This is a genomic window from Kocuria sp. CPCC 205297 (assembly GCF_040981035.1).
Classification (GTDB): Bacteria; Actinomycetota; Actinomycetes; order Actinomycetales; family Micrococcaceae; genus Kocuria; species Kocuria marina.
Map to the genome: position 1 here is coordinate 114,284 of NZ_JAVKPY010000001.1, position 230,686 is coordinate 344,969.

Genomic DNA, 230,686 nt, shown 5'->3' on the forward strand with positions numbered 1-230,686 from the left:
GGAGGTGCGGAGAGCCAGCCCTGCCCACCGGAGCGGGCGGCGCAGGTCACACACTCGCCGGGCTCGCGCTCGATTTGGTGGCCCGTGTGGCCGGTGTCACCATGGCGTCATGAACTTGGATCACGTTTCCTTCGCGGCTCAGCCCGACGGCCTCGAGGCCACCACCGAACGCATCGCGAACCGGTTGGGGATCGAACCGGTCAAGGGCGGTGTGCACCCCCGGTTCGGCACCCGGAACATGATCCTGCCGCTCACCGACCACCAGTACGTGGAGGTCGTCACGGTGCTCGAGCACCCCGCCGCGGAGAAGGCGCCGTTCGGTCAGGCCGTCCGTGCCCGTTCCGACGCCGGCGGCGGCTGGCTCGGCTGGGTCGTAGAGGTCCCCGACCTCGCGCCCTTCGAGGCCAAGCTGGGCCGCCCCTCCGTGCCCGGTGGCCGGTTGTTCCCCGACGGTCGGCAGCTCGAATGGCATCAGATCGGCGTGAAGGGTTTGATCTCCGACCCGCAGTTGCCGTTCATGGTGCACTTCGATTCCGAGGACGAGATGCACCCGTCCCAGGCGCGGATCACGGACGTCCGGTTGAGCGGGATGGAGATCGCCGGCTCCCCCGACCGCGTCACGGAGTGGCTCGGCGGTCCCGTGGAGGACGTCCTGGGCTCGCTGGACGTCACCTGGTGCGCCCCCAACGGCACCCCCGGGGTCATGGCCGTCTCGTTCGACACCCCGGACGGCACCGTCACCATTTGATCTGGTTCCCTTCGGTGCGGCCGACGACGCCGCTCCGCCCGGTCTCCGGCATCAGCCCGCGAGCAGTTGCGGGGCCAGGAAGCCCACGGTGTCCAGGAGGGCGTGGGCGATCAGCAGCGGCATGAGTCGACCGCCGCGGCGGTAGAGCCACACGAACACGAGTCCCATGACCAGGTTCCCGAGCGTGGGTCCGAACCCCTGGTACAGGTGATAGCTGGCCCGCACCACCGCGGAGGCCACCGCCACGAGCCACCACGACCATCCGAGGGATCGCAAGCGCTCGCACAGGAACGCCACCACGATCATCTCTTCCACGATCGAGTGGCGCAGCGCGGAGAGCACGAGCAAAGAAACCGCCCACCAGGTCTGCTCCATGGTGGATGTGGTGATCTGCGCGGTGATCCCCAGGGACCGGCCCACCTGATAGAGCACCAGCGTGCCGCCGCCCATCACCGCGAACAGGCCCATTCCCCACAGCGTGTCCCACGTGGGTCTGCGCCCATCCACCCCGATCCTGCACAGCACGCCGGGGATCCCCCGCGCCACCCCGGCCATGAGGTACAGGGCCAGCAGCACGGGGACGAGCGCGAAGCCGATGCCCGTGAGCTGACGCAACGCGTCGATCAGGGGGACGCTGCTCAGGGGCCGGTTGAGCGTCGTCGTGGTGTCGGCCAGCGAGGACCGCATGAGCACCTCGGCCAGATCCAGCACGGCGTAAACCGCGGACGCCCCGAGGGACACGCCGAGCACCAGGACGATCTGAAGCCACGTGTCGGTGCGCGACATAGCGCACTGCGAAGGGGTGGGAGTCTGCACGGGACCATTGTGGCCGCTCGCGAGCGGGACCACGTCTGCGCGTCCCCACCCGCCCCTAGACTGTTGGCATGACTTCCGAGCAGCCGTCCTATCCCGTGGCCCCGAGCCGCCCGGTGGAACGCACGTTCCACAGGCACACCTTCGCCGATCCCTACGAGTGGCTCCGGGACAAGGACTCCCCCGAGGTGCGCTCGCACCTGGCCGCCGAGAACGCCTACGCGGAGGCCACGACCGAGGATCTGGCGCCCCTGCGCGAGCGGATCTACGGGGAGATCAAGGACCGCACGCTCGAGACAGACCTGTCCGTGCCGTCGCGTCGCGGGGACTGGTGGTACTTCACGCGTACGGTCGAGGGCGGCGCCCACCAGATCTTCTGCCGCGTCCCGGTCACCGACCCCGCGCAGTGGACACCGCCCACCGTGGAACCGGGCACCGCACTGGACGGCGAACAGACCCTCCTGGACGCTAACGCCGCATCCCAGGAGCACGACTTCTACGCGCTGGGCGCCTTCAGCGTGTCGGAGGACGGCTCCAGGTTGGCCTGGTCCGAGGACACCGCAGGTGACGAACGGTTCACGATCCAGGTCAAGGATCTCGCCACGGGACAACTGCTCGCGGACCGGATCGAGCAGACCTCGTACGGCGCGTTCCTCACACCGGACGCCTCCCAGCTGATCTACATCGTCGTGGACGAGTCCTGGCGGCCGTGGCGCGTGTACCGGCACGTCATCGGCCGGGATGCCTCCTCCGACGAGCTGCTGTTCCAGGAGGACGACCCCGGTCTGTGGCTCGGGGCCGAGCTCTCCGCGGACAAGCGGTGGCTCATGCTGTCCTCGTCCTGCTCCGAGTACAGCGAGTACCGGATCCTGCCGTTGACCGAGCTGACCGGCTCCCCCACGGATGAGCCGGTCGCCGATGCGTCCGACGACGCCGCTGGGCCGGCTTCCCTGCCCTGGCGCGTCATGATCTCACGCGAGGACCGGGTGCTCCACGAGGTGGAACCCCTCACGGTGGCCGGCCAGGACTACGTGCTCCTGACCCACGACGCGCACGCCCCCAACGGCCGGGTGAGCCTCATGCCGCTCGGGCACGCGGGCCGTGCCCTCGCAGACCTCGAGCTCACGGACGTCATCCCGGCGTCGGAGGACGTGCGGATCGAGTCCTGTGTTCCCACCGCCACCCACCTGGTCGTGGCCCTGCGCGCGGACACCACGCCCCGGGTCCGCCTGATCCCGCGCCGCGCGGTGGACGAGATCGTTGCGGGCCCACGCGAGGCCGTGCCCTCGACATCGGACACGGGCTCAGGACGCCTTGCGGAGTCGGACGACGCCGCGGCGTCGAGCGCGGCGGCCGGTGCGGCGTCGCCGTCGCTGCTGGACGGGGCCGAGGCCGCGTTCGACGAGGAGCTCTACACGAGTGGCGTGCTCTCCGCGGAGTACGAGAACCCCGTGGTGCGGGTGTCCTACACGTCCTTCGTGACGCCGCCGCGCGTCTACGACATCCCCACGGCCGAACCCGGCGAGTCCGGGACGAACGAGTACGGCGTGGGCGAGCCCGTCCTGCGGCGCGAGGCCACCGTGCTGGGCGGGTACCGCAGCCAGGACTACACCGTGGAACGGGACTGGGCCGTGACCGAGGACGGGACCCGGATCCCCGTGAGCATCGTGCGCCGCGCGGACCTGGACCCCACCCGCCCCGCACCCGTGCTCCAGTACGCCTACGGGTCCTACGAGATCAGCACGGACCCCGGCTTCTCCGTGTCCCGGTTGTCGCTGCTGGACCGGGGCGTGATCTGGGCGGTCGCGCACGTGCGCGGCGGTGGCGAACTCGGCCGCGGGTGGTACGAGAACGGTAAGAAGGACACCAAGACCAACACGTTCACCGACTACGTGGCCGTCACCCGCCACCTCGCCACCCGCCCGGACGTGGACGCCCAGCGGATCGCCGTGATGGGTGGCTCGGCCGGCGGCCTGCTCGTGGGAGCCGTGCTCAACCTCGCGCCCGAGCTGTACTGTGCGGCGCTCGCGGCGGTCCCGTTCGTGGACCCGCTGACGTCCATGCTCATGCCCGAGCTACCGCTCACCGCCCTCGAGTGGGAGGAGTGGGGCAACCCCGTGGACTCGGCCGAGGTCTACGAGTACATGCGTTCGTACTCCCCCTACGAGAACCTCCGGGACGCGGACTACCCGCCCGTCCTGGCGGTCACGAGCCTCAACGACACCCGCGTGCTGTACGTGGAACCGGCCAAGTGGGTCGCCGCCCTGCGCACTCGTGCCCGGCACCCGGAGACCGTGGTGCTGCGCTGTGAGATGGCGGGCGGCCACGGTGGCCCGTCCGGACGCTACTCGCAGTGGAAGGACACCGCCTGGGAGTACGCGTGGCTCGCGCGCTACCTGGGGGTCGCGGACTGATCGGGGAAGCCGTCCGGGGCCAGGGCATCGCGAGTGGCGGGGCTGAGCCAGTCCCCCACCTCACCGCGCAGCACCAGTTCCGCGGCGGCCCTGGCGAGTGCCGAACTCGTCTGGAACCCGTACCCGCCCTGCCCCGCGAGCCAGAACATCCCCGGTGCCACCGGGTCCCAGCCGCACACGGGAACGTCGCTCGGACGCTCCGTGCGCAGTCCGGTCCACGCCTTGACCACGCCCGTGATCCGCAGGCTGGTCTCCCGCTCGATCGTGGCGATCAGCCCGGCGACGGCGCCCTCGTGCGGTTGGGCATCGCACGGTTCGCTGGGCTCGGCCTCCCCGAGCGAGATCATGGCGCCCGCGGCGTCGGGGCGGTAGTACCAGTCCTCGGCGGCATCGTCGACCATGGGGTGTTCCGGCGGCATGGGCTCGGCCAAGGTCACGAGGGCCGCCGTGCGCCGCAGGGGCCGTAATCCCTGGGGCGCCGCGCCGAACAGCGCTCCCACCTCGTCCGCCCACGCACCCGCGGCATTGACGACCGTGGCGGCACGCACGGTCTTCGGCGGGGCGGCGTCGATGGTCAGCTCCCACAGGTCCCCGGCCCGCCTGGCATCGGTCACGCGGCTGTTCGTCCGGATCTCGACGCCGGCCGCCAGCGCTCGCTCGCGATGCCATGCCACGAGGGCGGTGGCATCCGTGCGCACGGCGGACTCGTCCACGGCTGCGGTCCGGAAGCGCTGCGGGTTTACCCGCAGTTCGGGGCACAGCTCGAACAGTTCGGCGCCCTCAAGGGTACGCAGCCCGGGAACGGTCATGGCGGCCACGTCCTCGGGCGAGCCGGCGACGACGAACGAGCTGGGCCACGCGAGCGGAGCCGCCAGATAGTTGCCAGCTTCGAGCAACCGGGCAATGCTCCAGCGGGTGAGCTCGAGCACCGGTTCCGGACCGTAGCTCGGGATCAGTTGCTGCGCGGACCGGGAGGACGTGTGCATTGCCGCGTCCCGTTCCGCCTCCAACACGAGGATTCCCTCACCAGTCCCCCGGTGTTCCGCCAGCTCCGAGGCCGCGGACAATCCGGCGATGCCTGCTCCGATGATCGCGATCTCAGTCGTCATGACCTCATTGTGGCACCCCACAGGTCGCATCCCGGAAGCCGGAGAGGAATCCTCCGGCTCGGCAATCGGGGCCCCGCAGGATGCCGTGGCGTGACAGCCCACACCATGGGATCCGGACCGGTTCCGGGTACGACGAAGCCCCGCTCCACACCGGGATCGGTGCGGGGCGGGGCTTCGAGGGGTCAGCGGCGGACCTCGGTCCACCGCATCACCCGGTCATCGCGAGCGATGTGTGCCTGGATCAGGCGGGGATGTTCAGAACCTGGCCCGGGAAGATCAGGTTGGCGTCCGCCACGGTGCCGGAGTTGGCGGCGAACAGGGCCTGCCAGCCACCGTTGACGCCCAGCTTGTTGGCGATGGTGCCCAGGGTGTCCCCGGCCTGCACGGTGTAGGTGCCGGCGGCGGGAACGGCCTGCTGCACGGGAGCCGCGGGAGCGGAGTAGGTCACGGCCGGGGCCTGCTGCACGGGGGCAACCTGCTGCACGGGGGCAGCCTGCTGAACCGGAGCGGCCTGCTGCACGGGGGCAGCCTGCTGAACCGGAGCAGCCTTCTGGACGGAGGAAGACTGCGGGGCCACGGAAGCGGCGACCGGAGCGGTGTAAGAACCGCCGGAAATCATGCCGGAGCACTCCCACTGGCTCGGGCCGGAACGCTCCATCAGCGCAGCCGCAGCAGCGTCCTGCACGTGGGCGGGAGCATCGGCGGCGTTGGCGTAGCCAGCGGTGATGGCGCCCATGCTCTGCCAGGTGGAGGTCAGGAACTGGTAGGCGCCGGAGGCACCGGAGGAGGCGTTGACAGCCTTGTAGTTTCCGCCGGACTCGCACTGCTTGATTGCCTCGAGGCTCGGAGCGGCGTTGGCGGGAACGGCGAAGGCACCCACGGCCACACCGCCCATCAGGACAGCAGCGGCACCACGGCGAATAGCGGTTGAAGTCTTCATCATGCTCCGTAAGGCCACCTACGCTCGTTCCCATCCCTGGGTGTCTTCGCGCCGTCGTCCACCCTTGACAGTTGGTGTAAGGGGTAGAAACTACGGAATGCTGCCATACAGACGACGTACGGTGTTGCGGCAACATCCAGCACAAGCCGGGCCACGGATCGAGTGGGCCCGGAAGCGAACTTCCGTTCACGAAAGTCCGCTGAGGAAGTTGATAATAACGATAACGTAACGTTCCGGGCGTTGCCAAGCAGAAAGTTACTTTTTCGTTATCCCGTTTCCGGGGACACCCCCAGTCGCGGACATGTATCACGGCCACCACGGCCGATCAACTCCGGCCACGCTAGGCCACCCGCGACGAACGGGTCAACCCGACCCGGGTTCCCGACTCGCATAACGGTGTGATTGCCAACCGATAACGGTGTGATTACCACTACTCAGCGCGGGGCCCAGGCCGCGATCACGCTGGTCACGCGGGCCTTTTCGTATGTGTTCGCGATCGCACTGTCCGCTGAGTGTTCTTGCCCACTCAGCGCCGGTGGAACGGGCAGATCGGGGCGCTGCACCACCGCCCCGGCCTCGTGGGCGATCAATGCGCCGGCCGCCCAGTCGTGCTCGTGCAGTCCACGTTCGGAGTAACCGTCCAGGGTGCCGTCGGCCACCATGCAGAGATCCAGGGAGGCCGCTCCCAGGCGCCGCATGTCCGAGAAGTTCTCCATGGTGTCCAGGAAAGAACCGAATTGCTCACGCCGCACGGCGAGGTCGTACGAGAAACCCGTGCCGTAGAGCGCGCCCCGGCGGCCGGGGACCGGACCCGTGAGCCTCGTGTCCCGTCCGTCCCGCCGGACCCACGCGCCCAGGCCTGCGACGCCGTAATAGATCCGCCCGAGAGCGGGGGCGTTCACGACCCCTACGAGCCAGTTCCCGTGCTCGTCGCACGCGGCCACGGAGGTGGCGTAGTACACGATGTCCCGGATGAAGTTGGTGGTCCCGTCCAGCGGGTCCACCGACCACCGCACGGGGCTGCGGTGCTCGGGCACGTACGTTCCCGATTCCTCCCCCGTGATGGCGTCCCGGGGCCGTTCACGGCGCAGGACGGCGCTCACAGCCTCCTCCGCGGCGACGTCGAAAGACGTCACCCAGTCGCCGTCCGAGGACTTGGTCTGTGCGTGGAACTCGGCGCTGTCACGACCGCTCAGGACGTCGGCCCCGGCCTGTGCGGCGCGCAGCGCGACCTCCAACAGCTCCTGCAGTTCGTCCGACCCCGGACCCAGCCCTTCCAGTGCATCCGCCATCTCGCGTCTCACTTCCCCGCGTTGTCGTGGGATGCAGCGGCGTCGTCGAACGCCGACGGGCCTTGCGCGAGCAAGCGCTCGAAACCGGCCTCGTCCAGCACGGGAACCCCGAGGGACTCCGCCTTGTCAAGCTTGGAACCTGCGTTCTCGCCGGCCACCAGGAACGCCGTCTTCTTGGACACCGACCCGGACGCCTTGCCGCCGCGTTTCAGGATGGCCTCTTTCGCGGAGTCCCGGCTGTAGGCCTCGAGCGATCCCGTGACCACCACGGTGACTCCCTCAAGTGTGCGGGGGGTGGACTCGTCCACCTCTTCCTCCATGCGCACACCCGCGGCGGCCCAGCGGCCCACGACCTCACACCGCCACGGTTCCTCGAAGAACTCGATGACGGCCTGCGCGATGATGGGGCCCACCCCGTCCGTGCCCGCGAGCGTGTCCAGGTCCGCCGAGCGGATCGCGTCCATACTGCGCAGGGACGTGGCCAGCGAGCGCGCGGCCGTGGGACCCACGTGGCGGATGGACAGCGCCACGAGGACCCGCCACAGGTCGGTGTCCTTGGCCTGTTCCATCTGCTGGAACATGATCTCCGTGGTCTTGGAGGGCACGCTCGGCTTGTTCTTGGTGGGCTTGGTCCAGAAGTACGGGACGAGTTCGGGGGTGACCCGCTGGGTCTTCTCCCCCGTCTCCTTGTCCGTGACGGTGCGCCGGGAGTCCCGCCACACCTTCACCTCTTTGAGGTCCTCCGGCGTGAGATCGAACAACCCGGCCTCGTTGCGCAGCGGGGGCACGGAGAACTCGGTGCCGTCCGGTGCGTCCTGGGGAACGGGTTGGGTCAGGGCCTTGGCCGCTTCCTCCCCCAAGGCCTCGATGTCGAAGGCCCCGCGACCCGCCGCGTGGTTGACGCGTTCCTTGAGCTGGGACGGGCACGTCTCCGCATTGGGGCAGCGGATGTCCACGTCCCCCTCCTTGGCGGGACGCAGGGGCGTGCCGCACGACGGGCACTCGGTGGGCATCACGAATTCCCGCTCCGTGCCGTCCCGCAGTGCGACGACGGGCCCCACGATCTCCGGGATGACGTCACCGGCCTTGCGCAGCACCACGGTGTCCCCGATGAGCACGCCCTTGGCCTTGACCACGTCCTGGTTGTGCAGGGTGGCCATCTCCACGGTGGAACCCGCCACGCGCACCGGGTCCATGAGCCCGAAGGGCGTGACGCGACCGGTACGACCCACGTTGACCAGGATGTCCACGAGTTTCGTGTTGACCTCCTCCGGCGGGTACTTGTACGCCACGGCCCACCGGGGGACGCGGGAGGTGTAGCCGAGCCGGAACTGCGTGCGGCGGTCGTCCACCTTGATCACGATGCCGTCGATCTCGTGCAGCAGGCTGTGCCGCTTCTCGCCGTACTCCGCGATGAACTCGAGCACCTCGTCCACCGATTCCAGCACCCGGGAGTAGGGGCTCACGGGCAGTCCCCAGTCCCGCAGGATGTCGTACGCCTGCGACTGCGTCTCCAGCTCGAAACCGCGGGAGAACCCGATGCCGTGCACGAACATGGACAGCGGTCGCCGTGCGGTGACCTGCGGGTCCTTCTGACGCAGCGAACCCGCCGCGGCGTTGCGGGGGTTCGCGAACGGCGCACGCCCCTCCTCCACGATGGCCTCGTTGAGCGCGCGGAAATCCTTGGAGGAGATGAACACCTCGCCGCGGATCTCGACCTCCTCCGGGAAGTCCTCCCCGGTCAGTCGCTGCGGGATGGTCTTGATGGTGGCCACGTTGTGGGTGATGTCCTCACCCGTGGTGCCGTCACCACGCGTTGCGGCCCGCACGAGTACGCCGTTGCGGTACAGCAGGTTCACGGCCAGGCCGTCGATCTTGACCTCGCTCAGCCACGCCACGGTGGGCGCACCCGGCAACTGCTCGACCTGCTGCTGGGCGCGGGTCAACCACGCGACGAGCTCGTCCGTGGAGAAGACGTCCTCGAGCGAGTACATCTTCTCGAGGTGCTTCACGGGGCTGAACGCCGCGGAGACGTCACCGCCCACCTCCTGCGTGGGGGAATCGTTCGCCTTGAGTTCGGGATGCAGGGCCTCGAACTCCTCGAGGGAGCGGTACAACCGGTCGTACTCGGCGTCCGACATGACGGGTTGGTCGTGGACGTAGTACGCCGTGCGTGCTTCGCGGACGCGGTCCGCGAGATCGGCGTACTCCTCCCGCAGTGCCTCGCTGGGCTCGTCCGGATTGAGGCTCTGGCCCGTGGCGTCCGTGGCCCGCCGCGCGTTGTCTGTGCTCACGCCCCCATTGTGTCCCACCCCACCGACAGACACGAACACCCCCGGAACCTCGGTCCCGGGGGTGTTCGTCAGGCGGATCAGCGAGCGGTCACAGGGCCGTGACCGTGACCTCCGCGTGTGGACGTTGCCGCTTGGGGTCCCACACGAGGACGCGGGAACCGCGCCAGTGGGCGCCCCGACCGTCGTCGTTCACCGAGACCGCCACCGTAGTTGGCAGCTGCACCGGGACGGCGAAGTCCACGGACCACGCAAAGGGGACCTCCGCGGGCACGCCGGTCAGCGCCAGCGCGCGCGAGGCCGTGTACATCCCGTGCGCAATCGCCCCTTTCATCCCGAGCGCCTTGGCGGACGGGTCGGAGAGGTGGATGGGGTTGTAGTCGCCGCTGACCGCCGCGTAGTCCCGCCCGGTCCCGGCGCCCAGGACCCACTGCGCGGTCTGCTGCGGCGGATCGAACGGTGCGCGCTCGTGGGAGGACTCCTCGGGAACGCGCGCGCCGTCGTCCGCGATCGCGGTGTGCACGCCCTTGGCCAGGTACGTGGAGCGCCCGGCCCAGACCACGGACCCGCCCTCGCGGGACAGTGTCACCACGGCGTCCACCGTGGTCCCGGACCGGTGGGTGCCCAAATTCTCGGTCCACGCCGTGGCAGTGAGCCGCTCCCCCACGGCCACGTCCGTGACGTGGCGGATGGTGTTGCTCAGGTGCACCATGCCCAGCACGGGCAGGGGGAAGTCCTTGCGCGTGAGCACCGACATGGCCACGGGGAACGCGAGCGCGTGCAGCGCACCCGAGAACACCGTGGTGTGCTGCGACCCCGGGGCCACGGGATGCGTGCTTGCGTGCACCACGCGGCAGAACTTCTCATGCCACTCGGGTTCCGCGCTAACGTCCTCCACGACGTGGGCCACGCGCGGCACCTGCAGGGCAGCCCCCACGCGTTCCGTGCGGGGCTTACGCAGCGCACCGGGCAGCACGCGCCCCACGGGCGAGTCGCGCAGGGCCGGGAGCACCTTGTGCGTGGCCGCTGCGGCGGCGTCGGAAGCCGCCGCCGACGCCGCGCGCGCCCCCGCGGACGCGTACAGCGCGGGCAGCTTCACCGAACCCGCCGGCTGGACGAGTTCGTAGTCGGAGGGAACGGTGGGCAGGACCGGGTCAGGAGTGCTCATACGATCATGCTCCCACGAGGCTCTGGCCGCACACGCGCAACGTCTGACCGTTGATCCCACCGGCGGCGTCCGAGAGCAGGAACGTGATGGCCTGTGCCACGTCCTCCGGCGTGCCGCCCTGCTGCAGGGAGTTCAATCGGCGGGAGATCTGGCGGCGGGCCGCCGGGATCTTGGCCGTCATGTCCGACTCGATGAACCCGGGAGCCACGGCGTTGATGGTCCCGCCCTTCTCCGCGATCAGCGGTGCCGTGGCGGCCACCGCACCGATCACCCCGGCCTTGGAGGCGGCGTAGTTGGTCTGACCGCGGTTGCCCGCCACGCCGCTCGTGGACGCGAGGCACACGATGCGCGGCGCCGGGCCCAGCTGATCGGAGGCGAGCAGGGTCTCGGTGATCCGCAACTGCGATTCGATGTTGACCGCGATCACGGAATCCCACTTGGCCTGGTCCATGTTGGCGAGCATCTTGTCCCGCGTGATGCCCGCGTTGTGCACCACGAGGTCCAGCCGGCCGTACCGGGACACCGCGAGGTCCAGGATCTTCTGTCCGGCCTGCGGGTCCGTGACGTCCAGCTGCAACGCGGGCACGCGCAGTTCGTTGGCGAGCTTGCTCAGCGCGTCACCGGCGGCGGGCACGTCCACGGGGATGACCGTGGCACCCGAGGCCGAGAGCGTACGCGTGACCTGCGCGCCGATCCCGCGTGCGGCACCCGTGACCACTGCGACCTTGCCCGCGACGGGGTGCACCCAGTCCACGTCCGCGTCCCCGCGGTCGTCACCCACAGTCAGGAACTGCCCGTCCACGTACGCGCTGCGGCCCGAGAGGAAGAAGCGCAGGGCGCCCGTGACACCGGGAGCGTCCGCAGCGACGCCGTCCGCGAGCAGGATGCCGTTGGCGGTCACGCCGCCGCGCATCTCCTGGGCGATCGAGCGCAGCATGCCCACGACACCCTGGCGCGCCGCGGCCTGCGACGGGGTCAACTGCCGCGCGCCGGGCAGCGTGCCCGACGCCGCTCCGGTCCCGATCCCGGGCGCCGGTCGTGACAGCGTGATGACCCGCCCGCCCGGGCGCAGCTTGCGCACGGCCGAGGCCAGCTCGAGGGCGGCGTCCGCGAGATCGGCGGGGCTGTCGACCTCCGTGTAGTCGATCACCACCGCACCCACCCGGTCCACGTCCTGAGCGTGCCGGCGCACGTCCAGGTCCCAGCCGAGCAGGGCCGACGACGCGGCGTCGCCCGCCGCACCCCGGCCGAGCACGAGCACGGAGCCGCTCGGGAAGTCCCCGTCCGCGGTGAACCGGCGCAGCGTGACCGGGCGCGGGAGGCCCAGTTTGCCGGCGAGCTGCTTGCCCAGCCCCGAATTGACCATGTCCAGATATGTGTCCGTCACTTGTGTCCTCTCCCAGAAATCGTGGTGTCTCGCCGTGGCCGTGAACTCGCTTAGACCGAGCGCAGCAGCATGGCCACACCCTGACCACCGGCGGCGCACACCGAGATCAGCGCTGTCTGCGGCTTGCCCGTCTCCTTGGCACGTGCGGCCAGTTCCTTGGCGGTGGAGGCAACGATGCGACCACCCGTGGCGGCGAAGGGGTGCCCAGTGGCGAGTGAGGACCCGTTGACGTTGAGCTTGGCGCGGTCCACCGAACCCAGGGGCGCGTCCAGGCCCAGGCGGTCCTTGCAGAACTCCGGGGACTCCCATGCGGCGAGGATCGACAGCACGGTGGAGGCGAACGCCTCGTGGATCTCCACGAGGTCCAGCTCCTGCAGCGTGAGGCCGTGGCGGGCCAGCAGACGCGGCACGGCGTAGGCCGGGGCCATGAGCAGGCCCTCGTTGCCGGTCACGAAGTCCACCGCGGCGGCCTCGCTGTCCACGACCTCGGCGAGTGGGGTCAGGTGGTGCTCACCGGCCCACTCCTCGGACGAGATGAGCACCGTGGAGGCACCGTCCGTGAGCGGCGTGGAATTGCCGGCCGTCATGGTGGCCTCACCGGAGAGCTTCTTGCCGAACACCGGGTTCAGCCCGCCCAGCTTCTCCACGGTGGAGTCCGGGCGCATGTTGTTGTCCTTGGTCAGACCCTTGAACGGGGTCACGAGGTCGTCGAAGAAGCCCCGCTCGTACGCGGCGGCCAGGTGCTGGTGGGAGGCCGCGGCCAGCTCGTCCTGGGCCTCGCGTGTGATGCCCCACTTCTGGGTGGTCAGCGCCTGGTGCTCACCCATGCTCAGGCCCGTGCGCGGCTCACCGGACGAGGGCACCGACGGCGCGAGGTCGCCCGGGCGCAGGTCCTTGAACGCCTTGAGCTTCTGAGCGGTGGTCTTGGCGCGCTGCAGCTTGAGCAGCGCGCGGCGCAGCCCCTCGCTCACGGCGATGGGAGCGTCCGAGGACGAGTCCACACCACCGGCGATCCCGGCCTGGATCTGGCCCAGCCGGATCTTGTTGGCGATCGAGCTCACGGTCTCCATGCCCGTGGCGCACGCCATCTGGACGTCGTAGGCCGGGGTCGCGGGGTCCAGCGCGGAGCCCAGCACGGACTCGCGCGTGAGGTTGAAGTCCCGGGAGTGCTTGATCACGGCACCAGCCGCCACGGCGCCCAGGCGTTCGCCCGCGATCCCGGTCCGGGCCACGAGCCCGTCGATCGCGGCGGTCAGCATGTCCTGGTTGGACGCGTTCGCGTACGGCCCGCCCGCGCGGGAGAAGGGGATGCGGTTGCCCGCCACGACGACGGCGCGGGCTCCCGTCGCTCCGCCCTGCGGCGCGGAGGAGGCGGCCGGGGCCGCAACTCGCTTGGCGGGTTCGGAACCGGTTCCGGTGGCCGGGGTGGACGGTGCCGTGTTCTGCGTGTTCTCGCTCATGCGTAGTTCCTTTCGGGGAATTTATGCGATCTGGATCACTCGGGATCCAGAATAGCTGATACTCTCGGTATCGTGAAACAGGTCACGCACCCCGTGGACGGCAGGAGCTCGCGTTGGCAGCGGCACCGCGCCGTGCGGCGGATCGAACTGATCACGGCCGCGCGCGACGCCGTGGCCGCGAACGGTGCTGCGCTGTCCATGGAGGAGATCGCCACGGCGTGCGGGACCTCCAAATCCGTCTTCTACCGCTACTTCAAGGACAAGGCCGGTGTGCAGGCCGCGGTGGGTGAGTACTTCGTGACCCGGATGCGTCGACGCATGGTGGCCGCGGCCAGCGAAGCGGACACGTTCGCCGCCATGATCCACGCCCTCGTCTCCGAGTACCTCAAGTCCGTGGCGGCCTCCGGTGAGGTCTACCGCTTCGTGGTGACCGCACCCACGGAACGGGGTTCCTCGATCGAACGCTTCGTGGATTCCGTAAGGGACCTGCTCATGGAGCAGCACATGCGCCACCACGGCAGCCGGGCCACGCCCGAGGGGGTCCTGAAGTGCTGGGCCGCTTCCACCGTGGGCATGGTCCGCGGTGCGGGTGAGGCCTGGCTCGAACTCGGCGGCGATACCGCGAAACCGGATCGCCACACCATGAGTCGGATCATCACCACGTGGGCCGTGGAGGGCCTGCGCCCCGTGACCGGCAGTGAATCCGCACCACCAACTTCCCCCATCAGGACGACGGGTAAACCACCCGTCCCAGAGAACCGTCAGGAGTCATGATGTCCATTACCTCGGTCAGCGGAACAGTTCCCAATACCGACCGTATCGAAGACCTGCCCGAGGACGGTGCCACCACCCCGTCCGGGATCGACACCGCCGAGCTCGGCGCCATCCTGCTGGGCCGCTGGCCCGAAGCACGCAAGGCGGCACGCGAGCGAGCGAAGGATCCCCGCTTCCAGTCCCAGTACGACCAGTCCTTCGCGGACCAGCGCAACGTCACGTTCGAGCAGCTCAAGCTGCTCGCGGATGCCGGGCCCCAGTACCTGGGCATGCCCGAGAGCGTGGGCGGGGCCATGAGCCCCGGCGCCAACCTCTCCGCGTTCGAGGAGCTCGTGCTCGCGGACCCGTCCCTGCAGATCAAGTCCGGTGTGCAGTGGGGCCTGTTCGGTTCCGCCGTGCTGAACCTGGGCACCGAGGAGCACCACAAGAAGTGGCTGCCCTCCATCCTGGACCTCAGCATGCCCGGTGCGTTCGCCATGACGGAGATCGGCCACGGTTCTGACGTTGCCTCGATCGGCACCACCGCCACGTACATCCCGGAGACGGACGAGTTCGAGATCCACACGCCGTTCAAGGCCGCGTGGAAGGACTACCTCGGCAACGCCGCGGTGCACGGCCGCGCGGCCACCGTGTTCGCGCAGCTCATCGTCAACGGTACCAATCACGGTGTGCACTGCCTCTACGTGCCCCTGCGGGACGAGAACGGCGAGTTCCTGCCGGGCGTGGGCGGCGAGGACGACGGCCGCAAGGGTGGGCTCAACGGCATCGACAACGGCCGACTGCACTTCGACCACGTGCGCGTGCCCCGCACCAACCTGCTCAACAAGTACGGGGACGTGGACGAGAACGGCGTCTACTCCTCCCCCATCCCGTCCCCGGGCCGGCGCTTCTTCACCATGATCGGCACGCTGGTGCAGGGCCGCGTGTCCCTCGACGGCGCCGCGACGGTCGCGAACCAGGCCGCGCTGAGCATCGCGGTGCGCTACGCCGAGCAGCGTCGGCAGTTCACCACGGACTCGGACATCCAGGAGCAGACGCTGCTGGATTACCAGCGCCACCAGCGCCGGCTGATCCCGCGGATCGCCGAGACCTACGCGATGACCTTCGCGCACCAACAGCTGCTCGACAAGTTCCACGAGGTGTTCTCCGGCGAGGATGAGTCCGACGGCAACCGCCAGGAGCTCGAGACCCTGGCCGCGGCGTTCAAGCCGATGTCCACGTGGAGCGCCCTAGACACGCTGCAGGAGTGCCGCGAGGCGTGCGGTGGCGCGGGCTTCTTGGCCAAGAACCGGCTCGTGGAACTGCGCGCGGACCTGGACGTCTACGTCACGTTCGAGGGCGACAACACCGTGTTGCTGCAGCTCGTGGCCAAGCGCCTGCTCAACGATTACTCGGCGGAGTTCAAGAACGCGGACGTGGGCGTGATGGCCCGCTACGTGGCGGACCGCGCCACCGAGGCCGGCTTCAACCGTTCCGGGTTGCGCAAGCTGACCCAGGCGTTCTCGGACACCGGGGACTCCCGCAAGTCCGTCAACGCCCTGCGCGATCCCGCGGCCCAGCGCGCGCTGCTCACCGACCGGGTGCAGACCATGATCGGCGACATCGCGGACGAGCTGCGGGCCGTGTCCCGCAAGTCCCGCACCGAGCAGGCAAAGGCGTTCAACGACAACCAGAACCGGCTGCTCGAGGCTGCCCGCTCCCACGCCCAGCTGCTGCAGTGGGAGGCGTTCACCGCTGGTCTCGAGAAGATCGAGGACCCGGACACCAAGCGCGTGCTCACGTGGCTGCGGGACCTCTTCGGCCTGCACCTGATCGAGCAGGACCTCGCGTGGTACCTCTCCTACGGTCGGCTCTCGATGCGCCGCGGCCGCGCTCTGGAGTCCTACATCAACCGCCTCATTGAGCGCCTGCGCCCCTACTCCCTGGAGCTGGTGGACGCGTTCGGGCTCTCGCCCGAGCTGCTGCGCGCTGAGATCGGTGGCACGGTGGAGGCCGAGCGCCAGGAGGAGGCCGCGGACTACTACCGCCGGTTGCGCGCGAGCGGCAAGGCCCCCGTCAAGGAGCCCAAGCCCGCCAAGGACCCGGGCGCCCAGACCCGCGGCCACCACGCCTGACCCGGCCGGCTCGCGCGGGGGTTCCGCGTCCGCGTGAGCCGCGCCCCGAGCGTTTCATTGCGAACGAAACGCTCGGGTTGAGGCGCGCACGCGAGCGTGCCCAGGCACCGGCCGCGCGATGCCCGGGACGTGAACTCAGCGGATCCTGGGGATGGACGTGGTGTTGGCGCGGGGGTCGTCCGCGCGCAGCACGTCCGCGACCACGAGCGTGACATTGTCTCGGCCACCAGTGCGCAGCGCGGCCTGGACCAGGACGTCTGCGGCCTCCTTGGGGTGCGGGACCGAGTGCAGGACGCGGGCGATGTGCGCGGGCGAGAGTTCCCCCGTGAGACCGTCGGAGCACATGAGCAACCGCTGCCCCGGCACCGCGGGCACCACGATCACGTCCGGTTCCCAGATCTGGCCCGTGCCAAGGGCGCGCGTGATGACGTTGCGCCGCGGGTGCACGAGCGCCTGGGCCGGGGTGAGCTGGCCGATCGAGACGAGGTACTGCACCTCGGAGTGGTCCACGGTCAGCTGGGTCACGCCCACGGGTCCGGTCTCGGTCGTGGGCGGCTCCCCCACGGGCGGGCCCACGAGCTGGTAGGTGCGCGAATCCCCCACGTTGAACACGAGCCACAGCCAGCTACCGGCGATCTCCACGAGCCACGCACCCGTGACCGTGGTCCCGGCGCGCGTGCCGCACTGGGCCTGGATGGCCTGGTCCGATTCCCACAGCACCGAGCGCACCCGGTGCACGGCCTCCAGCGCCTCATTGGGCACGTCCGGGTCGAGCTTGAGCTGGCGGTCGATCGTCGCGCGGAACCGGGCGACGTCCGATCCGGGTGCCGGCTCCACGATCACGTAGTCGCGGAAGTCGTCGAGCGAGAACAGGTCCGAGCCACCCAGCGTGGACACGCACAGCGCGCTGGCCACCTCACCGGCCTCGTGACCGCCCATCCCGTCCGCGACGGCACACATGGTGTCCGTGACGATCAGTGCGTCCTCGTTCGTCTCACGACGCAGTCCCCGATCGGTGACACCGCCCGATCGGATGGTCAGGGGAACGGTCATTCGACCTCGTCTTCCAGAAAGGGCCCGTGGCCCTGGGTGATCGACACGGGGCGCACGTCCCCGAAGCCGCGCACGTTGCGGGTGGGTTGCGGGGTCAGCACGAACCGGTCGTCGCCGCCGAGCACACGGGCGGTGGAGGCGTCCACCATGACACCCCCGGGTTCCGTGAGGGCCACGAGCCGGGACGCGAGGTTCACGGTGGGCCCGTAGAGATCACCGAGTCGCGGTAGCACGCGCCCCCACACGAACGCGACGCGGGCCTGCGGCAACAGGGGGTCGTTCTTGATCACGCGGGCGAGGGCGAGCGAGATCTGCGCCCCGCCCTCGGGGGTCTCGGACAGGAACATCACTTCGTCGCCGATGGTCTTGATCACGCGGCCACCGCCGATCGAGATCACCTCCGCGCACCGCTTCTCGAAGCGCTGCACGAGGTTGGCCAGGGTGCGCTCGTTCATCTGCCGGGACAGGGACGTGTAGGAGACGAGGTCCGCGAACCCCACGCCGCGCGCGAGCGGCAGGGACGAGGAGCCCACGTCCGGGTCCGCCATCCCGAGGCTCACCGTGGACCCGTCCGCGCGTTCACCGCGCATGGCCAGTCGTTGCACGGCTGCGGAGAGCTGACGGCGCCACGCGTAGTCGAGCAGGTTCTCGAGCGGTTCGAGAACCTCCGGGAGCATGCGCAGCAGTTCGCGCCGTGCCTGGGCGTCCGTCATGTCCCGGTGGGCCACCATGTCCTCGACGAGCGCCTCGATCTGCCACACGACCATGCGGTCGGTCAGTTGCGCCACGGAGCGGGCCAGGGACAGCGCGGCCTCCTCGCTGAGCTTCTCCTCCTGCACGAGGTTGGAGACCACCCGCAGGGCCCGGACGTCCTCGCCCGTGAAGTAGACGTCGTCGTCGCTGAGGTTCGGGAAGCCCAGGGCACGCCAGATCTTCCGGGCGGACGCCGTGGACAGCCCCGCTTCGCGCGCGGCCTCCCGGCGCCGCAGGTGACGCTGCGAACCCAACAACAGGGAGTCGAGGTGGCGCGCCGCCGCCTTGGACTCCTCCGACCCGTACAGGTTGGACTGCACCGGATTGTGCACGTTCAGGTTGAGCTGTTCGGTCTGCGGCCCGGTGACGTATCCGTCCGTGTGCTCCGAGGGGTCGTCAGCCACGCGGTCCTCCTTGCTGGGCGATATGGGTTCCGGGATACCCCGGTCCGGCCGTGTTGCCTCCACCACTGTAGTTGCCCGCGTCCGCCGCGGACTCGCGGACCAACGCGGCGAAGCGGGCCGGTTGCGGGCAGCTGGCGAGTTTGAGCCCGCCCAGGCCCCCGAAGTCCGCGAGCACGGTGCCGCGGTCCAGGCCCTCGCGGGCCTCGCCGGGCCGGGTGGCCCCGCGCGTGACGCGCACCGAGCGCAGTTCGTTCAGGGGCAGGAACACCGCGCCGTCCCGTGCCGGGGGCCCCACGAGGGCAAGCCGCGCGGTGGTCAGCACGAAGCGCGTGCGCAGCCAGCGCCACGCGGGCGAGAGCACGAACCGCCACGCGAGCAGCAATGCCGCGATGAGCAGCAGCCACCCCACGAACGCGTGCAGCGTGGTCCATGGGGTGGCTGTGGGCCGCCACGTGAGGTCCAGGACGCGGCGCAGGGCCGAATAACCGAACACGATCGCCCACGCGGCGAGCGCCGGGGCCACGAGTTTCAAGGGGTGGGCGCGGGTGGCCACGACCGTGTCCTCCCCCGGTGCCAGGTCCAGGGCGCGGCGCGAGCGTGTCATCGGGGCCTCTCGTTCTCGTGTCCCGCGTCCTCCGGGGCGCGGGGGCCGGGTCGCACGTGGACGACGTCGCCCGCGCCGTACTCGTGCTCGCGGCCGTCGTCGTCGCGCACGCGCAGCTGACCGGACGCTCCCAGCCCCACGGCGGTGGCGGGCAATGGTGCGTTGCGCCCGGGCAGGTGCACGAGCACGCGGCGTCCCAGGGTGTCGAGAGCGGATTCGAGCTCCCGTCGCAGTTCCCCACCCGGCCCGAGTTGCGCGGCGGGGTCCACGCTCGCGCGGTCGAGGGCGCGGGAGAAGTGGGCGAGCACCCCGGTGAGCACCGCGCTGCGCGTGGGGACAGCGGCGTCGTTCCCGGTCTCGAGGCGCAGGGACGTGGCGCCGGGGACCGGGAGGTGGCACTGCTGGACGTTGATGCCCGCGCCGAGCACCACGGTGGGTCCTTGGTGTGCGGCACCGGGGGGCGAGGGTACGAGGGACGCGAGGATGCCGCAGACCTTGCGTTCGCGGATCAGGACGTCGTTGGGCCACTTCACCGCCGCGGGGACGCCGGTCAGCTCGCGCACGGTGGCCGTGACACTGTGCGCGAGCATCAGCGTGAGCCACGGCAGGAGGTCCTGCGGCCACGCGCGGCCCGAGCGCTCCCGCGGCGTGAGGGCCACCGAGAACGTCACGGCGGTGCCCGCGGGGGTGAACCAGCTGCGGTCCAGGCGCCCCTTGCCGCGGCTCTGGAATCCCGCGACGACCGCTCGCAGCGGTGCCCCGGCGGCGTCGTGCGCCGCGTCCCGCGAGAGCTGTTCGACGAGCCACTCGTTGGTGGACGGGACGCTGTCCAGGATCGTGAGGCGGCACCCGTGGCCGCGCAGCGCCCCGTCCAGCTCCGCGGCGCGGTAATCCGCGGCGGGCCGGTCCTCGGTGGCTTCCATGGGTACTCCTCACATGACTGTGCCGACGACGCATGTCGACGACGGGGCGGTACGGCAAGTTTATGTCTAGCGTCGTGAGCCGGGCATATGCTGGGACCAGCCAGCGCCACCACGAGAGGACCCGGTATGAGCGTCTACGCCTTGAACTACGTCTACGGCGGCCCGCAGGACATCCTGACCGAGCACCGCCCCGCCCACCGCGCGTTCCTGCGCGAACTGCACGAGCGCGGCGTCGTGATCGTCTCGGGGCCCTTGGAAGGTGACGCCGCATTGATCGTCCTGCGCGCGGACAGCGCCGAGGAGATCGAACGGATCATCGCCGAGGACCCCCTGGTGGTCCACGGTGTGGTCACGGAGCACACGATCCGGGAATGGACCGTGACGATCGGCTCGGTGGGGTCCGACACCTCCGCCTGAGGGACCCGGGACGCTCGCGCCCGTCGAAAGAGCACCGGCCTGCGTTGTGGGACTTCTACAAAGGCGCATGTGGGCCCTGCAACTACACTGGGGGGCGTTCCCAGGGCTCGCGGTACGCCCAACCAGTACCGATCACGATGACGCGAGGTGTTATGAGCCACGACCTGTCCACCACAGCAGGCAAGATCGCCGACTTCCGGCAGCGCCGCGAGGAGGCCGCTGTACCGTCCGGACAGGCGGCCGTGGACAAGCAGCACGCGCGCGGGAAGAACACCGCCCGGGAACGCATCGAGATGTTGCTGGATCCCGACTCGTTCGTGGAGTTCGACGCCCTGGCCGTGCACCACAGCACCATGTTCGGCATGGAGAAGAAGAAGCCGCTGGGTGACGGCGTGGTGAGCGGTTTCGGCACCGTGGACGGGCGCCTCGTGGCCGTCTACTCCCAGGACTTCGGCGTGTTCGGGGGTTCCCTGTCCCAGGTCAACGGCGAGAAGATCGTCAAGGTCCAGAAGTTCGCGCTGCGCAACGGCTGCCCCGTGATCGGGATCAACGACGGCGGCGGCGCGCGCATCCAGGAGGGCGTGGCCTCCCTGGCGATGTTCGCGGACATCTTCCGCATGAACGTGCGCTCCTCCGGGGTGGTCCCGCAGATCTCGCTCATCATGGGCCCGTGCGCCGGTGGCGCCGCCTACTCCCCCGCACTGACCGACTTCGTGGTCATGGTGGACAAGACCTCCCACATGTTCATCACGGGCCCAGACGTCATCAAGACCGTCACGGGTGAGACCGTGGACATGGAGACCCTGGGTGGGGCCCGCTCCCACAACGAGCGCACAGGCACCGCCGCGTACCTGGCCTCGGACGAGCAGGACGCCTTCGACTTCGTCCACGAGCTGCTCGAGTACCTGCCCGGCAACAACCTGCAGGACAGCCCGGTGCTCGACCACGACCAGGTCGAAGAGGTCACGGACGAGGACCTCGCCCTGGACACCTTGATACCGGACTCCGCGAACCAGCCGTACGACATGCGCACCGTGATCGAGACGGTCGTGGACGACGGGCACTTCATGCAGATCCAGGAACTCTACGCCCCCAACGTGATGGTGGGCTACGCCCGCGTTGAGGGTCACACCGTGGGGATCGTGGCAAACCAGCCCATGCAGTTCGCCGGGACCCTGGACATCGCGGCCTCCGAGAAGGCCGCGCGGTTCGTGCGTCACTGCGACGCGTTTAACATCCCGATCCTCACATTCGTGGACGTCCCCGGGTTCCTGCCCGGCACGGACCAGGAGTTCAACGGGATCATCCGCCGCGGGGCCAAGCTGCTCTACGCGTACGCGGAGGCCACGGTCCCCCTGGTCACGCTCATCACTCGCAAGGCCTACGGCGGCGCGTACATCGTGATGGGGTCCAAGAAGCTGGGCGCGGACATCAACCTCGCGTGGCCCACCGCCCAGATCGGTGTCATGGGCTCCCAGGGTGCGGTGGAGATCCTCTACCGCCGGGACCTCAAGGCCGCCCAGGAAACCGGTGAGGACCAGCAGCTGCGCGCCGAACTCGCGCAGAAGTTCGAGGAGGACCTGCTCAACCCCTACCAGGCCGCCGAACTTGGGTATGTGGACGCGGTGATCTGCCCGTCCGAGACCCGCGAGCAGATTATCCGGGCCCTGCGCGGGCTCGCGGACAAGCGCGCGTCCACCCCCGCCAAGAAGCATGGGAACATCCCGCTGTGAGCACGGCCGAGAACAACTCACCGGCCTCACGGGCGGCCGGTGACCTGTCCCGTCCCGCCCATGATCCGGGGACCGCGGCGGTCGCTTCGCTGCCCGAGACCACGAGTCGCCAGGACCCCCTGTTCACGGTCACCCACGGCAACCCGACCCCGGAGGAGCTAGCCGCGCTCACTGTGGTGTTCTCCGCGCAGGCCGCGGCGCAGGACGCCCAGCCCTCCCGCGCACCCAAGCCTCCGCGGTCCCAGACCCGGCGACTGCGCCTGGGCCTGCGGTTGCGACCGGGGCGCGGTGCGTGGCGGCGCACCCTGCCCGATCGCTGAGCCCAGTCCGCCGCCCCCCTTGTCAGCGCATACGAGGAGGATGCATCGAAATGGATATTGTTTCCGTGGCTGTCATCTCCTCGTCCTCCCTGGGTTCACTCGCCCTCGTGCTGCTGATCAGCGGGGTGGCCAAGCTCGTCTCCCCCTCCACCGGCCCGTCCCTGCTGACGTCCCTGCCCACGCCCCTCACGGCGCGTTGGCTACAGGGTGTCCTGCCGTGGCTCGAACTGGTCCTGGCGATCGCGCTCCTGCTGGCCTCCGGGGTGGTGCTGTGGGCCGCGGCCTCCGCCGCCACGGTGCTGTTTTCGGTGTTCACGGCCGCGGTGTTCCGCGGCACCCGGCAGTCGGATCCCGCCTCGTGCGGGTGCTTCGGCTCTCTGTCCCGTGCCCCGGTGTCCAGGCGGACCGTGGTGCGCAACCTCGCCTTCACGATCGTGGCCGTCCTGGCCCTGCTGCTCGTCACCGTGGGCGGTTACGACGGGCCGGTCCTGGACGTCCCGTGGTGGGTCGTCGTGGCGGTCGCGATCCCCGTGGGACTCATGCTCGTGAGCCTGTGGAGCGAACGCCCGGGTCCGTCCCGCGCCGGTGACCCGCACGCGCTCGCCGGGATCCCGCCGCTGCCGGGTTCCTCGCACGACGACGCCGCTGCGCCCGCCTACGCGTCCACGGCGGGTACTCCGGTCCCCGCGCAGGCGGGCCCACCGGCGGGTACGGTCCCCGGCGCCGTCGCGCCTCGACCCGCGGGAGGCTCCGCAGCCCCTCGACCGGCCGGCATTTCCAAAGCCCCCGAAGAACCCGACGTCTACGTGCGTTTGCCCATTCCCTACGCGGGGCTCACGGACGCCGCAGGTAACCCGGTGACCCTGCGTGGCCTGGCCGCCACCGCAGCGCGCGCCCTGGTCCACGTGAGTCCTTCGTGCGGGGCATGCGCCCCCGCGATCGACCGTGCGGCGGGGATGCCCGACCACCTGGGGCCGGTCGCGGTGCACGCCGTGGTGGCCCGCGAGGAGGACCGAGATCTGCTCCCTCCGAGCCTGAGTGCAGCGTGTTTGGTGGACCGCGAGCACGAGGTGAGCGCCATGTTCGAGCACCCCGGTACCCCGTGGGTCGTCGTGCTCGGTGCGGATGGGCTGCTCGCCGGCGGCCCGGTCGCGGGTACGGACGCAGTGCTCGAGCTGCTCGCGGAACTCGAGGAACGATTCGCGGGCTGAACTCGCGGCCCCGGTGCTTCGCGGCGGCCACACCGGCGCGCTCCCCGGTGCCGAGGGAACCGCGCCGTCGCCGCGCCGAATTGCGACAGCGCCGACGTGCGAGCGCACACCGCCCGGGCGTGTCGGACTCGCCAGGGTGCTTGCCGCCGGCCGGAGCGTGACTAGGGTGACACTCTGTGACGCACATCGACTCCACCCCGCAGAGCCGCGAACCCCTGGCCCCCCTGGGCACCACGCACCGCTCCGCGACCGCCGTGGACACCCTCGCAGAAACCTACTTCGACCATTGCATGGCCCTGGATCCCAGCGCCGCCACGTTCAACGGCATTCCCGGCCACGAGACCGACTACCCGGACTACGGGCCCGCGGGCCGCGCGGCCGCCGCGGAACTGGCCCGCACCACGCTCGAGCTCGTCGAGCGGGCGGAGCCCCAGGACGACGTGGACCGCGTGACGCTGCACGCGCTGAGCGACGAGCTGCGCCTGCAACTGGACCGCCACGAGGCGAACCTGGACGTGTCCGTGGTCAGCAACATCGCGTCCCCGGTGCAGGAGATCCGGCAGATCCTGGACGCCATGCCGCGGGACACGGAGCAGGAGTGGAAGCACATCGCCGGCCGGATGGCCAATATCCCCGCGGCCCTGGGGCAGTACCTCGAGGGCCTGCGCGAGGCCGTGGAACTGGACCGCCCGCCGTCTGCCCCGCAGATCGTGGAGGCCTCCCAGCAGGCGGAGCAGTACGCGTCGAACGAGGGCTCCTTCGCGATGCTCACGAACGACCCCGCCGCGCCGGAGTGCGTTCGCGAGGAGCTGCGCCGCGCCGCGGACGCTGCGCGCGAGGCGTACCGCGGCGTCGCCCGGGCACTGCGCGAGGAGTTCGCCCCCGGTGCGCGGGAATCGGACGCGTGCGGGATTGACGACTACCGGTTGCACCTCGCCTCGTTCCTGGGCGCCCGGCTGGACCCGCGCGAGGTCTACGATTGGGCGGTGCAGCAACTGCTCGAGCTGGATGCCGAACAGCGCCGGATCGCGGAGCAGATCCAGCCGGGAGCGAGCATCCCCGAGGCCATGGCCGCCCTCACCGCGGACCCCGCACGGCAACTGCGCTCCCCCGAGGAGCTGCAGGCCTGGATGCAGCGGCTATCGGACGCCGCACTGGACACCCTCGCGGACACCCACTTCGAGATCACCGAGCCCATGCGCGAACTCGAGTGCCGGATCGCCCCCACGCACGACGGCGTCATCTACTACACGCCCCCGAGCGGTGATTTCACCCGGCCCGGGCGCATGTGGTGGTCCGTCCCCGAGAACGTCTCCCAGCACGCCACGTGGGAGGAGACCACCACGGTTTACCACGAGGGTGTCCCCGGTCATCACCTGCAGATCGCCACAGCCCTGGCGAACGCGGGTGAGCTCAACAGGTGGCGCCGGATGGGCATCTGGGTCTCCGGTCACGGCGAGGGCTGGGCGTTGTACGCCGAGCGACTTATGGCCGAGCTGGGCTTCTTGGACGACCCCGGGGATCGGATGGGCATGCTCGACTCGCAGCGCCTGCGGACGGTGCGCGTGATCTTCGACGTGGGATTCCACTGCGGCTTCGAGATCCCGGAGGTGCTCGGGGACCTGCTGGGCGGCGCGCGCGCGGGTGAGACCTGGACCTCCGACGACGGTTGGGCGTTCCTGCGCCACAACGTAGCGATGGCCGATTCCGTGCTGCGCTTCGAATGGTTGCGCTACATGGGATGGCCGGGTCAGGCGCCGTCCTACCGAATCGGCCAGCAGATGTGGCTCGACGCCCGGCAGCAGGCCATGGCGCGCGAGGGAGCGGACTTCGACCTCAGGCAGTTTCATGCCCGCGCACTGCGCCTGGGCTCCGTGGGATTGGACACACTCTCGTACGCCTTGGCCCTGTAGTCGGCGGATTCTCAGGGATTCTTCAGGGTGCGGGATTTTATTCCCGTGTCGCGCTGTCATATTTCGTCATGTGGCCCGTGCCGTTTAGGATGCCCGGGCCTATCCTGGGCGCATGAATTCCGCAGAAAGTACTCACCGTCTCCCGCGGTGGATGACGTCGTTCGGGTGGCAGATCCTGATCGCTCTGATTTTGGGTCTTCTCCTCGGATCGCTGGCCGCTGCCATGGGTGGCGACCCCGAGGAGAACCCCAACTGGCTCATGACCACGTTGGACACGATCGGCACGAGCTACGTCACCATTCTCAAGGCCGCCGTGGTCCCGCTCGTGGTCACTGCCGTGATCTCCTCCATCGCCAACCTGCGTGACGTCTCCAACGCCGCGCGCCTCGCATGGAAGACCCTGTTGTGGTTTGCCATCACCGCGTTGATCGCGGTGGTGATCGGCATGCTGCTCGGTGTCATCACGCAGCCCGGTGTGGGCACCGGCCAGGAACAGCCCGGCACGTATTCCGGCAGCGAGGGCTCGTGGCTCGGGTTCCTCAAGGGCCTGATCCCCGTGAACTTCCTGGGTCTGGAGACCAGCTCCAAGGTCGTGGATCCGGAGACCGTGACCACCGCCGTGAACTTCAACATCCTGCAGATCCTGGTGGTCTCGCTCGTGATCGGCATCGCCGCGCTGAAGGTCGGCAAGGCCGCCGAGCCGTTCCTGACCTTCATGCAGTCCGCGCTGGCCATCATGCAGAAGGTCGTGTGGTGGATCATCCGCCTGGCTCCCCTGGGCACCCTGGGGCTCATCGGCCGCGCCGTGTTCGAGTACGGCTGGACCTCCATGGGTTCGCTCGTGAAGTTCGTGATCACGGTTTACGTGGGCCTGCTGCTCGTGGCCTTCGTGGTCTACCCCCTGTTGATCAAGCTCAACGGGCTGTCCGTCAAGCAGTTCTTCTCGGGCGTGTGGCCCGCCATGCAGCTGGGCTTCGTCTCCCGTTCGTCCCTGGGCACCATGCCCATGACGCAGCGCGTGAGCGAGCGCAACCTGGGTGTCCCCGGGCACTACGCGTCCTTCGCGATCCCGCTGGGTGCGACCACCAAAATGGACGGTTGCGCCGCGATCTACCCGGCGATCGCCGCGATCTTCGTCGCGCAGTTCTACGGCGTGCCCCTGACCCCCATGCACTTCGTGCTGATCGCGCTGGTCTCCGTCCTGGGTTCCGCCGCGACCGCCGGCACCACCGGTGCCACGGTCATGCTGACCCTGACGCTGTCCACGCTGGGCTTGCCACTCGACGGCGTGGGCCTGCTGCTCGCCGTGGACCCGATCCTGGATATGGGCCGCACCGCCCTGAACGTCACCGGTCAGGCCCTCGTGGCCACGATCGTCTCCAAGCGCGAAGGCATCCTGGACACCCGGCTCTACGACGCCCCACGTTCGGGTGAGCCGTTCAAGGACGACGACGCCGCCCTCACGGAGCAGCCCGCCCACTCCGGTGAGCAGGGTTCGCACGCATACGCTCCCGCCGCGCCGTCGGACGGGCAACGCACCGAGTAGGCGCCACCGACCACCGGCACTTTCTGTGAACGGGGCGGTCCGGGTTCTCCCGGGCCGCCCCGTTGCGTGTGCACATTGTGTACGCATAAGGGGGCATGCGGGTGCCTGTCGTGATGTCGGGGGCCTGGCTATAGTGTGGTACACCTCACTTTCGGACAACAGGATGGTCGCCATGAGCGTGTACACCCAGCCCGGCACGGACGGATCCGTCGTCAGCTTCAAATCCCGTTACGAACACTTCATCGGCGGCGCGTGGGTGCCCCCGGCCAACGGGCAGTACTTCGAGGACGTCACCCCCGTCACGGGCAAGGCGTTCACCGAGGTCGGCCGGGGAACGGCCGAAGACATCGAGGCCGCACTCGACGCCGCGTGGGCCGCAGCGCCGTCGTGGAACGCCTCCACGCCCGCGCAGCGAGCGCTCATGCTCAACAGGATCGCGGACCGCATGGAGGAGAACCTCGAGGTGATCGCGGTCGCAGAAACCTGGGACAACGGCAAGCCCGTGCGCGAGACGCTCAACGCGGACATCCCTCTGGCCATCGACCACTTCCGCTACTTCGCCGGTGCGATCCGCGCGCAGGAAGGGCGGCTGTCCCAGCTGGACGAGGACACCGTGGCGTACCACTTCCACGAGCCCCTCGGCGTCGTCGGCCAGATCATCCCCTGGAACTTCCCCATCCTCATGGCCGTGTGGAAGCTCGCCCCGGCGCTCGCCGCCGGCAACTGCGTGGTGCTCAAGCCCGCCGAGCAGACCCCGGCGTCCATCCTGGTGCTCATGGAGCTGATCCAAGACCTGATCCCGGACGGCGTGGTCAACATCGTCAACGGCTTCGGCGTGGAGTGCGGCAAGCCGCTCGCGTCCAACAAGCGCATTCGCAAGATCGCGTTCACCGGTGAGACCACCACGGGCCGACTCATCATGCAGTACGCGTCCGAGAACATCATCCCGGTGACCCTGGAACTCGGGGGCAAGTCACCCAACATCTTCTTCGAGGACGTCGCCCAGCAGAAGGACGGCTTCTACGACAAGGCCCTGGAAGGCTTCGCGTTCTTCGCTCTGAACCAGGGTGAGATCTGCACGTGCCCGTCGCGCGCGCTGATCCAGGAATCGATGTACGACCAGTTCCTCGCGGACGGGGTCGACCGCGTCTCTCGCATCACCGCCGGCAACCCGCTCGACACCGACACCATGATCGGCGCGCAGGCCTCCACGGACCAGCTCGAGAAGATCCTGTCCTACCTGGACATCGGCAAGAAGGAGGGAGCGAAGGTTCTCATCGGCGGCGAGCGCGCGGAGCTCGAGGGCGACCTCGCTGGCGGCTACTACGTGCAGCCCACCGTGTTCGAGGGCACCAACGACATGCGCATCTTCCAGGAGGAGATCTTCGGTCCGGTGCTCTCGGTGGCGAAGTTCGGCTCGTACGACGACGCTATCTCGATCGCCAACGACACCCTCTACGGTCTGGGCGCCGGTGTGTGGGCTCGTAGCGGTAACACCGCCTACCGCGCCGGCAGGGCCATCCAGTCCGGCCGCGTGTGGGTGAACCAGTACCACAACTACCCCGCGCACTCCGCGTTCGGCGGCTACAAGTCCTCGGGCATCGGCAGGGAGAACCACCTCATGATGCTCGACCACTACCAGCAGACCAAGAACATGCTCGTGAGCTACACCGAGAACGCGCAGGGCTTCTTCTAGACCGTGACCGGAAGGCGAGGAACCGTCATGAGCACCCCTTCATCACCGGCAGAACCGCTCCCGACGGACACCGCGGATCCCGAACATCCCGTGGTGCTCGAGACCATCGCGGCGGTACCCGGTGAGACCACCTCACGGGTCGGTTTCACCCGGCCCGCGGTGGCCCTGTTGCAGGAACTGTGGGAGCAACATGGACCCCTCATGTTCCACCAGTCCGGGGGATGCTGTGACGGTTCCTCGCCCATGTGCTTCCCCGCCGGTGAGTTCCGCACGGGCGGGGCCGATGTCCTGCTGGGGACAGCCCGGTTGCCGTCCCCGGCCGGCGAGGATCTCGGGGGCCTGGAGTTCTGGATCTCCGCCGAGCAGTTCGAGTACTGGCGGCACACGCGGTTAGTAATCGACGCCGTTCCCGGCCGCGGTGGGGGCTTCTCCCTCGAGGCCCCCACGGGCTGGCGCTTCCTCACTCGCAGCGAACTGTGTGGGATCGAGGTGTACTGATCGGAGAGGTTGGTCAATCGTGAGAAGGGTGGCTGGTTCCCGCAGGCTGCGTGGGGGCGGTGGTGGTTGTCGTAGTGCAGCCAGCCCTCGAGTTTCCCGCGGCGCTCGGCCTCGCTCGTATAGCAGCGGGCGTAGCCCCAGCCGTCGGCCAGGGTGAGGTGGAACCGCTCGATCTTCCCGTTGGTCTGTGGCCGATACGGCCTCGTGCGCTTGTGCCGGATGCCGAGGTCGATGCAGGTGTGTCGCCACAAGTGTGAGCGGTAGGCGCCGCCGTTGTCGGACAGCACCTCTCGACGGTGACACCACGCTGGTTGAACCACTCGACGGCCCGGACGAGGACGGCAGTGGCGGTGAGGGCAATGTCGTCGTCGTGGATCTCGGCGGGGCATTCAATCGCTGGGCGACAGGCTCACCAAGTGGGAAGTTCGCCGTGACCTGGGGTGACGCGTCGCTCATCCTGACCGATGGGACGGTCGTTGATGCTGGCCTCGCGATGGGTCATGTAGCCCTGTGCGTCGAAACGCCACAGCTCATTGCCGTAGGAGCGCCACCACCGGCCGTCATGGTCGTGCCACTCGTACTGGAATCGCACGGCGATCTGATCGTCGGTGAACGCCCACAGGTTCTTGCGGAGTTGATAGTCGAGTTCCCGATCCCACTTGGCGGTGAGGAAGGCTATCACCTGGTCCCGGCCGGTGATCGTCTGGTCACGGTTTCGCCACACGGTATCGACGCGGTAGGCCTGGGCGACCGTCTCGGGGTCGCGAGTATTCCAGGCGTCTTCGGCGGCCTGTACCTTGCGAGCGGCGGTTTCGGCGGTGAACGGTGGGATGGGGTTACGGGTTCGGGTCACGTGATGGCTCCTTGACCTGGGAGCGGATGTGTCAGTGGTTTGCGGGCGTTGGCCACGTGGGTGGCGCCGGGTGGTACTCGATGCCTTCTTGTACCAGGTGTAAGAGAGCGTGTCGTTGGGAGTGGGGAACGAGCCAGTGACGGTTTCGGTTTAGGCCGCGAGTGTGAGCGGCTTGGTTAGTTTGGCTTCGAACTCGATGGGCGTCAACCCGCCGAGTCTGTCCTGGGCTCGTTGACGGTGATACTTCCGCTCGATCCAGACCACGATGGCCAGGCGCAGCTGCCGGGCCATCGCGCGACCACGGAATTGGCTCCCTGTGTCGGCGTGCAGGATGCACCCGGCGACGTCGCCTCGGCGGGCGAGTGCGTCGCGGACCGCGTCAGCGGCGAGTTTCGCGGTCATCCGCTTCGAGATCGAGTATCCGACGACGCGGTTGGAGAACACGTCTTTGATCGCGCACCAGTAGAGCGTGCCTTCCTTCGCCCAATGCCCCGTGATATCCCTCAGTCAGAGCCGGTCCGGCTCGTCGGCGCGGAAGACCTGCTGGAGGTGGTCCTCGAACACCGGCGGGCCCGTTGTCTTCCCCTTCCCGCGCTGGCGAGCTCGGCAACGAGCGGGTATGTCAGCGTGGGCAGCCGCCGAGGCGCAGATTCGCTTGCGCCAAATACGCCGCAGCCCTGCTGAGCACCTCGTTGTCCTGCCCCAGGAGGCGGATCCACTTCTTCAGCTCCCGAGCATCCCCCGCGTCCGACGCAGTCTGACCAGGCCGACTTCCTTCATCACAGTCGACCTGACGGAGCCAGTTCTGCAGGGTCGCTTCGCTGATACCGAAGTCGGTAGCAATCTATGTGATGGTGACTCCGCTCTCACGACGGCGAGCGACCGCGATAACGTCCTCCCGGAACTCTCCGGGATGAGTACCGGGCATGATGACATCCTCCCCGCCAGCGCCTCTCAACGCTAACGATCAGTCATCACCTACTCGTTCCCCACGCCCGGTCTCGACCACTAAGGTGACCTACGACGCCCAGACGTGGCTATACGTCACCAACCGCCGAGCGGAAGGAAGGAACGATCGAGAGATCCGCCGCTGCATCAAACACTACCTAGCCCGTCACGTCTATCGAACCCTCAACGCTACGACCCCGGGCGTGAATGGCTCTTGACCGACATAGAAGAATCTGGACACCCCTCGGCAGACGTCACCATCGGACGTCAGTGTGGGGTTTGCCGGCAGGGGCGGGGTCGGCGGGTAGTTCTGGTTGTCCGGTTGGAAGGGTGGACAAACAGAACTACCCACTCATGCAGGTTCTACCGAGAGGTTAGATTGCGGCGACAGCCGAACGAACAGCCTCAGCCATGGACGTGGCCGGGCGTCCGATAAGCCTGCTCAGGTCTCCAGAGTTCACTAGGAGGTCTCCGCGGGCTATTCCCAGATCAGAATCTGCGAGGATTTCCGCGCCCCCCTCGGGCACTCCGACCCTGACGAGCATTGCGGCGTATTCGCGCGGCGGCAGGTCCTGGTAGGAGATGTGCTGGCCGGCCGCGGCGCTGATCTCTGCCGCAAGCTCGGCCATGGTGAACGGCTCGTCACCGCCGAGCTCATAGATCCTGCCGGCCTGGTCGTCGGCCAGCAGCACCGCGGCGGCCGCCTGGGCATAATCTGCGCGGGAGGCGGCGCTCAACCGACCATTGCCGGCACTGCCGACGAGGGCACCCTGAGCGAGCACGCCCGGCAATTGGTCGGTGTAGTTCTCCAGATACCAGCTGTTGCGCAACAGGACGAAAGGAACGCCGGACTGCTCCAGGAGGGTCTCGGTGGCTTGGTGTTCGACGGCCAGCTTCATCTCACTGCCGTCTGCGTTGGCGATGCTTGTGTAGGCGACCAGCTGGATACCCTCGCGCTGAGCGGCCTCGATCACGGTACGGTGCTGCTCCACCCGCTGGCCCACCTCGGAACCTGAGATCAGGAGGACTTTGCTGGCCCCCTTCAAGGCCTTTCCTACCGAGGCCGCGTCGGTATAGTCCAGCTTCCTCACGTGGACACCGCGCTGTGCCAGATCCGCGATCTTGTCAACTGCACGCCCTGCGGCCACAATCTCCTGCGGCGGGACGTTGCGCTCCAGCAGTGTTTCCACGACCTGGCGGCCAAGCTGGCCGGTAGCTCCGGTGATAACGATGCTCATGATGTCCTTCCATGGGGTCCTCGACGGAAGGTATAACCGCCCCACCTTTCGATTACTTCCGAAAAGAGGGTACGCACGTCGCAGTAAGGTACTGATATGAAAGTTAGTGATTCTGCATCCGGGGGTGCGTGAGGCCGGGGGCTGGTTGGCGCAGGCGGTGTGGGGCCGATGGTAGTTGAAGTGGTTCACCCCCACCCCGATCGCCTCCCGGCGGGCCTGCCCGCTGGCGTAGGGGCGGGCGTAAAGCACCTCATCGACCAGTAACCGGTTATAGCGTTCGGCTTTACAGTTGTGCCGTGGCGTGTAGGGGCGGATCCGCCAGTGCCTGCTGGCCAGTACTTCCACGGTGCGGGTGAAGCTCAACGCCTGCGTAGTTGGCACCGTTGCCGGTGGCTGCTTTCTCATCCTCGAGGGCCTCGGTGTAGGCCGGCCGGGAAACCCGGAACTTTGCAGCCACGTGAGCCTGGGGCACACCATCGTAAAGATGACGGTGCACCATCCGCAGAGGGCCGGTCGGGGTCAGGGGTGCATTAGCGTGGGTCATGAACGGGCTCTCTCGTACGGGTGGGTGGTGTAGGAACTTCCATCCCGCGACGAGCAGCCCGCTCCTCATCTCACCACCACACCCGTCCCAACAACCCCATCCCCCACAACACCTAGGAAGCACCTTCATCGGGCCCGCGTCACTCGTGAACGGCGGCGCTCCGCGCCTCGGATCCCAGGTGCGGACCCGCCGTTCGCGCGCGGTCGTCCCGTCGGCGGAGGGCGGCGCGCCGGATGAGCCACCGGCTCACGAGCTGCAGGAGCAGCCCCGCGGCGAACGTCACGGCCGTGAACGGGCGGTCGATGTCGAGCGGTAGGACCACGGCCGCCATGCACACCGCACCGAGCACGATGAACGCGGCACGAGCGATGCAGCGGCACTCGGTGCGCCAATAACCACGGGGCAGCCGCACGACCCGTCGGCATGTGGCGAGCGCCGCGAGCCACCCCGTTCCCAGTGGAACGGACAGTTGCGGGTACGTGAGTCCGGCGTCGCCCGGCAGGGCGATCACCGCGCCTCGAGCCACCACCTGGTTGGCAAGGATCAGGGCCAGGGTCACGGCCAGGGCGTCCAGCAGTATCGACGTCAGGTGGCGGGACAGCCATCGCGAAGGCCGCGCCGGTGGTGTCCCGGTGGCGTTCGTAAGGCCGATGCCGTCCGAGAGCCACGGCCCGTGCGGGAGCCCGGCTCCTATGGACGGCCCGTTCGCCAGCCCGGCCCCGAGGGACAGCACGGGCCCATTCGAGGCCTGGGACGCTGTCGCTGGTCGGGACCCGGTGACGCCGGGGAGGTCCCGTGGGATGCGCGCACCACGACGCACGATCTCGACCATCCGGGCCACCTCCCTCTCCGCGCGCGGCCGACGTAACAGGGTACATCCAGATGCTTGAGGTTGTCCCTATTTGTATGATCGCGGCCCTCCCGCGAGCACACCCCTCCTCACCGGACCGGCGTCCCCTCACCCGATCCGCCGTAGAGTGAGGGGCGTGCACCCCGCTCTCGTCCTGGCCTCGCAATCACCGGCGCGCGCATCCCTGTTGGAGCGCGCGCACATCCCGTACCGCGCCGTCGTCTCCCACGTGGACGAGGACGCCCTCGTGGCCGCGGAAGCTCCCGAGACCCCCGCAGAGACCGCATTGCTACTGGCACGGGCCAAGGCGGAGGCCGTCGCAGCGCTTCCGGAAGCGGAGGGGCGGCTCGTACTGGGTTGCGACTCCGTGTTCGAGCTCGACGGCGTCCCCTACGGCAAGCCGTACGAGCCGGACGTCGCGATCGAGCGCATCAGCGCCATGAGCGGGCGCACGGGCACGCTGCACACGGGCCACTGGCTCGTGGATGCGCGCACGGGCGAGGCTTCCGGCAACGGCCTGGTCTGTTCCGCGGACGTGCACTTCGCCACCATGACACGCGCGGAGATCGAGGACTACGTGGCCACGGGTGAGCCCCTCCAGGTCGCAGGCTCCTTCACCCTGGACGGGCGGGGATCCCAGTTCATCGAACGGGTGAACGGGGATCCGAACGCCGTGATCGGGCTGAGCCTGTCCACCCTGCGCACCCTGCTCGCCGGGGTAGGGATCCGGGCGTCCTCGTGGTGGGGTGCCGCAGCACAGGGCGGGGCGCAATGATTTGTAGATCTTCCACAGTTACCGCACCGCGGTGCCCCCGCGCTTAGGCGTTCCCCGGCGCGGGGCACTAACCTTTCGGCAGAGAGTCGACAAGGAGCTATCACGTGACAACCACCTCGCGGCAGCAAGAGGCCGCCACCGCAACCCGCCCCGTCACCAAGGTCCTCGTGGCCAACCGAGGGGAGATCGCGGTGCGCGTGATCCGCGCCGCGCGCGACGAGGGCATCGCCTCCGTGGCCGTCTACGCGGACCCGGACCGGGATGCGCTGCACGTGCGCATGGCGGACGAGGCGTACTCACTGGGCGGGACGACCGCCGCGGACTCCTACCTGCGGATCGACAAGATCCTCGACGCCGCTCGACGCGCCGGTGCGGACTCCGTCCACCCCGGTTACGGGTTCCTGTCCGAGAACGCGGAATTCGCCTCCGCGGTGATCGCGGCGGGACTCACATGGATCGGCCCTCCCCCGGCGGCGATAGCCCAGCTCGGTGACAAGGTCGCGGCCCGCCACATCGCGGAGAAGGTCGAGGCGCCGCAGGTCCCCGGCACCGCCGACCCGGTGTCCTCGGCCCAGGAGGTCCTGGACTTCGCGGACGAACACGGCCTGCCGATCGCGATCAAGGCCGCCTTCGGTGGTGGCGGCCGCGGCATCAAGGTGGTGCGTGAGCGCGACGCGATCCCCGAGCTCTACGAATCGGCCGTGCGCGAGGCTACCGCCGCCTTCGGCCGCGGTGAGTGCTTCGTGGAACGGTTCCTGGACGCACCCCGCCACGTGGAGACCCAGTGCCTCGCGGACCAGTTCGGCAGCGTCGTCGTGGTGTCCACGCGCGACTGCTCGCTGCAGCGGCGCAATCAGAAGCTCGTGGAGGAGGCACCCGCGCCGTTCCTGTCGGACGAGCAGATCGAGCGGCTCTACGAGTCCTCCAAGGCCATCCTCAAGGAAGCCCAGTACCAGGGCGCGGGGACGTGCGAGTTCCTCGTGGGCCAGGACGGGACGATCTCCTTCCTGGAGGTCAATACGCGCCTACAAGTGGAGCACCCCGTGTCGGAGGAGGTCTCGGGACTGGACCTGGTGCGGGAGCAGTTCCGCATCGCCCGCGGTGAGGCCCTCGGCTACGACGACCCCGAGATCCGCGGGCACAGCTTCGAGTTCCGGATCAACGGCGAGGACGCCGGCCGCAACTTCATGCCCTCCCCCGGCACGCTCACCACGTTCACCGTGCCCTCCGGGCCGGGCGTGCGCGTGGACTCCGGCGTGGAGGCCGGCGAGACCGTGGGCGGGAACTTCGACTCGATGCTCGCCAAGCTCGTGGTGACCGGTGCGACCCGCACGCAGGCCCTCGAACGGTCCCGCCGGGCCCTGCAGGAACTGACGATCGAGGGCATGCCCACTGTCGTCCCGTTTCACCGGGCCGTGGTGAGCGATCCCGCGTTCGCAACCCCGGACGACACCCCCTTCACCGTGCACACCCGGTGGATCGAGACGGAGTTCGACAACCGGATCGAACCCTTCACCGTGGCACCCGAACCCTCGGCGGACGAACCCGAACGGCAGAGCGTCGTCGTGGAGGTGGGCGGTAAGCGCCTCGAGGTGACCATGCCGCAGCTGGGAGGTGCGGCCCGCCCGGCCGCAGCCCAGCCCAAGGCACGCAAGCAGCGCAGCGGACGCGGCACGGCGGCCCGCGGAGCCTCGGGGGATTCCCTCTCCTCACCCATGCAGGGCACGATCGTGAAGATCGCCGTGGCCAACGGGGACGAGGTCTCCGAGGGGGACCTGATCGTGGTGCTCGAAGCCATGAAGATGGAGCAGCCGCTCACCGCCCACAAGTCCGGTGTGATCAAGGACCTGGACCTGTCCGAGGGGGACACCGTCTCCGCCGGCACCGTGCTGGCCTCCATCACGGGCTGACGTCCCGGCGCATCGCCTTACGGGGCCGGGGCATCGCTCCGGAGCCCCCACCAATCCGTCGTAGCGGCCCCGGTTCGGAACAGGACCGGGGCCGCTACGCACCCGCTCGACGACGAGACCGGCCCAGCACACGAACTGAGCAACGTCGAGGTTCCATCTCGGAATGTGGACGCCAGAATTCACCATGCGGTATGGCCGGTCTTATCTTGAAGGCATTTCGCCCCTGAGTCCCTGTGAGGTTCTTCATGTCTTCCACCGTGTCCACCGTGGATCCGGGATCCCCCGCGGAGCAATCACGTGTGCCCCGCAGCCGCGTGATCCTGGCGTCCCTCGCGGGAACCACGATCGAGTTCTACGACTTTTACGTATACGCGACCGCTGCGGTGGCCGTGTTCCCCGCCCTGTTCTTCACGGGCGAGAACGACACCGCCAAGCTGCTGGCCTCCATGGCCACGTTCGCCGCCGCCTTCTTCGGCCGGCCCATCGGCTCCGTGATCTTCGGTCATTACGGGGACCGGATCGGGCGTAAGGCCACCCTGATCGGCGCACTGCTGACCATGGGTATCGCCACGTTCCTGATCGGCCTGCTGCCCACGTTCTACCAGATCGGCATCTGGGCTCCCCTGATCCTCACGATCCTGCGCTTCTGTCAGGGCCTGGGACTGGGCGGCGAATGGTCCGGTGCCTCCCTGCTCGCGACCGAGTACGCGGAGGAGGGCAAACGGGCCCGCGCCGCGATGTGGCCGCAACTCGGCGCGCCGTTCGGGTTCATCCTGGCCAACGGCTTCTTCCTGCTGCTGACCGTGGTCATGCAGTTCGGCACGGCGGGTCTCCACCTGGGCACGGGCCACCCGTTCCTGGTGTGGGGCTGGCGGATTCCGTTCCTCGCGTCCGTGGTCATGGTCCTGCTGGGCCTGTGGGTGCGGATCAAGCTCGAGGAGACCCCGGTGTTCCAGCGCGCGGAACAGCAGGGTGAGAAGGTCAAGGCCCCCGTGGCCGAGGTCTTCAAGACGTCGTGGGTGCAGATCATCCAGGGCACGTTCATCATGCTCGCCACGTACGTTCTGTTCTACCTGATGACCGCGTGGGTGCTGTCCTACGGGATCGGCAAGCCGGAGACCGGTGGCCTGGGCATCGAGTACCGCACGTTCCTGATCCTGCAGTTGCTCGCCGTGCTGCTGTTCGCCGCCATGGTCCCCGTCTCGGGCTGGCTCGCGGACCGCTACGGCCGCCGCTCCTCGCAGCTCGTGATCACGAGCCTCATCCTGCTGTTCGGCCTGAGCTTCGCCCTGATCATGAACCCCGACCTCGTGGGCACGGGCGCGGATGCGTCCCTGCTGCGCGTGCTGGTCTTCCTCACGGTCGGCATGACCCTCATGGGCCTGACGTTCGGTTCCATGTCCGCGATCCTGCCCGAACTGTTCCCCACGAACGTGCGCTACACCGGTTCGGGCATTGCGTACAACGTCGCGTCCATCCTGGGTGCGGCGATCACCCCCTACATCGCGGTGCTGCTCAACGCGCGCTTCGGCGTGGGCGCGGTGGGCCTGTACCTGTCCTTCGCCGCCGTCATCACGCTCATCGCGCTGTGGTTCTCCCCCGAGACCCGGCACGTGAACATGTACACCGTGCGCACCAAGGCCGCCAAGTAGGCCTTCCGCTTCCACGGACGACGACGCCGCGGTGACCTTCCGTACGGAAGGTCACCGCGGCGTCGTCGTACCCGGGGTGCGAACCGTGCCCGGCCGGAACGAGCGGTGCTCGCCCGAGCGGGGCAGTCAGCGGTGGACATGCAAGCGGCGCGCGGCCTCCGCGATCGTGCCGGACAGGGACGGGTAGACCGCGAACGTGTCGGAGAGGTCGTCCACGCCCAGGCGGTGGGTCACCGCGAGCGCGATCGGGAAGATCAGCTCGGAGGCGCGCGGTCCCACGACCACGCCGCCCATGACCGTCCCGCTGCCGCGGCGGGCGAAGATCTTCACGAAACCGTCGTCCACGGCCATCATCTTGGCGCGCGGGTTGGTGGACAGCTTCATGGTCATGCCGGTGAACATCGCGGGATCCGCCTCGACGTCCGACTGGGAAATGCCCACGGAAGCGATCTCCGGGGACGTGAAGATGTTGGACGCGACCTCGTCCGTGTGCAGCGGGTGCACGGTGTCACCCAGGATGTGGGCCACGGCGATCCGGCCCTGCATCGCGGCCACGGAGGCCAGGGGCAGCACGCCCGTGCAGTCACCGGCGGCGTAGATCCCGCTGACCGACGTGCGGGAGACCGAGTCCACCTTGATGTGACCGCGCTCGTCCATGGCGACCCCGGCCTCCTCGAGACCCATGTCCGCGGTGTTCGGGATTGAGCCCACGGCCAGCAGGCAGTGCGAACCGCGCACCTTGCGCCCGTCAGAGAGCGTCACGCGCACGCCGTCCCCGGTGTTCTCCACGGAGTCGGCGCGGGAGCGGGACAGCACGCGCAGACCGCGGCGCTCGAAGACGTTCTCGAGCACCTGGGCGGCATCGGTGTCCGAACCGGGCAGCACCTGCTCGCGGGACGAGATCAGGGTGACCTCCGAGCCCAGGCCGTTGTACGCGGAGGCGAACTCGGCGCCGGTGACACCCGAACCCACCACGATCAGCTTCTCGGGGATCTCGGTGAGCTGGTAGATCTGCTTCCAGTTGAAGATCCGCTCGCCGTCAGGCTTGGCGGTGTCCATCTCCCGGGGGTGCGAGCCCACGGCGAGCAGGACGACGTTCGCGTGGAGTTCGTACTCGGCGTCGTCGTCGGAGGGGCTGACCACCACGGTGTGCTGATCGGCCAGGCGGCCGCGGCCCTGCACCACGCGCACGCCCACGCGCTCCAGGCCGCGCTTGATGTCACGGGATTGCGTGGCGGCGAGGCGCAGCAGGCGCACGTTGACGGTGTCCAGGTCCACGCGGAGGTTGTTCAACTCCTCGCTCGCGTCCTGACCGTCCCCCACGTGCACGCCCAGGTCCTTGGCGTCCGCGAACCGGTTCATGGTGTCCGCGGACGCGATCAGGGTCTTGGAGGGGACCACGTCCGTGAGCACGGCGGAACCGCCCATGCCCTGCTCCTCGATCACGGTGACCTCCGCACCGAGGGACGCGGCGACCAGTGCGGCCTCGTAACCACCGGGGCCGCCGCCGATGATCACGAGCTTCGGATTCGCAAATTCAGTCTGCACACTCACGGTCCCCATTGTTGCAGCATTTACCACGGGTGCTACCGCCCATGATGGTGATCCGGGTCTTCCGTGGGCCGGTTACGAGTGGCCGAGTCAGCGAACACACGTCGTAGGAGGAGACATGTCCACCGTCGCTCTCGTTGTCGTTCTGGGCTTCGTCCTTTTCGTCGTCCCCGTCGTCGTCCTGGTCGTCGGGGTGGTTCTCACGGCCTCAGTCCGCCGGCAGCGCCCGCGCGCGTCCGATCCGGCCCCTCCGCTCAATAGCCACGTGATGCGGAGTGCACCTCCCGCCGATCGTTGAGGACGACCCCTTGCCCGCAGGACCCTTGCCCGGGCCTTTCACGTCCGAGCGGTGGATCGCGGCTTAGAGTGGTGACCGTGACTGAGAACGCAACGGCTTGCACGGATCCCTTCGACCTCGCCCGCCGCGCCGCGGACGTCCTGCGTGAGCGCACCGGCGTGCAGAGGCACCGGATCGCCCTGACCCTGGGCTCCGGGTGGGGCGGTGCCGCGGACCTCATCGGTGAGACCGAACACGAGATCCCCGCGACCGAGATCCCCGGCTTCTCCGCCCCCGCCCTGCAGGGCCACGGCGGCACCCTGCGTTCCATCCGGCTCACGAACGGGGACCACGCCCTGGTGATCGGGGCGCGCACCCACTTCTACGAGGGCAAGGGTGTGCGGGCCGTGGCCCACGGCGTGCGCACGGCCGCCGCGGCCGGAGCCGAGATCATGATCCTGACGAACGGATGCGGCGGACTGAACCCCGCATGGGCGCCCGGGACCCCCGTGTTGATCCGCGATCACATCAACCTCACCGCCCATTCCCCGCTCGAGGGCGCCACCTTCGTGGACCTCACCGACCTTTATTCTCGGCGGATGCGGGACATCGCCCACCAGGTGGACCCCGGACTCGACGAGGGCGTTTACGCCCAGTTCACCGGACCGCACTACGAGACACCGGCGGAGGTTCGGATGGCCAAGGTGCTCGGGGCGGACCTCGTGGGCATGTCCACGGCGCTCGAGGCGATTGCCGCGCGCCACGCCGGCCTCGAGGTGCTGGGGATGTCTCTCGTGACCAATCTCGCGGCGGGGATCAGCGACGAGCCCCTGTCCCACGAGGAAGTGCTCGAGGCCGGCCAGGCCGCCGGTCCCCGGATCTCCCGGCTGCTCGCGGACGTCGTCGCGAAGTTGTGAGAACGCGCGCCGGTTCGGGTGCTCGATATCGACGGAATGTCGGCAAGTTCCGGTCCCAGGCACTAGACTGGGCTCAGGAACGTAATGGGCCCGCCGCGGCGGTCTGAAAGGGTGAACTCATGGTCAGAAGAGCCGAAACACACACGAGCGATCAGTACTCCGCTGGGCGCACGGTGGAGGATGGCAGCCACGCGGTGACCGAGGACCACCGGGCCGCCCGCTCCGACCACGATTCCGCGTCCCGCCGCAAGCCGCAGTACTCTGGCCAGGATGGCGTCGTGAAGAACGCCATCCTCTTCGGCGGCGGTTTCATCACCATCCTGGTGAGCCTTTACCTCTTCGCGTCCTACCCGGACAGCTGGTTGCTGTTCCTGCTCGGGATCCTGGCCTACGGCCTGGCCCTCATGGTCCCCACCACGATCCTCAACGGCAGCACCGCCAAGCACTCCACGGGTGGCAAGGCAGTTACCCTGGACCTCCCGCGCGACGCCTCCGAGATGGCCCGCCAGCCCATTGGAGCGAGTCAGCGCCAGGACAACGTGAGCCACTGACGCATCACATCCACGACAGCCCCACTCGTCCACCCGGATGAGCGGGGCTGTTTCCATGTGGGGACCTGCGACGACGCCGCGCCAAGGTACCCGGGGTGAGTCAGTACCCGAGCGAGGCGGCGCCCGGACGGGGCCGCGCTATCCCTACTGCGAGACCTCCTCCGTAGGTGCCTGTACCGGAGGGAAGATCGCGTCCAGCACGTCCCGTGCCCATGCGAGGATCTCCCCGTCCACGAGGTCCTTGCCCCCGATCCGCGCGGTCTTGGGTTTGGGGATCAGCGCCATGCGGGTGTCCGCCCCCGGGACCGACTTCACCTGCGCGCCCGGGTACATCCGAGTCAGGCGCATCTCGCGGGACTCGGTGAGCTCGGCCGGCGAGAACCGGATCATGGTGCCCTGGGTGGCCACGTCCGTGAGACCCGCGGCGCGCGCCCGGATCCGCAGCCGGGCGACGTCGAGCAGGTTCTCCACCGGGGTGGGTAGCGGGCCGTAACGGTCCTTGAGTTCCTCGCCGGCCTCCGCGACGGCTTCTTCCGTGGCGGCGTTCGCGATCGTGCGGTACGCCTCGAGCCGCAAGCGCTCACCGGGCACGTAGTCGTGCGGGAGGTGGGCGTTGACGGGCAGCTCGATCTTCATCTCGGCGGGACCCGTGTCCTGGTCGCCGCGGTACTCGGCCACCGCCTCCCCCACGAGCCGCAGGTACATGTCGAAGCCCACGCCCGCGATGTGTCCGGACTGTTCCCCGCCCAGCAGGTTGCCCGCGCCGCGGATCTCGAGGTCCTTCATGGCCAATTGCAAGCCCGAGCCGAGCTCGTTGTGGGCGGCCACGGCCTTGAGCCGTTCCAGTGCCGTCTCGCTGAGCGGTTTCTCCGTGGGGTACAGGAAATAGGCGTAGGCACGTTCACGCCCACGGCCCACGCGACCGCGCAACTGGTGCAGCTGCGACAGCCCGTAGCGGTCCGCGTGGTCCACGATCAGCGTGTTGGCGTTGGCGATGTCCAGGCCCGTTTCCACGATGGTGGTGCACACCAGGACGTCGAACTTCTTCTCCCAGAAGTCCACGATGATCTGCTCCAGGCGCGACTCGCTCATCTGCCCGTGGGCCACCGCGATCCGCGCCTCGGGGACGAGTTCGGCGAGCGCTTTGGCCTGCGCCTCGATCGAGGACACACGGTTGTGGATGAAAAACACCTGGCCCTCGCGCATGAGCTCACGCCGGATGGCCGCGGAGACCTGCTTGTCCGTGTAGGGCCCCGCGTACGTGAGCACGGGGTGGCGTTCCTCGGGCGGGGTCGCGAGCGTGGAGGTCTCACGGATGCCCGTCATGGACATCTCCAGCGTGCGCGGGATGGGGGTCGCGGACATGGCCAGGACGTCCACGTCCGTGCGCATGGCCTTGAGCTTCTCCTTGTGCTCCACGCCGAAACGCTGTTCCTCGTCGATGATCACCAGGCCCAGGTTCTTGAACTGGGTCTCCTTGGAGAGCAGTCGGTGGGTCCCGACGACGACGTCGATCGCGCCGGAGCGCAGTCCCTCGAGCGTGGCCTTGGACTCCTTGGCGCTCTGGAACCGGGACAGCGTGGCCAGGCGCACCGGGAAGCCCGAGAAGCGTTCGGCGAAGGTCTCGGTGTGCTGCTGGGCGAGCAACGTGGTGGGCACGAGCACGGCCACCTGTTTGCCGTCCTGCACGGCCTTGAACGCCGCGCGCACCGCGACCTCGGTCTTGCCGTAGCCCACGTCCCCGGAGATCAACCGGTCCATGGGGATGGGCCGTTCCATGTCCGCCTTGACCTCGTCGATCGTGGTGAGCTGATCCGGGGTCTCCACGTACGGGAAGGCCTGTTCGAGTTCGCGCTGCCACGGGGTGTCCGGGCCGAACGCGTAGCCCTTGGACGCCATGCGCGCCGAGTACAGCCGGATCAGTTCGTTGGCGATCTCCTTGACGGCCTTCTTGGCGCTGCGCTTGGTCTTGTTCCAGTCCGCGCCACCCATCTTGGACAACGACGGCGCTTCCCCGCCCACGTACGTGCTCACCTGGTCGAGCTGCTCCGTGGGCACGAACAACCGGTCCCGGGGACCGTTGCGCTTGGACGGCGCGTACTCGAGCACGAGGTACTCGCGCACGGGCTTGGGTTGACCCGGGGCGGTCATGGCCCCGGCGATCGGTCGCTGCACGAGTTCGATGAACTGCCCGATCCCGTGCTGCTCGTGCACCACGTAGTCGCCCTTCTGCAGGGCCAGGGGGTCCACCTGGTTGCGCTTGCGCCGCTGCGGCAGTTTGCGCTGCGCCCGGTTGTCGTAGGCGGTGGAACGCCCGAGCACGTCCGCCTCGGTCAGCAGGGCGGTGCGCGTGGACTCGATGACGAACCCGCGTCCGGCGCGGGCCGTGGTCAGTTCCACGAGACCGGCCCGGGGCACCTCCGTGAGGCTGTCGCACCGGGCGGCGGGGATCTCCGCCCCGTGCAGCAGCTCGCTCAGCCGCTGCAGCGGTCCGGGGCCGTCCGTGACGAGCACGACCCGCCAGTCGTCGTGCATGCGCTCCCCCAGGAAGCGCAGCATGGCCTCCACGTCCCCCGAGAACCGGGTGGGTTCGCGCGCCGTGACGGTCAGGGTGTCGGCGTCGGTGTCCGCGAGCCGGACCTCCTCGTCCGCGGTGTCGGCGTCGATCTGGGAGGTCGTCACGGCGTTGACGTTGAGCCCCGTGACGGACCACCACCCCACCCACCGGTCGAGCGCGAGTTCCCGGACCTCCCCCACGGTGTGGAAGGACCCGGCGGCGAGCGTGCGGGACGCGCCGTCGTCGGCGTCGAGCGCGGCGTGCAGGTCCAGCGGGGCGTCGTTGCCGCCCGAGGCGGACTCCCACGCGGCCGTGAGGAACTCCTGGTTGGTGGCCACGAGGTCGTGCGCGCGGGCCCGGACCTTCTCGGGTTCGAGCACCACGGTCATGGAGCCTTCGGGCAGCAGGGACATGAGCTGGACCATCTCGTCCGCGAGCAGTGGCGCGAGCGATTCCATGCCCTCCACGTACTGCCCGCCAGCAATACGCTCCAGGATCTCGCGCCCACCCGGCAGCTGTTCCTTGAGCTTGGCGGCGCGCGACTGCACCGACGGGGTGATGAGCAGTTCGCGGCACGGCGGCGCCACGATCACGGACGGGTGTTCGGCATCGGTCAGCGTGCGCTGGTCCGCGACCGCGAACCACCGCATCTCGTCGAGCTCGTCCCCGAAGAACTCCGCGCGCACCGGGTGGTCCTCGGTGGGCGGGAAGACGTCGATGATCCCACCGCGCACCGCGAACTCACCACGGCGGGTCACCATGTCCACGCGCGAATACGCTGCCCCGGCAAGACGTGCCACGAGCTGCTGGAAGTCGTACTCCTGGCCCGTGCGCAGCGTCACCGGTTTCATGGCACCCAGCCCGGCGACCACGGGCTGCAGCACCGAACGCACCGGCGCCACGACCACGCGCAGCGGCTGTTCCCCGTCCTGCACGTGGTCCAGGCGCCGCAGCACGCTCAATCGCTGACCCACGGTGTCCGAGCGCGGCGAGAGTCGTTCGTGCGGCAGGGTCTCCCAGGACGGGAAATTCGCGATCTGCTCGGCGGGCACGTAGGACTCGAGCCCCGACTGCAGTTCCTCGGCCTCACGTCCCGTGGCGGTCACGGCAAGCAGGATCGGGGTGGACCCCGAGGAACCGCCCTTGGCCCCGTCGGACGACGACGCTGCCCCGGCCCCGTCCGCGAGCCCCCGCGCGATCTGCGCGAGCACCGGCGCGCGCAAGCCGTCGGTCGCGCTGATGATCGTCTCGGCGGAGCGTTCCGTGAGCGGCCGGGCGGCCTGCGCGCGGATGTTCGCGAAGCTGCGGTCCTCGGAGAGCGCGGTGAGCAGACCGGTCAGGGACATGGGTGGCTGACTCCTGGTGGGTGCGGTGATCGGGACCTGTGGCCCCGCGCCCATGACGGGCGCGACGGAACGCGCTACAGCCTACTCGGGACGTCGGACACGATCCCCCGCGGGCGCCCCGTCCGGAACATGCCCTCGCAAGAAGTGCACCGGGTCGGCCGGACTCACGCGAGGTCAGCCCCGTACGCGAGCGCGCGGACCCGACACCCGTTCCCACGGCCGGACTCGCACCGGGCGGCCCGCTCGTACCCTGGAGACATGACAACAGCTGAGCACCCCGCCCTGACCGGACTGACCGTGGCCGTGACCGCGCATCGCCGCGCCGCCGAGCAGGGCGGGGCGTTCGAACGCCACGGGGCACGTGTGCTCCACGCGCCCGCGCTCAAGCTCGCCCCGGTGGACGAGGACGACGCCGTGTTGGCCACCGTGCGCGAGACGATCGCGACTCCCCCGGACGCCGTGCTCGTCACGACGGGCTACGGCTTCGACCGGTGGCTGCGCGTGGCCGAGCAGGAAGGGCTGGGTGACGAGCTGCTGAAGACGCTGCGCGGCGTCGTCGTCATGGCACGCGGAGCGAAGGCCCGGGGGCAGTTGCAGGCCAAGGGCGTGACGTGCGCGTACACGGGTGCGTCCGGGCGCACCGCGGAACTCGTGGGCCGCGTGCTCGCGGGGGATCCCGCGGCGCAGCGCCCCGCGACCGTGACCGTGCAGGTGCACGGCACCACGGACGAGGAGCAGCTCGAGCGGTTGCGCGCGGGTGGGATCGCGGTGCGCGTGGTGGCGCCCTATCAGTGGGAGTCCGCGGACGAGGGTTCCCGACTGGCCGGGCTCGTGCGCGACGTCGTGGCCGGGGAGATCGACTACGTCACGTTCACCGCCGCGCCCGCCGTGGACGCGCTGTTCGACGCCGCTCGCTCGGTGGGCGCGTACGACGAGTTGGTGGGCGCATTACGCGAGGGCCGGTGCACCGCGGTGGCGATCGGGCCGGTGTGTGTACAACCGCTCGAGGAAGCGGGCATCACGAACGCCGTGGTGCCCGAGCGGTTCCGCCTGGGGGCCATGGTCAAGGCCGTGTGCGATCACGCGCGGGAGGCCGCCTCGCGGTAGTGCTCCACAGTGAGCTCCATGAGTTCCGGGGGCACCGATCCGGGGTGGACGAGTAGCGGCTCGGCCACGACGTCGCCGCCGGCCGTGAGGACGCGACCGTGGAAGAAGCCCGGCGCCAGGAGGTACGGGACGAGCAGCACGCGCCCGGCATCGGCTGGCGTGGTTTCCGAGCTCTGCGCTGCGTACGGGCGCGATGCTCGACCGTGGGAGCCGGGCCGTTCGGAGTGTTGACCGAGCTCCGCGCGCGCGGCGGCCACGGCATCGGGAACCGAGGGCCGCGCCGCTGAGAGGTAGGCGGCCGTCACGGGCGTGCCCAGTGCATCGCCGAGGTATCGGGCCATGAGCTCGCAATCGTCCCGCGAACGGGGATCGGAGGATCCCGCCGCGACCATGAGCACGCGATCGGCCGGTGCGAGACCGGGTGCGCCCGCGGCGTCGAGCGCCTCGGTGAGCCGCCGGGCCATCACGCCCGCCAGGCGCCGGTCGGGGCCCAGTGCCGCGGCCACGACGTGCTGTGGTGAGGACTGGACGGCCCGGGCCATGTCCACGAACACGTGGTACCCGGCGGAGAGCAACAGCGGCACGACCACCGCGGGGTGCTCGGCGTGTTCCCGGGTGCGCGCCACCAGGTCGGGTTCCTGGACGTCCACCCACGTGTCCACCACGTCCACCTCGGGAAGGGCCGCACGCACCTGCTCGACCAGGGCGGCGACGGCGCGTTGTCCCCGCTCGTCGCGGGTCCCGTGGGCGCACGCGAGCAGGACGGGAGCGGAGGCGGGATGCGGGTTCACACAGTCCATTGTGCCGGTTTCCCGGCTTGCGCGGCGCATCCGGGAGGCCGCGGTCGCGGGACCGATGACTAGGATGAGGGCAGCCCGCGCACCGTGTCCCATGGCGCGCGGAAACCGACGATTCGGCGACGACCCTGAGGAGCACCATGTCCGTCAACGCTTCCACCACCATCAAGGCCCCCGTGGACACCGTCCTGGCCACGTTCGTGGACGAGGCCTTCGTCCGTCACGTGAGCGCCTTGGCCGGAACGCAGTTCGAGTCCTTCGAGGTCAACGGGGACACCTCCACGGCGTTCACGGCGACCACCGTGCGCAGCATGGGCTCGGACAAGCTGCCGGACGTGGCGCAGAAGTTCGTCAAGGGCGGGGTGAAGCTCACCCAGGTGGACACGTACGGCGCCCCCGCCGCGGACGGTACCCGTACCGTGCGCACCGAGATCAAAGTGGCCGGTCTGCCCGTGGGAGCCACCGCGCACCAGACCATCAAGCCCCTGGGTGAGAACGAGACCTCGGTGGACGTCACCGGTGAGGTGCAGGCCAACATCCCGCTCGTGGGCAAGAAGATCGCCGCGGCCGCCGAGCCCTACATCGGCAAGGCCCTGACCCTGCAGGCCCGCCAGGCCGAGGCGTGGATCATCAAGAACTGAGCGCCTCGCGGGTCTAGGATGGCCGGGCGGGCACCATTGATGCCCGCCCGGCCATCCTTCGTCCTATTCGACAACCGCGGTTCACCCGTGAACCACGTGACGGGAGTTCCTTGTCTTGAGCACAGACACGCAGACGTCCTCCGGTTCCGGTGGATCCTTCACGAATTTCCTGCGCCGGGACACCACCGGCGGTCTCTTCCTTCTGATCGCCATGGTGTTGGCCCTCGTGATCGCCAATTCCCCGTGGGGGGAGGTCTACTTCGGGCTGCGTGACACCGAGGTGGGCCCGAGTGTGGCCGGGCTGCAGCACACCGTGGGGCACTGGGCCTCGGACGGGCTGCTCGCGATCTTCTTCTTCCTCACGGGGTTGGAGTTGAAGGCCGAGTTCGTGGACGGGGAACTGCACAACATCCGTAAGGCGATCCTGCCGGTCGTGGCCGCGTGCGGCGGCGTGCTCGTTCCCGCGTTGATCTTCCTGGGGGTCAACCTGGCCGCCGGTTCGGAGCGCACCGCGCTGCACGGCTGGGCGATCCCCACCGCCACGGATATCGCCTTTGCGGTGTCGGTGCTCGCGGTCGTGGGTTCGTCCCTTCCCGTGGCCATGCGCACGTTCCTGTTGACCCTGGCGGTCGTGGACGACCTCATCGCGATCGCGATCATTGCGTTCGTCTACACCGAGAGCGTGAACTTCCCGTTCCTGGGCGGGGCCGCGGTGCTGCTGGCACTGTACTGGTTCCTCACCCACAAGTTCATGGGGTGGTTCATGGCCCGGCACTGGGCCGCGTGGGTCATCCTGCTGCCCATCGGTGTGGTGACGTGGTGGCTGGTCTACGAGTCCGGGATCCACGCCACGATCGCGGGCGTGCTGCTGGGCTTCATGGTCCCCGTGCTCAAGCAGAAGCCGCGCATCATCCGTCAGGAGGACCCGCGGATGGGGTTGGCGCCCGCGCTCGAACACCGCTTCCGTCCGCTGTCCAACGGCTTCGTGATCCCCGTGTTCGCGTTCTTCTCGGCGGGTGTGGCCGTGGGCGGCTGGGACGGTGTGACCTCCGCCGCCACGGACCCGGTGGCCCTGGGCATCGTGGCCGGTCTACTGCTCGGCAAGCCCATCGGCATCTTCGGTGCCGCGTGGCTCATGGACCGTTTCACATCCGCGGAGAAGGACCGGGACTACACGTGGTTCGACATGTTCGGCATGACGATCGTCGCGGGCATCGGGTTCACGGTGTCCCTGCTCGTGGGCGAACTGAGCTTCGGAGAGGGCAGCCCCCACGGCGACCACGCCAAGGTGGGCATCCTGTGCGGTTCCCTGCTCGCCGCGCTGATCGGTGGCACTCTCGTGGCCACGCGCAACAAGAAGTACAAGGCGATGCGCGCGGCCGGCCACGACCCGGACACCCTGGACTGACGCCCACACACCGCTGCACAGGAGACGCGCCCGCTCCCCCGATCCGGGGAGCGGGCGCGTTACTCGTGACGGACGGTCAGGCCGGGTTGCTCGGGTGGAAGTACTGTTGCGTGTCGGTGAGTCCTCGCTCGCTGAGCATTTCCACGGCGTCGGCGGCGTCACTGATGAGCAGCGGCAGTTCTTTGGCCTGCGCGCCGGAAAATCGCTTGAGCACATAATCGGCGGTATCCATGCGTCCCGGGGGTCGACCCACGCCCACGCGAACCCGGATGTAATCCCTGGTCCCCAGAGCCTTGGTGATGTCCCGCAGCCCGTTGTGACCGCCCTCCCCACCACCGCGCTTGAGCTTGACGGCACCGAAGGGCAGGTCAACGTCGTCGTGGACCACCACGAGCTCGTCCGCTCCCAGGGAGTAGTACTTGGCCAGCGCGCTCACAGGCCCCCCGGAGACGTTCATGTAGCTCAAGGGCTGGGCCACCACGAGTCGCGGCGCCCCCGGACGTATCCGGGTCTCCGCCACGGCGGCGCGCGCCTTGTGGGCGGAGAGTTTCACGCTGGCGCGCTGCGCGAGTTCGGCCACGACCATGGCACCGATGTTGTGCCGGGTCCCCGCGTAGCGGCCCCCCGGGTTGCCCAGTCCCACGACCAGCGTCCGCTGCGTCATCTCGTGTCCCTTCTTCCGGGCGGGGGCCCCGCTCGTTCGTCCCGCACCGTATCGAGTGTCGGATTGTTCGTTGCCGCCCCCGTGTCCGGACCCGGGGACGACGACGGCGGCAGGCACACGTGGTGCTTGCCGCCGCTCATCACTCGGCACTGTGGCCGTCCTGGTGGTCGTGGGCTCGGCCCTGCCTACCCACCATTGCCGGTGTTTTGCTGGGGTTCATGGTGCCCGTCATGAAGACCACTCCCCGAGTCATCCGTCACGAGGACCCCGAGATGGGCCTGGCCCCGGCCCTCGAGCATCGTTTCCGCCCGCTATCCAACGGCCTGGTCATCCCCATTTTCGCGTTCTTATCCGCCGGCGTCGCCGTGGACGGCATCGAGGGCATCAAGTCCGCAGCCACTGATCCCGTGGCGCTGGGTATCGTGGCCGGTCTGCTGATCGGTAAACCCGTGGGGATCTTCGGCGCATCCATGGCTCATGGACCGGTTCAGCCCAGCGGTCAAGGACAACGACTACACCTGGACCGACATGTTCGGCATGTCGGTCGTGGCCGGTATCGGCTTCACGGTGTCCCTGCTCGTGGCCGAGCTGAGCTTCGGCACCGGCAGCCCCCACAAAGACCACGCCAAGGCGGGAATTCTGTTCGGCTCCATGTTGGCCGCCGTCATGGGTGGCATCATGCTGCTGACCCGCAACGCCACGTACAAGAAAATCCGGACCCACGGCGTGGATCCGGGCGTCTACGACAACTGACGTGGCACCGCAACAGGAACGTCGTGCTGCTGCTCATAGTTGTATCGCGGGTCGCTCCACGCGCTACCTCCCGGGACCACCGGCGGGACGGCTTGTAGGGGCGGGAGACCTATCCGGTGGCGGCCCCGCCCATCTGCTCATCCATCACGGCCAAGGACCAGCACCACCCGGCCAGCTCCCGTGCGATAGCCGCGTTAGCGATCGTGGAGCGCCTCTTCCGTTCAAGCATCCGAACCCAGCGGTTGCGCAATCTGCGGTTGCTGGCATCGCCGCGGGCCCGAGCCGCAGCCGGGGCCAGGTCCCAGCGGTCCCGCATGATCTTGCCGATGCAGTATGCCCGGCGGTGGTGCCAGGCTGCGTCGACCAGCAGCCGCCAGGCATGGGTGTTACCGGTCTTGGTGATCGGTCCTCGTGCTCTGCTGGCTCCGGAGGAGTGCTCGCAGGGCACCAGCCCGACGAAGGCCCCGATGGTGTTACCGGTGAAGCGGTGCCAGTCCCCGATCTCCACGGCCAGTCCGAAGCCGGCCAGTGTGGAGATCCCGCGCAAGCACCCCAGCCGGTGGACGACCTCGGCGAATTGGGACTCGGCGGCCATCTGGGTAATCACTTGATCCAGTCGGTCACGGCGGCCCGCAGTGGCCAGAACCGTCTCGTGCTCGGCATCAAAAGCCATCCGCGTGGCCGGGGATCCCAAGTACTGGCGGGCCAGCCACGCGTGATGGGCCCCGGTCCAAGCCTGCCCCACCTTCATGGACGATCCCATGATGTAGCAGCAGCTTCGAGACCCGGTGGCGGGCGCGCATCAGATCTGAACGGCAGCCCTCCCGGGCCCGTACCAGATCCTGGGCGACTTCTTGTTCCACCGACGGCACCACCACGCCAGTGACCTCCTCCAAACGCAGCAACCAGGCCAGGTGCACCGCGTCCTTCGCATCAGTTTTCGCCCGGTCCCCAAAAGTCCGTTGCAGCTTCGAGGGGCCGCCACCACACACCGGATCCCGTCTGCGTTCAACACCCGAGATGACCCGAAACCGATGGGGCGGCCTCGTAGGTCACCGCCACCGGCCCGGGCAGCTGGCGTATCCAGGACCGAATGTGATCGTGATCTGAAGTCAGCCGGGCCTGGAGTAGTTCATCGGTCACCCCGTCGATGGCTGCTGCCCCTACCGATCGGGCGTGCACATCCAGCCCTACGCTCGTACGCTCTGTAAACACCGGGGCCTCCCACAACTGTTGGACAGGCCGGGCATGTCCGGTAACCCAGGAATCTCTGTGAGGGAGGCCCCGGCCCGCAACCCCTCCGCGACAGACGGGTCACTAGATACCGTTTAGACGGTCTTGGACGCCGCGTGCTTCACGGCGTCCTCGACGGCCACCCAGCTGAGCATCGCGCACTTCACGCGCGCCACGAACTTGGACACCCCCGCGAAAGCAGCGGCGTCGCCCAGGATCTCTTCATCCGGAGTCACCTGGCCACGCGACCGCAGCATGTCACGGAAGTGCTCCATCAACGTGTCCAGCTCGGGCAGGCTCATTCCCGGTGCCGTTTCCGCTAACACCGACGCCGCCGCCATGGAAATCGAGCAGCCCTCGCCGTTCCACTCCACGGCCTCCACCGTGGGGGTCTCCCCGCCTGTCACCGTCACCCGCACGGTGATTTCATCACCGCACGTGGGGTTGTACTGATGCGACACTCCGCTGCGCTCACCAGCGGATGAAACGTCCTGGCCCGCCTCCCCACTGCGCTTGTGCGAGTGCTCCAAAATGATGGTCTGGTACAGCTGGTCCAATTCAGCGCTCATGCGCCCTCCGCCCGGAAGTAGCCGCGAACACGCGAAAGCTCGTCGAGGAAGCGATCGACGTCGTCGGTGGTGTTGTACAAATACGTGCTTGCGCGTGTGCTGGCCGTGAGGCCCAATTCGCGGTGGAGCGGCTGGGCGCAGTGGTGACCAACGCGCACGGCAATTCCCGCGGCATCCAAGAGCTGACCCACATCGTGCGCGTGCACCCCGGCCACGTCAATGCTGACCAGGCCCACGCGCTCCATCCCGGGTTCGGGACCGAGGAGACGAACGCCGTCGATCTCGGTGACACCTCGTGCCAACTGGCGGCCGAGTTCGGCCTCCCACGCCTCAATCCGGTCCATGCCGATCGCCTGCAGGTATCGCACGGCCTCAGCCCAGGCGACGGCCTGGCTGATGCGCTGGGTACCGGCATCGAAGCGGACGGGCGAGTCCAGATAGCGAGCATGCTCGGTGGTGACCTCGGTGATCATGGAGCCGCCGGTGAGGAACGTGGGCAGCGCATTGAGCAACTCGTGGCGACCGTAGAGCGCGCCGATGCCCGTGGGACCCAGCATTTTGTGCGCGGAGAACACGGCGAAGTCCACGCCGAGCGCGGGAAAATCTATGGGCATGTGCGGCACGGATTGGCACGCATCGAGAACCGTGAGCGCGCCGATCTTTTGGGCCTCCCCCACGATGGCCTGCACATCCGTGATCGCACCGGTCACGTTGGACACGTGAGTGAACGCGACGAGCTTGGTGCGCTCCGAGACTGTGTCGGCAACCGCCTGGGGCGTGATCAGACCGCGCGCGTCCACGGGAACCACGCGCAGGCTCGCACCCGTGCGGGCTGCCAGTTCCTGCCACGGGATCAAATTCGCGTGGTGCTCCGCCTGGGTCGTGACGATCTCATCATCGGGCCCCACTCGAAACCGCTCCGCGTTCTCGGAACCATTGGAACCTGCGGTCGCGTTGGACATCGCGTAACTGAGCAGGTTCAGCCCCTCGGTGGCGTTGGAGGTCCAGACCAGTGAATAAGGGTCCGCACCCACGAAGTGCGCGATCGTGGCCCGTGCGTCCTCGAAGAGATCCGTGGCCTCGACGGCCAGCGTGTGGGCGCCGCGGTGGACTGCTGCACGATGATGCAGAGTGAAGTCGCGTTCCGCGTCAGCGACCGCCAGGGGCACCTGGGAGGTGGCACCGGTGTCTAGGTACACCAGCGGATGACCCGCCACCTGCGATTCGGTGAGCAGCGGGAAATCCTGCTTCAGCCTCAAGACCTGCTCGTTGTCCAAGGGGGTTGTGGGCATGACTCCTTCTTACGAGCTTCCGCTCCTTGACGAACGCTGCGGGCATTTCGACCGTAGTCCGGTGCGAGCACGGTGACGAATGGTGATTACGCAGTGTTGAGCCCACCGTCACTATGGGCTGGGTCCGCGGTGTCACCGGCCGGCGCGGGCCGGACGCGAGAACCCGGCCCGGTGTCAGGACAATCTGGCGTGGAAGTACTGTTGCGTGTCGGTGAGTCCCCGCTCGCTGAGCATTTCCACGGCGTCGGCGGCGTCGGAGACGAGCAGCGGCAGTTCTTTGGCCTGCGCGCCGGAAAATCGCTTGAGCACATAATCGGCGGTATCCATGCGTCCCGGGGGTCGACCCACGCCCACGCGAACCCGGATGTAATCCCTGGTCCCCAGAGCCTTGGTGATGTCCCGCAGCCCGTTGTGACCGCCCTCCCCACCACCGCGCTTGAGCTTGACGGCACCGAAGGGCAGGTCAACGTCGTCGTGGACCACCACGAGCTCGTCCGCTCCCAGGGAGTAGTACTTGGCCAGCGCGCTCACAGGCCCCCCGGAGACGTTCATGTAGCTCAAGGGCTGGGCCACCACGAGTCGCGGCGCCCCCGGACGTATCCGGGTCTCCGCCACGGCGGCGCGCGCCTTGTGGGCGGAGAGTTTCACGCTGGCGCGCTGCGCGAGTTCGGCCACGACCATGGCACCGATGTTGTGCCGGGTCCCCGCGTAGCGGCCCCCCGGGTTGCCCAGTCCCACGACCAGCGTCCGCTGCGTCATCTCGTGTCCCTTCTTCCGGGCGGGGGCCCCGCTCGTTCGTCCCGCACCGTATCGAGTGTCGGATTGTTCGTTGCCGCCCCCGTGTCCGGACCCGGGGACGACGGCGGCGGCAGGCACACGTGGTGCTTGCCGCCGCTCATCACATCGCCTCAACCCGTTACGGACCGGCGATCACTCGGATCACTCGTCGTCCGAGGACTCCTCGGCCGACTCCTGCGCGGTCTCGCCCTCGGCGTCCTCGGTCTCCGGCTCCTCACCCAGGTCCTGCTCCACGGGCTCGGACACGTTGATGACCAGCAGCTCGGGGTCGGACACGAGCGTGACACCGGAGGGCAGGGTCACGTCCGCGGCGTAGACGTGCTCGCCGGCCTCGCGGCCCTCGATGTCCACGACGACGTTCTCAGGAACCTTCAGCGCGTCGGCCTCGACGAGCAGGACGTTCTCCTCCACGTTGTGCACGGCGGTCGCGGCGACCTCGCCCTCGACGGTCACGGGGATCTCGACCTCGACACGCTCACCGCGGCGCACGGTCAGCAGGTCGATGTGCAGGATCTCGGGGCGCACGGGGTGACGCTGGACGTCCTTGATCATCGCGAGGTGGCCCTCGCCGTCCACGTCGATCTCGAGCACGGCGTTGGAGTTACGGGACGCAAGCATCATTTCGTGGCCCGGCAGGATCACGTGCAGCGGCTCGGCACCGTGGCCGTAGATCACGGCGGGGATCTGGTCGTTGGCGCGCACGCGGCGGGAGTAGCCCTTTCCGAACTCGGTGCGCAGGGTCGCGGGAATGGTGATGACGTCCACCATGGCGGTTCTCCTTCGATCGTGGGTCTGGTTGGTTACCGTCAGACCGTCCGAGTCACGGTGGAGGTGCTCGCACCGTGCGTCCCGAACGTTGTTACGACCGACGTGGTGCGGTACCCCACTCGCCCACCGCTCGGGATGCACTCACCGGTCGCGGTGGATCGTAAGGATCCACAAGCCGTCGTCGATAACGGGGCGGGACGACCGCCCCCTCGCCTTGGCAACGGGCCCACGATAGCACGTGCCCCACCCCCGGCGCCGCCTCCGGCTTTGACCCCCAAGCGGGCGACGACGCGGCCCCGTCAAGGACGTCACATGTCCACAATTCTGTACCGATTCATGAACTCAGGGGATATTCGAGCAGGTGAGAGAGTATGTTGACTGATTAGCGGGCGTAAATCTCGGGGGAGATGAACACCGCGGTGCGGGGACTCGTTGGGAACGGTCCACGCATCGGAGCGAGCGCGTGGGGCGTCTCGCCGTCGAACGGTTTTGGGGGAAGGTTCGTCGACCGTGTTCCAACATGCAAGCCAGAAGCACAAGCACCTGTCGTGGCGCGAGAGCTACCAGACGGAACTGAGGATCTACGACGCTTTGTCCCTGGTGCTCGCGCTCGCCGCGGCCCAGGCCCTGCGGTTCGGCTGGTTGCAGGGGTTGCTGCAGGTGGACGTGCTGCCCGTGCCCTACTGGCTCGTGGGGCTGCTGCTGGCCGTGGGGTGGTGGCTGTGGCTCGAGCTGCGCGGCACCCGCGGTGTGCGGCTGATCGGTAACGGCGCGGAGGAGGCAAAGCAGCTCGTCACGGCCTCGCTCACGTTGTTCGCCGCGATCGCCATCGCCTCCTACGCCTTCAACGTGCCCACGGCGCGCGGGTACATCCTGATCGCGCTGCCTCTCGGCACACTGGCCCTTTTCGCAGGACGCATGTGGGCGCGGCATCAACTCATGCAGCGGCGCAAGAACGGGCTCAACATGTCCCGCACCATGGTGGTGGGTCGCTTCCCGGGGGCGGTGGAACTTGTTGGAGAGCTGCAGAGTCGCCCGGACGCCGGGTTCAACCCCGTGGCGGTCTATATGCCCACCTCGCACCACCAACTGCCGCAGTCCCTGCACTCCGTGCGGGTACCCGTCAACGCACTCGCGCCGGAGGAACGCCCGAGCGTCCAGGGGATCATGCAGGCGTGCCGCGAGCACGACATCGAGACGCTCGTGATGGCCGCCGCCGTACCCCTGAACACCACTGAGATCCGCCACCTGGGCTGGGCGCTCGCGGACGAGCGGATCCGACTGGTCATGAACACCGGGCTCACGGACGTGGCCGGCCCCCGGATCCACACCCAGCAGCTCGTGGGTCTGCCGCTGATCCACGTGGCCACCCCGCGTTTCACCCGGTCCAAGAAGATCGTCAAGCGCATCATCGACGTCACAGGCTCTATGGCCGCGCTGATCATCCTCTTCCCCGTGATGCTCGTGCTGGGCATCCTGATCAAGGCGCACGACGGCGGTCCCGCGTTCTTCGCGCAGGAGCGCGTGGGGATTGACGGCACCCGGTTCCGGATGCTCAAGTTCCGTTCCATGTACACGGACGCCGAGGAACGCAAGGCCGCCCTGATGGCCGCCAATGAGTCTCAGGGGGACGTGCTCTTCAAGATGAAGGATGATCCCCGCGTGACCGCACCCGGCAAGTGGATGCGCCGGTTCAGCCTGGACGAGCTGCCGCAGTTCATCAACGTGCTCAACGGCAGCATGTCCCTCGTGGGGCCCCGCCCGCCGCTGGCCAGCGAGGTGGACAAGTACGAGCAGCACGTCTACCGCCGCTTGCGTGTGCGCCCCGGGATCACTGGCCTGTGGCAGGTCTCCGGTCGCTCGGACCTCGACTGGAACCAGACCGTGCGCCTGGACCTGTACTACGTGGAGAACTGGTCGCCGGTGCAGGACTTGATCATCATGCTGCGGACCGTGCGTGCGGTCTTCGCATCCGAAGGCGCCTACTGAAGTCGAAATCAGAAGTATTTCTTCTCGAAATGCAATCGTGATGTCCGTTGCGTGTGAGATACATCAAATTCCTGGGTGACCACTTACCCTTTCTAGTGCGTCCCCCCGGGCCGCTCGCCTTCCCCCCCCCCCCCCAACGAGTGGCTCCCCCCCCCCCACACGCAGTAAAGGCTACGCGTATGATCTCCCCCCGAAAATCGGTGCTGCCCGCTGCCGTGACCGCCGCGGTCCTGGCACTGACCACCTTCGTCCCCGCCACGGCGGCCAACGATCCCGCGGAGAACCTCAATCCCGAGAAGGGGAAAGTGGTCTCCGTGGAAACCCACGAACTCGAGACGGTTGTCAAGGACCCCCAGCTGCCCACGGCCCCGCCCAAGACCGGTGACAAGAATCCCGGCGCGACCATGGGCCAGAAGATGAAGTCCATGGCGACCACGACCAACCTCTCGGAGGCGTCCGAGAAGGAACTCGACAAGGTGGCCGAGAACGTCCTGGGCCCCGAGGCGGCGAAACCCTCCGCCGCGCCGTCGACCGCGGCGCCGTCGCCCAAGACCCCCGCCACGCCGTCCGCGAGCGCGAACCCGAAGGCCACCGCGAGTGCCGCCGCGCAGGCCGCGGGCACCACGGGCATCGGACCGGCCGGTTCCATGTCCCTCGTGATCCGGGAGAACAACTGGATCCCGGCCGGGATCCAGGGCATGGACGTCTCCGGGTGGCAGCCTGCCGTGAACTGGAGCGCGGAATACGCCGCTGGCGCACGCTTCGCCTACGTCAAGGCCACCGAGGGGACCGGTTATCACTCCGAGGCCTTCGACGACCAGTACACGGGCTCGTACGAGGTGGGCATGTTCCGCGGCGCGTACCACTTCGCGCTGCCCTCACAGTCCTCGGGTGCCGCCCAGGCGGACTTCTTCATCAACAACGGCGGCGGCTGGTCCTCGGACGGCAAGACCCTGCCCGGCCTGCTGGACATCGAGTACAACCCGTACGCCTCCCTGGGTGGCACGTGCTACAACATGTCCCAGCCGCAGATGACCGCATGGATCAAGTCCTTCTCGGACCGCTACAAGCAGCGCACTGGTCGACTGCCCGCGATCTACACGACCGCGGACTGGTGGCAGACCTGCACGGGCAACACGGCGCAGTTCAACAACCACCCCCTGCACCTCGCGTCCTACGGCGTCATGACACCCCAGTGGTATCCCAACGGCTGGTCGCGCTACGACATCTGGCAGTACACGGACAGCGGGCCCTTCTCGGGTGACTCGAACGTGTACGGCGGTTCGTGGGCGCAGCTGCAGGCCCTGGCGTCGTCGTCGAACTACAAGCCGCTGGGCGGGCGCGCGACCGGCTACTCCGTGGCCGGCGGCATCGGCGCGATCTACCGCGCCACGGGCGGCGCCGCGAAGTGGGGCACCCCGGTGGGCCCTGAGGCCAACGCCGCGAACGGCGGCCGGTACCAAGAGTTCGTGCGCAACGGCGTGAAGTCCACCGCGTACTGGCACCGCACCACGGGCGGGCACATGGTGCGCAACACGAGCAGCATCGGCGGGAAGTTCATCGGCGCCGGACGGGAACGCGGTTACGGCTTCCCGATCACCGAGGAGCGCTCGCTGGCGGGCGGGGCCTACCAGGTCTTCCGTACCCCGTCCGGTAAGTCCACCAAGCTCATGTGGTCCCCGCGCACGGGTTCGCGCGCGATCAAGGAGTACGGCGCGATCGGTCAGCGCTGGGCGAAGTCCGGTATGGAGCGCGGCCTGGGCTATCCCACGACCGACGAGTACCGCGCGGGCTACGAGATCCGTCAGCAGTTCTCCAACGGATACGTGATCGGGTACAACACCGTCTACGGCGGGACCCGGATCAGCCGGTTGTGATGCCGTGGTGTCCGGGGTGATGCGCCCCGGACACCACGACTCCCGAGTACGACGAAGGCCGGGGTGGCGTGTGCCGCCCCGGCCTTCGTCGTACCGGAAACCGCGTCGTAGCGGTCACCGGCGGTTTTCAGGAGCGGCCGTTGAACAGGCTGGTGACCGATCCGTCCTCGAAGACCTCCTGGATGGCACGGGCGATCAGCGGGGCGATCGAGAGCACCTCGAGGTTCTCGAACTGGTGCTCCGGGGGCACAGGCAGGGTGTCGGTCACGGCCACCTTGTCCGCGCCGCACGAGGACAACCGCTCCACGGCGGGACCGGAGAACACGGCGTGCGTGGCCGCGATGATCACGTTCTTCGCGCCCTGGTCCTTGAGCACCTTCACGGCGCCGGTGATCGTTCCGCCGGTGTCGATCATGTCATCGATCAGCACGCACGTGCGGCCCTTGATGTTGCCCACGACCTCCTTGGACACCGCCTGGTTGGGCACGGTGATGTCCCGGGTCTTGTGCACGAACGCGAGCGGGGCACCGCCCAGGCGCTCGGCCCACTGCTCGGCCACGCGCACACGGCCGGTGTCCGGGGACACCACGGTCACGTTGTCCACATCCACCACGGAGCGCACGTAGTCGCTCAGCAACGGGATGGCCATGAGGTGGTCCACGGGTCCGTCGAAGAAACCCTGGATCTGCGCGGTGTGCAGGTCCACGGACATCAGCCGGTCCGCACCCGCGGTCTTGTAGAGGTCCGCGATCAAGCGAGCGGAGATGGGCTCGCGGCCGCGGTGCTTCTTGTCCTGGCGCGCGTACGGGTAGAACGGGCTGACCACGGTGATGGACTTGGCGGACGCCCGTTTGAGGGAGTCCAGCATGATGAGCTGCTCCATCAACCACTGGTTGATGGGAGCGGGGTGGGACTGAATCAGGAACGCGTCCGCGCCGCGCACAGACTCACCGAAGCGCACGTAGGTCTCACCGTTCGCGAAGTCGTACGCGTCCGTGGGGACCAGTTCGGTGCCCAGCTCACGGGCGATGTTGTTGGCGAGCTCGGGATGGGCCCGACCCGAGAGCAGAACCATGCGGTTCGAACCCGTGTTGGTGATGCCGGTCATGTGAACTCGCTTTCCTTGAATTCCTGTGGATCACTGCTCGCGTGCCGTGCGCCCGGACTCAGGCGTGGTCGTCGCGGTCAGAGTCTTGAGCGGCCTGGGCCGCGCGTGCCGCCGCGGTTCCGGGACGGTGCTCCTGCACCCATCCTTCCACGATGACCTGCTTGCCCTCCGTGAGTACCAGGGCCCCGGCGGGGACGTCCTTGCGCACGGTGGTCCCGGCACCCGAGTAGGCGCCGTCGCCCACGGTCACGGGGGCCACGTACATGTTGTCCGAACCCATGCGGACGTCGTTGCCGATCGTGGTGTGGTGCTTGGCCACGCCGTCGTAGTTCACGAAGACCGACGCCGCGCCGATGTTGGAGTTCTCCCCGATCGTGGCGTCCCCCACGTAGGACAGGTGCGGGACCTTGGAGCCGCGTCCGATCGTGGCCTTCTTGGTCTCCACGAACGTGCCGATCTTGCCGTCCTCGCCCAGGACCGTGCCGGGGCGCAGGTACGCGAAGGGGCCCACCGTGGCGCCCGCGCGCAGCTCGGAATCGCTGCCGTGGGTGCGCGTGACGTGCGCTCCGCGGCCCACGATCACGTTGGTCAGGGTGGTGTCGGGGCCCACGACGGCGTCCTCCGCGACCCGCGTACGCCCGTGCAGTTGGGTCCCGGGTAGCACGGTGCTGTCCGCCTCGAGCTCCACGGTGTCGTCGATCCACGTGGTCGCGGGGTCCACGATGGACACCCCGTTGCGCATGTGCATTTCCAGGGTGCGCTGGTTGAGGTAGCGCCCCAGTGCCGCGAGCTGGACGCGGTCGTTGGCGCCCTCGAGCTCCATGTAATCCGTCATCTTGAGTGCGTCCACGCGGTGGCCGGCCTCGCGCGCGAGACGCGGGACGTCCGTGAGGTACTTCTCCGCCTGGGCGTTGTCGGTGTCCACGCGGGAGAGCGCATCCCGCAGCACCGCGGCGTCGAACGCAAAAATCCCGGAGTTGACCTCGCTCACGGCACGCTCGGCGTCCGTGGCGTCCTTGAACTCCTTGATCTCGGCGAACTCGCCGCGCTCGTCCCGCAGGATCCGGCCGTACTTGTCGGGCTCGGGGTGATCGGCGGTCAGCACCGTCACGGCGTTGCCGTGGGAGTCGTGGTGCGCCACGAACTCGCGCAGCGTGTCCACCATGAGCAGGGGGACGTCCCCGTAGGTCACCAGCACAGTGCCACTCACGGGAGTCTCGGCGTCGAGGACCTCGAGGCCCGCGTCCACGGCGGAACCGGTACCGGGGACGTCCGACTGGTCCGCGGTCAGGACCTCGGGATCCACGGCCGCGATGTGCTCGGCCACGAGATCGCGCTGGTGACGGATCACGGCCACGATGCGCTGCGGCGCGAGCTCGCGGGCCACCTTCAAGGCGTGGCCGAGCATGGAACGACCCCCGATCTCATGCAGGATCTTGGGGGTCTTGGACTTCATGCGGGTGCCCTTACCCGCGGCCAGGACGATGACGGCGGCGGGGTTCTGCCCGGTGCTCGCGGTGTCAATGGTGCTCACGGAGCAGACTCCTCTGGTTGCTCGTGAGGCGGTGGGGGCCATCTACGCCTCGATGTGTCGTGCGTTCCGCCACTAGGACTCGAACCTAGACTCACGGCTCCAAAGGCCGGTGTGCTGCCAATTACACCATGGCGGAGCGTTGTCACCCGCGGGCGCCAACATGTGCGTGCGCCCGGAGGACGCACGAGACGTCACTTTATCATCTGCGTTCATCGCGTCAGCACGAGCAGAACCCGCCCCGCTGCACGGTTCTCCTCGAATCCGGGGAGCCCCCGGGACAGGGTCTCGGCATCCTCCACGGTGATCCCGCGCACGAGCACGGGGGCGCGTGCGGCGGCGCGGCGCACGTACTCCCACGCGGCGTTGTCGGCCTGTCCGGCGGCCCGGGAACGCGAGACGTCCCACGCCATGGAGGTGACGTCCGGGGCGGTGACGTCCAGCGTGCCGTTGTCGTACTCGCGGTCCAGCAGGGCCATGAGCATGCCCACTTCCTCCACGACCGTGCTGTTCTGCACCATGAGCTTGACCTGGCGGTGGGACGCTGCTTCCGCGAGCGCGGCGAGCATCGAGTACAGCCGCCGCCGTTGCCGCCCCCGGTGCGCCACCCCGCCCAGGGCGAGCACGAGCCACCCGGCGCCCACACCGCGGCACAGCTCCAGGGCGTCGTCCACGGCCGCGAGCACGCCCTCGTCGGGGATGTCGTCGTCCACGGCCACGGGCGCGCGCAACAACAGGGGTTCCGCGCCGGCCTCGCGCAGGCGTAGAGCGGTCTGGCGGCGTACGAGCGAACCCATGTGCGGCCCCACGGGGTGGCCCCCGCCGATCGTGATCTCCACCGGCCCCGGGAACTCACGGATTCGGGCCACCGCCGCGGCGAGGCCCTGGGGATCGTCCAGGACAGTTCCCGCGGGCGTCTCCCCGCGTCCTGTTGCGTCGTGCATGGCACACAGTCTCGCACGCCCGTGGGACGGGGGGACGACGCCGCGGCCCGTCGGTGCGCGCTTGTATCCTTGCCGGGTGGCTCATCTGATCGGCGGAGAAAACTTACATCTCGAGTACCCCACCAAGACCGTGTTCGACTCGGTCACCGTGGGGATCGACGAGGGCGACCGGATCGGGATCGTGGGTCGCAACGGGGACGGCAAGTCCACTCTCATGCGACTGCTCGCGGGGCGCATCGCACCGGACTCCGGGCGGGTGACCGTGCGCAGCGGGACGACCGTGGGCATGCTCGACCAGGCCGACACGCTGGACCCGGACCAGACCGTGGGCCACGCCGTGGTGGGGGACGTGCCCGACTACGTGTGGGCCGCGGATCCCAAAGTGCGGGACGTGATCTCCGGGCTCGTCTCGGACGTGGACTGGGACACCCCCGTGGGGCAGCTCTCGGGCGGGCAGCGCCGCCGGGTCGCGCTCGCGAGCCTGCTGACCGGCGACTGGGACGTGATCTTCCTGGACGAGCCCACCAACCACCTGGACGTGGACGGCATCACGTGGCTCGCGAAACACCTCAACAACCGCTGGTCCAGGAACGCCGGCGCGCTCGTGGTCGTGACCCACGACCGCTGGTTCCTGGACGCCGTGTGCACCGACACGTGGGAGGTCCACGACCGGATCGTGGAACCCTTCGAGGGCGGGTACGCGGCGTACGTGCTGCAGCGCGTGGAGCGCGACCGACAGGCCGCCGTGGTGGAGCAGAAGCGGCAGAACCTCATGCGCAAGGAGCTCGCATGGCTGCGCCGCGGGGCACCCGCGCGCACGTCCAAACCCAAGTTCCGCATCGACGCCGCCAACCAGTTGATCTCCGACGTCCCGCCGCCGCGCGATTCCGTGTCGCTGTCCCGCATGGCGGTGTCCCGGTTGGGCAAGGACGTGGTGGACATCGAGGACGTGTCGGTGGAGTTCCCCTCCCCCGCCGTTTCCGGTTCCGCGGGTTCGTCCGGCCCGTCCGGTCCTTCCGCGGACGACGACGGCGCCGCGACTGCCGCTTCGTCAGGCGCCTCTTCGCCTGGCGCCTCCGGGCGGACACGCGTGCTGCAGGACGTCACGTGGTTGATCGCCCCCGGGGAGCGCACGGGCATCCTGGGCGTCAACGGCGCGGGCAAGTCCACGCTCCTGGGGCTCGTCACGGGTGCCGTGGAGCCCACCACGGGGCGGGTCAAGCGCGGGAAGACCGTCAAGATCGCGACCTTGACCCAGCAGCTCGCCGAGCTCGAGGACGTCGCGAACGACCGGGTCTCGGACGTCGTCGCCCGGAAGAAGACCTCCTACGTGACCGAGGGCAAGGAGATGACCCCCACCCAGCTCCTGGAGCGGCTGGGGTTCTCCTCCGCGCAGCTGAAGACCCCGGTCAAGGACCTCTCGGGTGGACAGAAGCGGCGCCTGCAGTTGCTGCTCATCCTGCTGGACGAGCCCAACGTGTTGATCCTGGACGAGCCCTCCAACGACCTGGACACGGACATGCTCGCCGCCATGGAGGATCTCCTGGACACGTGGCCCGGGACCCTGCTGGTGGTCTCCCACGACCGCTATCTCCTGGAGCGGGTGACCGATCAGCAGTACGCGGTAATCAACGGCCGGTTCCGGCACCTGCCCGGCGGGGTCGAGGAGTACCTCAACCTCTCGGCGACCGCGGCGTCCGGCACCGCAGCCGGTTCCTCCGGGGCGTCCAACCCGCTTGCGGCGTCCTCTTCCTCCTCTGGCACTGCCCCTGCCTCCGACGGCGCCGCCCCCTCCGAGCAGCGGCTGTCCGGCGCGCAGGCGCGGGCCGCGCAGAAGGAACTGGGCGCCGTCGAACGCAAGATGCAGAAACTCGGCGATCAGATCGAGGCATTGGACAGGACCATGGCCGCCGCGGACCCCTCGGACTTCGAAGGGCTCGGCAAGTTGGCGGCGCAGAAGTCCGAACTGCAGGAGCAGCTGGACGAACTCGAGCTGCGATGGCTCGAGCTGGGCGAGGCGCTGGAGTAGACGAGCGGGCCGGAGCTCACTCGCTCCAGGGATTCGCCTTGATGATCTCCACGAAGTTGTCGCGCTTGAATTCCGGGTCGAAGTGCTCCAGCACGTCCGCGTTCATGTTCCCGAACGTGGAGTGCGGGCGGTGCACGTTGGCGTCGTTGAACGCCTTGAGGATCTGGTTCTTGAAGTCCGGGCGGGGATGGACCTCTACCACGGCCTGCCGTTGGGCGTCCGTGAGCTCGTTGAAGTGCATGCCCAGCACGTCCGTCTCCACACCCGCACTCACGAGCGCGATCTCCGGGGCCATGAACTCGGGCACCCCGGGGGTCGTGTGCAGCGCGATTCCGAGCCACGCGTTGTGCGCCCGCTCCTGCGACGCACCGCGTTCCAGGAGGAACTCGCGGACCTCGTTCGCGCCGTCCACCTCGAAACGCAGCATGGAGTCGGAGTAAGTATCCGTGAGGCCGCGATCGTGGAACATGGCCGCCGCATACAGCAGCTCGTGGTCCACGCTCAGGTCGTGGGCCTGCCCCACGAGCGCACCGAAGAAGAACACGCGGCGGGAGTGGTGGTAGAGCAGGTCGTCCTCGTTGTCCCGGATGTACTCGGTGATCTCCCGGGCGAGTTTGCTGTCAGGGACGGAGATGCCGGAAATGGTGTCGGTCATGAGCTGAGTCCTGTTATGGGCGGGCCGTGCATGGGCGGGCAGGGGCCGCTGCAGCTGAGGAGCCGCGCTGGCCCACCTCTCCATTGTGGGCTCGCTGCACACCCGTCCGCCAGGTCCACAGTGACAGGAACCCCTCGGATTCGGACATACTGAACACATGACAGCCCGCCATCACGTCGTCGTTCTGCTGTTCCCCGGGGTCACCCTGCTGGACGTCTCCGGACCCGCTGAGGTTTTCGCCGCGGCCAACTCCGCGGGTGCCGACTACGCGGTGCGCTTCGTCTCGCCGTCCGGCGGAGACGTCGAGACGTCGGTGGGCGCGCGGATCGCGACCGAATCACTCGCGGATCTGGAGGGCGCACCCCGGATCGGCACGCTGCTGGTGGCCGGTGGAGAATCCCTCGCCACGCGCCCGGTGCCGGACGGCGTCGTCACGGCAGTGCGCGCCGTCGCCGACCATAGCGACCGCGTGGCGAGCGTGTGCACCGGGGCGTTCGCGCTGGCCGAGGCGGGCCTGCTCGACGGACGCCGGGCCACGACCCACTGGCGTCACGCCGCCGAGCTGGCCCGCCGCTACCCGGTAGTGACCGTACACCCCGACGAGCTGTACGTGCGGGACGGAGCCGTGTTCACGAGCGCGGGCATCTCGTCCGGGATCGACCTCGCCCTGTCACTCGTGGCCGTGGACCACGGGCGGAACTTGGCCCACGGCGTGGCCCGGGAACTCGTGGTCTACATGCAGCGCGCGGGAGGGCAGTCCCAGTTCTCGGCTGCGCTGGACTGGCCCGCGCCGTCGTCCGCTCCCCTGCGCGAGCTGTGCGCCGATATCGTGAGCGACCCCGCGGCCGCACCCCCGGTGGCGGAGCTGGCCCGGCGCGCGCACATGAGCGTGCGCCATCTGAGCCGGCTGTTCACCGCGGAGCTGGGCGTATCGCCGGGGAAATTCGTGGAACAGGTCAGGGTCGAAACCGCCAAGTCTCTGCTGGACCGCGGGCACGGCGTCATGGACACCGCGCGACTGTCCGGCTTCGGCACGGACGAAACCCTGCGCCGCGCGTTCGTGCGGCACTTCGGCGTCACGCCCAGCTACTACCGCGGCCGCTTCCCGACCGATCCAGTCCGGGAGCCTTACAGGTCCACGACCTCGAACTCGAGCAGCGACGCACCCGTGGCCACCGGTTTGCGCTGACCCCCGGCGTGGGCGGCCTTGGCATTACCGTCCCGCCACGCCTCGAAGTCCTCCTGGGTGGCCCACGTGGTCACCACGAAGTAGCGATTCTCCCCCGCGACCGGGCGCAACAGCTGGAACCCTTCGAAACCGGGCTCACCGTCCACCGCGTGCTTGCGCGCCGCGAACCGGGCCTCGAGCTCGGCGCCGGCACCCTCGGGGACCTCGATGGCATTGATCTTCACCACGGACATGACTGCCTCCTGTCGTTCGTCATCACTTCTCTCCCAGGCTAACGACACCGCCTGACCGGTCACTGCGACGAGGTACCGGACCAGGCGGCGTCACCCGGCGACGTCGGACACGAGTTCGAACTCGGCGCGGCCCTCCGCGACGTCGGCCCGCACGAGACGCACCCGGACCTCCTGGCCGAGCGGCAAATCGGGGGCCTTGAGGATGACCTCAACGGCAGGTTCGCGGATGACGATGGTGCCGCGAGCGCCGTCGTCCTTGACCTCCACCACGGTGGCCGTGAATTCCTCGCCCACGTGCGCGGACAGCGCCAGCGTCTCGACCATGTTCACGATCCCGCGCTCGTACGCCGAGGCCTTGCGCGCGGACGCCTCCATCTCGGCCGGCAGCTGCGGCAGCGCCTCGAGCACCCAGTCGGGAACGGGGTTCCCGGCGCTGATCGCGAGGCACACCTCGCTCCCGTAGCGGTCCACGAGTCGGCGCAGCGGCGCGGTCACGTGCGCGTACGACGTCGCGAGGGCCGAGTGTTCGCGATGCTCCGGGGCCGCGCCGTGGAACGCCTCGTAACCGGCCCCCCGAAACAACAGGGTGCACGCGTGCAGCATGGCCGCGTGGGTCCCGAGCTGCGGATCGAGTGCGCGCACGAATTCCGGGTAGCTGACGTCCTCGGGCCACGGGATGCGCAGGGCAGCCGCCGTGGCCCGCAGTTTGCGGATCGCGGAGTCGGCCGCGCAGGGCAAGATGCGCAACAGGCCCGTGCCGGCGTCGAGCATCAACTGCGCGGCGGCGATGCCCGTGAGCAGCGAGATCTGGGCGTTCCACCCCTCCACGGGCAGCGCACTGCGGTGGACCACGCGCCACTGCTCGTGATCGATCACCACTTCCTGCTCGGGGATGCGCAGGCTCACCCCGCCGCGTTCCCGTTCGATCCGTTCCCGTAATTGCCCCACGGTGCGCAACAGTGTGAGGGACGGGCCCGCGGTCCCCGCGTCCAGCCGATCCTGTACTTCTCGATAGGTCAGCTGGGCGCGGCTACGCACGAGGGCCCGCCGCACCGATGTGCTGCGGAGTGCGCCCTGTTCGTCCAGCCCCAGTTCCCACAGCACGGCGGGGCGCACGGTGTGCGGCAGCAGACTCGCGGCGTCCTCCGACAGTTCGGGAGGGTGCAACGGCGTGCGCTGGTGCGGGGCGTAGAGGGTCTGGCCGCGGCGGTGGGCCTCGACATCGATCGGATCGCCCGGGTGCACGAACGCGGCGACGTCGGCGATCGCGTACCACACGGTGAAACCCGTATCCGCGGTGTCGATGAGCACCGCTTGGTCCAGGTCCCGGGAGCCCTCCGGGTCGATCGTGACGAGCTCGAGGTCCGTGCGGTCCAGAGACGGTAGGCGCGGTGCGGCGGCAGCGGCCACGGCGGCGTCGTGCACGGCCGGTGGGAAGTCGTCGGGGATGTTGAGCTCGTGACGCAGGGCCTCGAGTGCGCGCACGAGTGGCTCGGGAACGGGATGGACCTGCTGCGGACGGATGGCCAAGACTGACTCCTCACCCGGGGGCTCGGGGAGTGCACCGCCCGGGCCGGCCCAGACCTCGAAACCGTGGTGACGCGCCTACCTTGACCCAATTCTGCCCCGGGACACCCCGGCGGGCGGGTTCATTCGCGCGATTCGACCCGAGCGCCGGGCACGGGGCCGGCCACGGCGAGGGCGTGGCGGTGTTCCCGCACGAAGTCGAGCACGAGGCGGCGCGCGGCATCCCGCGAGCGCACCAGGAAACACACCGTGGGGCCCGACCCGGAGACCCATCCGGCGAGCGCACCCAGTTCCACGCCGTGGTTGAGCAGCCCCTCGAGTTCGGGTAGCAACTGGATCGCGGGGCCCTGGAGGTCGTTGCGGATCCGGGCGGCGAGGGCATCGGGGTCCGCGTCGGCCAAGGCCGTGAGCACCGCGGTGGGGACGGGGTCGGGGGCGATGCCGGTGCGCGGGGCACTCCTCGTCGACGCGTTCGTCACCGTGTGATTGGCATCCCACTGGCGGTACACGGCCGGTGTGGACAGGCCCTGGTCCTGGGGGACGAACACGAAATGCAATTGCTCCTCCGCGGCCACCGACTCCACCTCGGTTCCCGTGCCGCGGCCGATCGCGGCGCCTCCCAGGAGCATGAACGGCACGTCGGCGCCCAGGCCGGCGCCCAGTCGGAGGAGTTCGTCCGTATCCATTGGGGCGACGCCCGCGTGGCGGGCCACAAGGTCGTTGACCGCCACGAGCGCGGCGGCGGCGTCCGCGGATCCCCCGCCCATGCCGCCGGCGACCGGCACGGCCTTGCGGACATGCAGCTCGAGTCCGGGCACGGGGACGTCCAGCGCCTCACACACCGCGAGCGCGGCCTTCACGGCCAGGTTCGTCCCGTCCAGGGGGACATCGGAGAGGCGGGCGGTTCCCTCGCTCACCATGCGGGCGTACTCGCTACCGCGCTCGGCCTCCACGGTGATGCGGATCCCCACCCCACGACGGGCGATCGCGGGATTCACGGAGGCCGTCACGGTTTCCCGCAGGTCCACGGCCACGAAGAGGGTCTCCAGGGGGTGGTAACCGTCCGGGGTGGGGCTGCCCACGTGCAGCACGAGGTTCGTCTTGGCCGGGGCGCTCGCGCTGACCCGGGTCGGTGTGGGGCTCATGGGTGATCCCCCGGGTCGGTGGCAGGTACGTCGTTCACTCCGGACCCGTCTCGGGGTGCGGTCCCAACGGCTTCCGCGGGGTGCTCGTCCGGCGCCGTCCCAGTGGCAGACGCGGTTCGTGTAGTCGTGAGGTTCCCCGGAACTTCTCCGGGTCGGCTATCGGCTCCGGCCACTTCCTCCGTCCCCTCTGAACTTACGGTCCCGGCGGCTGCCGCGATCCGGGCGAAGTCGGCGACGTCGAGCCGCTCACCGCGCGCGGCGGGGTCCACACCGGCGGCGCGCAGGATCTCCTCGGCGCGGGCACCGGACCCCGCCCAGCCGCTCAGCGCCGCCCGTAAGGTCTTACGACGCTGGGCGAATGCGGCGTCTACCACCGCGAACGTGTCCCGGCGCAGCGACTCGGCGACCGGGGGCTCGCGGCGCTCGAAGCGCACGAGCCCGGACGCGATCTTCGGGGCGGGCCAGAACACGTTCTTGCCGATCACCCCGGCCTTGCTCACGTGCGCGTGCCAGTTGGCCTTCACGGACGGCACGCCGTACACGCGCGACCCGGGCCCGGCCGCCAATCGGTCAGCGACCTCGTCCTGGACCATCACGAGCCCGTGGCGCACGGTCGGGAAGGTCTCCAGGATGCGCAGCAGCACCGGCACGGCCACGTTGTAGGGCAGGTTCGCGACGAGCGCGGTCGGCTCGCCGGGCAGCTCACGCACGCGGGCGGCGTCGGCCTCCACCACGGACAACCGGTCCGCAGCGCTCGGGAAGAACCGTTCCACGGTCTGGGGCAGCTGCCGCGCGAGGGGCGGGTCGATCTCCACGGCCGTGACCGACGACGACGCCGCCAACAGCCCCAGCGTCAACGACCCCAGGCCGGGCCCCACCTCCAGGACGTGTTCGTCCTGCCCCAGGTGGGCGGCGGCCACGATCCGGCGGATGGTGTTGGGATCGATCACGAAGTTCTGACCGAGCGTCTTGGTGGGGCGGATCCCCGCTTGCTCGGCGAGTTCTCGAATCTCGGCGGGGCCTAGGAGAGGGCCGTCGGTACTGGGCTCGGTCACCGGTCAATCCTACGTGGCGTGCCTGCGCGATCCGCACCCGCACCTGTGCCCGCGCCCCCGCCCCGCTCACTCCCCCATACCCGAACCTTCCCTCCCACCCTCATTGGGACCCGCGGCAATCCCACTGCACAACACGTGTGCCCCAGAACGACACCGATCACGGGATATGGATGCCTCTTCGGGACACGGCAGGCCACACGCCAACAGCATCAACCGCGTCAAGGTCTCCATGGGAGAAAGCGTGGGAAATTGCGTGCTCTTCAATGCCGTGCGCACCGCCATGACCGCACGGGATGTGGGAGGCAGCGTCTCCAATGCCGAGTAGATGTCCGCCAGCGAGAGCGGCTCCCCACAGGATTGAGACGTCCACGCGGGTGTCGAGTCCACCGGCCTCAGATCACGATGCACCAGCAACGCATCCAGTGCGGCGGTGAGTGCCCAGCGGGAGATCATGGGCGCGGCCACGACGAGTGCCTCCACCGGATGAACCAGCGTGGATCCCCACGGTCCGGCATAGGACCCCAAGCCGTAGGACTTGGTCATAAGAACACTGGGATCACGAGTTTTACACCGCTCACCATGCCATGAGAGGTGGAGAACGCGGTGAAGATGTTCGTCCAGGTCGTTACCCCGCGGCGGCGCGGGATGACACAGCGCCCGATCCGCCCATCGATAGTGGGACCCGATCGGAATCCCAAGGACTTGTAGCGCGGTGATCCCCGTGATGCGGACGGACGATCCAGGGCTGTTGAGATGACGTTGCAGCAACATGGCCCGTTGCACGTGATCCGGGGGCGAAGCGGCGCGGCACCACAGCCCGTGGGCCAGTTGATGCATCGAAGGATCACGGGTCAGCTGGTGTTTCCGCCGACCCAGTTCACCGGTAGTGGCCACGAGAGGTCGTGGGCCTCGGTAAGTGGCAGTGATTCGTGAGTCCATGCCAGGAATCTAGGAACGGACGACCTAAAAATCGGAGGGCCTGGACTGGATGGGGAGTGCGGATGACCTCACGCCCCCGATCTCGCAAACATCTGTGCCCCGAAACGACACTGGATCCGCCTCGCTCCTTGCTTTTTCGGGGCACAGGTGTGGTGCAGCCCGGTTGCCGCGGTGGGGAGGTGGGTGGGCTGGTTGTGGGAGCACGCATGAGAAGCCAAGTGGGCGCAGGGTGTGGGTGGGCATGGTGGATGGGGCGCGGGGCGGGGTGGGAGCCCCTCAGAACTGCCCGCACACCCGTTCCGAATTCAGAACTGCCCGTACACCCGCTCCGAGTTCTCCCAGATCCGCCGGCACAGCTCCTCGAGGTCCGTGTCCAGGATCTCCGCCATCCCCCGCACCGTGTAGTTGACCATGTACGGCGCATTGGGCCGGCCCCTGAACGGGTGCGGCGTGAGGAACGGCGCATCCGTCTCGCACAGCACGAGCCCCGGATCCGCTTCCCGCAGCGCTGCCTTGAGCGGTGCCGCGTTCTTGAACGTCACGGTTCCCGCGAACGACATGTACCACCCGTTCTCGTTGCACAACCGCGCGAGCTCCGCGTCCCCCGAGAAGCAGTGGAACACCGTACGTTCGGGAGCCCCGGCATCACGGAGGATGCGCACCACGTCCTCGTGGGCCTCACGGTCGTGGATCTGCATGGCCACCCCGTGCCGCTTGGCGATCTCGATGTGCGCCCGGAACGACTCCTCCTGCACCGCCAACCCCGACTCCGGGGTGTGTACACGATCCATTCCCGTCTCCCCGACGCAGCGCACCCTACGCTGCCCCGCCAATTCATCGATCACCGCGAGCGCTTCGTCCAGCGAGCGCCCGCCCGTTGAACCCGCGTCGCGTGCCCTCGTGAAACGCCCAGCCGCGGAAACTTCCCCTGGTCCATCGGACTCGAAGCGCCCCGCTCCGGACCCCTTCGCCGAGCCGTCACCCGCCGGAGCCGGTGCATCCAGGTCTCCGGTGACACCCGACCCGGCCAAGGTGGGGGCCTCGTTCGGGTGCAGCGCCACCGCTGCCAGCACCCTCGGAACCGTCTGCGCCGCTGCCACCGCGAATCGCGACGACTCCACGTCGCACCCTGCCTGGACCACCCCGCACACGGAGGCGTCCCTGGCCGTGGCCATCGCATCCACCACGGACACCCGTACCAACCCGTCCTGCATGTCCAGGTGGGTGTGGTTGTCCACCACGGGGTGCGGCAACGGCTCCGGCAGCGCAGGGAACGTGAGATTGCGACGTCGTCCTTGCGCATCCGTGTGCGCACGACGCTCCGTGCCCTCACCGTTGGGCACGTCGTCACCGGAATCGGCGACCGCGTACCGCTCCACGGTGTACGCCTCGGGCGTCTGTCCCGCCACGGGCTCGGGTCGGGCTGCGTGGTCCCACACGGATTCGGATACGGGTGTCTCGATCACCCCTCCACGATAGATGACGCGCTCCCGCCCGGCCCCGGGCAACCGCATCCGTGCGCCGCTCGGTGAGGAAGGGGCCCCGACCCCCTTCGCAATGCACCCGCACCTGGCAAATACCTGCGAACATGGGGACAAAAACCCCCGGATCCCCCTGCCCGTGAGACGAGGAAATAATGGAGCAGTTCGCCACCCGCACCAAGACCATCCTTGACCGCATGAACTCGGTCATCGACGGCAAACCCGCCGAGACCCGCACGGCCCTGCTGACCCTGCTGGCCGGCGGCCACCTGTTGGTCGAGGACGTCCCGGGCGTGGGCAAGACCATGCTGGCCCGTACCCTGGCCGGCGCGGTGGGTGGGACGATCAACCGGATCCAGTTCACCCCGGACCTGCTCCCCACGGACATCACGGGTGTGTCGGTGTACGACCAGACCCGCAACCAGTTCGAGTTCAAACCCGGCCCGGTGTTCGCGAACGTGGTGATCGGGGACGAGATCAACCGCGCTTCGGCCAAGACCCAGTCCGCGCTGCTGGAGGCCATGGCGGAGGGCCAGGTCACGGCGGACGGCACCACGTACCGGCTGGCCGAACCGTTCATGGTCGTGGCCACCCAGAACCCGGTGGAGATGGACGGCACGTTCCCCCTCCCGGAGGCCCAGCGGGACCGGTTCATGGCGCGGATCTCCATGGGCTACCCGGACGCGGACGCCGAGGTCGCCATGCTGCGCGATCACGGCGCAGGCTCCCCGTTGACGGGTCTCGGGCCGGTCGTGGACATCGAGGAGGCCCGCGACCTCGTACGCCACGTGGCCTCGCTGCACGTGTCCACCCCGGTGCGCCGCTACGTGGTGGCACTGTGCCAGGCCACCCGCACGCACCCGCACCTGCGCCTGGGCGCGAGCCCCCGCGCGGCCCTGCAGTTGCAGGCGGCCGCCCGCGCGCAGGCCGCCCTGGCCGGACGCGACCACGTGCTGCCGGACGACGTCAAGGACGTCGCGGTGGCCGTACTCTCCCACCGCCTGCTCCTCGAGCGTCGCTCGGGCGCGGACAGCGCCCAGGACATCGTGCGCACGATCCTCTCCGACGTCCGCGTCCCCACCGAAGACGCCCCCCAGACCCGATGAAGGCCGCCGCTCCCGAGGCGCGGGTGGACTCACGCGCCAAGTTCACGGTGCGCGGGTGGTGTTTCCTGGCGGCAGCCGTGCTGTGCCTGGCCGCCGCCACGTGGCTCGGCCGCAAGGACGTCCTGGCGCTGTCCCTGTTCCTGGGCATGGTGCCGCTGCTGTCCTCCCTGGCCATGTGGCTCGTCAAACCTCGCGTCCTGCTCAAACGTTCGGTGGACCCGCCGCTCGTCACGCTCGGCGACGCCGCCCAGGTGGCCCTGCGCGTACGACGTCGCTCCGCCTTCTCCGCGCGCAACCGTACCTCGGGTGCCGGTCGAGCAGGCTCCACCCACGACCCGGTGGACCCCGCGGTCCACGACATGGGCACGGCGGGAGGCGGCCTGACGGGTGGCATGGGCGATGGCCCGGCGGATGCCGCGAACCCCGGCCGCGGGGCAGGCCCGGACACCACCGACGCGGACCGCAGGGATACCCTCCGCTCGGGCCGCACGAGCACCGTCGCCGCCGTGGACGTGCACGAGACCGTGGACCCCCTGCTGGGCCGGGACCAGGACGTCTCGGTACCGGTGTCCGGGGCGCCGGTCACGTACACGGTGCGCCCGCGGCGTCGGGGGATCCACGAACTGGGTCCGGCCACGGTGCGCGTGGGCGACCTGTTCGGCGTGGTGACCGAACTGCTGGACGTGGCCGAGCGGACGTCGCTGTACGTGGCCCCGGAACCCGAGGACCTCACCGAGCACGGGGTCACCATGGCGCGTGAATCCGGCAACGACCCGTCCCGGCGCGCCCAACCGCAACCGGGGCCCGACAACGTGATGACCCGCGAGTACCGCCACGGTGACCCCATGCGCCGGGTGCACTGGGCGGCGTCCGCCAAGCACGGCCAGCTCATGGTGCGCCAGGAGGACCCGCGCAGCACGCGCAGCGCCGTCGTGGTCCTGGACTCCGCGGCCGAACACTGGCCGGGCGCTCGTGTGTGGGCCGGTGTGCTCGAATCCACCGAGGAGTTCGAGTGGGCGGTGCGCGCGGCGGCGTCCGTGATCGAGCACCTCACGCGCCGCGAGACCGTGGTGCACGCGCTCGACGACCAGGGCCGCGCAATGCCCCGCGGCGAGGCACCGGTGGCCGACCTGCGGGATACGGACGTCACCGACGACACCGCCACGGAAGTCGTTCACGGCCTCTCCCGAGCGGCCCTCGTGAGCCGGCCCGAATCCGAGGCGTCGACCGATCCCCTGACCGAGCGCCTCGAACGGGAAGGGCTCTCCCACCCGTTGTTGCTGCTCACGGGCCGACTCTCCCCCGCGGCCGCGCGGCGCTACGTCACGGCAGCGGCGGCGAGCACGGTGTGTTCGGTCATCATGGTGATCGAAGCCCCCGCGCACCGCCCCGACAGCGCCGCGGTGTTCGAGTCCGCGGGGTGGTCCGTGGTGTTGGTGACGCGCTGGACGGACGTGGACGCCGCATGGCTCGCGACCACCCGCGGGGCCACCCTGCTGACTCCGCCGCCGCCCGACCCCGGTACCCGACAGCTGCGCATGGACGAGATGATGGGCCACGCCCGAGGGAGGGCCACCGCATGAGCGCCCCCGATCCCACGCCCCACGCGGACCACGACGCCACCTCCGCGGGGACCCCCGCCGCGGCTGCGACCGCCAGCGCGGCGCCCACGGCTCAGGGCCGCTCGGTGACCCCCGCCGCCACCGGCCTCCGGGCCGCTCCGGACGGCCGGAGCTCCGCCGGCCACTCCCGCACTCCGCACGATCAGCACATCCAGGGAGCGCGTCCGCCCCGGCCCCGCGTGATCGAACTCAGTCTGCTTCTGCTCACCGCGATCGCCCTGGGCTGCGTGGGCATGGCCGGGGCGCTGAATGGCCTGTGGTGGCTGTCCTCCGTGGCGGCCACCGTGCTCACGGTGCTCGTGGTCACGGGCGCGGCCCGCTGGTTGCGCGTGCCCTCACCGCTCGTCACGGTCCTGGGCCTGGCCGCCCTGTTGCTCGCGTTGACCGTGGTGCACCTGCCTTCCCACGCCCTGCTGGGCTTCATCCCCACCGGGGAGACCTTCACCGCGGCCGGTGAGCTGTGGCGTTCCTCCGGCGACTTCATCTCCCGCGACGCCGCCCCCTACGGCCCGAACCCCGGGCTGGCCTTCGTGCTGTGCACCCTGGTGGGGCTGGTGACCGTGTTCATGGAAACCGTGCTCGTGGGCCTACGCATGGCCGGGCTCGCATGCCTGGGGGTCCTGGCACTGCTCGTGCTCCCCGCGCTGACCCTGCCGGGCAGCGTCACTGCCCTCGGTCTGGCCGCGGCCGCGCTCGCCGCCCTGGCGCTGCTGGCCGGTTCACGGTTCTGGGGTGCCACGCGCGCCCAGCGCATCGCCCCGACCCCGGGAGGACTCCCCCGCGCCCTGCTCGTCATCGCCGGTGTACTCGCGGTGGTGCTGTTCATCCCCGCGGTCATGCCCGGATTCTTCAACGGGGCCTTCCCACAGGGCAGCTCGTTCACCGCGGAGCGCGCCTCCGGGGTGGGCCCGCTGCGCGCGGTGGGTCAGGACCTGCGCTCGGACGAGCACACCCGGCGGTTCTCCTACACGACCTCGGACGACCAGCCCCAATACATGCGGTTGCTCACCCTTTCCGATTTCGACCAGGACGAGTGGTTCCCTGACGTCGAGAACCTGGACGGCGATCTGTCGGGTCTGGCCGACGCCGCGCGCAACCCGGTCCCCCGCGGCACCGAGGTCTCGGCCAAGGTCATGTTCGACGACTTCTCCGAGCACTGGCTGCCCGCACCCTACGCCCCGGTGGCCGTGAGTGGACTCGGTGACGAGGGGTGGGCGTGGAATCCCCACGACCTGTCCATCTTCAGCGAGTCCACGGGAATGTCCGGGGCCGAGTACACGGTCACGTCCGTGCTGTCACGAGCCACCCCGGAGGCACTGCGGACGGCACCGTCGGCAGCGTCGGACCCGCAGCTCGGCGACTACCTGCGGCTGCCCGCGAACCGCCCGCAATCGGTCGCGGACGCCGCGCGCACGTTGACCGAGGGTGCGGACACGGACTACGACCGCGCCCTCGCGATCCAGAACCACCTGCGCGACGACTTCCGCTACGACGTGACCGCGCCGCTCGCCCAGGGCTACGACGCCGGCGGGATGGGATCGCTCGACGAGTTCATGCGCACCCGCACGGGGTACTCGGGGCATTTCGCCCCGGCCATGGCCCTCATGGCCCGGGAAGTGGGTATCCCCGCGCGGGTCGCTGTGGGTTACCTGCCCACCGCCCCAGTCGAGGACCCGGACGGCGGCCGTTCCTTCCCCGTGAGCACGGGCGATTCCCACGCGTGGCCCGAGCTGTACTTCGAGGGCGTGGGCTGGGTCCGTTTCGAGCCCACCCCCGGGGTGCCCAGCACCCCCGATTACGCGCCGGATTCGGCCCAGGACCAGGGTGGGGAGGGTTCGCAGACCCCGGAGGAGACCGCGGCGCCGAGCGACGAGCCCGAGCAACAGCCCAGCGAGGAACCCTCCGACCAGCCGTCCGATCAGCCGAGTGAACAACCCAGCGAGCAACCGGGGGACGACCCCTCGCAGGAGCCATCACCCCAGGACGAGGCGGCGCCGACCACCGCTGCGGTGCCGTGGTGGCTCGTGACCGGGGTGCTCGGTCTGCTCGCGCTGCTGGCCCTCGCGGCGGCGCCGCGGGTGGTGCGCGGGCGGCGTCGTCGGGCGCGACTCGCGGCACTGCAGGACGCGTCCCTGACCCCGCAGCGCCGGGCCAACGCCGCGTGGGACGAGTTCCGCGCGCTCGCCGAGGACCACGGCGTCACCTCCCCCGCGTCCGACACGCCTCGCGTGCGGGCACGCCGGCTCGCGGCGGGGCTACCGGGTGCGCAGACCGCCGTGGATCACCTCGTCGCGGACCTGGAATCCGCGAGCTACGGCGTCCCGGACTCCCGCTGGACCCCGCGGACCACGCCGGAGGACCTCACGCTGGTCCGGGACGAGTTCCGGAAGCGGGCCTCGCGCGGCGGGCGGCTGCGCGCCGACTGGTGGCCGGCGTCGCTGTGGAACGGCCCGCGCGGGTGACCACGACGCCGCGCGGGCGGGTCCATCCCGCCCGCGCGGAGGCCGGGGCCGCGCCGTCATCACTGCACGGAGACCGGCAAGTCCGACCCGAGGGGCACTCGTCGGCGAGACGGTCGTCCTACATATCTGCGCGCCGTTACCGCGGGTCGGGTCAGTTCTGACCGCGCGCGGTGATCACGGCGTCGTAGAGCTTGCGTGTGCTCACCCCGTGCTCGGTGGCCACCTCGCGCGCGGCGGCCTTGAGCTTGACGTCGCTCGTGGCCACGAGGTGCTCGACCTCCTGAACGAGGTCCTCGGGCTCGGGAGCCACGGCCGGTGGGGCACCATGCACGACCACCACGATCTCCCCGCGCACCTGGTTGTTCGCGGCCCACTCGGCCAGACCCGCGAGGTCATCGCGCAGCACCTCTTCATGCAGCTTGGTCAGCTCTCGGCACACGGCCGCGCGCCGGTCCGCGCCCAGGGCGTCCCGCAGCGCGGTGAGCATCTCCGCGAGACGGTGCGGGGACTCGTAGAAGACCATGGTGCGGGGTTCGTCCCGCAGGGTCGCGAGGTGGGCCGCGCGCTCGCCCGTCTTACGCGGCAGGAAGCCCTCGAACGTGAACCGGTCGGTGGGCAGCCCGGAGACCGCGAGCGCCGCCAGGACCGCCGAGGGCCCGGGGAGCACACTCACGGGCAGGTCCGCCTCGGCCGCGGCGCGCACGAGCGGGAACCCGGGGTCGGAGACCGTGGGCATGCCCGCGTCGGAGAGCACGGCCACGGTCCGACCGCGGCGCACCTCGTCCAGCAGTTCGCCGGTGCGCGCGTTCTCATTGTGTTCGTGGTGGGTGACCACCCGCCCGGTCACGGTCACGCCGAGCCCGGAGGCCAGGCGGTGCAGGGTGCGGGTGTCCTCCACGGCCAGCACGTCCGCGGTGTGCAGGACGTCCTTGAGCCGCTGGGACGCGTCCGAGAGGTTGCCAATGGGGGTGCCCACGACCACCACGGCACCGGGGCGGTGGTCCTCGGTGCCGGGGGTGGTCGTCGATGTCTGTGAACTCACCCGTCCACTCTACGAAGGTCCGCCGGTCGAACGCGGTGACGCCACCGTGGCCGGGCTGAATCTCCAGGGGTGCACCCTACGATGGGATCCGTGCCCTCGACTGTCTTCTCTCCCGCCTCGACCGCGCCCGTGGCCCCCTCCGTGCGCGACCGCCTGCTCCCCGCGGTCACCCGGTTGCCCCGGTACTGGTGGGTCCCCCTGGCGCTCGTGACCCTGCTGGGCGGGGTGCTGCGCTTCGTGCACCTGTCGTGGCCGCACGCCGTGGTCTTCGACGAGACGTACTACCTCAAGGACGCCTATTCGCTGCTGCTCCACGGTACGGAGCAGCAATGGCCCGAGGGCGCGGACGAGGGTTTCGTCTCCGGGAACATCCCGGGCACACAGGGTCACCCCTCTTTCGTGGTGCACCCGCCCCTGGGCAAATGGCTCATCGCGATCGGGCTGTGGTTGTTCGGCGCGGACGACCCATTCGGGTGGCGCTTCTCCGCGGCCCTGTTCGGCACGGCGTGCATCGCCGTGATCTGGTGCGCGGGATGGTTGTTGTTCCGCTCGGTCACCCTGGCCACGATCGCCGGTGTGCTGACCTCCCTGGACGGGCTGCACCTCGTGGAGTCCCGCCTGGCCCTGCTGGACGTCTTCCTCATGTTCTTCCTGTTGCTCGCTTTCGTCTTCGTCCTGTTGGACCGCGACGACGGTCGACGCCGCCTGCTCGCCCGCGGCCCCGGCGGCGTCCTGGGCCCGTGGTTGGGCGTGCGGTGGTGGCGGATCGCCGCGGGCGTGGCGTGCGGTGCAGCCGCGGCCGTGAAGTGGAACGCGCTGTTCAGCATCGCCGCGCTCGGGATCCTGGCGGTGCTGTGGGACATGAACGCGCGGCGGATCGTCGGGGTCAAGAACTGGTTCGCCGGTGCGGTGCTCAAGGACGGCCCGTGGGGATTCCTGAGCATGATCGGCGTGGGCGCGGTGGTGTACGTGATCACGTGGGCCGGGTGGCTCACCACGAGCACGGGCTACAACCGCAACTGGGCCGAGCTGAACCGGGGCGACGGCCCGCAGTGGCTCCCGCCCGCCCTACGTTCCCTGTGGGAGTACCACGTGGCGGCCTATTCGTTCCACGCGGGGCTGTCCTCGCACCACACGTACATGGCAGGCCCGGCCACGTGGCCGGTCATGGCCCGCCCCACGTCCTACTTCTACGAATCCCCCGGACGAGGCGTGGACGGCTGCACGGTGGACTCGTGCAGCCAGGCCATCCTCAACCTGGGCAACCCCGCCGTGTGGTGGGTGGGGATCCTGGCGGTGCTGCTGGGACTGTGGTTGTGGGCGGTGCTCCGTGACTGGCGCTTCGGTGCCCTCGTGGGCGTGTACGCGGCCGGTTACCTCCCGTGGTTCCTCTACCCGGAACGCACGATGTTCTTCTTCTACGCGCTGTCCTACTTCCCCGCCATGGTCCTGCTGATCACGGGGATGATCGGGGTGCTCACAGGCAAGCTCGCGGTCCCCCGCCTGGGTGCCACCGCGGGCACGCCGTCGGCCGCGGTGCACGAGCAGGTGATCTCACCGGTGTGGGCGCGACGCTGGCGCAGGGTGAGCCTGGTGTTCCTGCTGCTCGTGGTGGTGCTCGCGGTGTTCTTCTGGCCCGTGTGGACCGCCCAGACCATTCCCTACGAGCACTGGCGCTGGCGGATGTGGTTCACCTCGTGGATCTGACGGAGCGTGCCGCCCGCATCCGGCGGGTCGTGGCGAGCATGACCACGAACGCCCCGATGAGCGCCACGAGCGCCACGGCGATCGCGGCGTCGATCCAGAACTGGGTGGGATAGAGCCGGATCAGGGTGTCCGAGATGCTGAAGGTCCACGTCCCGGAGCTGAAGAACAAGGAGTGGAACGCCGCGAAGAAGCTCTGCCACCCCGCCACCGCGAACACGGCCGTGAGCAGCAACAGGATGACGGTGAGCCACGAGCCCGCGAACCACGCGGAAGAGGCGGTCCCCGGGGTCGCCCGGTGCAGGTACCAGGCCGCCAGGACGCTCAGCACGAGCAGGACGAACGCGATCAGCAGCCCCCAGTACATCACGTGCTGGACGTCCCGCATGTGAGAGACCTCCGACGGGGTGAACGCCATGCCACCCTCGCTGCTCACCAGGCCGCCCAAGTACTCGGGCGGGGCCAGGTTCATGATGTAGTCCATCCCGTAGGAACCGAACGTCATCCGTTCCTGCGTGCTCATCCCCCAGTGGTCAGCGGGGAAGCCGGGGCGGTGGTACTCGAGCCACAGGAAGACCGGGGTGGCCACGAGTCGTACCCCCAGCGCCACGAGCAGGACGGGCAGAGTGAGTGCCAGGAATCCCTGGAGGATGCGCTGCACCGCGGTGGGGCGGGGCCAGGGGCCGCGTGGGATGGAGGAGCTCACCGGGCTGTATCACCAGTTTCCGTGCCAGTCCTCGTCCGAGTAGTGCTCGAACGGGATGTTCCAGTCCCCGTAGCCATCGTCGGGATCGGCCTGGGGGTAGTCAGTGTTGACCACCTCCACCATGTCACCCGGGCGGAAGGTCTCAAAAATGTAGGCCGCACCCTCCGGCGGCATCCCCACGCACCCGTGGGACACGTTGGCCACGCCCAGCACGGGCATCGCGGACGGCAGCGCCTGGTGGATGAACTCGCCGCTCCACGTCAGCCGGGACACGTTGGACGCGTCGAACGGCGGGTAGTAGTGGGGGTCGCCGGGCTTGAGGTTCAGCGACGACGCCTTGAACTCGTAGGAGGCCGCTTGCTCGATGATGACCTTCTTGCCCGTGGTGGACGGCCAGTCCGGGTTGCCCAGGGTCACGGGCCAGCGACCGGTCTCCTTGCCGTTCACGTAGGCCACGAGGGTCTTGGTGTTGTTGTCCACGAACACCCGCTGCTCGGCACCGGTGCTGAACGACACCGTCTCGTTGCCGTTGCCGATCATCCCGTTGCCCAGATCCTTGCCCAGGATGTTAACGGTGACCGTGACCTTGGAGTTCGGGTCCCACGGTTGCTCCGGGCGGAAGCGCAGTTTGCGGTCCGAGTACCACCGGAACGCGCCGTCGCGGTGCGCCCCGTCCACGGTCACGGCCTTCTCGACCTCGTCCTTGTTCATGACGGGCTCGGAGAAGTTGAACTCCACGACCTGCCACACGCCGTAGGTCTGCCCGTCCTTGACGTTGAGGGCCACGTCCGCCTCGTGGGCGGCGTCCACCGTGCTGAACACGGACTGCCCCGTGCTGTCCCGGTCCCCGGAGCGCGCGGTGTAGTCCACCGTGTAGGTCTCGTCGAACGCAAGGGGCGCCTTCGAGCGCCACTCGTGGCCGTCCTGCGCGAGTTCGCCCTCGACCCGCTCCCCCGAGCCCGCGGCGCTCACGGTCACGTCCGTGAGTTCCCCGCCGTCCGCTGTGACGACCACGGGGTCCACGGGGTTGACCATGCTCGTGTCGGCGGCCGGGCTCACCTCGACCCGCACGGTCCCGAAACTCTTCGTGGGCGCGGTGCTCGATGGAGCGGCGGCGGCGGACGACGGCGCCGCCGGGGCGGCGTCGTTCCCCCCGGCGCACGCGCTCAGGCCCAGGAGCCCCGCGAGAGCGAGGCACGCGATGCCCGGACGACGACGCCGCGCGCTCGCCCCGGCGGGACGCGCGGGCTCGCGCGGTGTCCCGGGCAGCGGATCGTGGTGGTGGGAAGGGAGTCTCATTGGCACCTCACATCGGGGGGGGGAGAACGGCGGCCGTGGGAATCACGGTCTCGCAGCCCACCCGGACGGGGCAACCGGGTTACGGCCGCCGCCAGTGCGGGGTGCGCAGGGCTGCGGGGAGGGGGACGGAGCCCATGCGCCGCCCCACCTGCGTATTTGCGTTCGCAATCGTACGCGTCGCTACAGAATAGCCGGTATTCACCCCGGAACGGCCCATGGGAACATGACGCGCCGGGCGCGCGCCATTGGCGCCCGCGGAGCCCTCGGAACGGGGCATTTCGGCGGAACCGGAATCGCCCGCGGGGCCGGAGGAATCGGCGTCGGCCCGGGATTCGTCATCGCGGCCCTGGTAGGAGACGTCGCGCAACACGGGACCCCGTGACCGGGACGGGCCCGAGGGTCGCGCAGCCCCGGGCGGTCGCACGGCACCCAGGAACGTACCGCGCGCCGTGCGGTGGGGTGCGGGGTCCTCGTCCGGTCGGACGGCTTCCACCACGGCGTCGAGGTCGTCGTGGTTCCAGCCGTCCGGTGACTCCAGGCGCACCACGCGCCAGCCCTTGGGTGCCGTCAATGAGTCCGCGTGCACGGGGCACAGGTCGTACGCGTGCGGTTCCCGCCGCGCGGACAGGGCACCGATCACCGCGGTGGAATCGGAATAGACATAGGTCAGGGTGCACACCGCGTCACGGTTGCACATCTGCTTGGAGCACGTGCGCCGCGGAGTCTCGGGAGCAGCCACGGGGTTCAGCGTCCCCGGCGACGCAGCCTGCGCCGCTCGCGCTCGGACAGGCCGCCCCAGATCCCGAACTTCTCGTCGTTGGCCATGGCGTAGTCCAGGCACTTGCCGCTCACGGGGCACGCCTCGCACACGCGCTTGGCGTCCCGGGTGGACCCGCCCTTCTCGGGGAAGAAGGCCTCGGGATCGGTCTGGGCGCACAGGGCGTCGGTCTGCCACGCGAGCTCGCCCTCGGCGTCACCCTCGCTCACGGAGTACAGCCCGGCCACGGCCTGCCACACGGAGGCGTCCACGCTCTGGACGTCGTGGACCTCGGTGGTGCTCAGGTCTTGGGGGGTGCTCACGGGGGGTTGCGGTTCACGCGGCTTCTTGCGGTCGGAACGCAGGAGCACGTCCCCGGCGACCTCGGGGTGTGCGGCTAGGAAGGCCGTGGCGAGATCGTCCAGTGTGGTCACACCCGAGTCCCCCCGGGCTTGATCCACGGGATCCACGAACCAGTCCACGGGAGCTGCACCCCCGGTCGACCCGGGTTCGTAGTCCTCCCGAGCATCGATCTGGCGGCGTGCGGCCTCTCCCATGTCACTCCTTCCGTCCCACGCGTTCGCTGTTCAAATGTCCTCAACCAGCCCGGTTGCCCCGACCGAAAACGAGTCCGCCACGTAGGGGCGTACACCGTCGATATCCCGGTGGATCCCCTAATTACACGCGTGTAAGTCCTACTGAGTCAAGCCGAGTATCCTGGGCTTCCCGGGTCCACCGGCGCGCCGTCCGGGAACCCGTGGTTCCGTCACATACCCTAAGGAGTTTCCTCGTGGGACGCACACCGACAGACCTGACCCAGGCCCTGCAGACCGTGGCCGAGCGCCCCACCCCCGCTCTGATCTGGCGCGACGGCGCCGAACGGGTCGAGCTGTCCGGGCGGGTCCTCGTGAACTGGGTCGAGAAGGCCGCCGGGCTGCTCGTGGACGAGCTCGACGTCGGCGCCTCCGACGTCCTCACGATTTCCCCCGCGCCGCACTGGCGACTCGTGGTGCTCACGTTCGCGGCGTTACGCGCGGGTGCGCGCGTGGACTTCACGCGTCATCCCGAACCGGATTCGGTGGTCCATGCGTACCCGGAGTCTCACCCTGACGACGACGCCGCGGCCCAGACCCTGCTGGTGGTCGCCGAACCCGCGCTGGCCTTCGAGTGCTCGGGGCCCCTGCCCAAGGGCGCGGTGGACTTCTGCGACGAGGTCCGGGCCCAACCGGACATGTACGGGGGTCTCGAGAACCCGGAACCCGACAGCGTGGCCCTGCCGTCCGGGGTGACCCACGCGGAGGTACTGCCGCGAGCGTTGGAGCTCGCCGGAACCGACGAGGGCACCGTGTACCTGCCGCTCACCGAGGGTTGGGGCGAGAACGCGGCCCTGCGGACCCTGGGGATCATCACGGCCGGTGGGGCGGTGTTGCTGACCGCGCGTCCCGAGGACGCCACGGCCGCTGTCCTGGACCAGGAGCGCGCAACCCGCGGTTGACACCGAAACACGGTGGCGCCTGCACCGGGCCGCGCGACCGGCGGTGGTCCGGCCGGCGTTTGTCTGGTGCAGGCGCCCTGTTCGACGGTCCTCGCGGATCAGGACGCGCGGCGCACGTCCTGCTCGGGAAGGGTGTTCGCCACCGTGTCCTCGGGCCGCGGCGCCGGGTTCCCGTGGTGGGATGCCGGGTCGTCGTGTCGGGGCGTCGTGTCCTCGCGCTGCGGGATCACGGGGATCTGCCCGGTGATGAACGCGAGTTCCTGGTCCGGGCTGCTCGCGAAGTCCGGGTCCTGGTCCAGCTTGGTGCTGAACACCCAGAAGCGGTAGGCGAAGTAGCGGAAGATCGTGCCCAAGATGGTGCCGATGATCGTGCCGGAGATGAAGGACGCGGTCGCGGAGGTCAGGCCCAGGACGTAGTAGCTGACCCCGAGGCAGCCGAGTTCGATCCCCATGCCGATGCCGTTGGCCACCAGGAACTGCACGAGTTCCTTGCGTTTGTCCTCTTGGCGCTTGTCCCGGAAGGTCCACAACCGGTTGGCGACCCACGAGAAGATGATGGCCACGACCGTGGCGACCACTTTGGCCTTGATGTGGCTTTCCGCGAAGTACTGCGTGTGCATGAGTACCCAGACCAGGCCCGCGTTGATGGCGAACGCAGCCGCACCCACGACCCCGAACTTCGCGAGTTCTTTGACGAACAGATTCCACAGCGCGTGTGCGCGATCAAACATTTTGTTCAAGATTCGATCCCAATCTGACGCTCGGGGAAGAGGGATGGGTGGCCGCACCGGCGTGGCCCGCCGCCCACCCGTGACCCGCCACGACACGGATGATGTGGCCTCCGCAGGAAGATTGAGTGCATCGTACTCCGAAATGGCTGAACGTCCGCTGTGGCGCTAGCCTGAAACCGTGAATTCTCCCATTACCGGTCCTGTCATTGGTGTGGTGGGCGGCGGGCAGTTGGCCCGCATGATGGCCCCCGCCGCCGTCGCTCTCGGCGTGGAACTGCGCGTGTTGGCCGAGGGCCCGGAGGTCAGTGCCGTGGCCGCGGTGCGCACGGCACCCACAGGTGACTACACGGATCTCGAGACCCTGCAGCGTTTCGCCGCGGACGTGGATGTGCTCACGTTCGACCACGAACACGTTCCCACCGAGCATCTGCGCGCGCTCGAGGCGCAGGGTGCGGCGGTGCGTCCGGGGCCGTCCGCCCTGGTGCATGCGCAGGACAAGCTCGTGATGCGCCGCGCCGTCGCCGAGCTGGGCTTGCCCAATCCGCAGTGGCAGGAAGTCCACTCCCCGCAGGAACTCGTGGCGTTCGGCGAGCGCGTGGGTTGGCCCGTGATCCTCAAAACCCCGCGCGGCGGGTACGACGGCAAGGGCGTCCTCAAGGTCGACGGCCCGCAGGACGCCGGCACCGGCACCGCCGCCGAGTGGTTCGAACGCGCCACCGGCCAGGACGACGGCGCCGGGTTGCTCGCCGAGGAAGCGGTCGCGTTCTCGCGGGAACTGTCCGCGATGGTCGCGCGCCGGCCCTCGGGGCAGACCGTGACGTGGCCCGTGGTGGAGTCCATCCAGGTGGCCGGGGTGTGCGACGAGGTCATTGCCCCCGCCCCCGGCCTGGATCCCCAGGTGGCCCGCGCGGCACAGGACGCCGCGGTCCGGCTGGCCGAGGAACTGGGCGTGACCGGGGTGATGGCCGTGGAGCTGTTTGAGACCCCCGGGACGGACGCGGGTTTCGCGGTCAACGAGCTCGCCATGCGCCCCCACAACTCGGGTCACTGGAGCATGGACGGATCCGTCACGGGACAGTTCGAGCAGCACCTGCGCGCCGTGCTGGACTGGCCCCTGGGCGCCACGGACGTCGTGGCCGGGGCGGCCGTGATGAAGAACTACCTGGGCGGGGACAACCAGGACCTCTTCGCCGCGTATCCGCAGGCACTGAGCGCGGAACCCCGCGCCAAGATCCACAACTACGGCAAGTCCGTGCGCCCGGGGCGCAAGATCGGCCACGTCAACGTGGTGGGCGGCGCCCACGAGGTGCAGCGGCTGCGGGAGATCGCGACCCACGCGGCGAGCATCCTGCGCGACGGCGAGGACCGCGGGGTGCGACCCACCGACGTGAGCGATGCTCCCGAGCGGCAACCGTGGGGTGCGGTCCCGTCCGGTCAGGACGAGGCCCCGCGCGTGGGTCTCGTGATGGGCTCGGACTCGGACTGGGCCACCATGCGGGCCGCGGCCAAGGCCCTCGAGGAACTCGGGGTCCCGTACGAGGCGGACGTGGTCTCCGCGCACCGGATGCCCACCGAGATGCTCGAGTACGGCCGTACCGCCCACGAGCGTGGCCTGCGGGTCATCATCGCCGGGGCCGGCGGTGCCGCCCACCTGCCGGGCATGCTCGCGTCCGTCACGCCGCTGCCCGTGATCGGGGTGCCCGTGGCGTTGAAGACCCTGGACGGCATGGATTCCCTGCTGTCCATCGTGCAGATGCCCGCGGGGGTTCCCGTGGCCGCGGTGTCGATCAACGGCGCCCGCAACGCCGGTCTGCTCGCCGCCCGGGTGCTGGGATCGGCGTCGGACGCGTCCGGGCAGGACCTGCGGGAACGACTGCGGGACTTCGCACAGGAGCTCTCGGAGGCGGCGCACCGGAAGGGCTCCGCGCTGCGTGACGCCGTGAGCCGCGGAACCGCCTCCCAGGACTGAGCGCCACCCCCTTCGGGGTGCATTGTCGGCCCGGACCCAGGCGGACAAGGCACAATGATCGGGTCGGGATCCGTTCTCCTCTGATGGATCCCGGCCCGGCGGGCCCGCACCCATGGCCCGTCGCAACACCGACTTCCCCTTCAGCACGGAGTTGCACGTGAACGGATCCAGCGACCGGCCCGACAACGCCGCCCCCCATCCCACGGCCACCAAGGCCTACGAGAGCGTGGCGTCGGGCTCCCATACCGCATCGGACGAGCCGCCCGCGGGCGCCACCGCCGAGCGCCACCCGGGCGACGGACCGCGACGATCGCGTTCCCGCGTGGGGGATCCCCTCAGGAGTCCCCGGTTCGCTGCACCCGCCACCCGCACCAAGCGCGCCTGGTGGCTGCTGGGTACCACGTTGCTCGTGCCCGGTTCCGCGCAACTCGTGGCGGGCCGACGCGGCCTGGGGCGGATCGCCGTGCGCGTGACCGCCGTGGTGTGGGCGCTCGTGCTCGCCGCCCTGTTGTTGTGGGTCGTGTGGCGCAGCGCGCTGATCTGGTTGCTGACCAACAGTGTGACCTCCGCGGTGCTCATGTACGGCCTCGTGGCGCTCGCGATCGGGTGGGTGCTGTTGTGGTTCGACACGCTGCGCCTGATCAGACCCGGGTTGCTCGGGGACGGGACGCGCCGGGCCGTGGTGCTCGTGACCGTGCTCGCGATGCTCGTGACCGGAGGGGGACTCGGCTACGCGGCGCACCTGGTCTCCGTGGCCCGCAACGCGGTCTCGGACATCTTCGGCGGGGGCATGCCGTTCGCCCCGGAGGACGGGCGCTATAACATCCTGCTCATGGGCGGTGACGCCGGTGACGACCGCGAGGGCCGCCGCCCGGACTCCATGACGGTGCTCAGCATCGACGCCTCCTCGGGGCAGACGGTCACGATCTCCCTGCCCCGCAACCTGCAGAACGTCCCGTTCTCGGCGGACTCCCCCATGAACTCGGTCTACCCCGAGGGGTTCGATTGCGGGGACGAGTGCATCATGAACGCCGTCTACACGGACGTGATGCAGAACCACAAGGACCTCTACCCGGACGTCGCCGATCCCGGGGCGCAGGCCACCAAGGAGGCCGCCGAGGGCGTCACGGGCCTGAAGATCCAGGCGTACGCGCTGATCGACATGGACGGCTTCGCGTCCCTCGTGGACGCGCTCGGCGGGATCGACATCAACGTGGGTGGCCGCGTACCGATCGGCGGCGGGACCAACCTGGACACGGGGCTGAAGAACCCCATCCTGGGGTGGATCGAGCCCGGGACCCAGCACATGGACGGCTACCACGCCCTGTGGTACGCCCGCTCCCGCGAGGGCGCCACGGACTACGACCGCCAGGCCCGGCAGCGCTGCGTCCAGGCCGCGATGCTCGCGCAGCTGAACCCGGTCGCGGTGGCCACCAAGTTCGACGAGCTCGCGAGCTCTGGCCAGCAGATCCTCGAGACGGACATCCCGCAGTCCTCGATCGGCTCCATGGTCACCGTGGCCACGAAGGCCAAGGACCACGAGCTGCAAGCGTATGCGGCGGGTCCTCCCTACTACGACCAGTCCTTCCCCACCTATCCGGACTACGCGCAATTCCAGTCCGACGTCTCCCGGGTCCTGGCGAACGCGAACGGCGACGACGCCCAGGCCGCCAGGGGCGCGCGCGGCGACGCAGCGGTGTCGTCCGCCGACACGCCCGGCACCGTGGGTTCCCAGGGTGCGGCGCGAACGGGCGGGGTGTCCGCGCTGGGCGGCGGTGCGGGCGTCGGGACGGCCGTGGTCGTGCCCGCCGCGCTCAAGGTACCGGCGCAGGAGCAGTTGTCGCCGAACGGGACGTGCTCGGTCCCCTGACCCGGCACCCCGGACCCGCGCACTCGGTACAGTTGAGGGCGTGGCGAACATCCTGCAGTCCCCCGAATGGGCACGGTTTCAGCAAAGCATCGGACACCGCGTGATCCAGGCGAATGGGCCGGGCTGGCGGTACCTCGCGACCGTCGAGGGCGGGCGCACCGGACGGTACCTGTACTGCCCGTACGGCCCCGAAGCGGACTCCCCGCACACGTTCGACGCCGCTCTGGCGGACCTCACCGCTCAGGCCGAGGCGCACCGGTGCTGGTTCGTGCGCGTGGAGCCGATCAACGGTCACCCGGTGGACGGTCTGGAGACCCCGGAGGCATCGCTCAAGCGGCGAGGCATGAAGCTCGCGCCGCGCCAGGTGCAACCGGGACACACCCAGCTGATCGACCTGCGCAAGGACGCCAAGGACCTGCTCAAGGACATGAAGTCCACCAACCGCAATCTCTACCGCAACATCCACAAGAAGGGCGTGAGCATCGAGCGCTCCGAGGATCCCGCGGACGTGCGGTACCTGCTGACCTTCCTGGACGCGACCGCCAAGCGGCGCAACTTCAATCGGCAGCATGACGACTACCTGCAGGCCGTCGCGGAATCGCTCATGCCCGCGGGTGCCGCGAGCCTCTACCTCGCCAAGCTGGACGGTGAGCCGATCGCGGCCTCGCTCGTGTACGACTCCGAGGACACCCGCACCTACGCGCACGCGGCCACGGACCAGACCCACCGGAAGCTCTCGGCGGGGATCCCGCTCGTGGTGACCATGATCATGGACGCCAAGGAGAAGGGGCTCACGTGGTTCGACCTCTTCGGCACCGCTCCCGAGGGCGCGGGGCCCGAACACGAGTGGTACGGCTTCACGTCCTTCAAGAAGTCCTTCGGCGGCGAGCCCGTGTCCTACCCGGGGACGTGGGACCTGCCGGTCTCCCGCGCGGGCTACACCGCCTACGGTGCGGTGCGTGCGGGCCGTGAGACCCTCGGGGCGGCCCGGGGCAAACTGCGCACCCTGCGCGAGCGTAGGGTGGGCGCATGACTCGCACAGCCCTGATCACGGGTGCCACCGGTGGCATCGGACGTTCCTTCACCCATGCCCTGCACGAGCGCGGCTACGGTCTGATCCTCACGGGCCGCAGCACCGAGAAGCTCACGGAACTGTCCCAGACCGTCACGGGCGGCACCGCGCAGATCGTCGTGGCGGACCTCGGGACCACCGAGGGGATCGACACCATCGTGGACGTGCTGGAACGCAACCCCGTGGACCTGCTGATCAACAACGCGGGCTTCGGCAGTCACGGCGAGTTCGCCCACCTGCACCTGGACCACGAGATCGAGGAGCTCACGGTCAATGTCCGGGCCCTCATGACGCTGACCCACACCGCCCTGGGTGCCATGACCGCCGCGGGGCACGGCGCGATCGTGAACATCGCGTCCGTGGCGGGCTTCCAGCCCCTGCCGTCCATGGCCACGTATAGCGCGTCCAAGGCGTTCGTGGACCGCTTCAGCCTCGCCGTGGGTGTGGAGGCCCGCAAGCACGGCGTACACGTGTTGAGCGTCAACCCCGGTCCCGTGGACACCCAGTTCTTCACGGTCGCCAATGCGCAGGCCATTGAGCTGGGCCGTTCCGCGAATCCGGACGACCTCGTGGCCGCGACGCTCACGGCACTCGACAAGAAGCGGTCCCGGCTCGTGTTCCCGCGCGCGTACTACGTCCTGGATGCCCTCACGGGCGTGCTCCCGCGGTCGCTGGTCGCGCGCGCCGCGAACGTGGTCTCGGGCCGCAAGTAGTCCCACCCCGCGCCGGCAGAGTTCGTCCCGGGCGGGCGGGGCTCGTCGCCCGGGCGGGCAAGTCTCGTCCCGGCCACGCCGTGCGGCCAGGCACGGCCCTCTTCGCGCCGCGCGCCTCGGCTCGCGCGAGTCGTTCACACCGTCCACGGCGTGCGCCGCAGGTCAGGACCCGTTCACCAGCGGGCGGCGTCGCGGACCGCCGCCCGGCCCTCCTCGACGGCGCGACGCAGCAGTCCGGCGGCCGCGCTCTGACGCCGCGAAGCGCTCTGCGTGTCCCCGTCCGTGCTCGGGGTTCCGGTGACCGGTGTGCCGGTGGACTGCGCGGTCCGCTTGCGGCGGGCCAGCGGGCCCGGAAGCATGCCCGTGATCATGCCGCCCCGCGCCGAGCGTGGTGAACGGGTCGCCCCGGAGTCCTTCGATGTACCGCCCGGGAGCTGATCCGCGGAGCGCACCAGATCCGGATCGGCGTCCACCCCGGGGCTCGTCCGGGAGGACGGCGCGGCGTCGTCCTCACGGGAACGCGCTGCGGTAAGACTGTCGGATGGCTCGACGGGCGAGTCCTCGAAAGCCGCGGACCCGGCAGTCGCGTTCCCGGCGCGTGCCGGCTGGGGCACGTTGTGGGGGGCCGCGGCCGACGTCGTCGGCTCGGGTGCGGCGTCGTCGCGGACCGCGGGCTGCTCCGGCAACAGGTCGTCGGGGGCCGCGTTCTTCGAGCGTCTGCCCAGGAACCGGCGCCGGGTCTTCTCCACACGGCCGGCCACCTGGAACTCGCCGAGCAGCGGGTACTCCCACGTGCCGGGGGCCTCGTGCTCCTCGGTCGCGAGCTCGCGCAACACCATGGGTTGCGAGGGCCGGTCGGGGTCCCCCGCGAGCACCTTGTGCACCTGGCGCTGCTGCAGTTGGACCAGGCCCGTGAGCAGGAGGGCGTCGTCCACGCCCAGCTGGCGGGCACGATCGGTGAAACCCAGCCGGTAGATCATGGCGGATTCCCCGGTGTGCACGAACCACAGGTACCCCAGGGCGGTCTCCGTCCCGTCCTCGAGGTGCTCGGTGGCCACGAGGAACACGGAGTTCTCCCCCACGGCGCGTAACAGTTCACGGATGTACTCACTGCGCAGACCCACGTTGGACAGATCGCGGTCCGAGGCGCGCACCCGGCGCACCCGCACGCCGGAATCACGCAGCCCGGCGCGGCAGCGCTGCAGCGTGTCGTCCGACAACCGCTTGGACAGCTCACCCTCGGTCTCGCCCAGTCGCACCACGAGGTGACGCGGTCCGGCCTCCCCCTTGCGGGGCTTGTCCGCGCGGCGGTAGCCCGCGCCGGTGAGCAGCTCGGTGAGTTCGGGGGTGGCGTCGGTGTCCGGGCTCACCCGTAACACGGCGGCCTCGTGTGCCGTGCGGGCGTGGTCCTGCAACGCGGCCAGGACCTCCGTGAGGTGGCGCGGATTATTGACGTGCAGGGACCGGGCGTCCACGACCGTGTGCAGGTCCTCCCGCAGGATCACCAACTGGCTGTAGCCCACGGTCTGCTGACCCCGATCCACGGCCACGCGTTCGACCCTGGCGTCCTGCGCGGTCAGGGCCTCGGCGTCACCGATGCCCCACAGCAATTCGGGGTGTCCGCCCGTGACACGGACCCGGGCGTCCCAGGTCTTCCGATTTCCGCAGGGGGTCACGCTCAGCGCCACGGGGTTTCCTCTCCTCAGGCCCACAACGCGTTCCAGCATAGCCGGGCACACACCGCGCGCGTGCCCTCCCCGACCGGGGTGAACACGCGCGCGGTGTGTAGAGAGTGTCGGGGATCAGCCCTGGTTGCGCTCGTACTTCTCCCACTTCTTGGCCAGGTGCTCGGCCTCGACCATGCGCACCGTGCCCGAACGCGAACGCATCACGATGGACTGGGTGGTGATGGTGCGCCCGCGGTAGCGCACACCGCGCAGCAGGTCGCCGTCGGTGATGCCCGTGGCGGCGAAGAAGCAGTTGTCGGACGTCACGAGCTCGTCCGTGGTGAGGATCCGATCCACGTCGAGTCCTGCGGCGGCGGCCTTCTCCCGCTCGGCGTCGTCCGTGGGGGCCAGCCGGCCCTGGATCACACCGCCGGTGGCCTTGACGGCGCACGCGGTCACGATGCCCTCGGGCGTGCCGCCGATGCCCATCATGATGTCCACGCCGGTGCCCTCACGGCACGCGGCGATCGCCCCGGCGACGTCCCCGTCGAGGATCATGCGGGTGCGGGCACCGGTCGCGCGGATCTCGTCCACGAGGCCCTGGTGGCGGGGGCGGTCCAGGACGCACACGGTGACCTGGTTGGCCTTGACACCCTTGGCCTTGGCCACGAGGTGCACGTTCTGCTTGACAGGCAGGCGCAGGTCCACGAGATCGGCGGCCTCGGGGCCCACCACGAGCTTGTCCATGTAGAACACCGCGGAGGGGTCGAACATGGAGCCGCCGTCCGCCACTGCGATCACGGCTAGCGCGTTGTTCATGCCGAGAGCGGTGAGCCGGGTGCCGTCGATGGGGTCCACGGCGACGTCCGAAGCCGGGCCCTTGCCGTCGCCCACCTGTTCGCCGTTGAACAGCATGGGGGCCTCGTCCTTCTCGCCCTCACCGATCACCACGGTGCCGTTGAAGTCCACGGTGGAGAGGAACGAACGCATGGCGTCCACGGCCGCGCCGTCCGCGCTGTTCTTGTCACCGGCGCCCACCCAGTGGCCACCCGCGATCGCGGCGGCCTCCGTGACCCGCACCAGTTCCAAGGCCAAATTCCGGTCCGCCACATTGCCCGCTCTGCTCTGCTGGGTCGCTTCTGCCACGTTGTTCCTCACATTCGAGTTTCGGGTCGCCCCGGTGGCCGCCTGCCGGGCCCGGCGGCACCACCATGACACGTACGTCCAGCATATCCTCGGGTTCCCAGGATTGGGCCGGTCCCCGGGAGCACGGCACAATGGGTTCGTGAGTTCTTCCGCTTCCGGTCCCGGTGCCGGGTCCTCCCCCGATCCCCGCGACGCGCACGCCGCGCCCGCCTCCGCCGCGGCCGACGACGCCGCCACCCCGGACGCGGATCAGGCGCCGGTCCCGCAGCTCACCCGCAAGCAGGCCTCGCGGATCAACGCACCCATCCGCGGCATGGTCATCTCCATGCTCGTGCTCATCCTCCTGTTGTTGCCGTTTTTGTGGTTGCAGCCCAAGCCCGATGCCCAGCCCTACCGAGCACACGTGGACGTGAGCGAGGAGGCGCGCTTTGCGGGTGACCAGGCCCCGTTCACCCCCGTGGCCCCGGCGTTGGGGGACGGGTGGAGCGCCAACTACGCGCGCTGGGAGGCGCAGTCCCAGGACGGCGTCCCCCTGTGGAACGTGGGTTTCCTCTCCCCCGGTTACCACCTGGTGGACATGGCGCAGACCGCCCGGTCCAATCCCACGTGGCTCGCGCAGCGCACCCAGCTGATCCCGCCCACGGACGAGCGCACGGTCAATGGGATCACATGGCAGATCCATCACCGTGACGCCTCGGGCAAGCAGGACGAGTTCACCGCGTGGGTCGGTGAGCTCAAGGACTCCACGGTGGTGCTCAGCGGCCAGGCCCCAAGCGCCGAGTTCGAGCACGTCGCGGGGGCCGTGTCCGGGCAGTGACGCCGGGCAGCGGGACCGGGCGCAGCGACGTCGTCGAACCGAGGTCCCGGAACCGGGGCTAGTCTAGGACCCGAGCGAGCCGACCCGGCCCAGCCGTCGTGCCTTCGAGATTTGGAGATCAGCGTGAGCACTCAGCCGTCTGCCGTGGAAAACACACCCCGCACCCCGTTGGGGGCCTGGCGGAAACTGCGGGAGGGCAACGCCCGGTTCATCTCGGGTGACACCCTGCACCCCCACCAGGACGCCCAGCGCCGCAAGGACCTCGCGCAGTCCCAGAAGCCGTTCGCGGTGATCTTCGGGTGCTCCGACTCCCGCCTGGCCGCGGAGATCATCTTCGATCTCGGGCTCGGCGACGCCTTCGTGATCCGCACCGCGGGCCAGGTGATCGACAACGCCGTCCTGGGCACGCTCGAGTACGCGATCGAGGTCCTCGGCACGCCGCTGATCATGGTGCTCGGCCACGACTCGTGCGGCGCCGTGACCGCGACCAAGGCCTCCGTGGAATCCGGGGAACTGCCCCGCGGTTTCCAGCGGGACCTCGTGGAGCGCATCACGCCGTCGGTGCTCGAGGCCCGGAGGCAGGGCCACACGGACCTACAGGACATGGTCGTGGAGCACACCAAGCAGACCGCGGCGCGCATGCTCGACCAGTCCGCGGCGATCTCCGGCGCGGTCTCCCGGGGCGAAGCCGCCGTGGTCGGCGTGTTCTACCACCTCTCGGACGGCCAGGCGGACCTCGTCTACAGCAACGACCCGGCGTTCCGGGACGCGTGAGTCCCCCTCCCGGATCTCACCTCCCATGCCCTGCTGAATGACGACGACGCCGCGCGCTCCCGGGCACACGGCGTCGTCGTCCTCCGCATCGCGGTAGTACGGCGACCGCGAAGGCTGACGACGGGGCCGTGGGCCTAAACTGTGGGCCATGGCAGAAAACACCGAGTACCGCATCGAACACGACACCATGGGTGAGGTCCGCGTCCCCAAGAACGCGCTCTACCGAGCCCAGACCCAGCGCGCCGTGGAGAACTTCCCGATCTCCGGCACCACCCTGGAACGCGAGCACATCAAGGCGCTCGCGCAGGTGAAGAAGGCCGCCGCCACGGCCAACGAGGAACTGGGTGTCCTCGACGCCCAGCGCGCCCAGGCCATCCGCGACGCCGCGGACGCCGTGGCCTCTGGCCAGTACGACGAGCACTTCCCGATCGACGTCTTCCAGACCGGCTCGGGGACCTCCTCCAACATGAACACCAACGAGGTGCTCGCGACCCTGGCCACGCGCTCCCTCGAGTCCGAGGGCGTGGAGGTCCACCCCAACGACCACGTCAACGCGTCCCAGTCCTCCAACGACGTGTTCCCCACCTCGGTGCACGTGGCCGTGACCAACGCGCTGATCAACGACCTCAAGCCGGCCATGGACGTGCTCGCGATCTCCCTGGAGAAGAAGGCCTCGGAGTTCAAGGACGTCGTGAAGTCCGGGCGCACGCACCTCATGGACGCGACCCCCGTGACCCTGGGTCAGGAGTTCGGCGGCTGGGCCGCCCAGGTGCGCTACGGCATCGAGCGCATCGACGCGTCCCTGCCGCGCGTGGCCGAGGTGCCGCTGGGCGGCACGGCCGTGGGTACCGGGATCAACACCCCGGACGGCTTCTCCGCGCGTGTGATCGAGCTGCTCTCCGAGGAGACCGGTCTGCCCCTCACGGAGGCCCGCAACCACTTCGAGGCGCAGGCCAACCGCGACGGGCTGGTGGAGGCCTCAGGACAGTTGCGCAACATCGCGTACTCGTACATGAAGATCATGAACGACATCCGCTGGATGGGTTCCGGGCCGAACACGGGCCTGGGCGAGCTGCACATCCCCGACCTGCAGCCGGGATCCTCGATCATGCCGGGCAAGGTCAACCCCGTGATCTGCGAAGCAACCATCCAGGTGGCCGCCCAGGTGATCGGCAACGACACCACCGTGGCGCTGTCCTCCACCAACGGCGCGTTCGAGCTGAACGTGGGCATCCCCGTGATGGCCGCGAACCTGCTCGAGTCCATCCGTCTGCTCGCCAACTCCTCCCGCGTGGCCGCGGAGAAGATGGTGGACGGGCTGCAGGCCAACGAGGATCGCTGCCGCTTTCTGGCCGAGGCCTCCCCTTCGATCGTGACCCCGCTGAACAAGGCCATCGGCTACGAAGCCGCCGCGAAGATCGCCAAGCACGCCGTGGCCAACAAGGTCACCGTGCGCGAGGCCACCATCGAGCTCGGCTACGTGGACGGCGAGAAGCTCACCGAGGAGCAGCTGGACAAGGCCCTGGACGTCACCACGATGACCGGCAAGCACTGATCCGCTCGTCCCGTAGGGCGCTCACCGGCCCCCGGTGAGCGCCCCGGGAAACAGGGGCGTGCTCGCGGCACCCCGTCAACGGCAGAACTCGGCCACCCGTTCACCGGGTGGCCGAGTTCTTCGTCGCGGCGGGGACCTCCTGACCGCCGAGCGGTCGGGGAGGTCCTACGGAAGGTCACGCCTTCCGGGGTGAGGAGGCCGCGCACCGGGAGACCCCGGTGGCGCCGGCCACGGCGCAGGAACGCTGCGCCCGTGCCACGGTTCGAGCACCCGCACCCGGGTGTTCCCCCACCGCCCCGCTGATGCGCGACATAGCCCGAGGCGCTCCCGCGTTCCCGCGGCCGCTCAGATGCACGTGGAACTGCGGCGCCGTGGTCCCCGCATGGGACACGGTGGGCTCACGATCGGACGGGGTAAGTGTGCGAATGCTCACGGGCTCCATCATGTCATGTGCGGGGCGATCGCGCGGCGGCGCGGGACCGAGCGGCCGCGGGGCCCTCGTGGGACGCCGCACGCACCGGTGTTCCGTTGCCCACAGATCTCTTTGACCGCAAGGATCCGGGACTATCCTGGGTGGCAGAGACATTCGTGATGCCAGCCCGGGTGCTCCCGCGGCGGGCCGTTCCCCCGAGGAGACAGTGTGAAACTTGCAGAGCAGATCGTCCAGCAGCTAGTGGAAGCAGGTGTGGAACGGATCTACGGCGTGGTGGGCGACAGTCTGAACCCCATCGTGGACGCCGTGCGCCGCACCGGCGGCTCCGCCAAGGGTGGGATCGACTGGGTGCACGTGCGCCACGAGGAGGCCGGTGCGTTCGCAGCGAGCGCCGAGGCTCAGCTGACTGGCAAGCTCGCCGTGTGTGCGGGCTCCTGCGGGCCGGGCAACCTGCACCTGATCAACGGGCTCTACGACGCCAACCGCTCCGGTGCGCCCGTGCTGGCGATCGCCTCCCACATCCCCTCGCAGTACATCGGCTCCGAGTACTTCCAGGAGACCCACCCGGACCGGATCTTCACCGAGTGCTCCGTGTACTCGGAGCTGGTGAGCACCCCGCAGCAGTGCCCCGCCGTGGTGAGCTCCGCGATCCAGTTCGCCGTGACCAGCCCGGGCGTCTCCGTGGTCACGCTGCCGGGCGATCTCGCGGACTCGGACGCCGCTGTGGAAGCCCGCCCGTTCGCCGTGCCGGCACCGAGCGCCGTGGTCCCCTCAGACGAGACGGTCGAGCGCATGGCCCAGGCCCTGAACTCGGCCAAGAAGGTCGCGATCTTCGCGGGCATCGGCGTGGCCGGCGCCCACGACGAGGTGATTGCCCTCGCAGACACCTTGAAGGCGCCCGTGGGCCACTCGCTGCGCGGCAAGGACCAGATCCAGTACGACAACCCGTTCGACGTGGGCATGACCGGGCTGCTGGGCTACGGCGCCGCGGCGGAGGGGCTGCACGACGCGGACGTGATGGTCATGCTCGGCACGGACTTCCCGTACGACCAGTTCCTCCCGGACGTCACCACCATCCAGGTGGACACCGATCCCACCGTGATCGGGCGCCGGACCGGCGTGGACATCCCCGTGCACGGTGACGTGAAATCCACGATCCTCAAGCTGCTGCCCGAGCTCACGGTCAAGTCCGACCGCTCGTTCCTGGACAAGACCCTGGCCAAGCACGACAAGCTCATGAACAAGGCCGTGGGTGCGTACACCCGCAAGGTCGAGAAGATCACGCCTATCCACCCCGAGTACGCCGCGTCCATCCTGGACCAGGTGGCCGCCGAGGACGCCGTGTTCACCGCGGACACCGGTATGTGCAACGTGTGGAGCGCCCGCTACATCAACCCGCTCGGCACTCGTCGCATCCTGGGCTCCTACCTGCACGGGTCCATGGCCAACGCCCTGCCGCAGGCGATCGGCGCACAGCTGGCCCATCCGGGACGCCAGGTCATCTCGATGTCGGGCGACGGCGGGCTTTCCATGCTCATGGGCGAGCTGCTGACGCTGGCGACCTACAACCTGCCCGTGACCGTGGTGGTGTTCAACAACTCCACGCTGGGCATGGTCAAGCTGGAGATGCTCGTGGACGGGCTACCGGACTTCGGCGTGGACGTGCCCCAGGCGAACTACGCGCAGATCGCAACCGCCATGGGCATGCAGGGCATCCGGGTGGAGAAGCCCAAGGACCTCGAGTCCGCGTTCACCACCGCACTCGCCCACCAGGGCCCGTCCGTGGTGGAGGTCATCACCGACCCCAACGCCCTGTCCATCCCCCCGGAGATCAAGAAGGACCAGGTCTTCGGCTTCGCCACAGCGATGTCCCGCATCGTGCTCAACCGCGGCGTCGGTGAGGCCGTCTCCATGGCCCGCTCCAACCTGCGCAACATCCCGCGCGGCTGACCGGCGGCCGTCGTCCTCACGACGGCGCACGCGGAGGGGGACCCGATGGCACGCTGCCACCGGGTCCCCCATTGCCGTAGCCGGACCACACCGCGCCGGTGCTGCCGGGTGCCGCGAGGCCCCGGAAGCGTGTGACCCGGACCATATAGGATCACGGGAGCAGTGACCCTGTTCGCTCCCGTCAGGATTGGAGGCGGTGTCCCATGACCGCCGAGGACCCCTGGCCGCCCACCGACCCCGGGCGGCGTCGGCACCTGCTCGCCAACCTGGCGCACGGCTACTCCGTGGAGGGCGCCTCCAAAATCTCCCTGGGCAAGCGGTCCGGGCTCTCCCGGTTCCAGGTGGCCCGCCGACCGGGACGCCCTGGGCCGGGCCGTTCCCCGGGAGATCACGCGGGTGCCCCGGGACGGGGACACCCTCGGAATCTCCTGGTCCGGCGCCCTGCAGCACGCGGTGAAGCACCTCCCCGAGCTGCCGCACAACGATATCGTCCAGCTCGCCGGTGCCCTGCGCACGGACGACACCACGGAGAAAGAGTCACCGCGCCTGTTCGCCGAGCTTCGCAGCCGCACCGCGCGGCCCCTGTGGGCGCCCCTCGTGGTCGACCAGCCCGCGGCCCTGAAGAAGTCTCCCGAGATCGACGTAGCGCTGAGACGGGCGGACTCGCTCGACGTCGCCGTGCTCGCCATCGGCGGGTGGTCGCCGGACACCTCGACCGTGTGGCCGCGTGTGAGCGAGGACCTGGCCCGGGCGGCGGCGCGGGCTGGAGCGGTGGCGGAGATCTCCAGCCTCCTCCTTGACGAGTCCGGCCACGAGCTGGACACTCCAATCGCTGGGATGGTCGTCTCGGCAAGCGTCGCGCAGGTGCGCTCGGCCCACCACAGGATCGGGGTCGCCTCGGGAGCGGAACGGGCCCCCGCCGTCCTCGCCGCGGTGCGGGGGGGGCTGGTGAGCCACCTCGCGTGCGACACGGCCCTGCGTGACGAGGTGGAACAGCTTCTGCGCGCCAGTGCACCGCCCCGCGAGGACTGAACCGCCGGGCGCTCCCACCGGCACCCGCCGTTCCCGCTGTCGGTCCGCTCCCGATCGGCACGATCGTTCACCGGCCGTTTCCTCGCCCTCAGAGCGGACACCATGACCAGCACGGTCGTCGGCATCGACTCCCCCAGTCCTGCAAGGTGCCGGTCGTGGACACGGCCACCGGCCGGACCGTGACCTCGGCCAGCGCGCCGCACCCGGACGGCACGAACGAGGACCCCGCCGCGCGACGCGCTGCGTGCGGCGTGGGGCGTGGGGCGAGGCGGGCGTGGCCGAGCACGACGACGTCGTGGGCGTCCCCGTCGCGGGCCAGCAGCACGGCATGGTCGCGGTGGACGGGGACGGGAACCCCGTCCACGACGCCCTACTGTGGAACGACATCCGCAGAGACCCCCAGGCCACCCGCATGATCGAAGAGCACGGGATCCAGTGATGGATGAATCAGCTGGTCATGGCCCCGGTCCCGTCCATGACGCTGTCCAAGCTCGCGTGGCTGCGGGAGAACGAACCGCAGGCCGCCGCCCGCGTGGAGCGTGTCATGCTCCCCCACGACTGGCTGACGTTGATGCTGTGTGGAGAGTTCACCACTGACCGCTCCAGCGCCTCCGGGCGGCTGGGCGGGATGACGCGCGCGTCGATGACCCGCGAGAACCTAGCGCGCTCCGCGGTGCTGTCCGTGGCGGACTCCCTGGCGGACTGCCTGGATATCCTGCGCGGCGTGGACGTGGTCCAGCACGTCCTGCTGATCGGCGGAGGGGCGAAGTCCGAGGCGCTGTGCAGCGTCTTCCCGGACACCCTCGGCATGCCCGTGGCGGTGCTGGAGACCGGCGAGTACGTGGCGCTCGGCGCCGCCCGCCAGGAGGCGTGGGCCGCGGGCGAGTTCCCGCGGTGGTCACGCTCCGCCAGCCGGGAGCTGCGTCCCTCCGACGACGCCGGTGTGCGCGAGTTCCGCCGCCGCTACGGCCTGGTACGACGGGCCACGGAGGCCGAACTGGCCTGAGCCACCGGTGCCCGACGGCTCCCTGGAGGGGCGGGTGATCTGCTTCCGCGCCCCCCTCGCCCCGGGTGCACCGCCGGGGCGTCTCACGTGCCCGATTCTTTCGGCGCGGCCGTGACGTCAGCACTCGAAGCCCGTGCGCCCCGTGAACTCCAGTGCGGCCCGTAGCCGGTCGGCCTGGTGCTCCGGCATGGGAGGCAGCTCATCCACCGGGTACCAGCCCACGGCGAGGGACTCGTCGTCCGCCACCCGCGCCTCGCCGGAGACGTAACTGCACAGGAACGTGTGGTCCAGGAACTGGCAGCGGTCCCCGTTGGGGAATTCGACGACGTCCCCGGCCTTGACCCGCACGAGGTCGTCCACCGTGACCTCCACGCCGGTCTCCTCGAGGCACTCGCGGCGGGCGGCGACCCCGGGGTCCTCCCCCGGTTCCACGATCCCGGTGATCAGACCCCAGTTCCCGTTGTCCGCGCGCCGCCCCAGCAGCACCCGGCCCTCGTGCAGGACCACGGCGGTGCACCCGGGCAACCACAACAGGTCGTGATCGATCTTGCGGCGCAGGTGGGCGATGAACTCGGGAACGGGCACGGGTGTCTCCTCCTGGGTGGGTACGACTGCGCGGGCGGCGTTCACAGGAACGCCACGACACCCAAGCTTCCCACGATCATGAACGGCCCCAGGGGGATGCGACTGCTCGCCCGGGCGCGGCGCAGGATCAGCAGTACGGCGCAGAACAGCCCGGCCAGCACGAACGTGGCCGCGAGCGCGAGCACCGTATGGGTCACGGACGAGAATCCTGTGAGCAGCCCCAGGACCCCCGCGAGCCGCACGTCCCCCATTCCCATGCCGGCGGGGTTGATCAACCGCAGGGCCAGGAAGAGTCCCTTCATGATGAGCAGACCCCACAGCATCCACCACAGGCGCACGGTGTCGTGGGCGAGGACGGCGGAGGCGCCCAACAGGAGGACGGTCACGGGATACAGCGGGCGCACCACCCGCCCCGGCAGGCGGTGGTATCGGATGTCGGTGGCGGCGAGCCACACTCCTGTGCATGCGAGCACCATGACGGCCAGGGCGCAGGCCACCGCGGCCAGCTGTGCGCCGACCGTGGCTTCCTGCAGGTGCGCCCCCACGAATCCGCCGATGCCCGCAGTGTCGGGCTGAAGCATGAACTCATCCTAGGCACCCCGCTGTGGTGCGGGTCATGAACGGCGGCCCATGTGGAGCACGGGTTCGTAGACTGGGCCCATGATCGCTCCCTGGCAGAACAGGCCCGCCCGATCAACCGTGTCCGAGGAGTCCTTCGCCGCGCTGTGCCGGTCCTCCCCGTGGCGTTGGGACACGGTGCGGTTCACGCTGTACTGGGTGAGCGAGGATCCGGACACCGCCGCCCACCCCGTGCGCGTGTGGCTGCGCCGGCCCTCCGATGTGCGCGTGGAGACATTGCAGGGCGACGTGCTGTACGCGAGTACGTCCCTCGAACGCTCCCGGGACGACTTCTACGTCACGGACACGTCCCGCTCCTGGTTGCTGCCTCCCGCGCTCGTCTCACCGGTCTACGACGACGACGGCCTCGTGCTCCGCCGCCCCGAGGCTGCCTACGGGGACCCGATCTTCGGGGGCGGGCGCTGGCAGGCGATCCTGGACCCCGTGGAATGCGTGGGCCCCGCGCCCACCCCGCCCTACCTCCCGGAGCAGCGCCCCTCGCAGTTGTCCTCTGTGGTGGCCGGGGCCTTCGCCAAACGCCGGGTGTGGTGCGCGACCGTGGAGCCCAGCGTGCGCTACCGGCCCGTGACCGCGAACCACCCGCTCGCCCCGGGTCCCACGCGGATCGCGGTGGACACCGCGACCGGCGTCTGCGTCTACTCCCACGTGCTGCGCGGACCGTACGCGGGTCAGGGCCACCGACTCGTGATCGAGGCGGTGGACGAATACCAACTGGACGACCTGTTCACGCAACAGGACTTCAACCTCACGGACGTCTCCCGTCACGTGCCATGGCCTGTGCTCCCGGCCTGAGCCGCCGCCCGTGATCCGCACCGGGCGGATTCCCCAGGGGCCGCGCTTCTCGGGTGTCCAGGGCGCGCAGCCCGTTCGGACCTGACGACGACGCCGCGGGCTCGGGACGACCAGGCCGGGCGGGGGACGACGCCGCCCTCCCGGCCCGGCGTCGCCGGGTCACACGTCCTGGCGCTCGAGCAGGTCGGTCACGAGGGCCGCGATGGGTGAACGCTCGGAGCGCGTGAGGCTCACGTGCCCGAACAACCGCTGACCCTTGAGCGCCTCGACCACGGCCATGATGCCGTCGTGACGTCCCACCCGCAGGTTGTCCCGCTGGGCGACGTCGTGGGTGAGCACCACCTTGGAGTTCTGCCCGATCCGGGACAGGGCGGTGAGCAACACGTTGCGTTCGAGCGACTGCGCCTCGTCCACGATGACCCACGCGTCGTGCAGGGACCGCCCGCGGATGTGGGTCAGGGGCAGCACCTCGAGCATCCCGCGCGCCACGATGTCGTCCACGACCGCGGGTGAGACCACGGAGGACAGCGTGTCGAAGACCGCCTGACCCCACGGGTTCATCTTCTCCTCCTCGGTGCCGGGGAGGTAGCCCAGGTCCTGGCCACCCACCGCGTAGAGCGGACGGAACACCATGATCCGGCGGTGCTCCCGGCGTTCCAGAACGGCGTCGAGCCCGGCGCACAGCGCGAGCGCGGACTTGCCCGTTCCCGCGCGACCGCCCAGCGAGACGATGCCCACGGCGGGGTCGGTCAGCAGGTCGATGGCCAACCGCTGTTCGGCCGAGCGTCCCTGCACCCCGAACACATCCCGGTCCGCGGCGACCAGGCGCGCCTGCCCGTCCGGTTCGGTCCGGGCGAGAGCGCTGCCCGCGGACGAGCGCAGGACCAGACCCGTGTTCACGGGAAGCTCCCGGGCGCCCGGCACTTCCGTGCGGCCCTCGGCGTAGAGGCCGGAGACGACGTCTTCCGCGACGTCCAGATGGGCCACGCCCGTGTACGCGTCGTCACCACCGATCCACTCACCGCGGTACTCCTCCGCGGCGAGTCCCAGGGCGGAGGCCTTGAGCCGCATGGGCAGGTCCTTGGACACCACACACACGTCGTGGCCCTCGCCGGAGAGGTTCGCGGCCACGCTCAGGATGCGTGAATCGTTGTCCCGCAGCCGGAAGCTCTGGGGCAGCACCGTGTCCGCGACGTGGTTGAGTTCCACCTGCAGGCACCCGCCGTCCGCAAGGTCCACGGGCCGGTCCAGGCCGCCGTGGGTCACGCGGAGGTCGTCCAGCAACCGCAGCGCCTTGCGCGCGAAGTACCCCAGTTCCGGGTCGTGGCGCTTGGCCTCGAGCTCGGTGATCACCACCACGGGCAGCACCACGCGGTGCTCGGCGAAGCGGAACACGGCGCGCGGGTCCGAGAGCAGCACGGACGTGTCGATCACGTACGTGCGCACACCGGCCGCGGAGCCGTCCTCCTCGAGCGCGCCGGATCGGACGGGGGTTACGGGGGTGTCGATGCTCATGGGGCCCTTTCACTGCGGAGTCCTTGGCCGGTGTGTCCGGCACCTCTCACGCTAGGGAGGTCGATCAAGGGTGGCGCGCCCCACCGGTGAACGGCGCGTGAACATCCGCCACGGGCCCGTGAGCGGGACCGGTAGGGCTGGCTCAGCCCCCGAATCGGCGCTGACGGCGCGCGTAATCGCGCAGGGCCCGCAGGAAGTCGACCCGGCGGAAGTCCGGCCACAGCGCTTCGCAGAAGTAGAACTCGCTGTATGCGGACTGCCACATCAGGAAGCCCGAGAGGCGTTGTTCGCCGGAGGTGCGGATCAGCAGGTCGGGATCGGGTTGCCCGCGCGTGTAGAGGTGTGCGGAGATGTCCTCCACGCTGAGCTCCTGCGCCATTTGCGCGAGCGACGCACCGCGGGCGTCGGCGTCGGTGAGCACCTCGCGTACCGCGTCCACGATCTCCTGCCGCCCCCCGTACCCCACGGCGATGTTCAGGTGGGGGCCGGGATTGTCCACCGTGCGCTGTGCGCTGTTCAGCAGTTGCTCCTGGAGCTTCTCCGGGAGGGTTCCCAGGGCACCCACGGGCTGGATCCGGCAGATCCCTTCCTCCTGCAGCTCGCACATGAGGTTGGTAATGATCTCCAGCAGGGCCGTGAGTTCCTCGCGCGGACGGTTGAGGTTCTCGGTGGAGAGGATGTAAAGGGTGACCACCTGGATGTTCAGCTCGTGGCACCAGCGCAGGAACTCCACGATCTTGCGTGCGCCCGCCCGGTGGCCCTCCTCCGTGGTGGCCCCGAACTGGCGCGCCCACCGGCGGTTGCCGTCCACGAGCACACCCACGTGATGCGGCAACTCGTCCGCGGTGAGGGTGCGCGCCAAGCGGTGTTCGTAGAAGGAATACATGACACGGGGAAGTTTCACAGCGTCATTCCTCCCCTGAGTCGGCCCGGTCCACACGGATTCACACCCCTAAACTACCTGTAGGGCAGACCCAATCCAGTAGCACCTCCGAGCTCCGTGTCCGCGGGGCACCCATGAGAGGCAGTGGTGTCCACCATGTCAGACGAACGCACCGAGAAGCGCACCGTTCCCGGCCCGGTGACGATCGTGCGTCACACGCGTAACGGTCCCCTCACGGTGGAGAAGAAACCGTCCTGGCGCGGGTGGATCCACGCGGGCTTCAGCCCGGTGGCCGCGGTGCTGGGTGTGGTGGCCATCGTCGTGGCACCCACGGTGGAGCTGCGTCTCGCATGTCTGGTCTACACCATCACGGCGATCATGCTGTTCGGTACCTCGGCCGTATACCACCGCTTCTACTGGGGCGCGCGCATGAACGCGGTGCTGCGGCGGATGGACCATTCGAACATCGCCCTGATCATCGCCGGGACGTACACGCCCCTGGCCGTGAGTTTCCTCCCGGTGCGGGGCGCCACGATCCTGCTCGGCGTGATCTGGACGATCGGTGCCCTGCTCGTGATCTTCCGTGTGTTCTGGATGAGCGCGCCGCGATGGCTCTACACCCCGCTCTACGTGATCATGGGGTGCCTGGCCCTGCTCTACCTCCCGGCGTTCTTCGCGGTGAACGTCCCCGCGACCGTCCTGCTGATCTGCGGCGGCGTGTTCTACATCGCCGGCGCGGTGTGTTATGCGACCAGGCGCCCCCGGTTGCTCCCGGCGACGTTCAGCTTCCACGAAGTCTTCCACGCGTGCACGATCGGCGGCTTCGTCTGCCACTACATCGCGATCATGTTCGCGATGTTCGCCGCGTGAGCGATTTGCGACGCCCCGGTCAGAGATCCGACGGCGCTCGGCGTGCGGGGACCGCTCGGCGCGGTGACGTCTGCGTCGTCCACGCGATGCCGACGACGACGCAGCGCCCCGGTGCGCTCAGCCCCGCTCCGCGCGGATCCGGGTGACGAGTGCGCTCACGTCCGGCATGGAATGGACGGGAAGTTCGCAGCGTCCGTCCCGGCACAACCACACCGTGTAGCCGGGTTCCGATGCCGCAGGAACCCCGTACGGCGCCGCATTCCCGTCCAGGACCAGGACATCCATCACGCGTGCCGCACCGACCGCGTCGAGCGTCTCGCGCCACTGCTCGGCGCTCGTGTCCACGACCTGCAACAGGGCCGGGGGGTGCTCGTCGGCCAGCACGGCCGACACCATGCCCCCGGCCGTCGTGGGGGCCTTGAGGACCACCCCGGTCGCGGGCGCGGTCACGGCGTCGACCACCTCCCGGGTCTGGCGCTCACCGATCGTCGGTTGGGACAGCTCCGTGAGCCACCGGGAGAGCACCGCGGAACTGGACGCGGCGACGTCGTCGAACGGCTCCGCACGGCCCGTGGCCCCGGCCGCCGCGAGGGTGGGGTCCACCTCAGCGGACTCGAGCACGGTACTCCCGCGCACAAAACGCTTCACGGCGACCTCGGCGAGCGCGCGGCTGCGCTCGTACCACGCGGTCTCGCCCGTGGCCCGGTACAGCGCGAGCAGCCCGGCGCCGAAGCGCGCGTAGTCCTCGAGCTGGCCCTCGTGGGGGTCCACGACGCCGCCGCGTGACGTGCGCGTGATGCGTCCGGTGGCGGAGTCCCGGTGCCGTTCCCACAGGAAACCGGCGGCCGTGGCGGCCAGCTCGACCCACTCGGGGTGCCCCAGCAGCACACCCGCGTCCGCGAGTCCCGTGAGCGCCATGCCGTTCCAGGCCGTGACGATCTTGTCGTCCAGGTGGGGCGCCGTGCGCGTGATCCGCCGCTGCCACAGCTCCTGCCGTACGGACTCGTCCAGGATCCCCGTGACCGCACCCGCCTCACCCCAGGCCGCCGTGGCCGGCGCGGGGCGACCCCCTGCGGGGCTTCCGGCGTGACCCGAGAACGTGTAGTAGGCGCCCTCACGTTCGGCATGCGGCTCGTCGGACGCGGGATCGCTGTCCGCGTCGAGGGATGCGGCGAACGCGCCCTCGGGGGTGATCATCTCCCGTTCGAGCCACTCGACCAGCAGCTCTGCGGCCCGGCGGTAACGGGCCGCGCGAGTGGCGTCCGTGCCGGTGCGTTCCAGCAGCGCCACGGTGCGCGCCAGCACGCCGAGCAGCTGGGCGTTGTCGTAGAGCATCTTCTCGTAGTGGGGCAGGGACCAGTCCGGGGTCACCGAGTACCGGAAGAACCCGCCGCCCACATGGTCCTGCAGCGCCCCCGTGACCATCGCGTCGAGCGTGGCGCACAACAGATCACGTGCGGTGCGCGCGTGCTGCGCCGCGGCGTCGTCGTGGCCGGAAGCAGCGTGCGCGCTCGCCGACGCGGGATCCCCAGCCAGGGCATCGCGGTGCGCGGGGCTCGCAATGCGCGTGAGGGCGTCCAGGGTGGGCGAGGGCGGGAACTTGGCGCCGGTTCCGAAGCCCTCGTGGGCGGCGTCCCGGGCGACCTCGAGGCCGTCGAGCCAGGCTCCCGTGAGTTGTTCCGCGGCGTCCTCGGCGGCCTCGCCACCCTCCACGCGCACGACCGACGGACCCGCGTCGGCGAGCATCCGGTCCACGAGTTCGGGGTGGCGGGACAGCGCATCGTAGACCTGTTCGGCCCCGCGCAACACCTCGTCACGGCGCTCGGTCCAGGCCTCGGCGACGGCCCGCAGGACCTGCATGAAGGACGGCCGCCCCCGCACGGGACGCGGCGGGTAGTAGGTCCCGGCATGGAACACCCTGCCCTGCGGGGTCAGGAACGCGGTCATGGGCCAGCCGCCCTGACCAGTGAGCAGCTGGGTGGCCGCCATGTAGATCGAGTCCACGTCCGGGCGTTGCTCGCGGTCCACCTTGATCGCCACGAAATGTTCGTTGAGGTAGCGGCCCACCTCCGGGTCCTCGAAGGACTCGTGGGCCATCACATGGCACCAGTGGCACGCGGCATAGCCCACGGACAGCAGGACGGGCACCTCCCGCGCGTGGGCCTCCTCGAAGGCCTCGGGGCAGAACTCCCACCAGTCCACGGGGTTCTCCGCGTGCTGCAGCAGGTAGGGACTCGTGGAGTGGGCCAGACGATTGGACATACCCCACGGTCTCACACGGGAGCGGGGATGACAGCCCGGGGGCTCACGGCTCGAGGGTCATGAGGCGCGGCTCTGGTCGCGGTTGCCCGCCACCGGGTGGTGCGTCGCTCCCAGGGGCGGGGCGCCCGTCGGAGTCTGGCACGGAGCGGGGCGCCCGTCGGGTTCAGGCGCAGGACGGGGCGCCTGTGGCAGTCAGTCGCGGGGCGGACCGTCCCGGCGGTCACCCGCGCGAGGCGGGCGGGCGACATCGCCCTCGCTCGACCCACCGGTGCGGGACGTGCGCGACGGCGACGCCGCGGCGTCGTCCGCGTAGCCACCCACGTGATCCTCCGCGGCGCGCTGCTCGGCGTACTGGGCGCGGTAGCGCAGTCGCCGGTTACGGCGGTTGAAGTCCATCACGAGCAGGACCACGGCGGCGGCCAGCAGGAACGTCATGAGGAAGCCCACGAGGCCCGGCGAGACCTGGCTGGGGTCCAACCCCGGGCGCAGGGTGTTCTCCGGACTCGGGGCCGGCGTCGCGGCGGTCAGGACGGTCAGCAGCGTGGACACGGGAAGGCTCATTTCCGGGGGGTCGAGGCGGCGTCGGTGACGCCCGCGAACAGATCCGTCTCGGGCAGGGAGGTCTCCACGCGGGACTCCGCGAGCGTGTAGTCCTCCCACGGCCACACTTCGGCCTGGGTCTCGGCGGAGACCGCGAAGAACAGGCCCTTGGGGTCCACCTGGGTCCGGTGGCTGCTCAGGGCGGCGTCCCGGACGGTGAACTGGTGCGCGCACTCGATCTTGGTGGTGGTCTCGTGGCGCGGCATGGGCGGGCGGTGGCCCTCCGGGTCCGACTCCTGGATCGCGGCGATGCGCTGGGCGTACGGGGACTGCAGTCCGCGGGCCTCGAGGGCCTCGTGCAGTGCGATGAACCGCTCCACGTTGAACGCGCGGTCGTAGTACAGCTTGGACGGGGTCCACGGCTCACCCGTTTCGGGGTACGCCTGCGGGTCCCCCGCGCGCTGGTATGCCTCCATGGCCACGTTATGGGTCTGGATGTGGTCCGGGTGCGGGTAACCGCCGTTCTCGTCGTAGCTCAGAATCACGTGCGGGCGGAACTCACGCACCAGCTGCACCACGGGGGCCGCGGCGCGTTCGAGCGGTTGCAGGGCGAAGCACCCCCACGGCAGCGGAGGCAGCGGATCTCCCTCGGGCAGACCGGAGTCCGTGAACCCGATCCACCGGTGCTCCACGCCCAGGGCCTTCGCGGCCGCGGCCATCTCGTGACGACGCAGCCCGGGCAGGTCACGCTCGGCCCAGACGTCCCCCTCCATCTCGGCGTTGAGGATCGAGCCGCGCTCGCCACCGGTGCACGTGGCCACCATGACGCGCGCGCCCAGCTGGGCGTAATGTGCCATAGTCGCGGCACCCTTGCTGGACTCGTCGTCCGGGTGGGCGTGGATGGCCAACAATCGAAGCTGTGAATAATCCGTCACCGAACGGATGCCTCCAAGACGTCATCGCGGGAAAAATGCAATCCCCGGTATCTTACGCCGCTCGTGCTGCCGGAGCTGTCGTGCCCATCACGGCTGCCGCGCACCGCACGGCGACCGGCCTCCCAGAAACCACACACGCGCGCTGGGTACAGTGGTCGCCATGAGTTCTGCGACGCCCCGGCCTACCTCCCGGCCGGAGACGGGCGCCACTGCCCCCGGCACCTCCGCGACCCAGCGGGCGCTCGCACAGCGCTACGGGACCGGACACCGCGCCGTCGCCCGTTCCCCCCGCCGCGGGCCCAGCACCCGTGGCTGGATGCTGATCGCGGCCGCGGCCACGCTGGTGGCGGCGCTGTTCGTGGTGTGGATCGTGTGGGGCAACTCCCAGCGGCCCGTGTTCAAGGACGTGAGCTTCCAGATCACGGACTCGGGGCACGTGTACGCGGACTTCGACCTCACCAAGGACCCCGACCAGACCGTCACGTGCGCGGTGGAGGCACTCAACGAGCAGTACGCCGTGGTGGGTTGGACCGAGGTCACGATCGGCCAATTGCCGGACGACCAACTCAACGGCCGCACGAGCACCCACCGGGTGCCCCTGCGCACCACGAACCTGGCCACCACGGCGGGGGTCGACTCGTGCTGGGAGAGTGCTGGCTGACCCTCCCGCGGTGGTCGGGTAATTCCTGACTGACCATCCGCGCAGCTTCGGACCGGCCACATCCGTGACGGGAACCATGACGTCGGATTGCACGACCCACCGCACCCCCGCACGCGCTTTGGGCCGCGGGCGCGGACTCCACTAGACTGGACTGAGATCACATCCCCGACCCGGACGCGCTGGGCCACTCGGCTCGCCCCGGGGCGGGGTTTTTCTACACGTGTCCGTCAGGGCGACGGACACCAGAGAACGGAGGCACCGTGGCTACTAATGAGGGAGCCTGGCTCACCCAGGAAGCCTACGACCGGCTCAAGAAGGAGCTTGACCACATCTCCGGGCCGTACCGCCAGGAGATCGTGGACCGGATCGAACAGGCGCGTTCCGAGGGGGACCTCAAGGAGAACGGCGGCTACCACGCTGCACGCGAGGAGCAGGGCAAGAACGAGGGCCGGATCGCCCAGTTGACCCAGCTGCTCGAGAACGCCCAGGTGGGCGAGGCCCCCGCGGACGACGGCGTGATCGAGGCCGGCATGGTCGTGACCGCGGAGATCGCGGGCGACGAGATGACCTTCCTCATGGGTTCCCGCGAGGTCGCCGAGGACCTCACCGGCGGTTCGGACCTCGAGGTCTTCTCCGAGCGCTCTCCCATGGGTGCCGCGATCAACGGCCACAAGGTCGGTGACACCGTGAGCTACAAGGCCCCGAACGGCAAGGACATCACGGTGAAGATCCTGAAGGCCAAGCCCTTCAGCCGCTGATCGACCCCGGTTCATCACGAAGGCCATCTCGCACGTGCGAGGTGGCCTTCGTCGTGCGCGACCCGATGCGGCCCAGGAGTCGTACGCGGCTCGACACGGTCCAGGAGTCGCCCGGGTGCGGCCCGTAGGATCGAAGCACGCCCCGTCGAGCCCCGCTAGGAGTTTCCCCCGTGGTCACACACTGGAACCGGACCCCCAACTCGTGGACGGTCCCGCTGATCGTCCTCACCGCGCTGCTGGGGATCGCCGCGATCGTCGTGCACTTCCTGGGTCAGGACGACCCCGCACTGAACGCGACCGGCGGCCTGCGCAACATCCTGTGGTTCGCCACCTTCGTGGCCGCGTTCGTCACGTACTTCACGGCCCGGCGCGGACGACGCCGCTGACGCACGCGCACCGCGTGGGTCACCTCCCGCTCAGTGCACCACCACGGGTCGGTAGCCGTGGGACTCCAGGGCATCGATCACCTGATCGCAGTGCCCGTGGCCCTTGGTCTCCATGTCAATCGTGATGGACACGTCCCCCATGGACAACGAGCCCCCGATCCGGGTGTGATTCACCCCGGTCACATTGGCGTCCATGTCCGCGATGATCTGCGAGATCTGGGCGAGCTCACCGGGGCGGTCCGTGAGCATCATCTTGATGGTCATGTAGCGCCCCGCCGCGGAGAGACCCCGCTGGATCACCTTGAGCATCAGCATGGGATCGATATTGCCGCCCGAGAGCAGCACGACAGTGGTCCCCAGATCCGGGTACTCACGCTTGAGCGCGCCCTCGAGGATCGCCGCCACACCCACGGCACCCGCGGGTTCCACGACCATCTTGTTGCGCTCGAGCATGAAGATCAACGCCTGGGCGAGCGAGTCCTCGGAGACCGTGACGACGTCGTCCGCGAGGTGACGGATCACGTTGAACGGCAACTGTCCGGGCCGGCCCACGGCGATGCCGTCCGCGATGGTGGAGACCTTGGACAGCGTGACGATCGCGTCCCCGGCGAGTGAGGGCGGGTAGGCCGCGGCGTTCTCCGCCTGCACCCCGATGACCCGGATGTCCTTGCCCTGTTCCTCGGCCTTGGCCTTGAGCGCCACGGACACTCCCGCGAGCAGCCCTCCCCCGCCCACACCGGCGATGACGGTGTCCACGGTGGGCAGCTGGTCGAGGATCTCGAGACCCAGGGTGCCCTGGCCGGCGATGATGTCCGGGTGGTCGAACGGGTGGACGAAGACCGCGCCGGTCTTTTCCGCGTAGCGCTGGGCCTCCGCGAGTGCCTGGTCCACGTTGGACCCGTGCAGCACGACCGCGGCGCCGTGGTCCTGGGTGGCCGCGATCTTGGGCAGGGCCGCTCCGTGGGGCATGTAGATCCGCGCCGCGATCCCGAGTTTCGCCGCCGCGAGCGCCACGCCCTGCGCGTGGTTGCCGGCCGACGCCGCCACGACGCCTCGTCGCTTCTCCTCGTCGGAGAGCTGGGCCATGCGCACGTACGCGCCGCGGACCTTGAACGACCCGGCGCGCTGGAGGTTCTCGCACTTGAGGTAGACCTCGGAGCCGAGCATGCGGGACAGCGCCCGGGAGTGCGCGAGCGGCGTCGTCTCGATCACCCCGTCCAGCAGCTGCGCGGCGTGGCGGACGTCGGCCACCGAGACGGGCAAATCAGTGAGGCCCACAGAGAACTTCTTTCGTGGTAGTCGGCCGTTGCGGCTCGTTCGAAATGCGCGAACCCGGGGTGGATCACGACCGCAGGGGTTGGCACGGAGACACGGAAGGCGGCGTCCGGAGTGAGGACGCCGCCTTTCATGGTATTACGCCGCGCGGGACTAGACGTTCCGGGAGTCCCCCGAGCCCACTTCGTCGGGCTCGATCGTGGCGTCGTGCTTGGTCTCCTTCTTGTGCTTCTCCTCGCGCTTCTTCTCCGCGTTCTGGCGCTCACGATGGCGCTTGCCGCGGAAACGCTGCAGCTGGGCCATGACCTGTTCGCGCGTGAGGTCCTGCTTCTTGGCTGCCTTCTTGATCTCCCACGGGTACATGAAGGGCTGCCACGCGATCTCCTCGTCCCGCTCCCAGGCGCGGCTGCCGAGGTAGCGGATGATCGTGTTGAGCATGGCCATCAGGGGCACGGCGAACAGCGCACCGGCGATCCCGAAGAGCACGCTACCGGCGGCCACCGCCAGGAACACGGCCACGGGGTGCAGGGCCACGGCCTTGCCCATCACGAGCGGCTGCAGGACGTTGGACTCGACCTGCTGGACGAGCAGCACCACACCGAGCATGGCGAGCGCGATACCGGGCCCGATCGCCACGAGGGCCACCAGGACGGCCACCGCACCGGTCAGCACGGCACCCACGATGGGGATGAAGGACGCCAGGAACACCAACACACCGATCGGCAGCGCCAGCGGCACACCCAGCAGGAACGCACCAAGCCCGATACCCACGGCGTCCACGAACGCCACGAACACCTGGATGCGCACGTACTGCGCGAGCGAGATCCAGCCCTTGCGCCCGGCACCGTTCACGGCGGGGCGGGCGCGGCGGGGGAACAGTTTGACCAGGAACAGCCAGATGTTCTCGCCGTCCATGAGGAAGAACAGCAGGACGAACAGCATGATGATCGTGCCCGTGACGATGTTGGTCGCCGTGGAGCCGAAGGTCATCGCGCCGGAGAGGATGGCGTCCGAGTTGCGCTGCAGCGTGGCCCCGATGTCCGAGAGCCACTGGTTGATGTTGTCCGTGGAGATGTTGAGGGGGCTGTCCTCCAGCATTCCGATCAACTGCTGGAAACCGGCCACCGCGCTGTCGGAGAGTTGTGCGAAACCGACGATCATCTGCTGACCCGCGAGCACCAACAGGCCCAGGACCCCCACGATCAGTCCGAGCTCCACGGTGATCGCGGCCAGCGCGGACGGGAAGTGCTTGGAGCGCAGCCAGCGGACGGCCGGCGAGAGCAACCCCGCGAGCAGCGCGGCTAACAGCACCGGGATGAACACGGTGGACACGTGGCTCAGCAGCCACCCCACCACACCCACACCGGCGATGATGAGCAAGATCCGCCACGACCACGCGGCCGCGATCCGGACCGGGGTCGTGACCATGGTCTGCGCGTCAGGGGCGTTGGGCCCCGTGGAGGGGGGCGACGCGCCGTCGTGCTGGGTGACGAGTTCGGAGGACGTGTCGGACTGGGGACGTTTGACCACGGGGTTCGGGGATGAGCCCGCGTGGGACGTCGTAACACTGGATGACATGCCCTTATCATGACACCATCGCGCAGCGTGCTGGTACCGGCGTGCGGGGCCGAGGGTGACAAAATGGGCGTCATGTCCACCACACTGCTGCGCGTCCTGTCCCAACGCCGCCCCGCGAGCGTCCTGACACAGGAGGCCCCGCGGCGTGAGGAGCTCGAGGCCGTCCTGCGGGCCGCCGCCGGCGCCAAGTACGACGAGCGCCCCACGGGTTGGCGCGTGGTCGCGACGAGCGGGCAGGCCGCGTCGCTGCTGGCCGCGGCCATGGCGGGGCTCACGTCCGTCCCCACCCTCTCGGGCCCCGTCCCCCGGTTGAAGGGTCGCAAGATCCGGGTCCTGGCCGCGTATCGCGGGAGCCTGCAGTGGGCGTCCCGGGGCGGGGTGGCCCTGGCCATCATCTTCCGTCACCACCCGGAACTGCCGCAGTCCAAGAAGGACCAGCGCGGGGACGTGTACGCCGCCCGCGGGATCCTCGAAGCCGCGTTCTACGCGCAGGGATGGGCCACCGCCTGGTCCCATCGTGAGCCCTACGACCGGGACGTGGTGCGCGAGTTCTACGGTCTGGACGAGCACGAGGAGATCCTGGGCTGGCTGTTCGTGGGACGAGCCGCGAGCAACAACATCCCCGCCCGCACGATCAACCTGCCCCCGCGCGAGCTCGAGATCCGCTACATGTGAACGATCCAACGCGAGAAGCGGCGACCCACTGGGCCGCCGCTTCTCATTCCGGCGTACGTCACCGGGCCCTGAGGGCCCCGGGCGACGCGCGGGGATTGGGAGTCAGTCGCTCATGGAGCGGATGATCGAGAGCACGCGCAGGATCTCCACGTAGGCCCAGATCAGGGTCACGGTCAGCCCGAACGCCGCGGACCATGCCGCCTTCTTGGGGATACCGCGCTTGACGCCGTCGCTGATGTTCTCGAAGTCGAGCACGAAGCTGTAGACGGCCAGCAGGATGGCGATCGCGCCCACGAACAGTCCCAGCGGGATGCCGAAGATCGTGGCGTCGTAGCGCATGTTGTAGCCGCCCAGCAGGCTCGTGCCCAGGTTCACCAGGGCGAACAGGGCGTAGGCCAGCAGTGCGACCATGAAGAACTTGGTCACGCGCGGGGAGGAGCGCAGCACGCCCACCTTGTAGAGCACCAGCACGGAGACGAACACCGCCAGGGTGCCGATCACCGCCTGGACCACGATGCCCGGGTAGGCGCCCTCGAACGTGCGGGAGATGCCACCCAGGAACAGGCCCTCGGCGAGCGCGTAGAGCGTGATCAACAGCGGGCTGGGCTCACGCTTGAACGCGTTGACCAGACCCAGCACGAGACCCACGATGGCGCCCGGCAGCGCGAGCACCGGGGCGACCCAACCCACCACGGCCGTGACGATCACGCAGCCGAGCACGAGCGAGGTGCGCATGACGACGTCATCGTAGCTCATGCGTCCGGTGCGGTCCGGACCCGCGGCGGGCGCGTTGTAGAGGTTCTCCAGGTTCTCGGGTGAGTAACGGGGGTCGCGGGAGATATCCGGGGTGGTCGCGGTGCCGTTCTTCTTGTTGAAGTCGCGTAGCAGTGGGTTTCCGCCGGCCATGGGACGTCCTTTCGAGGCGTGGGCGAGCTGTTCGTTCAGCCTAACATTGACGCGTCACAGGGACCTGGGAGTTTGTGCTGAGCGAACAGGGCCCACGCGGGTGCGGAATCGGTGCCCCCACTGGGACTCGAACCCAGACTGAGCGGATTTTAAGTCCGCTGCCTCTGCCGATTGGGCTATGGGGGCGTGACCGAGCCGGTGAGTCCGCGCGGGTGCGCGGGCCCACCGGCTCGGTGCGATGGGGTGTTACAGGCTCGTCTTCTCGGCCGGGACGTCCGCGCCCGCGGCCTTCTGGAAGGCACGGCGGGGGTCCCGCAAGTGACGCAGCGGAGTGGTGTCACGGCCGAAGAGTAGGTTCACGCCCCACTCCGTGAACACCCGCACCTTGCGCTCCACCGTGGGGATCGCGTACCCGTGGTAGAGGCGGTGCATGGCCCACGCCGGCAGACCGCCGAGGTCGATGCCGCGGATGGTGGCGGCACCCTTGTACAGACCCAGACCCGCCACGGACCCGAGGTTCTCGTGGTAGTAGTCCTCGAGCGGCTCGCCCTTGTGCGCGGCCATGATGTTCTTGGCCATGGTCGCGGCCTGACGCACGGCGTGCTGCGCGTTGGGGACGCAGAACCCGCCGGGGCCGGCGCCCGTGAGATCCGGGACGGCGGCGATGTCACCGGCGGCCCAGGCACCCTCGAAGGGCCCGTCGTCGCCGGTCACGCGCAGGTCCGCGCCCACGCGCACGCGTCCGCGGTCGTCGATGGGCAGGTCGCTGTTCTTGGCGAAGGACGCAGCCTGCACGCCGGCCGTCCAGATCAGGGTGTCCGTGGCCATCTCGCCGGCCGGGGACTTGTCCTGCATGTTGATGAGCTTGACCAGGTCACCGTCCACCTCGGACAGGGACGTGTTCAGCAGCACCTCGATGCCGCGGGCGCGCATCTCGGCCACGACCTTCTCGGCACGGTCCTCGGAGACCTCGGGCATGATCCGGCCCATTGCCTCGACCAGCACGAAGCGCAGGTCCGAGACCTTCAGGAGGTCGTTGCGCTGCACGGCCGAACGCGCCATGTCCTCGAGCTCGGCGATGGTCTCGGAACCGGCGTAGCCGCCGCCCACCACGATGAAGGTGAGCGCCTTGCGCTTCTCGTTCTCGTCGTTGGTGAGGGAAGCCACCTCGATGCGCTCGAGCACCCAGTTGCGCACGGACACGGCCTCTTCGATGGTCTTCATGCCGATGGCCTTGTCCGCGAGCCCCGGGATGGGGAACGTGCGGGTGTTGGAACCGCCGGCGAGCACGATCTCGTCGTACGTGAGCTCGAACTTGGGGCCCTCGTCGATGCCGTGGACGGTGACCGTACGGTTGGCGTGGTCGATGCTCTCCACGCGGCCGGTGATCAACTCGCAGTCGGCCAGGTGCTGACGGTGCGGGATCACGGCGGAGCGCGCCTCGATGTTGCCGGCCGAGACCTCGGGCAGGAACGGGAGGTAGGTCATGTACGGGTTGGGGTCCACCACCGTGACCACGCCGCCGGACTCCTTAATGCGGGTCTGCAGCTTCTGCGCCAGTGTGAAACCGACGTAACCGCCACCCACGATGAGAAGGCGCGGACGGTCCTTAGCAAGTTGATTGAAAGCCATACCCGAAAGTTTACTCACCGTGGCACGGTTTTGCCGACGCGGTGTCAGCGGCCCGGTGAGCTGATCGTGAAATCAGCGCGAGAGCCTGCGGATGTGCAGGACCGCGGCTACGGTGAGGCCCGCGACGATCACCCCGAAGCTGACGAGGATCACCACGGGTAGCGCGCCGGTCTCGTTGAGGGGTGCCTGCGCCACGGGTGGGGTGGCCTCCCCGGTCACCTGCCGCGTGTCCGGCGCGGGCGGGGTCGGGGAGCTGCTCGGGGTGGGTGTCTGCGAGGGCGGGCGGTTCTGCGCAATCCATTGCCGCACGCTGCCCAGGGGATTGATGTCGGAGATCCGGACGTCGTCCTCTACGGCCGCGCGCACATCCAGGATCCCATACCCGTAGAGCGGGTCCTTGCCCTGCGCTCCCGCGTCGTGCGCGGTGTCCACGATCCGCTGGGCGATCCCAGCCGCCGTGAGGTCGGGGTGCTTCTGCCTGATCAGCGCCGCGGTCCCGGCCACGAGGGGCACGGTGGCGGAGGTCCCGGACCACCGGGCATAGCCGTCCCCCGGGATCGCACCCACCATCTCCTCGCTGGGCCCGGCCACCGCGATCGAGATGCCCTGGGAGGACGAGTCCCAACTCGCCGTGCGCGACCGGTCCACGCCGCCCACGGACAGCACCCCCGGAATCGTGGCGGGCGCCCCCACCTGGTTGAGCCCCGATCCCCGGTTGCCCGCCGCCGCGACCACGAGAACGCCCTTCTCCTCCGCGTACGCGAACGCCGAGTCCCATGCGGGGGGCCAGCCCGTGGCGTTCGAGCCCAGGGACATGTTGATCACGTTCGCGCCGTGGTCCACGGCCCAGCGCACGGCGTCGGGGATCTGTTCGTCGATGTCTCGGGCGCCGGGGTGTTCGCTGCCCACCCACAGGGACACGGGCAGGATCTCCGCCTCCGGGGCCACGCCGATGATGCCCCGCGTGCCACCCGGACCGTCCGGGTTCTCGGGTCCGTGACCGCGTCCCGCGGCGAGCGAGGCCACCAGGGTCCCGTGTTCGGGTTCCGCGCCCAGGCCCTCCTGACCGTTCGCGCGGCCCACGCCCGAGGCGTCCGTTCCCTCACCGACCGCGCCCCGTAGATCCTGGTGGGAGCCGTCTACGCCGGTGTCGATCACAGCGATCTTCACGCCCTTGCCGGTCGCGGACTTCCACGCGTCCCGCACGCCGTAGTCGTCCAGCCAGTACTCCTCCTTGCGCACGTCCGCAGGCTCCACGGGGACCTTGCCGTTCGAGGGCGGTGCCACGGGGGTCTCCACGGGCACCGACGGCGCAGGCATGGGTTCCACCGCGAGCGCCGGGGCGACACCGGCCCCGCCGAGCAACAGGCCCACCGCGGCGAGTGACAGCGCGCCGCGTGTTCTCAGCCGTCCCATGATCCCTCTGCTTTCCCGCGCTGCACGCGCGTCTTCGACCGCTCCCGGCGGCCGACGTACCGGGCCCCCGCCCGGCGTCACGACGACGTCGCCCGCTGACCCGTCCACTCCGGCTCGCTTCCGCTCCGGGCCCGTCCACACCGGGTGCCGGCGCGGGCGTTCGCTCCCCCGCGCGCCCGCAGGTGGTGTGCCGGGGTGCGACGGCGACCGGCCCGTGATCTCAGGCCGCGAGGGACAGGGCGATTCCGTCCAAAATATCGTGTTCGCTCGCGGTGACGGTGCTGACGCGCCCGTTGGTCGCGTCCGAGACACGTTCGATGATCCGGCGCCACACGAGCGCACCCGCCCCGATGACGTCCACGCGGCCCTCGTGCATGAACCCGAGCTCGGCGCGTTCCTCCCGCGTCATCCCGGTCAGGTCCCGGCACGCCCGGATAACGACGTCGCTGCCCAGGACGCTGCCGTTGATCCGGTCCTCGTCGTAGCGGCTCAGACCCATGGCCATGGCACTGACCGTGGTGACCGTCCCGGCGACACCAACGAGCCGGGTGGTCAGTTCGAGCGGTACGGTGCGGGCCACGGTGTCCATGGCCTCGTCCACGTCCCGCAGCACGAGACGTTGCTGTTCTTCGGTGGGCGGGTTGGACCCCAGGTGGCGTTCGGTCATGCGCACGCACCCCACGTCCACGCTGCGGGCGGCGATCACGTGATCCGGGGAACCCAGGACGCACTCGGTGGAACCACCGCCCAGGTCCACCACGAGCACGCGGTCCTCCGGGGTCAGACCCGCGGCCGCATTGAGCGCGCCGCGGAATGACAACGCCGCTTCCTCGTCACCGCTCACGACCTCCGGGGTCACCCCCAGGCGGGACCTGATCCCGTCCACGAAGACCTGCCGGTTGCCGGCGTCGCGCGTGGCGGACGTGGCCACGAACCGGACGGCGTCCACCTTGTGCTTCGTGATGAGTCGGGCGTACTCCTCGGCGGCGGCGAAGGTCCGCTCCAGGGCGGCCTCGGCGAGCCAGCCGGTGGCGTCCACACCCTGGCCCAGGCGCACGATGCGCATCTCGCGCACCCTGTCCTTGAGCTCGAGGTGACCGTCCTTGTCCTTCACGTCCGCGATGAGCAGACGGATGGAGTTCGTACCGCAGTCGATGGCCGCAACGCGCATGGGTGATGGATCCTCGGTTCGGTGGGAGCGTGCCGGTTGACCGGCCCGGCACCAATTTACCCGCGTCGCGGGGCACTTCCGCCCCCTCCCCCGTAAATCACCTGCGCAGCCCGTGACCCGCGATCCGAGGAGCCGATGTGTCCGAAATCCTGCTCACCACGGTCTTCGTGGTGCTCCTGGTCGATGTCGTGGTTGCGTTCGTGGTCACGGCCCGCCGCCCCGTCACCGACCGTTGGCTGTTGTCGCTGCTGCTGAGCGGTACCACCGGCGCCGCGCTCGTGGCGCTGCTGACCGTGCTGCTGGGCCCCGCGGCGGCGTCGCGATTCCCGGACGTGGCCGTGGTGCTGATCGGGCTGGCCTCGCTCACGGCCGTCGTCCGACTGACCGCGGCGCGCACCCCCGGTGCCGCTCGGGGCGCGAGGACGAGCCCCGCGCCGCTTGGAGGCGGTGCCGGCGCATGATCACCGGCCCCGGCGCCTCCCCCGCGGTGGGCGAAATGGGGTTCCGCTCGCACGGTGAGCGAGTCCGTCGCTGCCCGCACGGCAGATGAGCCCAGCGCGCCGGGCACCGCGGACCCGAGGCGGCCCGCCCCGTGACCGAACTCACCGCCCTCGACGTGGCCCTCGGCGTCGCCGTACTCGCGACCACCGCGGCCACCGTGCTCCCCCGCGCCGCAGCGTGCAGGCCATGTCCTTCCTGGGTCTGAGGGTGCTCATGATCCTCGTGTGGCTGCGGCTGGGCAGCTCGGACTCCGGCGGTGCGTTCCAGTCCGGGGCTGTGCTGGCGGGCGCGCTCATCCTGCTGCGCAGCGCCGGGGTGCCCCTGGACCGGCTGACCGGCCGGTGGCTACGGCCCCTGCTGATCGTGGGCGTGATCGGTTTCATCCTGACCGGGACGCTGATTGTCTCGCTCGGTAACGCGCGGCTGGGGTGGTCCCCGGAATGGTCCTTCGCGGCCATGCTCACCGTGGAGATCGCGCTGACCGCCGGGATCGTGCGCGTGGTGGACGACGTGTACGGGATCCACGTGGCCTCGGAACTGGGCGTGCTCACCCCGTTGCTGATCGTTGCGTGCTTAACCATCCTGTACGGCTCCTACCAGGCCCTGCGCCAGGAGGACCTCAAGAAGCGGCTCGCGTACTCCACGGTCTCGCACGTCAGCTACGTGATGGTCGGGATCTCCCTGGTCACGCTCGCGGGGACCACGCGCGGTGTGGTGCACCAGGGACTCATGAAGATCGCCCTGTTCTTCTGCGCGGGACTGTTCGCCGAGGCCCTGGGCATCACCAAGCTCTCGCAGATGCACGGTCTGGGTCGGCGGACCAGGATGCTTCCCCTGCGACGGCCGGGGACGGCTCGGCTGCGGGGTCCGAAACCAGCAGCGCGGGGCCCGAGGACAGTTCGGCGACACCGTCCGAGGACGGCACCCCGGTGGCGTCGGACAGCAGCACCGCGACGTCCGGCGGCAGCACGGGCGCGCAGCCCGGTGCGACCGTCGTGATGCGGGAACCGGCCAGCCTGCTGGTGCCCACCGTGATCACCGCGGCCGCGTCCGTGTTCGTGGGTCTCGCGGCATCGCCCGAGTTCGCTCCGCTGCAGATCGCCCGCCAGGTCGCAGAGGGGGTGCTCGGCTGATGCTCTTCGCCCTCACGTTCCTGGTCCCGATCGCGGTGCTCGCCGTCGTGGTGCTCGCGGGAGTGCTCCCGGCACAGCGCGCGGCCCCCGTGCGCCGCGGCGCCGCCCTATGTGCCGCACTGGCCGCGGTGCCGGCCGGGCTGCTGGCGGTGTTCGGTGACCGCGAGTCCGTGGACGTCCCGTGGTTGTTGTTCGGCGCCCGCTTCTCGGTGGACGCCGTGGCCCGGCCCCTGTTGTTGATCGCCGCGCTGCTGTACGGCGGGTCCCTGCTGGCCCTGACGTAGCTCAAACTGCGCCACACCGAACGGCACCAGGGTGCGCTCACCGCCTTCATGCTCTTGTCCTTCGTGGGCAACATCGGCACGTACCTGGCCGCCGTCGCTGGCGCCCCGCTGGCCCCGGACGCGTTCGACACGTACGTGTCCAAAGAAGCCGTATCACCCATCTCCGTACTGGGAGTGGGCCTGGACTCGATCCTGCCGCTCGTGGCCACCGGTTCCACCCTGCTGCTCATGCGGTTCACATCGCTGGTATGGACGGCGGAGCGCGATCCGCGCCGCAGGCCCGACGGCGAATTGGTCTCGTGGTTGTTCGTGGCCGCGGCGGGCATCGTGGTGCCGTGGCTCGTGGGCGAGCGCTGGACCCCGCGCGCGGCGGTGTGGACGTGGCGCTGCGCGCCGTGAAACCCACGGTGGACGCCGATCCCCAGGTGGTCGTCGCACCCCTGGAACTCCCGCCGGGAGCCACGAGACAGGTGGCCCTGATCCTCATGCCGGGCTCCATGATCCAGCGGATGATCACCGAGGACGGGGAACCCGCCCACGAGCCCGATCACTCACCCACGCACGTGGAACTGCACACCCTGTCCCTGTCACTGGGGCCGACCGAACAGTGGCGGGAACTGCAGCACCGCACCCGTCACGCCGTGGACCCCACCCGGGACTCTGACCAGCGAACGCGCCGCCGCCCATGCCCGCGCTGGTCACGGCACACGCATGATCGCGCATGAGTGATCGGGGCAGTCATGATCGGACCGCCCCTCGGGAACGTCACCCCACCGGGGCGAACACCGTACGAGGGTCAGTCCGCGCTGCGCCACGCGGGATCGCATGCGCAGCGGTCCCTGGACCAGGTGTCGGAGATCAGCTCGAGGGTCTCGTCCCCCAGGGGGTTCACCCCCGGACCGGCCGCGAGGCTGTGCCCCACCAGCACGTGCAGGCACTTCACACGCGTGGGCATGCCGCCCGCGGAGATCCCCTCGATCTCGGGAACCTCGCCGATCCCCGCTTCCTCCCCAATCCGGCGCCGCTGCTCCAGGTAGTGCTCGTGTGCGGCCCGGTACCGCTCGGCGAGTTCCGGGTCCTCGGTGATCCGGTCGGACATGCCGTACATGGTGCCCTCGGCCTCGAGCCGGGACACCGCGGACGTGATCACGGGGTGCGTGAGGTAGAAGACCGTGGGGAACGGGGAGCCGTTGCTCAACCGGGGGGCCGTGGCCACGACCAGCGGGTTCCCGCACACGCAGCGCGCCGCAATCTCCACGACGTCCCGCGGGGGCCGGCCCAGCTGGTGTCCCACCACGGTGCGGTCCTGATCGGTCACGGACGGGCGGTGTTCATGGGCCGCTGCGGTCACTGATTGCCACTTCCTCGGGTCTGCGGTTCAAGGGTGATCTGTTCGGGCGGGTACGCGGAGTCCACCACGGACTGCCACAGCCCGTCCGCCCACGCCGGCTTGCCGGCCTCGACCTGCTCGGCGGAGGATTCGACGCTCTGGCGCACGCCCGGTTGCGCGCCGAGCACCAGGTAGGCGTTCTCCCCCGGCATCACGTAGGACATCCGCTCACGCGCTTGTTGCTCCACGTAGGAGTCGTCCCCCCACAGTTGTTCCTCGTGCTTGAGCTGCTGTTGTCGCTCTTGTTCGTGGGCGATGCTCTGCTGCAGCGCGGAGATCTGCGCGCGCTGGTCAAAGAAGATCTTGGTGGTGGGCGCGGCCAGGAACACGATGAGCGTGGCCACCACGATCAGGGCCACGAGGCGCCCGTTGAACGAGTGGGCGGGTGTGGGGGCCGCGAGCGTCGACGAGCCTCCAGCGCCGTCCTGGGAGGAGGTGTCCCTCAGCGAGTCCCGTTTCGCCGACCGTTGCGTGTCCCGCGGAGGGTTGCGCCGAGCGTCCCGCGAGCGCCCGCCGCGCGGTTCGCGCGGGGTGTCGTCAGCGGGTTCGGGGCCCGTACGGGGGATCCGTGGGCGGGGTCCGACCATGGGTGCCTCCCGGGTGACGTGGGTGGTTCGTGCTCGGTCAGTCTACCCGCAGCACGACACCGCCCGGCCCCGGGAACGGGGGCGAGCGGCGTCGTCGTCAGAGAACCCACGGCGGCACGGGGCCGCCGCACAGCTCACTTGCCGGTGAAGCGGGGGAACGCGGAGGCGCCGGCGTACGTTGCGGAATCGCCGAGCTCCTCCTCGATGCGCAGCAGCTGGTTGTACTTGGCCACGCGCTCGGAACGCGCCGGGGCGCCGGTCTTGATCTGACCCGCGTTCACGGCCACGGAGATGTCTGCAATCGTGGTGTCCTCGGTCTCGCCGGAACGGTGGGAGATCATGCAGCGGTAGCCGTTGCGCTGGGCGAGCTCGATCGCGTCGAAGGTCTCGGTGAGGGAGCCGATCTGGTTGACCTTCACGAGCAGGGCGTTGGCCACGTGCTCGTCGATGCCGCGGCCCAGGCGCTCCGGGTTGGTCACGAAGAGGTCGTCACCCACGAGCTGCACCTTGTCCCCGATGTGCTCGGTGAGCGTGGCCCAGCCCTCCCAGTCGTTCTCGTCCAGGGGGTCCTCGATGGACACGAGCGGGTACTTCTCGACCAGCTCGGCGTAGTACCGGGACATGTCTTCGGCCGAACGCTTCTGGCCCTCGAAGGTGTAGGAACCCTTCTCGTGGAACTCGGAGGAGGCCACGTCCAGGGCCAGCGCGATCTCCTGACCGGGCTTGTACCCGGCCTTCTCGATGGCCTCGAGGATCAGGTCCAGCGCGGCGGCGTTGGACTCCAGGTTCGGGGCGAAGCCGCCCTCGTCACCCAGACCGGTGGACAGCCCGCGGTCCTTGAGCACGGACTTGAGGCTGTGGTAGACCTCCACACCCCAGCGCAGGGCCTCGGAGAACGTGGGAGCACCGATCGGGGCGATCATGAACTCCTGGATGTCCACGTTGGAGTCCGCGTGGGAACCGCCGTTGAGGATGTTCATCATGGGCACCGGCAGCACGTGCGCGTTGGGCCCGCCCAGGTACTTGTACAGTTCCAGGTCCGCGGAGCTCGCAGCCGCACGGGCGATCGCCATGGAGGCGCCCAGGATCGCGTTGGCGCCCAGCTTGGCCTTGTTGTCGGTACCGTCCAGTTGCAACATGGCCTGATCCACGGCGCGCTGGTCGGAGGCGTCCAGGCCCACCACGGCCTGCTCGATCTCCTCGTCCACGGCGTGGACGGCGTCCAGCACGCCCTTGCCCAGGAAGACCTTCTTGTCGCCGTCGCGGCGCTCCACGGCCTCGAACTCACCGGTGGACGCGCCGGAGGGCACGGCCGCGCGCCCGAAGCTGCCGTCCTCGAGCAGTGCCTCAACCTCGACCGTGGGGTTGCCACGGGAGTCCAGAATCTGGCGGGCTTGCAGCGCAATGATCATTGCCATGAAAATCTCCTTGTCGGTCGTCGACCCGTGGGGCGGTCCCCCGGTCTTTAGCCTACCGAGCGTCGCTGGGTGCGGGCGATAAAGGTGCGTCGTGGTCACGCACGAACCGTCGCACCACCGTCCGCAATGCGCGCTCGGCGTCGAGGCCGCGCGCGGAGCTGTCCTGCACGCGGCGGAACAACTCCTCCCCCAGCGCATCCTCCTCCGCCTGCCGGTCCTGCTCGTCCGACTCGGGGCGCGGTTCCGGGAGCCCGGCCACGCCGTGCCGGCGCGCCTTGGACAGGGCCTTCTCGGCGTACGCGAGCGCGGGCAGCGCCGGCGGGATGCCGTCGAAGATCCGCGTGCGCTGGGGTTTCTCGCGGCGTTTCACGGCGTCCCAGCGCGCGGCGAGTTCCGCATCGCTCGGTGTCGCGTTTCCGACGACGACGCTGCCCGCGCCCGTCACATCCGAGCCAGTGCCGCCTGGGCTGGCACTGTCCAGGGTGGTGCCCTCGACAACGGTGCTGTCCGCAGCGCTCGCCTTCACGGCGCCCGCAGTCGCAGCGGTCGTCCCCGCGGCCTGGCGCGCCGCGGCGTCGTCGCCCGGTGGGAACACCGCGGGGTGGCGCCGCACGAGCTTGTCCGTGACCGCGGCCAGCACGTCCGAGATGTCGAAGCGCTGCCCGTCGGGGTGTTCCTGGCCGATGCGCGAGTGGAAGACGACCTGCAGCAGCACGTCCCCGAGTTCCTCCACGAGCTCGGTACGACGCCGCTCGGACGGCTCGAGCGCCTCGACCGCCTCCACGACCTCGTAACTCTCCTCCACGAGGTAGCGCAGCAGCGACTCGTGGGTCTGGGCGGCATCCCACGGGCACCCGCCCGGCGAACGCAAGCGGTCCATGACGGCGAGCAGCCGCTCGAACTCCGCGCCCGGTGCGGAGCCTCCGTCCGGCGCCGCCGGGTCATGGGCGGTCATGTTCCCCGTCCTGGCTTTCTGCGCCGACTCATCGTGCGGGGTCACAGACCCCGCGGGCGCCTCTCGTGTCGGTTCCTCGGGCGCCGTCATGCGTCCTCACCCGTCACGTGGCGTTCGAGCCATTCCTGATAGGCCCGCGGCACGAACGCCGCGCGGGCCGCGTTGCGCTGCACCGCGACCAGATCGGCCTCGTCCCACCCCGCCTGCTCACGCAACAGCTCGAGCTCGTTGCCCACGGAGGTGTCGCTCATGAGCCGGTTATCCGGGGAGATCGTGACCGCGAAGCCGTGCCGCAGAAACCGGGTGGCCGGGTGATGGGCGATGCCGTCCCCCCACACCGCGCTCGCACCGGTCTGCAGGTTGGAGCACGGGCAGACCTCCAGCGCGATCCTGCGGTCGCGGATCCACCGGGACAGCGGCGACCGCGCATCGGGGTCCTCGTTGAGCAACCGCACGCCGTGACCCAGGCGCAGGGCGCGCCCGGCGGTGAGCGCATCCGCCATGGACTCCGCACCGTCCGCTTCACCCGCATGCAGTGTCACGGGGATGAAGTTCTCCGCGAGCAGGTCCAGGGCCGCGCGGTGATCCGACGCCGGGAAACCACGCTCGGGTCCGGCGAGGTCGAACGCGACCACGGACCCGGGTGCGGGTTCGCCGGGGACGCCCCCGTGCGACGTCGTGGTGTCCGACGCCGCGTGATCGGATGCCGCGGCGCGTACGCGGCGCACCACGAGCTCGGCGATCTCGAGAGAGCGGTCCAAGTGGCGCATGGCGCACAGGATCTGCACGACTGAGAGGTGACCGCCCGCGGCCTTGACCTCGGCCACGCCCTCGGCGAGCCCGGCCTGCACGGCATCCACGGCGGCGTCGAGCGTGAGGCCACCGGCCACGTGCTGTTCCGGGGCCCAGCGCACTTCCGCGTGCACGATCCCGTCCGCCGCGCAGTCCGCGACGTACTCGCGGGCCACCCGGCGCAGCGCGTCCGCGGTCTGGGTCACGGCCACGGTGTGCGCGAAGGTCTCCAGGTAGCGCTCCAGGCTGCCCGAGTTGGCGCTCTCCCGGAACCAGCGACCGAGTGCGGCGGGGTCCGTGGCGGGCAGCTCATGACCGATCCCGGCGGCGAGGTCGATGATCGTGGCCGGACGCAGCGCGCCGTCCAGGTGATCGTGCAGACAGATCCGGCGGTGTGGCCCGAAGCCCCCGTCCGTGGTGCGGGCGGGGGCCTCGGGAATGGTGCGGGACGTCATGGATCAGTAGTTCCAGTCCTGCAGGGCGTCGTTGACGTGCTCGGGGATGTTGGAGCCGGTGCGCGGGTACATCCGCAGTTCCTCGAGGTAGTTCTGCCCCGGCAGGCGCTGCTCATAGCGCACGAAGGCCTCCTCGTCCGAGTAGTCGAACGTGACCTCGGGCGGGACGCCCGGGCGGAAGCGGAACATCATGGCCAGCGGTGCGCCGGAGCCTTCCACGTAGGAGTCGTCCTTGAGCTCCTGGACCTTGAGCAGTTCCTCCGGGACCAGCTCGAAGGTCGGACGCTGATCCCAGAACCCGTTGAGGCGCACGTGGGTCAGCGCGTCGTAGTACGTGCCCAGAGCGCGCACGCGGATCAACACGGTGGAGACGTCCCGCGCGGTGCCCTCGGAGTCGAACAGGTGCCGCTGCGCGTCCGCCAAGCGGGAGACCACGTCACCCGTGGTCAGCGCGAGGTTGCCCGGGGCCAACGCGTCCGGGTCGAGTCCCTGCTCCGGCTCGGCCCCGCGGTACGACGGCGCCACGTCCGTGGCGAGCGCGACCTGCGGTGCGCTCGCGGGGTCGTCCTCAGCATCCTGCACAGAGGCGGCAGACACGAGGTTCTCGGCGGGTTCCGTGCCGAACTCGGACTCGTCCACGTGGGCCGGGAGGTCCTCGGGGCTGGACTCCTCGTTCTCGGTGGCCCGTTCCTCGGTCGCGTCGATCACCTCGGGACGATCCTCGGTGCTCTGCGCGACGGGCTCGGCGTGGAGGGCCGACTCCCGCTGCTCGAACTGTCCCCGCTCGTCGAGCGGCTCCGACCGCTGGAGCTGCTCGGCCTCTTCCTGCTGCGCCGTGAGCTCGGCGGCATCCCGATCGGCCACCGCGGGCGTCTCGAGGGACTCGTCCTGCACGACCGGGGCCGCGTCACTGGCCGTGAGCACCTCGCCGTCCTCGACGGGTTCGCTCGGCCCGTGCTCGGGCACCACCCGCACGGCGTCGTCGTCGCCCTGGGTGGTGTCGGCCGGGACTGTCCCGGCGGCGGGCCGGGAGTCCTCGGCGAGCGCGCCGTCGACGACGGGGGCCCCGGCCACCGGGGCATGCTGCGACGCCTCCGCCGGGGCGCCGTGCACGTACTGCTCCGTGCGGGACTCTCCGTTGGGGAAGTCGTAGGTCACGGTGATCTCGCGCTGCCCGTCGTGCGGGGTGGCGGCGATCAGGTCCAGCTGACGCCACGGCCCCACGGGGGTGTTCATGGCCTGGGTGTAGAGATCCGCGACGTCGTCGAACAGCGGCGAGCCCTGGTCCACGGTGCCGTTCTCGACCTCGTCCTGGGCGTCCCCGACGGCCTGGCGGGTCTGGTGCGTCATGATGTTGCCCGACTGCACGAGGGTCAGCCGCGCACGGTCCGCGCCGCGGGACAGCAACAGCTCCACGAGGTTGCGCAGCGCACCGGACTCCGGCAGGGCGACTGCGTCCGGATCATGACGACGCGGCGCGTTCTCCAGCGCCTGCTGCGGTGCCTCGGGAGCGCCCTGCGCGCTCTGGGGAGCGGCCGCGGGGTCGACGGGGCGAGCGCCGGGAGCCGGCTGGGGTGTCGGGGTGTCGTTCTTCTTGCTGCGGAACAGATCTCTCAGACCCACGTGTTCGTTTCCCTTCCAGAGCCGGGCTTGGTTTCCTGCAAAGTATAGGTGGCGTGGGCTCCACGGATACCGGGAACCGGGCCCGTGCGCCGGTCCGTGACGGGCTCGACGTCGCTCCGCCCCGGTTACAGGTTCTCCGGCCCGAAGGCGTCCGGGAGCACCTGGTCCATGCTGCGCACCCCACTGACCGTGAGCAGTTCCATCCCCGGGGCCCGGTGTTCGTAGAGCAGCTGCCGGCAGCGCCCGCACGGCATGAGCACCTCCCCGTGGCCGTCCACGCACACGAACGCCACGAGCTTGCCCCCGCCGGACATGAACAGCGCGCTCACCATGGAGCACTCGGCGCACAGGGTCACCCCGTAGGACGCGTTCTCGATGTTCGCGCCCGTGACCACGCGGCCGTCGTCCACGAGTGCGGCCGCCCCCACCGGGTATCGGGAGTACGGCGAGTAGGAGTGGGCCAGGGCGTCCGTGGCGGCACGCTGCAGCTCGCGCCACGTGGCCTCGTCCACCGGGTTGCGGGTGCCACTCATGATCGTTGCCTCTCCTCGTCGCTCGAACGTCAGGATTGCTCGGTTCCGGAACTGCTCGGTCTCGCGTTTGCACCACCGGTCGACGACGCCGCGTGGCCATGCGAGCGGCGCACGCGGCGGCGTCGTCGTACCGCGGTGCGCGTCATTCCTTGGTGTACGGCTCGCCCGAGGCGGCCGGGCCGCGGGAACGGCCCACGAGACCCGCCACCGCGAGGATCGTGACCACGTACGGCAGCATGGCCAGGAACTGGCTGGGCACCGGGGTGCCCAGGAAGGACAGGATGGATTCCAGGTTGGACGCGAAACCGAACAGCAGGGACGCGAGCAGCGCACCCACGGGGTTCCAGCGACCGAAGATCAGCGCGGCCAGGGCGATGTACCCGGCGCCCGCGGTCATGTCCCGTGTGAAGGCGGACACCGAGACGAGCGTGTAGAACGCCCCGCCCAGACCGGCCACCGCACCGCCCAGCAGCACGTTGCGCACGCGCAGCGCATTCACCGAGACACCCAGGGTGTCCGCGGCCTTGGGGTGCTCCCCCACCGCGCGGGTACGCAGACCCCATCGGGTCCGGTACAGCGCAAACCACACCACGATCACCGCGAGGTACATGATGTAGCCGATCACCGACTGGTCGAACAGCACGGGACCCACCACGGGGATTTCGGCGAGGACCGGGATGCGCACGTGCGGCAAGCGGTCCGGTGCGTTGAAGGACGCGGCGTTGGGCTCGAGCACGGTTGCGAAGAGGAACCCGGTCAGGCCGGAGACGAGCACGTTGAGCACCACGCCCACGATCACCTGGTTCACGCGGTAGCGGATCGCGAACAGCGCGAGCACGGCGGAGACCAGCACCGCTCCCAGCATCGCCGCGAGCAGACCCACCCAGGGGTTGCCGGCCACGGTCCCGGCGACCGCGGCGGAGAACGCACCGAAGAGCAGCTGGGCCTCGATCGCGATGTTCACCACGCCCGAGCGCTCACACAGTAGACCGCCCAGGGAACCGAACACGAGCGGCGTGGCGAGTGCTACGGACCCGGCGAGCAACGCCGTGATGGAGATGCTGGGCGTCTGGGCGGTGCCCACGATCCACACCAGGAACCCGGTCACGAAGAAGAAACCGGCCACGATCACCGCCCAGCGCGGCAGCTTGCGCGCCTGCACGGCCGCGTACACCGCGAGGGCGGCGAGCACGATCGTGACCACCCAACCGTAGGGGGCGGAGGGCACGGAGACGTCGGGCAGGCGGATGGCATCGCCGTCGTTCGAGAACCGGAAGTCCACGCTCTGCCCGGAGGCGTTCAGCGCGAAGACGATCAGGGACACGAGCGCCAGGACACCCAGGCCGATTGCGGGCCGCAGGGTCCGCACACCCACGGCGCGGTTCGCGGCGGAGGTGGCCAGAGAGGCTTCGGGCGCGGGCTCCGGGGATCCGGACGTAGGACCGGAGGGCTGCGAAGTGATAGCGGTACTCACGCGGCGGCCTCCTGCGAGCGACGGGTGGCGAACTTGAACAGCGGGGGCAGCGCCACGAACAGCACGATCAGGGACTGCACGACCAGCACGATGTCGATGTTGGTCCCCGTCATGGACTGCATGGTCACGCCACCGGCGCGGAAGGCCCCGTAGAGGATGCCCGCGAAGAACGTCCCCCACGGGCGCGAGCGGCCGAGCAGGGCCACGGTGATCGCGTCGAAGCCGAAGGACGCGGCCACGCCCGAGGTCAGCGAGTGTTCCGTACCGGCGATTTGCGCGGTACCCGCGAGCCCGGCCAACAGGCCGGCGAGGAGCATGACGACGACGAACCCGCGGGTCACGGAGATGCCCGCGGTACGCGCGGCGCGGGGGTTCGCTCCCACGGCGCGCAGCTCGAAGCCCACGGTGGAACGGTTGAGCAGCCACGTTACGGCCACGGTGGCCAGCACGGCCACCACGAAGCCCCAGTGCAACCGGAAGTGGTCACCCAGCAGCTTGGGGAACATCGCGGTGTCTGCGACGGGCGGGCTGATGGGGTTGGACGAGCCCTCGCGCTGAAACCCCGGCAGCGTGAGCAACCACGCCACGAGGTTCAGGGCCACGTAGTTGAGCATGATCGTGAGGATGACCTCGTGCGCGCCCGTGCGCGCCTTGATCAGTCCCACGATCCCGCCCCACACGGCACCGCCCGCGGCGCCGGCGACGACGACGGCGAGCAGGTGCAGTCCCACGGGCAACTGCCACGCGAAACCGACCCACGCCGCGAGCGTGGCACCGATCAGGATCTGTCCCTGGGCGCCGATGTTGAACAGCCCGGCCCGGAACGCGAGGGCCACGCCCAGACCCGCGAGGATCAGGGGGGTCGCCACGGTCAGGGTCTCGGTCAGCGGGTACAACCGGTCCGCGAGCGTGCTGCCGTTGGGGTTGTACACCGCGCCGTAGAACATGGCGATGTACGCGCTCGAGGCCGCTCGCCACATCGCGGAGAACGTGTCGCCGGGGCGGGCGAAGAAGTACCCGGCGGCCTGGCGGACGCGCTCGTCCGTGACTGCGATCAGCAGCCCGCCCAGGATCAGCGCCACGACGACCGCGAGCACCGACTGCAGGGTGGAGCCCAGCAGGGTGCGGCGCGGGTCCTCGGCGGAGAGTTCGGTGGGTGGCGGGGCCGAGACCTGATCGGAGGTGGCCGGTGCGGTGGACGCGCTCATGCCGTGCGGTTCCCCTCGGGTCGGTCGGTGGTTCGGTCGGTGGGGTGGGCGCCGGGATCGAGGCCGTCACCATCCAGGGTGACGGCAGCGGCGTCGCCCGCGTGAGCGGGAGCGGTCGCGGGTGCGGCCGTCGAGCCGCCCGCGGGGGCACCCGCCGGGGACCGGTCGGTGGCTGCCGCGGCGGACCCGCCGTCGTCGTGCGAGTGATCCCACGGCGCGGGCGGCAGCACGCTGTCCGCGGGCTCACCGGCCATCATGCGCCCAAGGGCCTCGCGCGGGGTGTCCGGGCCCACGATACCCATGAGGCGACCGTGGAAGAACACCGCGATGCGGTCCGCGAGTGCGTAGATCTCGTCCAGTTCGGTGGACACGATGAGCACCGCGGTGCCCTTGTCCCGCTCGGCCACGATGCGCTTGTGGATGAACTCGATGGATCCCACGTCCACACCGCGCGTGGGCTGGGACGCCACGAACAGTTTGAGGGGCCGCCCGAGCTCGCGGGCGATCACGACCTTCTGCTGATTGCCGCCGGACAGCGTGGCCACCGGAGAGTCCACGGATCCGGTGCGGATGTCGTACTCGTTCACCTCAGAGCCGGCGTGCCCACTGATCGCACCGAGGCGCAGGGACGGTCCCGCCGCGAACTCCCGTTCCCGGTAGCGGTCCAGCACGAGGTTCTCGGCCACGGTGAAGGTGCCCACGAGCCCGTCCGTGGAACGGTCCTCGGGCACGAAACCCACACCGCTGGCCAGGATCTCCCGGGTGCGCAGCCCCACGAGTTCCTGTCCGTCCAGGCGCGCGGAACCGCTCACCTGCTCCTCGAGTCCCACGAGGGCCTGGGTGAGCTCGGTCTGTCCGTTGCCCTGCACACCGGCCACGGCCAGGATCTCGCCGGGCGCGACGTCGAAGTCAACATTGTCCAGCAGCACGACGCCGTTGTCCCCCACCACGGTGAGCCCGCGCACCTCGAGCGAGGTACCGGTGGTGTGGGCGGTGTCCTTGGCCACGGTCAGGGAGACGTCACGGCCCACCATGAGCGCCGCGAGCTCATCCGTGGACGTCTCAGGGCCCACCTGTCCGACCACTTCCCCGCGGCGGATCACGGTGATCACGTCCGACACCGCCCGGACCTCGCGCAGCTTGTGGGAGATGAACACGATGGACGTGCCGTTGTCCCGCAGTTGCCGCATGATCTCGAGCAGCTCGTCCGTCTCCCGGGGGGTCAGCACGGCCGTGGGCTCGTCCAGGATCAACACCTTGGCGTCCCGCACGAGGGCTTTGATGATCTCGACCCGCTGCTGGACGCCCACGGGCAGGTCCTCGACCACGGCGTCCGGGTCCACCGCGAAGCCGTAGCGTTCGGAGATCTCCCGGATCCGGGCCCGGGTGGTCTCCAGGTCCAGGGACATCCCGCGCGTGTTCTCGTGACCCAGGGCCACGTTCTCGGCGACCGTGAAGACCGGGATCAGCATGAAGTGCTGGTGCACCATGCCGATCCCGGCCGCCATGGCATCGCCGGGGCCGGAGAAACTGACGGGCGCGCCGTCGATCTCGATCGTGCCGGACGTGGGCTCGTACAGCCCGTACAGCACGTTCATGAGCGTGGACTTGCCCGCGCCGTTCTCACCGAGCAAACAGTGGATCTGATGTGGTTCCACCGTGAGGTTCACACGGTTGTTGGCGGTGAAGTCACCGAACTTCTTGGTGACGTCCGTCAGTTTCAACTGCACTGTTCTGCTCCTGCCGGGCCCGCCCGCTCAGGCGGTGGGGGCGTTCTTGGACTGCACCGTGACCTTGCCGTCGATGATGTCCTGCTTGAGCTGCTGGACCTGCTTGTCGAGGTCCTCGCTGACCTCGTCCTGCTGGTCGTGGTAGGGGGCCAGGCCCACACCACCGTTCTCGAGCGTGCCCACGTACTGGGTGTTGTCGAAGTTGCCGTCCGCGGCCTGCGTCACGACGTCCTCGACCGAGGTGGACATCTCCTTGAGGACGGACGTGAGCAGGAACTCCTTGCCGGCGTCCAGGGTCTCGTAGCCGTCGGTGTCCGGCCAGATCAGCCGGACGTTCTTGCCGCTGCGGTTGGCCTCGGTCACGGCGTCCACGGTGCCCTGGGCCGCCTGGCCGGCGACGGGCAGGACCACGTCCGCACCCTCGCCGATGAGGTTCTGCGTGACGGTCTTGGCCTTGGAAGAGTCCTGGAACGAGCTCAGGAACGTGCCGTTCTGGGAGTCCTTGTTCCACCCGAGGACCTGCACGTCCGCCTTGTTCTTCTCGTTGTAGTACTTCACCCCGTCCGCGAAACCGTCCATGAACACGGTCACGGTGGGGATGTCCATGCCGCCGTACGTGGCGACCTTGCCCGTCTCGGACGTGCCCGCCGCGAGGTACCCGGCCAGGAACGCCGCCTGGGCGGTGTTGTAGACGATGGGCTTGACGTTGTCCGCCTTGATCGAGTTGTCGTCCACGATCGCGAAGTGCTTCTCCGGGTTGGCCGCGGCCACCTTCTTGGTGGTGTCCGCGAGCAGGAAGCCCACGGAGACCGTGAGGTTGCAGCCCTGCTGCGCCATGGAGGTCAGGTTGGGCTCGAACTCCGTCTCGGACTGGGACTCGGCCTGGCTGATCTGGATGCCCTTGTGCTCCTCGGCGGCCTTGAGGCCCTCATAGGAGCTCTGGTTGAAGGAACGGTCCTGGAAACCGCCGTCGTCGGAGACGATGCAGCCCTTGAAGTCGGAGGCCTGGGCGCTGCTGTCGCCGGCGTTGTCCGGGGCGGCACCGCAACCCGCCAGGACCAGGCCGGTGACCCCGGCCAGGCCAAGCGTCCCCAGGGTGCGCAAGCGTCGAGTGGTCATGAGGTCCTCCGGTCGGGCTGGGATCAGATGTGGGTCGTGACCCGGGAACACAGTGCACGGGTCACCGGCCCGTGCCCCCGGGCGGTGACCCGTGCAGTGAGACGGGTCATAGGTCAGCTCAGTGTAGCCCCGGAAGTACCCAGCAGTACGCTCACCGCGGGCGTGTCAGGGCTGCGGGGCGTGCGGCGTCGTCGTGGCGCCCGCGAGCTCGCGCACGCGCAAGCGGATGGCGCGCAACGCCGTGGAGGCCATGACCTGCACGCCGCAGCCGATCGCCTCCTCCTGAGGGGCGTAGTCGGACTGGTGCAGGTCGTAGGTTCGGCCGCCGGGAGCCCGGGTCCCCAGGCGCATCATGGCGCCGGGGACGTGCTGCAGGAACCATGCGAAGTCCTCCCCGCCCATGGACTGCTCCACCAGCAGGATGCTCTCCTCCCCCAGCTCCGCTCGCGCGGCGATCTCCAGCAGGGTGGTCTCGGTCTCGCCGTTGACCACCGGCGGCACACCCCGGATGTGCTCGAGGTCCACGTTCACGCCGTACGGTGCGGCCACCTGCTCCACGACCTCGTCCAGCATGTCCCCGGCGCGCGACCACGCGTCCGCGTCCAGGCAGCGCATGGTCCCGGACATGAAACCGGACATGGGGATCGCGTTGGGTGCCACACCTGCGTGGATCTGACCCCACACCACAGCCACCCCGGAGCGCACGTCCACGCGGCGGGAGAGCACCGCGGGCACGTTGATCGCGATCTGGCTCATCGCGTAGACCAGGTCCTCGGTCAGGTGCGGGCGGGACGTGTGCCCGCCGCGTCCGGACAGCTCGATCCGGATGGTGTCCGACGCCGAGGTGATCGCCCCGATGCGCGTGCCTACCTGGCCCACGTCCACCTTGGGTTCGCAGTGCAGGGCGAACATCCGCGGCACGCCGGCCAGCACGTCCTCCTTGATGATGGTCAGGGCGCCGCCGGGCAGTTTCTCCTCGGCCGGCTGGAAGACCACGCGCACGGTGCCCGCGAACGGGGACGAACGGTGCACGTCGGCGAGCACGCGGGCCACCCCGAGCATGACCGTGGTGTGGATGTCGTGACCGCACGCATGCATCACGCCCTCGTTGACGGACGCGTAGTCCAGGCCCGTGTCCTCAAGGATGGGCAGGGCGTCGATGTCCGCGCGCAGGCCCACCATCACGGGTCCGCGGCCCACGTCCACGTAGCACCCGGTGCGTTCGAAGCGCACGGGGTGCAACCCGGCGGCCTCGAGGGCGTGCACGATCCGGTCCGTGGTGCGGTACTCCTCGTAGGACAGTTCCGGGTGCTTGTGGATGTCCCGGCGGAAGCGCACGAGGTCCGGGAGGTAGTGCGAGAGCAGGGGGCCGATGGCCGGGGGCAGTCCGATGTCGTCGGCGGACGGCAGAGGCAGATCCAACATGTGTGTCACAGTACCGCCGTGACCCCGCGCGGTGATTCAGCGCGGGCGGCGGCGGGGCTCACAGGACGTCCGTGTCGCCGTTGCGCTTGAGGGAGTCCACCGCGTTCTTGACCCGTTGCGCGTGCTCGGCCGTGGTGACCAGCAAGGCATCCGGGGTGTCCACGACCACGATGTCCGCCACGCCGATCAGCGCGATCAACCGCCCCGTGTCGGACACGACGATCCCGGAGGACTCGTCCGTGAGCACACGGTTGTTCTGGCCCAGGATGGACACTGGCGCGTCCGTGCGCGGGTCCACCTTGTTGAGCCGGTTGATCGCCGCGAAGTCCCCCACGTCCTCCCACGTGAAGTCCCCGGGGACCATGGCCACGTCCCCGGCCGCGGCGGCGGGTTCGGCCACGGCGTAGTCGATCGCGGTCTTGGTCAGGGTGGGCCACACCTCGTCCACGACGGCGTTCCGCTCGGGGGTCTCCCACGCGTCCGCGATTCGGTCCAGGCCCCGCGCGAGCTCGGGTTCGCTGCGGCGCAGGTAGGAGAGCATGAGACCCACGGGCGCCACGAACATGCCCGCGTTCCACGTGTACTTCCCGCTGGCCACGTAAGCGCGCGCGGTCTCCTCGTCCGGCTTCTCCACGAACTGTTCCACGGCGAGCGCGTGGGGTGCCTGATCGAGTCCCAGGGACTGCCCCGCCTTGATGTAGCCGAAGCCCGTGGCGGGCGACGACGGCGTGATCCCGATCGTGACGATGCGTCCGGTGTCCGCCGCCCGCACCGCTTCCTTGACGACCTCCTGGAACGCCGAGGCGGGCTCCACCACGTGATCCGCCGCGAACGAACCGATGATCGCGGTGGGGTCGCGGCGCTCGATGAGCGTGCACGCGAGGCCGATCGCCGCCGCAGAGTCCTTGGGGGACGGCTCGAGCACGAGGTCGTCCGCCGTGAGCTCGGGCAGCTGTTCCTGCACCGCCCCGGCGTGAGAGCGTCCGGTCACGACCATGACCGGGCCGGCGGACAGGCCCGCGAGCCGGTCGAAGGTGGCCCGCAGCAGGGACGAGCCGGAGCCCGTGAGGTCCAGCAGGAACTTGGGGGCATCCGCACGGGACAGCGGCCACAGCCGTGAACCCACCCCGCCCGCGGGGATGAACGGATGGAAACGTTGCAATGGCGAAGTCACGACGGTCAGTGTACGGCCCCCTCCCCCGGCGGCCCTGGATGCGTCACCCGTGACATCCCGGGGTACGGGCCGCACACGGGCCGGGTGTGCCCACCCACGACGCGGCCGGCCGGCCCACGGGGACTTCCCGTGAGCCTTCGCGGGCCCGACCCCGCACCCGGGCGAGAGGGTCCCTCGAAGGCCCCGTGAGACGTCGCCGGCGGACCCTACGCACGGAGGTCGTGGGGCCGCTCGGGCGCGTATCACGGGCCGCTTGGGGGCCGCTTGACGGCCGCTCGCGGGGCGTTCGGACGGCGCACGGCCGGAGCCGATTCAGACACAGAACAATGCGCTAATTCCGCGCTATTCCGGGGGGCACACTTGCAGACACGTTGTCAGGAAATGTGCGGGGGGCTGGTATCTTTGACGAGAACTACCGCATCATCCATGACAGAGCCAGCCAGGGCTCCGCCATCGCCGTGCACTCGCGCGAGAACGCTGCCTTTTTCTTCGACCATTCTTCGGTGCGCACGACGACGAGCGACACAGGGAGGACATTCCGTGGCGAACTCAACCAGGGGCACCCTTTACCGCGGCCAGTACGGCATGTGGTCTTGGGTCGCCCACCGTATTACCGGCGTGGCCATCTTCTTCTTCTTGCTGGTCCACGTCCTCGACACCGCTCTCGTGCGTGTATCCCCCGAGGCGTATAACGCAGTGATGGCGACCTACAAGAACCCCGTGATGGGTCTCGGCGAGGCCGGCCTCGTGGCCGCGATCGTCTACCACGCCTTCAACGGCCTGCGCATCATCCTGATCGACTTCTGGAAGGGCGGGACCAAGAACCAGAAGGGTCTGCTCTGGGGCGTCATCGCCCTCTGGGTCATCGTGATGATCCCGTTCCTCATCCGTCACCTCTCAGTCGTTTTCGGGGGTTAATTCCGTGAGCACTCCTCTCAAGACCAAGATCAGCGTCCCCCGCAGCCGGGACCTTCAGGTGGACGGCGTGAAGTACAACCGCGCCGGTTCGTCCCGCAGCAGCTTCGAGATGATCGCATGGCTGTTCATGCGCATGTCGGGCGTGGTGCTGCTCGTGCTCGTGTTCGGTCACCTCTACGTCAACCTCATGGTGGGGGACGGCGTGCACGCGATCGACTTCGGATTCGTGGGCGGCAAGTGGGCCAACCCGTTCTGGCAGGTCTGGGACCTGGTCATGCTGTGGCTGGCCATGCTCCACGGCACCAACGGTATCCGCACCATCATCGACGACTACGCCGATCGCAACACCACCCGCTTCTGGCTCAAGGTGCTGCTCTTCGTGGCCTCGGGCTTCGTGATCCTGCTGGGCACCATGGTGATCTTCACCTTCGAGCCGTGCCCCGCCGGTGCGGACCCCGCGCTGCTGGCGTCCTTCTGCCCCGGAGCGTGATCGCGGCCACGGCGGAGCCCCCGGCTCCGCCGTCGTGCGTCGTCCCGGCCCGAGCGGCCGGGACCCGATACTTCTCCCACTCACCCACATAGAAAGAACATCTGGTATGCAGGTTCACAAGTACGATGTGGTAATCGTCGGCGCCGGCGGCGCCGGCATGCGTGCCGCCATTGAATCCGGCCAGCGCGCCTGCACTGCCGTACTGACCAAGCTCTACCCCACGCGTTCCCACACCGGTGCGGCCCAGGGCGGCATGTGCGCCGCCCTCGCCAACGTCGAGGAGGACAACTGGGAGTGGCACACGTTCGACACCGTCAAGGGTGGCGACTACCTGGTGGACCAGGACGCCGCGGAGGTCATGGCCAAGGAGGCCATCGACGCGGTACTGGACCTGGAGCACATGGGACTGCCCTTCAACCGCACCCCCGAGGGCAAGATCGACCAGCGTCGCTTCGGTGGGCACACCCGCGACCACGGTAAGAACCCCGTCCGCCGCGCGTGCTATGCCGCGGACCGTACCGGTCACATGATCCTGCAGACCCTCTACCAGACGTGCATCAAGCACAACGTGGAGTTCTACAACGAGTACTACGTCCTGGACCTGATCATGGTGGACACCCCGGAGGGCCGCCGCCCCGCCGGTGTGGTCTCCTACGATCTCGCGACCGGCGAGCTGCACGTGTTCCAGTGCAAGTCCGTGATCTTCGCCTCCGGTGGCGCGGGCAAGGTCTTCAAGACCACGTCCAATGCCCACACCCTCACGGGCGACGGCATGGCGATCGCGTTCCGCAACGGCCTGCCCCTCGAGGACATGGAGTTCGTGCAGTTCCACCCCACGGGCCTGGCGGGCCTGGGCATCCTGGTCTCGGAGGCCGCCCGTGGTGAGGGTGGCATCCTGCGTAACTCCGAGGGTGAGCGTTTCATGGAGCGCTACGCCCCCACCATCAAGGACCTGGCCCCCCGTGACATCGTGGCCCGTTCCATGGCCAACGAGGTCCGTGAGGGCCGCGGTTGCGGCCCCAACAAGGACTACGTCCTGCTGGACCTGACCCACCTGGAGCCGGCGCACATCGACGCCAAGCTCCCGGACATCACCGAGTTCGCCCGCACCTACCTGGGTGTGGAGCCCTACACTGAGCCGGTGCCCGTGTTCCCCACCGCGCACTACTGCATGGGTGGCATCCCCACCGACATCAAGGGCGAGGTCTTCCAGGACTCCAAGAACACGGTTCCCGGTCTCTACGCCGCCGGTGAGGTCGCGTGCGTGTCCGTGCACGGCTCCAACCGTCTGGGCACCAACTCGCTGCTCGACATCAACGTGTTCGGCAAGCGCTCCGGAATCTACGCCGCGGAATACGCGCGGGACGCCGAGTTCCTGCCGATCCCCGACAACGCCACCGAGCGCACCGAGGCGCTGCTCAACAACGCGCGCAGCCCGCACGGTGACGAGAAGGTCGCGGCCATCCGCAAGGACCTGCAGGACACCATGGACGCCAACATGCAGGTGTTCCGCACGGCCGAGACCATCCAGACGGCCCTGGACGACATCGCCGCTCTGGAGGAGCGCTACTCCCGCATCTCCATCCAGGACCAGGGCAAGCGGTTCAACCTGGACCTGCTGGAGGCCGTGGAGCTGGGTTTCCTGCTGCAGCTGGCCAAGGTGATGTCCGTGGCCGCCCTGCACCGCGAGGAGTCCCGCGGTGGTCACTTCCGCGAGGACTTCCCCAACCGAGACGATGAGAACTTCATGGTCCACTCCATGGTGTACGAGGACCCGTCGTCCCCCACCGCGGGAATCCGGCAGGAGACCAAGCCGGTGATCATGACCCGCTACGAGCCGATGGAGCGTAAGTACTGATGTCCACTGCAGCCACCGAGAACCAGACCCAGGACGCTCAGAAGCCCGGCGACAAGGGCGAGGAGTCGATCCCCACGTACGACGTGGTGCTCAAGGTCCGCCGCTATGATCCCGAGTTCAGCTCCGAGGCGCACTGGGACGAGTGGAACCTAACCATGTACGGCACCGACCGCGTGCTGGACGCCCTGCACAAGGTCAAGTGGGAGCTGGACGGTTCCCTGTCCTTCCGCCGCTCGTGCGCGCACGGCGTGTGCGGCTCGGACGCCATGCGCATCAACGGCCGCAACCGGCTCGCGTGCAAGACCCTTCTCAAGGACCTGGACCTGTCCAAGCCCATCCTCGTGGAGCCCATCAAGGGCCTCCCGTGCGAGAAGGACCTGATCGTGGACATGGAACCGTTCTTCCAGTCCTACCGCGAGATCATGCCGTTCCTGGTGAACGAGGACCACACCCCCACCGGAGAACGCTTCCAGTCCCAGGAGGACCGCGCGCGCTTCGACGACACCACCAAGTGCATCCTCTGCGCCGCGTGCACGTCCTCGTGCCCGGTGTTTTGGACGGACGGGCAGTACTTCGGCCCGGCCGCGATCGTGAACGCGCACCGGTTCATCTTCGACTCGCGTGACCAGGCCGGTGACATGCGCCTGGAGATCCTCAACGATAAGGAAGGCGTGTGGCGCTGCCGCACCACCTTCAACTGCACCGAGGCGTGCCCCCGCGGCATCCAGGTGACCAAGGCCATCGCCGAGGTCAAGAAGGCGGTCTTCGCCTCCGCCTTGTGACCCCTCGTGGCACAACCGCGGCGCGGCCCCGGTATCCCTCGTGGATCCCGGGGCCGCGGTCTTTCCCGGGCTTTCAGCTCTCCGACGACGACGCCGCGGGGCCACTACCTGCCGCGGGGCTGCTGCCCGCCGCCGGCCTGTCGAAGCGGACGGGAGTTGCGTGTCCGAGGCCCCGAGCGGCATCGGGCAGGGAGGTCGCCGCCACGACCGTGACGGCCCGGTCCTCGCGCTCCGGCTGGGCGCGGGCCCCTCGGATGTCCGCCTGCACGAGCGCGCCCACGGCGGCCGCGAGCAACAGAACCTGCCCGTAGAGGTTGAACCACAGCAGTACACCCACGAGCACCGCGAACGAGAGCAGATAGGGGTTGTCCGCGCTGCGGGCGATGATTTCGCTGCCGCCGTAGCGCAGCACCTGCGAGCCCAGGGCACCCGTGACGATGGTGGCCAGCAGGGCCTTGCGATGCAGTTTGAGCTGGGCGACCCCGCTCACCAGAGCCAGACTCATCAGGATGTCCACGAGCAGACCCACGCCGAGCGTGACCGCGGACTTGGCCCCGCCGTCCAACCACGGCTGCAGGCGCGTGAGACCGAGCTGACCGAGCCACCCCAGCATCCCGTCCACGGCGCCGGACGCGAAGACGCTCACGGTCGCGGAGGCGAGCAGCAGGATCCCGATCACCACGAGCCACGCGAGATCGCGCGGTACGGCCGCCACGGGCACCCCGGGGGCGGGCGGCAGTTCGAACATCCGCCGCGTGGCCAGCCGGATCCCGGCCACCCAGCGCCACGCGGTGAACAACAGCACCGCGAGCGCCACGGTGGAGGCCACGGTGAAGGGCCCCGTGTTCTCGAGCAGGCTCAGCGGGATGACTCCCCCGTTACCGTCCCCCACGTCCAGGAGTCCGGGGATGTTCTGCACCAGGCCCGCCACGAGCGTCTGCTGCAGCGGCGAGTCGGTTCCCAGGAACGTGGCGAGTGCTGCGAAGCAGATCACCAGCAGGGACGAGGACGCGAAGAGCAATTGGTACGCGAGCCCGGCGGACATGAGCGGCCCGCCGTGGAACATGTAGTGCGCTACCACGCGCACGGGGAACACCGACATGAACCGCGCGAAGAACCACGCACCCAGGGCGCCGGCCCGCCTGCCCAGGGGTGCCCCCTCGGCGGCGAGCTGTCGGCGTACTTCGCGCAGGCGCCGGTGTTCCGCGAGCAGTCCAGTGCGGTCCGTGAGGGCGGGGACCACCGGGGGCGGGTCAGTGTGCGTCACGGTCGTCCGTGCCGGCCCCGCCGAAGGGGATGCGGTCCCTCACGTGCCACGCACCGTGTTCGTCCCCCTCGTAGAGGTCGATGTGGTCCACCAGGAAGGACGCGTGGTACGTGCGCAGCACGTCCTGGGCGCGGTCCAGCCCCTCCTCCGTGGTGCCGTGGGCCAGCGTCACGTGGGGGTGGAAGTCGAAGGGGGACGCGGACTCCAGGTGGTTCTCGCTCAGATCGCAGTGCAACTGCACGCATTGGTCGTGACCGCCCTCGATGCGCAGATAGACCACCGGGGTCACGGGTCGGAACGTCCCCGTGCCGCGGATCTCCACGTGGAACGGTTGCCAGCGATCGGCAACCTCCCGGATGTGGGACACGAGGTCCGCCCAGTCCTCCACGCGCTCGGCGATCATGAGTGTGATGTGCGCGGGGACCGTGCCCGCTTGCGCGTCCCCGAAGGACGAACGCCAGTCCTGCAACTCCTGGCCCATGGGTTCGGGCAACCGGATGACCACACCCGCGTACACCCGGCCCGGGCGCACGGTGGGGGAAGGATGTCCCTCGCTCACACGATCCTCCTCAGGTCGGCCCCGTCCAGACTATCCCACGGCGCCTGGCGCCACACGGCGTGCCGCACGGGGCCCCGCCCGGCGGCTCACGCGCCGGGGAGGAAGCCCATCCGCTCGTAGACGTCCGTGACCGTGCGGGCCGCGATCTCCCGGGCCTTGTGCGCGCCCCGGGCCAGCAGCCGGTCCAGCTCGGCGGGATCGTCGAGCAGTTCCTGGGCGCGCTTCTGGATGGGGTCCAGGGTCTGGGTGACCACCTCGGCCAGGTCCACCTTGAGGTGGCCGTACATCTTGCCCTCGTACTCGGCCACGAGGGTGTCCACCGGGGTGCCCGTGAGGGACGAGTAGATGGTCAGCAGGTTCGAGATCCCCGGCTTGGCCTGGCGGTCGAAGCGCACTTCGGTGCCGTCGTCCGTCACAGCGGACTTGATCTTCTTGGCGTTGGATTTCGCGGGATCCAGGAGGCGGATGAGCCCGGCATCCGACGGCGCGGACTTGGACATCTTGGCCGTGGGGTTCGCGAGGTCGTAGACCTTCGCGGAGTTCTCGAGAATCTTGGCGTCCGGGACCACGAACGTCTCACCGAACCGGGAGTTGAACCGCTGCGCGAGGTTGCGGGTCAGCTCGAGGTGCTGGCGCTGGTCCTCCCCCACCGGGACCTGGTTCGCCTGGTACACCAGGATGTCCGCGGCCATCAGCACGGGGTAGGTGAACAACCCCACCGTGGTGTTCTCCGCCCCCTGCTTGAGGGACTTGTCCTTGAACTGGGTCATCCGCGCGGCCTCCCCGTAACCGGTGATGCAGTTGAGCACCCATGACAACTGCGTGTGCTCCGGCACCTGGGACTGGATGAGCAGCGTGGAGCGCTCGGGGTCGATGCCCGCGGCGATGTACTGCGCGGCCGTGACCCGGGTGCGCTCGGACATCGTGGCCGGGTCCTGGCCCGCGGTGATCGAGTGCAGGTCCGCCACGAAGAACACGCAGTCGTTGTCGTCCTGCATGTCCACCCAGTTGCGCAGCGCTCCCACGTAGTTGCCCAGGTGCAGGGAGTCCGCGGAGGGCTGCACGCCCGACACCACGCGGGGTGTGGGGTTCGGGGCGGTGTTCTGTTCGGTCACGGTCGACATCTTCTTTCGGTTCTCGGTCATGGGAGGCGGGGAGGTGCGGTGCGGGCAGCGGCGTCGTCGTCCGCCGGCGCACGGGACCTCACGAGAGGCGGTAGTCCACCACGAGCGGAGCGTGGTCGGAGAAGCGCGTGTCGTACGCGGCGGCCCGGTCCACGACGGCACTCCGGGCGGCCGCGGCGAGCCCGGGGGTGGCCATGTGGTAGTCGATGCGCCACCCGGCGTCCGTGTCGAACGCCTTGCCGCGGTAGGACCACCACGTGTAAGGCCCGGGGACGTCCCCGGCGAGGCTGCGGGCCACGTCCACGTAGCCCACGTCCCCGAAGAACTTGTCGAAGTACGCCCGTTCCTGCGGCAGGAAGCCCGCGTTCTTGACGTTGCCCTTCCAGTTCTTGATGTCCCGCTCGGTGTGACCCACGTTGAGGTCACCCACCACGAGGGCATGATCGCCGCGCTCGGCCAGTTGCGGCATGCGGGTGAGCATCGCGTCCAGGAAGCGGTACTTGTCGTCCTGGCGGGGTGTGTCCACCTCGCCGGAGTGGACGTACGCGGAAACCAGGGTCAGTGTGGTGCCGTCCGGCAGGCGGACGTCGTTCTCGATCCAGCGCCCGGAGTCGTCGAAGTACTCGTCCCCGATGCCCACGCGGGACTCGGTGGGGAGCAGGGCGCCGTCGAACGCATCGCGGCGCGTAGCAATCGCGACGCCCGCGCGGCCCTTGGCGGCGGCCTCGGTGTGCCGCACGTCCCACACGTCCTCGTCGAGCAGCTCGCGCGTGATCTTGTCCGGCGCGCGCACCTCCTGCAGGCACAACAGGTCGACGCCGCGCGGGGCGAGCCAGTCCGCCATCCCGCGCCGGTACGCCGCTCGGATGCCGTTCACGTTCACCGTGGCAATGCGCACCGTCTGCTGGGAATCCGCCATGTGCCTGTGTCTCCTCGCTCGTTACGGGGTGGTTCTCAGTCCACCACCGTACCGCTCACGGGCTTCGAGGAGTCCTTGAGGCTGCGCAGCCCGTTGGCCGCGGTCATGTCGATGGTCTCCAGGGCCCGCTGGATCTGCTCAGGATCGGGCTCGGCGCCGGAGAGCTGTTCCTTCACGACCTTGGACTGCACCAGGATCACCTGCATGCCGTGGGCGAGCTTCTCGTCCCGCAGGGACTGACCCGCGCCGGCGGACGCCGAGGCGGCGGGAGCGCGGCCGTGCTGGGCCTGGAACTGCTCCTGCGCCTGGCGCACCTGCTCACGGCCGTACGCCGCGGCCTTGCGTACCATGCTCAGCGCCCACACCGCGAGCATGAGCCAGCCCAGGGCGATCCCCGCGAGGATCCAGCCGAGCAGGGAGTTGGAGTTGGCGGCCTGGATCAGGGCCACCGCGAAGATCACGGCCAGGACGGCCAGCCCGATCACCGTCCCCCACAGGGCGGTGCGTCCGGTGCGGGGAGCGTCCGGGGAGTCGGTGGCGCGGGTGTGTGCTGATCCGATCGGCTGCATGAGCCCATTGTCTCAAACCGCGCGGGGCGCACCGAATCGGGCGGGTCCCCGGGGACCCGACCCGCCGGCGTCGCCCGAGCCCCTTGGCACAACCGGGCCCCGAGGGGGTATCAAGAGAGGGTGAGCACATCTTCCGCGGGCTCTCCGCGCTCCCCCGGGGACGACTCCCCCGCCCTGGACCCCGCCGAACGACGCCGCATCCTGTGTGTCCTGCTCGCTCCCCTGTTCATGTCCCTGATCAGCGTCTCGATCGTGAACGTGGCCCTGAGTTCCATCCAGCAGGAGCTGGGGGCGAGTTCCTCGGCACTCCAGTGGGTGCTCACCGGGTACGCGCTCGCGTTCGGGGTGCTGCTCGGGGCCAGCGGCCGCGCGGGGGACGTGTTCGGCCGCCGGAAGCTGTTCATCGCGGGGATCGCGGTCTTCGCGGGGCCTCTCTGGTGTGCGGTCTCGCGCCCAACACCACGGTGCTCAACATCGACCGGGTGATCCAGGGCCTCGGATCCGGGATACTCAACCCCCAGACGGTGGGCATGATCCAGGAGTACTTCCAGGGTCGGGAGCGCGCCAAGGCGTTCGGGCTGTTCGGTTCCGTGGTGGGGGTGGCCGTGGCGATCGGGCCCACCCTGGGCGGTCTGCTCATCCAGGTCCTGGGTCCGGACGCCGGGTGGCGCTCCACGTTCCTGCTCAACGTGCCGATCGCCGCGCTTGCGATCGTCCTGGCGTTCATGTGGCTCCCCCGCCGCAGCAGACGGCCCGGGAAGGTGGACATGGATCCCCTGGGTGTGGTGGTGTTCGGGATCACTGTGCTCGCGCTGCTGTTGCCGTTCGTCGAATCCCAGTGGGGCCCGTGGATCTGGCTCTCCCTGCCCGCGGGCGTGCTGCTGGTCTACGGCTGGGTGCGCTGGGAGAAGCGGTACAAGCGCGCCGGGAGGGCACCCATGGTGGACCTCGAGCTGTTCCGCACCGCGAGCTTCAGTTACGGCGCGCTGCTGATCTCGGTCTACTTCCTGGGGGTCACGAGCATCTGGATCGTGGTGGCCCTCTACGCCCAGCAGGGCCTGGGCCGCACCGCCCTCGAGGCGGGGACGCTCGGACTGCCAGCCTCCATCCTCTCCGCCCTGATCGCGCCGCTGTCCGGGCGTGCGGTGCTGCGCTGGGGTCGCAGCGTGGTGCTCGCGGGCATGAGCCTCGCACTGCTCGGGATCGTGCTGTCCGTGCTCGTGGCGTACGGGATGTCCCACTGGGGTTGGCACATCGCCCTGTTCTACGTATCGCTCGCATTCATCGGCGCGGGTCAGGGCGCGGTCATGGCACCCAACCAGACGTTGAGTTTCGCGGACGTGCCCCTGCGCTTCGCGGGTGCCGCCGGCGGTGTCCTGCAGACCGGCCAGCGTATGGGCACCGCGATCGGCACCGCCCTGATCACGGCGGTGGCCTTCGGTGTGCTCGCCCGCGCCGACTGGGATGCCGCGTTCACGGCGAGCTTCGCGGTGATCACTGTGATCGTGCTGATCGCCATGGGGATCGGGATCGCGGACATGCGCCGACGCACCCCCGAGGAGCCATCCCGGGGCTGAGCCCCGCGCACCTCGTTCCCGGCACGTGTTCGGACCGCGGACTCCCGGGCTTGACGGCCGCCCGCGTGCCGCACGGCCCCGGGGACGACGACGCCGCGCGGCCGGCTCGAACGAACGAGACGGCCGCGCGGCGTCGTGACCGGAAGGCTACGGGATCAGGCCGACTCGACGGCCCGTTCGCAGGACGCCACCACGTTGACGAGCAACATGGCCCGGGTCATGGGACCCACGCCCCCGGGGTTGGGCGACAGCCACGAGGCGCGCTCGGCGGCGGCCGGGTCGATGTCCCCCGTGAGCTTCTTCTTGCCGGTCTCCGTGTCCTCGACCCGGGAGACACCCACGTCGAGCAGGACGGCACCCTGCTTGATCTGGTCCGCCCCGATCATGTGCGGGCGCCCCGCCGCGGCCACCACGACGTCCGCTTGCGCGAGCAGCTCGGGCAGGTTGCGGGTGCCCGTGTGGGCCAGGGTCACGGTCGCGTTGATCTCCCGGCGGGTCAGCAACAGACCGATGGGCCGACCCACGGTCACACCGCGGCCGATCACCAGCACGTGGCGCCCCGCGAGGTCCACCCCGTGACGTGTGAGCAGCTCCACGATCCCGTGCGGCGTGCACGGCAGCGGGGACGTGATGGGCTCGTTGACGTTGAGCACCAGCCGCCCCAGGTTCGTGGGGTGCAACCCGTCGGCGTCCTTCGCGGGATCGATGCGCTCGAGCACGGCGTTGGTGTCCATGTGCGGCGGCAGGGGCAACTGCACGATGTACCCCGTGCACCGGGGATCGTCGTTGAGCTCGTCGATGACGCGCTCGAGCTCCTCCTGGGACGCGTCCGCGGGCAGTTCCTTACGGATCGAGGCGATCCCCACCTGCTCGCAGTCGCGGTGCTTGCCCGCCACGTACGAGTGCGAGGCGGGATCGTCGCCCACGATCACGGTCCCGAGACCGGGCACCACGTCCCGCTCGCGCAGTGCGGTCACGCGCTCGGTCAGTTCTTCCTTGATCCGGGCCGCGGTCGCCTTGCCGTCGAGGACCTGGGCCGTCATCTCACCACTCCTCGAGGCCGGGGTACAGCGGGAACTGCTCGGTCAGGGCGTCCACGCGCGAGCGCAGGGCGGAGACGTCCGCACCGGGCTTGAGGGCCTCGGCGATCACGTCCGCGACCTCCTCGAACTCGCCCGCGCCGAAACCGCGGGTCGCGAGCGCCGGGGTCCCGATACGCAACCCGGACGTGGTCATGGGCGGGCGGGGGTCCCACGGTACCGCGTTGCGGTTGACCGTGATCCCCGCCTGGTGCAGCAGGTCCTCGGCCTGCTTGCCGTCCAGCTCGGAGTTGCGCAGGTCCACGAGGACCAGGTGCACGTCCGTGCCGCCGGTCAGCACGGACACACCGTGCTCCGCGAGATCCGGGGAGTTCAACCGCTCGGAGAGGATCTGCGCGCCCTCGATCGTGCGCTGCTGGCGCTCGCGGAACTCCTCGGTGGCGGCGATCTTGAACGCCACGGCCTTGGCCGCGATCGCGTGCATGAGGGGCCCGCCCTGCTGGCCGGGGAACACCGCGGAATCGACCTTCTTCTTGAGGTCCGCTTCCGCGAGGATCACACCGGAGCGCGGGCCCGCGAGGGTCTTGTGCACCGTGGAGGTGGTCACGTGCGCGTGGGGCACGGGGTTGGGGTGCAGCCCCGCGGCCACGAGACCCGCGAAGTGGGCCATGTCCACCCACAGCTTGGCACCCACCTCGTCCGCGATCGAGCGGAACGCCTCGAAGTCCAGCTGGCGCGAGTAGGCGGACCAGCCGGCCACGATCACGTTCGGCCGGGCCTGCAGTGCCTGCTCGCGCATCTTGTCCATGTCGATGCGGTAGGTGTCCGGGTCCACCTCGTACGCGGCGATGTTGTAGAGCTTGCCCGAGACATTGATCTTCATGCCATGGGTCAGGTGCCCACCGTGGGCCAGGGACAGCCCCATGAGGGTGTCACCGGGCTGCATGAGCGCGGCCATCACGGCGGTGTTCGCCTGGGCGCCCGAGTGCGGCTGCACGTTCGCGTGATCCGCCCCGAACAGTTCGCACGCGCGGTCGCGAGCGAGGTTCTCCACGACGTCCACGTACTCGCAACCGCCGTAGTAGCGACGGCCAGGGTAGCCCTCCGCGTACTTGTTCGTGAGCACCGAGCCCTGCGCCTCGAGCACGGCGCGCGGCGCGAAGTTCTCCGACGCGATCATCTCGAGCGTGGAGCGCTGGCGCCCCAGTTCGTCCTCGATGGCCCGTGCGACGTCCGGGTCCACCTCCGACAGCGGTTGATTGGTCACAGGGTGTCCCAGGGATTCCGTCATGCTCCACCTTCTTTGTGCGCGGGAGGGTCCGCTCCAGCATATCCGCGCGCCGCGGTGTTGCGCCTCAGCACGGCGGGGGCACGAGCGCGGCGATGCTCGTAGAGTTTCCGGATCGTCCGGGCCCTCGGCGGGCGGCTCCCGCCAGGGGAGCGAATGCGGGTAGCATGTGTACCCGTACCGCGTGCGTACCCCCTGCGCGCGGCAGCCGTCACAGCGCAGCCGGGCTGCCGCTCTCGCTCAGCGAGCGCGAGCATTCGCATCGTCCCGCCCCACGTCCTGATCCTTCGTGTTAGGAGTTCTCGCGCCGTGAACGTTCTTCCCACCGCCCCGTTCACCGCTTCCATGCCGCGCATCACCGACGGCCAGTCGCCGCCGGAACCCGTGGACATGGTGCGCACCCCGTACGCCGCCGTGATCTTCGACATGGACGGTGTGGTGACCGACACCGCCGGGGTGCACGCCCGCGCGTGGCAGAAGCTCTTCGACCGGTTGCTGACCGATCCCCGCCTCGAGCCCGTAGCCCCGGCCACCGAGGTGGACCGGCGCCCGTTCGACATGGGCGGTGACTACCGTACGTACGTGGACGGACGACGTCGCGAGGACGGCGTCCGCGCGTTGCTCGCCGCCCGCGGGACCATGCTCCCCGAGGCCCAGAGCCACGAGGACCCGCAGCCGGGTGACTGGACCGTGCAGGGCCAGGCCGCCGCGAAGGACGGCTTCTTCCACGAGGAGCTGCGCGAGCACGGTGTGCGCGTGTTCACGGGCACCGTGGCCCTGATCGAGCGGCTGCGCGAGGGCGGTGTGCCCGTGGGGCTGGTGACCGCGAGCCGCAACAGCGCCGTGGTCCTCGAGGCCGCCGGGTTGCAGCACTCGTTCGACCGCATCGTGGACGGCAACTGGGCCGCCTCGCACGACCTGCCGGGCAAGCCCGCCCCGGACACCTTCCTCGAGTGCGCACGCCTGCTGGGCGTGGCCCCCGGCGAGAGCGTCGTCGTGGAGGACGCCGTGGCCGGCGTCCAGGCCGGTGCCGCCGGCGACTTCGGCCTGGTCGTGGGGATCAACCGGGACGGTGCCCGGGAACGGCTCTACCGCGCGGGCGCCCACGTGGTGCTCAACGACGTCGCCGAGCTGGACCTGGGCGCGCGCCGGGACGACCCGTGGGCGCTCGTGTTCGACGGTTTCGACCCCGCCACCGAGCCCCGCCGCGAGGCCCTGCTGACCCTGGCCAACGGCTACATGGGCGTGCGCGGCGCGGCCTGTGAGTTCGCCGCGAACACCGTCCACTACCCCGGAACCTACCTGGCTGGCGTGTTCAACCGGGTGCTCAGCCACATCAACGGCCGGGACGTGGAACACGAGTCCATGGTCAACGTGCCCAACTGGCTGCACCTGGACCTGCGTTTCGCGGAGGGCCAGTGGTGGTCCGAGGGCGGGATGAAGCCCTCCGACGAACGCGTGGAACTGGACCTGCGCCGCGGTCTGCTGACCCGCACGCTCGTGCTCACGGAAGTGGACGAGGACCCCGGCGCGGACCAACCCCCGCGCAGCCTGGAGATCACCCAGCGCCGCCTGGTGTCCCTGCGCTACCGCCACCTGGGCGCCCAGGAGACCCGGATCGTCTCGCGTGGATTCAGCGGGCGGTTGCACGTGCGCACCGGTGTGGACCCCGCCGTGACCAACAGCGGCGTGGCCGAGTACCGGGAACTCAACGCCCACCACCTCGCGCTACTCGAGTCCACGACCCTGCCGGACGAGCACGAGACCCTGCTGTCCCTCGTGCGCACCTCCCAGTCCAAAATCGAGATCGCGATGGCCCAGCGCACGCGCATCGAGTCCGAAACCCCCGTGCGCGAGCGCCGCGAGGTGCGCCCCGGCGGGATCGAGTTCCGCCGCTACACGGTGCAGATCGACCCGCACAACCCCGTGCTCGTGGACAGCACGACCGCGGTGGTCACGAGCCGCGACGCCGCGATCGGTTCCCCCCGCGAGGGAGCGCTCGCCGAGCTGAACCGCACGCCGTTCGGGGTACGTAAGCTGCTGGCCTCTCACGAGATCGAGTGGGCCCGGTTGTGGGACCGCTACGAGGTCACCCTGGAGGCCGCGGAGGACACCCCCGAGCACGTGGCCACCCAGCTTGCGGTGCGCACCCACCTGTTCCACGCGGCCCAGACCCTGGCCCCCCACCTGTCCCTGCGGGACGCAGGCATCCCCGCCCGCGGTCTGCACGGTGAGGGTTACCGCGGCCACATCTTCTGGGACGAGCTGTTCATCCTGCCCGTGATCAACATGCGTCAGCCGCACGTGACCCGGTCCCTGCTCTCCTACCGGTGGCGGCGCCTGGCTATGGCCCAACAGCACGCCCGGGACTTCGGTCTCTACGGCGCGGCCTTCCCGTGGCAGTCCGGTTCCGACGGGCGCGAAGAGACCCCGCCCGAGCTGTACAACCACCACTCCCGGCGCTGGCTGCCGGACAACTCGTGGCGCCAGTTCCACGTGGGCCTGGCGATCGCGTACAACGCGTGGGTGTACTACGAGTCCACCGGGGACATCGACTGGCTCTCCGGCCACGGGACCGAGCTGATCGTGGGAATCACCCGCCTGTTCGCGTCCCTCGCGGAGTACGACTCGCACGACGGCAAGTACCACATCTGCGGTGTCATGGGCCCCGACGAGTACCACGACGGCCCCGCGGGCCAGCACGGTGGCGGGCTCAAGGACAACGCCTATACCAACGTACTCACGTCCTGGCTGTTCCGTCACTCGGCCCACATCTTCCACGACATGGTCGAGCACCAGCGTGAGGACCTGGAGTCCCGCTTCGAGATCTCCCCGCAGGAGGTCCAGAAGTGGCTCAAGATGGCCGAGAACATGTACGTCCCGTTCAACGCGGACGGCACGATCGCGCAGTTCGAGGGCTACGACGAACTCGCCGAACTGGACTGGGACTTCTACCGCACCAAGTACCGCAACATCGGCCGCCTGGACCTGCTGCTCGAGAACGAGGGCGACCTGACCAACAACTACAAGCTGTCCAAGCAGGCGGACACGATCATGCTCGTGTACCTGCTGGGTCCCGAGGGTTTGATCGAGGAACTCGCGCGCATGGGCTACACCACGGACCTGGACGCCATCCAGCGCACCGTGGACCACTACATCGCGCGCTCCTCCAACGGTTCGTCCCTGTCCCGCGTGGTCAATGCCGCGGTGCTCGCGTGGCTCGACCCGGACCGCTCGTGGGGTTCGTTCCAGGACGCGCTCATGATCGACATGGACGACACCCAGGGCGGCACAACGGGTGAGGGCATCCACCTGGGTGCCATGGCCGGTTCGGTGGACGTGATCACCCGCGCGTACGCCGGGCTGCGCGTGCGGGGCCAGTGGCTCGAGTTCCAGCCCGCCCTGCCCCGCGAGTTGGACGCCGTGGACTTCACGGTCCTGTACTGCGGTCAGGTCATCGAGGTCTCGCTGGACCACGACATCCTGGAGCTCGAGGCGAGCTCGGCCAAGGCGGATCCGGTCACGGTGCACGTCAACGGCGCCGAGTACGTGCTCAAGGGCGGGCAGAAGATCTCGGTGTCACTGCGCCACCGCGAGTCCCGGCGTCCCGAGAAGGCCATGGCCGCCCTGCGGCGCCGGTTCATCTCCGACGCCGGCGAAGGCTGAGCCCCGCCCCGAACCGTGGCCGTACGACAACGCTGCGCGGCTCGGGCGCGCCTGCTCACCGGGCGCACACCGGGCCGAGCCCCGGCCACGCGGCGGGCGCGTGGCGGGCGCGTGGCGGCTACCGGCGGCGTCGTGACGAGCGCGAGCGCGCACTATGCTATGGCTCATGACACAGTTCTCCGAGCCCGCGGGCGCCGACGCCGCCCGCGAACCCCTGATCCTGCCCTACGGTCAGCACCGGCCCTCCGTGGCTCGCTCCGCTTTCGTGGCACCCAACGCCACGATCGTGGGTGACGTGATGGTGGGTGCCGGGGCGGGCATCTTCTACGGCGCCGTGGTGCGCGGTGACCGCTCCCCCCTGCGGATCGGGACGAACTCCAACCTGCAGGACAACGTCACGGTGCACTCGGACCCGGACCACCCCACGACCATCGGCGAGCGCGTGAGCGTGGGCCACAACGCGGTCATCCACGGGTGCGTCCTGGAGGACGACGTCCTGGTGGGGATGAACGCCACCGTGCTCAACGGCGCCGTGGTGGGCCGCGGGAGCCTGATCGCCGCCGGGACCGTGGTACTCGAGGGCGAGCGCATCCCGCCCGGTTCCCTCGTGGCCGGGGTCCCGGGCAAGGTCCGGCGGGAGCTGTCCGTGGACGAGCAGCATGCCGTGAGTCGCAACGCCCAGAACTACATCGAGCTCTCCCGGGAACACCGCGCCATGTTCTCCTGAGCCCGCCTGGACAACCGCAACACACGACGACGCGCGGCCCCGGAAGCCCGGGACCGCGCGTCGTCGTACGCCGGGTGAAACCGCGGTAGCCCGGCGGGAGCGGCTCGGTGAGTGTCGCCCAGTGGATGCGGCTCGGTGGATGCCGCTCAGTGGAAGAAGTGCCGCGCCCCCGTGAGGTACATGGTCACTCCCGCGGCCTGGGCCGCCTCGATGACCTCCTCGTCACGGATGGAACCGCCCGGCTGCACCACGGCGCGCACGCCCGCGTCCAGGAGCACCTGCAACCCGTCCGCGAACGGGAAGAACGCGTCCGACGCCGCGACCGCGCCGCGGGCACGTTCGGCGTGATCCTCGGCGAGCGTGTTCGCCCGCTCCACGGACAGCCGGCACGAGTCCACGCGGTTGACCTGGCCCATGCCGATGCCCACGGAGGCGCCGTCGTTCGCGAGCAGGATCGCGTTGGACTTCACGGCTCGCAGGGAACGCCACGCGAACTCGAGGTCCGCCAGGGTCTTCTCGTCCGCGGCGTCACCCGAGACCAGGGTCCAGTCGGCAGGGTCGTCGCCCTCGGCGTCGAGGCGGTCGGCCTGCTGGAACAGTGCGCCGCCGGAGACCCCGCGGTACTCCAGGGGATCGAGGCCGAAGCCCTCGGGCAGCGCGAGCAGGCGGATGTTCTTCTTGGCCCCGAGGATCTCGAGCGCCTCCGGCTCGAACTCGGGGGCCACGACCACCTCGGTGAAGATGGGCTTGAGGTTGCGGGCCATGTCCGCCGTGACCGTGCGGTTGGCCGCCACGACACCGCCGTACGCGGAGAGCGGGTCGCACGCGTGGGCCTTGAGGTGGGCGTCCGCAATGGGGTCCTGCGCGCCGGGGGTGGCCACGGCCACGCCGCACGGGTTGTTGTGCTTGACCACGGCCACGGCGGGCTCGTCGTAGTCGAATGCGGCGCGGACGGCGGCGTCCGCGTCCACGTAGTTGTTGTAGGACATCGCCTTGCCGTGTAACTGCTCGGCCTGCGCGATCCCGGGCGCCGCGGCGTCGTTCGTGTAGAGCGCGGCCTTCTGGTGCGGGTTCTCGCCGTAGCGCAGGGACTCCGCGCGCTGCAGCGCGAGACCCGCGTACGGGGGCCAGAAGTTCGCCTCGGGGTCGTGGTCGAACTGCTGGGCGGTCCACGTGGCCACGGCGGTGTCGTAGGCCGCGGTGTGGGCGAACGCCGCCGCCGCGAGCTTCTGCCGGGCCGCGAGGTCGTAACCGCCCTCCTGGGCCGCGCGCACCACGTCCGGGTAACCGGCGGGATCCACGACCACGGAGACCGCGGCGTGGTTCTTGGCGGCCGCGCGCACCATGGACGGACCACCGATGTCGATCTGCTCCACCACGGCGTCCTGCTCCGCACCCGAGCGCACGGTGTCCTGGAACGGGTAGAGGTTCACGATCACCAGGTCGAACGGCTCGATCTCGAGCTCGGTGAGCTGATCCATGTGTTCCTGCTTGCGCCGGTCCGCGAGGATTCCCGAGTGCACGCGCGGGTGCAGGGTCTTGACCCGCCCGTCCAGGCACTCCTGGAACCCGGTGACCTCGGAGACCTCGGTCACGGGGACCCCCGCGTCGCGGATGGTCCCGGCGGTGGAACCGGTCGAGACGATGCTCACGCCGGCGTCGTGGAGCCCTCGCGCGAGCTCCTCCAGACCGGTCTTGTCGTACACGGAGATCAGTGCGCGCTTGAGCGGCACACGGTTCAGGTCGGCAGTGTTCACGAGCTCTCCAGTGGGGACGAGGGTACGGACGGTAGGCGGGCCGGAGCCCGGTTCAGTCTACGACCGGGGCAGATCGGGGTCGGTGCTCGTGACGTCCCAGCTCAGTTTCGCCAGCGCGTTGACGAGCAGGGTGCGCTCGGCGGATTTGATCCGCTCGTGCAGCACGGCCTCGGTATCGTCCTCGGCCACGGGGACCGCGACCTGGGCCAGGATGGGTCCGGCGTCCACGTCCGCGACGACCTCGTGCACCGTGGCGCCCGTGACCTTCACGCCGTAGGCCAGGGCGTCCCGCACGGCATGGGCACCGGGGAAGGACGGCAACAAGGACGGGTGCGTGTTGATGATCCGGCTCGGGAACACGGACACGAACTCCGCGTCCACGATCCGCATGAACCCGGCGAACACCACGCGGTCGGGGTGGTAGGACGCCACGCGTCGTTGCAGCGCACGGTTCCACTGCTCCCGGTCCGGGTACTCGGACAGCGGCACCACGAAGGTGTCGATGCCCGCGGCGCGCGCCCGGTCCAGACCGGCGCACTCCAGGTCTGCACCCACGGCGGCGATATCCACCTCCACGTCCCCCTGGTGCAGGGCGTCGATCATCGCCTGCAAATTCGTACCGGAGCCCGAGACCAGAACCACTAAACGCATGGGCCCACTCTATCCAGCGAGGCTGCCTCGATGGCGCCGCGGCGGTGCTGCGCCCGCGACGCTGCTCGGTCCGTCCGCTCGCCTACAGTGGTGGGTATGCACGATTCCCGCCACCGGAGCACGCCGCCCCACGCCACGCACTCGATGGGTTCGACCTCCGGCGGCACCCCTTCCGGGGGTTCCCACTCAGGGGGACCGCACTCCGGCGGCCCGCAGCAGGGAGGCCCGCACGCCGGCGACCTGCGCGGTGAGAAGCCCTCACCTCGCGGCCCCCAGTCCGGGGACCCCTCCGACGGCGACGGCGCTCGGCTCCGGTTCGCCACGGTGGCCGCGGCCCTCGCGGTGCTCGCCTCCGCACTCGTGGTGGGTGACGTGTGGTCCACCGTGGCGGGGCTCGTACTCGCCATCGCCGGGATCGTGCTGGGCATCATCGCGCTCGCGCGCTCCCGCGGTTCGTCCTCACGGGTCCCGATCACGGTGCTCGCGGTGTTGGCCATCGTGTGGGGTGTGATCAATGCGCTGGGCGGTGGCACCCGATTGCTCGTGTGGCCGGCCACCCAGGTCTACCAGGAATGCATCGATCGGGCCCTCACGCTGTCCTCGACCAGCCGGTGCGAGCAACAGCTCAACGACAACGTGTGGAAGCACTTCTCCGGTGCGCCCCTCGAGACGGGTGTGCCGCAGGACGATCCGACAGCCACCGCCACGCCTGAGGCCTCCCTTGTCACGCCCACGCCGAGCGCCTCGAACCCTGCCCCTTCGGGGAGTGCTACACCGGGAGCGACCTCGCCGACCTCCGCCGGTCCCGGGTCCTGAGACGCCCGTTCCCAGCGAGTCCATTGCTATCGGGAGCGGTTCGTCATCGGCCCAGTCCCACGTCCTGGGACGCCCGAGCCCGTCGGCGCCAGGAGCGGTTCATCGTCATCTCAGTCCCGCTCGTCGTCGAGGGCGGCCAGCCGCGCGGCCTTGCGCTTCTCGGACCTGCGCTGCGCACGACGACGCTTGGCCTCCTCACGGCGGGACAGTCCCGGTTCGTCTGCCGATCGTCCCACGGCCGTGGACCCGCCGCGGGGCTGGGACTCCCGCTCGGGCTCGGCGGCAGCGCGCGACGCGCGGCCCCGGAACAGACCCCGGACACCCCGAGCCGTGACCTCGCCGCCCGGGACGGCCGCCCCGGATCCAGGACGGCCACCGGGTGCCGTGCGAGCATCCTGCCCGGCGCCGGGGCCGGAAGCCGAGCGGGAACCGTGCGCGGCGCCAGCGGCGGGCAGGGCGTCGTGGTGGGCCACAGCGGCGTCGTCCTCCGGGGCCGGGGAATCCGACTCGGTGAGCTCGTCCGCCTCGGCGCGGGAGCGGGAACGGTAGCCCTCGCGTTCGAGCCAGGGCCCGGCCAGGCACCCCACGGTGGCGCCCACCGCGAGTTCGGCACCGAGCCACAGGAACACGTGCCACGCGTGCGGGCCGATGTCCGTGAGCCTGCCGATGCCCAGCGAACCGCTGGAGAGCCACGCGAGCGCGGTCACGAGGCCCGCCCCCACCACGGCCATGAACACCGCCGTGAGCACGGTGGAGAGCACGAACGTGATCCAGCGCAGGGGCAGGCGGATGGCCATCCAGTCGTCCAGGTGGTTCTCACCCTCGCGGCAGAACCACCACCCCGCGAGCAGACCCGCGAGCACGGGCAACCCCAGGACCGCAGGGGCGTACAGCCACGGGTCACCGGTGGGCAGCGCGGCGAACGCCGGGAACTGCGGCAGCGGTCCCAGCGTGTTCTGGAACGGCGACACCAGGGTCCCGGTGCCCAGCGAGAAGCCGGCACCGGTGGCCCACGTGAGCGCCCACACGACCATGTTGGGCAGGTACCCGAACTGCAGTGCCGTCAGGGCGGTGTCCCCCGCAGCGCCGGTACCGAGGTCCTGGTAGACCGTGATCACGCGGTCCCAGTTCCACGCGAGCGCCACCACGAACAACAGGGCACCGGCCGCCACAGCGGTGACCGCGGCGAGGAAACCGGCGCGGATCACGGCCCACACGTAGGAACCTGCCCAGCGTGAGTGCTGGCTCGTGCGCTGCAACCAGGACGCGACGTCGGCCCCGAGCACCGCGGCGAGCGAGCGCGAAGCGCTCCACCCGCCCACGAGGGTGCCCAACCCGGCCGGGACCAGGGGCAACAGGGCGGCCGCCACGAGGTCCACCGAGACTTGTTCGGTGCGGCTGAACCAGCCCACGAGGGCCCCGAAGAGCGCGTACGCGAGCATCCCGGCGAAGAACGGGATCAGGAACTGACCGCGCCAGCACGCCCGGGCGATCCGGCGGCCCGCGATCACCGCGAGGCCGAACGGGATCAGCGTGAGCCCTAGAGGCACGAGCGTGACCGTCCCGCCACCGTCCAGCGACAGGCCCTGGATGGCTTGGATCGTGAGGGGCACGCAGTGCGCGAGCAACCAGACCTGTCCGGCGAGCTGCAGGCTCCCGCCCGCGCCCAGGGTCGCGAAGCCCCCCGCAGCCCATACCGCGCCCAGGAGCACGGTGCCCAGCAACAGGCCCACCACGGCCACCGCGAGCAGCTCGATCACGCCCTGCAGCGCGAGCGGCATGGGCAGTCCCGGGGAGTCGTCCGGTTCGGGGCGGGGCACGTCGGCGGCGCGCGCGGGGGACGAACCGTGCGACGTGAAGCGGTCGCGTACGCCCGAGACCACGCCGGGCAGTGAGGGAAGTTTCATCACCGGACATCTTTTCACGTTCACCCGCGCACCACGGGCAGCGAAGTTAGCGCGGACTTCATCTGCGGGCCACCCCCGGGTGACTCCCCCGTGAGGCGCCGGGCCCACAGTGGGAACCGTGAGAATCGCATTGGTGGCCGAACAGTTCCTCCCCCACGTCAACGGTGTCACGCATTCGGTGATCCGCGTCCTGGAACACCTGCGGGATCACGGGCACGAGGCCATGGTGATCGCCCCCTCCTATGAGAAGACCCTGTTCCTGGGCTCTGTGGACCACGTGGACGGCGTGCGGATCGAACGCATCCCGTCCCTGCCGCTCGCGGGCTATCCCGAGGTCCGCGTGGCGAGCTGCACCGTGAGTCGCATGCAGCGCATCCTGGCCCGTTTCGCGCCGGACGTGGTGCACGTGGCGTCCCCGTTCGTGCTCGGGTGGCAGGCCATCCAGGCCGCCAAGGGTTTGGGTCTGCCGTGCGTGGCCGTGTACCAGACGGACGTGCCCGGTTACGCCGCACGCTACGGGGCGTCCGTGCTGGAGACCGCCATGTGGTCCCACGTGCGTGCGATGCACAACAGTGCGACCCTCACGCTCGCTCCCTCCACGGCGTCGATCAGCCAACTCCACGAGCATGGCGTCCAGCGGGTGCACATGTGGCGCCGCGGAGTGGACACGAGTCGGTTCCGTCCCGCGCTGCGCGATCACGCGTGGCGCGAGCGCGTGGGCGGCGGCAAGCGACTCGTGGGATACGTGGGGCGGTTGGCCCCCGAGAAGCAGGTCGCGGACCTCGCCGCGATCGACGCCCTGCCGGACACCCGGCTCGTGATCATCGGTTCCGGCCCCGGGAAGGAGTCGCTGCGCTCGGTATTGCCCAACGCGCACTTCGAGGGCTTCCTCACGGGCACCGAACTCGCCACGGCCATGGCGTCGCTGGACGTGTTCGTGCACCCGGGTGAGCACGAGACGTTCTGCCAGACCATCCAGGAAGCCATGGCCTCCGGGGTCCCGGTGGTGGCCGTGGGCCGCGGCGGCCCCCTGGACCTCGTGGACTCCTCGCGTAACGGGTGGCTCTACGCCCCGGGTGACCTGGCCGGGTTGCGCGAGCGCGTCCGAGACCTCGCGGGCGACGACGCCAAACGCCTCGCCTTCGCGCGCACCGCCCGCCAGTGCGTGCAGGAGCGCACGTGGGGTGCCGTGTGCGAGCAGTTGCTGGGCCACTACGAGCGCGCTCGCACGGTCACCTCCCGGATGCGCGGCACGCGCCGCAGCGACCTGCGCACCCCATGAGAACCGCCGCCGGGTGCCAGATGTTACTCAACAGAAGCTTGATTAAGTTTTGATGACATTCTCGGTCCGCGCCTGGCTGGTCCCCCGAATCCACGGATAGGCTCGAAGCAGCTTCACGAGATGCGCCCGCGCAACGACAAGGACGTCACCGCGCGCCCAGAGCTCCAACTCGGCGTACGCCAACCCTCGGTTCAGGGGTGGATTGGATGACGAAGTGGCCGGGGCCACACGTGTGGTCCCGGCAAGCGACCGGAAAATTCAGAGGCCCGACATCATGAACACGACAACCCAGAAATCCCACCCCGACACCCGCGAACAATGGGTGGACGTCACCGTTCAGGCGGACCCCGCCCGGCACGTGGTGTCCATCACGGGATCGGACGGTCACGAGCACGAGTACTTCGCGGACGACGCCCGTGAGGTCGCACTCGCCGCACAGCACACACGGGGGCGCGGCCAGTGGTGCGCCAAGTACAGCAGACTCCTGGTCCCCGGGGCGTCCCGGGTGACCGGCGGGGTGTCCTTCTACAAGCTGGAGCCCTTGCCCGCGTAGTCCTCGCGAGCACGGTCCCCGCGACCGCGAACTCCACGATCGGGTGTGGCCCGGGTCCGGACGGACCCGGGCCACACCCATGTTCTCAGCCTGCTCGGTTCTTGACGGCCGTGCTCACCGGGCGGTCGCGTCCCGGTCCTGGGCGATCAGCTCGGCGGCGCGTTCACCGATCATGAAGACCGTGATCTTCGGGTTCACCGTCACGAGCTCGGACATCACCGAGGCGTCTGCCACGCGCAATCCGCTCACGCCCTTGACGATCGCATCCAGCAGGAACGCCGTGCGCCCGGTGATGAGCACGTACAGCATGAGCCCGATCGCCAGGATGATGCTCAGCTCGGAAAGCCGCCGGGTGCCCTTGTCCACGCCCAAGATGGTCCCCAGCAGCGCCGCGGTGTCCACGGCGTCGCCGGCGGCACCGTGGATCCGGCACCCGATCAGGGGTAGAGAGCGGAGCGGATGCTCAGCGGCATGCCGAAGCGGTAGGCGAAGTAGCCGAATGCCATGCCCATCAGGGCGTACATGGCCCACCCCGTGAACAGGTTGAACTGGGGTTTCGCGTGGTCCGGGCCCATCTTGATCGTGCCGTGCCTGCTGTCCGCGACCAGGATCACGAACACGATCACGAGAGCGGCCGTGAGGATGTAGAACCACCCCAGCCGGGAGGCGACCCACGCGACCACGCCGCCGATCACGGCGTCGGCGTGCTCGGGTGCCTCCGTGGCCCAGGCGGACAGCGAGACAAGCAGGGTTGCCGCGGCCACGAAGACCCGCCAGTTGACGGGCAACCGGGGTGGCGCAGAGCGAGGGGCCCGGACAGGGCTGGCGGATCCGCGACGGGCGACGAGCCCGGGCGTGGGTGACGGATGGACGAGGAATCGTGTGTGGTCACGTCGGGGATGCGGGTCGGACGTCGGACGACCCGGGGTTGAGGCGCCTTACTACCAGCCGTTAGTCATGGCACGCCACCTCACTTTAGGGGAGGGCCGCGCAGCGGCCGAATGCAGCCGCGCGGCCCCACGAGTACACCCCCCCCCGTTCGCCCGGGGCGGCACTGTCAGCCCAGCAGCTTGGCCACGAGGGCGCTCGCGAACTCCTCGGAGACGTCCCCGTAGTTCAGGGAGAAGTCCTCGTCCACGAGCGTGGGCAGCAGCCCCGAGCACAGCACCGTGGCGCGCGCGTAGAGCCCCGGCAGGGCGGCACCGATGGGCACGGAGAGCAACCGCAGCTCGGGATCGTAGCTGACCAACGCCGTGCCGGTGTCCCGCGCCGCGAGGTGCTTGCCGAGCCCCGAGGACACGGGACGGGCGTGACCCGAGACCACGTCCTCCGCGGTGCGGTAGGCGTAGCGCGTCTTGTGGTGGTGGTTGATCCGGTACAGCCCCGCCTGGTTGCGGTCGTCCGTGGCCTCCCACGTGGCGTCCGCGGGCACGAAGCGTTCCGCGACCCCGTTGTACTGCATCTCCTTCAGGGGCAGCCCGGCGACGACCGAGGACAACGGGGGCAGGGTGTCGAGCATGACGGGCCCGGCGTCGTAGACCACGTCGCACAGCCCCTCGGGCAGCAGCTTGCTCAGCGCGTCGAGGTCCACATCCTGGAGCATGGTGGTCGCGTGGTCCTCCGGGGACAGCACCACGACCTCACCACCCTGGGCCCCGACCGCCTGCGTCACGGCGTCCTCTTGGTCGGTCTTCCACCCGCCCGTGAGCAGGATGGAGCCGTCCACGAGCTGGGTCAGGGCCGGGGAGCACACCTGCCAGCGGCGCACCGTCCAGTTCTCGTCCCGGATCACCTCCAGGAAACCGAGGGCCTGCAGGTGACCCACGAACCATTCCTCGAAGCGCTCGGAGTCCTCGAGCTGGCGCGCCACGATGGACAGGCTCGACCGCTTGCTGCCACCCAAGAACGTGAGGATGTCCTTGAACGGCGCCCAGGACCCCGGGTACTCGCCCTCGTCCGGGCCGATGAACTGCAGTGCCTCGACCGAACCCGTCTGACCCACCGCCGAGAGCTTGGTGAGCCGGCCGGGGTAGCGCTTGGTGAGCCCGCAGAACTTGCAGCGCCCGAACACCCACGGCGCCTTGGCCTTGGGATCCATGGGGGGCAGGATCACTTTGTGCTTGCCCGTGACCATGCAGGACACGTCCGGGGCCTCGGGCAGCTCGTTGCTGCGCTCGGGGAACATCTGCCCCTCGGCGGACTCCCACCCGGCGACCTCGGGCACGGGGACCTCGTCCACGGCGGCCTCGTGGGGGTCCATGTTGTCGAACGAGCCCTGGACGTACTCATCCGGGATCTCGTCCCGCGTTACCGCGGTGACGGGCCACAACGGTTCCTCCGCGACGTGGACCATCTCACCGTCGTAGCCCAGGGAACGTTGAGTGATGTAGTAGGAACTGTCCCGCACGCGGAACTCGAGGCGCTGCTTCACGGTGCGCCCGGAACGCAGCACCAGCGTGTAGTCGTTGGGCTTGAGGTGGCCGTCCTCGCGGGCCAGTTCCGTACCGCCCAGGCTCACCTGGAACGGTGGTACCCGGGGTGCGGTGAGCTTGGTGCTCATGAGCTTGAACGAGTGCGGGTTGCGCCACTCGCACTCCACGGACAGGGGGTCGTCGCTGTCGGACGTGACGGTCAACTGCGGGGGCCGCAGGGCCGAGAACCGGTCCACGTCCCCGGGGATCCGCAGCCCGCCGGACAGGGTGATTGCGGGGACCAGGCGGGGTACCAGGGCCGAGAAGTTGTCGTTGACGGTCAGCGCGGGGTCACCGGCACGCAGCACCTGGACGTCGTCGAACAGCACCCAGCCCTCGCAGACTCCGTTCTCCCCCGGGCCCACCACGCGGTAGTCGGGAGAGGCCGAGTCGTCCAGGATCGCGCGGATCTGATCCACCCATTCAGGTTGATTGCGCACCATGATCCGGCACGGCCACGCCGCGGGGACGTGGTCCACGGAGATGAACGTGTCCGAGTACGCGTCCTTGGCGAAGACCACCACGGGCCGCGGATTACGCGTGAGGGTGAGCTCCCCCGCGGTGATCTGCAGCTGCCCGGACAGCAGCGTGTCACTCGTCATGCGGGCGTTGTACGCGGAGATCCCCAGGAACGCGTCCCCGATGTAGGACAGGAACATGGTGCGCGGGCCGACCGTGGTCGCGAGATCCACCTCACGACCGGGCACCAGCCGCTTGGGCACCACGAAACCGAGTTCGTAGATGGGGTTGCCCACGTAGTCCGTGCCGTCCGTGAGAGACAACCCGGGGCTGCGCGAGCCCAGGTGCCGCGTGCCGCGGGCGGCGGCAGCGGCGGCGTCGTCCGGGGCGGACTCCCACGCGTCCAACTGGGCGAGCGCGACCTGCAACGCGGGATCGCGCGTGAGGGGGTTGGTCCAGATGCTGCGCAGGCTCTTGGACACATCGGTGTCCGCGATGTCGAGCCAGAAGTCGATGTAGATCCCGAGCTCCGCCGCGCTCATCCCCTGCGCCGTGGTCAGTTCGAGGTCCTCGAACATCTGGTGCAGTTGCCGCAGCTCGGACGGGCCGAACAGGGTCTGGGACAGAGCGAGGCCCACGGGACGGTGGTTCACGGCGTACGCGGACGGCAACCCGAGTTGACCGTCGAAGGCCTCGAGCCAATAGCGCAGCGCGTCCCAGTAGGTCTCGGAGTCCTTGCGCACCGAGGTCTCGAGCGCCTTGACGTTGTCCTGGCCCGCTTGCAGCAACACCGCGAGCGGCAGGTAGAACGTGGACACGGACTTCTTGCCCGTGCGCGCCGCGAGCGCGGACATGTGCCGCCCGGCCAGGGCGAACAGGGCCAACAGCGCCACGATGGGCGGCGGGCCGATCCTGGTGAGGTCCTCGAGCTGGCGCCGGGACGTCCGGTACCACGCCTCGGTGAGCTTGTTGAACGCGTCGAACACGGACCGGCGGGAGCCGTCCGTCACGAGCAGCGGCGTCACGGAGTCGGCGAGCGCACGCAGCGTGGCCGGGCCGTCCAGGCCGAATTCCGAGCCGATCTGTTCGAGCATCTTCTCGTCCAGGTCCAGGTGGACCAGTTCCCCAGCCCTCCTGGGGCCGAAGAATGCCCGCGCCACGGCGTCGTTCCAGCGCAGGTAATCGACTTCCCGGGGTCCGGATGCCATTGCGTGGTCCCCCGTGTGGAAACCGGCAGCGTCAGCCACAAATCCTCCGTCTGCGCCGTGCGGCGCGCTCGAAACACGACAATCCCTGTCGATTATAAGTTCCCGCCCGTCGGCGGTTCACTGCCCGATCCCACCGCGCCCCCGGTTTGCACCACGACGACGCCGCTGCCCGGGCCCTCGCCCACCGGCGCCCGGCCGTGTCCGCACCGGGCGGTACGGTAGGGGCCATGGATGGTGCTGCGCAGTTCACGGACGCCCGCGGTCCGGGTGCCGCCCCGGACTGGCGCAGCGAACTCTCCCGGATCGTGCCCGGCACGAGTCCCGACAGGGTCGTGGCGGACCCGGAATCCGGACCAACCGTGGCCCTCGAACTGGACCTGGCCCGGGTGCAGAACCGCACCCCGAAAGCGTGGCAGGAATCACCCCGGGAGACCCCGCTGAGTCTCACGGCCCGTCCGGTGCTGCGCGGACAGCGCCACGGGTGGGTGCACACCGGCATCGACTGGGGCAACCTGGCCTCCCACGCCCGCTCCGGGCACCTGAGCGCGGAGCAACTGGACTGGTTCGAGGAGCTGCGAGCGCTCTCCGAGTCGCACCGCGGCAGTTACGCTGCGGACCGGCACCAGCTGCACATGGAGCGCTACACCTCTCCCCTGTTGTGGCCCATCCTGGGGCGCGCCCGGGGGCTCGGGATCCCGCTCGTCTCCGAGGGCACGGGAGCACCCGTGATCGTGGATCGCGACGGCCGGTTCGAGGTGCGCGTGGATCCCGGCGAGCACGGCGAGCTCGCCCTGCACCCCCAGCTCATCGTGGGCGAGAACGAGATCCCCCTGCGCTGGACCCGGATCATCGGCCAGCCAGGTCACGGCCTGTTCTACCCGGACGCGACCCCCGCGGCCCTGGACACCGCGGAGGACCTCAACCAGTTCCCGTTGCACCTGGTCGCCCTGGGCACCCGCCTCAATCAGCAGCAGCGCTCGTTCCTGGACCGCGCCGAATCCCTCACGGTCCCGCAGGACGGTGTGGAGGAGTTCTTCGACACCTACTTCCCCCGGTTGCACCAGAGCATGCACGTGATCGCGGGCGAGGACTCCCTGGTGCTGCCCCAGGTCGCGGATCCGCAGTTCGTGCTCACCATCCACCACGACGACCTCACCGAGCGCGTGGAGTGGGAGTGGGAGTACCAGAAGGGTCGCGAGCGGATCCGGCTGCCCTTCCGCCCCCTGGACCCTCTCGAGGATGAGCCCGTGGCCCGCGAGTCCCGGTGGGAGTCCTCCATGGTCCAGGCCGTGCACCGCCGGATCCCCGAGTTGGACTTCAAACGCAGTTCGTACGCGGCGCAGGACGCCCTGACCCTGTTGCGGGTGTGGTTGCCGCTGCTGCGCAAGATCCCCGACCTGCGCATCGTGGAGACCGGCGGGAGTCCCGCCTACCGCGAGGTCACCGAACCCACCGAGATCACGGTGTCCACCGCGCCCACCGAACACCACGACTGGTTCGGTCTGGGTGTCACCATCAGGGTCGGTGAGCACTACCTCCCGTTCTCCCAGATCTTTCAAGCGCTCGACCGCGGCCAGGACGTGATGCTGCTGCCGGACGGTTCCTACTTCTCCCTGGACCGCCCCGAGTTCACGCGGCTGCGCACGCTCATCGCCGAGGCCCGCACCCTGCAGGAGGACAAGGACGCGCCGCTCGCGTTGAACCGCTACCAGGCGAGCCTGTGGGAGCAGTTTGAGGACCTCGCCACGGACACCCGCCAGGCCGAGCAGTGGCGCGAGGGCGTGCGCGCACTGACCCACCTGCACGAGATCCCCTCTCCCCCGGTCCCCGAGGCCCTACAGGCCAACCTGCGCCCCTACCAGTACGAGGGCTTCCGGTGGCTGAGCTTCCTGTGGGACCACGGACTGGGCGGGATCCTCGCGGACGACATGGGCCTGGGCAAGACCGTGCAGACCATTGCCGCGATCCTGCGTGCCACGGACCGGGACCCGCAGCTGCCACCCCACCTGGTGATCGCACCCACCTCCGTGGTGGCCAACTGGTCCGCCGAGCTGCGCCGCTTCGCGCCCTCCTTGGACATCACCGTGCTCACCCACACCAAGGACTCCGTGGCCGACGCCGCCGCGCATTCCCATGTGGTGCTCACGTCCTATGCCCTGCTGCGTCTGGACGCGGAGGCCTACCGTTCGGTCGAGTGGACCGGGGTGATCATGGACGAGGCCCAGTTCGTCAAGAACCCCCGGACCAAGGCCTACCGCGCCGTGAAGAACCTGCGGGCACGCACGTGTCTCGCGATCACCGGCACCCCCATGGAGAACAGTCTTTCCGAACTATGGTCGTTGCTCTCGCTCACCGCCCCCGGGCTGTTTCCGTCCAAGAAACGTTTCACCGAGCACTACCAGCGTCCCATCGAACGCGCCATGGACTCGGACGCCCTGGCCCGGCTGCGGGCCCGGATGCGCCCGTTCATGCTGCGCCGCACCAAGGCGGACGTGGACCTGCAGCTGCCACCCAAGCTCGAGCACGTCCTGCCCGTGGGGTTGAACCCCGAACACCGCAGTGCGTACGACCGCCGGCTGCAGCGTGAGCGCGCCAAGATCCTGGGCCTGCTGCGCAACTTCGACAAGAACCGGTTCACCATCTTCCAGTCGCTGACCACCCTGCGGATGTTGGCGCTGGACCCCGTCCTGGTGGACCCGGAGTCCAAGGCGCCATCCTCAAAGTTGGACGTCCTCTTCGACCAGCTGCCCCAGCTCGTCCAGGAGGGTCACCGCCCGCTCGTGTTCAGCCAGTTCACGAGTTTCCTCAAGATCGTGGCCCAGCGCCTCGACGACGCCGGGATCGCCTACAGCTACCTCGACGGCAGCACGCGGGACCGCGCGGGGGCGCTCGAGAAGTTCCGCAGCGGCCGCGCTCCCGTGTTCCTGGTGAGCCTCAAGGCCGGCGGTTTCGGCATCAACCTCACCGAGGCCGACTACTGCTACCTCCTGGACCCGTGGTGGAATCCCGCGGCGGAGAACCAGGCCGTGGACCGAACCCACCGGATCGGGCAGACCAAGAAGGTCATGGTCTACCGCATGGTCGCGCAGGGCACGATCGAGGAGAAGGTCATGGACCTCAAGGCCCGCAAGGCGGACCTGTTCGGGGCCGTGCTCGACGATGAACGGTTCTTCTCCGCCACGCTCGACGCCGAGGACATCCGCGCGCTGGTTGGTGTCTGAGCGAACCCCGGGGTCCGTCGAGTGCCCTGCACGGTCCCGATCACGCCGACGGTCGAGCTCGGGCGCACGCGGGAACACCGCGCGGGGGCCTTTCCGTGGAAGTCACACTCCCCCCGACCTGTCGACCCGGCACGGTCAGCGGGTTAGCGTGAGCACAGATCACGCCGGCCCCGGCGCACCCGCACCGCGTGCGCGGACCCCTGACCCGATCCATGGGTGTTGCGTGATCAGGTGTTGGGAGGCACTCGAGCATGTCACACAGCAGGACGCCGCACGGCCACGGTCCGAGTACCGAGGTGGCACTGCGGCGCGCCGGGATCGGTGTGGTGCTGGTCCGGGTCGACTCCGCCGTCCCCGATCCGCCGGTCTGTCCATGGTCCCGTCTGGAGTCCGTCCTCACCGGGGCCATCGCCGGGATGCCCTGGAACGACTTCCTCATGGTCGAGTACGACCCACCGGAGGGCACCCCGGACGTTCCCGCCGCGTGGGTGCGCACGGGACCCCGCGGGGTGCAGTGCGCCCTGCAGCGCGTTGCGGGCCGTTCCGCGGCCGCCACCCACGGACCCGCCGAGTTCACCGGGCCGTGGTGTCCCGCGGAGCGGCTGAGGTCGTGGGGATGGGACGATCCCACCGCCCCCGGACGGCCGTGGACGTGCGGACCGTGCCTGCCGCGGGCGGCCGCGCGCAGCGTCCTCGCCGGCATGCGCAGTCACCGGGCCTGCAGGGACCCGTACGAGTTCCACTGGGGCGTGGGGTCGCTCCCCGCCCCGGAGATCACCGCGAGCCGCCTGCTCGCGCTACCCTCGGCAACTACGAGTTCTCCGACGCCGTGGGCGCCTACGTGGTCGCCGCCCTCGTGAGTCTCGTGCTGGGCGCGACCGGGCTGTTCGGCAAACTCCTGGCCGCCGTACCCCAACCCATCACCGCGGGGGTGCTCACGGGGGTCCTGTTGCCGTTCGCGATGCGGGTGGCTCCGGCCGTCGCCTAGCGTCCCGGCACGCTGAGCGGCCCACGGGCTGGATGGCTCCGCGGGCTGGCTGGCTCCGCGGTCGATGGCGCGCAGAGCGTATTGCGGCGCAAACAGCGTTCGGCGCGGGTTCAGGTGCGAGCCAGGCGCGAGGCGGGATCCACGGCAGACGGCGCGCGGGGTGCTTCGGAGCCCCGAAACCACCGCCGGTGACCCGCGCGTAAAATACGGGTACATGCCCGAACACCACAGCGCTTCCTCCACCCTTCCCGAGTCACCGGAACCCACTGCCGCCCAGATCCGCAGGTGGCGTCACTACCTCGCGGACGAACTCGCCGAGGCCGCCACGTACGAACACCTGGCCCGCCACAGCTCGGGCCGCCATGCCGAGATCTTGCAGAGCGTGGCCGAGGCGGAGGGCCGCCACGCCGAACACTGGCGTCGTCTGCTCGGACCCCACGCCGATCGTCCGGCGAGACCCGCCTTGCAAGCGCAACTGCTCATGTTCTTGGCCAAGCACGTGGGATCCGTTTTCGTCCTGGCGCTGCTTCAGCGCGCCGAGTCCGGCTCCCCGTACCGCGAGGACCCGGATGCCACGGACGCCATGGCGGCGGACGAGGCCGTCCACGAGGAGATCATCCGCGCGCTCGCAACCGATGGCCGCACGCGGTTGTCCGGCAACTTCAGGGCCGCCGTGTTCGGCGCCAACGACGGCCTGGTGTCCAACCTGGCCCTGGTGATGGGCGTGGGCGCCACGGGCACGTCCAGCTCCCTGGTGCTGTTCTCGGGCATCGCCGGACTGCTCGCGGGTGCCCTGTCCATGGGAGCGGGCGAATACGTCTCCGTGCGATCCCAGCGGGAACTGCTGGACGCCTCCCAACCCACCCAGGTGACCCTGCGCGTGGCGCCAGCGTTGGACCTGAACGCCAACGAGCTCACACTGATCTACCGGGCCCGGGGCATGAGTGAGAAGGCTGCAGAACACCGGGCGGCCGAGCGACTCGGACACTTCGACTGCGACTGCGATCCATCGCTGTCGTTCCAAGACGAGAAGGCGCGTCGTGTGCTCAACACGGAACCGGACGAGGAGCTTCCCGCCGCGGACGACAACCAGGCCCTGGGCACCGATCTGGGGGCGGCGGCGTCGAGCTTCTGCTTCTTCGCGTCCGGGGCGATCATCCCGATCCTGCCCTACCTCTTCGGCCTGGGCGGCGGAGTGGCCATGGCCGTGGGAATGACGCTCGTGGGCATCGCGTTGTTGATCACGGGCGGTTTCGTGGGCCTGCTCTCCGGCGCCTCCCCGGTCAGGCGGGGACTGCGGCAGCTCGGGATCGGGTACGGGGCCGCGATCGCCACCTACCTTCTGGGGCTCGCATTCAACACGACGGTCTCGTGAGTACCGAACGGCGACTGTTCTCCGTAGGCAGAAGTGTAATTTGTACGACATAAAAGTGGTGCGTGTCCCCAATCAGGAGGCATTTCTTGTCCCCTCTATCGCCCACAAGTGCAGTGAGCATTGTTGAGATACTTGCTCATTAGCATTTGTTAACCTTCGCTCACTAGGCGAAAAACCCTGTTATTGCAGGTCAGGGCGGCTTTAAGGGATCAATTTCCGGCTGATTTATACGCATAAATCAGTGGGCCGATTGGCACTAACCACACTCCATGAAACTTCACCGGCTCCGAGTCATCTGAGAAATTCCGATATTCTGGGGGCGTGGTTCTACGAACCACCGCAACGGGAGACTTCGCACAGGGAAATCGCCACACATGCACTGGGGGGTGCTCTGTGGCTGATGCTGTGCGTCGGTAGCCGCTCAGCCCACGGCTTGATCCCGTTGAGGCGTTATCGCCTGCCGGTGGCTGCGGGTTCTCTCGCAGAGGCGCACCTCTCCCCGCGCCGGACGGGCTCCTACCGTCCGCTCCCGCGGCCACCGGTCGTTAACGCCCCTTCCGAGATCCGGACCGTCCCGCGCGCTGTGTAGCCCGGGGCGATAAGATCGTCTGCGGTCCCCGGACGGATGACATCCCGCGCTCCGGGGCCGCTCCGTTCCCCGTTCCGCGATCCCAGGAGTATCCCCTCATGTCGGCCCAGCAGCCCACGTCCGATGAACACGTCCTGACCGTCCACTGCCCCGAGGCCTACGGTCTCGTGAGCGCCGTGGCGTCGAACCTCACGGAGCAGGGTTGCGACATCTTCGACGTCAAGCATTTCTCGGACCGGCACAACGACGAATTCTTCATCCGCTGCCACACCATGAGCGAACCGGGCACCGTGACCACTGAGTCCCTGATCGAGGGGTTCCGCCCGGTGGCCGAGAAGCACGACATGCGCTTCCGTCTGGTGGACGCCCGGCACAAGACCCGTGTGCTCGTCATGGTCTCCAAAATCTCGCACTGCCTCGTGAACCTGCTCCACCGAGCGCGCGTGGGCTCGCTGCCCATCGAGATCGTGGGTGTGGTGTCCAATCACACGGACCTGCAACCCCTCGTGGACTTCTACGGTGTGCCGTTCCACCACGTGCCCGTCACCCGGCACACCAAGCCGCAGGCCGAGGCGCAACTGCTCGAGATCGCCGCGTCCTACGACACCGAACTCGTGGTGCTGGCCCGCTACATGCAGATCCTCTCGGACGAGCTCACGCAACAGCTCGCGGGTCGGTGCATCAACATCCACCACTCGTTCCTGCCCTCCTTCAAGGGCGCCAAGCCGTACCACCAGGCCTACGAGCGCGGGGTCAAGATGGTCGGGGCCACCGCCCACTATGTCACCCCGGACCTGGACGAGGGTCCGATCATCGCGCAGCGCGTGATCCCGGTGGATCACGCGCACACCCCGGAGGACCTCGTGGCGGTGGGTTCCGAGGCCGAGACCCAGGCCCTGTCCCGCGCCGTGAAGTGGCACGCGGAGGGTCGAGTGGTGATCTCCGGCAATCGGACCATCGTCCTGGCCTGAGTCCCGGCCCGAGTCACGGTCCTCATCGCGCGCCCGCATCCCGTCCGGCCGGCGCTCGACTCGCACCACGACGAACCGCGCCGCTGTCCCTCACCGGCTGACGCTCGCGTCCGAACGGCACCACGACGAACGACGCCGCTCCTCCACCGAGGTGGGCGAGCGGCGTCGTCGTGGATGCACCGGCGGCGAAGCGCCGGGAGGGGCTTACTTGCCCTCGAAGATCTCCCGCATGAGCTGCGCGGTCTCCGACGGGGTCTTGCCCACCTTCACACCGGCGGCCTCGAGGGCCTCCTTCTTGGCTTGGGCCGTGCCCGAGGAACCAGAGACGATGGCGCCGGCGTGGCCCATGGTCTTGCCCTCGGGAGCGGTGAAGCCCGCGACGTAGCCCACCACGGGCTTGGTCACGTTCGCCTTGATGAACTCCGCGGCGCGCTCCTCGGCGTCGCCGCCGATCTCACCGATCATCACGATGGCCTCGGTCTCGGGGTCCGCCTCGAAGGCCTCGAGGGCGTCGATGTGCGTGGTGCCGATGACCGGGTCACCGCCAATGCCGATGGCCGTGGTGAAGCCCAGGTCCCGCAGTTCGTACATCATCTGGTAGGTCAGCGTGCCGGACTTGGAGACCAGGCCCAGCTTGCCCTTGCCCGTGATGTTCGCGGGGGTGATCCCCAGCAGCGACTCCTCGGGGGAGATGATGCCCGGGCAATTGGGGCCGATGATCCGGGTCTTTGGCTTGCCGTCCGCGCCGGTGTTCGCCTTGGCGTGCGCCCAGAACTCGGCGGAGTCCTGCACGGGGATGCCCTCTGTGATGACCACCACGAGCGGGATCTCGGCGTCGATGGCCTCGATCACGGCGTCCTTACAGAAGGCCGGCGGTACGAACACGATCGACGCGTTCGCCCCGGTCTCCTGCACGGCCTCGCTCACGCTGCCGAACACGGGCAGTTCGACGGCGTTGCCGTCCTTGTCCTGGTGGTTCACCGTGGTGCCCGCCTTACGGGCGTTGACACCGCCGAGCACGTTCGTGCCGGCAGCGAGCATGCGCGCGGTGTGCTTGGTGCCCTCGCCGCCGGTGATGCCCTGAACGATGACCTTGGAGTCCTTGTTCAAAAAGATCGACATGTCTTCTTCCTGATAGCTGTTCGCGTGGGCGATTACTTGGCGGAGTGGGCCAGCTCGGCCGCCTTGTCGGCGCCGGAGTCCATGGTGTCCGCGGAGGTGACCAGCGGGTGGTTGGCCTCACGCAGGATCTGGCGGCCCTCCTCGACGTTGTTGCCGTCCAGACGCACCACGATGGGCTTGGTGGCGGAGTCACCGAGGATGTCCAGCGCCTTCACGATGCCGTTGGCAACGGCGTCGCACGCGGTGATGCCACCGAAGACGTTGACGAACACGGACTTGACCTGCGGGTCATTGAGGATCACGTCCAGACCGGCGGCCATGACCTCGGCGGACGCGCCGCCTCCGATGTCCAGGAAGTTGGCGGGCTTCACGTTGCCGTGCTTCTCACCGGCGTAGGCCACGACGTCCAGGGTGGACATCACGAGACCGGCACCGTTGCCGATGATGCCCACCTCGCCGTCGAGTTTGACGTAGTTGAGGTCGTTCTCCTTGGCCTTCTCCTCGAGGGGGTCCGCGGAGGACTTGTCCGCGAGCGCCGCGTGGTCCTCGTGGCGGAACTCGGCGTTGTCGTCCAGGGAGACCTTGCCGTCCAGGGCGAGGATCTCGCCGTCGCTGGTCTTGACCAGCGGGTTGACCTCCACCAGGGTGGCGTCCTCCTTGGTGTAGACCTCACCGAGCTTGACGAGCACGGGGACGACCTTCTCGGCGGTCTCGGCGTCGAACTTGGCCTGCTCCACGATCTCGCGGGCCTTGGCCTCGGTGATGCCCTCCGCGGGGTTGACGTCCACGCGGGCCAGGGCGTCCGGGCGCTCCACGGCGAGCTGCTCGATCTCCATGCCCCCCTCGACCGAGCACATGGCCAGGTAGGAGCGGTTGGCGCGGTCCAACAGGACGGAGAAGTAGTATTCCTCGGCGATGTCCGCGCCCTGCGCGATCATCACGCGGTGCACGGTGTGGCCCTTGATGTCCATTCCCAGAATCTGCTGGGCGTACTCGTAGGCCTCATCGGCGGACTTCGCGACCTTCACACCGCCGGCCTTGCCGCGGCCGCCCACCTTGACCTGTGCCTTGACGACGGTGACCCCGCCGATCTTCTCTGCTGCTGCCTTGGCTTCTTCTGGGGTAGTGGCGACGATGCCGGCCAGCACGGGAACGCCGTGCTTCTCGAACAGGTCGCGTGCCTGGTACTCAAACAGGTCCACGGATAAGTGTCCTTCTGCGTCGAGGTGTGTCGTTCCGCACCGGGAACCCCCGGTTGGAGCGACCTGATGTGGGGGGATGCAGCGCAGCACTGCGCTCACAGAGCCCTCACGAGCATTTTAGGCCATGGGCCCTTGATTCGCGTCACACCCGGCCCCCGCGGACACCGCGGGACCGGGCCCGGGATTCCCGCCCGCACGGCAGCGGCTGGTTGACTGGGGGCATGCGACGCATCGGACTGCCGGAGATCTGGGACGCCCGCGAGGCGGACCCGGGGTTCATGGCCTCGTTGGCCACCTTCTCGTTCGTGGCACTCGGGCTGGAGTTGGTGGTCAGCGGGACGATCCTGACCCTCACGGGTTCGGTATCCACCTTCTATCCCCTGGGCTGGCAGGTCGTGGAATGGGTGGGTCTCGGGGCACTGTGGGTGCTGCTCGCGCGCGCCCTGGTGGCCTGGTCCCGGCGCCGCGGGGTCGATCCGTTGCCGAGCGAGGAAGCGGGCGCGGGGCGCGACGACGCCGCCGCGGGCCGAGTCGGCGTCGACGGCGGGGTGGACCACCGCCGCTGGCGGGAGATTCTGTTGTGCTTCGTCCTGGCCGTGGTGCTCGCGATCGTGCTGCCCGCACTGATCGGGGCGCCGTGGGGTCTGGCCCCGCTGGACCGCTACCTGCAACTGTTCCACGTGTACGGGCCCCTCGGGTGGCTCGCGATGGTCGCGTGGGTCTGCTACCTGGTGGGCCGCAGTTTCCTGGTCGCGGGCCTGCTGGCGTACTCGCACCGTGCCATCCGGGAGGTCCTCACGTTCCGGGGGTCCCGGTGGGTCCCGTGGGGCGGTCTCGTGGCGGGCCTCACGATGGGGGCCGTGGCCTTCCTCGCCGGCGGCCAGGCGGCCGGCGTGACCGCCCTGTTGAGCTGCGTGCTGCTGGGCGTGATCCACGTCCGCTCCGGCGAGTCCCTGCGCGTGACCACGCTGTTCACCGTGCTCGTGTTGATCTTCGTCTGAGCGATCCACCGCCTCTACTGTCTCCATGCCAGGAGCAACCCTGATCGGTTGCGCTCCGATCCCGCCGGGCCACCCGAACGGTTCGAGCATCCGGGTGCGTCTCAGCACACCGGGCTGCGCCGGGCCGCCAGATGGGTTCGCCAGGCAGGTTCGAGCCGCCCGGTGCGTTTCGGCACACCGGACGACACCGCGCGCGGCGGGGCCGCGGCGTCGTACCCCTTACGAGACCTTGGTCATGGGCGCGTAACGCAACAGGAGCCGCTTCTCCTCCGCACCGAAGCGCACCTTGGCGACCGTCTTGTCCCCGGAGCCCTCCATGGCGACCACGGAACCGCGGCCGAACGCCTTGTGCTCCACCGTGTCTCCCACGCTGAGGGAAGGAATCTCCCGCTGGGGCTGCACGCGCCCGGCGGAGGCCGGTGAGAGCCTGCGGAAACTTGCCCCGGATCCGGCGCCCGCACCCCACGAGGAACCGCGCAACGGATCGCGGGCCTGGAATCCGTCGTGCACGGGCGAACCCCATCCGCCCGCGGCACTGGCACCCTCGCGCTTCCACTCGATCAACCGCGAAGGGATCTCGTCCAGGAACGGGCTCGCGGGATTGAATTGGGACTGCCCCCACATGGAGCGGGACTCGGCGCGTGTGAGGTACAGCCGTTTGCGCGCCCGGGTGATCCCCACGTACGCGAGGCGGCGTTCCTCCTCCATGCTCGAGGCGTCGGCGAAGCTGCGCTGGTGCGGGAAGATCCCGTGCTCCATGCCCGTGAGGAACACGACCGGGAACTCGAGCCCCTTGGCGGTGTGCAGGGTCATGAGCGTCACGACCCCCTGGGAACGCGCTTGCGCGACCTGCTCCGCGATCTGCTGGGCACTCGCGCCGCCCTCGGGTTCGGGCTGGGTGGGGATCTGGTCCGCGTCCGCCACGAGGGCCACGTGTTCCAGGAACTCCCCGAGGCCCGCGTCCGGGTGGTCCTTCTCGAACTCGCGCACCACGGCCACGAGTTCCGCGAGGTTCTCCACACGGGACTCGTCCTGCGGGTCGGTGGACGTGCGCAGGGCCTCGAGGTACCCGGACTGTTCGAGTACAGCCTCGAGAACCGCGGTCACCGAGGTGCCCTGAGCGAGTTCCGCGAGATCGTCCATGAGCTGGGAGAACTTCTTGATGGCGTTCGCCGAGCGAGTGGCCAGGGCGGGTGCCTCGTCCAAGCGGTGCATGGCCTCGGAGAAGGAGATGTCCTCGCGGTCGGCGAGCGCCGCGATCGAGCCCTGGGCGCGGTCCCCGATCCCTCGCTTGGGCTCGTTGATGATGCGCCGCACGGTGATGTCGTCCGCGGGGTTCGCGATCGCGCGCAGGTAGGATATGGCGTCCTTGATCTCCTTGCGCTCGTAGAAGCGGGTCCCGCCCACCACCTTGTAGGGCAGTCCCACGCGCATCAGGATCTCCTCGAGGGAGCGCGATTGTGCGTTGGTGCGGTAGAACACGGCGACGTCGCCGGGGCGGATCCCGTGTTCGTCCTGCAGCGTGTCGATCTCCTCCGCGATGAAGCGGGCCTCTTCGTGTTCGTTCTCAGCGGCGTACCCGATGATGGGGGCGCCATCGCCTTCCGCGGTCCACAGTTTCTTGTCCCGGCGGTCCGCGTTCTGGGAGATCACGGAGTTGGCCGCGGAGAGGATGTTCTGCGTGGAGCGGTAGTTCTGTTCCAGCAGGATGGTGCGCGCGGAGGGAAAGTCCCGCTCGAAATCCGTGATGTTGCGGATGTCCGCGCCGCGGAACGCGTAGATGGACTGGTCCGAGTCCCCCACCACCGTGAGTTCGGCCGGCGGGATCCCGGAGTCATCCGGGTGGTTCTCGGAACCGCCTCCCACGAGTTCCCGCACGAGCGCGTACTGGGCGTGGTTGGTGTCCTGGTACTCGTCCACGAGCACGTGCCGGAAGCGGCGTCGGTAGTACTCGAGCACCTGAGGGAACGCGCGGAACATGTGCACGGTCTCGCCGATGAGGTCGTCGAAGTCCATGGCGTTGGCCGCGCGCAACCGCTGGGTGTAGCCCCGGTAGACCCGGGCCACGGCGGACTCGAACGGGTCCGAGGAACTCGCGCGGGCCAGGTAGGTCTCGTCGTCCACGAGCTCGTTCTTGAGGGCGGAGATCTTGTGCTGGATGGCCTTGGGCGCGAACCGCTTGGGGTCCAACTCATGCTGCTTGGCCACCTGGGTGATCAACCGCAGGGAGTCCGCGGAGTCGTAGATGGAGAAGTTGGTGGACAGCCCCAGGGTCTTGGCCTCGCGGCGTAGGACCCGCACGCACAGCGAGTGGAACGTGGAGATCCACATGGAGCGCGCGGACTCCCCCACGAGATCCACGATCCGCTCCCGCATCTCCGCGGCGGCCTTGTTCGTGAACGTGATCGCGAGGATCTCCCCCCGGCGGGCGCGGCCCGTGGCCAGCAAGTAGGCGATCCGGTGCGTGAGGACCCTGGTCTTGCCGGAACCGGCACCGGCCACGATGAGCAGCGGGGAACCCGCATGCTCCACGGCGGCGCGTTGGGGGTCGTTCAGTCCCTCCACGAGCTGAGCCCCGGATGCCGGGGTGGGCTGGGAGAACTCGTCCGAGTCGGGCGCGTTCGCCGAGCGCGCCGAGGCCGCGGACAGGAGGGGATTGTCAGAGAGGAAGTCCATGGTGGCACCAGTTTAGCCAGCGGTGGGGACGCCCTCACCGGCCCGTGGACAACCCCGGATCACACGTAGCGCGGTTCCAACAGGTGGCGCCCGTTGGCGTCCTCGACCCAGAGGTGCGAATCCGCGACGGTGACCCGCGCCGGGGCCTGCAGCACGACGTCTTCGTCGAGGTCGTCCCCGTCCTGGTCGGGCCCGCCGTAAATGGTGAAGACCTCCCCCGCGGAGGGGTCCAAATGGCGGATGGCGTCGTTGCCGGTGTCCGCGACCACCACGGAACCGTCGTAGAGGATCTGCAGGTCCTCGGGGCGGGCGAGCTTGGCGTCCGCCGCGGGGCCGTCCTGGTACCCGGCACCGTGGCGGCCGATGACCGTGACCACGTGGGGATCGCCGTCGGGCCGGTCCGTATCGATCGCAATGTAGCGCAGCGCGGAGGAATCCTTGTCCACGAGCCACAACTTGCCGTCACCGGCCTCGGTGATCGAGACCGTGGCCGCGAACTTGGCCTGAGCGATCTTCCCGTCCCGGCGGCCGGGCTCACCTGTGCCGCCGTACTCCTGGAGGGCGTCGGTGTACGGGTCCCAGCGGAACAACTGGTTCTTGTCCGGAACGGCGGCGATCACGGCGGAGAGCTTGTGGGACCACACGATGTCCGCGATCCGCGCGCCCTCCAGGACGGAGCAGTTGATCCTGCGCCGGACCGTGGTGTGATCGGCCTCGTACAGGGTGAGTTCCGTGCCGTCACCCGCGCTCATGAGCAGTCCGTCCGGCAGGCCGATGGAGAGTTCCATGACCATCACCACCCTTCCGCAGTGCCCGCGGGGCACCTGTTCACCACCTCGTCATCGAGCGTGGTACCCGTAGTCATTCACAGTACAACCCGGGGGATAATGGGGCCATGGGTATGACCAGAGCGCAGAAGGCCAGGAAGTACGGGGAGAACGCGGGCTCCGCGAAGGCGGGGTCCTCGCCCGCTCGTGCACCCCGAGTGCGCCCCGCGAGCGTCCACGAGATGCGCCCCGGTGAGCTCGCCGCGGAACCCACCAAGGCGTCGTCGGCCGGGATCCTGGTGGGCGTCGCGTTCTTCGTGGGTGCCGCGCTGTGGCTCTACTACCACCTGCTCGTGCTGCAGGGCGTCTCCGGACACCTTGCCGGCGGCGTCACCGCACCCGAACTCATGGCCGGCGGTTTCTCCCAGGGCCACCTCGCGGACTTCGCCCGCGGCCTGGGCGCGGACGGCCGCACCGAGTACGAGGGCGTGCACGCGACCACGGGGCTCTTCACTCCCCTTCTCATGTGCCTGGGCTGGCTGCTGTTCACCGGGCTCAACACCCCGCAGCGCGCCCGCAAATGGGTGTACTGGGCGGTCATCCTGGTCTACGCGGTGGTCTTCCTGGTGGGCAACACCGTGCTCGACGCCGCCGTGGCCGACCCCGCGGACGCGTCCGCCGTGGCACTCGCCTCGGGGCTCGTGATCGCGCGGTGGGTGTTGTTCGCTCTGCTCGTGCTGATCGCCGTGATCGTGGCGGTATCCGTGACGCGCCGCAAACTCGACGACTTCTCCGAGGGCAAGCTGCCGGGCCAGCGCCCGCGCGCCTGAGCTCGGGGATACACCCTCGCGCTTCCCCACGCCGCGATTCAACTGAGCTGACGTAGGTCACAGGGCCACGGGCTGCTTGTACTCCACTCATACATCCCCGTTGATGTGCGGGGTCGGCCATTCTCACCGGGCGGGCGGGTTTCGCTGGGCGGGTCGGCCGGTTGTGGGAATGCGCTGCGGAAATGACGACGTCCCGCCCGATATCGGGCGGGACGTCCTCGGTGCCCCCGATTGGATTCGAACCAACGACACCGGCTTTAGGAGAGCCGTGCTCTATCCCCTGAGCTACGGGGGCAACACTGCACCACTGTATCGGCGGCGCGTTCCCCCCGCGAGTTGAGAGCACATTGGAACAGCGCACAATGGAGCCATGACCGTCTACATCGATCCACCCCGATGGCCCGCGCACGGCACGGTGTTCTCGCACCTGATCTCCGACACCTCCCTAGCCGAGCTGCACGAGTTCGCCCGCGCCCTGGGGGTCTCGGAACGTGCCTTCGACCGCGACCACTACGACGTCCCCGCGCACCGCCACGCTGACGCTGTGGCCGCGGGTGCCCTCGCTGTAGACGGCAAGAAACTCGTCCGTGTCCTGATCCACAGTGGCCTGCGGGTCCCCGCACGACGCCGCCCGGCCAAGCTCGCGGTGACCCTCACGCGCCGCTGGGCGCACCACTTCCCTGAGCATCCCGACCTGGGTGCCAAGCTGCTGACCCGCTGGAGCGAACCGCACCGCGTCTACCACGGTCCTTCGCATCTGCTGAACGTGCTGGAAGGCATTGACCGGCTCACCCACGGCGCCCCGAGCGCGGAGCTCGTGCTCGCCGCGTGGTTCCACGATGCCGTGCATGACGGGCAAGCAGGTCAGGACGAACGGGACTCCGCCGAGCTGGCCCGGCAACGACTCTCAGGCCCGGAGTGGCCCGCGGCCATCGGGCGCCGCGTGGCGGAGCTCGTGCTCGTGACCGTGGACCACCGCCCGGATCCGAGCGACGTGGACGCCTGTCGACTCGTGGACGCGGACCTGTCCGTGCTGGGCGGCAGCGAGAACGAGTACGAGCGGTATCGGACCACGGTGCGCCGCGAGTACGCCCACGTCCCGGAAGAGCAGTTCAGGGCGGGCCGCGCCGAGATCCTGCGCGGACTCTTGGAAAAAGACACGTTGTTCCACGATCCTCGTGCGGTGACGTTGTGGGAGGCCCGCGCCCGGGAGAACCTGGAACGGGAGATCACGCAGCTGATCGCGGCCTGAGCCGACCTTCGAGGTCGATTGGAAGTAACGGGGGACGGAGAGAACTCACCGCCGCGTGGAGCTCGGGGCCGGGCTGGACGGCCACGCGGACCCGTACGAATACCCAGCGACGTCGACCCGGCTCTCCGGTGGGTGGGTCTGCGACGAGGGCCGACAGCGGCGTGCCGGGTCCCCGGGGGGGGACGGGCTCAGCTGCGGTGATCGGCGACGTCGTCGCCCGGCGCTACGGGCGAGGTGGGCTGGGCTGCCCGGGCGGCCGCGCGGCGTCGCCGGAAGACGACCGTGGCGACCACGAGGCCGATGATGATCCCCACGCCACCGCAAACCGACAACCACATGGCGGCGTGACCCACGAACGCGGCCACTATGAACCCCACGACGATCCCCGGGATGGCACCGGCAACCATGCCCACGGCGTAGTAGGTGAATTCCTGGTCCTGCGGGGTGCGTGCGGCGGTGGAGAGATCGGAGGGCATGGCGTCCATTCTACGGGCCGCGGCTGCGCGATCGCTGGGGCCGATCCGCGATCGACGCCTGCACGACGGGGGTCGGGTGTTAGGAGGGCCGAGTGATCACCGCTGCCGGTCCACGTCCGGGTTCCGGGTTCCGGGCACGAAAAAACGTACGGACCCTGCGGTCAACAGGGTCCGTACGTTCTCCATCGTTCTCATCGGGATCGGGTACACAACCGGTCCCGACTCGACACGAGGTGTGGCGCCGCGCGGATCAGCGCTGTGCCGAACTCGATCCGGTTCAGCCGACGCGGATGAACTCGGGGCCGGAGCCCACGTAGGCGCTGGTCTTCACGGTCTGGTTACCGTTCCAACCGCCGTGGATGGCCTGGCCGTTACCGGCGTAGATGGCCACGTGAGCCATGCCGGAACCGCCGTTGGCGTAGTAGGCGATGTCACCGGCGCGGGCCTGGTCCGCGGAGACCTGGGTGCCCAGCGACTTGTAGCTGGCCGGCCAGCCGTGGTGGTTGATGCCCACGGCCTTGAGGGAGTTGGTCACCAGCATGGTGCAGTCCTGGGCCACACCGAGCTGAGCCTCGGCGGCACCCAGGATGGCCTGGCCCTTCGCGGAGCCGGACACGGAGGAGGCCTTGGCGGCGGGAGCAGCCTGAGCCTTCGCCTGGGTGTTGGACTGCGTGGTCACCTGGGTGGCGGCGGGAGCAGCCTCGGCCTTTGCCTGGGTGTTGGACTGTGTGGTCACCTGGGTGGCGGCCTGAGCCGTGGGGGCAGCCTGCGCCTTCGGAGCGGCCGGGGCCTGCGGAGCCTTGTAGGACGCGGGCTGGGCGGCAGCGGCACCCTGGGCGGGGGCGTAGTTCGGGATCACCGGGGAAGCCACAGCGGCGCGCTGCTCGGCGGCGGCCTCCTTGGCAACGGTCTGAGCGGTGGCGGGAGCGGCATGGCGGCCCTGGGCCACCGGAGCCTGCTCGGCGACCGAGGTGACGTTCTCGGAAGCGGTCACGACGGTGGGGGCTGCAGCCGGAACGGCGGGAGCCTGCAGCGGGGTCACGTCGGCCACGGGAGCGGCCTGGACCACGGAGGGCTGAGCGGCGGGCTGCGCCTTCTCGGTCTTCGCGGCCTTCTGCTCCTTGGCAGCGTTCTCCTGGGCCTTGTCGGCCTTGGCGGCGGGCTCCGCCGAGACCGTGTTGTCGGAGGCGGGAGCCTCGGACACAGCGGCGGCGGGGGCCTGCTCGGAGGCATTCTGCGTGGCCTGCACGGACACGGTGGTCGCGAGGGCCAGACCTGAGAAGGCCGCGACGGCGGCGACGGTGCGGGCCTTACCCGCGAAGAGGCCCTTGGCGGCGTGAGGAGCGGTTTCGTTCGACATTCGTGTGGTTTCCTAACACGTTCGTGTCCACCCAGGGCACGGAGGTGTGCGGTGACCGGCACATCCGTCAGGACGCAGCAGCGGTGCACGGATTTGGGCGGGAGATTACGTTCGGTTTTCAGGTGGTTCCGGCGCGGTGTGCCGACCGAGGTCCGGGGACCCGGCCAGTACACCCGGCCGCAATGTGGCTCGGTGTGGACCGCGCATCATGCTCGGGCGCGGTGTCACCGGGTCACCGGAAGGTGTAGTAACCATCCAGCTGCATGGCATTCACGGAGTGAACCTGAGTGCCCTGCAAGGGATTGAGAGCGGAGATCATCTGGCCGTTGCCGATGTAGATCCCCACGTGGGAGCCGCCGTTCTGGGAGACCAGATCGCCGGGCTGCGGGTTGGAGGTGGGGGTGCCAGCGGCGAACTGGGCCCAGGTGGTGCGGGGCAGGTTGATGCCGTTCTGGGCGTAGACCCACTGGGTGAAGCCGGAGCAGTCCCAGGCCTTGAAGCCAACGCCGCCCCAGACGTACGCGCCGCCGATGCCCTGGTAGGCGGTGCCCACCAGACCACCCGTGGAGTGGTTCGACTGGGTGCTCACGCTGGCGGCGGAGCCCCCGGTGTTGGTGGTCTGCATGGTGTACGACGCGTTGTAGGCCTGCACCGAGGAGGTGGACGCCTGGTAGCCGTAGGAAGCCGTGGAGCCCAGATCGACGAGGCCGCTCGAGGCCTGCGCGGGGGCCGCGAGGCCGACCACGGCGGCACCAGCGACGACCGTACCGATAGTGGTGTTACGCACGAGGTGCGACTTCGTCTCGGCGCGGTGCCGGGCAGAGTTCTGCTTCATGAAAGACATGTGTGTTCCTCCCTGCGCCTACGAGGTGAGCTGTCGGGTTCGGATGGGAGACATCCGGCCGCACGCACCTAGGTGCCGTGCTGGCTTGACCCCAAGGACCCGTGGGATTGCAACGAGCCCGGAAGTGGTTCCCCCGCTTCTGCCATGCGGATGTTCTGTGTACGGGTCCCGGAGCGCATGGCAGAACTCGGCGAACGCTCGGGAGTGGCGATCCGACCAGTGATCGGCACGGGCATGACTGTACAGGATGGATAACGAAAATGTCACGTTTTGATTACAGCCGATCACGCATCGGGCATCGGTCGCTATGAATCACCGTGGATTACCACGACCGTCGATATCAATCGGCCGCCTCAGCACGCCGCCCGCTCGAAAGCCCACACCACGGAAAAGCCCCCTGACCTGCGGTGATACGGGGCTCACCCAGTGAGCGAAGGTCGAAACCGCGCCGATCACCCGTGATTGTCCACACCGTCGGGAGATCACGGTCAACTTCTCGAAGATCACGGCGCGTCGCGTTCCGACGTCACCGGAAGCAACCGCGGAGAGACGCAGCGGCGATCAGGCTTCGGCGGCGGCCACCCGAATGGCGCGCGCGGTGGCGGAGTCCAGGTCCAGGGACACTCCCGAATCGACCCGGGTCACCACGACCCGGTTCTCATCCCCGGGGTTGATCTCGGCCGTGACCCTGGAGCCCGTGAGGATGCCCGCGGAGCTGAGCATCTCGATGAGTTCCTGATCCGCCTGCACCACTTCCGGCAGCAGCCGGACCACGTACTCCGTGGAGTCCTGGGCTCCGGCGACCTCGAGCAGGGTGAGGCCGTCGAAGACCTCAGCCGCGGCACCGGTGCCGTGGTGCTCGCCCCGCCCCGGGATGGGCGTGCCGTACGGGGAGTTCTCGGGATCCCCCAGGAGGTTCACGAGCCGCTGTTCCACGCGCTCACTCATCACGTGTTCCCAGCGGCAGGCCTCCTCGTGGACGTGCGCCATGTCCAGGCCCACCACGTCCGCGAGGAGTCGTTCGGCGAGCCGGTGCTTGCGCATCACGGACACAGCGGTGGTGCGCCCGGCCTCGGTGAGTTGCAGGGAGCGGTCCGGCGCGACCGAGAGCAGGCCGTCGCGCTCCATGCGGGAGACGGTCTGAGACACGGTGGGGCCGGAGTGGTGCAGGCGTTCCACGATGCGGGCTCGCATGGGGGTGATCCCCTCTTCCTCCAGCTCCAGCACCGTGCGCAAGTACATTTCGGTGGTGTCGATCAGATCGCCGCTCATGGTTCGTCCTCAGATTTCTGCGCACCACAGCGCGCGGGTCAACGACCCCCGATGGGGGCTGCCGTTCAGCCTAGTCTGAATGATTCAGGATAATTATAGCCAGTGGGTGTCCTGATGGCAGGCGTCTCGAACGCGCCATCGACTCCCCGGGCGGGCACAATGGGGGACACACCCGACCGCCCGCCAGAGGAGCCTTCGTGACCAGCATGCCCGTGATCCCCCCGTCCCTGTTGCCCGCGGATGGCCGTTTCGGCGCGGGCCCGTCCCGGGTGCGGGCCGAGCAGGTGGCCGCGCTCGAACGCGGTGGCAGCACACTGCTGGGTACGTCCCACCGCCAGGCCCCGGTCAAGAACCTGGTAGCGCAGGTGCAGGAGCGCCTCGCCGAGTTCTTCGCACTGCCCGAGGGGTACGAGATCGTGCTGGGTCTCGGTGGGTCCAGCACCTTCTGGGACAGCGCGGCCTTCAGCCTCGTGTCCCGGCGCGCCGAGCACCTCAGCTTCGGGGAGTTCGGCGCCAAGTTCGCGCACGTGACGGATCGCGCACCGTTTCTCGAACCCTCCGTGGTCATCGAGGCCCCGGCCGGTTCGCGCCCCGAGGGGCCTCGCGTGGCGCCCGGGGTGGACGTCTACGCGTGGCCCCAGAACGAGACCTCCACCGGCGTCGCCATGCCCGTACAGCGCGTTCACGCGGACGACGGCGCTCTGACGGTCATCGACGCGACGTCCGCCGCGGGTGGGATGGCGGTCGACCTCTCTCAGACCGATGTCTACTACTTCTCCCCGCAGAAGAACTTCGGCAGTGACGGCGGGATCTGGTTCGCCGCCTTCTCCCCCGCCGCGCTCGAGCGGGTCGAGCGCATCGCCGCGTCCGGTCGCTGGATCCCGGACGTGCTGTCCCTTGCCACGGCCGTGGAGAACTCCCGCAAGCACCAGACCTACAACACCCCCGCACTCGCGGGGCTCGTGATGCTCAACGAGCAGGCGGGCTGGCTCAACGCCCAGGGCGGTCTGGACTGGGCATCCCGCCGCACGGCGGAGACCTCGGGGCTCGTCTACGACTGGGCGCAACGCAGCGACGTCGCCGCCCCGTTCGTCACGCTGGCCGAGCACCGCTCCCCCGTGGTGTGCACGGTGGACTTCGACGACGCGGTGGACGCCGCCCGGATCGCGGCCGTCCTGCGCGCGAACGGCGTGGTGGACGTGGAGCCGTACCGCAAGCTCGGGCGCAACCAGTTGCGGATCGCCACGTTCGTCTCCGTACCGTCGGAGGACGTCCGCGCCCTGTTGGAGTGCATCGACTGGGCCGTGGCGAACGGCCTGGACTGAGCGGACTCAGCCGCGCGACGTCGTCCCCGGAGCCGCCGTGGACGACGTCGCGAGCTGCCGTTCCCGGCGCAGTCGCCACGCGAAGCACGCGCCGATCAGCGCGCCCACGACCCCGGCGAGCACCGCCGCACCCATGCCCCACCGCGCCCCGAGCGTGTCGGTCAGCCACCCCACGGTGGGTGCGCCGATCGGCGTACCGCCCATGAAGATGGCCATGTAGAGACTCATCACGCGCCCGCGCATCGCGGGTGCGGTGGTCGTCTGGACATAGGCGTTGGCGGTGGTCATGATCGTGAGCGACGCGATGCCGCACGGGATCAGCCACAGCGCGAAAACCCACAGCGTGGGGGCGGTGGCCGCACCCAGGCACGTGATCGCGAAGGCCACGCAGCCTAAGAAGATGTAGCGCAACCGCGCCCGCGCGCGGCGGGCGGAGAGCAACGCCCCGGTCAGGGTGCCTACTGCCAGGATCGAGTTGAGGACGCCGAACTCCTCGGAGCCGCGCCCGAACACGGAACCACCCATGGCCGCGAGGAACACGGCGAAGTTCATCCCGAACGTGCCGATCATGAAGATCGTGCTCATGACCGCCACGAGGTCCGGGCGGTGGAGCACATAGCCGATGCCCTCCCGGATCTGCCCGCGTGCCCGCCGCGCGCGTGGAGCGGGACGCAACTTGGCGGCGTCGATCAGCACGATCGCGCAGATCATCGCGGCGAACGTGAGGGTGTTGATCATGAAGACCCACCCCGTGCCCACGGCGGCGACCAGCACACCGGCGACCGCGGGACCGATCAACCGCGCCGAGTTGAACGATGTGGAATTCAGGGCCACTGCGTTGGACACGTGGGTGTCCGGGACCATCTCCGAGACGAACGTCTGCCGGACGGGGGCGTCGAACGTCGCGACGATCCCCAGGCCCAGCGCGAACGCGTACACGGTGGGCAACTGCGCGACGTCCAGGAGCAACAGGATGCCCAACCCCAGGGCCAGCAGCGCCATGACACCCTGCGTGATCACAAGGATCCGGCGCCGGTCGTAGCGGTCCGCGAGCACCCCCGCGTAGGGGGCGAGCAGCAATTGCGGAACGAACTGCAGGGCCATCACCACGCCCATGGCCGTGGCGTCGTGATCGGTCAGTTCATCGAACACGAGCCATGACTGGGCGGTGCGCTGCATCCACGTACCCACGTTGGACACGAGCGCACCCGTGAACCACAGACGGTAGTTACGGATGCGCAGGGACCGAAACATCCCCGACTCCGGGACCGCCGGCGGCGGGGTCCCGGGGGCGGCGGCCGGTCCGCTGCCTACGATGCTGCGCCGTCCTCGGCGTCTTCCGATGCAGCGTACTCGTCCTCGGTGCGGGAGGTCTCCCCATCGGTGGAGGTCTCCTCGGCGGGTGCGGTGTCACCGTCACCGGCGTGCTCGGCGTCGGCGGAGTCCTGCCCGTCGTCCGGGTGCTCGTCCCCCTCCGCCGGGGAGTCGTGCTCGTCCTGCGCCTCCTGCTCCTGGAGCGCCTGCATCCGCTCCTCCCACGGCACCCAATCCGGGGCCAGGAGGGAATCAGGACCCGCCACGAGGCCGGTCTCGCACACGGTCACGTGCTTGCTGCGCGGGGCCCGGGCCACGGTCGCGTACCACGCCCAGCCGGGGTAGCCAGCCAGGCGACAGTCGAAGAGGTGGGTCAGCAGCCGGTCCTCGTGCACGGTGACACCGAGGTGTTCCCCCACCGAGGACGCGTCCGTCACGGGGGCCAGCACAGCCTCCCGCGCGAGATCCACCGCGCCCGTAAGCACCGGGTCCTGCTTGGGTGTGCGTGTACGCCCCGCGGGTCGCTGCGGAGCGGTCTCCGCGGTGGTCTCAGACATCGATCTCATCCGCCACGGTGCGCAGGATGGTCGCGATCTTCTTGCCGTGCGAGTGGTCCGGGTAGCGCCCCCGGCGCAGTCCGTTGGACATCCCGTCCAACAACCGGATGAGGTCCTCGGTGAGCACGGCCATCTCCTCGGGGGGCTTGCGCGTGTTGCGAGCCACGGACTGCGGCTTGCTCAGTAAGGTCGCGGACAGGGCCTGCGCACCGCGCTTGCCGTCCGCGATCCCGAAATCCATGCGGGTCCCGGGCTTGACCGTGGTGACCCCCTTGGGCAGGGCGGACGAATGCAGGAACACTTCCTGGCCGTCGTCGGTGGCCAGGAAGCCGAAACCCTTGTCTGCGTCGAACCACTTGACCTTGCCCGTGGGCACGCGGATCACCTCAGTCTCTCGTCGCCGTGTCTGCGCGGCCACCGGAGGGAACGCCGGCTGCTCGCGAAGTCAATAGTTTAGCCCCCTCATGATCGCCCCGGGTCCGGATTCAACCCACCGCGTAACCGGTCCTTGCTACCGTGAGGACCATGTCCGAACCCACCGTTCCCACCGCATCCGGCCGCACCTCCCCGAGCCCTCGCCGGGGCATGTCCCCCCTGCTCGTCGTCACACTGGTCCTCGCGTTCGTGTGCGTGCTGTCGCTGGTGGCGGTGCTCGTGGCGGCCGCCGGCGGGCACGTGATCTGGGGCGGGTTCACGGTCTTCCCCGCGATCTTCCTCCCCGTGGCCTTCCTGCTGATGTGCGTGGAACTGTTGCGGGGCGCGCGGCGGCGCTCGGCCCGCTGAGGCGCGCGCAGCGGCGTCGCCGTCCTTCCAGATAACGGACGGCCGGAGAACAGAATCCATTCAGGAAACTCGGAGATACTGACGGGCGTGAACACGAAAACACCCGAAGCGAAACTGCTCGTCGTCGACGACGAACCCAACATCCTGGAACTGCTGGCCACCTCCCTGCGATTCGCGGGCTTCGAAGTGGTCACCGCGGCGAACGGCCGGGACGCCCTGCTCAAGGCCGAGGCCGAGGACCCTGACCTCGCCGTGCTGGACGTCATGCTCCCGGACATCGACGGATTCTCCGTGACCCGCAAGCTGCGCGCCGCCGGACGCCACTTCCCCATCCTGTTCCTCACCGCCAAGGACGACACCGACGACAAGGTCGCCGGCCTGACCGTGGGCGGTGACGACTACGTGACAAAGCCGTTCAGTCTGGACGAGGTCGTCGCCCGCATCCGCGCCGTGTTGCGCCGCACCCAGCCGCTCGAGGAGGAGGACTCCCGGCTGCGCGTGGACGACCTGGTCCTGGACGACGACGCCCACGAGGTCTTCCGCGGCGGGCGCGAGATCGACCTGTCCCCCACCGAGTTCAAGCTGCTGCGCTACCTCATGCTCAACCCCAACCGGGTGCTGTCCAAGGCCCAGATCCTGGACCACGTGTGGGAGTACGACTTCAACGGGGACGCCTCCATCGTGGAGTCCTACATCTCCTATCTGCGCCGCAAGATCGACAACGACCCCGAGCAGCCGTCCCTGATCCACACCAAGCGCGGCGTGGGTTACCTCTTGCGCTCGGCGGACAAGCGCCACTGAACCATTGAACGTCCTCACCCGCCGGTTCCGCTCCGCATCCCTGCGTTCCCAGCTGATGGCCCTCACGGGGCTGTTGCTGGCCATCAGCATCTCGGTGACCACGCTCGTGGCCGTGTCCGTGCTGCGCGACTCGCTCGTGACCAGCATGGACCAGGAACTGCGCGGGTCCGTGAACACCGTGGCCCCGGTGCTCACGGGAGCGCTGCAGGGTGACGTGACCACACCGGTGCCCAATTCGGGGTACCTGCTGGATCAGAACGGCAACGTGGTGGCGAGCGCTCGCAGCGGTACCGGCACGTCCCCGGGCAGCTCGAGTCCAGATCTGAGCGGGATGACCCTGGACTACGTCATGGCCCACGACGGCCAGGCGGAGACCGTGGGATCCGTGGGCGCTCCCGAGCGCAAGTGGCGGGTGGTGCCCACCAAGCTCACGGCGTTCGACATGTCCGTGGTCGTGGCCGAACCCCTGGACCGCACCAACGCGATCATCTCCGGCGTGGGGTTGCTGACGTTCAGCTTCGGCCTGGCCACCCTGCTCGCGGCCATGACCGTGGGCTGGGTCATGGTCACCCGGGCGTTCCAACCGTTGCGGCAGGTCGAGGCCACGGCCGCCCGGATCGCGGAGGGGGACCTCTCTCAGCGCATGGAGGGTTACAACCCCCAGACCGAGATCGGACAGCTCTCGGGCTCGCTCAACGCAATGCTCGGCCACATCGAGGACGCGTTCGACGCCCGCACCCGCTCCGAGATCAAACTGCGGCGGTTCGTGGCGGACGCCTCCCACGAGCTGCGCACCCCCCTGGTGTCGATCCGCGGGTACTCGGAGCTGTACCGCCACGGCGCGCTGCAAACGCCCGAGGACGTGGCCAAGGCCATGGAACGCATCGAGTCCGAGTCCAAGCGGATGACCCAGCTCGTGGAGGACCTGCTGACCCTGGCCCGGTTGGACGAACGCAGGGTCGCCACCACGCGACCAGTGGACCTCTTGCACCTGGCGTACGACGCCGCGTCCGACGCCCACGCCACGGCACCGGACCGCACGGTGCGGGTCGTGGGGCTGCACGACTCCCAGCCCGAGGCCGCGTGGGTGCACGGGGACGAGTCCAAGCTGCGCCAAGTCGTGGCCAATCTGATCACCAACGCCCTGCGCTACACCCCCGCGGGATCGCCGCTCGAACTTGCGGTGGGTCTGGAGAGTGCCGTGGACGGCGGGTTCACCTCCGTGCTGCAGGTGCGCGACCACGGGCCCGGTATCGACCGGGAGGACGCCGAGCGCGTCTTCGAACGCTTCTACCGCGCGGATTCCTCCCGCACCCGCGAAACCGGCGGCACGGGGCTGGGCCTGTCCATCGTGGCCGCGATCATCGCCCAGCACGACGGCGCGGTGAAACTCGAGGAGACCGACGGCGGTGGGGCGACCTTCACCGTGCGGATCCCCCACACGAAACCTGTGGACGAGGACTCCGAGGACGCCTGAGTCCCCATCCCCTCCCTCTCCGGGGCGTTGCGCGGCACGTGCTGCTTAGCGTGGATCGGGCCCGGCAATCCACCGGGCCACCGCATCCGCTCCAGGGAGGAACCACCATGGCCCACTTCGTCGTGGACAGTGACACCATTGCCGCCAAGTCCCAGCAGGCCCACGGGCACATCGAACGGCTCAGCTCCGAGGTCAACGGCATGAGCGCCACGCTCGCCGATCTCCAGGCTTCGTGGACCGGCACCGCCTCGGCCAGCTTCCAGGAGGCCTTCCACTCCTGGCGCTCCGCGCAGGCCCAGATGGAACAGGCCGTGGCCCAGATCAACCAGGCGCTCGCGACCGCGGGCACCCAGTACGCCGAGACCGAGGCCGCGAACGCGCGGATGTTCGCCGGGTGAGCCCGGGCTCAGACCTCCGCCGTGACCTGGTGGTACCGCAGTAGCCATGGGCCCATGTCGTGGTGCTGATCCTCGCGGACCCACACGGAACTGCGCCGGGTCACGACGGATGTCTCCTCGAGCCGGTAGCTCACGTGGTAGGCGTGCGCGCCCAGGGCCGTGACCCGCAGCTCCCGGGGCTCACACCCTGCCGCTTCGACGATGCTCAGCACGGACTCGGGGGCTGTCGTGGCACCTCGCCGGTCCACGCACACCAGGTCGGGGTGCAGGGACTCCCCCGGTCCACCGGGAGCATTCCCGCGGCCGAGGACCGTGGCCTCACGCGAGGCCGCGTCCGAGATGAGATGCTCGGGGGTGCCGTTGGAGTCCGTGGAGTCCGTGGATTCCGTGGATTCCGTGGACCCAGCGTGACCCGCCGGGAGGTCCTCCGGGGAGGCCCACGCGGAGAAAAGATCCGGTTCCACGTCTCCCGCCTCGATTCCGCGGCCCGCGTCGTCCCGGAAGCCCGGCCCCGCGGGCATGTCCTCCGGCGCGGTGCCGGACTGGTAGGCCGTGGCCATGGCGCGGGCGCGCTCGTCCGCGGCCTCGTTGAGCTCGTGACCCGCGTGCCCCTTGACCCACTCGAAGCTGACGTCCCGACCGGAGAGCTCGCGGTCCAGCGCCTTCATGATCTCCACGTTGAGCACGGGTTTGCCGTCGCGCTTCTTCCAGCCCTTCTTCTTCCAGCCCGGCATCCACTTGGTGACCGAGTTGATCACGTACTGGCTGTCGCACAGCACCCGCAGCGGTTCGTCCGCGCGGTGCCGGGTGGAGCGGAGCAGATCGAGCACCGCGGTGAGCTCGCCCATGTTGTTGGTCCCGTGGGCCCAACCCCCCGCGCGCCACGAGGTGGGATCGATGTACCAGGCCCACCCCGCGGGTCCGGGGTTGCCGAGTGCGGAGCCGTCCGCGGAAGCGATGATCGTCATGCGCTCATCCTCGCAAAACCTCCCGACACGTTGAACCACCGCCGCTGGTAGGCGATCACCCGGTCTCGCATTGGTCCGCGGTTCAGCGGACCGCCCCGGGGGCACCACCCGGGCGCGCGAAGAGCACCCGGGTGCGCGAGCACTCCCGGAGATGCGAGAACCCCGGGGACAGCAGGTGTCCCCGGGGTTCCCGGGATGTCCACCCGTGGGCCGGGCGGAACTCACTCAGAAGAGCGAGATCACATCATGCCGCCCATGCCACCCATGGGATCGGCACCCGCGCCCGCACCGGCGGCCTCGGGCTCGGGCTTGTCCGCGACCACGGCTTCGGTGGTCAGGAACAGCCCGGCGATGGACGCCGCGTTCTGCAGGGCGGAACGGGTCACCTTGACGGGGTCGTTGATGCCCGCGGCCATGAGGTCCTCGTACTCGCCGGTCGCGGCGTTGAGGCCCCACCCGGTCTCGAGCCCGCGCACCTTGTCCACGACGACGCCCGGCTCGAGCCCGGCGTTGAGCGCGATCTGCTTGAGCGGTGCGTCGATCGCGACCTTGACGATGTTGGCACCGGTCGCCTCGTCCCCGGACAGGCCGAGGGACTCGAAGACCTTGGCACCGGCCTGGATCAGGGCCACGCCACCACCGGCGACGATGCCCTCCTCCACGGCGGCCTTGGCGTTGCGCACGGCATCCTCGATGCGGTGCTTGCGCTCCTTGAGCTCGACCTCGGTGGCGGCACCCGCCTTGAGGACGGCCACGCCGCCGGCCAGCTTGGCCAGGCGCTCCTGCAGCTTCTCGCGGTCGTAGTCGGAGTCGGAGTTGTTGATCTCCGCGCGGATCTGGGCCACGCGGCCCTCGATCTCCTCCTGCGTACCGGCACCGTCCACGATGGTGGTCTCGTCCTTGGTCACCACGACCTTGCGGGCCTGGCCCAACAGGTCGATCGTGGCGGACTCGAGGGACAGGCCCACCTCTTCGGTGATGACCTGGCCGCCGGTGAGGATCGCGATGTCCGCGAGCTGCGCCTTGCGGCGGTCACCGAAGCCGGGGGCCTTGACGGCCACGGACTTCACGGCCCCGCGCATCTTGTTCAGCACGAGCATGGCGAGCGCTTCGCCGTCCACGTCCTCGGCGATGATCAGCAGCGGCTTGCCGGCCTGCATGATCTTCTCGAGCACGGGGACCAGGTCCTTCACGGCGGAGATCTTGGAGTTGACGATCAGGATGTAGGGGTCCTCGAGGACGGCTTCCTGACGGTCGGCGTCGGTCACGAAGTAACCGGAGAGGTAGCCCTTGTCGAAGCGCATGCCCTCGGTCAGCTCGAGGTCCAGCCCGAAGGTGTTGGACTCCTCGACGGTGATGACGCCTTCCTTGCCGACCTTCTCCATGGCCTCGGCGATGAGCTTGCCGATTTCCGGGTCCGCGGCGGAGATGGACGCGGTCGCGGCGATCTCCTCCTCGGTCTCGATCTCCTTGGCGGAGGACAGCAGCTGCTCGGTCACCGCGGCCACGGCCTTCTCGATGCCGCGCTTGAGGGACAGCGGGTCCGCACCGGCGGCCACGTTGCGCAGGCCTTCCTTCACGAGGGCCTGGGCCAGCACGGTGGCCGTGGTGGTGCCGTCACCGGCGACGTCGTCGGTCTTCTTGGCGACTTCCTTGACGAGCTCGGCGCCGATCTTCTCGTACGGCTCCTCGAGCTCGATCTCCTTGGCGATGGACACGCCGTCGTTGGTGATCGTGGGGGCACCCCAGGACTTCTCGAGGACCACGTTGCGTCCGCGCGGGCCGAGGGTGACCTTGACGGCGTCGGCGAGGGTGTTCAGGCCCCGCTCGAGGCCGCGGCGGGCTTCTTCGTCGAATGCGATCATCTTTGCCATGTGTTTCGTCCCTCCTGGACGGTTGACAAACAAGACTTGTCATCACGATGCCCGCGACGGACGGTGCCGCGCCGCGATCCTCACCGCGCCGCAACCACCTCACCGTGATGTCACTCGTCCGCCGCGCGACCACCACCGGACCCGGTTAGCAGTCCACGCGACTGAGTGCTAATCCCATAGTGGCACTCGTCATGCCGGAACCGCAAACGCCCTGCGTCCAGTGGACTCAGGTTTCGTCCCCGGCTGAACGGGCGGCTCAGGCGGCCGCGGGGGCTCCGGGCACGACGTCGCTCGCGGCCGTCCGGAGCGCCACGGCACCCACCGCGGAGGCACCGGCCACAGAGGCACCGACCCCGGAGGCACCGGCCGCGGCGTCGTCGTCAGGGGACACCGCAACGGCTGCGGCGGAGAGGGCGAGCGCTTCCTGGGCCGTGCGCGGGGCGTTCACGAAGGCCACCGCCCCCAGGACGAGGGCGAGCACACCGGCCACGAGGATCGCCAGGAACTTGCCCCGGGACCCCGCTCGGGCATTCGGGTTATGGCCCCGGTGGGCACCCTGCCGGGCGCCGTCCTCGGGGACGTCGTCGAACTCGTCACGGGGGTACTCGCTCATGCTGTGGCTCTCCTCAACGAACGGTGGGACCAGGGGCGCCGACCCGCGGGTGCCGGGACCGTGGGACGGCGTGCGCCCCGCCTGCCGGACCCGCGGCGGTCAGGGGTCCGCGGTGCGCTGCCCACTATCCCACGCGCACCCGGGGACCCGCTCAGCGATTGCGCGCGCGGCGCAACCGGGAGATCAGCATGGGGGCGTGGCGCGCGGCGGCCTCTGAGGAGATCAGGGCGTTGAGCCGCTGGTAGTAGTGCACGGGGCTCAACCCCAGGCGGGAGCGGATCGCGGACTCCTTGGCGCCGCGGTACTTCCAGTGCTCGGACTCCAGGTCCAGGATGGCCCGGTCGAGCTCGTCGAGGCCGTCGCCCGTGGTAGACATGGGCTCAACCCTAACGCTCCGGGCGGTACCCGGAGGCCGCACGCCCTGGAGGTCGCACCGTGAACACCCCGCCCCCGTTGCACGAGATCATGAACGAGGAGTGGGCCCGTGCCTTGCAGTCCGTGGAGCCGCAGATCCGGGCCGTGGGCGAGTTCCTGCGCGCCGAACACGCCGAGGGCCACCACACCCTGCCCGCTGGGGACCACATCTTCCGCGCGCTTCGCGAGCCGATGTCCGCGGTCAAGGTGCTGATCGTGGGCCAGGACCCCTACCCCACCCCGGGCCATGCGATGGGCCTCTCGTTCTCGGTAGCCCCGGACGTGCGCCCGATCCCGCGGTCCCTGCAGAACATCTACAAGGAACTGCACTCCGATCTGGGGATCACGCCGCCCGCGCACGGGGACCTGTCCTCGTGGGCCGAGCAGGGCGTCATGCTGCTCAACAGGGTCCTCACGGTGCGCGCGGGCTTCCCCGCGTCCCACCGGGGCAAGGGCTGGGAAGCGGTCACGGAGTGCGCTATCCGCGCGCTCGGGGCGCGCGAGCAACCCCTCGTCGGCATCCTGTGGGGTCGCGACGCCCGCGGCACCAAGGACTGGCTGGGTGGGGCGCCCACCGTGGAATCGGTGCACCCGTCCCCGTTGTCCGCGTCCCGGGGGTTCTTCGGTTCCCGCCCGTTCTCCCGCGCCAATGAGCTGCTGCAACAACAGGGCGCCCAGCCCGTCTCGTGGGAACTGCCCGCGTAGCAGCACCTACGCTGGACGCATGACACAAACTCCGGCGCGACCCCGCAAACCCCAGCTCAACCTCACGGTTACGGACCGGATTCAGCTCTCCCCGGGCATGGTGCGCGTGGTGTGCAGGATCGAGAACGCCGAGCAGTTCCAAGACATGGAGGCGCCGGAGAAGTACGTCAAGCTCGTCTTCTTCTCCGCAGCCACGCTCGCGGCGACCGCGCCCGGCGCGTTCCCCGACTACTGGGCCGCGCGCGAAAACGCCGCACCCCAGGACCAGCCCGTCACGCGGCACATGACCCTGCGCCACACGGAACCCGACACCGAGACCGTGTGGATCGACGTCGCCCTGCACGGCACCGAAGGCTATGCGGGGCCGTGGGCGGATGCCGCGTCCCCCGGCGACCGGATCGTGGCGCTCGGCCCGGGCGGCAAGTGGCTCCCGGATCCGGCCGCCGCGTGGAGCGTCTTCGCTGGCGACGACGCCGCCGTCCCCGCCGTGCTCGCGAACCTCGAGGCGCTGCCCGCCTCGGCGCGCGGAGAAGCCGTCCTGGAGGTCGAGGACGCCTCCCACGAACTCGACCTCACCGACCTCGCGATCCCCGAGGGCGTCCGGGTGCGCTGGGTGCACCGCGCCGCTCAGCAGGACGGTGAACGCGCCCTCGTGACGGGACTCGCGAACGCCGCGTGGCCCGAGGACACCGCGGGGGTGCAGGCGTTCGTGCACGGCGAGCGCGAGGCCATGAAGGCTGCCCGGAAGGAACTGCTCGACGTCCGCGGGCTCGAGCGTTCGCAGGTATCCCTGTCCGGGTACTGGGCGGCCGGGCGGGCCGAGGAGACGTTCCAGGCGGAGAAGAAGCTGCCCGTGGGCAAGATTCTCTGACCGGTCAGCGGCGGCGGTTGCGCCGCTGGGAGAGGTACTGCATCCGCTCGATGAACGGGCGCATGAGGTACTTGGCGAGCACCACGCCCGCCGCGAGGAGCACGATGGACACCATGGCGTTGACGAGTCCCGTGATGCCGTCCCCCGTGGTCTCGATCTCCACGGTGATCGCGTACATTCCGCGGAACAGGCTCAACCCGGGCAGCAGGTAGGTCATCGCGGGGATCGCGAGGATCGCCTGCGGGATCTTGGCCCTCGCCGCGAGCAGCGCGGCCACGCAACCGCTCGCCACAGCCCCCACGCCCGTGGCCAATCGTGTGCTGGGATCGAAGCTACCGATGCCGTGGTAAAAACCGAGGCCCACGAGGGCCGCGGTCACGGCGGGCAGCAGGTGACGCGGCTTCGCCTGCATGGTGATCGCGATCAGAGCGGTGGAGATCAGCATGAACACCGTGTTGGTCACGGCTGCCGCGGGTGTGAACCCGGACTGGGAAACGTCAATCCGTGGGACCCCCAGGTGCGCGGACAAGGTGATCCCCAGGGCGATCCCGGCCACGATCCCCAGGAACGCCATGGCGGTGGACAGTAGTCGTCCGGCCGCGGTCACGGGGAAACCGTTGATCGCGTCCTGCATCGTGGAGACCATGCGGGTGGTGGGCAACAGCATGATGATCCCACCGGCGATGACCTTGGGCGGGGACACCTCGACCCCCACCGCCGAGATCAACAGGGCACCGAGCGTGACCACCAGGGCGTTGGCCGCGAGGGAGAAGAACTCCGGGATCCGCCACGCCCCCAGTTTCGCCGTGACGGACTGCACCACCACGGAGGAGACCACGGCCACGAGCGCACCGGCCGGGCTGCCGCCGATCGCCAGCGTGATGGTCCCCGCCGCGATCACCGTGGCGAGCCACACGACCCACTTGGGGTAGGGCTTGGGCCGGGCGTTGATCCGGGCGAGCTCCCGTTCGGCGTCCCGCAGGGGCGTGTTGCCCTCGATGATCCGGGTCACGAGCTGATGGGAGTCCGCGAGACCCGAGTAGTTGTCGGTCCACGAACGCACCACGCGCATCACGGTGTGGCTCGAGGTCGAAGAATCGCCCCACGGGTCCTGGCCGGTGCGCGGCGCGGAGCTCCCGCGCTGCTCCCCCGTGGTCCCGGGTGTGCCCGCCAGGGCGGTCGCGGGGTGGGCGGAGGAGCCGGTGTCCTCGGTGACCCGCCGCAGGGCCTCGCCGGCGGCGGTGAGTTTGCCCGTGGCCGTGGTCTCCGCGACGTAGTTGATGGTCACCGACTGGTTGGTGATGTCCACGTCCAGGTTCTCCACCCCGTACGTGGCGCACACCGCGATGATCGCGTTCTCCACGTCCAGCGCGTCCGCGCCGTAGTGGAACATGGTCTCGGCCAGGCGCAGCGCGAAGTTCAGGGTGCGCCGGGCCTGGCGGTCCGTGCTGTCCCCGAACTTGCGCAGGTGCTGGAACGGTGTGGCGGTGAGCCGGTCCACCACACGCATGGGCGCGGTGGGCGCGGCGTCCCCCTGCACGAGGGAGCGCAACAGTGCCTTGGGTGCTCGCGACGGTTTGACCCGGGTGGCCGGGTACACGCCCCGCGAGATCGCGGTGGTCGCGGGCGCCGGCTCGTGCGCCACGGTTTCCGGGCGCTCCACGGGTGAGCTCGCGGGGGCGGTGCCACGCCGGGACGGGCTGCTGATGGGTTCGGTCAATGCCGCGGGAACCGCCGCCCGGTGCCCCTGGCCTGCGCGGTCGGCGGCGATCTGGCTCGGTGTGAGGACGGGCAGGGAGGAGACCTGCGGCGTTCCGGTGCCGGTCGCGGGACCGTGCCCGGCGCTGCGGGGACGGACGCCAGGGACCCGCAGCTGCGACGTCGTCCGGGTGTCGGTGTGCACGGGCGCGCTACGCAGTTCCGCCCGGGCGGCCTGTTCCTCGGTGGGGCGCGGTGCGTAACGCGTACGACGCCGCGGACTCGTGTGCTGCACGGCGTCGCGCAGCGCGGTGTCCCCGGCGGGACCGAACGGTTCATCGTCCACCGCGTGCGGGCCCGTGCTCTCACCCGAGGACGGGTAGCCCTGGTGCGCCAGACGCGTCAATTGCTCGCTCACGCTCACGTGGGATCACCCTTCTCTGCCGCCGCAGGCACTGTTCGACTCCTGTGTGCTGGGGTGCGGCCCACACGCATCCGCTCGCGCGCCCGTGCTCGCCCACGTCCTCGCCTGCGGGCGAGCGGGGGCCGGGTGGAGGGGCCGCGGCCGCCTGTCAGTAGAAGGGCTGACCCGTGCGGCGCACCCACAACTGGCGCTGTACCTTCTCCGCCACGTTGTTCCACACAGCGTATTTCGCGCGGCTGAGTGGCTGATCCCAAACGCCCACGTAATCCACGACAGTCTTGGTGAAGCTCGTCTTGAACAACCCCAGACCGTAGTAGGGGTGCTCCTTGTTCTTGAGCTGGTCGGAGGGCGGGGTCCCGCAGAAGTCGTACTGGGTGATCTCGTGGTCCTGCTTCAGGTCCGTGATGGCGCTCCACTGCACGAGGTGCGAGTCCCCGTACTGCTTGCGCCGCGGCTTGGAGCCGCCGTCCTTGTAGGTGCCCTTGCGCCCGTAGGAGATCACGTAGGCACCCACCGAGGGCTTGCCGTCCTCGTAGGTGAAGTAGAGCCGGCCCTGACCGCGATCGGCGAAATTGTTCCAGAACGCCCGGTAGTACTCGTAGGAACGCAGGGTCACCTTGGCGTGACCCTGACCCACGGAATCCATGAGCGCGTACATCGCGCGCATGTTCTCCTCCGTGAGCGGGACCTGGTCCACCTCGCAGCCCTCGCGGGTCGCACGGCGCACCGCGTTGCGACCCCGCGAGTGCAGGGACTTGAGCAGGGCCTTCTCGTCCATGTCCGTGTCCAGCACGGCGGTGGAGTCGTTGGGCTGAATCTCGAAGGACTTCACGAGTCCGCTGCGCGCCATCACGCCCGCGGCGTAGTCGGAGGCCACGATCTCGGGTTCGTACTTGATCGCGAACACGCCGCGCGCGGGACCCGCCACGAAGCGCTCGTTGGCCGCCACGATGCCGGGGATGTCGTCCACGCTCGCCACGTCCGGGCCCTTGATCATGTACCACAGCCTGCCCAGGGCGGGCACGGACTTCTCGAGCACCAGGTTGTAACTGGGCTGCGAACCGTCCGTGGGTTCGTACACCACGTACTGCGGCTTCCACCCGTGGTCCTTCTTGACCAGCGCGAACGCCTCCGACTGCAACAGGTTGCCGCCCGAGGGGTTGGCCGTGACGTGGGAGTCCCACTCGGCGATTTCCTGATCGGTGGCAAAACGTGCCGTGAATTCTCGCAAGGCTCTCTCAATCCTGTACAGGGGGGCACTGACGACGTGAGGCGGTGCCGCGCTGTCGCGGCACCGCCTCACATGGTATCCCTCGGGCTCAGGCGAGCCCGGGGTTGCGGGTGCGTGAGTCGTCGGAGGGGTCCACGTGATCGGAGTCCGGGGACGGGTCGCTCGTCGTGTGCTGGGCACCGGCCGCGTTGCCAGGCTGCCCCTCGGGACGTCGGCTCGTGCCCGCGGTGGACTGCCCGGGGTTCGCCTCGGAGGCCTGCCCCGCGGACGGCCCGCTCGTGCGCGGCGTGGCGGACTCGGTACCGCGCTCGCCGCCGCGGGCACCGGACAGCGCCGGCTCGCGATCGTCCGCCGGCATGACGTCGCCGGGTTCCAGCGGGCTGCGGCCCTTGAACACGTACTTGCCCGGGTGACCCGGGGTGAACTTGTCCGGATCGGCGTAATCCCAGTCCTCACCCCAACCGCCTTCGACGCCCTCGAACAGCTTGCCCGGCGTGAGCCAGCGGTAGAGGGTCTCGTACGAGATGCTCTGGGTGGCCGTGACCTTGCGGCGCAGCATCTGACGCGTGAGCTCCTCGGGGTGCTCGCAGCCCATGGTGGAGATGATCTGGCCCGCTTCCTCCACGGTCAGGCGGTGGTAACGCTCCACGCGGTCACCCTTGTCCTCGATGTCCAGGGCCTTGTAGAGCTTGGGGTTCTGCGTGGTCACGCCCACGGGGCACTTGTTGGTGTGGCACGCCTGGGCCTGGATGCAGCCCACGGCCATCATCATGGCGCGCGCGCTCATGCAGAAGTCAGCACCCTGGATGATGTGGCGCACGATGTCGTGGCCCGAGGTGATCTTCCCGGCGGCGCCAATCTTGATCCGGTCCCGCAGTCCCGCACCCACGAGCGCGTTGTGCACCAGGATCAGACCCTCCACGAGCGGGGTGCCCACGTGGTCCTGGTACTCGAGCGGTGCGGCACCGGTGCCGCCCTCGGAACCGTCCACGATGATGAAGTCCGGGGTGACCTTCTCCTCGATCATGGCCTTGCAGATGGCCAGGAACTCCACGCGCGAGCCCACGCACAGCTTGAAGCCGATCGGCTTGCCGTTGGACAGTTCCCGCAGGTGGGCCACGAACTGGATCAGACCGCGCGGCGTGGTGAACGCCGAGTGGCTGGCCGGGGAGATGCAGGTCTGGCCCACGGGGACCATGCGCGCCTCCGCGATCTCCTCGGTCACCTTGGAGCCCGGCAGCACGCCGCCCAGGCCCGGCTTGGCGCCCTGGGAGAGCTTGATGTTGATGGCCTTGACCTGTGGCAGGTTGGACTTCTTGCGGAAGGCCTCCGGGTCGAAGTTGCCGTTCTCGTCACGCGTGCCGAAGTACCCGGAACCGAACTCCCAAATGATGTCGGCGTCGTGGGCGAGGTGGTACTTGGTCAGCCCGCCCTCACCGGTCTCCTGCGCGAACCCGCCCATGGCCGCGCCCTTGTTCATGGCGAGCACGGCGTTCTTGGACAGGGAGCCGAAGCTCATGGAGGAGATGTTCAGCAGCGAGGCGTCGTACGGCTGCTTGCAGTCCGGCCCGCCCAGGCGCACGCGGTGCTCGCTCTCCGGGGCCGCCTTGGGCGCCACGGACTGGACGAAGTACTCGTAGCCCGGTTCGTTCACGTTGAGCTCGGTGCCGAACGCCTTGTCGCCCTTGAAGCCCTTGGCCCGCGAGTACACGAGCGAGCGCTGGTCACGGTTGAACGGCTTGCCGTCGTAGTTGCGCTCGATGAAGTACTGCTGGATCTCGGGGCGGATCTTCTCCATGAAGAACCGCGCGTGCCCGAGCACGGGGAAGTTGCGCAGGATCGAATGCCTGCGCTGCGTCGCATCGCGGATGCCCACGAGCAACAGCAGGAAGAAGATGACTGCGAGGATCCACCATCCCCAGGGACCGAAGACCGCTGCGAGAACCGTGGCAATCGTGGCCACGACCAGACCTGTCAGAATGAGAAACCGCACCATGCGATTCACCGTACTCCTCGCCCTGGGCCCCGACCCCGGTCACCGGAATGCGACGATCACCCCCCGGGAAAGCGCCGACGCCGGGTGCCCACACAGGGGCGCCCGGCGTCGGCGGTGGTGAGGATCACTCGGCGTCGAGGTCCGTCTCGATGATCGAGGCGAGGTGCTCGAGGGCTTCCTCGGCGCCGTCGCCGTCGGCCGCGAGGACCACCTTGTCCCCGTGGGCCGCGCCCAGGGACATCAGGGACAGCACCGAGGACGCGTCCATGCCCTCCTCGGCGTCCTCGCCCTCGGCGCGGATGGTGATCTCCAGGTTCTCGTACTCGCCGGCGGCCTCCGCGAAGATCGCGGCGGGCCGGGCGTGCAGCCCCACACGGGAGGCCACGGTGGCAATGCGTTCTGACATGTCAGCTCCTTGCTGGGTCGGTTCGGGTGACGCTGGTTCGGGCGGGGTCACAGCCCCAGTTCGTGCAGCACGGGCAACTGTGCCCGCACGGCTTCCTTGGCCTCGCGCGCGCTCGTGGCGGACACGGCGAGTGCGGCCAGCCGCTCGGCCTGGGCGGTGTCCACGCGGGCGAGCACGGCGGCGACGGCGGAGAGCGAGCGCGCACTCATGGACAGGGTGTCCACCCCGAGCCCCACGAGCACCACGGCGAGCGCGGGGTCCGCGGCGGCCTCGCCGCACACGCCCACGTTCTTGTGTTCACCGGACGCGTCAGACGTCGCTCGCGCACCCGCCGCGGTGCGCTCGATCATGCGCAGCACGGCCGGTTGCCACGGGGAGTTCAACTCGGCGAGTGCACCCAGCATGCGGTCCGCGGCCATCGTGTACTGGGTGAGGTCGTTGGTCCCGAGCGACACGAAGTCCACGCGCTCGAGGATCTGCTCGGCGGTGATGGCCGCGGCGGGTGTCTCGACCATGACGCCGGTGACCTGCAGCCCCTCGACGCTCGCGAGTTCGTGGAACCGGGCGGCCTCCTCCGCGGTGGCGATCATGGGTGCCATGACCCACACGTGCGCCCCGGTCTCCCGGGCCGCCGCGGCGATCGCCTCGAGCTGGCGCTGCAGCACGCCCGGGGTGGTCCAGTCGGTGCGGTAGCCGCGCACACCGAGCGCGGGATTGGGCTCGGTGGTGTCCGTGAGGAAGGGCAGGGGCTTGTCCGCCCCGGCGTCGAGCGTACGCACGACCACCTTCTTGCCCTCGAACGCCGCGAAGATCTCGGCGTACGCCTGGGTCTGTTCGGCCACGGTGGGTTCGCTGTCCCGGCCCAGGAAGCAGAACTCGGTGCGCAACAATCCCACGCCCTCGGCGCCGGCCTCGGCGGCCGCGCGGGCGTCGTCGCCGGTGCCCACGTTGGCGAGCAGCGGGACCTCGGTTCCGTCCGCGAGCGCGCCCCGGCCGTCGAAGGACGCGAGTTGCGCGGCCGCGCGCTGCCACGCGGTCACTGCCTCGCGTTCGTGCTCTGCCGGTGCCGCGACGACGGCGCCCTCGGCACCGTCCACGAACACGGGCGTCCCCGCGGGGACCTCGAGGATCCCCTCGACGGCCACGGCGGCCGGCAGCCCGAGGTTGCGCGCGAGGATCGCCGTGTGGGACTGGGGTCCGCCGGAGGCGGTCACCAGCGCCACGACGACGTCCGGATCCAGCACCGCGGTGTCCGCCGGTGCGAGGTCCTCGGCCGCGAGCACGAACGGCTCCTTGCGCTGGGGCACGCCCGGGGCGTCTTCCCCGCGCAGTCGGGCGACGATGCGCGCGCGGACGTCCTCGATGTCCGCGGCACGTTCGGCCATGTAGCCGCCCATGGCCCGCATCTGGTCCGCGTACGCGGTGGCAGCCTGCCACAGCGCCCGCTCGGGGCTGAGCTGCTGATCGGTCACGAGCTTGCCCGCGTTCTTGATCAGGGCCTTGTCCCCCGCCATGAGGGACGTGGCCTTGAGTACCTCCGCCGCGGATTCCGAGCGCGCCCGAGCGGCCCTTTCCTTGAGCTCGGCCTTGACCTCGAGCGCCGCTGCCTTGAGGCGGTCGATCGCGGCCTCGGCGTCCCCGGTGAGCGGCTCGCCCTCGGGCGGCTCGCTCACGGCGGGTGCCATGTGCACCACGGTGGCGATCACACGCCCGGGGCTGACCCCCACACCGCGCAGTTCCACGCGCTGCTGTGCGGCACCGGTCACGTCGTTGTCAGTCATGATGTCTCACACTTCCACGGTTTGTTGTGTCTGCGGAACCCCGGGGACCTCGCCCACGTGCTTCTTCACGTTGCCGATGCGCTTGAACAGGGTGACCAGCACGGCGGTGACCACGGTGCCCGCCAGGATGGCGGCCACGAAGCCCCAGCGTCCGTCCACGACCGGCAGGATCCAGATCCCACCGTGCGGGGCCGCCGAGGTCACGCCCCACGCCATCGTCAGGGCACCGGTGATCACGCCACCGGCCATCGAGGCGGGGATCACGCGCAGCGGATCGGCCGCGGCGAACGGGATGGCACCCTCGGAGATGAAGGACGCGCCGAGCAGCCACGAGGTCTTGCCGTTCTCACGCTCCGCGGCGCTGAAGTACTTGCGGCCCAGCACGGTGGAGGCGAGCGCCATCCCGAGCGGGGGCACCATGCCCGCGGCGATCACGGTGGCCATGATCTCCTGCGGCGCCGTGTTGGTCACGGTCGCGGCACCCAGTCCGGCCACGGCGAAGGAATAGGCCACCTTGTTGATGGGACCGCCCAGGTCCGAGCACATCATCAGACCAAGCACGGCACCCAGGGCCACGGCCGAGGCACCGCTCATCCCGGCGAGCAGGCTCGTGAGCCACGTCATGAACGCGGCGATGGGCCCGCCGATCAGCAGGAACAGCAACCCGCCGGCGAACAGCGTGGCGAGCAGCGGGATGATGACCACGGGCATGAGTGATCCGAGCCAGCGGGGCAGTCGGGGCAGCGTCAGCCAGTACGCGCAGATGCCAGCCAGCAGACCGCCCACGATGCCGCCGATGAACCCGGCGCCCATGAAGTTGGCCACGAGACCGGCCGCGAAGCCGGGGGCGATGCCCGGACGGTCCGCGAGCCCGTAGGCGATGTAGCCCGCGAGCGCGGGGACCAACAGGCTGATCGCCAGGTTGCCGGTCTTGAACAGCACGGCACCCAGGTACATGGCCAGGGACACGTCCCCCAGGTTGCCCAGGGTGGTGGTGGCCAGGATGTCGTCGGCCTGCTGGGCCACGAGCACCGGGTCCGCGATCATGAACGCGATCGCCATGAGCAGACCGCCCGCGGCCACGAACGGGATCATGTAGCTGACACCCGTCATCACGGCCTTGCGGATCCGCGTGCCCCACCCCTCGCTGCCGGTCACGGCGGCGGAGATCTCACCGCCGTCGCCCGTGACCTTGGGCGCCTGGGGATCGTCCGCGGCCTCGAGGGCCTCCTGGATCATCTCGCGGGGTTCGTCGATCCCGCGCTTGACCGCGGACGCGATGTACGGCAGACCCGCGAACCGCGAGCGCTCCCGCACGTCCACGTCGGTCGCGAAGATCACGGCCTCCGCCTGACCGATCACCGCCGGGTCCAGACGCGTGGCGCCCGAGGAGCCCTGGGTCTCGACCTGCAGGTCCACTCCCATTTCCTGGGCGGTGTTGGCCAGGGCGTCCGCGGCCATGTAGGTGTGGGCGATGCCGGTGGGGCACGCCGTGACGGCCACGAGCCTGCGCGGACCCCGGGCGCCCGCGTCATCGGGCGCCGTCGACGTCGCGGATTCAGTCAGCGGCGCGTGCGTTCCGGTGGGTGTCTGCGTCCCGGCGTTCGACGCCGCGGTCGCACCGCTCGCACCAGCTACGGCTGCGCCGGCAGCGGCACCGCCGGTTCCCGTGGCAGCGGACCCGTCGGCACCGGTCGCGGCGGAGGATCCCGCGGCCGCGGTCCCGGTCGCCGCGGTGGGTGCCGCAGCGGCGTCGTCCGGCTGCGGAGCGAGACCGAGGGCGGTGTCCACGATGTCCACGACCTCCTCCGGCGACTGCGCTGCGCGCAGGGACGCCACGAAGGGCTTCTTCATGAGGGAACGTGCGAGCTTGGACAGCAGCTTGAGGTGCTCCTGGTCCGCGCCTGCCGGTGCAGCGATGAAGAAGACGATGTCCGCCGGTCCGTCCTTGGCCCCGAAGTCCACGGCGGGGGCGAGCCGCGCCATGACCAGGGTGGCCTGCGTGACGGCCTCGGAGCGGCAGTGCGGGATGCCGATCCCGCCCGGGATCCCGGTGGCGTTCTTGGCCTCCCGGGCCAGGGCGTCCGCGGCGAGGGAATCCGCGGTGCTCGCGCGGCCCTCCCGGTGGACGGTGGCCGCGAGTGCACGGATCACACTCTCCGTGGACTCGCCCAGGTCCCGGTCCAACAGGACCAGGCCGGGATTGATCAGATCTGACATGTCGGTGCTCCTTGGCTACGGGGCGGTGGGTGGATCAGGTCCGGGGATGCGTCTCGCGGGGCGCGGCCGGGGTCGGTGGGTTCGGCGTCGGGACGTCCGGTGTCGCGGCGCTTTGCCGTGCGGACGTCAGCTGCGTGACCCGCACGGCGTCGGGCGTGGTCTGAGCGACCGTGGGCATCTGGGTCCCGGGCAGGGCGGCGGCGGCGGAGCCGTGGGCCACGGCCCGGCGCAGGCGTTCGGCCGGGGCCTCCCCGCGCTGGGCGGCCACGAGGTACCCGGTCAGGGCGCTGTCGCCTGCGCCCACGGTCGAGCGCACCGTGACGGGTTCGTGCACGGCGTGCCACGCGCCCTCGGGCGTCACGAGCACGGCACCGTTGCCGCCCAGAGTGCACAGCACGGCCCCCACGCCGCGGGCCACGAGCTCCCGCCCGGCGTCCGCTGCGGCGCGCGGATCGGCCTCGAGCGCATCGCCGTCGGTGCGGCCCAGCAGCTCCGCGAGTTCGTGGCCGTTGGGTTTGATCACGTCCGGCAGTACGGTGACACCCGGGGCGAGAGCCGCGCGCAGCACGTCCCCGGAGGTGTCCAGCGCGAACGACGGCGCGGCCGCACCGAGCGCGCCGCTCACGCGGGCGGCCAGCACGGCGTAGACGTCCGGGGCGGGCCCGGGCGGCACGGACCCCGCGAACACGAGCCACTGCGCACCCGCGCCGCGGGAGACGATCCGTTCCACGATTCGGTCCACGGTGTGCTCGTCCAGCGGGGGGCCGGGCTCGTTGATCTTGGTCGTGGTCCCGTCCGGTTCGGTCACGGTGATGTTGGATCGCACGGGCGCACCGATGGACACGCTGTCGTAGCGCACCCCCGCGGCATCGAGCGCGGTGAACAGCGGATCAGTGCCGTCCCCCGGGACCACGGCCACAGTGTCCACACCGCTCGCGGCCAGCGCGCGCGAGATGTTCACACCCTTGCCCCCGGGGTCCTGGCGGGTGTCGCTCGCGCGCTGCACGCGACCGCGGGCCAGCGGGCCGGGCAGGTCCACGGTGCGGTCCACGGAGGGGTTGAGGGTCACGGTGATGATCATGCGAGAACCACTTCCACGTCGGCGTCTTCGAGGGCTTGGGCCAGCTCCCCCACGGGAGCGCGGTCGGTGATGAAGGTGTCGATCTGTTCGAGCGAGCAGAAGCGCGTGAGGGTCTCCTGGTCCTGCTTGCTCGCGTCGCACAGGACGACGACGCGGCGCGCGGCCTGCACGATCGTCGCCTTGACCACGGCCTCGATGGGGTCCGGGGTGGACAGCCCGAAGGAGGCGTGGGCGCCGTTGCAGCCCACGAACGCGAGGTCCGGGCGCAACTGGTCGTAGTGCTGGGCGGGCCGCGAGCCGGTGGCCGCCCACGTGAGTTTGCGGATCCGCCCACCCACGAGCTCGAGCCCCACACCCTCGGCGTCCGCGAGTTTCGCCGCGATGTGCAGGGCGTGGGTGATGATCAGCTGTTCCTGCCCGCCGGGCAGGTGGTTGTCCCGGGCCAGCAACAGGTCCGCGAGCGCCTCGACCGTGGTGCCGGCATCCAGGACCACGGCACCGGCCTCGGCATGTTCGAGTACCTCGAGGGCTTTGCGGGCGATGGCCCGTTTCTCATCGGCCGCGAGGCGCGATCGGGAGTCCATCCCCTGTTCGCCGCTCGTGGACTGGTCCACGGACACGGCACCGCCGTGCACACGGCGCAGTTTCCCCTGGGACTCGAGCACGGCGAGATCCCGGCGGATCGTCTCCATGGTCACACCGAACCGCTTCGCCAGTCCCGCACCGTTGACACGGCGCTCGTGGCTCACGGTGCGTGTGATCTCCTCGTGGCGTTCTGCAGCGAACATCTTCACCTCACGGACCGGGGTGTCGGCGGTGAAACCCCTGTGTGATGTGAGCTTATGTCTGTTTATGTGGTTTTGCTAGCCCCTAACCCACATTTCCCACGCCCATGACGAGCAGGACCACGTTCAGCACCACCACGATCGCGGCGCTCACCCACCCGATGGCCGCGAGCACCGGGCCGTTGCGGAAGCGGCCCATGAGGGAGGCCCTGCCCGTGGCGCGCACCAGGGGGATGAGCGCGAACGCGATCCCGAAGCTCAGCACCACTTGACTCCCGACCAAGGCTGCAGTGGGTTCCGCGCCGAGCGCCAGGATCACGACGGCGGGGATCACCGTGATCAGCCGCCGCGCGAGCAGCGGGATGCGCCACCGCAACAGACCCGCCGTGACCACGTCCCCCGCGTACGCACCCACTGCGGTGGAGGCGAGCCCGGAGGCCAGCAACCCCAGGGAGAAGACGACCCCCACGGCGGGCCCGAGCGCGTCGGAGATCGCGTGCTGCGCACCCTCGATCGTGTCCGTGCCCTCCACGCCGTAGAGGTTCCTGGCCGCGAGCAGGAGCATCCCTATGTTCACCGCACCGGCCACCACGAGTGCCAGCACCACGTCCACGCGGGTCGCGCGCAGGAGTTGGGAGACGCGCTCTGGGGCGTGGCCCATGCCGTGACGGTCCCGACTCAGTGCGGAGTGGATGTAGATCGCGTGGGGCATCACGGTGGCACCCAGCATCCCCGCCGCGATCACCAGGGACTCGAAGCCCTCCAGCCGCGGTACCAGACCGTCGAGCACACCCCGCGGATCGGGCGGGCCCACCACGAGCCCCCCGAGAAACCCCACCGTGATGATCCCGAGCATCCCCAGGATCACGGTCTCGAACACGCGCTGACCGCGGTGGTTCTGGAGCGCGAGCACGAGCATGGACAGCGCGGCCACGATCACCCCGCCCAGGGCCAACGGGATGCCGAACAGCAACCACAATGCGAGCGCCCCGCCGATCACCTCGGCGACGTCCGTGGCGATCGCCATGAGCTGGGCCTGGGCCCAGTAGAGCACCCGGGTACCGGGCGGCAGCGAACCGCCTAGGACCTGCGGCAGGGACAGGCCCGTCACGATCCCGAGCTTGGCGGAGAGGTACTGGATGACCATGGCCATGAGGTTGGCGAGCACGAGCACCCATACGAGCAGGTAGCCATGCCCCGCACCCGCGCTCACGTTCGCGGCCACGTTGCCGGGGTCCACGTAAGCGATCGCGGCCACGAACGCCGGCCCGAGTGCGGCGATGGTCCCGTGCGACGACGCCCGCGCCGTCGTACCCCCCGCACCGGTCGCGTCCTGCGGCGCTGGATTGCCCGACGTCATGGTGGCCTCCTGCTCAGGTCCACCGTCCCGCGCACCGCGTGGAACGGCAAGTTTCGGTGCACCGAAACTTTAGCGCGTGACACCCGGATCACCCGGGGTGCCCCGGTCCGTTCAGCGTGTCCCGGCCCGCGCGTATATTGGGCGCGTATTCGGCTCCCTCCGTGCTCGACGTCAGGATCGACCGTCATGCTGCTGAGTTTGTTACGCACTTTCACGCGCCCCTACGTCCCGTGGGTCGTGGGCGTTCTCGTGTTCCAACTGGCGGCCACGATCGCTACGCTCTACCTCCCGAGCCTCAATGCCCGGATCATCGACAACGGCGTGGCCCGCGGGGACACCGACTACATCTGGCGCGCCGGCGCCGTGATGCTCGCCGTGGCGTTCGCCCAGGTGATCGCTGCCGTCGTGGCCGTGTGGTGCGGTGCCCGCACGGCGATCGGTGTGGGCCGGGACCTGCGCCGGGACGTCTACCGCCGGGTCGGGCAGTTCAGCACGCGCGAGGTCGGGAAGTTCGGGGCGCCGTCGCTGATCACGCGCACCACCAACGACGTCCAGCAGATCCAGATGCTCACCCTCATGGGCCTGAACTTCATGGTCATGGCGCCCATCATGTGCGTGGGCGGGATCGTCATGGCCCTGCGGGAGGACCCGGGGCTGTCGTGGCTCGTGTGGGTGTCCATCCCTGTAATGGGGGTGCTGCTGGGCCTCGTGGTCTCCCGGTTGATGCCGTGGTTCCGGATCATGCAGGAACGCATCGACGGGATCAACGGGGTGCTGCGCGAACAGATCACCGGGATCCGGGTGATCCGCGCCTTCGTCAAGGAGCCGTTCGAGACCGCGCGTTTTCGCAGCGCGAACCAGGACCTCACGGACATCTCCCTGCGCATCGGGGCGCTGTTCGTGCTGATGTTCCCCGTGATCAACATGGTCATGCACCTGGCCACCGCGGCCGTGCTGTGGTTCGGCGGCCACCGCGTGGACCAGGGCCAGATCCAGGTCGGGGCGCTGACCGCCTTCCTGCAGTACATGCTGCAGATCCTCATGGCCGTGATGCTGGCCACGTTCATGTTCATGATGGTCCCGCGCGCGGTCGTGTGCGCCGAGCGGATCGGGGAGGTGCTCGACACCCGCCCCACCATGCACCCGCCGCAGCGACCGGCCGTAGCACCGCGCCCGGTGGGCCACGTTCGGTTCGAGGACGTCACGTTCCAGTACCCCGGCGCGGAGGACCCCGTGCTGTCCGGGATCGACTTCGCGGCGGAACCGGGACGCACCGTGGCCGTGGTCGGGGCCACGGGTTCCGGGAAGAGCACACTTATTAGCCTGATCCCCCGCTTGCTCGATCCCGTGACCGGCCGTGTGCTGCTGGACGGGGTGGATCTGCGCGACTATGCCCCGGACGACCTCGCGGGCCGGGTGGGCCTGGTCCCGCAGCGGCCGTTCCTGTTCTCCGGGACCGTGGCGTCCAACCTGCGCTTCGGCCGCGCGGACGCCACCGACGACGAGTTGTGGGAGGCCCTGCGCGTGGCCCAGGCGGACGACTTCGTCCGCGAGATGCCCGAGGGTCTGGACGCCCCCGTGTCCCAGGGTGGGACCAACGTGTCCGGGGGTCAGCGCCAGCGGCTCAGCATCGCCCGCGCCCTCGTGGCCCGCCCCCGGGTCTACGTCTTCGACGACTCGTTCTCGGCACTCGACGTCGCCACGGACGCCCGGTTGCGCGCCGCCCTGCGCCCCGTGACCCGGCACGCCACCGTCATCACGGTGGCCCAGCGCGTCTCCACCATCACGGACGCGGACCTCATCCTGGTCCTCGAGCACGGCCGGATCATCGCGCGCGGCACCCACGAGGAGCTCGTGGCCGCGAGCGACACCTACAGGGAGATCGTCACGTCACAGCTCTCGGCCGAACAGACCACGGGAGGCGAACGGTGAGCGAGACACAGGAACCGGCTCGGAAGCCGCAGCGCTTCTGGGCCTCGGCCGGGCGGCTCGTGAAGCTCATGGCCCCGCACAAGGCGGCGCTCGCCGTCGTCGTCGGGGCCGTCGTGCTGTCCGTGGTGCTCACGGTGTGGGCCCCGCGCGTGCTGGGACGCGCCATGGACGTGATCTTCGCCGGCGTCGTCGGCAGATCCCTGCCAGCGGGCGCGAGCCAGCAACAGGTCGAGGCCGGGCTGCGTGCGCAGGGCCAGGACACGCTCGCGGACATGATGTCCGCTATGACGCTCGTCCCGGGACAGGGCGTGGACTTCACCCGACTAGGCACCCTCATCCTCGTGGTGCTCGGCATGTACACCGTGGCCTCGGTGCTCATGTGGTTGCAGGGCTACGTGCTCAACCGCGTGGTCATGCGGGTCGTGTACGACCTGCGCGAGGAGATCGAGCGCAAGGTCAACGCCCTGCCCCTGAGCTACTTCGACGCGCGCCAGCGCGGGGACGTGATGTCCCGCGTGACCAACGACGTGGACAACATCCAGACGGCGCTGCAACAGACCTTCGCGCAGCTCGTGCAGAACGTGCTGACCGTGCTCGGCATCATGGTCATGATGTTCATCGTCTCGTGGCAGTTGGCGCTCGTCGCGCTCGTGGCTCTGCCGTTGTCCGCCGTGGCGGCGGGGATCATCGGCACCCGCTCCCAGCGGTTGTTCAAACAGCAGTGGCACGCCACGGGTCAGCTCAACGGGCACATCGAGGAATCCTTCTCGGGCCACGAGCTCGTGCACGCGTACGGCCGACAGCGTCAGATGCAGCAGCAGTTCGACGAGCGCAACGAGGAACTGTACCGGGCGGCGTTCGGGGCGCAGTTCATGTCCGGGACGATCATGCCGGTCATGCAGTTCATCTCGTACCTGTCCTACGTAGGCATCGCCGTGCTGGGCGGGCTGCGCGTGGCCACGGGCCAGCTGACCCTGGGGGACGCCACCGCGTTCATCCAGTACTCCCGGGAATTCACCCAGCCGCTGTCCCAGGTCGCGGGCATGGCCACCCAGTTGCAGTCCGGCATCGCCTCCGCGGAACGCACCTTCGAACTGCTCGACGCCCCCGAACAGGAACCGGAGACGCCCACCGCCCACCTGCCGGGCACGCTGCGCGGTGAGGTGCGCTTCGACCACGTGAACTTCTCCTACGACAAGGCCGCCCTGGCCCGGGGTGCCGAGCCCCTGATCGAGGACATGTGCCTGCACGTGGCTCCGGGGCGCACCGTGGCGATCGTCGGACCCACGGGCGCCGGGAAGACCACGCTCGTGAACCTCATCCTGCGCTTCTACGAGATCGACGCGGGCCGGATCAGCTTGGACGGGATCGACATCCGGGACCTCTCCCGCCACGAACTGCGTTCACAGGTGGGCATGGTGCTCCAGGACGCGTGGTTGTTCAGCGGCACCATCCGGGAGAACATCCGCTACGGCCGTCAGGACGCCACGGACGAGGAGGTACTGGCCGCTGCGCGCGCCACGTACGTGGACCGTTTCGCGCGCGCCCTGCCGGACGGGTACGACACCGTGATCTCCGAGGACGGCTCCTCAGTCTCGGCCGGTGAGAAGCAGCTGATCACGATCGCCCGGGCGTTCCTGGCGCAACCGTCCCTGCTCATCCTGGACGAGGCGACCTCCGCGGTGGACACCCGCACGGAGCTGCTCGTGCAGAAGGCCATGGCCGCGCTGCGGGAGCGCCGCACGTCCTTCGTGATCGCCCACCGGCTCTCCACCATCCGGGACGCGGACACGATCATCGTCATGGAGTCGGGGCGGATCGTGGAGCAGGGTTCCCACGACGAGCTGATCGAGGCGGACAGGGCCTACGCCAACCTCTACAGGGCGCAGTTCAACGCGGCGGACCCCGCCTCGTGAGCGCGCGCGGCGGTGGCAATCACCGCGGCGCCCGTCTACCGTGGACGTGACGGTCCACCCCACAGAATGGATGTTCACGTGACCAACTTCGCCAATGTCGAACGTCGTCATCTTGCCGCGCTGCTGCGCCGTGTGGGGCCGGACGCCCCCACCCTGTGCGAAGGCTGGGACGCCCGGGACCTCGCGATCCACCTGGTCATCCGTGATTCCCGTCCGGACGCGGTCGCCGGGATGCTCTCCCCCAAGCTGCCCGTGCTCGGGCGCCACGCCAAGTCGGTGGACGCCGACTACCGGGAGATGCCGTGGGAGAAGCTCGTGGACCTCGTGGAGCGCCCCCCGCTCTTCTCCCCGGGTCGCTGGTCCCCGATCGACAAGCGGATGAACACCGGGGAGTTCTTCATCCACCACGAGGACGTCCGCCGCGCGCAGCCTCAGTGGCACGCCCGGCAGTTGCTCAACGACGAGCAGAAAGACCTGTGGAACGTGCTCAAGCTCATGGGCCCGGCACTGCTGCGCAAGAAGTCCGAGTCCGTGGTGCTACTCGCGGGCGGTTTCGGTGCGGTGCGCGGCGGCAAGAAGTCCGCCCGGCGCGTGGAACTCGTGCGCGGTGAACCGTCCGAGCTGCTCTTGTGGGCCTTTGGCCGCGAGGAGCAGGCGGACGTGGAGAGCACCCAGGAGTAGTACCCGCCATGCAGGAAGAACCGGCCCCGCTCAAGCGGGGCCGGTTCTTCCGTGTTCTTCCGTGTTCGGGCGTTTTCCGGGTCGCCCGGACCGGGCAAGGTGCGCTCAGTCGGCCCGGACTGGCCGGGAACCCAGTTCGGAGTCCAGGCGTAACAGGCCGGGCCCGTCGTTGTGGACCAGGCGCACCTGGTCGCAGATCTCCTCCACGGTGGCCTCCTCCTCGATCTGCTCGCTGATGAACCAGTGCAGCAGGGGCATGGCATCGATGTCGCCTTCTTCCTGCGCCAGCCGGTACAGGTTGCGGATCGATTCGGATACCTTGCGCTCGTGCGCGAGCGCGGCCTCGAAGCAACCCAGGACGGATTTGTCGGCGATCTTCGGACCGGCCATATCCCCGATCTGCGGATCACCGCCGCGGTCCACGATGTGGTCGATGAACTTCTCGGCGTGCGTGATCTCCTCGGCCGCCTGGGCGCGGAACCACTGCGAGAAACCGGGCAGACTCGCCACGTCCATCTCAATGGACAACTGGCGGTAGACCACGGTCGCCTGCAGCTCCATGGTGATCTGGTCGTTGAACGCTTCTGCCATTCTTCCCTTGATGTCCATGACCCCATCGAAGCAGTTTTTCTCCGGCATGGGTAGGTAGCACGCCACCGCATGACGGGTCCCGCCGCCCCGACCGGTTCCCGCGCGCCGGGTGCCCGCCCTTGGCGCGTCGTCCAGTACCATGGAGCGGTCCCGTGATCGCACTGGGCAGCAGTGCCTCCTTAGCTCAGATGGCCAGAGCATCTGTCTTGTAAACAGAGGGTCGCCGGTTCGAATCCGGCAGGGGGCTCCGAACCCGGGCACGGCGCCGTCGTCCCCGCGTGACAGACGATGAGAGCCCCGGTCGGGATGACCGGGGCTCTCATCGCGTCGGGGGGGGCATCGCCCGCGTCACTTCTTCTCGTCGACCGCCTTCTTCAGTGCGTCCTGGAAGTTGCCTCCCTCGTAGCGCTTGCCGTCGATGAAGATGGTGGGCGTCCCGGCCACACCGTTGTTGATGGACTCGCGGGACATCACGTTGACCATGGGGCGGTAGGTGTTCTCACCGAGCTGGCCCGCCGTCACGTTCGCGCCGTGCTTGTTGGCGATGTCCGCGATCTGCTGGTTGCTCAGGCCGCCGGTGCCCTGGTGGCTGAACAGCTCCTGGGCGAACTCCATGTACTGGTCGCTGTCGACCTGCTCGGCGACCACGTAGGCCGCGTTGGCGGCGCGGGACGAGTACTGATCGCGGGTGGCCCGGTCCAGGAAGTTGAGGTTGCGGTACTCCACCTGCACGTCACCGGCGTCCACGGCCCGCTTGATCGCGTCCGCATTCTGCTTCTCGAAGTCGGCGCAGTGCACGCACTCGAAGTCCTGGAAGATCACGACCTGCACGGGCTTGCCGTTGCTCGCGGCCTGGTCCTGGTCCACGACCCCCGGGGGCGTCTTGGAGGTGTCCGCGGTGGCAGCGGGCTCGGGCTCCTGGGAGAGGTCCCGTTCCTGGACGTCCGAGCTGTTCTGCACGATCCCGTCCTTCGTGACCGTGATGCCTCCGTACTGGTTGGCGCTCGCGGGCACGGGGCCGGCGTCGGGGATCCTGGCCCTGTTGTTCTGCCACACGACCACCCCGATGATCAGCGCGATGATCACGAGCAGCGCGATGACGGCGGCGATCAGCCCCACGGGTTTACCGTTGGAGCGGCGGGACTGCCGGTCTGCGATCTGGCGTGCCCGCTCCCGGGCCTGGTCCGAGGACGAGGAACCGGCGGTGTTGTTCTTGGAAGCCATGGGGGCCCGGGTTTCCTTCCGATGTGCTACACGGGTGTCGGTCTTCGTCCCCAGATTACCCGGGCCCGGCGGGGCCCCGATTCAGCCCGTTCCCAGCTGCCGGGGACGATGCCGCTCGGGCCCCGTCGCGGCCGCCCCGCACCGGCGTGGCGTCGTGCTCCCGCCCCGGCGGCGACTTCTCCCCCGGTGCCGGTGGTACGCACACTTAGGATGGGGGTGAACAGCCGCCCCGGGGAAGGAAGCGATCGTGTCCGCAGACCAGTCTCTTGAGAAGGTGCCCGTCCCGCAGGACGGCTACGACTTCGTGGTGGTGTCCAACCGTCTTCCCGTGGACCGGGACGTGGACGAGGACGGCAACAGCACGTGGCGCCGCTCCCCCGGCGGGTTGGTGAGCGCCCTGGCACCCGTGATGGCCCAGCGCGGCGGCGCGTGGGTGGGGTGGCACGGCGCCCCGGACGAGACGCTGGAGCCGTTCGACCACGACGTCTTCCATCTCGTGCCGGTGAGCCTGTCCGAGCTCGAGGTCAAGCGCTACTACGAGGGCTTCTCGAACGCCACGCTGTGGCCGCTGTACCACGATGTCATCGCGCCGCCCGAGTTCCACCGCACGTGGTGGTACGCCTACCGTCGCGTCAACGAGCGCTTCGCGCGCCGGGCCGCGGAGACGGCCTCCCAGGGTGCGACCGTGTGGGTCCAGGACTACCAGTTGCAGTTGGTGCCGCGCATGCTGCGTCGGTTGCGCCCGGACGTGACCATCGGGTTCTTCAACCACATCCCGTTCCCGCCCACCGAGATCTACTCCCAGTTGCCGTGGCGCAAGGCCGTGCTGGAGGGTCTCACGGGTGCGGACCTGATCGGCTTCCAGCGCCCCGGGGACGCCCAGAACTTCCAGCGCTGCGTGCGCAAGTACCTGGGGGTGCAGTTCACCAAGGGCAGCGCCCGGTTCTCCGAGGACACGGCGGACGGCGAGAGCACCGAGTGGGCCGTCAACGCGGGCTCGTACCCCATCTCGATCGACGTGGAATCCATCAAGGAACTCGCGTCGGACCCGCAGGTCCAGGCCCGGGCGCGGGAGATCCGCGAGGAGCTGGGCAACCCGGACACCGTGTTCCTGGGAGTGGACCGCCTGGACTACACCAAGGGCATCCGGCATCGCATCAAGGCCTACGGCGAGCTGCTCGAGGACGGGGAGATCTCCGTGGAGAACTCGGTACTCGTCCAGGTCGCGAGCCCGTCGCGCGAGCGCGTGGACTCCTACCGGCAACTGCGCGAACTCGTGGAGGGCATGGTGGGGCGGATCAACGGCCAGTTCGACACCATTTCCCACACCGCCGTCCGCTACCTGCACCATGGCTACCCGTTCGAGGAGATGGTGGCCCTGTATCTCGCCGCGGACGTCATGCTCGTCACGGCCCTGCGGGACGGGATGAACCTCGTGGCCAAGGAGTACGTCGCGGCCCGGCAGGACCGCTCGGGTCGACTCGTGCTCTCGGAGTTCACCGGCGCCGCCGAGCAGCTCAAGCAAGCGGTGCTTGTCAACCCGCACGACATCGACGGGCTCAAGTCCGCCATGCTGCACGCGAGGGACATGTCCGACGCCGAGGCCCGCAAGCGCATGTCCTCGATGCGCCGGCAGGTGCTCACGCACGACGTCGTCGACTGGTCCCACCGTTTCCTCGACGGCCTCGCCGCGCACGCCCCGGAGCTCGAGCAGGGCGCCGCGCCCGGGCGGGATTCCGCGCACGACGACGGCGCCGCGGCCGACACGACGCCCGGAGCGGATCGTGACTGACTCGCTCGCGGACGCCCTCGCCACCGCGGCCACGGCCGACACCATGTTGCTGGCCCTGGACTTCGACGGCACCCTGGCACCGTTCACCGAGGACCCCGCGGATTCCCGGCCGCTGCCCGCCGCGCGGGACGCGCTCGACGCGCTCGCCGGACTGCCCCGCACCACGGTCGCGATCATTTCGGGGCGGCCCCTCAAGTTCCTGCGCACCGTAGTGGACCCGCGGCGCCGCATGGTGCTCTCCGGTTCGCACGGCGCGGAGCTGGACCTCGGCGCCGCGCCCGGCTTCGGTGCGGATACCGAGATCGAACTGACCGAGGACCAGTTGGCATTGCTGGACCGGGCGATCGATGCGACGTACGGGTTCGTGCAGCGCTATCCGGGCTCGCGGGCGGAACTCAAACCCGCGGGTGTGGCCTTCCACACGCGTCCCATGGAGGACCCGGACACCGCCCGGCGAGCGCTGGACGAGATGACCGAGGCCTATGCCGCGATGCCCGGCCTGCGATTGACCCCGGGTCAGCAGGTCATCGAGTGCTCGGTGCTCAGCGCGACCAAGGGGGACGGTCTCACGGCCATCCGCGGGGCCGTGCACCCGCAGGTCACGGTCTTCGCCGGTGACGACGACACCGACGAGGACGCCATGGCGATCCTGGGACCCCACGACGTGGGGATCAAGGTGGGCACCAAGGACTCCGCGGCCCCGTGGCGCGTGGCGGATCCGGACGAACTGACCCGGCTGCTCACGGAATTCGCCCGACAGCGGGCCCGTGCGGTGACTAGCATGAACTGACATGACCGCCTCCCCGTCCCCCGAGCCCGCGGCGCCGAGCCCCCCGCCCGCTCACCGCGGTGTCTCCATCAACACGGCCTTCCCGGAGCCGGGCCTGCTGGAACTGCCGTGGGACATGCCCCTCGAGGACTGGCCCGAGCAGGTGCTCGCGGCGTACCCGCGCGGGATCTCGCGCCACGTGGTGCGCTTCGCGCGGGTCGGGGAGAAGGTCGTGGCGGTCAAGGAGACCACTCAGTACTATGCCCGGCGCGAGTACGGGCTGCTGCGCAAGCTCCAACGCATGACCACGCCCTCCGTGGTCCCGGACTCGGTGGTCACGGACCGCTATTCCCCCGACGGCGAGTTGCTGCCCGCCGCGCTCGTCACGGAACATCTGAGTTTCTCGTTGCCCTACCGCACGATCTTCGAGCAGGTCCCCTCACCGGGGACCATCGACCGGTTGGTGGACGCCCTCGCGTCCCTGATCGTGCAACTGCACCTGTCCGGTTTCTACTGGGGGGACGTGTCCCTGTCCAACACGCTGTTCCGACGCGACGCCGGGGAGTTCGCCGCCTACCTCGTGGACGCCGAGACCGGCGAACTGCACCCGCAGCTCACGCGGGGCCAGCGCGAGTACGACATCGAGCTCGCCAGGACCAACGTGGCCGGTGAGGTCATGGACCTGCTGGCCGGGGAGCACATGCAGCAGCGCCTGGCCCAGGCCGGGGTGGATCCGGCCTCGGTGGACCCGTTCGCGGTCTCGGAACGGCTCGTGGACACCTACACCGGGCTGTGGGACGAGCTGACCGCGACCGAGATCTTCCCCGTGGGTGACCGGTGGCGGGTCCAGGCACGCGTGCAACGGCTCAACGACCTGGGCTTCGACGTGGAGGAGGCCTCCATGGACGCGGACGAGTCTGGTCAGGTTTACCTGCGCCCGCGGGTCGTGGAACCGGGCCACCACGCGCGCAGGTTGTTGCACCTCACGGGGTTGAACACCCAGGAGAACCAGGCCCGGCGCATCCTCACGGACATCGACCAGTTCGGGCACGCGCTCTACCCCGGTCTGCCCGAGGACCTCACCGCCCAGTTGTGGATGCGCGAGATCTTCGTGCCCATCATGGCGGCCGTTCCCGCCGGGTTGCGGCGCAAACGGGAACCGGCGCAGATGATCCACGAGGTGCTCGAGCACCGCTGGTTCATGTCGGAGAAGGCCGGCAAGGACGTCCCCACGCAGGACGCCGTCCAGGACTACGTGCAGTCCTACCTGACCGAACGCCCGGACGAGAAGGACGTGTTCTAGTCCGCCCCGGGTCGCGTGGTGATCAGGTCCGTGACGGCGCGGTGCACCCGCGCGGTCCAGTTCTCGTCCAGCGAGCCGTAGCGCGCCACGTGCGCGTACGCCGCCCCCAGGATGAAATCCACGACCATGTCCAGGTCCACGGTGTCCCGGATCAGTCCCCGGTCCTTGTCCCGTTGCAACAGTTTGCGCAGCGCATCCAAGCGTGGGCGCACCACGGTGGCCCGCAGCACCTGCGCAGTGGCCGAATGTGGTTCCTGCAGCAGGGTGATGGCCACGCCGAGTCCCATGTCCCGCAGGAGGATGTCCACGGCCGCGGTGAGCGCCTGCTCCCACGTGGCGTCCGGTGCCAGCGGTGCGGTCGCGGTGACCGTGTGCTCGAGTGCGGCCTCCAACAGTTGCGTGCTGTTGGCGTAGCGGCGGTAGATCGAGGTCTTGGCCACGCCGGTGCGGGCGGACACCGCCTCGATCGTGACCCGCCGGGGCCCGCCCTCCCGGAGCAGGCGCAACGCCCCCGCCACGATCTTGCGATCGGTGCGGGCCGTGCGGGGGTCCACGGAAGCGGCGTCGGCGCGTTCGGGCGCGGACGCGGATCGCGGACCAGCGGGGTGCGCGTTCATGATCAGGCGGGGACGGTGTCCCGGACGGGCGCCTCGCGGGCCGGCGCCGTGGCCCTGCGGAAGATCTGCAGTCCCGCCATGCCGGGCAGTCTGGCGATGTTCGCGTCCAACCGGTCGATCTCGTGGGCCCCGTCCCCGCCACCGAAGAGGTGGCGCATCACGTGGCCCACCTCGCGGTCGTCCATGACCCCGGAGCCCACGGGGGCCCAGAACTTGCGCAGGGCGAAGCGCGTGAGGCGCTGGGCCTTGCGGGACGCTTCCAGGCGGCGTCGTGCCTGGGTCGCGTAGAAGGCCACGTGGCGGGACTCCTGGTGGGCGATCCGCTGCAGCAGCACCACGAGCACCGGGTGCTTCTCGAGGGACGCCATGCGCCGGTAGGCCGCCACAGCGGACCACTCGTTGGCCGCACCCCACGCCATGTGCGTGGCGATGAAGTCCACGCCCACCATGTTGGACAGCAGCGACTGCTTGAGGGGCTTGAGCGACTCGGACCAGCCGAGCTTCATGCGCTTGGCCTTGATCTCGTCGTAGTCCACCACGATCCCGTGCATCCCGAGCACCTCCGCGAGTGCCTCACCGTGCCAGTACTCCTCGCGGTTCCACATGGTCATGAAGGTGGAGACGTCCTGGTCCTGGTGGGACGGCGTGACGAGCATGTCCCGCATGTAGCACACGGTGTGGTATTCGACGTCGCACATGTAACGCAGGCAGCGCAGCGAGTCCTCGGACAGCGGGTTGGTCAGGAACTCGTCCATGTCCAGGTCCGACCACTTGACCCGCGCCGAGGTCTCCGCGAACTTGTCGATGTTGAAAGCCATGAATCAGACCTTCCTCCAGTCCTCCACGGGCCAATGCGCCTTCTTGGCACGCCGGTACAGGGGCAGGTCGGGGTTCACCGCGTACGGGTGGCCCACGAGGGACAACCAGCTCACGTCCGCCACGGAGTCCCCGTACCCGTACGAGCGGCTCAGGTCCAGGCCGTGGTCCTGCGCGTAGCGCTTGAGCCACTGCGCCCGGGCCTCATCCACGAGCGGCGGGGCCGCCAGGTACCCGGTCAGCACGCCGTCCACCTGGTCCATCCGCCCGGCCACGACGTCGTCGAACAGTTCAGCGACGGGGCTCACGAGCAGGTCCAGGGACCCGGTCACGAGCACCGTGCGGTGCCCCGCACGCCGGTGTTCCTCGATCCGTTCGAGTGCTCCCGGGCGGATGCTGTTCTCCACGACCCGGCCGAGCGACCCGTTCATCAGTTCCTCGACCCGCGCCACGGGCACGCCCGCGTAGCGGCGCAGGAACGCCCGGATGAACTCGCCCCGATCGCGCCGTTCCGCCTTGATGTAGGTGGGGGCGTTGCCGAACAGTTCGGTGAGTTCCGCGGGCCACTGCAGCGGGCTCAGCTCCCGGCGGCGCAGTTGCGCGTACTGGGTGATGATGTTGCCCGAGGCCACGGTGCCCTCGAGGTCGAACACGGCCACGACGTCCGTACCCTCGTTCAGTCCCCGACTGCGCACTGCCCGCTTGCGCGACGCCGCCTTGGCCCGGGTGTACGCACTGGTCATCTCGGTCAGTGCGGGCAGGTGCACTCTCTGCCAGTAGTCCCGCCAGTCGATGGCCCGCACGTCGAAGTGCTGGTCCTCGGGCGTGCCCTGCGGCAGGGAGCGGTCCAGTTGCCGCGTGTGGGTGTCGTCGAAGATCATCTCCGTGCGCGTGTAGTTCTGGTACAGGTCCACGTAGGTGCGCAGCGAGCCCAGCCCGGTCTGCATCCGGTGCAGGGAATTGGTCCACTCGCGTGTGCGCGCCGTGGCCGGCAGCACCGAGCTCAATCGGCTCCCCGCGGCGGCCAGTTTCTCCTTGACCGCGAGCCCGCGTTCCATCGAGTTGTTCGCGGGGAACTTCCACTCGGGCACCGCGATGGGATTGCCATGGGAGTCCTCGAGCGGGCGCTCGCGGAAGTACGAGCGCACGCTCTCGTACATCTGGTGGAACGGCAGGGGGTTCGAGGCCCCCGAGCACACCTGGTAGTACCGCGCTGCCGGATCCTGGGCGTCCCGCAGCGTGGGTGCCCCATTGGCTTCCCGGTGCCCCTCCCTCACGAGGGCCACGATCGCGTTGACCACGAAGTCCACAGGGATCACGTCCAGCACCGAGTCCGGCAGGCCCGGGAACTCGGGCAGCGCGCCCTTCGCGTACGCCATGATGAGCGGGTCCGCGACCTTGTAGCCGTCGATCCACCCCGGGAAGGGGTGACGCAGGGCGGACTCGATGATGGACGGGCGCACGATCGACAACCGGTGCCCGGCCCCGGCCCACTTCTGCTCCGCCACGCGCTCGCCCAGGGCCTTGGTGAACGTGTAGATGTCCGTCCACCCCAGGGACTGCGCGCGCGTGCGGCCGTGGTCCACGAGCCGGGAGCGCACCCACTCCAGGCGTGCTTCCTCGGCGGCGCGGGCCACGGACTTGGGCCCCTCCTTGCCGCGCGTGCTCGTGGCGCGCCGGATGAAGGACTCGAGACGCTCGGGTGAGCGGGACTCCACCTGGGCGGTGTCCGCGGCGCGGACGGCGGCGTCGTACTCCACCTGCCAGTCCACGTCGTGATCCACCGAGGCCTCCGGGCGCAACCCCTTGGCGATCCCGCCCACGTAGCACGTGGACACGTGGATCACGTGAGGGTCCTGACCCGTGCTGCGCAGCGCGTCGTAGAGCCCCACGGCGCCACCCACGTTCGTGCGGAACGCCTCGTCGATGGGCGGGTCGAACGAGACCGTGGACGCGGAGTGCACCACCACGTCGAAGGGTTCCGCGATCTCCCGCAGCCCCGTGAGGTCGCCCTCGAGCACGCTCGTGCGGGCGTCGAAGATCTCCTGAGCGCGTTCCGGGCCCACGGCGTCCCGCCAGGTCTTGAAGGACGGCTTGCGCAACAGCTGCTTCAGGCGCGCCTCACCGGACTGCGTGCCCTTGGGTCGGACCACCGCCGTCACGTGGATGTCGTCCGAGCCGGAGAGCAGGCGCTCGAGGACGGCCTGGCCCAGGAAGCCCGTGGCCCCCGTGAGCAGGACGCGAGTCGTGGTGGTCTGGGTCAACGGGATCCTCCGGTGCTTGGGAACGGGTGCGCCGTGGGCGCGGTGGCCACCCGCGCCGACCGCGACGCGGGTGGAAGGGTCTGGTGGGGAGCGTATCGATTCAGTCGCCACTCGCGTTCCACGGCCCGGCGCAGGGGTTCGCTGCCCGCGGTGCCCGGCGTGGCCTGCAAGGGCTCGTCCGCGAGCGCGAACAGCTCGCGTCGCTGCGCGACCGTGGGCGCCAGGTCCCGCAGGAACCGGCGCGCGTGGGCGTGGGACAGGCCCACGGGCCGCAGCGGGTGGAATGCGAAGGTCAGGTAGGCGCGGGCGAAGCGCTGGGCGCGCGGGTCGGTACGGACCCGCGCGGTGGTCTCCTCGGCGAAGAAGCGTTCGTGGGTGGCCTTCACCTCGGCCACGCGTCGCAGCAGCGAGGACAGTTCCGGGTGCCCGGCGCGGCGTACGAGCATCCGCAGGACCGCGCGGGTGCTCGCTTCCTGGGACCAGCCGCGCGCGGTCTGTCCCGCGACCACGGCCTCCCCGGAGAAGTTGGTCCACACGGAGTCCACCATGGGCGAGAGGTTGTCCAGGGCGGTCTCGACCCGCTCGACCCACGAGCGCTCGGGCGGCTGGGGAGCCCCGGCGTGCGGTCCGTGGGCGTCCAGGACGGCTTGATAGGCGTCCGCGATCCAGTGCCGCTCGTACGCCCACGTGGTCAGGAACGCGGCGACCCGCGACTCCTTGTTGGTGTAGCTGACCACCACGGAACGCACCTGGCCCATGGTGGAGCGTTCCATGTCCCGCAGGTAGCGCAGGTCCTCGAGCACGGCCGGGTCCAGGGGTGCGCGGTCGAAGGCGGCGAGGTCCAGCTGGGGTCGGAGGCTGCCCTGCGCGCGGTACGTGAAGTCCTTGACGTCGAAGCCCGAGCGCAGCACGATCGGCTGTTCCACGGGCCCGTAGAGTCTGCCCTGGCGATGCCGGGCGAGGTAGGACTGCTGGCTCACGGGACGCTCCTTCGATACTCCGTCATGGCTCGCCGAGGGGCGCTCACGCGGGGCCGGGGGACGCTGCGCTACGCCTACCGTAGTGTATCTTAGTGGCATGCTTACCGCTCTCGTGACCGGTGGGACGTCAGGCATCGGTGCCGCGTTCGCACGTTCCCTCGCCCGCAGAGGCTTCAACCTGGTCCTGGTGGCCAGGGACACGCAACGGCTCGAGAGCACCGCCCGGGAGCTCGGCGCCGCACACGGGATCCACGTGGAGACACTGACCGCCGATCTGGCCGAGACCGAGGACCTGCTGCACGTGGCCGAGCGGCTCGAGGACCCCGATCGTCCCGTGGACATGCTCGTGAACAACGCGGGCTTCTCGGTCAAGGTGCCCTACACCGCCCAGGACTTCTCCCAGCACGAGGCCGGTTTCCAGGTCATGTGCGCGGCCGTCGCGCGACTCTCGGGGGCCGCGGCCCGTGCCATGACCGCCCGCCACTCGGGGTGGATCGTCAACGTCACCTCCACCTCGGGCTGCGTGACCATGGGCGACTACTCCGCGATCAAGGGCTATGCGACCGCCATGACCGAGTCGCTCGCCGTGGAGCTGCACGGCACGGGGGTCCACGTGACCGCCCTGCTGCCCGGGTGGGTCCGCACCGAGTTCCACAGCCGCGCGGGCATCACCGGCTCCTCGATCCCCGACTTTATGTGGCTCGACGCGGACCGGCTCGTGGAGGAGGCCCTCGCGGACGTGGCCCGCGGCAAGGTGATCTCGGTGCCCACGCTGCGCTACAAGGTCATGGTCACCGCGCTGCGCCACCTCCCGCGCCCCACCGTCCGGTGGATCTCCCGTCAGATCTCGAGCGTCCGACGCCGCGAGCTCCAGGCCTGATCCCATGGCACCCCAGGATTCCTCCCCGCAGCACGACGGCACTCCCGCCCGGCGTCCGCGCGCCGCGTCCCGCCAACGCCCCGGCTCCACGCCTCGGTCGACCCCGGAGCCCCACCCTCGGGTGTTGGACTCCCTCGAGGGCCACACCGGTCGGCAGGAACCCGATCCGCCCGCTCCCCCGGCGGAGTCGGCGGATCTCACGGCGACCCACTACACCCAGCCCGTGCGCCGGATACTGCGCCGGATCACCCAGACCGTCTTCTTCCGGGGGATCGTCAACCGCACGATCACCCGCACCAACGTGGTGGATCCCGCGGCCTACGGGGTCAAGGGCACGTGCGTGGTCGTCGCGAACCACTCGAGCCATCTGGACGCCCCGCTCGTGATGAGCGGCGTGCCGCACTACATCTCCCGCGATCTCGCGACCGGGGTGGCCGCGGACTACTTCTTCACCGCGTGGCACAAGAAACTGTTCACGCAGCTGATCTTCAACGCGTTCCCCGTGGATCGTCGCGGTGAGGGCGCGAACAAGGGCCTGTCCAAGAAGCTGCTGGCCGCGGGTGTCCCGCTGCTGATCTTCCCGGAGGGGACCCGCTCGAAGACCGGGAAGATGGCCCCGTTCAAGGTGGGAGCGGCGTCATTGGCGCTGGCGGTGCAGGTGCCGGTCGTGCCCGTGGCCCTGATCGGGGCGCACGAGGCCATGCCGCGCGGTACGAGCTGGCCCCGCCGGGGCCGCCCGCCGGTGGTCGTGGCCGTGGGTGCACCCCTGCGAGCGCGGGGCAACGAGAACGCCTACAGCTTCAACGAGCGCATCGAGGCCGCGGTGCGTGCGCTGTACGCTGCGAACCGGCACAGAATCCAGGACTAGTCGGACCCAGGAAAGAGGTTGTCCCTCAGTGGCACACGTGAAGCATCAGAAGTGGTGGGGCTGGGGCGAGGAAGGCGTGTTCTTCGACTACCAGAACAAGCCGGCCTTCGCGCCGTTCGTCAAGAACGCGATCGGGGTGTCCCTGCGACCGCGCGAACGGGACACCGTGGACTTCCCCACGGCGCGGGTCCCGGCGTCCACCGCGTCCGAGGACGTGCTGACCGTCCTGCGCGGGATCAGCGGCGCGGAGCACGTGTCCGTGGACGACGAACTGCGCATCGTGCACTGGGCCGGCAAGTCCGTGCTGGAACTGATGCAGACACTGCGCAATGATTTCGCGCGCGTCCCGGACGCGGTGGTCTACCCCGGCTCCGAGGACGAGGTCACCGCGATCCTCACCGCCGCCGTGGAGCACGACCTCGTGGTGATCCCCTTCGGGGGTGGCTCGAGCATCTCGCGCAGCCTCCAGGCCGAGGCGGACGAGACCCGCTGCATCGTGTCCGTGGACATGGGCCGGTTGAACAAGGTGCTCGAGATCGACGAGACCTCCGGGCTCGCGACCATCCAGGCCGGCGTGCTGGGCCCGGACATGGAGGAACAGCTCAACGCCCGCGGGTGGACCCTGGGCCACTTCCCGGACTCGTTCGCCCACTCTACGCTCGGCGGCTGGGCAGCCACCCGCTCCTCCGGCATGCAGTCGGACAAGTACGGGGACATCGCGGACATCGTGCGCGGCCTGCGCATGGTCCGCCCGTCCGGCACGGTCGTGCTGCGCTCCCTGCCCTCGACCTCCACCGGGCCCAGCCTGCGCGAGATGATCATCGGCTCTGAGGGCCGGCTCGGGATCATCACCGAGCTCACCGTCCAGGTGCACCGGTTGCCCCAGGAGCACGAGGTCATCGCCTACATGTTCCCCACGTGGCAACAGGCCCTGACCGCGGTGCGCCAGTATACCGAGGCGGAGATCCCCCTCACGTTCGCCCGCGTGTCGGACGCCCACGAGACCGCGTTCTCCTTGGCCACGCAGAAGGCCGCGACCTCCGTCAAGGGCAAGCTCGCCGCCAAGGGCCAGGACGCCCTGTGGGCCGTGATGCGCAAGCGCGGGTGGGACACGGACGCCATGTGCATTTCGTACGTGTGCTTCGAGGGCACCCCCAAGGACGTCGCCGAGCGCAAGAAGGCCGTCGCGAAGATCGCCAAGGCCCAGGGCGCCGTCGTCCTGGGGCCGGGGCCGGGCGCGCTCTACGACCAAAAGAAGTTCGACACCCCGCACCTGCGCGACTTCCTGCTCGAGCAGAACACGGTGGGGGACGTCTCCGAAACCGCCGCGCCGTGGTCGCGCCTGACCACGGTCCACAAGGCCGCGTACGACGCCGCTCAGCGCGCCTACGAGCGGATCGGCAAGACCGGCTGGATCATGTCCCACATGTCGCACTCATACCACTCGGGGGCGTGCCTGTACTTCACGTTCGCCTACGTGTTCGACGACGAGAAACCGTACGAGGAGTACGAGATCGTCAAGTCCGCGATCCAGCAGTCCTTCGTGGACTCGGGTGCCACCCTGTCCCACCATCACGGCGTGGGCGTGGAGCACCAGCCGTGGATGGAGCAGGACGTCTCCCCCGAGGGTGTGGCCCTCATGAAGGG

General features: G+C 69.4%; 198 protein-coding genes, 4 tRNA genes, 7 pseudogenes and 2 riboswitches (1 of these 211 only partly in view). Of the genes and pseudogenes, 91 read left to right on the forward strand and 118 right to left on the reverse strand.

From position 1 onward, the window contains the following. Positions 1–109: 109 nt before the first annotated feature. Complete coding sequence (locus tag RF650_RS00590) at positions 110–748, forward strand: VOC family protein (RefSeq protein ID WP_064846920.1); 639 nt, start codon at positions 110–112, stop codon at positions 746–748. Positions 749–799: 51 nt separating this feature from the next. Here the strand turns inward: RF650_RS00590 and RF650_RS00595 are convergent, their stop codons facing one another. Continuing rightward, positions 800–1,564, reverse strand: coding sequence for a CPBP family intramembrane glutamic endopeptidase (locus RF650_RS00595; RefSeq protein ID WP_368813824.1), 765 nt, complete (start codon positions 1,562–1,564; stop codon positions 800–802). A 68-nt stretch (positions 1,565–1,632) separates the two neighbouring features. On the opposite strand from RF650_RS00595, the gene RF650_RS00600 reads away from it, so the two are divergent. Continuing rightward, positions 1,633–3,975 carry a S9 family peptidase gene (locus tag RF650_RS00600; RefSeq protein WP_368813825.1) on the forward strand — a complete coding sequence of 781 codons (2,343 nt, stop codon included), beginning with the start codon at positions 1,633–1,635 and terminating at the stop codon, positions 3,973–3,975. Here the strand turns inward: RF650_RS00600 and RF650_RS00605 are convergent. The 7 genes from RF650_RS00605 to RF650_RS00635 form a co-directional block, all read right to left on the reverse strand. Next, a complete protein-coding gene (locus RF650_RS00605) occupies positions 3,954–5,084 on the reverse strand; it encodes an NAD(P)/FAD-dependent oxidoreductase (RefSeq protein ID WP_368813826.1) in 1,131 nt (376 codons plus the stop codon). The genes RF650_RS00600 and RF650_RS00605 overlap by 22 nt on opposite strands. A 241-nt stretch (positions 5,085–5,325) precedes the next feature. Continuing rightward, a complete protein-coding gene (locus RF650_RS00610; RefSeq protein WP_368813827.1) occupies positions 5,326–6,027 on the reverse strand; it encodes a transglycosylase family protein in 702 nt (233 codons plus the stop codon). Between the two features lie 431 nt (positions 6,028–6,458). Continuing rightward, positions 6,459–7,316 (reverse strand): inositol monophosphatase, encoded by an 858-nt coding sequence (locus tag RF650_RS00615; RefSeq protein WP_368813828.1) that lies wholly within the window; start codon positions 7,314–7,316, stop codon positions 6,459–6,461. 8 nt (positions 7,317–7,324) lie between these two features. Then, positions 7,325–9,610 (reverse strand): NAD-dependent DNA ligase LigA, encoded by a 2,286-nt coding sequence (gene ligA / locus RF650_RS00620; RefSeq protein WP_368813829.1) that lies wholly within the window; start codon positions 9,608–9,610, stop codon positions 7,325–7,327. Between the two features lie 88 nt (positions 9,611–9,698). Beyond that, positions 9,699–10,775, reverse strand: coding sequence for a MaoC/PaaZ C-terminal domain-containing protein (locus RF650_RS00625; protein ID WP_131333251.1), 1,077 nt, complete (start codon positions 10,773–10,775; stop codon positions 9,699–9,701). Positions 10,776–10,779: 4 nt separating this feature from the next. Next, the gene (locus RF650_RS00630) at positions 10,780–12,162 is read right to left on the reverse strand and encodes a 3-oxoacyl-ACP reductase (protein WP_131333252.1); all 1,383 of its coding nucleotides are present in this window, start codon (positions 12,160–12,162) and stop codon (positions 10,780–10,782) included. 50 nt (positions 12,163–12,212) lie between these two features. Further along, positions 12,213–13,622 (reverse strand): acetyl-CoA C-acetyltransferase, encoded by a 1,410-nt coding sequence (locus tag RF650_RS00635; protein ID WP_131333253.1) that lies wholly within the window; start codon positions 13,620–13,622, stop codon positions 12,213–12,215. Positions 13,623–13,694: 72 nt separating this feature from the next. On the opposite strand from RF650_RS00635, the gene RF650_RS00640 reads away from it, so the two are divergent. Next, the gene (locus RF650_RS00640) at positions 13,695–14,396 is read left to right on the forward strand and encodes a TetR/AcrR family transcriptional regulator (protein WP_242670448.1); all 702 of its coding nucleotides are present in this window, start codon (positions 13,695–13,697) and stop codon (positions 14,394–14,396) included. Beyond that, a complete protein-coding gene (locus RF650_RS00645; RefSeq protein ID WP_131333972.1) occupies positions 14,396–16,510 on the forward strand; it encodes an acyl-CoA dehydrogenase in 2,115 nt (704 codons plus the stop codon). Before RF650_RS00640 ends, RF650_RS00645 begins: the two co-directional genes overlap by 1 nt. 135 nt (positions 16,511–16,645) lie before the next feature. On the opposite strand, the gene RF650_RS00650 is transcribed toward RF650_RS00645, so the two are convergent. From RF650_RS00650 to RF650_RS00665, 4 genes are read right to left on the reverse strand one after another with little or no spacing between them, the layout of a single operon-like run. Further along, positions 16,646–17,563 carry a PP2C family serine/threonine-protein phosphatase gene (locus tag RF650_RS00650; RefSeq protein ID WP_064846909.1) on the reverse strand — a complete coding sequence of 306 codons (918 nt, stop codon included), beginning with the start codon at positions 17,561–17,563 and terminating at the stop codon, positions 16,646–16,648. Next, entirely contained in the window at positions 17,560–18,720 is a 1,161-nt protein-coding gene (locus RF650_RS00655; protein ID WP_064846908.1) for an adenylate/guanylate cyclase domain-containing protein, read from the reverse strand. Before RF650_RS00655 ends, RF650_RS00650 begins: the two co-directional genes overlap by 4 nt. Beyond that, the gene (locus RF650_RS00660) at positions 18,713–19,324 is read right to left on the reverse strand and encodes a hypothetical protein (protein WP_064846907.1); all 612 of its coding nucleotides are present in this window, start codon (positions 19,322–19,324) and stop codon (positions 18,713–18,715) included. The genes RF650_RS00655 and RF650_RS00660 overlap by 8 nt, the downstream gene beginning before the upstream one ends. Further along, positions 19,321–20,247, reverse strand: coding sequence for a biotin--[acetyl-CoA-carboxylase] ligase (locus RF650_RS00665; RefSeq protein ID WP_206399366.1), 927 nt, complete (start codon positions 20,245–20,247; stop codon positions 19,321–19,323). Before RF650_RS00665 ends, RF650_RS00660 begins: the two co-directional genes overlap by 4 nt. Before the next feature lie 126 nt (positions 20,248–20,373). On the opposite strand from RF650_RS00665, the gene RF650_RS00670 reads away from it, so the two are divergent. From RF650_RS00670 to RF650_RS00705, 8 genes are all read left to right on the forward strand, one after another. Next, positions 20,374–20,664 (forward strand): YciI family protein, encoded by a 291-nt coding sequence (locus tag RF650_RS00670; RefSeq protein ID WP_064846905.1) that lies wholly within the window; start codon positions 20,374–20,376, stop codon positions 20,662–20,664. Positions 20,665–20,816: 152 nt separating this feature from the next. Continuing rightward, positions 20,817–22,397, forward strand: a complete 1,581-nt coding sequence (locus RF650_RS00675) for an acyl-CoA carboxylase subunit beta (RefSeq protein WP_064846904.1) — start codon at positions 20,817–20,819, stop codon at positions 22,395–22,397. Continuing rightward, on the forward strand, positions 22,394–22,717 hold the full coding sequence (locus RF650_RS00680; protein ID WP_242670450.1) for an acyl-CoA carboxylase subunit epsilon: 324 nt from the start codon (positions 22,394–22,396) through the stop codon (positions 22,715–22,717). The genes RF650_RS00675 and RF650_RS00680 overlap by 4 nt, the downstream gene beginning before the upstream one ends. Positions 22,718–22,767: 50 nt before the next feature. After that, positions 22,768–23,928, forward strand: coding sequence for a MauE/DoxX family redox-associated membrane protein (locus RF650_RS00685; RefSeq protein ID WP_368813830.1), 1,161 nt, complete (start codon positions 22,768–22,770; stop codon positions 23,926–23,928). 176 nt (positions 23,929–24,104) lie between these two features. Continuing rightward, entirely contained in the window at positions 24,105–25,841 is a 1,737-nt protein-coding gene (locus RF650_RS00690; protein ID WP_368813831.1) for a DUF885 domain-containing protein, read from the forward strand. 112 nt (positions 25,842–25,953) lie between these two features. Beyond that, positions 25,954–27,387 carry a dicarboxylate/amino acid:cation symporter gene (locus RF650_RS00695; RefSeq protein ID WP_368813832.1) on the forward strand — a complete coding sequence of 478 codons (1,434 nt, stop codon included), beginning with the start codon at positions 25,954–25,956 and terminating at the stop codon, positions 27,385–27,387. Between the two features lie 172 nt (positions 27,388–27,559). Then, positions 27,560–29,083: an aldehyde dehydrogenase family protein gene (locus RF650_RS00700; RefSeq protein ID WP_368813833.1), complete on the forward strand. Its 1,524-nt coding sequence runs from the start codon at positions 27,560–27,562 to the stop codon at positions 29,081–29,083. Between the two features lie 27 nt (positions 29,084–29,110). Then, a complete protein-coding gene (locus RF650_RS00705) occupies positions 29,111–29,581 on the forward strand; it encodes a DUF779 domain-containing protein (protein WP_368813834.1) in 471 nt (156 codons plus the stop codon). Here the strand turns inward: RF650_RS00705 and RF650_RS00710 are convergent. The 6 genes and pseudogenes from RF650_RS00710 to RF650_RS00735 form a co-directional block, all read right to left on the reverse strand. Continuing rightward, positions 29,572–29,960, reverse strand: a pseudogene (locus RF650_RS00710) (integrase core domain-containing protein); the annotation flags it as partial. The gene RF650_RS00705 and the pseudogene RF650_RS00710 sit on opposite strands and share 10 nt — an antisense overlap. A gap of 30 nt (positions 29,961–29,990) precedes the next feature. Further along, positions 29,991–30,434: a nuclear transport factor 2 family protein gene (locus RF650_RS00715; protein ID WP_368813835.1), complete on the reverse strand. Its 444-nt coding sequence runs from the start codon at positions 30,432–30,434 to the stop codon at positions 29,991–29,993. A 150-nt stretch (positions 30,435–30,584) separates the two neighbouring features. Beyond that, positions 30,585–31,362 (reverse strand): annotated as a pseudogene (locus RF650_RS00720) (DDE-type integrase/transposase/recombinase). Between the two features lie 394 nt (positions 31,363–31,756). Further along, complete coding sequence (locus RF650_RS00725; protein WP_368813893.1) at positions 31,757–32,620, reverse strand: SDR family oxidoreductase; 864 nt, start codon at positions 32,618–32,620, stop codon at positions 31,757–31,759. Between the two features lie 120 nt (positions 32,621–32,740). Next, positions 32,741–33,164, reverse strand: a pseudogene (locus tag RF650_RS00730) (integrase core domain-containing protein); the annotation flags it as partial. Positions 33,165–33,303: 139 nt separating this feature from the next. Continuing rightward, complete coding sequence (locus RF650_RS00735; protein ID WP_368813836.1) at positions 33,304–33,996, reverse strand: hypothetical protein; 693 nt, start codon at positions 33,994–33,996, stop codon at positions 33,304–33,306. A 154-nt stretch (positions 33,997–34,150) separates the two neighbouring features. On the opposite strand from RF650_RS00735, the gene RF650_RS00740 reads away from it, so the two are divergent. From RF650_RS00740 to RF650_RS00750, 3 genes are all read left to right on the forward strand, one after another. Next, positions 34,151–34,789: a nucleoside triphosphate pyrophosphatase gene (locus tag RF650_RS00740; protein WP_098053336.1), complete on the forward strand. Its 639-nt coding sequence runs from the start codon at positions 34,151–34,153 to the stop codon at positions 34,787–34,789. A 104-nt stretch (positions 34,790–34,893) separates the two neighbouring features. Next, positions 34,894–36,699 (forward strand): biotin carboxylase N-terminal domain-containing protein, encoded by a 1,806-nt coding sequence (locus RF650_RS00745; RefSeq protein ID WP_368813837.1) that lies wholly within the window; start codon positions 34,894–34,896, stop codon positions 36,697–36,699. A gap of 245 nt (positions 36,700–36,944) precedes the next feature. Next, positions 36,945–38,351: an MFS transporter gene (locus RF650_RS00750; protein WP_368813838.1), complete on the forward strand. Its 1,407-nt coding sequence runs from the start codon at positions 36,945–36,947 to the stop codon at positions 38,349–38,351. Between the two features lie 126 nt (positions 38,352–38,477). Here RF650_RS00750 and RF650_RS00755 read toward each other — a convergent pair whose 3' ends face one another. Further along, positions 38,478–39,914: an NAD(P)H-quinone dehydrogenase gene (locus RF650_RS00755; RefSeq protein WP_082943397.1), complete on the reverse strand. Its 1,437-nt coding sequence runs from the start codon at positions 39,912–39,914 to the stop codon at positions 38,478–38,480. 363 nt (positions 39,915–40,277) lie between these two features. On the opposite strand from RF650_RS00755, the gene RF650_RS00760 reads away from it, so the two are divergent. Together RF650_RS00760 and RF650_RS00765 are read left to right on the forward strand one after the other, a co-directional pair. Then, on the forward strand, positions 40,278–41,096 hold the full coding sequence (locus tag RF650_RS00760; protein WP_085106998.1) for a purine-nucleoside phosphorylase: 819 nt from the start codon (positions 40,278–40,280) through the stop codon (positions 41,094–41,096). Positions 41,097–41,215: 119 nt separating this feature from the next. Then, entirely contained in the window at positions 41,216–41,647 is a 432-nt protein-coding gene (locus RF650_RS00765) for a hypothetical protein (protein WP_368813839.1), read from the forward strand. Between the two features lie 144 nt (positions 41,648–41,791). Here RF650_RS00765 and mfd read toward each other — a convergent pair whose 3' ends face one another. Then, positions 41,792–45,550, reverse strand: coding sequence for a transcription-repair coupling factor (gene mfd, locus RF650_RS00770; protein WP_368813840.1), 3,759 nt, complete (start codon positions 45,548–45,550; stop codon positions 41,792–41,794). Between the two features lie 258 nt (positions 45,551–45,808). Between mfd and RF650_RS00775 the strand changes: the two genes are divergently transcribed. After that, positions 45,809–46,657: a uroporphyrinogen-III synthase gene (locus RF650_RS00775; RefSeq protein WP_131333265.1), complete on the forward strand. Its 849-nt coding sequence runs from the start codon at positions 45,809–45,811 to the stop codon at positions 46,655–46,657. On the opposite strand, the gene RF650_RS00780 is transcribed toward RF650_RS00775, so the two are convergent. Beyond that, positions 46,630–47,457, reverse strand: coding sequence for a sirohydrochlorin chelatase (locus RF650_RS00780; protein WP_368813841.1), 828 nt, complete (start codon positions 47,455–47,457; stop codon positions 46,630–46,632). The two genes, RF650_RS00775 and RF650_RS00780, sit on opposite strands and share 28 nt — an antisense overlap. A gap of 137 nt (positions 47,458–47,594) precedes the next feature. Here RF650_RS00780 and RF650_RS00785 point away from each other — a divergent pair, with 137 nt between their 5' ends. Further along, positions 47,595–48,095 carry a DUF2505 domain-containing protein gene (locus tag RF650_RS00785; RefSeq protein WP_367403539.1) on the forward strand — a complete coding sequence of 167 codons (501 nt, stop codon included), beginning with the start codon at positions 47,595–47,597 and terminating at the stop codon, positions 48,093–48,095. 115 nt (positions 48,096–48,210) lie between these two features. Beyond that, complete coding sequence (gene nhaA, locus RF650_RS00790) at positions 48,211–49,503, forward strand: Na+/H+ antiporter NhaA (protein ID WP_368813842.1); 1,293 nt, start codon at positions 48,211–48,213, stop codon at positions 49,501–49,503. 76 nt (positions 49,504–49,579) lie between these two features. On the opposite strand, the gene pth (RF650_RS00795) is transcribed toward nhaA, so the two are convergent. After that, entirely contained in the window at positions 49,580–50,167 is a 588-nt protein-coding gene (gene pth, locus RF650_RS00795) for an aminoacyl-tRNA hydrolase (RefSeq protein ID WP_368813843.1), read from the reverse strand. A 230-nt stretch (positions 50,168–50,397) separates the two neighbouring features. On the opposite strand from pth (RF650_RS00795), the pseudogene RF650_RS00800 reads away from it, so the two are divergent. Together RF650_RS00800 and RF650_RS00805 are read left to right on the forward strand one after the other, a co-directional pair. Then, positions 50,398–50,565: pseudogene (locus RF650_RS00800) on the forward strand (Na+/H+ antiporter NhaA); the annotation flags it as partial. 79 nt (positions 50,566–50,644) lie between these two features. After that, the gene (locus RF650_RS00805) at positions 50,645–50,920 is read left to right on the forward strand and encodes a Na+/H+ antiporter NhaA (protein ID WP_311253933.1); all 276 of its coding nucleotides are present in this window, start codon (positions 50,645–50,647) and stop codon (positions 50,918–50,920) included. Between the two features lie 109 nt (positions 50,921–51,029). On the opposite strand, the gene RF650_RS00810 is transcribed toward RF650_RS00805, so the two are convergent. From RF650_RS00810 to RF650_RS00835, 6 genes are all read right to left on the reverse strand, one after another. After that, the gene (locus RF650_RS00810; protein ID WP_311253934.1) at positions 51,030–51,671 is read right to left on the reverse strand and encodes a transposase; all 642 of its coding nucleotides are present in this window, start codon (positions 51,669–51,671) and stop codon (positions 51,030–51,032) included. Continuing rightward, on the reverse strand, positions 51,583–51,912 hold the full coding sequence (locus RF650_RS00815; RefSeq protein WP_368813844.1) for a transposase: 330 nt from the start codon (positions 51,910–51,912) through the stop codon (positions 51,583–51,585). The genes RF650_RS00810 and RF650_RS00815 overlap by 89 nt, the downstream gene beginning before the upstream one ends. A gap of 336 nt (positions 51,913–52,248) precedes the next feature. Beyond that, a complete protein-coding gene (gene sufU / locus RF650_RS00820) occupies positions 52,249–52,722 on the reverse strand; it encodes a Fe-S cluster assembly sulfur transfer protein SufU (RefSeq protein ID WP_311253935.1) in 474 nt (157 codons plus the stop codon). Then, entirely contained in the window at positions 52,719–54,014 is a 1,296-nt protein-coding gene (locus tag RF650_RS00825) for a SufS family cysteine desulfurase (RefSeq protein WP_311253936.1), read from the reverse strand. Before RF650_RS00825 ends, sufU begins: the two co-directional genes overlap by 4 nt. Positions 54,015–54,188: 174 nt before the next feature. Continuing rightward, positions 54,189–54,773, reverse strand: coding sequence for an aminoacyl-tRNA hydrolase (pth, locus tag RF650_RS00830; protein ID WP_368813845.1), 585 nt, complete (start codon positions 54,771–54,773; stop codon positions 54,189–54,191). 180 nt (positions 54,774–54,953) lie between these two features. Then, entirely contained in the window at positions 54,954–55,580 is a 627-nt protein-coding gene (locus RF650_RS00835) for a 50S ribosomal protein L25/general stress protein Ctc (RefSeq protein ID WP_368813846.1), read from the reverse strand. A gap of 510 nt (positions 55,581–56,090) precedes the next feature. Here RF650_RS00835 and RF650_RS00840 point away from each other — a divergent pair. Together RF650_RS00840 and RF650_RS00845 are read left to right on the forward strand one after the other, a co-directional pair. Continuing rightward, entirely contained in the window at positions 56,091–57,569 is a 1,479-nt protein-coding gene (locus RF650_RS00840; protein ID WP_368813847.1) for a sugar transferase, read from the forward strand. A 179-nt stretch (positions 57,570–57,748) separates the two neighbouring features. Beyond that, positions 57,749–59,446 carry a GH25 family lysozyme gene (locus RF650_RS00845; RefSeq protein WP_368813848.1) on the forward strand — a complete coding sequence of 566 codons (1,698 nt, stop codon included), beginning with the start codon at positions 57,749–57,751 and terminating at the stop codon, positions 59,444–59,446. A 127-nt stretch (positions 59,447–59,573) separates the two neighbouring features. Here RF650_RS00845 and RF650_RS00850 read toward each other — a convergent pair whose 3' ends face one another. The 4 genes from RF650_RS00850 to RF650_RS00865 all read right to left on the reverse strand — a co-directional run bounded on the left by RF650_RS00850 (position 59,574) and on the right by RF650_RS00865 (position 63,029). After that, the gene (locus RF650_RS00850) at positions 59,574–60,554 is read right to left on the reverse strand and encodes a ribose-phosphate diphosphokinase (protein ID WP_064847154.1); all 981 of its coding nucleotides are present in this window, start codon (positions 60,552–60,554) and stop codon (positions 59,574–59,576) included. 58 nt (positions 60,555–60,612) lie between these two features. Then, positions 60,613–62,130 carry a bifunctional UDP-N-acetylglucosamine diphosphorylase/glucosamine-1-phosphate N-acetyltransferase GlmU gene (gene glmU / locus RF650_RS00855; RefSeq protein ID WP_368813849.1) on the reverse strand — a complete coding sequence of 506 codons (1,518 nt, stop codon included), beginning with the start codon at positions 62,128–62,130 and terminating at the stop codon, positions 60,613–60,615. 22 nt (positions 62,131–62,152) lie between these two features. After that, positions 62,153–62,224: transfer RNA gene (locus tag RF650_RS00860), tRNA-Gln, on the reverse strand. Positions 62,225–62,297: 73 nt separating this feature from the next. Next, the gene (locus tag RF650_RS00865; RefSeq protein ID WP_131333273.1) at positions 62,298–63,029 is read right to left on the reverse strand and encodes a hypothetical protein; all 732 of its coding nucleotides are present in this window, start codon (positions 63,027–63,029) and stop codon (positions 62,298–62,300) included. Between the two features lie 76 nt (positions 63,030–63,105). Here RF650_RS00865 and RF650_RS00870 point away from each other — a divergent pair, with 76 nt between their 5' ends. Next, entirely contained in the window at positions 63,106–65,058 is a 1,953-nt protein-coding gene (locus RF650_RS00870; RefSeq protein ID WP_368813850.1) for an ABC-F family ATP-binding cassette domain-containing protein, read from the forward strand. A gap of 16 nt (positions 65,059–65,074) precedes the next feature. Here RF650_RS00870 and RF650_RS00875 read toward each other — a convergent pair whose 3' ends face one another. Then, positions 65,075–65,713, reverse strand: a complete 639-nt coding sequence (locus RF650_RS00875; protein WP_368813851.1) for an HD domain-containing protein — start codon at positions 65,711–65,713, stop codon at positions 65,075–65,077. Positions 65,714–65,870: 157 nt separating this feature from the next. On the opposite strand from RF650_RS00875, the gene RF650_RS00880 reads away from it, so the two are divergent. Next, positions 65,871–66,902 (forward strand): GlxA family transcriptional regulator, encoded by a 1,032-nt coding sequence (locus tag RF650_RS00880; RefSeq protein ID WP_064847158.1) that lies wholly within the window; start codon positions 65,871–65,873, stop codon positions 66,900–66,902. Here RF650_RS00880 and RF650_RS00885 read toward each other — a convergent pair. The 5 genes from RF650_RS00885 to RF650_RS00905 all read right to left on the reverse strand — a co-directional run bounded on the left by RF650_RS00885 (position 66,842) and on the right by RF650_RS00905 (position 73,267). Next, positions 66,842–67,135: an antibiotic biosynthesis monooxygenase gene (locus RF650_RS00885; RefSeq protein ID WP_085106956.1), complete on the reverse strand. Its 294-nt coding sequence runs from the start codon at positions 67,133–67,135 to the stop codon at positions 66,842–66,844. The genes RF650_RS00880 and RF650_RS00885 overlap by 61 nt on opposite strands. Before the next feature lie 90 nt (positions 67,136–67,225). Then, positions 67,226–68,665 carry an RNB domain-containing ribonuclease gene (locus RF650_RS00890; RefSeq protein ID WP_368813852.1) on the reverse strand — a complete coding sequence of 480 codons (1,440 nt, stop codon included), beginning with the start codon at positions 68,663–68,665 and terminating at the stop codon, positions 67,226–67,228. A 119-nt stretch (positions 68,666–68,784) separates the two neighbouring features. Continuing rightward, positions 68,785–69,807 carry a 4-(cytidine 5'-diphospho)-2-C-methyl-D-erythritol kinase gene (locus tag RF650_RS00895; protein ID WP_368813853.1) on the reverse strand — a complete coding sequence of 341 codons (1,023 nt, stop codon included), beginning with the start codon at positions 69,805–69,807 and terminating at the stop codon, positions 68,785–68,787. Continuing rightward, complete coding sequence (gene rsmA, locus RF650_RS00900; protein ID WP_368813854.1) at positions 69,804–70,862, reverse strand: 16S rRNA (adenine(1518)-N(6)/adenine(1519)-N(6))-dimethyltransferase RsmA; 1,059 nt, start codon at positions 70,860–70,862, stop codon at positions 69,804–69,806. The genes RF650_RS00895 and rsmA overlap by 4 nt, the downstream gene beginning before the upstream one ends. Positions 70,863–72,106: 1,244 nt before the next feature. Next, positions 72,107–73,267: a TatD family hydrolase gene (locus tag RF650_RS00905; protein ID WP_368813855.1), complete on the reverse strand. Its 1,161-nt coding sequence runs from the start codon at positions 73,265–73,267 to the stop codon at positions 72,107–72,109. 170 nt (positions 73,268–73,437) lie between these two features. Between RF650_RS00905 and RF650_RS00910 the strand changes: the two genes are divergently transcribed. From RF650_RS00910 to RF650_RS00920, 3 genes are read left to right on the forward strand one after another with little or no spacing between them, the layout of a single operon-like run. After that, positions 73,438–74,388, forward strand: a complete 951-nt coding sequence (locus RF650_RS00910; protein ID WP_131333281.1) for a MoxR family ATPase — start codon at positions 73,438–73,440, stop codon at positions 74,386–74,388. Continuing rightward, entirely contained in the window at positions 74,385–75,971 is a 1,587-nt protein-coding gene (locus RF650_RS00915; RefSeq protein WP_368813856.1) for a DUF58 domain-containing protein, read from the forward strand. The genes RF650_RS00910 and RF650_RS00915 overlap by 4 nt, the downstream gene beginning before the upstream one ends. Next, positions 75,968–78,472 (forward strand): transglutaminaseTgpA domain-containing protein, encoded by a 2,505-nt coding sequence (locus RF650_RS00920; RefSeq protein WP_368813857.1) that lies wholly within the window; start codon positions 75,968–75,970, stop codon positions 78,470–78,472. Before RF650_RS00915 ends, RF650_RS00920 begins: the two co-directional genes overlap by 4 nt. Before the next feature lie 151 nt (positions 78,473–78,623). Here the strand turns inward: RF650_RS00920 and rsmI are convergent, their stop codons facing one another. Next, entirely contained in the window at positions 78,624–79,514 is an 891-nt protein-coding gene (gene rsmI / locus RF650_RS00925) for a 16S rRNA (cytidine(1402)-2'-O)-methyltransferase (RefSeq protein WP_131333282.1), read from the reverse strand. Between the two features lie 81 nt (positions 79,515–79,595). Here rsmI and RF650_RS00930 point away from each other — a divergent pair, with 81 nt between their 5' ends. Then, positions 79,596–81,221 (forward strand): dolichyl-phosphate-mannose--protein mannosyltransferase, encoded by a 1,626-nt coding sequence (locus tag RF650_RS00930; RefSeq protein WP_368813858.1) that lies wholly within the window; start codon positions 79,596–79,598, stop codon positions 81,219–81,221. Here RF650_RS00930 and RF650_RS00935 read toward each other — a convergent pair. From RF650_RS00935 to RF650_RS00950, 4 genes are all read right to left on the reverse strand, one after another. Beyond that, positions 81,205–81,924 carry a TIGR01906 family membrane protein gene (locus RF650_RS00935; RefSeq protein ID WP_368813859.1) on the reverse strand — a complete coding sequence of 240 codons (720 nt, stop codon included), beginning with the start codon at positions 81,922–81,924 and terminating at the stop codon, positions 81,205–81,207. The two genes, RF650_RS00930 and RF650_RS00935, sit on opposite strands and share 17 nt — an antisense overlap. A 9-nt stretch (positions 81,925–81,933) precedes the next feature. Further along, entirely contained in the window at positions 81,934–83,223 is a 1,290-nt protein-coding gene (locus RF650_RS00940) for an Ig-like domain-containing protein (protein WP_131333285.1), read from the reverse strand. Positions 83,224–83,302: 79 nt separating this feature from the next. Continuing rightward, on the reverse strand, positions 83,303–83,962 hold the full coding sequence (locus tag RF650_RS00945; RefSeq protein WP_368813860.1) for a DUF3499 family protein: 660 nt from the start codon (positions 83,960–83,962) through the stop codon (positions 83,303–83,305). Positions 83,963–83,967: 5 nt separating this feature from the next. Beyond that, positions 83,968–84,537, reverse strand: a complete 570-nt coding sequence (locus tag RF650_RS00950; protein ID WP_064846188.1) for a WhiB family transcriptional regulator — start codon at positions 84,535–84,537, stop codon at positions 83,968–83,970. A gap of 233 nt (positions 84,538–84,770) precedes the next feature. On the opposite strand from RF650_RS00950, the gene RF650_RS00955 reads away from it, so the two are divergent. Next, entirely contained in the window at positions 84,771–85,475 is a 705-nt protein-coding gene (locus RF650_RS00955; protein ID WP_131333286.1) for a TIGR03089 family protein, read from the forward strand. Positions 85,476–85,573: 98 nt separating this feature from the next. On the opposite strand, the gene RF650_RS00960 is transcribed toward RF650_RS00955, so the two are convergent. Further along, positions 85,574–86,206 (reverse strand): GtrA family protein, encoded by a 633-nt coding sequence (locus RF650_RS00960; RefSeq protein ID WP_131333287.1) that lies wholly within the window; start codon positions 86,204–86,206, stop codon positions 85,574–85,576. A 190-nt stretch (positions 86,207–86,396) separates the two neighbouring features. On the opposite strand from RF650_RS00960, the pseudogene RF650_RS00965 reads away from it, so the two are divergent. From RF650_RS00965 to RF650_RS00985, 5 genes and pseudogenes are all read left to right on the forward strand, one after another. Then, positions 86,397–87,566 (forward strand): annotated as a pseudogene (locus RF650_RS00965) (5-(carboxyamino)imidazole ribonucleotide synthase); the annotation flags it as partial. Positions 87,567–87,668: 102 nt separating this feature from the next. Further along, the gene (gene purE / locus RF650_RS00970) at positions 87,669–88,175 is read left to right on the forward strand and encodes a 5-(carboxyamino)imidazole ribonucleotide mutase (protein ID WP_311253951.1); all 507 of its coding nucleotides are present in this window, start codon (positions 87,669–87,671) and stop codon (positions 88,173–88,175) included. 157 nt (positions 88,176–88,332) lie between these two features. Continuing rightward, positions 88,333–90,045: an LCP family protein gene (locus RF650_RS00975; RefSeq protein WP_368813861.1), complete on the forward strand. Its 1,713-nt coding sequence runs from the start codon at positions 88,333–88,335 to the stop codon at positions 90,043–90,045. A 40-nt stretch (positions 90,046–90,085) separates the two neighbouring features. After that, positions 90,086–91,078 (forward strand): peptidoglycan bridge formation glycyltransferase FemA/FemB family protein, encoded by a 993-nt coding sequence (locus tag RF650_RS00980; protein ID WP_131333290.1) that lies wholly within the window; start codon positions 90,086–90,088, stop codon positions 91,076–91,078. Continuing rightward, positions 91,075–91,830 carry an SDR family oxidoreductase gene (locus RF650_RS00985; protein ID WP_131333291.1) on the forward strand — a complete coding sequence of 252 codons (756 nt, stop codon included), beginning with the start codon at positions 91,075–91,077 and terminating at the stop codon, positions 91,828–91,830. The genes RF650_RS00980 and RF650_RS00985 overlap by 4 nt, the downstream gene beginning before the upstream one ends. Positions 91,831–92,003: 173 nt before the next feature. Here the strand turns inward: RF650_RS00985 and RF650_RS00990 are convergent, their stop codons facing one another. Together RF650_RS00990 and glpX are read right to left on the reverse strand one after the other, a co-directional pair. After that, positions 92,004–93,557 (reverse strand): hypothetical protein, encoded by a 1,554-nt coding sequence (locus RF650_RS00990; protein WP_311253942.1) that lies wholly within the window; start codon positions 93,555–93,557, stop codon positions 92,004–92,006. Positions 93,558–93,632: 75 nt separating this feature from the next. After that, the gene (glpX, locus tag RF650_RS00995) at positions 93,633–94,643 is read right to left on the reverse strand and encodes a class II fructose-bisphosphatase (protein ID WP_064846181.1); all 1,011 of its coding nucleotides are present in this window, start codon (positions 94,641–94,643) and stop codon (positions 93,633–93,635) included. A gap of 139 nt (positions 94,644–94,782) precedes the next feature. Here glpX and RF650_RS01000 point away from each other — a divergent pair, with 139 nt between their 5' ends. The 7 genes from RF650_RS01000 to RF650_RS01030 all read left to right on the forward strand — a co-directional run bounded on the left by RF650_RS01000 (position 94,783) and on the right by RF650_RS01030 (position 102,210). Further along, positions 94,783–95,460, forward strand: a complete 678-nt coding sequence (locus RF650_RS01000) for a DUF4245 domain-containing protein (protein WP_368813862.1) — start codon at positions 94,783–94,785, stop codon at positions 95,458–95,460. 123 nt (positions 95,461–95,583) lie between these two features. Continuing rightward, positions 95,584–96,234: a carbonic anhydrase gene (locus tag RF650_RS01005; protein ID WP_082943280.1), complete on the forward strand. Its 651-nt coding sequence runs from the start codon at positions 95,584–95,586 to the stop codon at positions 96,232–96,234. 148 nt (positions 96,235–96,382) lie between these two features. Beyond that, positions 96,383–97,789, forward strand: a complete 1,407-nt coding sequence (locus tag RF650_RS01010) for a class II fumarate hydratase (RefSeq protein WP_064846178.1) — start codon at positions 96,383–96,385, stop codon at positions 97,787–97,789. A gap of 640 nt (positions 97,790–98,429) precedes the next feature. Beyond that, positions 98,430–100,172 (forward strand): pyruvate dehydrogenase, encoded by a 1,743-nt coding sequence (locus RF650_RS01015; protein ID WP_131333293.1) that lies wholly within the window; start codon positions 98,430–98,432, stop codon positions 100,170–100,172. Positions 100,173–100,535: 363 nt separating this feature from the next. Further along, positions 100,536–101,204 carry a sugar-binding domain-containing protein gene (locus tag RF650_RS01020; protein ID WP_368813894.1) on the forward strand — a complete coding sequence of 223 codons (669 nt, stop codon included), beginning with the start codon at positions 100,536–100,538 and terminating at the stop codon, positions 101,202–101,204. 274 nt (positions 101,205–101,478) lie between these two features. Next, complete coding sequence (locus tag RF650_RS01025) at positions 101,479–101,643, forward strand: hypothetical protein (protein ID WP_242670460.1); 165 nt, start codon at positions 101,479–101,481, stop codon at positions 101,641–101,643. A gap of 3 nt (positions 101,644–101,646) precedes the next feature. Beyond that, positions 101,647–102,210 (forward strand): FGGY-family carbohydrate kinase, encoded by a 564-nt coding sequence (locus RF650_RS01030; protein WP_242670462.1) that lies wholly within the window; start codon positions 101,647–101,649, stop codon positions 102,208–102,210. 117 nt (positions 102,211–102,327) lie between these two features. Here RF650_RS01030 and RF650_RS01035 read toward each other — a convergent pair whose 3' ends face one another. Both RF650_RS01035 and RF650_RS01040 read right to left on the reverse strand, forming a co-directional pair. Then, positions 102,328–102,795 carry an NUDIX domain-containing protein gene (locus RF650_RS01035; RefSeq protein ID WP_131333295.1) on the reverse strand — a complete coding sequence of 156 codons (468 nt, stop codon included), beginning with the start codon at positions 102,793–102,795 and terminating at the stop codon, positions 102,328–102,330. 41 nt (positions 102,796–102,836) lie between these two features. Further along, a complete protein-coding gene (locus RF650_RS01040; RefSeq protein ID WP_131333296.1) occupies positions 102,837–103,376 on the reverse strand; it encodes an A24 family peptidase in 540 nt (179 codons plus the stop codon). A 79-nt stretch (positions 103,377–103,455) separates the two neighbouring features. Here RF650_RS01040 and RF650_RS01045 point away from each other — a divergent pair, with 79 nt between their 5' ends. Then, positions 103,456–104,226 carry a hypothetical protein gene (locus tag RF650_RS01045; RefSeq protein ID WP_131333297.1) on the forward strand — a complete coding sequence of 257 codons (771 nt, stop codon included), beginning with the start codon at positions 103,456–103,458 and terminating at the stop codon, positions 104,224–104,226. A 159-nt stretch (positions 104,227–104,385) separates the two neighbouring features. On the opposite strand, the gene RF650_RS01050 is transcribed toward RF650_RS01045, so the two are convergent. Then, positions 104,386–105,741: a PhoH family protein gene (locus tag RF650_RS01050; protein ID WP_131333298.1), complete on the reverse strand. Its 1,356-nt coding sequence runs from the start codon at positions 105,739–105,741 to the stop codon at positions 104,386–104,388. Positions 105,742–105,883: 142 nt separating this feature from the next. Next, positions 105,884–106,645: an isoprenyl transferase gene (locus tag RF650_RS01055; protein ID WP_085106979.1), complete on the reverse strand. Its 762-nt coding sequence runs from the start codon at positions 106,643–106,645 to the stop codon at positions 105,884–105,886. A gap of 135 nt (positions 106,646–106,780) precedes the next feature. Between RF650_RS01055 and RF650_RS01060 the strand changes: the two genes are divergently transcribed. Continuing rightward, positions 106,781–107,494, forward strand: a complete 714-nt coding sequence (locus tag RF650_RS01060; protein ID WP_064846196.1) for a hemolysin III family protein — start codon at positions 106,781–106,783, stop codon at positions 107,492–107,494. A 117-nt stretch (positions 107,495–107,611) separates the two neighbouring features. Here RF650_RS01060 and RF650_RS01065 read toward each other — a convergent pair whose 3' ends face one another. The 3 genes from RF650_RS01065 to mca form a co-directional block, all read right to left on the reverse strand. Continuing rightward, positions 107,612–109,756: a thioredoxin domain-containing protein gene (locus RF650_RS01065; RefSeq protein WP_368813863.1), complete on the reverse strand. Its 2,145-nt coding sequence runs from the start codon at positions 109,754–109,756 to the stop codon at positions 107,612–107,614. Positions 109,757–109,948: 192 nt separating this feature from the next. Further along, positions 109,949–110,305, reverse strand: coding sequence for a hypothetical protein (locus tag RF650_RS01070; RefSeq protein ID WP_367402961.1), 357 nt, complete (start codon positions 110,303–110,305; stop codon positions 109,949–109,951). Positions 110,306–110,313: 8 nt separating this feature from the next. Further along, the gene (gene mca, locus RF650_RS01075) at positions 110,314–111,231 is read right to left on the reverse strand and encodes a mycothiol conjugate amidase Mca (RefSeq protein WP_094067098.1); all 918 of its coding nucleotides are present in this window, start codon (positions 111,229–111,231) and stop codon (positions 110,314–110,316) included. Between the two features lie 160 nt (positions 111,232–111,391). On the opposite strand from mca, the gene RF650_RS01080 reads away from it, so the two are divergent. The 3 genes from RF650_RS01080 (at position 111,392) to RF650_RS01090 (ending at position 113,036) form a co-directional block, all read left to right on the forward strand. Then, entirely contained in the window at positions 111,392–111,892 is a 501-nt protein-coding gene (locus tag RF650_RS01080) for a DUF4307 domain-containing protein (RefSeq protein ID WP_064846195.1), read from the forward strand. A 260-nt stretch (positions 111,893–112,152) separates the two neighbouring features. Further along, positions 112,153–112,650 carry a transcription elongation factor GreA gene (gene greA / locus RF650_RS01085; RefSeq protein ID WP_085106982.1) on the forward strand — a complete coding sequence of 166 codons (498 nt, stop codon included), beginning with the start codon at positions 112,153–112,155 and terminating at the stop codon, positions 112,648–112,650. A gap of 170 nt (positions 112,651–112,820) precedes the next feature. Continuing rightward, positions 112,821–113,036 carry a hypothetical protein gene (locus RF650_RS01090; protein ID WP_131333300.1) on the forward strand — a complete coding sequence of 72 codons (216 nt, stop codon included), beginning with the start codon at positions 112,821–112,823 and terminating at the stop codon, positions 113,034–113,036. Between the two features lie 30 nt (positions 113,037–113,066). On the opposite strand, the gene ilvA is transcribed toward RF650_RS01090, so the two are convergent. Together ilvA and RF650_RS01100 are read right to left on the reverse strand one after the other, a co-directional pair. After that, entirely contained in the window at positions 113,067–114,314 is a 1,248-nt protein-coding gene (gene ilvA / locus RF650_RS01095; RefSeq protein WP_131333301.1) for a threonine ammonia-lyase, read from the reverse strand. Positions 114,315–114,464: 150 nt separating this feature from the next. Continuing rightward, positions 114,465–115,889 carry an AI-2E family transporter gene (locus RF650_RS01100; protein WP_131333302.1) on the reverse strand — a complete coding sequence of 475 codons (1,425 nt, stop codon included), beginning with the start codon at positions 115,887–115,889 and terminating at the stop codon, positions 114,465–114,467. Positions 115,890–115,961: 72 nt separating this feature from the next. On the opposite strand from RF650_RS01100, the gene RF650_RS01105 reads away from it, so the two are divergent. After that, positions 115,962–116,564 (forward strand): hypothetical protein, encoded by a 603-nt coding sequence (locus RF650_RS01105; RefSeq protein WP_242670464.1) that lies wholly within the window; start codon positions 115,962–115,964, stop codon positions 116,562–116,564. 102 nt (positions 116,565–116,666) lie between these two features. Here the strand turns inward: RF650_RS01105 and RF650_RS01110 are convergent, their stop codons facing one another. From RF650_RS01110 to RF650_RS01130, 5 genes are all read right to left on the reverse strand, one after another. Next, positions 116,667–117,470, reverse strand: a complete 804-nt coding sequence (locus RF650_RS01110; RefSeq protein ID WP_131333303.1) for a Bax inhibitor-1/YccA family protein — start codon at positions 117,468–117,470, stop codon at positions 116,667–116,669. A 112-nt stretch (positions 117,471–117,582) separates the two neighbouring features. Then, positions 117,583–117,656, reverse strand: a tRNA-Leu gene (locus RF650_RS01115). Between the two features lie 60 nt (positions 117,657–117,716). Further along, positions 117,717–119,102, reverse strand: a complete 1,386-nt coding sequence (locus RF650_RS01120) for an NAD(P)/FAD-dependent oxidoreductase (protein WP_131333304.1) — start codon at positions 119,100–119,102, stop codon at positions 117,717–117,719. Positions 119,103–119,174: 72 nt separating this feature from the next. After that, a complete protein-coding gene (locus tag RF650_RS01125; RefSeq protein ID WP_131333305.1) occupies positions 119,175–120,518 on the reverse strand; it encodes a S8 family serine peptidase in 1,344 nt (447 codons plus the stop codon). Positions 120,519–120,738: 220 nt separating this feature from the next. Continuing rightward, entirely contained in the window at positions 120,739–121,689 is a 951-nt protein-coding gene (locus RF650_RS01130; protein WP_131333306.1) for a Ppx/GppA phosphatase family protein, read from the reverse strand. Positions 121,690–121,826: 137 nt separating this feature from the next. On the opposite strand from RF650_RS01130, the gene RF650_RS01135 reads away from it, so the two are divergent. The 6 genes from RF650_RS01135 to RF650_RS01160 all read left to right on the forward strand — a co-directional run bounded on the left by RF650_RS01135 (position 121,827) and on the right by RF650_RS01160 (position 124,332). After that, entirely contained in the window at positions 121,827–122,150 is a 324-nt protein-coding gene (locus RF650_RS01135; protein ID WP_368813864.1) for a hypothetical protein, read from the forward strand. 226 nt (positions 122,151–122,376) lie between these two features. After that, a complete protein-coding gene (locus RF650_RS01140) occupies positions 122,377–123,189 on the forward strand; it encodes a proton-conducting transporter membrane subunit (protein ID WP_368813865.1) in 813 nt (270 codons plus the stop codon). Continuing rightward, entirely contained in the window at positions 123,186–123,323 is a 138-nt protein-coding gene (locus RF650_RS01145) for a hypothetical protein (RefSeq protein ID WP_368813866.1), read from the forward strand. The genes RF650_RS01140 and RF650_RS01145 overlap by 4 nt, the downstream gene beginning before the upstream one ends. Next, a complete protein-coding gene (locus RF650_RS01150; protein ID WP_368813867.1) occupies positions 123,323–123,607 on the forward strand; it encodes a hypothetical protein in 285 nt (94 codons plus the stop codon). Before RF650_RS01145 ends, RF650_RS01150 begins: the two co-directional genes overlap by 1 nt. A gap of 48 nt (positions 123,608–123,655) precedes the next feature. Beyond that, entirely contained in the window at positions 123,656–124,006 is a 351-nt protein-coding gene (locus tag RF650_RS01155; protein WP_368813868.1) for a hypothetical protein, read from the forward strand. Beyond that, positions 123,943–124,332 (forward strand): hypothetical protein, encoded by a 390-nt coding sequence (locus RF650_RS01160; protein ID WP_368813869.1) that lies wholly within the window; start codon positions 123,943–123,945, stop codon positions 124,330–124,332. Before RF650_RS01155 ends, RF650_RS01160 begins: the two co-directional genes overlap by 64 nt. A gap of 71 nt (positions 124,333–124,403) precedes the next feature. Here the strand turns inward: RF650_RS01160 and RF650_RS01165 are convergent, their stop codons facing one another. The 13 genes from RF650_RS01165 to RF650_RS01225 all read right to left on the reverse strand — a co-directional run bounded on the left by RF650_RS01165 (position 124,404) and on the right by RF650_RS01225 (position 139,490). Then, on the reverse strand, positions 124,404–124,958 hold the full coding sequence (locus RF650_RS01165) for a DUF501 domain-containing protein (RefSeq protein ID WP_206399522.1): 555 nt from the start codon (positions 124,956–124,958) through the stop codon (positions 124,404–124,406). After that, complete coding sequence (locus tag RF650_RS01170; RefSeq protein ID WP_131333313.1) at positions 124,955–125,584, reverse strand: septum formation initiator family protein; 630 nt, start codon at positions 125,582–125,584, stop codon at positions 124,955–124,957. Before RF650_RS01170 ends, RF650_RS01165 begins: the two co-directional genes overlap by 4 nt. 134 nt (positions 125,585–125,718) lie before the next feature. After that, entirely contained in the window at positions 125,719–127,002 is a 1,284-nt protein-coding gene (eno, locus tag RF650_RS01175) for a phosphopyruvate hydratase (protein WP_131333314.1), read from the reverse strand. 52 nt (positions 127,003–127,054) lie between these two features. Beyond that, positions 127,055–127,957 (reverse strand): MazG nucleotide pyrophosphohydrolase domain-containing protein, encoded by a 903-nt coding sequence (locus RF650_RS01180; protein WP_131333315.1) that lies wholly within the window; start codon positions 127,955–127,957, stop codon positions 127,055–127,057. Positions 127,958–128,043: 86 nt separating this feature from the next. Continuing rightward, complete coding sequence (locus RF650_RS01185) at positions 128,044–129,204, reverse strand: adenosine deaminase (protein ID WP_131333316.1); 1,161 nt, start codon at positions 129,202–129,204, stop codon at positions 128,044–128,046. A gap of 3 nt (positions 129,205–129,207) precedes the next feature. Next, the gene (locus tag RF650_RS01190) at positions 129,208–130,827 is read right to left on the reverse strand and encodes a hypothetical protein (RefSeq protein WP_131333317.1); all 1,620 of its coding nucleotides are present in this window, start codon (positions 130,825–130,827) and stop codon (positions 129,208–129,210) included. A 125-nt stretch (positions 130,828–130,952) separates the two neighbouring features. Further along, on the reverse strand, positions 130,953–131,360 hold the full coding sequence (locus RF650_RS01195) for a cytidine deaminase (RefSeq protein WP_064847174.1): 408 nt from the start codon (positions 131,358–131,360) through the stop codon (positions 130,953–130,955). Positions 131,361–131,502: 142 nt separating this feature from the next. Continuing rightward, positions 131,503–132,834 (reverse strand): ABC transporter permease, encoded by a 1,332-nt coding sequence (locus tag RF650_RS01200; protein WP_131333318.1) that lies wholly within the window; start codon positions 132,832–132,834, stop codon positions 131,503–131,505. After that, positions 132,831–134,042: an ABC transporter permease gene (locus RF650_RS01205; protein ID WP_131333319.1), complete on the reverse strand. Its 1,212-nt coding sequence runs from the start codon at positions 134,040–134,042 to the stop codon at positions 132,831–132,833. Before RF650_RS01205 ends, RF650_RS01200 begins: the two co-directional genes overlap by 4 nt. Next, positions 134,039–135,772, reverse strand: coding sequence for an ABC transporter ATP-binding protein (locus RF650_RS01210; RefSeq protein WP_131333320.1), 1,734 nt, complete (start codon positions 135,770–135,772; stop codon positions 134,039–134,041). The genes RF650_RS01205 and RF650_RS01210 overlap by 4 nt, the downstream gene beginning before the upstream one ends. A gap of 27 nt (positions 135,773–135,799) precedes the next feature. After that, entirely contained in the window at positions 135,800–136,891 is a 1,092-nt protein-coding gene (locus RF650_RS01215; RefSeq protein ID WP_098054913.1) for a BMP family protein, read from the reverse strand. Between the two features lie 165 nt (positions 136,892–137,056). Continuing rightward, positions 137,057–138,316, reverse strand: a complete 1,260-nt coding sequence (locus tag RF650_RS01220; protein ID WP_165489808.1) for an amidohydrolase — start codon at positions 138,314–138,316, stop codon at positions 137,057–137,059. Between the two features lie 58 nt (positions 138,317–138,374). Further along, positions 138,375–139,490, reverse strand: coding sequence for a mannose-1-phosphate guanylyltransferase (locus tag RF650_RS01225; RefSeq protein WP_098054915.1), 1,116 nt, complete (start codon positions 139,488–139,490; stop codon positions 138,375–138,377). Between the two features lie 540 nt (positions 139,491–140,030). Between RF650_RS01225 and sdhC the strand changes: the two genes are divergently transcribed. The 4 genes from sdhC (at position 140,031) to RF650_RS01245 (ending at position 143,538) form a co-directional block, all read left to right on the forward strand. Then, positions 140,031–140,408 (forward strand): succinate dehydrogenase, cytochrome b556 subunit, encoded by a 378-nt coding sequence (sdhC, locus tag RF650_RS01230; protein ID WP_082943437.1) that lies wholly within the window; start codon positions 140,031–140,033, stop codon positions 140,406–140,408. A gap of 4 nt (positions 140,409–140,412) precedes the next feature. Next, positions 140,413–140,898 (forward strand): succinate dehydrogenase hydrophobic membrane anchor subunit, encoded by a 486-nt coding sequence (locus RF650_RS01235; RefSeq protein WP_035963740.1) that lies wholly within the window; start codon positions 140,413–140,415, stop codon positions 140,896–140,898. 106 nt (positions 140,899–141,004) lie between these two features. Then, positions 141,005–142,756 (forward strand): succinate dehydrogenase flavoprotein subunit, encoded by a 1,752-nt coding sequence (gene sdhA / locus RF650_RS01240; protein ID WP_368813870.1) that lies wholly within the window; start codon positions 141,005–141,007, stop codon positions 142,754–142,756. Then, positions 142,756–143,538 (forward strand): succinate dehydrogenase iron-sulfur subunit, encoded by a 783-nt coding sequence (locus RF650_RS01245; protein ID WP_064847181.1) that lies wholly within the window; start codon positions 142,756–142,758, stop codon positions 143,536–143,538. The genes sdhA and RF650_RS01245 overlap by 1 nt, the downstream gene beginning before the upstream one ends. Positions 143,539–143,611: 73 nt before the next feature. On the opposite strand, the gene RF650_RS01250 is transcribed toward RF650_RS01245, so the two are convergent. The 5 genes from RF650_RS01250 to RF650_RS01270 form a co-directional block, all read right to left on the reverse strand. Continuing rightward, positions 143,612–144,805 carry a YihY/virulence factor BrkB family protein gene (locus RF650_RS01250; RefSeq protein WP_131333322.1) on the reverse strand — a complete coding sequence of 398 codons (1,194 nt, stop codon included), beginning with the start codon at positions 144,803–144,805 and terminating at the stop codon, positions 143,612–143,614. Beyond that, a complete protein-coding gene (locus RF650_RS01255; RefSeq protein ID WP_242670466.1) occupies positions 144,792–145,364 on the reverse strand; it encodes a 2'-5' RNA ligase family protein in 573 nt (190 codons plus the stop codon). Before RF650_RS01255 ends, RF650_RS01250 begins: the two co-directional genes overlap by 14 nt. 86 nt (positions 145,365–145,450) lie before the next feature. Next, entirely contained in the window at positions 145,451–146,488 is a 1,038-nt protein-coding gene (gene trpS / locus RF650_RS01260) for a tryptophan--tRNA ligase (RefSeq protein ID WP_231885637.1), read from the reverse strand. A 79-nt stretch (positions 146,489–146,567) separates the two neighbouring features. After that, positions 146,568–147,407 (reverse strand): exodeoxyribonuclease III, encoded by an 840-nt coding sequence (locus RF650_RS01265; RefSeq protein WP_064847184.1) that lies wholly within the window; start codon positions 147,405–147,407, stop codon positions 146,568–146,570. 35 nt (positions 147,408–147,442) lie between these two features. Then, the gene (locus RF650_RS01270; protein ID WP_131333323.1) at positions 147,443–147,976 is read right to left on the reverse strand and encodes a hypothetical protein; all 534 of its coding nucleotides are present in this window, start codon (positions 147,974–147,976) and stop codon (positions 147,443–147,445) included. A 120-nt stretch (positions 147,977–148,096) separates the two neighbouring features. Here RF650_RS01270 and RF650_RS01275 point away from each other — a divergent pair, with 120 nt between their 5' ends. Continuing rightward, entirely contained in the window at positions 148,097–148,462 is a 366-nt protein-coding gene (locus RF650_RS01275; protein WP_311253947.1) for an MFS transporter, read from the forward strand. Beyond that, positions 148,441–149,553 (forward strand): MFS transporter, encoded by a 1,113-nt coding sequence (locus RF650_RS01280; protein WP_311253948.1) that lies wholly within the window; start codon positions 148,441–148,443, stop codon positions 149,551–149,553. The genes RF650_RS01275 and RF650_RS01280 overlap by 22 nt, the downstream gene beginning before the upstream one ends. 155 nt (positions 149,554–149,708) lie before the next feature. On the opposite strand, the gene RF650_RS01285 is transcribed toward RF650_RS01280, so the two are convergent. Both RF650_RS01285 and glyA read right to left on the reverse strand, forming a co-directional pair. After that, entirely contained in the window at positions 149,709–150,596 is an 888-nt protein-coding gene (locus RF650_RS01285; protein WP_131333324.1) for a bifunctional methylenetetrahydrofolate dehydrogenase/methenyltetrahydrofolate cyclohydrolase, read from the reverse strand. 1 nt (position 150,597) lies between these two features. Beyond that, positions 150,598–151,884, reverse strand: a complete 1,287-nt coding sequence (gene glyA / locus RF650_RS01290; protein WP_131333325.1) for a serine hydroxymethyltransferase — start codon at positions 151,882–151,884, stop codon at positions 150,598–150,600. A gap of 306 nt (positions 151,885–152,190) precedes the next feature. Between glyA and RF650_RS01295 the strand changes: the two genes are divergently transcribed. Together RF650_RS01295 and RF650_RS01300 are read left to right on the forward strand one after the other, a co-directional pair. Next, positions 152,191–155,547, forward strand: a complete 3,357-nt coding sequence (locus RF650_RS01295; protein WP_131333326.1) for a beta-phosphoglucomutase family hydrolase — start codon at positions 152,191–152,193, stop codon at positions 155,545–155,547. 166 nt (positions 155,548–155,713) lie between these two features. Then, a complete protein-coding gene (locus RF650_RS01300; RefSeq protein ID WP_131333327.1) occupies positions 155,714–156,274 on the forward strand; it encodes a gamma carbonic anhydrase family protein in 561 nt (186 codons plus the stop codon). 146 nt (positions 156,275–156,420) lie between these two features. Here the strand turns inward: RF650_RS01300 and purH are convergent, their stop codons facing one another. Both purH and purN read right to left on the reverse strand, forming a co-directional pair. After that, positions 156,421–158,031 carry a bifunctional phosphoribosylaminoimidazolecarboxamide formyltransferase/IMP cyclohydrolase gene (gene purH / locus RF650_RS01305; protein WP_131333328.1) on the reverse strand — a complete coding sequence of 537 codons (1,611 nt, stop codon included), beginning with the start codon at positions 158,029–158,031 and terminating at the stop codon, positions 156,421–156,423. A gap of 57 nt (positions 158,032–158,088) precedes the next feature. Next, a complete protein-coding gene (purN, locus tag RF650_RS01310; RefSeq protein ID WP_098054927.1) occupies positions 158,089–158,682 on the reverse strand; it encodes a phosphoribosylglycinamide formyltransferase in 594 nt (197 codons plus the stop codon). Positions 158,683–158,778: 96 nt separating this feature from the next. On the opposite strand from purN, the gene RF650_RS01315 reads away from it, so the two are divergent. Continuing rightward, positions 158,779–159,498, forward strand: a complete 720-nt coding sequence (locus RF650_RS01315) for a DUF308 domain-containing protein (protein WP_207387914.1) — start codon at positions 158,779–158,781, stop codon at positions 159,496–159,498. A gap of 110 nt (positions 159,499–159,608) precedes the next feature. Here RF650_RS01315 and RF650_RS01320 read toward each other — a convergent pair whose 3' ends face one another. Beyond that, on the reverse strand, positions 159,609–161,405 hold the full coding sequence (locus RF650_RS01320) for a DUF6350 family protein (RefSeq protein ID WP_368813871.1): 1,797 nt from the start codon (positions 161,403–161,405) through the stop codon (positions 159,609–159,611). Positions 161,406–161,523: 118 nt separating this feature from the next. On the opposite strand from RF650_RS01320, the gene RF650_RS01325 reads away from it, so the two are divergent. Both RF650_RS01325 and RF650_RS01330 read left to right on the forward strand, forming a co-directional pair. After that, positions 161,524–162,687, forward strand: a complete 1,164-nt coding sequence (locus RF650_RS01325) for a glycosyltransferase family 4 protein (protein ID WP_368813872.1) — start codon at positions 161,524–161,526, stop codon at positions 162,685–162,687. A gap of 111 nt (positions 162,688–162,798) precedes the next feature. Then, positions 162,799–162,941: riboswitch (SAM riboswitch) on the forward strand. 20 nt (positions 162,942–162,961) lie between these two features. After that, positions 162,962–163,240 (forward strand): hypothetical protein, encoded by a 279-nt coding sequence (locus tag RF650_RS01330; protein ID WP_035963768.1) that lies wholly within the window; start codon positions 162,962–162,964, stop codon positions 163,238–163,240. Positions 163,241–163,354: 114 nt separating this feature from the next. Here RF650_RS01330 and RF650_RS01335 read toward each other — a convergent pair. From RF650_RS01335 to RF650_RS01350, 4 genes and pseudogenes are all read right to left on the reverse strand, one after another. Then, a pseudogene (locus tag RF650_RS01335) lies at positions 163,355–163,498 on the reverse strand (GMC oxidoreductase); the annotation flags it as partial. 45 nt (positions 163,499–163,543) lie between these two features. Next, positions 163,544–163,771: pseudogene (locus tag RF650_RS01340) on the reverse strand (hypothetical protein); the annotation flags it as partial. Then, positions 163,678–164,028 carry a BCCT family transporter gene (locus tag RF650_RS01345; RefSeq protein ID WP_311253949.1) on the reverse strand — a complete coding sequence of 117 codons (351 nt, stop codon included), beginning with the start codon at positions 164,026–164,028 and terminating at the stop codon, positions 163,678–163,680. The gene RF650_RS01345 and the pseudogene RF650_RS01340, both read right to left, overlap by 94 nt. A 269-nt stretch (positions 164,029–164,297) precedes the next feature. Next, positions 164,298–167,378, reverse strand: coding sequence for a hypothetical protein (locus tag RF650_RS01350; protein ID WP_242670468.1), 3,081 nt, complete (start codon positions 167,376–167,378; stop codon positions 164,298–164,300). 227 nt (positions 167,379–167,605) lie between these two features. On the opposite strand from RF650_RS01350, the gene RF650_RS01355 reads away from it, so the two are divergent. The 5 genes from RF650_RS01355 (at position 167,606) to purU (ending at position 174,522) form a co-directional block, all read left to right on the forward strand. Next, positions 167,606–170,599, forward strand: coding sequence for a DEAD/DEAH box helicase (locus RF650_RS01355; RefSeq protein WP_131333331.1), 2,994 nt, complete (start codon positions 167,606–167,608; stop codon positions 170,597–170,599). A gap of 251 nt (positions 170,600–170,850) precedes the next feature. Then, entirely contained in the window at positions 170,851–171,459 is a 609-nt protein-coding gene (locus RF650_RS01360; protein ID WP_242670469.1) for a hypothetical protein, read from the forward strand. Further along, on the forward strand, positions 171,441–171,587 hold the full coding sequence (locus tag RF650_RS01365; protein WP_368813873.1) for a benzoate/H(+) symporter BenE family transporter: 147 nt from the start codon (positions 171,441–171,443) through the stop codon (positions 171,585–171,587). The genes RF650_RS01360 and RF650_RS01365 overlap by 19 nt, the downstream gene beginning before the upstream one ends. 214 nt (positions 171,588–171,801) lie before the next feature. Further along, complete coding sequence (locus RF650_RS01370; RefSeq protein WP_368813874.1) at positions 171,802–172,962, forward strand: VIT1/CCC1 transporter family protein; 1,161 nt, start codon at positions 171,802–171,804, stop codon at positions 172,960–172,962. A gap of 687 nt (positions 172,963–173,649) precedes the next feature. Next, a complete protein-coding gene (gene purU / locus RF650_RS01375; RefSeq protein WP_131333334.1) occupies positions 173,650–174,522 on the forward strand; it encodes a formyltetrahydrofolate deformylase in 873 nt (290 codons plus the stop codon). 204 nt (positions 174,523–174,726) lie between these two features. On the opposite strand, the gene sucD is transcribed toward purU, so the two are convergent. Together sucD and sucC are read right to left on the reverse strand one after the other, a co-directional pair. Continuing rightward, on the reverse strand, positions 174,727–175,644 hold the full coding sequence (gene sucD / locus RF650_RS01380; RefSeq protein WP_064847200.1) for a succinate--CoA ligase subunit alpha: 918 nt from the start codon (positions 175,642–175,644) through the stop codon (positions 174,727–174,729). A 32-nt stretch (positions 175,645–175,676) separates the two neighbouring features. Continuing rightward, positions 175,677–176,846 (reverse strand): ADP-forming succinate--CoA ligase subunit beta, encoded by a 1,170-nt coding sequence (gene sucC / locus RF650_RS01385; protein ID WP_131333335.1) that lies wholly within the window; start codon positions 176,844–176,846, stop codon positions 175,677–175,679. Positions 176,847–177,067: 221 nt separating this feature from the next. On the opposite strand from sucC, the gene RF650_RS01390 reads away from it, so the two are divergent. Next, positions 177,068–177,847 carry a hypothetical protein gene (locus tag RF650_RS01390; protein ID WP_131333336.1) on the forward strand — a complete coding sequence of 260 codons (780 nt, stop codon included), beginning with the start codon at positions 177,068–177,070 and terminating at the stop codon, positions 177,845–177,847. Positions 177,848–178,066: 219 nt separating this feature from the next. Here RF650_RS01390 and pcrA read toward each other — a convergent pair whose 3' ends face one another. Next, positions 178,067–180,523 carry a DNA helicase PcrA gene (pcrA, locus tag RF650_RS01395; RefSeq protein WP_131333337.1) on the reverse strand — a complete coding sequence of 819 codons (2,457 nt, stop codon included), beginning with the start codon at positions 180,521–180,523 and terminating at the stop codon, positions 178,067–178,069. A 59-nt stretch (positions 180,524–180,582) separates the two neighbouring features. After that, positions 180,583–181,311 (reverse strand): integrase, encoded by a 729-nt coding sequence (locus tag RF650_RS01400; RefSeq protein WP_231885634.1) that lies wholly within the window; start codon positions 181,309–181,311, stop codon positions 180,583–180,585. Between the two features lie 107 nt (positions 181,312–181,418). Between RF650_RS01400 and RF650_RS01405 the strand changes: the two genes are divergently transcribed. Continuing rightward, on the forward strand, positions 181,419–182,120 hold the full coding sequence (locus RF650_RS01405; RefSeq protein ID WP_131333338.1) for a hypothetical protein: 702 nt from the start codon (positions 181,419–181,421) through the stop codon (positions 182,118–182,120). A 222-nt stretch (positions 182,121–182,342) separates the two neighbouring features. On the opposite strand, the gene RF650_RS01410 is transcribed toward RF650_RS01405, so the two are convergent. Further along, positions 182,343–182,415: transfer RNA gene (locus RF650_RS01410), tRNA-Arg, on the reverse strand. A 75-nt stretch (positions 182,416–182,490) separates the two neighbouring features. On the opposite strand from RF650_RS01410, the gene RF650_RS01415 reads away from it, so the two are divergent. Beyond that, positions 182,491–183,372, forward strand: coding sequence for a DUF4031 domain-containing protein (locus RF650_RS01415; protein ID WP_131333339.1), 882 nt, complete (start codon positions 182,491–182,493; stop codon positions 183,370–183,372). 188 nt (positions 183,373–183,560) lie between these two features. Here RF650_RS01415 and RF650_RS01420 read toward each other — a convergent pair whose 3' ends face one another. From RF650_RS01420 to RF650_RS01435, 4 genes are all read right to left on the reverse strand, one after another. Continuing rightward, positions 183,561–183,848: a hypothetical protein gene (locus tag RF650_RS01420; RefSeq protein ID WP_165489809.1), complete on the reverse strand. Its 288-nt coding sequence runs from the start codon at positions 183,846–183,848 to the stop codon at positions 183,561–183,563. 277 nt (positions 183,849–184,125) lie between these two features. Next, positions 184,126–185,208 (reverse strand): NlpC/P60 family protein, encoded by a 1,083-nt coding sequence (locus tag RF650_RS01425; RefSeq protein ID WP_131333341.1) that lies wholly within the window; start codon positions 185,206–185,208, stop codon positions 184,126–184,128. 232 nt (positions 185,209–185,440) lie between these two features. Further along, on the reverse strand, positions 185,441–186,052 hold the full coding sequence (locus RF650_RS01430) for a C40 family peptidase (protein ID WP_131333342.1): 612 nt from the start codon (positions 186,050–186,052) through the stop codon (positions 185,441–185,443). A gap of 3 nt (positions 186,053–186,055) precedes the next feature. Then, positions 186,056–186,255, reverse strand: a riboswitch (cyclic di-AMP (ydaO/yuaA leader). Between the two features lie 358 nt (positions 186,256–186,613). Next, positions 186,614–187,324: a metal-dependent transcriptional regulator gene (locus tag RF650_RS01435; RefSeq protein ID WP_064847209.1), complete on the reverse strand. Its 711-nt coding sequence runs from the start codon at positions 187,322–187,324 to the stop codon at positions 186,614–186,616. A 206-nt stretch (positions 187,325–187,530) separates the two neighbouring features. On the opposite strand from RF650_RS01435, the gene serC reads away from it, so the two are divergent. Beyond that, positions 187,531–188,649 (forward strand): phosphoserine transaminase, encoded by a 1,119-nt coding sequence (serC, locus tag RF650_RS01440; protein WP_131333983.1) that lies wholly within the window; start codon positions 187,531–187,533, stop codon positions 188,647–188,649. 6 nt (positions 188,650–188,655) lie between these two features. On the opposite strand, the gene RF650_RS01445 is transcribed toward serC, so the two are convergent. The 3 genes from RF650_RS01445 to RF650_RS01455 are packed head-to-tail and all read right to left on the reverse strand — an operon-like array spanning position 188,656 to position 190,896. Continuing rightward, positions 188,656–189,903 carry an MFS transporter gene (locus tag RF650_RS01445; protein ID WP_085107044.1) on the reverse strand — a complete coding sequence of 416 codons (1,248 nt, stop codon included), beginning with the start codon at positions 189,901–189,903 and terminating at the stop codon, positions 188,656–188,658. A 56-nt stretch (positions 189,904–189,959) separates the two neighbouring features. After that, entirely contained in the window at positions 189,960–190,520 is a 561-nt protein-coding gene (locus tag RF650_RS01450) for a DUF3027 domain-containing protein (protein WP_239318923.1), read from the reverse strand. Next, a complete protein-coding gene (locus RF650_RS01455; protein WP_131333344.1) occupies positions 190,513–190,896 on the reverse strand; it encodes a cold-shock protein in 384 nt (127 codons plus the stop codon). Before RF650_RS01455 ends, RF650_RS01450 begins: the two co-directional genes overlap by 8 nt. Positions 190,897–191,045: 149 nt before the next feature. Here RF650_RS01455 and RF650_RS01460 point away from each other — a divergent pair, with 149 nt between their 5' ends. The 4 genes from RF650_RS01460 (at position 191,046) to RF650_RS01475 (ending at position 193,979) form a co-directional block, all read left to right on the forward strand. Continuing rightward, positions 191,046–191,303 carry a hypothetical protein gene (locus RF650_RS01460; protein ID WP_131333345.1) on the forward strand — a complete coding sequence of 86 codons (258 nt, stop codon included), beginning with the start codon at positions 191,046–191,048 and terminating at the stop codon, positions 191,301–191,303. An 87-nt stretch (positions 191,304–191,390) separates the two neighbouring features. Next, the gene (locus tag RF650_RS01465; RefSeq protein ID WP_035963961.1) at positions 191,391–192,104 is read left to right on the forward strand and encodes a response regulator transcription factor; all 714 of its coding nucleotides are present in this window, start codon (positions 191,391–191,393) and stop codon (positions 192,102–192,104) included. Positions 192,105–192,108: 4 nt separating this feature from the next. Continuing rightward, entirely contained in the window at positions 192,109–193,581 is a 1,473-nt protein-coding gene (locus RF650_RS01470) for a cell wall metabolism sensor histidine kinase WalK (RefSeq protein ID WP_207387842.1), read from the forward strand. Between the two features lie 107 nt (positions 193,582–193,688). Then, a complete protein-coding gene (locus RF650_RS01475) occupies positions 193,689–193,979 on the forward strand; it encodes a WXG100 family type VII secretion target (RefSeq protein ID WP_064847213.1) in 291 nt (96 codons plus the stop codon). 8 nt (positions 193,980–193,987) lie between these two features. Here the strand turns inward: RF650_RS01475 and RF650_RS01480 are convergent, their stop codons facing one another. The 4 genes from RF650_RS01480 to RF650_RS01495 all read right to left on the reverse strand — a co-directional run bounded on the left by RF650_RS01480 (position 193,988) and on the right by RF650_RS01495 (position 197,810). Further along, on the reverse strand, positions 193,988–194,947 hold the full coding sequence (locus RF650_RS01480; protein WP_368813875.1) for an RNase H family protein: 960 nt from the start codon (positions 194,945–194,947) through the stop codon (positions 193,988–193,990). Positions 194,948–195,186: 239 nt separating this feature from the next. Continuing rightward, a complete protein-coding gene (groL, locus tag RF650_RS01485; protein WP_064847215.1) occupies positions 195,187–196,821 on the reverse strand; it encodes a chaperonin GroEL in 1,635 nt (544 codons plus the stop codon). Between the two features lie 256 nt (positions 196,822–197,077). After that, positions 197,078–197,434 (reverse strand): hypothetical protein, encoded by a 357-nt coding sequence (locus RF650_RS01490; protein ID WP_242670472.1) that lies wholly within the window; start codon positions 197,432–197,434, stop codon positions 197,078–197,080. A 151-nt stretch (positions 197,435–197,585) separates the two neighbouring features. After that, positions 197,586–197,810 carry a DUF3263 domain-containing protein gene (locus tag RF650_RS01495; RefSeq protein ID WP_035963809.1) on the reverse strand — a complete coding sequence of 75 codons (225 nt, stop codon included), beginning with the start codon at positions 197,808–197,810 and terminating at the stop codon, positions 197,586–197,588. Between the two features lie 59 nt (positions 197,811–197,869). Here RF650_RS01495 and RF650_RS01500 point away from each other — a divergent pair, with 59 nt between their 5' ends. Continuing rightward, complete coding sequence (locus tag RF650_RS01500) at positions 197,870–198,553, forward strand: uracil-DNA glycosylase (RefSeq protein ID WP_207387843.1); 684 nt, start codon at positions 197,870–197,872, stop codon at positions 198,551–198,553. A 19-nt stretch (positions 198,554–198,572) separates the two neighbouring features. Then, positions 198,573–199,424, forward strand: coding sequence for a siderophore-interacting protein (locus RF650_RS01505; RefSeq protein ID WP_131333347.1), 852 nt, complete (start codon positions 198,573–198,575; stop codon positions 199,422–199,424). 4 nt (positions 199,425–199,428) lie between these two features. Here RF650_RS01505 and RF650_RS01510 read toward each other — a convergent pair whose 3' ends face one another. From RF650_RS01510 to RF650_RS01550, 9 genes are all read right to left on the reverse strand, one after another. After that, entirely contained in the window at positions 199,429–201,540 is a 2,112-nt protein-coding gene (locus tag RF650_RS01510) for a threonine/serine exporter ThrE family protein (RefSeq protein ID WP_242670473.1), read from the reverse strand. A gap of 154 nt (positions 201,541–201,694) precedes the next feature. Further along, the gene (locus RF650_RS01515) at positions 201,695–202,777 is read right to left on the reverse strand and encodes a peptidoglycan bridge formation glycyltransferase FemA/FemB family protein (RefSeq protein WP_035963815.1); all 1,083 of its coding nucleotides are present in this window, start codon (positions 202,775–202,777) and stop codon (positions 201,695–201,697) included. An 88-nt stretch (positions 202,778–202,865) separates the two neighbouring features. Next, positions 202,866–204,773: an FMN-binding glutamate synthase family protein gene (locus RF650_RS01520; protein ID WP_368813876.1), complete on the reverse strand. Its 1,908-nt coding sequence runs from the start codon at positions 204,771–204,773 to the stop codon at positions 202,866–202,868. 124 nt (positions 204,774–204,897) lie between these two features. After that, positions 204,898–205,179 carry an HPr family phosphocarrier protein gene (locus tag RF650_RS01525; RefSeq protein ID WP_035963817.1) on the reverse strand — a complete coding sequence of 94 codons (282 nt, stop codon included), beginning with the start codon at positions 205,177–205,179 and terminating at the stop codon, positions 204,898–204,900. Between the two features lie 47 nt (positions 205,180–205,226). Further along, positions 205,227–206,960, reverse strand: coding sequence for a phosphoenolpyruvate--protein phosphotransferase (gene ptsP / locus RF650_RS01530; RefSeq protein WP_368813877.1), 1,734 nt, complete (start codon positions 206,958–206,960; stop codon positions 205,227–205,229). A 6-nt stretch (positions 206,961–206,966) separates the two neighbouring features. Next, positions 206,967–209,180: a fructose-specific PTS transporter subunit EIIC gene (locus RF650_RS01535; RefSeq protein ID WP_368813878.1), complete on the reverse strand. Its 2,214-nt coding sequence runs from the start codon at positions 209,178–209,180 to the stop codon at positions 206,967–206,969. A gap of 34 nt (positions 209,181–209,214) precedes the next feature. Next, positions 209,215–210,261: a 1-phosphofructokinase family hexose kinase gene (locus RF650_RS01540; protein ID WP_368813879.1), complete on the reverse strand. Its 1,047-nt coding sequence runs from the start codon at positions 210,259–210,261 to the stop codon at positions 209,215–209,217. Continuing rightward, positions 210,258–211,049 carry a DeoR/GlpR family DNA-binding transcription regulator gene (locus RF650_RS01545; RefSeq protein WP_312917378.1) on the reverse strand — a complete coding sequence of 264 codons (792 nt, stop codon included), beginning with the start codon at positions 211,047–211,049 and terminating at the stop codon, positions 210,258–210,260. Before RF650_RS01545 ends, RF650_RS01540 begins: the two co-directional genes overlap by 4 nt. An 82-nt stretch (positions 211,050–211,131) precedes the next feature. Continuing rightward, the gene (locus RF650_RS01550) at positions 211,132–212,406 is read right to left on the reverse strand and encodes an Nramp family divalent metal transporter (protein ID WP_368813880.1); all 1,275 of its coding nucleotides are present in this window, start codon (positions 212,404–212,406) and stop codon (positions 211,132–211,134) included. Between the two features lie 186 nt (positions 212,407–212,592). Between RF650_RS01550 and RF650_RS01555 the strand changes: the two genes are divergently transcribed. The 3 genes from RF650_RS01555 (at position 212,593) to RF650_RS01565 (ending at position 216,935) form a co-directional block, all read left to right on the forward strand. Continuing rightward, on the forward strand, positions 212,593–214,338 hold the full coding sequence (locus RF650_RS01555) for an ABC transporter ATP-binding protein (protein WP_312917383.1): 1,746 nt from the start codon (positions 212,593–212,595) through the stop codon (positions 214,336–214,338). Beyond that, positions 214,335–216,254 carry an ABC transporter ATP-binding protein gene (locus tag RF650_RS01560; RefSeq protein WP_368813881.1) on the forward strand — a complete coding sequence of 640 codons (1,920 nt, stop codon included), beginning with the start codon at positions 214,335–214,337 and terminating at the stop codon, positions 216,252–216,254. The genes RF650_RS01555 and RF650_RS01560 overlap by 4 nt, the downstream gene beginning before the upstream one ends. A gap of 78 nt (positions 216,255–216,332) precedes the next feature. Next, on the forward strand, positions 216,333–216,935 hold the full coding sequence (locus RF650_RS01565; RefSeq protein ID WP_231885636.1) for a TIGR03085 family metal-binding protein: 603 nt from the start codon (positions 216,333–216,335) through the stop codon (positions 216,933–216,935). A 105-nt stretch (positions 216,936–217,040) separates the two neighbouring features. Here RF650_RS01565 and RF650_RS01570 read toward each other — a convergent pair whose 3' ends face one another. After that, positions 217,041–217,526 carry a ferritin gene (locus RF650_RS01570; protein ID WP_368813882.1) on the reverse strand — a complete coding sequence of 162 codons (486 nt, stop codon included), beginning with the start codon at positions 217,524–217,526 and terminating at the stop codon, positions 217,041–217,043. Positions 217,527–217,699: 173 nt separating this feature from the next. Here RF650_RS01570 and RF650_RS01575 point away from each other — a divergent pair. Beyond that, positions 217,700–217,773, forward strand: a tRNA-Thr gene (locus tag RF650_RS01575). A gap of 101 nt (positions 217,774–217,874) precedes the next feature. Here RF650_RS01575 and RF650_RS01580 read toward each other — a convergent pair. Further along, positions 217,875–218,750, reverse strand: a complete 876-nt coding sequence (locus tag RF650_RS01580) for a thioredoxin domain-containing protein (RefSeq protein WP_131333358.1) — start codon at positions 218,748–218,750, stop codon at positions 217,875–217,877. 247 nt (positions 218,751–218,997) lie between these two features. Here RF650_RS01580 and RF650_RS01585 point away from each other — a divergent pair, with 247 nt between their 5' ends. Genes RF650_RS01585 through RF650_RS01595 form a run of 3 tightly spaced genes read left to right on the forward strand, consistent with a single transcriptional unit; the run spans position 218,998 to position 222,614 of the window. Then, on the forward strand, positions 218,998–220,542 hold the full coding sequence (locus RF650_RS01585) for a trehalose-6-phosphate synthase (protein ID WP_368813883.1): 1,545 nt from the start codon (positions 218,998–219,000) through the stop codon (positions 220,540–220,542). Then, positions 220,535–221,332 carry a trehalose-phosphatase gene (otsB, locus tag RF650_RS01590; protein ID WP_368813884.1) on the forward strand — a complete coding sequence of 266 codons (798 nt, stop codon included), beginning with the start codon at positions 220,535–220,537 and terminating at the stop codon, positions 221,330–221,332. Before RF650_RS01585 ends, otsB begins: the two co-directional genes overlap by 8 nt. A 1-nt stretch (position 221,333) precedes the next feature. Continuing rightward, the gene (locus tag RF650_RS01595; protein ID WP_368813885.1) at positions 221,334–222,614 is read left to right on the forward strand and encodes a DUF4032 domain-containing protein; all 1,281 of its coding nucleotides are present in this window, start codon (positions 221,334–221,336) and stop codon (positions 222,612–222,614) included. Here the strand turns inward: RF650_RS01595 and RF650_RS01600 are convergent. Genes RF650_RS01600 through RF650_RS01615 form a run of 4 tightly spaced genes read right to left on the reverse strand, consistent with a single transcriptional unit; the run spans position 222,611 to position 227,291 of the window. Next, positions 222,611–223,231 carry a TetR/AcrR family transcriptional regulator gene (locus RF650_RS01600; RefSeq protein ID WP_368813886.1) on the reverse strand — a complete coding sequence of 207 codons (621 nt, stop codon included), beginning with the start codon at positions 223,229–223,231 and terminating at the stop codon, positions 222,611–222,613. The two genes, RF650_RS01595 and RF650_RS01600, sit on opposite strands and share 4 nt — an antisense overlap. A gap of 2 nt (positions 223,232–223,233) precedes the next feature. Then, positions 223,234–224,049, reverse strand: coding sequence for a ferritin-like domain-containing protein (locus RF650_RS01605; RefSeq protein ID WP_368813887.1), 816 nt, complete (start codon positions 224,047–224,049; stop codon positions 223,234–223,236). Between the two features lie 3 nt (positions 224,050–224,052). Continuing rightward, positions 224,053–226,311: an HAD-IB family hydrolase gene (locus RF650_RS01610; protein ID WP_368813888.1), complete on the reverse strand. Its 2,259-nt coding sequence runs from the start codon at positions 226,309–226,311 to the stop codon at positions 224,053–224,055. Next, a complete protein-coding gene (locus RF650_RS01615; protein ID WP_368813889.1) occupies positions 226,308–227,291 on the reverse strand; it encodes a hypothetical protein in 984 nt (327 codons plus the stop codon). Before RF650_RS01615 ends, RF650_RS01610 begins: the two co-directional genes overlap by 4 nt. A gap of 97 nt (positions 227,292–227,388) precedes the next feature. On the opposite strand from RF650_RS01615, the gene RF650_RS01620 reads away from it, so the two are divergent. The 3 genes in view from RF650_RS01620 to RF650_RS01630 are tightly spaced (at most 28 nt apart) and all read left to right on the forward strand, a layout consistent with a single transcriptional unit that may run on beyond the window. Then, entirely contained in the window at positions 227,389–228,171 is a 783-nt protein-coding gene (locus tag RF650_RS01620; RefSeq protein WP_368813890.1) for an SDR family NAD(P)-dependent oxidoreductase, read from the forward strand. Between the two features lie 4 nt (positions 228,172–228,175). Continuing rightward, positions 228,176–229,039, forward strand: a complete 864-nt coding sequence (locus RF650_RS01625) for a 1-acyl-sn-glycerol-3-phosphate acyltransferase (RefSeq protein WP_239318871.1) — start codon at positions 228,176–228,178, stop codon at positions 229,037–229,039. 28 nt (positions 229,040–229,067) lie between these two features. Further along, a protein-coding gene (locus RF650_RS01630; RefSeq protein WP_131333365.1) for an FAD-binding oxidoreductase crosses the window boundary here: on the forward strand, positions 229,068–230,686 show its 5' portion. 58 nt of this gene lie beyond the right edge of the window; the window shows 1,619 of its 1,677 coding nt (coding positions 1–1,619); its start codon is at positions 229,068–229,070; its stop codon lies beyond the right edge, outside the window.

What these genes read in the sequence shown, in the direction of transcription:
- RF650_RS01065 (WP_368813863.1), bottom strand. Translation starts at nt 109,756, where the DNA reads ATGTCCAATCGTCTGGCCCACTCCACGAGTCCCTACCTGCTGCAGCAC.
- RF650_RS01330 (WP_035963768.1), top strand. Translation starts at nt 162,962, where the DNA reads ATGAACACGACAACCCAGAAATCCCACCCCGACACCCGCGAACAATGG.
- mfd (WP_368813840.1), bottom strand. Translation starts at nt 45,550, where the DNA reads ATGTCCCTGACCGGTCTGCTCACCGCGCTCTCCGAGGACCGCAGCTTC.
- RF650_RS00930 (WP_368813858.1), top strand. Translation starts at nt 79,596, where the DNA reads ATGGGATCCGTGCCCTCGACTGTCTTCTCTCCCGCCTCGACCGCGCCC.
- RF650_RS01480 (WP_368813875.1), bottom strand. Translation starts at nt 194,947, where the DNA reads ATGACGATCATCGCTTCCGCGGACGGCTCCGCACTCGGCAACCCCGGA.
- RF650_RS00835 (WP_368813846.1), bottom strand. Translation starts at nt 55,580, where the DNA reads ATGGTGGACGTCATCACCATTCCCGCGACCCTGCGCACCGAGTTCGGA.
- RF650_RS01125 (WP_131333305.1), bottom strand. Translation starts at nt 120,518, where the DNA reads ATGGGACGGCTGAGAACACGCGGCGCGCTGTCACTCGCCGCGGTGGGC.
- RF650_RS01625 (WP_239318871.1), top strand. Translation starts at nt 228,176, where the DNA reads ATGGCACCCCAGGATTCCTCCCCGCAGCACGACGGCACTCCCGCCCGG.
- RF650_RS01170 (WP_131333313.1), bottom strand. Translation starts at nt 125,584, where the DNA reads ATGGTCGGACCCCGCCCACGGATCCCCCGTACGGGCCCCGAACCCGCT.
- RF650_RS01490 (WP_242670472.1), bottom strand. Translation starts at nt 197,434, where the DNA reads ATGAGCGAGTACCCCCGTGACGAGTTCGACGACGTCCCCGAGGACGGC.
- RF650_RS00590 (WP_064846920.1), top strand. Translation starts at nt 110, where the DNA reads ATGAACTTGGATCACGTTTCCTTCGCGGCTCAGCCCGACGGCCTCGAG.
- RF650_RS01495 (WP_035963809.1), bottom strand. Translation starts at nt 197,810, where the DNA reads ATGTCTACCACGGGCGACGGCCTCGACGAGCTCGACCGGGCCATCCTG.
- RF650_RS01205 (WP_131333319.1), bottom strand. Translation starts at nt 134,042, where the DNA reads ATGAGCGCGTCCACCGCACCGGCCACCTCCGATCAGGTCTCGGCCCCG.
- RF650_RS01350 (WP_242670468.1), bottom strand. Translation starts at nt 167,378, where the DNA reads ATGGCATCCGGACCCCGGGAAGTCGATTACCTGCGCTGGAACGACGCC.
- RF650_RS01050 (WP_131333298.1), bottom strand. Translation starts at nt 105,741, where the DNA reads ATGAGCATCGACACCCCCGTAACCCCCGTCCGATCCGGCGCGCTCGAG.
- RF650_RS01315 (WP_207387914.1), top strand. Translation starts at nt 158,779, where the DNA reads ATGCACGATTCCCGCCACCGGAGCACGCCGCCCCACGCCACGCACTCG.
- RF650_RS01010 (WP_064846178.1), top strand. Translation starts at nt 96,383, where the DNA reads ATGGCAGAAAACACCGAGTACCGCATCGAACACGACACCATGGGTGAG.
- RF650_RS01580 (WP_131333358.1), bottom strand. Translation starts at nt 218,750, where the DNA reads ATGGCTTCCAAGAACAACACCGCCGGTTCCTCGTCCTCGGACCAGGCC.
- RF650_RS00705 (WP_368813834.1), top strand. Translation starts at nt 29,111, where the DNA reads ATGAGCACCCCTTCATCACCGGCAGAACCGCTCCCGACGGACACCGCG.
- RF650_RS00665 (WP_206399366.1), bottom strand. Translation starts at nt 20,247, where the DNA reads ATGGAAGCCACCGAGGACCGGCCCGCCGCGGATTACCGCGCCGCGGAG.
- RF650_RS00805 (WP_311253933.1), top strand. Translation starts at nt 50,645, where the DNA reads ATGGACCGGTTCAGCCCAGCGGTCAAGGACAACGACTACACCTGGACC.
- RF650_RS00700 (WP_368813833.1), top strand. Translation starts at nt 27,560, where the DNA reads ATGAGCGTGTACACCCAGCCCGGCACGGACGGATCCGTCGTCAGCTTC.
- RF650_RS01100 (WP_131333302.1), bottom strand. Translation starts at nt 115,889, where the DNA reads ATGTCATCCAGTGTTACGACGTCCCACGCGGGCTCATCCCCGAACCCC.
- RF650_RS00625 (WP_131333251.1), bottom strand. Translation starts at nt 10,775, where the DNA reads ATGAGCACTCCTGACCCGGTCCTGCCCACCGTTCCCTCCGACTACGAA.
- RF650_RS00780 (WP_368813841.1), bottom strand. Translation starts at nt 47,457, where the DNA reads ATGGACTGTGTGAACCCGCATCCCGCCTCCGCTCCCGTCCTGCTCGCG.
- glyA (WP_131333325.1), bottom strand. Translation starts at nt 151,884, where the DNA reads ATGACGGAATCCCTGGGACACCCTGTGACCAATCAACCGCTGTCGGAG.
- RF650_RS00885 (WP_085106956.1), bottom strand. Translation starts at nt 67,135, where the DNA reads ATGTCCGTGGTGAAGATCAATGCCATCGAGGTCCCCGAGGGTGCCGGC.
- ptsP (WP_368813877.1), bottom strand. Translation starts at nt 206,960, where the DNA reads ATGACTGACAACGACGTGACCGGTGCCGCACAGCAGCGCGTGGAACTG.
- RF650_RS00810 (WP_311253934.1), bottom strand. Translation starts at nt 51,671, where the DNA reads ATGAAGGTGGGGCAGGCTTGGACCGGGGCCCATCACGCGTGGCTGGCC.
- RF650_RS01180 (WP_131333315.1), bottom strand. Translation starts at nt 127,957, where the DNA reads ATGACCGCCCATGACCCGGCGGCGCCGGACGGAGGCTCCGCACCGGGC.
- RF650_RS01030 (WP_242670462.1), top strand. Translation starts at nt 101,647, where the DNA reads ATGAATCAGCTGGTCATGGCCCCGGTCCCGTCCATGACGCTGTCCAAG.
- pth (WP_368813845.1), bottom strand. Translation starts at nt 54,773, where the DNA reads ATGACGCAGCGGACGCTGGTCGTGGGACTGGGCAACCCGGGGGGCCGC.
- RF650_RS01130 (WP_131333306.1), bottom strand. Translation starts at nt 121,689, where the DNA reads ATGCGCGTTGCGGCCATCGACTGCGGTACGAACTCCATCCGTCTGCTC.
- RF650_RS01620 (WP_368813890.1), top strand. Translation starts at nt 227,389, where the DNA reads ATGCTTACCGCTCTCGTGACCGGTGGGACGTCAGGCATCGGTGCCGCG.
- RF650_RS00865 (WP_131333273.1), bottom strand. Translation starts at nt 63,029, where the DNA reads ATGCACGACGCAACAGGACGCGGGGAGACGCCCGCGGGAACTGTCCTG.
- RF650_RS01320 (WP_368813871.1), bottom strand. Translation starts at nt 161,405, where the DNA reads ATGAAACTTCCCTCACTGCCCGGCGTGGTCTCGGGCGTACGCGACCGC.
- RF650_RS01270 (WP_131333323.1), bottom strand. Translation starts at nt 147,976, where the DNA reads ATGCAGCCGATCGGATCAGCACACACCCGCGCCACCGACTCCCCGGAC.
- pcrA (WP_131333337.1), bottom strand. Translation starts at nt 180,523, where the DNA reads ATGGACTTCCTCTCTGACAATCCCCTCCTGTCCGCGGCCTCGGCGCGC.
- RF650_RS01195 (WP_064847174.1), bottom strand. Translation starts at nt 131,360, where the DNA reads ATGAGTGGCACCCGCAACCCGGTGGACGAGGCCACGTGGCGCGAGCTG.
- RF650_RS01460 (WP_131333345.1), top strand. Translation starts at nt 191,046, where the DNA reads ATGTCCGAACCCACCGTTCCCACCGCATCCGGCCGCACCTCCCCGAGC.
- RF650_RS01405 (WP_131333338.1), top strand. Translation starts at nt 181,419, where the DNA reads ATGGGTATGACCAGAGCGCAGAAGGCCAGGAAGTACGGGGAGAACGCG.
- RF650_RS01080 (WP_064846195.1), top strand. Translation starts at nt 111,392, where the DNA reads ATGAGTTCTGCGACGCCCCGGCCTACCTCCCGGCCGGAGACGGGCGCC.
- RF650_RS01425 (WP_131333341.1), bottom strand. Translation starts at nt 185,208, where the DNA reads ATGTCGAACGAAACCGCTCCTCACGCCGCCAAGGGCCTCTTCGCGGGT.
- RF650_RS00825 (WP_311253936.1), bottom strand. Translation starts at nt 54,014, where the DNA reads ATGCCCACAACCCCCTTGGACAACGAGCAGGTCTTGAGGCTGAAGCAG.
- RF650_RS01105 (WP_242670464.1), top strand. Translation starts at nt 115,962, where the DNA reads ATGTCCACCACACTGCTGCGCGTCCTGTCCCAACGCCGCCCCGCGAGC.
- RF650_RS01390 (WP_131333336.1), top strand. Translation starts at nt 177,068, where the DNA reads ATGCGACGCATCGGACTGCCGGAGATCTGGGACGCCCGCGAGGCGGAC.
- groL (WP_064847215.1), bottom strand. Translation starts at nt 196,821, where the DNA reads ATGGCAAAGATGATCGCATTCGACGAAGAAGCCCGCCGCGGCCTCGAG.
- RF650_RS01300 (WP_131333327.1), top strand. Translation starts at nt 155,714, where the DNA reads ATGACACAGTTCTCCGAGCCCGCGGGCGCCGACGCCGCCCGCGAACCC.
- sdhA (WP_368813870.1), top strand. Translation starts at nt 141,005, where the DNA reads ATGCAGGTTCACAAGTACGATGTGGTAATCGTCGGCGCCGGCGGCGCC.
- RF650_RS00765 (WP_368813839.1), top strand. Translation starts at nt 41,216, where the DNA reads ATGGTCAGAAGAGCCGAAACACACACGAGCGATCAGTACTCCGCTGGG.
- RF650_RS01045 (WP_131333297.1), top strand. Translation starts at nt 103,456, where the DNA reads ATGATCGCTCCCTGGCAGAACAGGCCCGCCCGATCAACCGTGTCCGAG.
- RF650_RS00605 (WP_368813826.1), bottom strand. Translation starts at nt 5,084, where the DNA reads ATGACGACTGAGATCGCGATCATCGGAGCAGGCATCGCCGGATTGTCC.
- RF650_RS00845 (WP_368813848.1), top strand. Translation starts at nt 57,749, where the DNA reads ATGATCTCCCCCCGAAAATCGGTGCTGCCCGCTGCCGTGACCGCCGCG.
- RF650_RS01475 (WP_064847213.1), top strand. Translation starts at nt 193,689, where the DNA reads ATGGCCCACTTCGTCGTGGACAGTGACACCATTGCCGCCAAGTCCCAG.
- RF650_RS00920 (WP_368813857.1), top strand. Translation starts at nt 75,968, where the DNA reads ATGAGCGCCCCCGATCCCACGCCCCACGCGGACCACGACGCCACCTCC.
- RF650_RS01420 (WP_165489809.1), bottom strand. Translation starts at nt 183,848, where the DNA reads ATGCCCTCCGATCTCTCCACCGCCGCACGCACCCCGCAGGACCAGGAA.
- RF650_RS00750 (WP_368813838.1), top strand. Translation starts at nt 36,945, where the DNA reads ATGTCTTCCACCGTGTCCACCGTGGATCCGGGATCCCCCGCGGAGCAA.
- trpS (WP_231885637.1), bottom strand. Translation starts at nt 146,488, where the DNA reads ATGTCGACCGTGACCGAACAGAACACCGCCCCGAACCCCACACCCCGC.
- RF650_RS01520 (WP_368813876.1), bottom strand. Translation starts at nt 204,773, where the DNA reads ATGGTGCGGTTTCTCATTCTGACAGGTCTGGTCGTGGCCACGATTGCC.
- RF650_RS01215 (WP_098054913.1), bottom strand. Translation starts at nt 136,891, where the DNA reads ATGACCACTCGACGCTTGCGCACCCTGGGGACGCTTGGCCTGGCCGGG.
- eno (WP_131333314.1), bottom strand. Translation starts at nt 127,002, where the DNA reads ATGGCAATGATCATTGCGCTGCAAGCCCGCCAGATTCTGGACTCCCGT.
- RF650_RS00695 (WP_368813832.1), top strand. Translation starts at nt 25,954, where the DNA reads ATGAATTCCGCAGAAAGTACTCACCGTCTCCCGCGGTGGATGACGTCG.
- RF650_RS01570 (WP_368813882.1), bottom strand. Translation starts at nt 217,526, where the DNA reads ATGGCAGAAGCGTTCAACGACCAGATCACCATGGAGCTGCAGGCGACC.
- RF650_RS00670 (WP_064846905.1), top strand. Translation starts at nt 20,374, where the DNA reads ATGAGCGTCTACGCCTTGAACTACGTCTACGGCGGCCCGCAGGACATC.
- RF650_RS01545 (WP_312917378.1), bottom strand. Translation starts at nt 211,049, where the DNA reads ATGTTCGCTGCAGAACGCCACGAGGAGATCACACGCACCGTGAGCCAC.
- RF650_RS00725 (WP_368813893.1), bottom strand. Translation starts at nt 32,620, where the DNA reads ATGAGCATCGTTATCACCGGAGCTACCGGCCAGCTTGGCCGCCAGGTC.
- RF650_RS00950 (WP_064846188.1), bottom strand. Translation starts at nt 84,537, where the DNA reads ATGGGAGAGGCCGCACGCCGCCAGATCGATGCTCGGGAGGACTACGAA.
- RF650_RS00645 (WP_131333972.1), top strand. Translation starts at nt 14,396, where the DNA reads ATGTCCATTACCTCGGTCAGCGGAACAGTTCCCAATACCGACCGTATC.
- RF650_RS01060 (WP_064846196.1), top strand. Translation starts at nt 106,781, where the DNA reads ATGTCAGACGAACGCACCGAGAAGCGCACCGTTCCCGGCCCGGTGACG.
- RF650_RS01370 (WP_368813874.1), top strand. Translation starts at nt 171,802, where the DNA reads ATGCCCGAACACCACAGCGCTTCCTCCACCCTTCCCGAGTCACCGGAA.
- glmU (WP_368813849.1), bottom strand. Translation starts at nt 62,130, where the DNA reads ATGGCCCCCACCGCCTCACGAGCAACCAGAGGAGTCTGCTCCGTGAGC.
- RF650_RS00985 (WP_131333291.1), top strand. Translation starts at nt 91,075, where the DNA reads ATGACTCGCACAGCCCTGATCACGGGTGCCACCGGTGGCATCGGACGT.
- RF650_RS00650 (WP_064846909.1), bottom strand. Translation starts at nt 17,563, where the DNA reads ATGACCGTTCCCCTGACCATCCGATCGGGCGGTGTCACCGATCGGGGA.
- serC (WP_131333983.1), top strand. Translation starts at nt 187,531, where the DNA reads ATGCCCGTGATCCCCCCGTCCCTGTTGCCCGCGGATGGCCGTTTCGGC.
- RF650_RS01605 (WP_368813887.1), bottom strand. Translation starts at nt 224,049, where the DNA reads ATGGCTTTCAACATCGACAAGTTCGCGGAGACCTCGGCGCGGGTCAAG.
- RF650_RS01110 (WP_131333303.1), bottom strand. Translation starts at nt 117,470, where the DNA reads ATGGCCGGCGGAAACCCACTGCTACGCGACTTCAACAAGAAGAACGGC.
- RF650_RS00610 (WP_368813827.1), bottom strand. Translation starts at nt 6,027, where the DNA reads ATGATGAAGACTTCAACCGCTATTCGCCGTGGTGCCGCTGCTGTCCTG.
- RF650_RS01505 (WP_131333347.1), top strand. Translation starts at nt 198,573, where the DNA reads ATGACACAAACTCCGGCGCGACCCCGCAAACCCCAGCTCAACCTCACG.
- RF650_RS01525 (WP_035963817.1), bottom strand. Translation starts at nt 205,179, where the DNA reads ATGTCAGAACGCATTGCCACCGTGGCCTCCCGTGTGGGGCTGCACGCC.
- RF650_RS01185 (WP_131333316.1), bottom strand. Translation starts at nt 129,204, where the DNA reads ATGACGTCCCGCACCATTCCCGAGGCCCCCGCCCGCACCACGGACGGG.
- RF650_RS01400 (WP_231885634.1), bottom strand. Translation starts at nt 181,311, where the DNA reads ATGGAACTCTCCATCGGCCTGCCGGACGGACTGCTCATGAGCGCGGGT.
- RF650_RS01430 (WP_131333342.1), bottom strand. Translation starts at nt 186,052, where the DNA reads ATGTCTTTCATGAAGCAGAACTCTGCCCGGCACCGCGCCGAGACGAAG.
- RF650_RS00755 (WP_082943397.1), bottom strand. Translation starts at nt 39,914, where the DNA reads ATGGGGACCGTGAGTGTGCAGACTGAATTTGCGAATCCGAAGCTCGTG.
- RF650_RS00850 (WP_064847154.1), bottom strand. Translation starts at nt 60,554, where the DNA reads ATGACCGGCATCACCAACACGGGTTCGAACCGCATGGTTCTGCTCTCG.
- sufU (WP_311253935.1), bottom strand. Translation starts at nt 52,722, where the DNA reads ATGAGCGCTGAATTGGACCAGCTGTACCAGACCATCATTTTGGAGCAC.
- RF650_RS01355 (WP_131333331.1), top strand. Translation starts at nt 167,606, where the DNA reads ATGGATGGTGCTGCGCAGTTCACGGACGCCCGCGGTCCGGGTGCCGCC.
- RF650_RS01540 (WP_368813879.1), bottom strand. Translation starts at nt 210,261, where the DNA reads ATGATCATCACCGTGACCCTCAACCCCTCCGTGGACCGCACCGTGGAC.
- RF650_RS00895 (WP_368813853.1), bottom strand. Translation starts at nt 69,807, where the DNA reads ATGAGCCCCACACCGACCCGGGTCAGCGCGAGCGCCCCGGCCAAGACG.
- RF650_RS00880 (WP_064847158.1), top strand. Translation starts at nt 65,871, where the DNA reads ATGACAGCCCGCCATCACGTCGTCGTTCTGCTGTTCCCCGGGGTCACC.
- RF650_RS01555 (WP_312917383.1), top strand. Translation starts at nt 212,593, where the DNA reads ATGCTGCTGAGTTTGTTACGCACTTTCACGCGCCCCTACGTCCCGTGG.
- RF650_RS00915 (WP_368813856.1), top strand. Translation starts at nt 74,385, where the DNA reads ATGAAGGCCGCCGCTCCCGAGGCGCGGGTGGACTCACGCGCCAAGTTC.
- pth (WP_368813843.1), bottom strand. Translation starts at nt 50,167, where the DNA reads ATGACGCAGCGGACGCTGGTCGTGGGACTGGGCAACCCGGGGGGCCGC.
- RF650_RS01435 (WP_064847209.1), bottom strand. Translation starts at nt 187,324, where the DNA reads ATGAGCGGCGATCTGATCGACACCACCGAAATGTACTTGCGCACGGTG.
- purU (WP_131333334.1), top strand. Translation starts at nt 173,650, where the DNA reads ATGTCGGCCCAGCAGCCCACGTCCGATGAACACGTCCTGACCGTCCAC.
- RF650_RS01245 (WP_064847181.1), top strand. Translation starts at nt 142,756, where the DNA reads ATGTCCACTGCAGCCACCGAGAACCAGACCCAGGACGCTCAGAAGCCC.
- RF650_RS01360 (WP_242670469.1), top strand. Translation starts at nt 170,851, where the DNA reads ATGTCACACAGCAGGACGCCGCACGGCCACGGTCCGAGTACCGAGGTG.
- RF650_RS01140 (WP_368813865.1), top strand. Translation starts at nt 122,377, where the DNA reads ATGTCCTTCCTGGGTCTGAGGGTGCTCATGATCCTCGTGTGGCTGCGG.
- RF650_RS00685 (WP_368813830.1), top strand. Translation starts at nt 22,768, where the DNA reads ATGGATATTGTTTCCGTGGCTGTCATCTCCTCGTCCTCCCTGGGTTCA.
- RF650_RS00785 (WP_367403539.1), top strand. Translation starts at nt 47,595, where the DNA reads ATGTCCGTCAACGCTTCCACCACCATCAAGGCCCCCGTGGACACCGTC.
- RF650_RS01415 (WP_131333339.1), top strand. Translation starts at nt 182,491, where the DNA reads ATGACCGTCTACATCGATCCACCCCGATGGCCCGCGCACGGCACGGTG.
- RF650_RS01535 (WP_368813878.1), bottom strand. Translation starts at nt 209,180, where the DNA reads ATGTCAGATCTGATCAATCCCGGCCTGGTCCTGTTGGACCGGGACCTG.
- RF650_RS01285 (WP_131333324.1), bottom strand. Translation starts at nt 150,596, where the DNA reads ATGACGGCCCAGGTCCTCGACGGCAAGGCGACCGCGGCCCGGATCAAG.
- RF650_RS01600 (WP_368813886.1), bottom strand. Translation starts at nt 223,231, where the DNA reads ATGAACGCGCACCCCGCTGGTCCGCGATCCGCGTCCGCGCCCGAACGC.
- RF650_RS01265 (WP_064847184.1), bottom strand. Translation starts at nt 147,407, where the DNA reads ATGGCGGATTCCCAGCAGACGGTGCGCATTGCCACGGTGAACGTGAAC.
- RF650_RS00990 (WP_311253942.1), bottom strand. Translation starts at nt 93,557, where the DNA reads ATGCTGGAACGCGTTGTGGGCCTGAGGAGAGGAAACCCCGTGGCGCTG.
- RF650_RS01550 (WP_368813880.1), bottom strand. Translation starts at nt 212,406, where the DNA reads ATGACGTCGGGCAATCCAGCGCCGCAGGACGCGACCGGTGCGGGGGGT.
- purN (WP_098054927.1), bottom strand. Translation starts at nt 158,682, where the DNA reads ATGCGTTTAGTGGTTCTGGTCTCGGGCTCCGGTACGAATTTGCAGGCG.
- RF650_RS01150 (WP_368813867.1), top strand. Translation starts at nt 123,323, where the DNA reads ATGCTCTTCGCCCTCACGTTCCTGGTCCCGATCGCGGTGCTCGCCGTC.
- RF650_RS00775 (WP_131333265.1), top strand. Translation starts at nt 45,809, where the DNA reads ATGACAACAGCTGAGCACCCCGCCCTGACCGGACTGACCGTGGCCGTG.
- RF650_RS00675 (WP_064846904.1), top strand. Translation starts at nt 20,817, where the DNA reads ATGAGCCACGACCTGTCCACCACAGCAGGCAAGATCGCCGACTTCCGG.
- RF650_RS00615 (WP_368813828.1), bottom strand. Translation starts at nt 7,316, where the DNA reads ATGGCGGATGCACTGGAAGGGCTGGGTCCGGGGTCGGACGAACTGCAG.
- RF650_RS00940 (WP_131333285.1), bottom strand. Translation starts at nt 83,223, where the DNA reads ATGAGACTCCCTTCCCACCACCACGATCCGCTGCCCGGGACACCGCGC.
- RF650_RS01120 (WP_131333304.1), bottom strand. Translation starts at nt 119,102, where the DNA reads ATGGCTTTCAATCAACTTGCTAAGGACCGTCCGCGCCTTCTCATCGTG.
- sucD (WP_064847200.1), bottom strand. Translation starts at nt 175,644, where the DNA reads ATGTCGATCTTTTTGAACAAGGACTCCAAGGTCATCGTTCAGGGCATC.
- RF650_RS00660 (WP_064846907.1), bottom strand. Translation starts at nt 19,324, where the DNA reads ATGACACGCTCGCGCCGCGCCCTGGACCTGGCACCGGGGGAGGACACG.
- RF650_RS00600 (WP_368813825.1), top strand. Translation starts at nt 1,633, where the DNA reads ATGACTTCCGAGCAGCCGTCCTATCCCGTGGCCCCGAGCCGCCCGGTG.
- RF650_RS00875 (WP_368813851.1), bottom strand. Translation starts at nt 65,713, where the DNA reads ATGACCGACACCATTTCCGGCATCTCCGTCCCTGACAGCAAACTCGCC.
- RF650_RS01450 (WP_239318923.1), bottom strand. Translation starts at nt 190,520, where the DNA reads ATGTCTGAGACCACCGCGGAGACCGCTCCGCAGCGACCCGCGGGGCGT.
- RF650_RS01155 (WP_368813868.1), top strand. Translation starts at nt 123,656, where the DNA reads ATGCTCTTGTCCTTCGTGGGCAACATCGGCACGTACCTGGCCGCCGTC.
- RF650_RS00735 (WP_368813836.1), bottom strand. Translation starts at nt 33,996, where the DNA reads ATGGTCGAGATCGTGCGTCGTGGTGCGCGCATCCCACGGGACCTCCCC.
- RF650_RS00635 (WP_131333253.1), bottom strand. Translation starts at nt 13,622, where the DNA reads ATGAGCGAGAACACGCAGAACACGGCACCGTCCACCCCGGCCACCGGA.
- RF650_RS01595 (WP_368813885.1), top strand. Translation starts at nt 221,334, where the DNA reads ATGACCGCCTCCCCGTCCCCCGAGCCCGCGGCGCCGAGCCCCCCGCCC.
- RF650_RS01445 (WP_085107044.1), bottom strand. Translation starts at nt 189,903, where the DNA reads ATGTTTCGGTCCCTGCGCATCCGTAACTACCGTCTGTGGTTCACGGGT.
- RF650_RS01040 (WP_131333296.1), bottom strand. Translation starts at nt 103,376, where the DNA reads ATGCTTCAGCCCGACACTGCGGGCATCGGCGGATTCGTGGGGGCGCAC.
- RF650_RS01220 (WP_165489808.1), bottom strand. Translation starts at nt 138,316, where the DNA reads ATGTTGGATCTGCCTCTGCCGTCCGCCGACGACATCGGACTGCCCCCG.
- RF650_RS00960 (WP_131333287.1), bottom strand. Translation starts at nt 86,206, where the DNA reads ATGTTTGATCGCGCACACGCGCTGTGGAATCTGTTCGTCAAAGAACTC.
- RF650_RS00910 (WP_131333281.1), top strand. Translation starts at nt 73,438, where the DNA reads ATGGAGCAGTTCGCCACCCGCACCAAGACCATCCTTGACCGCATGAAC.